The organism is Bradyrhizobium nanningense, from assembly GCF_004114535.1.
In the GTDB taxonomy this organism is placed as follows: domain Bacteria; phylum Pseudomonadota; class Alphaproteobacteria; order Rhizobiales; family Xanthobacteraceae; genus Bradyrhizobium; species Bradyrhizobium nanningense.
This window is the reverse complement of record NZ_LBJC01000028.1, coordinates 56,780-277,425: the sequence shown is the minus strand read 5'-3', so window position 1 is coordinate 277,425 and position 220,646 is coordinate 56,780. Positions and strand designations below refer to the sequence as shown.

The window sequence follows — 220,646 nt, the reverse complement described above, 5'->3', positions numbered from 1 at the left end:
GACCGCGCCGGTGCGCGCCGTCCGCCTGATGTCGGACCGCCGCCGCCGCCGGCACCGGGCGTGCGCGGCTTCCGCGACATCACGGCCGACGCCAATGATCTCGGCGGCGCTGCCGCGCAGGCCAGCCGCGCCGCGCGGCGCACCTACGCCAACGTGCCCTCGCCCTCGCCGGAATTCGACCGGCTCGAGCCGAGCCTGGAAAACCGCGGCGGCGAATCCGAGGCGCCCTATTCCTACGACGAGTCGATCGAGGAGGCCGAGCGCTACACGCCGCAGCCGCCTTCGCCGCGTCCGCGCATCGCGCCCGAGCGCGACGCCAAGAAGCGTGTCCGCACCGGCTCCGCCTTTCCGTTCAAGAGCGCGATCGCCGTCGGCATCGTGCTGATTCTGGTTGGTGCCGGCATCCTCTGGGGCAAGCCGCTGCTCCAGATCGCGACCAACCTGTTCAAGTCCTCGCCGACCCAGGTGGTGGAGGCGCCGAAGGATGCCTCGCAGCCGCAGACCAAGCCGAAGATTCCCGATCGCGTCGGCCAGCCCTCGGCCAGCGACCAGCCGGTCGCGCCGGTGGCGCAGAAGGTCGTGCTCTATGACGAGGATCCGTCCGATCCGAAGGGCAAGCAATATGTCGGCTCGGTGGTGTGGCGGCTGGAGCCGATCAAGGCCTCGGGCAACCAGAAGGCCGACGTCGCCGTGCGCGCCGACATCGAGATCCCCGACCGCAAGTTCAAGATGACGATGTCGTTCCGCCGCAATACCGATTCCTCGCTGCCGGCGAGCCACACGGCGGAGCTGACCTTCATCCTGCCGCAGGATTTTCCGGGCGGCAGCGTCTCCAACGTGCCGGGCATCCTGATGAAGTCGAACGAGCAGGCGCGCGGCACCCCGCTCGCAGGCCTCGCGGTCAAGGTCACCGACGGCTTCTTCCTGGTCGGCCTGTCCAACGTCGACGCCGACCGCTCGCGTAACGTCCAGCTCCTGAAGGAGCGCTCGTGGTTCGACGTGCCGCTGGTCTATGCCAACCAGCGCCGCGCCATCATCGCCATCGAGAAGGGCGCCCCCGGCGAGCGCGCCTTCAACGACGCCTTCGCGCAGTGGGGCGACTGAGGCGCTGAAGTCATTCCGGGACGTGCGAAGCATGAACTACGATGCGCAATTGCGCATCTGAGAATCCATTTCCCCGCACGCCGCGCTGCACGATGGATTCCGGGTTCGACGTTTCCGGGCCGCGCTTTGCGCGGTCCCGTCGTGTCGCCCCGGAATGACACGACTGCAGTTACTGCGCTGCCGCTTCCCGCTTGCGCGATGCGGTGGCTTCGCGGTCCATCACGGCGCGGCAGCCCGGGCTGACCTGCGCCTTGTTCCGGACCATGCAGGCCCTGACCCGCGGAATGTCGGGAATTTCACTGGAGCACAGCCGCATCGCATCGCCGGTGCACATCTGCTGCGCTTCGGATGAGAAGGCGAGGCCCGGTGAGGTCTGGAGTGCGATGGCGGTGGTTGCGACGGCGAAGAGCGAAGCGATGGTCTGATAGCGTGTCATGCAGAATGGATCCCCGATGTCCCTGGGCTTGAGCCGCTTGGTTCTTGGGGCGCCGCACACGACTTGATCTGCCGCATGTCACAGCCTTCACGCCGGGAACTCACTCCCGCATGTGGTCGCTCGATTTCTTGATGTTCGAATCGAAAAGTGCTGCGCCGCCCGAGCGAAGTATGCGCCATTGTCGCGCGGCTGCAATGGTCGGCATGAATGAAATTGCAGCTGTTGCGTGGACGTCACGCAGAAGGCGTGCGCGTGCGATCAGATCAGCCGATCGGAGGACGCGCTCGCTTGTTCCATATCGTTCGCGCCAAGCGCGGCGGCGTGTTCCTCGACGGCGGTGACGCCTTTGGCCGTGAGCTCGAACAGGTCGCCGTCCTTCATCACGTAGCCGTCGGCGATCAGTTGCCCGATCTTGCCTTGCCGGTCGTCGGCGAAGGCAATGGATTGGCTGATATCCCGCAGGATTGAGAGTTCTTCCTCGTGCAACATGGCTTCACTCTCCGTTCGCTGGGGATCGTATTCGCCTCACATGCCGTGGCTCTGAAACACCTTGCTGCACGACTTCGACAGCTTGGCTCGGTTGGCTTGCAGGCAGCTCTGCACGGCGCCGTCATTGCCGAGGTCCTTGCGACAGAGGCGCGATGCGTCCCGCGAGCAGGCCTGCTGCTCCTGCGGCGAGCCCATGTGGCCTTGCGCAAGAGCGGGTGCGTTCGGCAGGCCGGTCAGGGCTGCCAGCGTGATTGTCGCCAGTAGAAATTTGCGGGCCATCGGCGACTCCAATCTGCCAGGGATCATTCAGGTCCTGTCTGAACTCGTCGCCCTCTCACTTGTTCCCCAAAGGCAGAGCCCGCCCGCTATTCAAGGTTCCCGCGGCGCTGCTATAACCGCGGGAGAAGTGTGAGGGTGTTTGATGAAACGCTATCTGGTGTTTGCGCTGGTTGGCCCGTTCGTCGGCGGGTTCCTGCTGCTGCTCACGACGACCTATCAGTCCGGCTATTGGGCCCAGACCAGTCTCGGCGAGGTCGGCAAGTTGTTCGCAGTGTTCTTCAAGACCCTGCAATATAGCTATCTGTTCGGCTTGCTGCCTTCGCTGATGATCGGCGCGATCGATGACATCCTGGTCCACGTCAGGCGGATCGGCCCCGGCTTGCGGATGTTGCTGGTCGGCCTGTTCGCCTTCGTGCTGGCCGCGCTCACCTACAGCTCCCGCGGGCCGGATTCGGGCGCGGTGCAGTTCATCCTGTACGGCCTCGTCGGGTTCGTGCCGGCGGCGATGTCGTCCTGGCTCGTGCATAGATATGTCACGGAGCCGCAAGCAGTGGCGGCGCCGACCTGAGCGCGCGACGTTCGGGCGCGGCGCGGCAACTTCCGCCGCGCCGGCGCGTTCCCTCGAGGTCATGACCATGTCCGACGACGATATTCTCGCTCCGCGCAGGCCCCGTTCGGGGGACGGCTCGCGCACGTCCTTTTCAGGTACAGAGGCGCGCGGGCCGATCATCGACCAGGACGGCCGGGAAATCCGCCCCGAAACGCTGGAGCAGGGATTTCGCGAGTTCCGTGTGGAGTTTGGCAAGGACAATCCGTTCTCGGGAAGCCCGTTCGGCAATCTGACGCGGGAGCAGCGGATTGCGCGGCTGGAGGCGATCGCAAAGCTGCTCGACATCGCCTTCGTCCTGCCCGGCACCAACATCCGCTACGGCATCGATGGGCTGATCGGTCTGATCCCTGTCGTCGGCGACATCATCACCACGGCGATCTCGCTGTGGCTGGTGCGCGAGGCCCGTGCGCTGGGCGCGCCCTGGTACGTCACCGCGCGCATGCTCGGCAATGTTGCGCTCGACGGCGTGGTCGGCATGGTGCCGTTCGCGGGCGACGCTTTCGACGTCATGTTCCGCGCCAACATGCGCAACGTGCGTCTGCTCCGCCGCTGGCTCGACAAGCAGCCGCGGATTTAAACGCGCTATTCTTCGCAATTGATTATGCCCGAACGGTCGTCATGCCCGGGCTTGTCCCGGCCATGACGGCTGCGGAAACACCGGCGCTCAAAAACGCAAAAAGCGCGACGACCTTTCGGCCATCACGCTCTCCGCGCACATCAGAGGCTTGCGAATAAGCTTACGCCGCGTCGGCGTCAGTCTCGGCGACCGGCGCCGGCTTGGGCCGGCGCGGCAGCGGGAAGGCCTCGCTCTCATAGAGCGAGCGGATGCCGTTCTGGTCGAAGCGCGCTTCCTCGACCTGGAGATAGGCGCCGTTCAGCGAATCCGTCGGCAACTGCTCCATCGCGAACTGCACGGCTTCGGCCGCGGTGCCGAACCGGCGATAGGTGAAGCCCGCACGCTTCTTCTTGCGGATCGCGGCGGGGAAGAGTTCGGCGGAGGTGTTGAAGTTGAACGGACGCAATGGACGCATGGTCAAAGACCTCGTGATCTTCTCTGGGGCTTTAAGCGCGTGGGGTTTGGGAGGGCAGGGGCCGCAATCGAGCGAGCCCGCCGCACATGCCATTTTCGCCCCCTAATATAAGCCGATCTGACAAAAATGCGACCCCTGCGATGCGAGATGATGAATCCGCGCATGGCAGCTACGCAGCTGCGATAAATCAAGCGATATCAATGGCTTGTTTGGTTTACAATTTACCCAGAAGCAGCAGCACGATCAGCACTACCAGCACGACCCCGCCAATCCCCATGCCGGAATGGCCAAGGCCATAGCCGTAGCCGCCGAACCGGCCGGACAGGCCGCCGACCAGATAGATGATCACCAGGATGATCAGGATGGTCCCAAGGGTCATGGCATCCTCCCTGGCGGCCGGCTGAGATGCGATGATCGGCCGCACCGCCCAAGAAGAAAAGCACATCGCGTCGTCGGGTTCCACGGGGGAACACGGCGCCACGCAGGGTTATTTCGGCTCCAGCTTCAGCGCGGCCGAGTTGATGCAGTAGCGCAGGCCGGTCGGCCCGGGGCCATCGGGGAAGACGTGGCCGAGATGGCCGCTGCATTTGGAGCAGAGCACCTCGGTGCGGATCATGCCGTGGCTGGCGTCCCGCTCCTCGTCGATATGGCTCTCAACGGCGGGCTGGGTGAAGCTCGGCCAGCCGCAGCCGGAATCGAACTTGGCGTCTGACTCGAACAGCACATTGCCGCAGCCGGCGCAGACATAAGTGCCGGCACGATGGTCGTGCTCATATTCGCCCGTGAAGGGACGCTCGGTCGCCTTCTCGCGCAGCACCGCATACTGCATCGGCGACAATTCGCGCCGCCACTGCTCTTCGCTCTTGATGACCTTGTCATCGGTGGTCTTCGCTTTGGTGTCGGGCATGGGTCTCCCGTTCCTGAGGTGATCTTGCGATCAGTTGGTGGCCTTGCTGGCACTCACCAGCGTCGGCTTTTCAATGTAGTTATCCGCGAACAGCTTTTTCAGATTCTCGACCTTGGGCAGGTCGTTATAGGCGATGTAGGGCTGGTTCGGGTGCAGGGTCAGATAGTCCTGATGGTAGGCCTCCGCCGGGTAGAACGCCTCCAGCGCGCCGACCTTGGTCACGATCGGCTTGTTGAACACCTTGGCGCCGTTGAGCTGGGCGATGTAGGCCTCCGCCACCTTCTTCTGCTCGTCCGAGGTGGTGAAGATCGCCGAGCGATATTGCGGGCCGGTGTCCGGGCCCTGGCGGTTGAGCTGGGTCGGGTCGTGCACCACCGAGAAGTAGATCTGGAGGATCTTGCCGTAGGAGATCTTCTTCGGATCGTACTTGATCTCGACCGACTCGGCGTGGCCGGTCCGGCCGCTCGACACCGTCTGATAGTCGGCGGTCGCCTTGGGGCCGCCGGCATAGCCGGAGACCGCGTTGACGACGCCCGCGGTGTGCTGGAAGACGCCCTGCACGCCCCAGAAGCAGCCGCCGGCGACCACGGCGGTCTGGATCCCGCTCGTGGGGGCCGCATCCATGGCGGGGGCCGGGATCACGACCGCATCCTCCGCAGCCCGGGACGGTGTGGCAAAGGCCAGCGCAAAGGTTAGCGAGAGGGCGGTGGTTGCGGCCAGCAGGGAGGCGAGGGCGGGTCGGCGCATGGCGGATCCTCTTTCAGAAGGTCTGACAGTCTAGAGCGATCAGGGCTAGACGAACAGTTGTCCGGCCGCCCTTTCACATCATCCGAGGTACGGACGCAGCCGCCGATTGTTACGACGGGACGGACACGAGTCCGTGAAACGAGCCGTGCGGGATGGCCCAGCGCGCGCCCGCCTTGGCGGGACCGGGAACTCCGCGCTAGATGAACCCGGGCGATCGATCATCGACTCAAGACCAACTTGCCGGTTGGAGCAGGCTGACACCATGCTGCGCGTCGTTTCCCTGACCCTCGTCATCCTGGCTGCCGGCGTGTCCAGCGCGGCTGCCGACCCGCGAGCCGACGACCTCACCATCTGCCGCGACCGCCAGGCGGAGGCCCAGGCCCGCGCGAGCGCCTGCGAAAGTCTCTTGAAGGCCGAGCAGCTCGGCGGCAAGGATAAGGCGATCGCACTTTCCGTGCGCGGCAACACGCAGATCAACAAGCGCGATTACGACCACGCGATCGAGACGCTGTCCATCGCGCTCGATCTCGATCCGGACCACGTCATCGCCCTCAACTTGCGCGGCCTCGCCTATGAGCGCAGCGGGAAGGAGGATCTCGCGATCGCGGATTACAATCTCGCGCTTCAGAAGCGTCCGACCTACGGCGTCCCTTACAACAACCGCGGTGTCATCCAGCTGCGCCGCGGCGCCCTGCAAAGCGCGCTCGACGATTTCAGCCTGTCGATCAAGTACACGCCGAAATTCCTGCTCGGCTGGACCAACCGCGCCCGCGTGCGCACGCTGATGAAGGATTTCGACGGGGCGCTCGCCGATTTTGCCGTGGCCGAGACGATCGATCCGGCCGCGCCGCAGATCGCCGGCAACCGCTGCATCACTTACGGCATGATGCGACAATTCGATCAGGCCTTTGCCGACTGCAACCGCCTGATCGAGAAACAGCCGAAGAACGTGTTTGCGATCAACAACCGTGCCGACGTCAACATGATGAAGGGGGATTTCGACGCTGCGCTGACGGACTACAACACGGCCATCCAGATCAACCCCAACAACGTCCGCGCCCATTCCGGCCGCGGCCAGATCTACGAGCGCAGGAAGGATCTCGCCCAAGCCCGTGCCGACTATCGTGCCGCGGCCTATTCGCTGACCAGGTTCGACGAGATCGACGTGGCGCGCGCCCGCGCCACCGCGCAGGAGCGGCTCGCCGCGCTCATGCCGCAGACGCCGGGGAGCGCACCCACCGGCCGCCGCGTGGCTCTGGTGATCGGCAACGGCGCCTACAAGAACGTCCATGCTTTGCCCAATCCGCCGCGCGATTCCAAACTGATTGCGAGCGTGCTGCGCGAGGTCGGCTTTCAGACCGTCATTTCCGCCAGTGACCTTACCCGCGAAAAATTCTTTGACGCGTTGAAGGCCTTCGCGGAGGAAGCGGAGAAAGCCGATTGGGCCGTGGTCTATTACGCCGGCCACGGCTTCGAGATCGGCGGGGTGAATTATCTCGTTCCCGTCGACGCCAAGCTCGCCGCCGACAAGGACGCCGAGACGCAGGCGGTCGCTCTCGAGCAGGTCATCGCCGCGGTCGGCGCCGCGCGAAAAATGCGTCTCGTGGTTCTGGATGCCTGCCGCGACAATCCGTTCGCGCCGATCATGCAGCGCACGCTGTCGCTGAAGCTGGTCGATAAGGGCTTTTCCAACATCGAGCCCGGTGCCGGCTTCATGGTGGTCTACGCCGCCAAGCACGGCGAGACTGCGATCGACGGGGACGGCAGCGCCAACAGCCCGTTCGCCACCGCGCTGGCCCGTGAGATCAAGCAGCCCCGCGTCGAGATCAGAAAACTGTTCGACATCATCCGCGACGACGTCTGGGCCGCGACCAGGCACGAGCAGCAGCCCTTCACCTACGGCTCGCCGCCGGGACGGGAAGATTTTTACTTCGTCGCGGGGAAGTAACGGCACGTGTGTGGGACGCGACGGCGGAGCAACAATCTCCGCTGTCGTCCCTGCGAACGCAGGGACCCATAACCCCAGGGAGGAGTGTGAGGCAAAGCTCCCACTCCGAGTCTTCGTCAAACTACTCCCTGTGGTGATTGCGACGAGCACAAAGCGCGTCCGCTCAGATCAGCGAATTGAACCAGTCGAATGCGGTCGTTTGCCCGTTCAAGACGGTGCTGTTGCCACAGAGACTTGCCAGAAGCGTGACGCGATGGCTTGCGCCACCAACCGGTACGCCGTCCGCGAAACGTCCACCGGCGGCAATCGCCGGCTTGACCAGTCGCGGGTGCAGCGCCTCGTCAGCCAATCCTGCCGACTTCAGAAACCCGCGGCGGCTCGCGCTGGAGGTATCATCGCGCGTATCGAGGTAACCGGTCTTCCGAAGCGCTCAGCCATGCGTGTCCTCCTGCCGACTGCGCGGTGATACATCTTAAAGCCTAGCGCTTGGTGAATGCATCTGCGCGGTCCGGATGACGGCATCACACCACGACGCTCAGTGCCGTAGGGTGGGCAAAGCGAAGCGTGCCCACGATCTCTTGCTTGCAGAGAGACAGCGTTGGCACGGCGCGTTGCGCCTTTGCCCACCCTACGGGAGCGAACTCTAAACGACGATACTCAGCCGCTTCGCCGCTCGCGTGATGCCCGTGTACAGCCACCTGGCGCGGCTCTCCTGAAACGCAAAGCTCTCGTCGAACAGCACGACGTCGTCCCATTGCGAGCCCTGAGACTTGTGCACGGTGAGCACGTAGCCGTAGTCGAATTCGTCATAGGGCTTGCGCTGCTCCCAGGCGATCTGCTCGATGCCGCCCTCGAAGCAATCGGCGCGCACCGAGACCTTCGTCACCTTGTGGCCGAAATCCTCGTCCGGCGACAGCCGCATCGAGAGAATGCGCGACTTCGAGCGCGAGGTGTTGCGCGATTTCACCCGCCACAGGCCGCCGTTGAACAGGCCCTTCTTGCGGTTGTTGCGCAGGCACACCAGCTTGTCGCCAGCGACCGGAAAGGCGTCCTCGATGTTCTGGCGCTGCCGTACCCGCATGTTGTACGCGCGGCGGGTGTTGTTGCGGCCGACGAGGACCTGGCCGGCGCCCATGACCCGATCGGGGTCGAGCTCCTTGCGCGAGACCACCTCGCTCTCGCCATAGCGGCCGATGTCGAGCTCGCGGCCTTCGCGCACGTCCATCGACATCCGCACGATCGGATCGTCCTGCGCCTGGCGGTGCACCTCTGTCAGCATTGCATCCGGTGAGGTGTTGGTGAAGAAGCCGCCGCCCTGGATCGGCGGCAGCTGCGCGGGATCGCCCAGCACCAGCAGCGGGCAGTCGAACGACATCAGGTCGCGCCCCAATTCGGCGTCGACCATCGAGCATTCGTCGATCACGATCAGCTTTGCCTTCGAGGCCGGCGCGTCGTCCCACAATTCGAAGCTCGGCTGCTCCTCGCCGGATTCGCGGGCGCGGTAGATCAGCGAGTGGATGGTGGAGGCCTCGTCGCAACCCTTGTTGCGCATGACGAGGGCGGCCTTGCCGGTGAAGGCGGCGAACTTCACGTCGCCGTCGACGCCGTCGGCGATGTGCCGGGCCAGCGTCGTCTTGCCGGTCCCGGCGAAGCCGAACAGGCGGAACACCTGCGGCGTGCCACTACGGCCGGGTTTTGCTTTGAGCCAGTCGCCGACGGCCTTGAGCGCGGCATCTTGATGCGGAGTGAAGGTTGGCATTGTTGTCTTGAGGAAGGGCGACGCGCGGCGATTCGCCGCTCTCCAAGGTAACCATTCGACCCGTCCTTTCAAGGCGGATGCGGCCCGAAGATCGAGGTCGGCAACGCCTGTTGGCGGCTGCCTTCTCACCGCGTGAAGCGGCTTCGTCCGCACAAACATGAAGGCCGGGTAAACGCCTTGATCGATCGGCGCAATTTCACGCCGCGGTGGACACGCAGGTTAATCGTTGCTTGCGCGTGTTCGCAGGGGGCCCGGTTGATCTAGCGCAATGCGATATGGACAGCACGAACCTATGGTCCGCAGCGGTGACAATGGCGTCGACCGAGATGCGCCCGATGGGGCGCATTCTCCTGGACAATTCCTGAACACGGGTCTGCCCGTTGGGGATTCGGATATGCCGAGACCAATGTCACGACGCTCGCTATTTTCTGCCGTTCTGCCTTTCGCATCCGGCCGCGACGCGCTTGCGTCGCGCCTCGAAGAGACGCGCCCCGAGCAGGTGGCCACCGTCTCCAGCGCGAGCGCCTGCGTCGAAAGACATGGCGTGGTGTGCCGCCGTTGCGTCGAAGCCTGTGAGCATTCCGCTATCCGCATTCTGTCGCGCGAGAAGCTGGGCGCGGTGATTGATGCTGCGGCCTGCACCGGCTGCGGCGACTGCATCCCGGTCTGTCCGGTCGAAGCCATCGCGCTCGCGCCGCGGGACCGCATAGCGCTCGTATCCGAACTTGCAAACCTGGTCGTGCACAATGGCTGAAACCACCAACATCTGCGGTGTTGCCGTCTATCTCGCCCCGGATGCGGAGCGCGATCTGACCGACCGGATCCTGGCGCTGCCCGGCGTCGAGCTCGAGGCCGCGTCCGGCGACAACAGGCTTGCGCTGACCGTCATCGATACGCCGGCCTCGCTGGCGATCGACCAGATCGCCGCCATGCATCGCCTGCCCGGCGTCGTCAGCGCCTCGCTGATCTTTCATGCATTCGATACGCCCGACGACGAGAGCGCCGTCGAGCCCGAGCCGGCCGCGTGCTGCGGCGGCCTCTGCCAGAATTCCGGCGCGCACGCGCGCGCTTCCACAATTTGAGATTCGTTGAGCCGGAGAGACCGACGATGGTTACGAAATTGACGAACGGGAATGAAGCCACGGCGACCCGCCGCGATGCGTTGAAGGCGGCCGCCGCGGTTGCTGCCGCCTCGACCATTGGCGTGACGCTGCCGGACGCGGCGATCGCGCAGCCGGGCAAGACCGACGGCATCCGCTGGGACAAGGGCGTGTGCCGCTTCTGCGGCACCGGTTGCGGCGTGATCGTCGGCACCAAGAACGGCAAGATCGTGGCGACGCAGGGCGATCCCGATGCCCCGGTCAATCGCGGCCTCAACTGCATCAAGGGCTACTTCCTGTCCAAGATCATGTATGGCGAGGATCGGCTGACCCAGCCGATGCTGCGCATGAAGAACGGCAAGTTCGACAAGAATGGTGACTTCACGCCGATCTCCTGGGACGAAGCCTTCAAGCTTATGGCCGAGAAATGGAAGGCGGCGTTGAAGGCGGGGGGACCGTCGACCGTCGGCATGTTCGGCTCGGGCCAGTGGACCATCTGGGAGGGCTACGCCGCCGCCAAGCTCTACAAGGCCGGCTTCCGCAGCAACAACCTCGATCCGAACGCGCGTCACTGCATGGCCTCGGCCGTCACCGGCTTCATGCGCACCTTCGGCATCGACGAGCCGATGGGCTGCTATGACGACCTCGAGCACGCCGATGCGTTCGTGCTCTGGGGCTCGAACATGGCGGAGATGCACCCAATTCTGTGGTCGCGCCTCACCGACCGCCGGCTGACGCATGAAGGCTGCGAGGTCCACGTGCTCTCGACCTTCGAGCACCGCTCGTTCGAGCTCGCCGACAATCCGATGGTGTTCACGCCGCAGAGCGATTTGGCGATCCTGAACTACATCCAGAACTATATCGTCAATTCCGGTGCGGTGAACAAGGACTTCGTCGAGAAGCACGTCGAGTTCGCATCGACCGTGACCGACATCGGCTACGGACTGCGTCCGACCCACGCGCTCGAGGTGAAGGCGGTCAACGCCTCGCACAAGGCCGGCAAGGACGGTGCGCTCGATCCGGCCGGCTTCAAGGACAAGATCGGGTTCGAGGAGTACAAGAGGCTGCTCGAGCCCTATACGCTCGAATACGCCCACAAGATGTCGGGCGTTCCGAAGGAGAATCTCGAGCGGCTCGCAAAACTCTACGCCGATCCCAAGAAGAAGGTCATCTCCTACTGGACCATGGGCTTCAACCAGCATGCCCGCGGCACGTGGGTCAATAACATGATCTACAACGTGCACTTGCTGGTCGGTAAGATTTCCGAGCCCGGCAACGGCCCGTTCTCGCTGACCGGCCAGCCCTCGGCCTGCGGCACCGCGCGCGAGGTCGGCACCTTTGCGCATCGCTTGCCGGCCGATCTGGTCGTCACCAACCCGAAGCACCGCGAGACGGCCGAGAAGGTGTGGCAGCTTCCCGAGGGCACCATCCCGGGCAACATCGGCTATCACGCGGTGCTGCAGAACCGGATGCTGAAGGACGGCAAGCTGAACGCCTATTGGGTCCAGTGCAACAACAACATGCAGACGGCCCCGAACATGAACGAGGAGGGCTATCCCGGTTATCGCAACCCGGCTGCCTTCGTCGTCGTCTCCGATCCCTATCCGACCGTGACCACGCTGGCCGCGGACCTCATCCTGCCGACGGCGATGTGGATGGAGAAGGAGGGCGCCTACGGCAATGCCGAGCGGCGCACCCAGTTCTGGCGCCAGCAGGTGAAGGCGCCCGGCGAGGCGCGCTCGGATCTCTGGCAGCTGATGGAGTTCTCCAAGTACTTCAAGATCGAGGAGGTCTGGCCGGAGGAATTGATCGCCAAGAAGCCGGAGCTGCGCGGCAAGACGCTGTTCGACGTGCTCTATGCCAACGGTGAGGTGAACAAGTTCGCGGTCACCGAATGCCAGAACGGTTTCGACAATTCGGAGAGCGCGGCGTTCGGCTTCTACGTCCAGAAGGGCCTGTTCGAGGAGTATGCGAAGTTCGGCCGCGGCCACGGCCACGATCTGGCGGACTTCGAGCAATATCACCAGGCGCGCGGCCTGCGCTGGCCGGTCGTCAACAACAAGGAGACGCTCTGGCGCTTCCGCGAGGGCTACGACCCCTACGTCAAGCCGGGCGAAGGCGTGTCGTTCTACGGCAAGCCGGACAAGAAGGCGCGCATCATCTTCTGTCCGTTCGAGCCGGCGGCCGAAACGCCCGACAAGGAGTTCGATCTGTGGCTGTGCACCGGCCGCGTGCTGGAGCACTGGCATTCCGGCTCGATGACGCGCCGTGTGCCCGAGCTGCACCGTGCCGTGCCGGCCGCGACGCTGTTCATGCATCCGGACGATGCGGCCGAGCGCAAGCTGTTGCGTGGCCAGCCGGTCAAGATCCAGACGCGCCGCGGCGAAGTGGTCACGCGGGTCGAGACCAAGGGCCGCAACAAGCCGCCGCGGGGCCTCGTCTACTTCCCGTTCTTCGACGAAAGCCAGCTCGCCAACCAGCTCACGCTCGATGCGACCTGTCCGATCTCGAAGGAGACCGACTTCAAGAAGTGCGCCTGCCGCGTGACGTCGGCCTAAACCCTCGATGGACGAGCCATGTCGGATTCGAGCTCAGGCATCCCGCGCGATCCGCGTCGCCGCAAGGCGCTGCAAGATATGACGCGTTTCGGCGGCGGCGCAGCCGTCGCCGCGACGATGCTGACGGCGTTCGGCGTGTCCTCGCGGGCCAAGCCCGCGCAGGCGCTGCGGCCTCCGGGTGCGTTGCCCGAGAGGGATTTCCTCGCGGCCTGCGTCCGTTGCGGCCTTTGCGTCCGCGACTGCCCCTACGACACCCTGAAGCTTGCGGACTGGGCCGACGGTCCCGCAATGGGTACGCCGTTCTACGTCGCCCGCAACGTGCCTTGCGAGATGTGCGACACCATTCCTTGCGTCAAGGCCTGCCCGACCGGCGCCCTCCAGCATGCGCTGACCGACATCGCCAAGGCCAAGATGGGCGTCGCCGTGATCACAAGCCGTGAGACCTGTCTCAATCTGCAGGGTTTGCGCTGCGACGTCTGCTATCGGGTCTGTCCGGCCATCGACAAGGCGATCACGCTCGAGATTTCGCACAATGCGCGCACGACCAAGCACGCGATCTTCGAGCCGGTCATTCATGCTGATGATTGCACCGGCTGCGGCAAGTGCGAGAAGTCCTGCGTGCTGACCGACTCCGCGATCAAGGTGCTGCCGATCGAGATCGCCGCGCTGAAGCAGGACGAGCACTACAAGCGCGGCTGGGAAGAGAAGACCAAGGCCGGCGGAGCCCTCGTCGATGCGCCGCTGAAGCTGCCGGTGCGCAGACCCGAGGGAGGTACGCCATGACGGCGAAGGCCAGACCCAAGGCCAGACCCTATGTCGACGCGCGCGCGCAGAAGGGGCTTTGGGCCGCCTCGCGGTTTCTCGTGCTGCGCCGGGCCAGCCAGCTGTTCTTCCTTGCGCTGTTCCTGTCGGGACCGTTTCTGGGTGTCTGGATCGCCAAGGGTACGCTGGCGTCGTCCATGACCCTCGGCACGCTGCCGCTGACCGATCCTTTCGTCTTCCTGCAGTCGCTCGCGGCGCGCCATTGGCCCGAGGGCCTGTCGGTGATCGGCGCGGCCATCGTGCTCGCCGCCTATCTGCTGCTCGGCGGCCGGACCTATTGCTCCTGGATCTGCCCGATCAACCCGGCGACCGATCTGGCGGCCTGGTTGAGGCGGCGGCTCAACATCACCTTCACGGCCAAGATCCGCCCGGACCTCAGGCTCTATTTCGTCGGCGCGGTGCTCGCCGCATCAGTGCTGTCAGGATCGATCGCCTGGGAGCTGATCAATCCGGTGACGGCGCTGCATCGTGCGCTGGTCTTCGGGCTCTGGTTCGGCGCCGGCGGCACGGCGGCGATCTTCGTGTTCGACCTCCTCGTCGCCAGGCACGGCTGGTGCGGTCATCTCTGCCCGGTCGGCGCGTTCTACGGCCAGATCGGCAAGGTCGCGCTGCTGCGCGTCACCGCCGACAACCGTGCGGCCTGCAACGATTGCATGGACTGCTTCGCCGTCTGTCCGGAGCCGCACGTCATCGGCCCCGCGCTCAGGGGCGAGCGAAGCGGCGCCACGCCTGTCATCACCGCGGGCGACTGCACGGTCTGCGGCGCCTGTATCGACGTCTGCTCCAAGCAGGTCTTCCATCTCGGTCTGCGCGGCCGCAATGCGGTGCGCCCTGACCCCTCCATGACCGCGCCATCGCCAGTGGCACGTGTCGTCTCTTCCCAGCCGGCCGTCCTTGAAAGGGACCTCCCATGACGTTTGTTCGACTGATTCCGTTGATCGCGGCGGCGGCCGTGACCGTCGCACTTGCAATTCCGTTCGCGGTGTCGGGACCGCTCGCGCAGGAAGCCAAGCAGCCCAAGGCGTTGCGTGAAGCGCCGCTGACCGAGATGTCGGCGCCGCCCGACGTGACCAAGCAGTCCGTGCCGGCGAGCGGCTTCGAGCGCGCCTATCGCCAGCAGCCGCCGCTGATCCCTCACAAGGTCGACGGCTACCAGATCACCACGGAGAACAACGCGTGCATGGGATGCCACGACTGGCCCGGCAACACGCGGGTCAACGCGCCGAAGATCTCGGAGACGCATTACGTCGACCGCCAGGGTGTGCGGCTCGATAAGGTCGCCGGCACGCGTTACTTCTGCCAGCAATGCCACGTGCCGCAGGCCGATGCGAAGCCGCTGGTCGGCAACATCTTCCAGAACGCGACGCAGGCGAAGTGAGGCTGATATGCAGGACACCAGCACTTCTGCCGCCGTCGCAGCCGCGCGGCCGGGCCTCCTGAAACGATTGTGGCGATGGTTCTTCTCGCCGACGGCGCGCTATGCCTGGGGACTGATCGTCGTCGTCGGATTCGTCGCCGGCGTCCTGTTCTGGGGCGGCTTCAACTGGGCGATGGAGATGACGAACAATGAGCAGTTCTGCATCTCCTGTCACGAGATGAAGGAAAACGTCTATCTCGAATACCGCAACACCGTTCACTATTCGAACCGCACCGGCGTCCGCGCCAGCTGCCCGGATTGCCACGTGCCTCACGAGTGGAGCCACAAGGTCGTCCGCAAGATCCAGGCCTCCAACGAGGTGCTGCACAAGATCCTCGGCACCATCGGCACGCCGGAGAAGTTCAACGCGCACCGTATCGACCTTGCCAAGAGCGTGTGGCGCGGCATGAAGACGACGGATTCGCGTGAATGCCGCAACTGCCACAAGTTCGACCACATGGAATATGCGGTGCAGGAGCCGCGCGCCTCCAAGCTGCACCAGACCGCATTCGCGCAAGGCAAGACCTGCATCGATTGCCATCAGGGCATCGCGCACAAGCTGCCGCCGAAGGCGCAGGAGGGATATCGTGACATGCTCGACCATATCGACGAGGTCGGCCCCGTGCAGCGCATGATCGACTTCCTGCAGGATGCCGACGTCGCCAAGGCAAAGGCGGCGAGGTGATGGACATGCTTCAGCAATCCCGCGATGCAGCCGATAGCACCGCAAGGCCTTCGGCCGCCATCAGCGTTGCCCTGGTCTATGATTCGGGCCCCGCCGTGAACCGGTGGTTCACAGGTCTCGTCGCCGAGCTTCGCCGCTCGGGCAAGAGCCTGGCCGGCCTGATCCAGGAGGACGTGCCCCAGCCGGGCCGCACACGCTGCGACATGGTTCTGCACGAGCTCGCCACCGGCCGGTCGATCTCGATCTCGGAGGACCTCGGCGCGGGCGCGACCTCCTGTCGTCTCTCCACGCCGCGCCTGCTCGAAGCGGCACAATTGGTCGAAGCCCAGCTCGTCGACGCCGAGATCGTCTTTCTCAACAAGTTCGGCAAGGCCGAGGCGGAAGGCGGGGGCTTGCGCGACCTGATTGCCCATTGCATCGAGTCTGGCAAGAGCCTCGTGATCGGCGTTCCCAGTAGCAACCTCGAGGCCTGGACCGATTTCTGCGGCGAATACTTCAGGACGGTCGCAGCGACGCCGGAGCCGCGCCAGGAGGCGATCGCGGCCCTCGCGGCTCTGCTCGGTCAGCCACCGACTGGCAGCGAGCATCTGCACGTGGCCTGAAAGCTGCGCATCGCCTTGCGATCCCTGGTCTTCCACGTCGCGGAATTGACGGCGTGGTGGACAGGATCGCCTCGCTCAATACAATACCCGCAATAACAAGACAGTGCGGGAGAGCGACGCCATGAAGTTCGGCATCTTCTATGAGCTGCAACTGCCTCGGCCCTGGGTGGCCGGCGACGAGCTGAGGCTCTACCAGAACGCGCTCTCGCAGATGGAACTCGCCGACAAGCTCGGCTACGACCATGCCTGGGTGGTCGAGCATCACTTCCTCGAGGAATATTCGCACTCGCCCTCGCCGGAATCCTTCCTCGCCGCCGCCAGCCAGCGCACCAAGAACATCCGGCTCGGCCACGGCATCCTCCAGCTCACCACCAACCATCCGGCGCGCGTCGCCGAGCGCGTTGCGGTGCTCGATCTGCTCTCGAACGGCCGCTGCGAATTCGGCATGGGCGAGAGCGCGTCCATCACCGAGCTGACGCCGTTCGGCCGCGACATGGAGACCAAGAAGGAGGTGTTCGAGGAGGCTGTCGCCGCGATCTTCCCGATGTTCAAGGACGCCGGCAGCGAACATCACGGCAAGTATTTCGACATCCCCTTGCGCAACGTCGTGCCCAAGCCCGTGCAGAAGCCGCATCCGCCGCTGTGGATGGCGTGCTCGCAGCTGCCGACCATCGAGCGCGCCGGTCGTCACGGTTTTGGCGCGCTCGGCTTCCAGTTCGTCAGCGCTGACGCCGCGCACGCCTGGGTGCACGCCTATTACAACGCCATGACCAAGCGGCTGCACAAGCTCGCGGATTATCAGATCAACCCGAACATGGCGCTGGTGTCGTTCTTCATGTGCGCCAAGACCGACGAAGAGGCGCGTGCGCGCGCCGACGGCGCCACCTTCTTCCAGTTCGCGTTGCGCTTCTACGGCGCCGCGCAGAACCGCCAGCGTCCCGCGCCCTACACCGTCAACATGTGGGACGAGTACAATAAGTGGAAGCGCGACAATCCGGAGGCGCAGGAGGCGGCGCTGCGCGGCGGCCTGATCGGCTCGCCCGAGACCATCCGGAGGAAACTGAAGCGCTTCCAGTCTTCGCATATCGACCAGGTCATCCTGCTCAACCAGGCCGGCAAGAACAGCCACGAGCACATTTGCGAATCGCTCGAGCTGTTTGGCCGCGACGTGATGCCGGAATTTCAGAACGACCCGGCGCAGGAGGCCTGGAAGCAGAGCGTGATGAGCGGCGAGATCCAGCTGGAAGAGATCGACACGCAGGCCTTCACCGACCGCTACGGCAAGCTCGCCATCAACGTCGTGCCGGCGAAGGCGGCGGGGTAGGGGCGCCGCATCTCGCATAGGCCCCGGCTCAGCAGCGCACCGCTCCGGACGATGCTTCGCATCGCCGAGGAAGCGCTGCGCTGCGTCCGGGCGCGAGACCATCTTCCGCATCGGCCAGCAGACTCTCTTGTCCTGGACGCGCTGCAGCGCGTAGCGCTGCTGCAGAGCCGGGACCCAGAAGCGGCCTGGCTGCCCTCCTCGATCTTTGGAGTGCGCGCCAACGCGTCGGGCTGCGCATGCGATCATCAACGAAAGCTCTACATTTTGAGTGCGAACAAGCCTCTTCCGCATGCGGGAAGGTGCGAGCGGCGGGCTGACGGAATTCCGCTCCCAGGGCGGATGGCGTCGAACTGAGGAAAGGTCGAGCAGGCCGGTGAATCCGGTGCTGCGATTCAAAAACGACCAAACGTTTGCGCCCCGACAAAGAACGCGGCCAGAAAGGCGGCCCGAAAGATGTTCGCGTCGAGCAGGAGTCGCTCAAGCGAACAGACATATGCAGGGCGCGTAATCGAACCGTTCTCCGAGCTTCCATTCGCTTTTCGGCGTGCGAGCTTCAACGGGCGCTGCGGCGAGTCGTTGACGCTCGTCTTCGCTCGAGTCTCCAAGTGCGATGGAGAGGCGATCCTCAATTGACCGCGGTCAAGTCATGCTTTGCGCCCGATCAATGCGCGCGAGAGCAGCGATTCACTATCTATCCGGCCGGCGATGAGTAGCGGTGCTCTCATCGCTGGAATTGGCAACGTGGCACCGAAAGGCCGAATTGGCGGCGATGCCGTCGCGCTGCGTCTTTGGGTATTCGAGCGCAAGCGGTGGACGCTACAGGAGCACGAAATGAAGGCATTATATAGGGTATCTGTGGCTGCGGGGGCCTTGCTCTGCTTCGCCGGAACGAATCTGTTTGCTGCTGAAAGCCTCGAAGACGTGATGAAGCGTCGCAATCTCAGTCAGAAGGATGTGTTGGCGGCGGCCAAGACTTACGTGCCGACGGGCGGACGCGACGAGTTTCTAGTCTTCTCATCAGGCGGCCAGTCCGGGCAGGTCATCGTCTACAGCGTGCCGTCGATGCGCATTCTGAAATACATTGCCGTGTTCACGCCGGAGCCCTGGCAGGGCTATGGCTACGATGACGAATCGAAGAAGGTTCTGGCGCAAGGTCAGATCGATGGCCGCAATCCCAACTGGGGCGACACCCATCATCCGGGACTATCGGAGACCGGCGGTAAACCGGACGGCGAGTTCCTCTTCATCAACGACAAGGCGAATCCGCGTATCGCGGTCATCTCGCTCAAGGACTTCGAGACGCGGCAGATCGTCACCAACCCGATCATGCAGTCGGAGCACGGCGGTACCTTCGTGACGCCGAATTCCGAATACGTGATCGAGGCGGCGCAGTATCCGGGCGTTCTCGGCCGCGGCTACGCGCCGCTGTCCGAGTTCAACGAAAAGTTCCGCGGCGCGATCACCTACTGGAAGTTCGATCGCGAGAAGGGACAGATCGACACGGCGAAGTCGTTCTCGATCGAGCTGCCGCCCTACACGCAGGACCTGTCGGACGCCGGCAAGGGTCCGTCGGACGGCTGGTCTTTCACCAATTCGTTCTGTGCCGAACGCTATGTCGGCGGCATCGAACAGGGCAAGCCGCCCTTCGAGGCCGGCTGCTCGGCCAACGACGCCGACTTCCTGCACGTGATCAACTGGAAGAAGGCGGCGGAAGTCGCCGCCGCCGGCAAGACGACGAAGATCAACGGGCACGACGTCATCTCGTTGCAGACTGCGATCGCGGAAGGCCTCGTCTATCTGATTGCGGAGCCGAAATCGCCGCATGGCGCCGACGTCACGCCGGACGGCAAGTACATCATCGTCGGAGGCAAGCTCGACACCAACGTGTCGGTCTATTCGTGGGAGAAGATCAAGGCGGCCGTCGACGCCAAGCAATTCGCTTCCAAGGACGCCTACGGGATTCCGATCCTCGACATGAAGCAGGTGCTGCACAAGCAGGTTCAGCTCGGCCTCGGCCCGTTGCACACGCAGTTCGATTCCAAGCCGTGCATCGCCTACACCTCGCTGTACGTGGATAGCCAGATTGCGAAATACGACTATTGCGAAGGCAAGGTTCTCGACAAGCTGTCGGTCCACTACAACATCGGGCATCTCACGGCGATGGAAGGTGAGAGCGCCGCACCGGCCGGAAAATACCTGATCGCCCTCAACAAGCTCGCGATCGACCGCTTCAATCCAGTTGGTCCGCTGCATCCGCAGAACCACCAGCTGATCGACATCTCCGGCGACAAGATGGAGCTGTTGTACGACATGCCGGTGCCGCTCGGCGAGCCGCACTATGCCGCGGCGATCTCCGCCGACAAGCTGAAGCCCCTGGTCCGCTACAAGTACGGCACTGACAGCCGCACGGAGCGGGACAGCGCCTTCGCGGTCCGGCCGGGCTCCGAGAAGATCGTACGTGAGCCCGGCAAGGTCACCGTCTTTGGCACCGTCATTCGATCGCACTTCACGCCTGAGATCGTCGACGTCACCGAAGGCGACGAGGTCACGTTCCACTGGACCAACGCCGAGCGCGCCGAGGACGAGACGCATGGCTTTGCCGTGTCGACGTACATCGGCAATCTTAGCCTCGAGCCCGGCAAGACGGCATCCGTGACGTTCAAGGCCGACCGACCCGGCGCCTTCTCGTACTATTGCACCGAATTCTGTTCGGCGCTGCATCTCGAGATGGAAGGGTACCTGATGGTCAAGCCGAAAGGACTTGTCGAACAGGTTGCGGCGAAGGCCACGGCAGGCGCCGTCTACGCCAAGGCCGACTACGACAAGCAGTACAAGACCAATCTCGAAACACAGGGCGTCATCGACAGCGTCGTCAAGTACATCCTCTCCACGAATTACAAGGACTTCCCGACCGTCGTCGCGCTCGTCGACGACGCGACGGACCAACTCAACTTCGTGAAAGACGCGAAGGCGAAGGCCGAAGACGCCGCCAAGAAGGAAGACTGGCAGCAGGCGACCCTCTGGGCGAACCAGTGGTGGCAGTACCAGGTCAAGGCCGCCGACATCGGCCTGCGCGTCAAGACCTACCTCGAGGAGCACGGCGCGAAGACCGCCGCGAAGTGAGCCGACCGGTCGGGGTGCAGTCTTGCCGCCGCCGGTCGTCGGTGGCGGCAAGAGCTCTCCGCACCGCCCATTCAACACCGACGTCAGGCGCAAGTGCGCCTGGCCAGTCACAAGTCCAACGCTAAGTCCAATGCGAAGTCCGATCCCAAGTCGAGGTCGACGACAGATGAAGACAATCGGTATCCTGGCCACGCTAGCGCTCCTTGCCACCGCGGCCGCGGCCTTTGCGCAGACCGCCGCCCCGAGCGAAGGGCAGGCGGCAACGGCCTCGCCCGGCGTGCTCGACGGCAAGTCGCTGTTCCGCGCCAAGACATGCGTGGCCTGCCATGGCCGCGATGGCGCGAAGGCCATTCAAAACTACCCGGATCTCGCCGGCCAGGACGCGAAATACATGCTGGCGCAAATGGCGGCGATCACGGACGGGAGCCGCGTGTCGGGTCCCGATCCGCGGGGCTATCCGCGCACGCAGGGCATGAAGGACGTCATGCATCTGACGAGCGCCGAGGAGCGGGCCGCGATTGCGGAATTCCTGGCCAGCCAGCCGACTCCAAAGCCGCGTCCGCTCGAACCGGCTCCGGACGGCGCGCGGCTTGCCGCCGGAAAGGACGCCTATCTGAAGAGCGGCTGTGGGACGTGCCACGGCCCGGATGGATCGAAGCCGCTTGCGACCTATCCGCTGATTGCCGGTCAGAAGCGCGACTATGTCGCGCTGCAGATGACGGAAATCCGCGACGGAATCCGCAAGGGGGGCAAGGTCGCGACGATGCTGCCGTTCGCCAAGAAGCTCGATGACGCGAAGATCGCTCTGATCGCCGACTACCTGTCGCAGGTCGAGCGTGGCCCGAAATAGGCGATGAGCCGAAGCAAGATTGGAGACATGCGATGAAAAGAGCACTTTCGGCGGCCATGCTGGCCGCGGCCCTGGTCGGAACGAGCCTGGTCTACGCCGCCGGACCCGCCGTCGATCAGCAGAAGTTCGAAGAGAACAAGCAGAAGAAGGAATGGATGAGTCAGGGGGGCGAGCGCGACGAGGCGCTGAACCTCAAGCCGAACAAGGACAACGGCCGCGACGTCTACGAGGTCTGCTCGGCCTGCCACCAGCCGGAAGGCTGGGGCCTTGTCGACGGAACGTTCCCGCAGCTCGCCGGCCAGCATCGCTCCGTCATCATCAAGCAGCTCGCCGACATTCGCGACGGCCACCGCGACAATCCCACGATGTATCCGTTCGCGCTGCCGTCGGAGATCGGCGGCACGCAGGCGATCGCCGACGTGGCCGAGTACATCGCCATCCTGAGGATGAATCCGGAGAATGGCGTCGGCAAGGGCGACGATCTTGCGCTGGGCGCAAAGCTCTATGCCGACAATTGCGTCCGCTGCCACGGTCCGGACGGCGCTGGCAACGCGGACAAGTTCTATCCGCGGATCCAGGGCCAGCACTACGAGTATCTCGTGCGGCAGTATCGCTGGATCAAGGAAGGCAAGAGGCGCAACTCGAATCCCGAGATGGTCGAGCAGATCAAGAACTTCACGGACAAGGATACGCTGGCCGTGCTCGACTACGTCTCGCGCCTGAAACCGCCGGCCGACCTGGTCGCGCCGAAGGGATGGAAGAACCCGGACTTCAAGTAGGTCCTGCGGTTTCGAGGAGAATTGCGGCCCACCCCATCGGCTTCGCGGCCGCGGGTTGAGGTGATCGCAATGCAGGAGATCGACATATGAACAAGATCGCGAGCGTCACGACGGGGAGGCCCACGAGCAGCCCCGCAAGCTCGGCTTTTCGTCGCACCTGGGCGATGCCGTTGATGCGCGTGGCGTCGCTGGTCGCGCTGGTGGCGCTCGCGGCTTCGTTCTTCCTGCCTGTATGGTGGGTGTCGCTCACCGCTCCGAACTATCCGCCGCAGACCTTCCCGCAGGGCGTTCGCATCAACTTCCATGTCAACCGTATCTCGAACGGTTGCGTGATGCGGGAGTCGAAGGAGGTGCTGGAGAAGGAGGCGCTCGATTGCGTCCATGAAATGGATACGATCAATCATTTCGTCGGCATGTATCCGATCGCATCGGGCGGCCCGGTCGAAAAGTTGTTGTCGCCGTTTCTGTTTTCCTTTCTCGGCGTCCTGATCGTCGGTTTCGCGCTGCCGGGCGCGGGTTTGCGAACCGCCGCAATGGCGCTCGGTTTTGCCGGAATTGCAGTCTGGATGTCGCTGGCCCTGTTCGCGCCGAATGGCATTCGCTATCTCGAGCGGGGCTGGATCGTCGGCCTCATCGACAGTCTCGGACGTGCGGAGGATGAGGCGAGCAGCGACACGCTGCACCCTGTCGTGCGGCAGCTCAAGGAGTCTTTGGCCAAGAGCCATATCGGCGAGACGGCACCGCCAAAGGTCGAGCGCAATGCCGGCAAGGACCAGCTCATTCAGATCCTGAAGACCGTCTATGAGCAGAAGGCGCCGGTCAGCCTGACCGACCCGGCGCCGCAATGGACCGGCCGCGGGATCGACGTGATGGCATGGCACTATGACGAAAGTCTCGGACGCTGGTTCAACGAGCCGGCCAGGAATGCGCGGCTCGTGGCCATCATGACGACGTCGCTTTACGTCGTCTATGGCGCCGTGCTGGCGGCGATGCTGGCCTTCCTGTGGGTCGCCCGCCAATCTCGCTCGGTGCTGTTCTATGCGCTCGGCGTCGTTCCCATGATCCTGCCGGCGGCCTTCATCATGGAGTATGCGGCCTGGCTCTGGTGGTACGGCCATAGCCTCAATGCCATGGGTGCATTTACACTCAAGCCGTTCATGCCGACGGTGTTCGGTGACGGCAAGGTCGCGCAATTCTCGACGCACTCCTATCCCTACACCGGCTTCGCGCTGATGTGCGTGGTCGGCGCGGCGATGGCCATCGCCGTGCTGTTGCGCCGCGCCGCGCCGAAGGCGGCAAAGGACTGAACGATGTCTGCGCGGCTACGACTGCTGGGTTGGGTGCGGGGCGGGGCTCTCGCTCTCTCTGGGCTTGCGGTCGTGGTGCTCGTGGCTCTTGCCTTCGGCAGGGTCGCCGCCACATTCGGGGTCTATGACCTCACGCGCGACGCCGGCTTTGCCGACCATCATCCTCCGCCGCCCGATCCTCGGTCCGAAGAGGAGCTTGAGAGCCTGCGGCGCTTTCCGCGCGATGCGGCCGCACTTCAGCCGTTGATAGACGCCACCCCGACGGGTGGCGTCCTGCACCTCGCACACGGCGTCTACGCGGCGCCGGGCGTCGTGAACCGTCCGATGCGGATCGAGGGCGAGCCGGGGGCGGTCGTCGATGGCGGCGGCGTCGGGTCGATCATGACCGTGACGGCCGATGACGTGCAGGTCGTCGGCCTCACGTTTCGCAATTCCGGCGAGAGGCACGAATCGACCGATTCCGCCGTGCGCGTGCGGGGCAAGCACGGCGTCTTCCGCGATAATTTGATCGAGGATTGCCTGTTCGGGTTCGAGCTCAAGCAGTCCGACATGAACATCATCCGGCGCAATCGCATTTCGTCCAAGGAACTGCCCGAGGCGCTCCGTGGCGATGCGATCCGCGTCTGGTATTCCAATGGCAACCGGATCGAGGACAACGAGATATTTCGCACACGCGATACGGTCGTCTGGTATTCGAGGGAGAATACCATCAACGGCAACCGGATTCGGGACAGCCGGTACGGCGTGCATCTGATGTATGCGCATCAGAACGACTTGCGGCACAACGTCCTTGTCGCGAACACGGTGGGCGTATTCCTGATGTACGCCAACGACAACGTGCTCGCCGACAACGTCATCCAGTATAGTCAGGGCCCGTCGGGCATCGGTATCGGTTTCAAGGAGTCCTCCGGAGCGCGCATCGAGCATAACGACGTGTTCGCGAATGCGCGCGGCCTGTTCATGGATGCCTCGCCCTACGATCCTGAATCCCACAACGCCTTCAAGGCCAATCGCTTCGCCTATAACGGCGTGGCGGTCGCTTTCCATTCCGGCTGGGAGGGAAATGCGTTCGAGGACAACGCGTTTTTCGGCAACCATGCCCAGGCCATGGTCGCCGGCGGCGGGTCCGCCCAGCGCAACGTCTGGTCCGGGAATTTCTGGGATTCCTACGATGGGTTTGACCGCAATCACGATGGTGCAGGCGATACGCCGTATCGTGTCTGGACCTGGGCCGACAGGCTTTGGATGGATGTGCCCGACGCACAATTCTTCCGGGGCGCGCCCTCGCTCGAAATGATCGATCTCGTCGAGCGGCTCGGCTCGCTCACGGAACCGCGCCTGGTGCTGGCGGATCCGGCTCCGCGTATCGATGCGGTCGCAGATGCGGGAGTCCGCAGCGCGCAGGTCAAGGAGGTGCTGCGGTGAAAGACGACGAAGCAGCCGCCCCCACGCCGCCAGGAAGGTCTTCGCCTCGCGTCGACGAGGCTCGCCGGCGTCTGCTGCGGTCCGCCGCAGTGGGCGGCGTGGTGGTGTGCGCGTCGCTCCTCACATTGCTCGACCATCGCGCGGTGGAGGCTGCGCCCCGACTTCGTCCGCCCGGAGCGCTCGACGAGGAGGATTTCCTCGCCGCCTGCATCAAATGCGGACAATGTGTCCAGGTCTGCCCGGTGGACGCGATCAGGCTCAGCGATCTCGACCAGGGGATCGGCAATGGTGTGCCGTACATTGCGGCCCGCGCGCAGGCGTGCGACTTCTCCTGTGACGCCACGCAGTGCGTGCTGGCGTGCCCGACGGGCGCGCTCAGCCATCTGATCGACGCCAAGGAGCAGTCGCGCATGGGCGTGGCGCGCCTGGCCGCGCCGGATGCCTGCCTGGCGCGCAAGGGCGAAGGCTTCAAGGGTCTGGCGCGCGGCGAAGCGTTCAAGGGGCACCTGCGCTATTCCGACATCGATCGATGGAAGCCGCAGCCGGTTGCCTCTCACCCCTACGACCTCGGAACCTGCGATCTCTGCGTGCGGCATTGTCCGATCAAGGACGCGATCGAGCTGGTGCCGGTGTCGAGCGATCCGCAGGACCGCCGGCGCACGCCGATGGTGAAGGATGCCTGCGTCGGCTGCGGCGTCTGCGAGATGATGTGCCCCGCCGAGCCTGCGGCGATCCGTGTCGACGTCCGTGTCAAAGGGCGAGATCCCGGAGGGCCCAAAACATGAGCAGCCGGTTGATCGCGCGGAAGCTGCGGGATCTGGCGCTGATGCTCGGCGCAGCCCCGCAGAAGCCCACGCCTGAGGACATGACCGAGGAAGCGCGCGAGCTGCTCGCTTTCAAGAAGAGCCCGGAAGAGCGCAAGCGTCGCAAAGCTGCGATCGAGAACGAGCGCGCCGAGGCCGTTCAATCGCACAAATGGCGGATGATCCGCTGGGCATCGATCTTCGCGGTCAACGGCCTGTTCGTGGCCTCGTACTGGATCGACCTGCAGCTGGTCGAAGGGGCGCTGACCGCGTCGCGCGTGCTGGGATTCCATTTTGCGGACGTGAACTCCTCGTTGCAGCTCATGCTCGCGCACAAGCATGTGGTCATCAACCTCGTGATCGGGGTGACGACCGTCTTGCTGATCTACGCGGTGATCGGCGGTCGAACGTTCTGCTCCTGGGTTTGCCCCTACCATTTCCTGTCGGAGCTGGCGGAGATGGTGCACCTGAAGCTCGTGGGCAAGAAGCTCGTCCGCGACCATGAACTCGACCGGCGCCTTCGCATCATCATGTTCTTCGTCTTCGCGGTGCTTGCCTTCGTCTCCGGTTATCCGCTGTTCGAGGCCATCTCGCCGGTCGGCATTCTGTCGCGGGCGCTCACCTATGGAACCATCATCGGCCTCATCTGGGTCGGCTTGTTGCTGCTGGCCGAGATCGTCTGGTCGCGCCGGCTGTGGTGCCGCTACGTCTGCCCGGTCGGCCTCGGCTACGGTCTTGCCGGCATCGTGGCGCCGGTGCGGGTCATGTACGACGCGACCAAGTGCCTGCACGAAGGCAAGTGTCGACAGGTCTGTCTCGTTCCCCATGTGCTCGACATCACCAAGCTCAGCTTCGCCCGCGAGGTCGAAACTCCGATCGGGGTCGATTGCACGCGCTGCGCCATGTGCATCGACGTCTGTCCGACGGGTGCCCTCACATTCGACATTGTCGGCCTTGCCCGCTCAGGCGCCGACGACAAGTCCGAGGAGGAGGGCGCATGATCCTCATCAAGGAGCTGAGCAAGCAGTTCGGCGCAACGCGGGTGCTCGATCATCTGTCGCTTGAAGCGCCTTCGGGACAGCGGATCGCCCTGGTCGGCTCCAACGGCGCCGGCAAGACCAGCCTGTTTCGCAGCCTGCTCGGGGAATACAGCTATCATGGATCGATCTCCATCGACGGGCTCGATCCGCGCCGCGACCGGGCGCGGCTGCTGCGGATGATCGGCTTCGTGCCTCAGATTGCGCCGCGGCTCGAGACGCCGACCGGCGCCTTCATTCGCTATGTGGCAGAGGTGTCGGGTGCCTCGGTCGAGGAGATCGAAGGCGTTGCCAAGAGCCTTGGGCTCGATGTCGCTGCGGTCCGCAATCGCGCCTTCGTGCGTTTGTCAGGGGGCATGAAGCAGAAGCTGTTGATCGCACTCGCCCTTGGCAGGCCGACTGGGCTGCTCATTCTCGACGAGCCGACCGCGAACCTCGATCCGGCCGCCCGCGCCGTATTCTACGATCTTCTCGCGGCGCGCGGCCGGCACACCGCCATGATCATCTCGAGCCACCGCATCGACGAAATCGCGCCGCTTGTGGACCGGGTGGTGGAGCTCGACCGTGGACGCATCGTGCTGGACGATACGGTGACCGACGCCGGCGCGCTCGGATCCAGCTTTCTCGTCGAGGTCGAAACCAACCGTGTGGAGGCAAGCTTCGCCCGTGCGGCGGGAGAATGGGGATTGACGCAATTCGAAGGGCACCGCTGGCGCGGCGCGATTGCCGGCCCGGACCGGCTCAGGTTTCTCGGTTTCGTCGCGCGCCACGCCGGATTGCTCTCCGGCGTGGAGTTGCGCGAGGCCGATCGGGAGAGCGTGAATGCCGATACCTTGTCCGCCTGAGGCCGGCATCGCCCCGACGCGACGTCGACTTGTCTGCATGGCGCTGGGCCTTGCGGCGGCCGGCGGCTTGGCAGGCTGCTCGCAGGAGGTCGGGCCTGCGCCCCGCGCCATCAAGCTGAAGCGCGAGAGCTGTGATTATTGCGGCATGCCGATCGGGGATCCGCGATACGCGGCCGAGATCTGGAACGCAGACATCGGGCGGGTTCGCGTCTACGACGATTTCGGTTGCGCGGTCATCGCCGCTTCCCAGCGCAAGGAGCTGGAGTGGACCGAAATCGCCTTCTGGGTCGCCGACGAGGGCGATCCGGCGAGATGGCTCCCCGCGCGTTCGGCCCGATATCGTGCAGGCGTGGCGACGCCGATGGGACACGGCTACGCGGCGGGGGCCAAGGCGGGCCATCCAGCGGATTTCGCGACAGCTTCCGCGGCGATTTGCGAAAAGGCGCTCTGCGCCCATCCGACGTGAGGAAGACATGCTGCTTGCTCCGCCCAACCCCACGTCCGTTCTGTTCGAGCCTAGCCCCGTGTCCGGATTTGCCGCCACGTTCCGGCTCGAGATCGCACAGGCACTCCGCGCCAGATGGTTTTGGGCCTACGCCGCCGTCTTCTTCGCCCTGGTGGGTCTGCTGCTGGTCTTCGGCCTGACCGAGAGCCGCGTGCTCGGCTTCACGGGCCTGTCGCGCACGCTCGTTGCCTATATTCAGCTCGCGATGGCCATCCTGCCGATCTTCGTGCTGGTCACCACGGTGCGCTCGCTGGCGGGTGATCGCGAAGCCGGCGTGTACGAATACGTGCTCGGACTCCCCGTCGGACTGGGTGCCTGGTACGCCGGCCGCTTCTTCGCCCGATACGTCCTTGCGGCGGCGCCGGTGGTCGGCGCGCTTGCCTCGGCGCTTGCTTATGGAGCAGTGCGCGCGGTCGCGATTCCCTGGGCGGAGCTGGGTTTCGATATCGGCATTCTGCTCGCGATGATCCTTGCTTTCGTCGGTCTCGGCTTCTTCATCGCGTCCGTGGCGAGGTCGGTGGATCTGGCTCAGACCGCGGCATTCCTGTTATGGCTCGTCCTCATCCTCGGCCTCGATCTCGTCCTGCTCGGCGTCCTGATCCGCGACCGCATGCCGGTCGAAGGGGTGGTCGCCATCGCACTTCTCAATCCGCTGCAGGTGTTCCGGATCGGATCGATGATCTTGTTCGATCCGCAGCTCGTGCTCCTGGGCTCGACGGCCTATGCCGTTTTCGACGTCTTCGGCCGCGCGGGCTTCCTGATCTGGTCGCTGGCCTACCCGTTGGCACTCGGAGCCGGGTCGGCCTATGCTGGCTTCCGGGCGTTTCGGCGTGGAGATCTGCTGTGACGGCGCTGGCATCAACAGGTGCAATCGGAACCTGGATTCTGGGCGCGCGGCCGAGAACATTGGCGCTGTCCGTGACGCCGATCGCCGTAGCATTGGTCTATGCAGCGGTCACCTATGGCAGGCTTGCAACCGTTCCCGTCATTGCCGCCCTGGCATCGGCGCTGTTCATCCAGATCACGACCAATCTCGCCAACGATTCCGCCGACGGCGGCCGCGGCGCCGACACATCGGAACGGTTGGGACCGCTGCGGCTCGTCGGAGCGGGCATCATGTCGGCGGCGCAAGTTCGGCGCGGCGCCATCGTGACCAGTCTCATCGCTGCGGCCTTCGGCAGCGTCGCTGTCGTCTATGGAGGCGCGCCGATCCTGGCGATCGGCTCGGCTTCATTGCTGGCGGCTTGGGGATATTCCTATGGCCCTTGGCCCATCTCCGCCAGCCGGTTCGGCGAGGTTTTCGTGATCGTGTTCTTCGGCGTGGTCGCGACGACCGGAATCGTCTGGCTCGGTGCGAACAGGTTCGACGCGACGTCAGTGCTTCTCGGGCTCGCGATCGGCCTGCCGGCCGCGGCGGTCCTGACCGTCAACAACCACCGCGATCGTGCCGAGGATGCCATTTCGGGACGGCAGACGCTCGCGATGGTTCTCGGCCCGGTCGGCACGGCATATCTCTACGTCCTCGAACTGGCGAGCGCTGCCATCGTGGCCGGAATCGCGCTCTGGCCGATCAATCGTGCCGCGATTGTCGTTGCCGCGGCGGCCTTTGGGGCTGCGCTGTATCTGGGGCATCGGCTGGCCCGAACACCGGTGTCACGTGCGCTGAATGCGATGCTGGCCGCGACCGTGCACTTCCAGATCGGGCTGGCCGCGGGAATTGTCGCCGTCCTGCTGATGAGCGTGCGATGATCCGCCTCGTCTCGATGTTCTGCGCCGTGGCGATGTGGACGTCCGCCCGCGCGGCGGATTTCGTGCCGTTGGCGCCGAAGCAGATCGACTACGTCGTCCGCGATCGCAACGGCGATGGACACACGGCGGCGCAATTCGGTGCGCGCCTGACCGTTTTGCATTTCTGGGCCAGCTGGTGCGTTCCATGCCGGGTCGAGCTGCCGGCGCTCGCGGCGCTGCAATCCGATCTCGGCCGGGAGGGCGTGCGTGTTGTCGCGGTGTCGGTCGACCGGCTCGGCTGGGATGCGATCGACCGCACGACGTCCAAATTGGGCGTACGCGATCTCGAACTCTATCACGATCGCGACCGTGAGGCGGCGGTCGCGCTCGGCGTCGCGGCGCTGCCGACGACCATCCTCGTCGACGCGCAGGGACGCGAGGTCGCACGCATGCGAGGGGAGGGCGAGTGGGCAGACCCCGCGCTTCGCCGCGAATTGCTCGGCTTCGCGTCGCCTTGAAGGTCATTCGGCGGGCTTGCGCGCGAAGTGAACCGCGGCGATGCCGAACGAGACGTCGCGCCATCGCACATCGACCAGCCCGCTGGATGCGATCATCGATGCGAATTCCGTCTGATCGGGAAATCTCCTGATCGACTCGACGAGATAGCGATAGGCATCGCGCCGGCCGGAGACGACAGCGCCGAGAAGGGGAATCGTGGTGCGGGACCACAGGCCGTAAAGCGGTCTCAGCCATGGGCGCGGCGTCGAGAATTCCAGGCAGAAGAAGCGCCCGCCGGGCCGCAGGACCCTGGCAATCTCGCGCAGTGAGACCGCAACGTCGGTCGCATTGCGGATGCCGAAGGAGATCGTGAGCAGGTCGATGGACGCGTCGGGGAACGGCAGGTGCTCCGCTTCGGCAGCGATCCACTCGATCCGTTCTACTCCCGCGCGCATCCGTCCGACCCGCATCATCGCCGCGGAGGGGTCGACGACCAGCACGCGGGCGCCGGCGGCGGCGAGCGCCAGGCCGATATCGCCGGTGCCGCCGGCGAGGTCGAGAGCGATCTCGCCCGGCCGCGGCGCCGCAAGCGCGACGAAGCCCGATTTCCAGAGCCGGTGAATGCCCATGCTCATGAGGTCGTTCATCAGGTCATAGCGCGGCGCGACTTGTTCGAACGTGCGCCGGATCAGTTGCCGCCGCTTGTCGACGGAAACCTCGGTGGCGCCGAAGCTGTCCGCGAGCTTCTCACCGGCGCTCATGTCATCTTGCCAGCATCGAGGCGCGGATGCGCTCGGCCAGCCCGCTTCCGTCGAGGTCGTGCGGGTAGCGGCCGATGACGGTACCGGCGGGGTCGACGAGGAAGATCGCGGCCGTGTGGTCGACCGCATAGGAATTCCCGTCTTTGAGCTCGACGCGGGCGTATTTGACGCGCCAGGCCTTGGCCAGGGCCGGGAGTTGCTCGGGATGAGGTGTCAGGCCGATCATGCGCGGATGGAAGCTGGATACGTATTCGGCAAGGACGTCGGGCGTGTCCCGTTGCGGATCGACGGTCACGAAGACCGGAGTCATGCGTTCTCCGATCGACCCGAGCGCGTCGAGGGCCTGAGCCATGCTCTGCAACGAGATCGGACAGATATCCGGGCAATGGGTATAGCCGAAATAGACAAGTCTCCAGCCGGGAACGTCGGCGGAAGCGATCTCGCGTCCGTCCTGGCGCACGCCGACGAGGTCGACTGCGCCTGCCATCGAGGGGACAGCCACGCAAAGCACCGCGACGAGAATGACGGCGAGCCGGGGAAATACGCTGCAATGCCGGAAAATGCCCATGGGAAAAACCCAAGCCCACATCGAGCTTCACCGCCTTGATGCCAGTCAATTGCGGTGATTGCCGACGGTTGGATGAGCCCAGCGTTTTTTTGCCCGGGATGTGGTCGTCGAAACCAGTGACGGAAATTCAATCTGCCCGGCCGCGTCCGGTTTGACGCCGGCGGCCGACATCACGCTAGAATTGGTGTGGTTCAGCTAATGGGCGATCCGCTCTCTTGTCAGGCGTGAGATCGCTGCTGTTCAGAAGACGAATGAAGTGGTCGGCGTTCGCTTTCGCAACAAATCGGTGCAATGGACCTCCGTGGTCGAAGCTCCAACCCACGGCCCATTTTGCAGCGGGACCGGGGAATAGGACATATATTTTCCAAAAGCTTCCTCACGTCCGCGTGAGAGCGAAAAGACCATCGGGTCATGGGGTATTGCGCTTTAGGCATGGGGGAGGTGAGATGGGCGCGTCGACATCGCGCCGATCCTGGAGGCCCGGAAAAGCCACAACGAACGTCCGCATCCTTGAGCCATCTCAATTTGAGCTTGCGAGGCTATTCTAGATTTGATCCGATCTGGCAAGGCGGGCTGCGCCCATGTTTGAGAAGTGAATTGAAGATGCGACGCGCCCGCCACATCGCCGCGCTCGAAAAGCCGCGCCTTGCAGGTGATCGGCTGGTTTATCGTCGAAAGGCAAGCTGGTTCACGACGCAGCCGCTCACGCCGGCAGGACGGCGCGTCAATTCTCTCTACATTCCGCTGATGCTCCTGCTGACGTCGCTGGGGGCAATCGTCGCCGTCTGGTGGTGGTTGGGGATGCCGGTCAATCTGGTGCGCGCGCCCATCGATCCGACCGACAAGGTACAATGTATCTCATACGCTCCATTCCGCAACCATCAGACGTCACTTTCACCCGCCACGCAGGTATCGCGTGAACAGATCGCGGAAGATCTCGCGCAACTTGCCGAGATATCCGACTGCATCCGTACCTATGCGACAGATCTTGGTCTCGACCAAATCCCCGAACTTGCATCCAAAGCGGGGCTGAAGGTCATCCAGGGAATCTTCCTCGACAAGGATCAGCAGAAGAACCGGACACAGATATCGACGGCGATACGCCTCGCCAGGGAATATCCCGGGACCATCATCGCGCTGGTGGTCGGCAACGAGACATTGTTGCGCAAGGATATCACCGTATCCGATCTGATCGCCACGCTCCGCTCGGTGAAGGCGCAGGTCAGCGTCCCTGTCACCTATGCAGACGTCTGGGAGTTCTGGCTGAGCAATCGTGAGCTCTACGACGCCGTTGATTTCGTCACGATCCATATCCTGCCATATTGGGAGAACGTACCAATCCCGGCAGAATCCGCTGCCGCTCATGCCGGCGCAATTCGCAGGCGGATCGCGGCGGCATTTCCGGGCAAGGAAATCCTGATCGGAGAGATCGGTTGGCCGAGCCAGGGGCGGATGCGGGAATCGGCGTTACCTTCGCGTATCAATCAGGCACGGGTGGTCTCGGAGGTCCTCGACCTTGCTCGGCGCGAGAACTTCCGCGTCAACCTGTTCGAGGCGTATGACGAATCCTGGAAGCGGGACATCGAGGGCACCGTCGGCGGATCATGGGGCCTGTTCGGAGGCGAGCGGCGCATGCTGAAATATCCGCCCAATATCCCCGTCAGCAACTATCCGCTCTGGAAGCTGCAGATGTGCAGCGGCATTGTGCTGGCGATACTGACCTTCGGCGCGGCATGGTTGACCTTGAGTCGCAGACCGAGGAGGTCCGGCCTGACTTCCTGGTTCGCGGTCGGAATATCGGCAACTGCAGCCGGAATTCTGTTTGGCGTGGCCGCGCAAAAGGTGTTCCTCGAAAGTGTGGGAGCGGGTGGTTGGCTGTTGTGGAGCTCTCTTCTGGTGGCGGCGACGATCTCGCCGGTGCTTGGCGCCCACGGCCTGATGTCGGGCCGCCCGCCGCCCAGTCTACAGCAACTGCTGGGTCCCAAAGGCTACTGGACTGAATCGATGTTGCTGAGCATTTACGGCCTCGCCTTGATGGCAACCGCCGTGATCGGAGCGGCGACGGCGGTCGCGCTTGTTTTCGATCCGCGCAATATCGACTTCCCCTTTGCCGCGCTCACCATGGCGGCGGTGCCCTTGGCGGCCATGACGCTGCTCAATTCGCCCGACAAGGGAAGCCGTCCTCTGGCGGAGTCGCTGTTCGCCGGCGTGTTTGTCGGGGCGGCGATCTACGTGGGCTTCAACGAAGGGCCGGCGAACTGGCAGGCGCTGTGGACGTGCGCGGCCTACCTTCTGCTTGGTGCCTCGCTATGGCGCGCGCGGGTCTGAAAGCGGGTCCCACGCGGGAGAATAAGATGTTTGGGAACCGCCCGGATGCCGACTAGTGCGACATCAGGACCGGCACCGTCATGGTCTTCAGCATCTCGCGGGTTACACCGCCAAGTACTCCCTCCCGAAGGCGGGAATGTCCGTAGGCGCCCATGACCAGCATGTCGAGATCTTCATCGGCGGCCAACGAGAGGATCGATGGCTGGATCTCGGAATGCTCTGCCGTCAATTCGATCAGGCTCGTCGTCAGCCCGGTGCGTCCGAGGCGTTGCACGAGCTTCTGCGTGGCTGCTTCCGCGGGAACTTCGGACTCGTTGATGGAGATGGCGACCACCGCGTCGGCACGAGACAAGAACTTCCGCGCATCCCTGAGTGCGCGACCTGCGAGCCGGCTGCCATCCCAGCAGATACCGATGCGCCTGGCCTTGAAGGAGCCGTGGAAAATGTGGGGCACGAATAACACGGGGCCGCCGGCTTGAAGCAGAACGTCCACGACCGTCGTATTGTCGAACGAGTCCAGCGCGGTGTCCGGCTGTAGGACAACCGTCAGATCGTAGAGACGGGCGGCCTCGCCCAGAGCAGACGCAGCTTCGGTTGGAGAATTCTCGATCGAACGGCATTGATAGGAAATTCCTGCCGTGCGCGCCGCCATCTCGAACACCGAGAGTGCCGTCGTGCTGCGCTCGGCGGCACGCTCCTGCTCTGTCTCGAACAGTGCCGCGACGGTAGCGGCTGCTCCGCCGTCGACGACGAATGCGCCGCTGGCCGGAATGTAACCAATGGCAATGGCATCCACATGTGCGTCGAACGCCAAGCCCAGGGAGATCGCCGCGTCGACGACTGGTCTCAACGCTCGCTCCGTGGGAATGTGTACAAGGATGTCCTTAATCATGCCGCTACCCCTTCGATGGAGGCAGACATACTCCCAGCGTCACAGAGGAACGTCTTGACCTGGGTCAACCGGTGGCGGAGCTCTCCGGTTAGTCTCTTCCAACAAGTCGCTCTGGCATCGCGGCGGAGGAAGAGCGCGGCAGCCGGATATCCGGTCGCAAGCGTGACCGTGCCTCCATCGCCTTGTCCGATCACCTCACCGCTGAACACCGTCAGGAAGGGAAGTCAACCGGCTGCACGTCGAGGCGGTCGGCGTGCAGGGACCGGTCCCGGACGGCGTGAAGCTCACAGAACCTTTGCCAGCTGAGCGGCCTCCAGCTCGTCATCGGCATCAATCTCGATCGCGCGCTGACATACTTCGCAGACTTGTCCTTGGTCGCCGACAAGATCCTTCAGAAAGCTGACGACAAAGTGCGGCATGAAATCCCCGTTATGAACGAGCAACCGGTCAGATCTGCGTCAGTAAACGAAGGCCGGGGTTTCGAGCAGGTGATCATTCACGAGCACGACGCCCGGGATCGCCTCGGCCGCCACGCGTATGGCAGTACGTTCCGCCACCGACGGTGCGAAGCCCCAGATGTCGATGACGCCGTTTTGGACCGTTGCGTTGAGGTTGAACGTATGTGCCCAAGGCTGCTTCTTGATCTCATCGAGGAATCGCTTCCTGATGGCTGCGTCGGGAAGCGAGATCTCCAGCTTCGGCCTCGCGCTCGCGACGGCTTGCAACAGGTTGGCGCGGCTGACGATGCCGACGAGCTGACCCTGCTTGTTGACGATCGGCACTCGCTTGATCTGACGCTCCTCGAGCAGCATGGCGATGTCGCTCAGCGGCGTTTCGGGACTGGCCGTCACGACCTCGCGGGTCATGATATCCTCGACTTTGACCGCGTGGGACTTGACGTAGTCAGTCGCCATTTGCGCGTCGCCAGTCAAGAGGCGAAGCCACCAGGCATAAGCGCGCTCCGTGCCGGATTCGGTTCGATGCAACAGATCGCCCTCGGTTACGATTCCCAGGATCTTGTTGTCGGTATCGACGACGGGAACTGCGCTGATGTGGCGCTCGAGCATGATCTTGGCGATCTGGCGAACCGTTGCATGTGCGCCGACGGTCACCACAGGTGAAATCATCACGTCCTGTGCTTGCATGACGAACCTCCATATTGCTTGCTGGCATCTTGCCGTCTTTCTCGCCAGCGGGATTGATCGGGATCAAGGGGTACCTGGACGAGGAGGGTACTTTTCGGCAGGCAAACGGAGGCCGTCCGAAATGACCAGGATTCCGCATCATGCTGTCGTGTTCGTCGGTGACGGTCGGAAGGCGCTTTTCTTACGCAACGAAGGCAACGAGAAGTTCCCGAACCTCAGGGTGGAGGCGGTCTTCGAAGACATGAATCCGCCGGCGCATAGCCAGGGGACCGATCGTCCCGGCCGGGTGAGCAAGTCTTCGGGGCATAGAAGCGCCGTCGGAATGACCGATTGGCACGAGCTCGAAGAGCATCGGTTCGTCAAACAAGTTGCGGACGCACTGGAGCAGGTCATCCGCAGCGATCGGTCGACGGCGCTGGTCGTCGTCGCGCCGCCGCGAGCGCTGGCGGACGTCCGGTCAGCCCTTCATCCTGATGTAAAGCGCCGCGTTGTCGCGGAACTGGCCAGGGACCTGACCAAGCATTCGGTCGGCGACATCGAAAAGCATCTCCTTGACCGATAATCACGCCGGCCCTGGCGTTGTCATGTTCGAGAGCGGGCTAACAATTGCCGAGCCAGATCGCGATAATCTATCAGGGGACCGCAGGTGAAGCCGCCAGGCGATCCGCCGGCACCGCGGTGATCGAGATCGCCGCGACAAGGATGTACAGGATTGATGTTATCAGCAGCGTAAGAGCAACGATCCCTGCTTTGACCAGAGGTCAGTAGCCGACTGGCGGCAGGATCGCTTGACGTGCGTCAAGCGGATAACTGCGGAAACGCGAGATAAGGGAGCATCCGAGCAATGGAGCAGTGACATGTCCCTGGCCAGCGTCATGGTCTACGTCGATTCCCAGCAGCAGGACGAGGGGCAGATCGCCCTTGCCGAGGGGATCGCGAACAACTTCGGAGCAGCGCTGCTCGGCATCTCGGCGGTCGCGATAGAGCCTCCGTTCGTGGCCGAAGGTGTGATCATCGAACAAACGACCGCGGAGGACCTTGAGCGCATACGAGCTGCCCTGTCCGGCAAGGAGGCCTGGTTCAGGCGCATTGTTCGCTTGCCCAGCGAGCAGGTCGAATGGCGTTGGGCGATCGGCTTTCCGACCGATTTCCTGGTCGAGCAATCCAGGGCTGCGGATCTTGTCGTGGTGCGTCGCAGCCAGCTGAAGCCCAATTACGGTCACTATCTTGATGCTGCCGGGGCCATGTTGCGAGTGGGACGTCCGACCCTCTCGGTGCCGGATGGTGTGACCAAATTGTCGGGCGACCGGATCGTGGTCGGCTGGAAGGACAGTCGGGAGTCGCGGCTGGCGGTTCGTGACGCGCTGCCTTTCCTGACCAGAGCGTCGCAGGTCACGATCGCCGAAATCTGCACGTCGAGCGAACAGGATGCAGCTCATGGCCGGGTGCGGGACGTGGCCAGGTATCTGCAACGGCACGGCGTGAGTTGCCAGCATGAGGTGCGTGTCCATACGACGGAGCCGGACGCGGGCTACCTCGTTCGACTGGCCGCCGACGTCGGCGCCGACCTCATCGTGACCGGGGGATATGGACACAGCCGGTTGGGAGAATGGGTCTTCGGCGGCATGACGAAGAGCCTCCTGCAGCACGCTCCGGTCTGCCTGTTGATGTCGCACTGACGTCTGCGCCACAGGGAGGGTGAAATGGACAAGGATAGTCAAGCGGCGAAGAAAAGCATGGCAGAGCGAAAGGCGGAGGTGCCCGTACCTGACCGCAACTCGCGGCTCCTGGAGACCGGGCCGGCCGATCGCGCGATCAAGGATGCCTTAGAGGACGACGAGGTGCGCGAGGCGCTTGGCGTACAGGGTCGGGACAAGCGCCTCTAGCCCGTAGCTCGACGACCTCCACCGCTGTCGCGCTCCGCGGCGCGGACGATCTCGATGGTCCGCAACACGCTCGACGGATTCACGCTGATCGAGTCGATCCCGAGCTCAGCCAGATACTTCGCGATCTCCGGGTAATTCGCCGGGGCTTCGCCACAGATGCCGACGTGGCGGCGGTTGCGCTTGGCGCCAAGCACGGCCATCGACAGCATTTGCAGCATGCCGGGATCGCGCTCGTCGAAGTCGAAGGCTACGATTTCGGAGTCCCGGTCGACGCCGAGCGTGAGCTGAGTGAGATCATTGGACCCGATGGAGAAACCGTCGAACAATTGTGCGAACTGGTCGATCAGGATGACGTTGTTCGGGATCTCGCACATCATGAATATCTCGAGGCCGCTCTCGCCTCGCTTGAGGCCAAGATTTGCCATGGTTGCGATGACCTTCTGCGCTTCCTCGACACGCCGGCAAAACGGAATCATGATCTTGAGATTGGTGAGGCCCATCGCCTCGCGCACCCGCTTCATTGCAGCGCATTCCAGGGCGAATCCTTGCGCGTAGGCGGGGTGCGCGTAGCGCGCGGCGCCGCGAAAGCCGAGCATCGGGTTCTCCTCGTGAGGCTCGAAATCGGCGCCGCCGAGGAGGTTCGCATATTCATTGGTCTTGAAATCGGAGAGGCGCACGATCACCGGCCGGGGATAGAACGCCGCGGCGATGGTGCCGACGCCCTCTGCAAGCCGCTGGACGAAGAAATCGGACGGTTCCTTGTGGCGAGAGGTCAGGAGCTTGATCTTCAACCGGTCCCGCGCTGAGGTCACCTTTTCGGGGCAGGCCAGCGCCATCGGATGAACTCCGATGTGCTGGTCGATGATGAACTCCATTCGGGCAAGGCCGACGCCATCGCTCGGCAAGGCGGCGGTCTTGAACGCGACCTCGGGATTGCCGAGGTTCACCATGATTTCGGTGCGAGGCTTCCGGACGCTTTCGGACGCTGTCCGTTCGACCTCGTACGGCAGGGTCCCCTCGAAGACGTGACCAATGTCACCTTCCGCACAGGACACCGTCACGGCGGTGCCCGTCTTCGCTTTCTTGCTGAAGCTGCCTGTTCCGACCACGGCAGGCACCCCGAGCTCGCGTGCGATGATGGCGGCATGGCAGGTCCGGCCGCCATGATCCGTCACGATCGCGGCGGCGAGCTTCATGACGGGCTCCCAGTCCGGTCTCGTCGCCGTCGCGACAAGCACCTCGCCTGGACGGAATTTCCGGAGCTCCCGCTCATTCCTGATCAGTCGGACGCGTCCTGCCGCGATCTTTTCCCCGACGGCGCGGCCTTCGGCCAGCGCCGTTCCGGTCTTTTTCAGGACGTAGCTCTCGAGCGCTTCCGGCTTGCGGCGGGAGGCGACCGTCTCGGGCCGGGCCTGGATGATGTAGAGCGAACCGTCCCGGCCATCCTTGGCCCATTCCACGTCCATCGGAGTCGGCTTGCCGGACTTTTGCGAGTAATGCTCCTCGACGAGCAGCGCGCACTCGGCGAGCGTCAGAACTTCGTTGTCATTGATGCAGAATTGCTGACGCTGCTTCACCGGCGTCACCAAGTTCCGGGTCGCATTGTGCCCGCGGCCATAGACCATCCGCTTTGCCTTGGATCCCAGCCGGCGCGACAAGACGGCTCTGAAGCCGACCTTGAAGGTCGGCTTGTGAACGTAGAACTCGTCGGGGTCGACGACCCCTTGCACGACATTTTCGCCCAGCCCGTAAGCGCCGGTCACGAACACTACGTCGCGAAACCCGGTCTCGGTGTCGAGCGTGAAGGTGACGCCGCTGGCTGCGAGGTCCGAGCGGACCATCTTCATGACCGCGACCGATAGTGCGACCTTGAAGTGATCGAAACCATTGTCGATCCGATAGGAGATTGCACGATCCGTGAACAACGACGCAAAGCAGCGACGGCAGGCCTCCATCAACCCGTCTGCACCTCGGATATTGAGGAAGCTGTCGTGTTGACCGGCAAAGCTTGCGGTCGGCAGGTCTTCGGCCGTGGCCGAACTGCGGACCGCGACCGCGACGTTGCGTCCGTATTCCTGCTCCAGCTGCCGGTAGGCCTGTTTGATCTGATGGCGCAGATCCTCCCGGTCCGTTGCCTCGTAGACGATCGCACGCGCGGCAGCGGCGCGACGGGCAAGATCGGCAATCCGCCGCTTGTCGATCCCGGCGAGAAGGGAGCCGAGCCTGTCCCACGCGCCAGCGTCGGTCAGGGCGTCGCGATAGGAGGCCGCCGTCAGCGCAAAGCCGTTCGGGATCTTGACGCCCTCCGGCGTCAGCGCCGAATACAACTCCCCCAGGGAGGCGGTCTTGCCTCCCACCAGCGGCACGTCGGCAAGACAGATGTCCCTGAACCAGCGAATGTAGCTTGACGGGTCCATCGCGCATTCTCCTGCGCTGCAGATAGGTCCGGAAGTCAGCAATTTTCCCGCATCTCCGCACCATCGGATTGCGAAAGATCAAGATCGGTCAAATTGCCGTCGAGAGAATGACCTGCTCGGCGAGACGTTTGACGTCGTCCGGCCGGCAGAGTTCAGTGCCGGGATTGAGCAGGGCCGCGGCGCCGGCGGCAACAGCCTGTCGAAAGCAGTGATCCAGGCCGGATCCGGACGCGAGCCCGTAAACCAGCGCGCCGAGAAAACTGTCGCCTGCGCCAACGGCGCCGAGGGGCGTGATATCGAGAGGTTTGGCGCGTAGCACCCGGTCGCTCGTCACCAGCGCAGCGCCGAGATGTCCCATGGTCAGGGCGACCATCGCCGCTTTGCCGGCGCGCACCAGCGTTCTGGCAGCAGCTTCCCATTCGGCGGCGTCAGACGACCCGCGGCCGACAAGCTCGCGCATCTCGCGCAGGTTCGGCTTGACCAGTTCGACTCCTTCCGCCACCGCGGCAACCAGGGCCTGACCGGAGGTGTCGAGGATCATCTTGGCTCCGCGCTGTTTGACGATCCTTGCGACCCTTGCGTAGAAATCGGCGGGCACACCGGCCGGCAGGCTTCCGCTCGCAACCACGAAGCGAGGGAACGGTTCGAGCGCCGCCAGCATCGAAAGGCATTTCTGCCATTCGCTTTCGGCGAGAGGCGGGCCCGGCAGGATGAATCGATAGGGTTGGCCCGTGCTGATTTCGCTGACGAAGAAATCTTGTCGAGTCTCGCCCGCGATCGGAAAGGTCAGGCTTTCCACATCCTCTTTGTCCAGCAATTGATGCAGCAGATCTCCCGTAAGGCCGCCCGCCGCATAGAGCGCAGTGGCGTTGCCCCCGAGGCGCTTGATGACCCGCGCAACGTTGATGCCGCCGCCGCCGGGATCGCGTCGTTGGCCGATGCCGCGCAGCTTGGCGACAGGAACGATCCGATCCACCGATGTCGACACGTCAACCGCTGGATTGGGCGTGATCGTGAGGATCCCGACCATCGGCTTAGTCCTTGACGTTCGCCCCGGCCCGGATCGCCTCGATCTGGAAGCTCGAGGTCGAGACGCCCCACCGAAATGAATTCGCTGCCGGCACGCGCGCTTGAATTGAGAGAGCGGCTGCGTCCTTTGTCGTCATGTGCCTGCCTTGTGATGGCGCGGTTCAGATCGTGATCGGTCCACACTGCTGCACTTTTCCGATCAACGCTTGATGGAGATCAACCGCCTGGTCGGCAACGAGGGGTGCTGGAACAACCGCGTCCTAGCGCGGCAGGCCGGCTCTCAACGCTTCCAGGTACGCGACGATCTCATCGACCTGATACTCCGCGAGCCGCGGGTTCGGCATGGCTTGGTCAGGTCCGAGCCTGCGGTGGCTCGACGTCAGGAATTGCCTGACGTTATCGGCGGAGAACGAGGGGCGGTTGATGATGTCCAGGAAGCTCGGTGCCGGGGGGCGTGACGCCGGCGCTTCCCTGGCGGCATCTTCCACGATATGGCACGTTCCGCAGGAGGCATGGGTTAGTGCCCGGCCTTCGGCGACCTGATCGACGAACAACTGATTGGTGACAGGTGGACGAACCGGCACCTGGATGGTGATCGCGGCGTAGCCACTGACCCTATGGCAAGTGTTGCATTCGTTGGTCAGGGCTGAATAGGCTTTTGTAAACGCAGGCACGTCTTTCTGCTGAATCGCCTGGCGTACGGCTTGCAGCTGATCCCTGGCAGGAACCATCCGCGATGGGTCGGGCAAGAGCTTGCCGGTGGCTTCGAGATTGGCTTCGATCCGCTGGATTTCATAGCTGGCCAAGCTCCAGTTGCTGAGCTTCCCCGCAAACCAGAGCTTGGCATGCTGCAGTTGAAGCCGGGTCATCAAATCGGAGAGATCGGCAGAGACGTCGACCGGTGTTGTCGCGGCTGGCGCTGCTGCGCTCAGCGCCGCAGCTGCCGCAAAGCTTGCGGCCATGAACAAAGCTTGCAGTCGCATGCTCAACGTCCCAGATCTGACAGCAGCATGGCACTTGATCGCGGGTCGGCGTTGATCTTGATCAAGACCCTATCAGGGACGGCGACTACCTGTTCTCTCTGGAGATGAAGATATGCGCGCGCACCAGATAATGTCCCGGCGGGTGATAGCAATTCGCCCCGAAGCCTCCATCGCCGATGCCATCAAAGTCATGCTGGCTCAGCACATCAGTGGGCTTCCGGTCATAGATGCGGCGGGTAAGCTCGTCGGCATCATTTGCGAAAGCGACTTCCTCAGGCGGGCCGAGCTGGACACGGAGCACACTCGCAACCGGCTGCTGACCGTCCTGCTCGGAGCAGACCGGGTCGCGCGTGAATTCGTCAAGGAGCATGGACGCAAGGTCGAGCAGGTGATGACGCGTGATCCCGCGACGGTTAAGGAAGATACTCCCCTCGCGGAGATTGCCGATTTGATGGAGCGCCGGCACCTCAATCACGTCCCGGTCATGCGCGATGATCGCGTTGTCGGCATCATTACCCGGTCTGACTTCCTGTCCGCAGTCGCCGGTCCGCTGACCGGCGCACCCGGCTATTCGGAAGACGACAATCAGACCCGCCGCGCGGTCCTCGCCGCGATGGCCGGGATGCCTTGGCAGCCCGTCGGTTTGAACGTGAGCGTCAGGGACGGCCTGGTGACGCTGCGCGGCGTCGTCAAGAGCGACAACGCCCGCCGGGCGGCTGTCGTGGCTTGTGAGAATGCTTTGGGAGTTCGTGGCGTCGATGATCGCCTGTGCCTTCAGTCGACCCGTCCAGATCCGGAGGACGACTACGGCGGTGGCGATTTCGTCTCGCTGCAGGCCGAGCCGTCCACGCTGGACGATGAGCCGTTGTAACCCCGCCAATGGAGACCGGGATCCGGCCTAGCGGTCTCCTAGTCTTCCGACGCTTGAGGGAGCCGGCCGGTGGTCGAACGGATCCGCTGCCTGATCGGCTTGCCCATCGAGGAAAAATAGAGCGCGAGTTCGAGGACGCCATACATCGCGAAAACCATGAGCGCCTTGATTGCTTCGTTGGTCATCTTGATATCCTCCAACAGCCTTTCTCAGCTAACGTTGCGCGATCCTGGTCAGAACGTGGACCTGGTGAGGCTGGTGGACAGCCAAAGTCTTCGGCTTCGACACGTTCATGTCAGGATGGTTCAAGTGGACGCTCAGCGCGGTTGTGGCGATCGCGATGCCGGCAAGCAACCCGCTGACGACGACCTTCAGATGTGTTGTCTTGTCCGCAGTGTAAATCGAGTGATTCATTGCAAGCCCCTGGCTGGTGCGTGCTTATAAACCCCTTCTAAGCCATAAATTCTCTGACCGAAATTTGGGGGCTTAACCTAAGGAGATGTCCGTAGCTGCACGGGAGAGACAGCGGAGATTGCCCTGTCGAATACCGTTGGACGATCAGCAGGGGGAGAAAGCGGCAGCTTGAGGTTTCTCAAGTCTGGGGACGGTTCAGGCAATCAAGCTCCGGCACGAAACGCTCCATGATCACTGGATTTATATCTCATGCCGCGTGCCAGGTTGGGGCGATGTCTGAGCCGGATAGGTATCTGCTTCGGCAGTCCTCGTGCTTGCCGTCGCGGCCGGATTCCCGCACCGCCAAGGCCGGGAGGCGTCAACGATGATCTGATCCAATCGGACACCGCCGCGTCCTTCGGTCATTACCGAGGGGCCTGTCGGTCTCGCCCGGTATAGACGGCGATCAGCCAGACCAGGCCAGTCACGAGCAACATGGTCACAACCGTCTGGATCAAGCCGAAGTTCAGCGCGTCACGTGCCACGAACAGCGCCGTGATCGGCGCTGCTATGGCAAAGAGTATCCGAACGAGCCATCCAAGCATGGTCGTCTCGATTCGAGGAGGGTCAGCCCGCGGCTTTGATGTCTTCGGGCGATTCCACGTAGAAGCCGGAATAGGTGTCTACGAAACATAGGTGGTCGTGCACTTCCTTGACGCCGGAGGTGTTCTCGGCGGCGACGATCGCGGCCTGACGGGCTTCATCGGTCGTAACGAGCCCGTGCAGATGCACGACGCCGTTGCGGACATTGACCTCAAAGCCGATCGGACACCAGTCGGTGCCGTTGACCGCGCGTGTGATGCGCGCGCGAATGTGCTCTTCATCGGCGGTTGGATCCGGAATTTCGTGTACGAGGCTCGCCACGGCTTGCAGCACATTCGTCCTCGTGACGATCCCGACGGGTGTCTTGTCCCTCATCACGGGGACGCGCTTGATGCCGTTTTTCTCCATCAGGTCGATCAACTCGGAGAGATCTGTGTCTTCCTGCACCGAGACGACCTGCTTCGTCATGACATCCGCGACCTTGCGGCCGCGCTCGTGAACGAACTCCGCCGCCGCCCGTCCCGGTCCCATGAAGAATTTCAACCAAGCGGCGTGTCTGCGGCCGGTGCCGATCTCGCTACGGCGGAGGAAGTCGCTTTCCGAGACGACGCCGACCAGATTGCCAGCATCGTCGATAACGGGCAGGCCGCTGATATGCATTTGGAGCATGATCTTGGCCGCTTCCTCGATCGTCGTGTGCGGCGTTACGGCAACGAGGTCTTTCGTCATGATATGATGCGCGCGCATGTGGTATCCTCGAGTTCGCTGGCGAATTTCCTGGGTGAGGCGAGGCTGCGGCTGTCGCAGCCTTGCCTGCGGGGCCGTCAGGCGGCCTTCACACTGATGGTCTTGGCCGGCTGCTGAGCTTCTTCGGTCTTGGGAAGGACGACCTTGAGAACGCCGTTCTTGAACGTCGCCTCGATCTTGTCGGCATTGACGCCATCCGGCAGCGCGAAGTAGCGCTCGAACGAGCCGTAACGGCGCTCGGAAACGTAGTAGTCCTTCTTCTTCTCTTCGGTCTCTTCCTTCTTCTCGCCTTTGATGGTGAGACCGCCGTTGACGAGCTTGACGTCGATGTTCTTCTCGTCGAGTCCGGGAAGCTCGGCCGTGATCTCGTAGGCCTTCTCGCTTTCGGCGATGTCCACGGCCGGCGCATTGAAGTTCTTGGAGAGGTCGCGCTCGAGCCGGGCGAGCGAGCGGAACGGCCGTTTCCAGAAGCCGTTGCCGAAATCATCGAAGATCTGGTCGATTTCGCTCCTCAGCGCCTGGAACGGCTGCCAAGCTTCGCCGGCAACTACAGGCGCGGTCGACGATTTGGTGACGGGTAATTTGGTCTCGGTTGCCATGATCAGATTCTCCTTCGAGGTTGACCATCTAGGTCGCCAGGAAGAGTAGTCATGGCCATCGTTTCGCTGGTTGATTTCGCTCAAATTCCGAAGCGTGCGTGCAAGATCAGATGACGTCTGGAATGGTCATGCCCAAGGCGGTTTGCGCGTCGATCCACATCCTCGGCGTGGCCAGACATAGGGCAGATTCACAGACGTTTCTCGATTACCGGGGCGCCGGCGAACCAGATCTCCTTGGCACCCATTGTTCGCCAAGTTTCACGTAGGAGCGCTTCACGGCGGCCCAGGCCGTGCGATGAGCGATCTCTTCCTGCCGGAGATCGCCGACATGCGAGGCAAAGGAGTGGTTGAACGCCTCCCGGTAGATGTCGAGGGCATGAGGCGGCAGATGGTGACGCACGCCGGCGGGAAGGTCATTGTTCGAGGGATAGGGCATCGTCCATTCCTGGATTGCGCGCAGACGGGTTGAGGAACCGAGTTTTCGGCCGGAACGTGCCGCAGCTACATTGCCATATCGGGCTCAGGCAGCCGCTCGCGCTTCGATTCCGGAATTTCCGTCATTGTCGCCTCCGTCAGAAGAAGCACGCTGGCGACGGAAACCGCGTTTTCAAGCGCCGTCCGTACGACCTTCACGGGGTCGACGATGCCGGCGTCCACGAGGTCAACATAGACTTTTCGCGCGGCATCGAAGCCGAAATTGCCTTCGCTTCCGAGCATCCGCGCAACCACGACGCCGCCATCGGTCGCGGAATTTTCGGCAATCTGGCGCGCGGGAGCCTCTAGCGCGCGCCTCAGGATTTGAACGCCGGTTCGTTCGTCGCCCTCGCAGGCAGCTTCCTCTTTGGTCACAGCCGCGATCGTGCGGAGCAGGGCAAGTCCGCCGCCCGGCACGATGCCCTCGGCCACCGCGGCCTTCGTCGAGCTGATCGCATCATCGAGCGCTTCCTTCTTCGCCTTCATCTCGGCTTCGGTCGGTGCCCCCACGCGGATCACGGCCACGCCGCCCGACAGCTTGGCGAGGCGCTCTTCGAGCTTCTGGCGGTCGTAGTCGCTGGTCGTCTTCTCGATCTCGATGCGGATTTGAGCCAACCGGGCGTCGATACGGGCGCGATCGCCGCCACTCCCGATCAGTGTGGTATTCTCCTTGTCGGCGACCACTCGTGCGGCGCGACCGAGCTGCTGTAACGTCGCACTTTCCAATTTCAGGCCGATCTCCTCCGATATCACCTGTGCACCCGTGAGTATGGCAATGTCCTCCAGCATCGCCTTGCGTCGGTCACCAAAGCCGGGCGCCTTGACAGCGCAGGCCTTGAGCACCCCGCGAAGTTGATTGACGATGAGCGTCGCCAGCGCCTCGCCTTCGATGTCCTCGGCGATGATCAGAAGCGGCCGGCCGCTCTTGGCGACCTGCTCTAGCAGCGGGACCAGATCGCGCAGAGCGCCGATCTTGTGATCGCAGAGCAGAACATAGGGGTCTTGCAATATTGCTTCCATCCGGTCGGCGTCCGTGACGAAATAGGGGGAGAGAAAGCCACGGTCAAATTTCATGCCTTCCACGACGTCCAGAAGGGTCTCAGTCGTCTTGGATTCCTCCACCGAGATCACGCCGTCGCCGCCGACCTTTTCGATCGCATCCGCCACAAGCTCGCCGATGGATACGTCGTTGTGCGCTGAAATCGTGGCGACCTGAACCTTTTCGGCCCTGGTCTTCACCGGCTTGGCCATGGCGTGCAAGGCGGCGATGGCGGCCCGTGTCCCGCGGTCCAGGCCGCGTTTGAGGTCGATCGCGCTCGCGCCGGCGACAACGTTCCGGACCCCGTCCGAAAGGATGGCGTGAGCAAGAATGGTCGATGTGCTGGTGCCGTCACCGACGACGTCGCCGGTCTTCTCGGCAGCCTGCCGCAGCACCTGAGCACCGAGATTCTCTTCCGCGTCCTTCAGATCGAATTCCTTGGCAATGGTGACACCGTCGTTGCAGACGATCGGTGCGCCCCACCCCTTCTGGATCAGAACGGATTTCGACTTCGGCCCGAGCGTGACGCGCACGGCATCGGCAAGGAGGGATGCGCCGCGCAATACTTTTTCACGAGCGGCCGAATGAAACAGGACCTGTTTGTGCGCCATTTTTCATGCCCTCTCTTTGTACCGTGGTCGGTGGGGTCTGTCCGCCAGTTTGGATGAGTGAGCGTGAGCCAAATTGATCTCCATCAACGTGAGCACGCGGCCGTCGAACGCCCTTACGGCGGAGCTCTCGACACGCATCGATCGATGCAAACTCAAAAGTCTCGGAGGCGGCTGGCATTTGCCAGGCGGGTATTGACCTGGCGCAATCTGGAACTTGTCTGGTGCGGTAATCTGGCTTGTCAGCTGAACCATCCCGACGAGTTCGGCAAAATTCGCCCCCCCCGCACGGTCATGGTCGAGCAAACACTGCCCCTCTCGAATCAGGAAGAGCCGAGCCGGCTCTCTGTCGCGTCGGCATGGTCGGGAGTCCTCGCGCACAAATGGTTTGTGCTCGCGATCCTTGTTCTGTTCGCCCTTGGCACCTGGCAGGGCGTCAGGGTCTTGTTCGGACCTGCCGTCGTGGTCGATCAGGTCGCGCGCGGACGATTGATCGAAACCGTGGTGGCGAGCGGGCATGTCGAGACGCCTTACCGCGTCGAGATCGGCAGTCAGATTACCGGGACAGTTGCTGACGTTCTGGTGCAGGAAGGCGAGAAGGTTACCAAGGGGCAACCGTTGGTCTCGCTGGAGGCACGGGAACTGAAAGCGACCGTGATCCAGGCGCAGGGGGCGGTAGCCCAGGCCGAAGCCAGGATCAGGCAGCTCGAAGAGCTGACGCTGCCGTCTGCAAAGGAGGCGCTGACACAAGCACAAGCGACGCTTCTCAACGCCCAACAGACCTATGACCGCACGGCGCAGCTCGAACGCAATGGTTATGCGACCAAGGCGGCCCTGGATGATGCGCAGAAGACGCTCGATGTCGCGCGCGCGGTGAAGCGCGCGGCGGAGTTCCAGGTCTATACCGCAAGTCCGGGCGGCAGCGACTATGTCATGGCGCAGACGCAGCTCAACCAGGCTCGGGCCAATCTGGACACGGCGGAATCCCGCCTGGGCTATGCGACGATCGTAGCTCCTCGCGACGGCGTTCTCATCACCCGGAGCGTCGAGCGAGGCACCGTTGTGCAGGCGGGGAAGGCGCTCTTGGTGCTTGCGCCGTCGGGTGACTTGCAGCTGGTCTTGCAGATCGACGAGCGCAATCTCGGCAAGCTCGCACTCGGACAGAACGCGCTGGCGTCTGCGGATGCTTATCCCGACCGGCGTTTTGCCGCCAAGGTCTCCTACATCAATCCGGGCATCGACATTTCACGCGCCACCGTCCAGGTGAAGCTGACGGTGGTGGAGCCGCCCGAGGATCTTCGTCAGGACATGACGGTCTCGGTCGACATCGAGGTTGCCGCGAAGGACGATGCGAAGGTGCTTCCCGTCCGCTCAGTCCATGACGTCCTCTCCGGACAGCCCTGGGTCCTGACCGTCTCGGGCGGTCGAGTGGTCAAGCGTCCGGTGAAGCTCGGCTTGCGCGGCAACAGCAACATCGAGATCGTCGAGGGGCTGGAAGCAGGTGACGTCGCGATTCCGCAAAGCTCCGGCGTGCTGACCGGGCAGCGGGTGCGGCCCGTCCTGCCATGAATCGCTGGCTGCCATTCGAGTGGATCGCGGCCGTGCGCTTCCTGCGCGAGGGGCGATTGCAGACCATCTTCATCATCGGCGGCATTTCGATCGGCGTTGGCGTCATTGTCTTCATGTCGGCAATGCTCGCGGGCATGGAGGCGAATTTCATCAGGCGCGTGCTGACGTCGCAGCCGCAGATCCAGCTCCTCACGCCGGATCAGGTCGCGCGCCCCTTGCGCAATGCAGCCGGCGAGATCGAGGACGCGGTGGTGCAACGGCCGAGCCAGCGGGTGATCTCGATCGACCAGTGGCCGAAGATCAGAACCCAGATGCTCGCGATGCCGGAAGTCACCGCAGTCTCCCCCACCATCACCGGCTCGGCGCTGGCCATCCGCGGCGACGCCAGCCGGGCGGTGACGCTGACCGGAATTGAGCCGGACACGTATTTCAACATCGTGAAGGTGCCGGACTATATCGTCGCCGGCAGCGCGCGGTTGACCAGCGAGGACGTCATCATCGGTACCGAGCTCGCCAAGAATCTCGGCGCCACCGTGGGTGACAAGTTGAATCTTCAGGCGGCAAGCTCTGCCAATCGGGTGCTGACGATCTCCGGGCTGGTCGATTTCGGCAACAAGGGTGCCAATCAGCGGGTGGCCTTTATCGCACTCCGGACCGGCCAGTCTCTGCTCGGCATGATCGGCGGCGTTACCACCATCGACATGACGATCAAGGACATCTATGCGGCCGAAACCATCGCCAGGCAGATCCAGGCCGCGACGGCCGTCGAGGCCGACAGCTGGATCGCTACCAATGCGCAGTTCTTCACCGCCGTGCAGGCGCAGATCTACACCAACACCTTGATCCGACTGTTCGTAGGCTTGTCGGTGGCCTTTGGCATCGCCGCGGTGCTCATCGTGTCGGTGATCCAGCGCTCCAAGGAAATCGGCATCCTGCGGGCCATGGGCACGTCGCGCGGTCAGATCCTGCGGGTGTTCCTGCTTCAGGGTGGTCTGCTCGGCTTTATCGGCTCGTTGGTCGGCGCGGCGATGGGCGCCCTCGCGCTGATCTATTGGCATGCCGTCGCCCGCCAGGCGGATGGAACCGAGTTCTTTCCGTTGATCCTGGAGCGAAGTCTTTTCATCTATACGGCGATCCTCGCCACGGTCACCGGCCTGTTGGCTGCGACAGCGCCGGCGGTACGCGCCGCGAAACTCGATCCGGTGGTGGCAATCCGTGGCTGACGAGATCCTGAAGCTGGAGCGCGTGTGCAAGTCCTACAATGTGGGTCTGCCGACCGAGACCGAGGTGTTGCACGACATCGATCTCGAGCTCGACCACGGCGAATTCCTGGCCTTGATGGGTCCGTCCGGCTCCGGCAAGAGCACGCTGCTCAACATCGTCGGCCTGCTCGATCGACCGACGTCCGGACGGCTGCTCATCAAGGGCCGCGACACCGGGCTGCTGGGTGACAACGAAATCACGCATCTCCGGGGCCACACCATCGGCTTCGTATTTCAGTACCATTTGCTGATCTCCGCCTTCACCGCGCGCGAAAACATCATGATGCCGATGCTTGCGGATCGCGGATTTCCGAGCGCGGAGATCGCGGCCCGGGCTGATCATCTCCTGGCCGAGGTCGGTCTGGAGAGGTTCGGAAACAATCTGGCCAACAACATGTCGGGCGGCCAGCAGCAGCGTGTGGCGGTGGCCAGAGCGCTTGCCATGAATCCGGATCTGGTGCTGGCGGACGAGCCGACCGGCAACCTCGATACCAAGTCGGCCGATGCCGTCTTCGAGCTGATGCGACGGGTCAATCGGCAGAGTGGCACGAGCTTCCTGCTCGTCACCCACAATCTCGACCTTGCGCGCCGCTGTGACCGCATCATCGAGGTGGTCGACGGCCGGATTGCGCAGCATTGAATGACGGGAAGCCGGCGCAAGCGTCCGGCATGCGCTTGCAGTCGCTTTCGAGTTCATTGGCCCGCCAGCAAGGTCGAACGGGACTCCCAAGGTCGGATCCAGCCCCCTGAACCCCTTGAGGCGGGGTCTGGCAATCCCAGGATTCTGCCAAGACCTGGCCGCTGCGTTACGGACGCCTGGCGACCACCCATGCCCGGCGGCTATACTATTTTCGCGGAACTAGTATAACCGAGCCGAATGGGAATAGGACGAAGTAACCAATTGAAATTGCAGCACTATCGCTTTTCCGTCGCCCCCATGATGGATTGGACTGACCGGCACTGCCGGGTGTTCCACCGCCATCTGACACGGCGGGCGCTGCTCTATACGGAGATGCTGACGACCGGGGCCGTCATTCACGGCGACCGCGAGCGGCTGCTTGGGTTCGACGCGGTCGAGCATCCGATCGCGCTTCAGCTTGGCGGGTCGGATCCGCGCGAACTGGCGGAGGCTGCGCGGATCGGCGAGGCGTTCGGCTACGACGAGATCAATCTCAACGTCGGCTGCCCGTCGGACCGCGTGAAGGACGGCCGCTTCGGCGCCTGCCTGATGGCGGAGCCGGAGCTGGTGGCGAGATGCGTCGAGGCGATGAAGCGTGCGGTCGCGATTCCCATCACGGTGAAATGCCGCATCGGGATCGACGATCAGGATCCTGAAGTGGCGCTCGATGCGCTTGCGCGCGGGGTGGTCGCCTCCGGCTGCGATGCGCTGATCGTGCATGCCCGCAAGGCCTGGCTCAACGGTCTGTCGCCGAAGGAGAATCGCGACATCCCGCCGCTCGATTATGACCGCGTCTATCGGCTCAAGCGCGCGATGCCGGAGGTGCCCGTCATCATCAACGGCGGCATCCCCGGAATCGAGGAAGCAAAAGCGCATCTCGAACATGTCGATGGCGTGATGCTCGGCCGTGCCGCCTATCAGGAGCCATGGCGGCTGCTCTCGGTCGATCGGGAGATTTTTGGCGAAGCGGCCCCGCATGGATCCATGCAGGCCGCGCTCGAGGCGATGATGCCCTATATCGAGCAGCAGCTCGCTCGCGGCACGCGGCTGCATGCGATCACGCGGCATTTCGTCGGCGCATTTCATGCCGTGCCCGGCGCCCGGGCCTTCCGTCGCCATCTCGCCGAGCAGGGCACGCGGTTGGGGGCGGGCGGCGATGTCTTGAGCGATGCGATCGCCAAAGTCGCATTTGGACAGGCTGCCTAGAAGCTGCGCCATGACGGCGGCGCCTCGATGCGCTAGGTCTCGGCAGGGATACAGCAAGGGAGCGAAGCTTGAGCACAGCGCCACGCATCGACATCGATCCTGCCGCATTCTGGGCCGATCCCTATCCAATGCTGGCAAAGATGCGCAAGGAGGCGCCGATCGCCTTCGTGCCGCAGCTCGGCTCGACGCTGCTGACCAGCCGCGACGACATTTCGATCTCCGAGAAGCAGATCGACGTGTTCTCCTCGCACCAGCCCGCCGGCCTGATGAACCGGCTGATGGGCCACAACATGATGCGCAAGGACGGCGAGGCGCACCAGGTCGAGCGCCGCGCGATGTTCCCGACGGTGTCGCCGAAGACGGTGAAGGCGCACTGGACTGCGCAGTTCCAGGCCCATGCCGACCGCATCATCGATTGTATCGAGCCCGGGCGGGTCGACTTCATGCGCGATTTCGCGCTGCCGTTCTCCGGCGAATGCCTGAAGTCGATCACCGGCCTCACCAATATCGGCTTTGAGGATATGGACGCCTGGTCGCAAGGCATGATCGAGGGCATCGCCAATTACGCCGGCGATCCCGCGGTCGAGTCGCGCTGCCATACCGCGACGTCGGGTATCGATGCTGCGATCGACGACATCCTGCCGGTGATGCGCAAGCAGCCCGACCAGAGCATCCTCGGCGTCCTTCTCGCCTCGGGCATGCCGATGGAGAGCGTGCGCGCCAACGTCAAGCTCGCGATCTCAGGCGGACAGAACGAACCGCGCAAGGCGATCGCCGGCACGATCTGGGCGCTGCTGACCCATCCCGAACAGCTCGATCTGGTCCTGCGCGGTGAAGTGACCTGGCTGCAGGCGTTCGAGGAATACGCCCGCTGGATCTCGCCGATCGGCATGTCGCCGCGACGCATCACAAAGCCGTGGAGCATCCGCGATGTCGCCTTCGAAACCGACGAACGCGTGTTCCTGATGTTCGGCTCCGCCAATCGCGACGAGAAGCATTTCGAGCTCGCCGATCAGTTCGACGTGCGCCGCGACGTGACCAAGAGCGTCGCGTTCGGTGCCGGCCCGCATTTCTGCGCCGGCGCCTTCGCCTCCCGCGCCATGATCGCCGACGTCGCGCTGCCGACATTGTTCGCGCGGGCGAAGCAGCTGGAGATCGCCGATGACGAGCCGGTGCGGATCGGCGGCTGGGCCTTCCGGGGCTTGCAGAATCTGCCGGTGAGGTGGCTGCATTAACCGCGAGGCCTCGTTACGCAAGCCGCGGTGACGATTACATCCTAGCCCTGTTTTGCCCGACGCCTCAGGTTGAATTTCGTAAAATTGGAAATTGCTTTCCCCTCAAGGTGTTGGCTACTGTGCATGGGGTTGTTTTACGTCTTTTTGTGATCTGGCCCGACCAAGCGGCTCACCTTTGCGTGCGGAAAAATTTGCCTGCAATTGCCCCGCCGATCGAACGATTGATCATGTCGCCGGGGCGCGCAACAGCATGCGCATTGTTCTTCTTCCAGCGATCTCGACCATTCCGGCAGACCGCACCACCCTTTTGGGGCGCGTTAGGCTCGGAGCCGGTCAGCGGCGAGCCACCTGTTGTCGGCGGACCATCGTACCTAAATACAGCGGACCCCGCTTCGGGGACCATGCCATGAATGTAGTGCCCCGCGATCTCATGACTGAAATCCCCGTCTCCTCCGCCGATTTCCGCGGCGCCATGCGCCATCTCACCGGCGGCGTCAGCGTCATCACCGCCGGGAGGGGCAAGGACATCACCGGCATGACCGTGACCTCGGTAAGCTCGCTGTCGGTCGAGCCGCCGACGCTGCTGGTTAGCATCAACCGCGATGCCTCGTCCTTTCCGTTGATCAAGCGCCACGGTGCCTTCGGCGTGAACATCCTCAACGCCGACCAGCTCGATGTCGCCGAGCGCTTTTCCGGCAAGGGCGGGCTGAAGGGCGCCGATCGTTTCAAAGGCGCCACATGGGTGACGGCGGTCTCGGGCGTGCCGCTCCTGGCCGGCGCGCTGTCGGCCTTCGATTGCGAGGTCGAGGAGATCATGGAGCGCCACTCGCACGGCATCATCATCGGCCGTGTCAGGGACATCAGGAATTCCACCCGCAGTGCGGCGCTGGCCTATTGGCACGGTCAGTATGTGGCGGTCGACCAGGACGAAGACGCCGCCAGGCTCGCGGAAGTCAGCGTTCCCACGCACGGCCGGCGCGGCGTTTGATCGCCGCCCGAAGGGGGCGCGCAGGCTGGCCTTTTCGGCCTCATCGCTCTAGAAGCGCTCTGAGCCTCCCCGTTCGGGGCGGCAATGGAGCGGATCGATGAAGCGCATCGCGACCTTCGCCTTCTACGCCGTCGGCGCGCTCGCGATCGCCTATCTCGCGCTCTACGCTTACGCGATGTTCTCAGGCCAGCCCGTGATCATCCCCGGCGACCCCATCCACATTTTCCGCAAGCCGGACGCGCCGAGTTATTCGTGAGGCTAACGCGCACCTGACCATGTGGTGCGCCGCTCTCTCCTCTCGTCATGGCCGGGCTTGACCCGGCCATCCACATGTAACCGCGAGTGGCGAGAGACGTGGATGCCCGGGACAAGCCGGGCATGACGGCGGAGTGAGTGGCTACCCCCTTAAAATCGCCAGCGCCAGCGCCTGCGCGCGCGGCACGATGCTGTCGAGCTCGAGATATTCCTCCGGCGTGTGCGCGAGCCCGCCGACCGGGCCGAGGCCGCAGATGGTCGGCGTGCCGACCGCGGCGGTGAAGCCGGAATCGGCGCAGCCGCCGGAGAACTCGCCCTGCAGCGTGGTGAGGCCGACCTGCCGTGAGGCCGCCTGATAGCCTTCGAACAGCGTCTTGGACTCCGCGCTCTGCACCACCGGCACGAACTCGCCCTTGATCGTCAGCGTTGCGCTGGTGCCCGGAACGTAAGACGTCGCGACGATTTTTTCGATCGCCTCCATCACCCGCGCACGATCCGCCGGATCGACATAGCGCAGGTCGATCTGACCCTCGGCAGAGGGCGCCGTGGTGTTGACGGACTGCCCGCCCGAGACGAGACCGACGTTCAGCGTGATGCCCTTGTCGAGATCGGTCAGCGCGTGGATTTGCACGATCTTGTGCGCGAGCTCGCCGATCGCGCTGACGCCTGCGGCAAAGTTGGCGCCGGAATGCGCGGCTTTGCCGGTGATGGCGAGATGCATGAAGATGCCGCCCTTGCGTCCCGTGACGACGTTGCCGGTCGGGCGGCCCGGCTCGGAATTGAATACGGCGCGGGCGGAGCGGCCTTCGCGCTCGATCACGGGCCGGGACGAGGGCGAGCCGATCTCCTCGTCGGAGGTGATGAGCAGCTTGATCGGATGCGGGTTGCCGCCGAATTTGTGGAAGGCGGTTGCGACGAACACGTTCATGACGAGACCGGACTTCATGTCGGCGACACCAGGCCCGTAGGCGCGGCCATCTCTGATGGTGAAGGGACGGCGCCCGGCCTCGCCCTTGCCGAACACGGTGTCGCGATGCCCCATCAACAGCACGGGCTTTTCGTTGCTGCCGGGTTTTGCCACCTCGGCATGGATCGCATCGCCAAAGGTGGCGTTGGCCTCGCGGCGGGACGGAATGCCGTGCTCGGCAAAATGCCGCTCGAACCGAGCTCCGACCGCATCGACGCCTTCCTTGTCATAGGACCCGGAATCGATGTTCACGACATCGCACAGCAGATCGATCATCGCCTGCCGCTGTGATGCCAGCCAGTCCGTGATTTGAGCTTCAGACATGTTGATCCTCGCGTGGTTCTCGCGCCTGGTTATAGGGCCTCGCGCAGGCGCGACCTAGTCGTCGAATGCGGTGCGGCCATGTTCCACCGGTGTCGTCCCCGCGAACGCGGGGACCCATACCGCGAAAGCTATCGATGTGGGCAGTCGGAGTACCGAACGACGAGTCTTCGCCAAACTGCTCCCTGTGGTTATGGGTCCCGGCGCTCGCCGGGACGACACTGAGGGGGCGCGCTGCGTACGCTTTACCACCAAACAAAAATGCCCGGGACCAGCCCGGGCATTCGCATCCTCAATATTCGCTGGAGAGACCTCAAGCCCCCATCATCGGCATCCGCGGATATTCGCCGGGCGTCCCCGCCGGCGGGATCGGGATGCCGCCGTCGGAATATTCGTTGAGCTTGTTGCGCAGCGTGCGGATCGAGATCCCCAGGATGTTGGCGGCATGGGTCCGGTTGCCGAGGCAGTGCTTCAGCGTCTCCAGGATCAGGTCGCGCTCGACATCGGCCACGGTGCGCCCCACCAGCGCGCGCGTCACCTGCTCGGCGGCCATCGTGGCGTGGGCCACGGCGGGGGGCGTCTTGGCGAGATCGAGGCGGTCGCCGTCCGGAGTGATGATGGCGTCGGGACCGATCTCGTCGCCCTGCGCCATCAGCACCGCGCGGTGCATGGTGTTTTCGAGCTCGCGGACGTTGCCCTGCCAGCGGTTGGCCGAAAGCACGCGGCGCGCTTCCGCCGAGATCGGGCGCAGCGGCACGCCGTTGGCCTCGGCATATTTCTTCACGAAATGCTGGGCGAGCTCCAGAATGTCGGCGGAGCGCTCGCGCAGCGGCGGGATCTTCAGGTTCACGACGTTGAGGCGGAACAGCAGGTCCTCGCGGAACCTGCCCTCGCGCACGGCCTCGGCGAGGTTGCGGTTCGAGGTCGCGATGATGCGGATGTCGACGGCTACAGGCTTGGTGCCGCCGACGCGGTCGATCACGCGCTCCTGGATCGCGCGCAGCAGTTTCGACTGCAGGCGGACGTCCATCTCCGAGATTTCGTCGAGCAGCAGCGTGCCGCCGGTGGCCTCCTCGAACTTGCCGATGCGGCGCGCGACCGCGCCGGTGAAGGCGCCCTTCTCGTGGCCGAACAGCTCGGATTCCAGGAGATGCTCGGGAATGGCGGCGCAGTTGATCGAGATGAAGGGACGCTTGGCGCGCGCCGAACGGGTGTGGACGTAGCGGGCCAGCACTTCCTTGCCGGTGCCGGATTCGCCGGTGATCATCACCGAGGCGTCGGAGCCGGCGATCTGCTGCGCCAGCTTGATCACCTTGGCCATGGCTTCGTCGCGATAGACCAGCTCGCGGGAATCGTTGGCGACGGCGGCCAGCACCGCGGCGATCAGGTCGGGGTCGGGCGGCAGCGGGATGTATTCCTTGGCGCCTGCATGGATCGCGGCGACCGCGGCGCGGGCGTCGTTGGTGATGCCGCAGGCGACGATCGGAGCGTGGATGTGCTCGGCCTCGAGCCGCATCACGAGCTCGCGGATGTCGAGGGCTACGTCGACCAGCAGGAGGTCGGCGCCCTTGCCGCCGCGCAGCACGCGCATCGCCTGCTCGTGATCCTCGGCGTGGGTCACGGTGGCGCCGTTGTCCATCGCGATCTTGGTGGCGGTGGTGAGCTGGCCCTTCAATGTGCCAACGATGAGAAGCCGCATGTCAGTCTCCTGTCCGTCTGGTCGCGCTGCCGCGCGTTATCACGTGCGTTCGGTCTTGATGATTTCGGTCATGGTCACGCCGAGCTTGTCCTCGACCAGGACGACTTCGCCGCGGGCGACCAGCTTGTTGTTGACGTAGATGTCGATGGCCTCACCGACGCGGCGGTCGAGCTCGAGCACGGTGCCGGGCCCGAGCTTCAGGAGCTCGCTGACGTCCATCTTGGAGCGGCCGAGCACCGCCGAGACCTGTACCGGCACGTCGAACACGGCCTCGAGGTCGGCGGCGGCACGCGCCGCATATTCGTCCTCGTTGTGGCCGACGTCCGTGCCGGCAGGCGGCATCGGGCCGTTGAGATCGGGCAGCGGGACCTGTCCGTCGGTGTCGCTCATGGGTTAACTCCCCCTGCGGGACGCGACATAGCGTCCGACCATTTCGTCGATCTTGGCCGCGATGGCACCGCGCTCCAGCACGACGCCGCCATCGGCCCATTCGATCCGGCAGTCGCCGGTGGCAATCTCCGGCTCGGCCAGGATCACCAGCCGGCCCTCGAAACCGCTCTGCTTGGCGAGCCGCTCGATCTTTTCGCGGGCGGCGTCGTAGAGCGCATCATTGATGCGGACGACGAGATGCGGCGTCGCGACCAGGTGCGAGAAGCAGTCCTTGACCAGCGCGACGATCTCGCCGAGCGGCTCGGCGGCGACGAGATCGGCGCACAGCTTGCGCGCGACCGCCACCGCGACGTCGACCGCCTCGGTTTCCATCTTCGTTTCGATGTTGCCGATACCGGCCGCGATGTCGCGGACGCCGATGTTGATCTCTTCCATGGCGAGCGCGACGCGGCGGTCGCTCTCGGCCTTGGCTTCGCGCTGGCCGGCGGCAAAGCCTTCCTGGTAGGCGCGCGCTTCGGCCTCCGCGACCTTCTGGGCGATCTCGGCGGCGGTCGCGGCCTTCTCGCGCGTCGCCCGCTCGGGCGCCGCGAAGTCAGTATCGAACAGGAATTTCGCCGGAGCGGCCATCAATACACCAGTTCGTCGTCGGCGCGGTTCTTGGTCAGCATGATCTCGCCCTTGGCGGCGAGGTCCTTGGCGAGGTTGACCAGAAGCGCCTGGGCCTCGTCGACGTCGCGCAGGCGGACCGGGCCCATCGCCGCCATGTCGTCCTGGAGCATCTTGGCCGCGCGCGAGGACATGTTGCCGAAGAAGAAGTTGCGGACGTCCTCGTTGGCGCTCTTGAGCGCGACGCCGAGCTTGTCCTTGTCGACGTTGCGCATCAGGGTCTGGGCCGATCCGGAATCGAGCTTGACGAGGTCGTCGAAGGTGAACATCAGCGCCTTGATGCGCTCGGCCGATTCACGGTTGTCCTCCTCCAGCGAGGTGATGAAGCGGGTTTCGGTCTGGCGGTCGAAATTGTTGAAGATTTCCGCCATCACCTCGTGGGCGTCGCGGCGGCGGGTCTGGGACAGGTTGGACATGAATTCGGTGCGCAACGTCTTCTCTACGCTCTCGATCACCTCCTTCTGAACCGCCTCCATCTTCAGCATGCGGTTGACGACGTCGAGCGCGAGGTCCTCGGGGAAGATGCCGAGCACGCGCGCGGCGTGCTCCGGCTTCAGCTTCGACAGCACGACCGCAATGGTTTGCGGATATTCGTTCTTGAGGTAGTTGGCGAGGACCTCTTCCTGCACATTGGAGAGCTTCTCCCACATGTTGCGTCCGGCGGGGCCGCGGATCTCGTCCATGATGCCGTTGACGCGCTCCGGCGGCAGATACTGCTGGAGCAGGCGCTCGGTGGCGTCGAAATTGCCCATCAGCGCGCCGGAGGCCGACATCCGCGAGACGAATTCGAGCAGCATGTCCTCGACGGTGTCGACCTCGACGGTGCCGAGCGTCGACATCTCCAGCGAGAGCTGGCGCACCTCGTCGTCGTCGAGCAGGCTCCAGATCTTGCCGCCGTATTGCTCGCCGAGCGCGAGCATCAGGATCGCGGCGCGCTTCGGCCCGGACAATTGTTCGGCTGGCTTGCCGTCCTTTGCCCGGGTGTTGGCACGCTGACCGAGCGTGGAGATCACGCTGGTGATGTCGTTGCTGTTGGCGTTTTGCAATGCGGCGGCCATGTCAGATCACTTCTCGTACTACTTTGCGGATTCGCCCAGCCATTGGCGGACGATGGCGACGGTTTCGTTGGGGTTGCGCTCGGCGAGCTCGCCGACGCGGTGAACGGACTGGGCGTGGACCTGGCCCTGGATGGTGGCGACGTCGATCGCGCTGGCGGCGCCGCTCGGCAGGAGCGGCTGGGCGGACGGCGCGGTTTCTTCGGAAGCTGCCGGGCCGCTGAGCACGCCGGAGATGGCGGCGGCGACCTCGTCGGAGGCGAGGATGCGCTTGACCAGCGGGCGGATGACCAGGAACAGCACGATCAGGCCGAGCAGCATCATCACGCCGAGCTCGACGAAGTACATGACGTCGTCCTTGGTGAACTGCAGCATGCCGAGGAAGCCGCTAGGTTCGGCGATCGGGGCGGTGGAGGGCGCATCGGCAAAGCGCAGATTGACGACCTCGACCTGGTCGCCGCGCTTCTGGTCGAAGCCGATGGCCGAGCGCACCAGCGCGGCGATGCGGTCGAGCTGCTCCTTGGTGCGGTCCTGATAGGCCAGATCGCCCTTCTCGTTCTTGGAATAGATGCCGTCGACCAGCACCGCGACCGAGATACGGTTGACCCGGCCGGCTTCGGTCACCTCGGTCTTGGTGGTGCGGGAGATTTCGTAATTGTTGGTCTCTTCGGTCTTCTTGCTCTGGTCCTTGGCCGCGACGCCGTTGTTCTGCTGGTTGCCGGGCAGCTCGTTGTTGACGGTGACCTGGCCGTTGTTGTCGGCGGTCATGCTCTGCTCTTCGCGGGTCTGGCTCGAGCGCAGCACCCGGCCTTCGGGATCGTACTTGTCCGAGGTCTGGGTGACCTTGTTGAAGTCGAAATCGGCGGAGAGCTGCACGCGGGCGCGGCCCGAGCCGACCACCGAGGAGACGATGTCCTCGACCTGCTTGCGCATCCGCTTCTCGAAGGAGATGCGGCGCTCGTCGCCGACCGCCTGCTCCGGATCGGCCGCCGCGCCGTCGGCGAGCAGCTGGCCGGCCTCGTCGACGATCGAGACCCGCTGCGGCTTCAGGCCGTTGACGGCGGAGGCGACGAGGTGGCGGATGGCGCGGATCTGCTGGGCTTCCAGCGCGCCGCGGACGCGCACCACGATCGACGCCGAGGGCTCCGGCGCCTCGCGCGCAAACAGCGGGCGCTCGGGCAGCACCAGGTGGACGCGGGCGGCCTGGATGCGGTCGATGGCCCGGATGGTGCGGGCGAGCTCGCCTTCCAGCGCACGCAGGTGATTGATGTTCTGGACGAAAGAGGTGGTGCCGAGCGCGTCCGACTTGTCGAACACCTCGTAGCCGACGCCGCCGCCCTTGGGCAGGCCGCCCTCGGCGAGCTTCATCCGCAGGCGCGTGACCTTGTCCTTGGGCACCATGATGATGGAGCCCTCATTGCGGATCTCGAACTGGATGCCCTGGCGTTCCAGGTCCTTGATAATGCCCGAGGAATCCTCGACGCTGAGGTCGGTGAACAGCGTCGTCATCTGCGGCGTGGTGACGCGCATGATGACGAATGCGAAGAAGCCGATGAGCGCGGCGGTGACCGCGATCATCGCCCCGAACCGGGCGGCGCCGATACTCTTCAAAAAGTCCGCAAGACCTTGCAAGCAACCGCCCCAACAGATTCGGCCGCTTTCACCGGAAAGGCCGACTGGGCAATTATTGCCTAGGGGATGGTTTCGATATGGTTAACGAAGGTTAAGAGGTGGGACAAAAGTCGCGCCAAAGAGCGATATGAAAAAAATCGGCCCCGCAGGGCGGGGCCGATTTTCGTCAAAAGCCGCAGATTTCCGGATCGCCTACTGGCGATATTGCTGGATGCGGGTGGTGCGAAGACCCGCCAGACCATGCTGGTCGATGGAAAACTGCCAGGAGAGGAATTCGTCGACCGTCAGGGTATAACGGCTGCAGGCCTCCTCGAGCGAGAGAAGTCCACCACGGACAGCGGCGACGACTTCGGCCTTGCGGCGGATGACCCAGCGTTTGGTGCCGGGTGCAGGCAGATCCGCGATCGTCAACGGACTGCCGTCCGGCCCGATGACGTATTTTACCCTCGGGCGATGGGGTTCTGTCATGGCGTACTCACAAACTCTCAACCACTGAACTCACACCCGTAACCCTACGCCCGGCGGCTTAAAAATCCGCTAAGCCTAAGGCTTCAATACAATTCTCGTTGAAAATGCTGAAACGACGCCGTGTCGGCCGCCGGAAGAGCTGACATCCGGGCCGGCCGAGGGGCCTTCGTAAATACTTTACTAACGAATGGAGCCCTCAAGGGGCTCTCTCAGCCGGTCGTCCCGGCGAACGCTGGGACCCATACCGCGTGATCTATCGATGAGACGCAGGTCGCAGTACCAAGAATGACTTCCTAACCACCAGTCTTCGCCAAACTGCTCCCTGTGGTTATGGGTCCCGGCGTTCGCCGGGACGACGCCGAGCGTGTGGAATCACCCACTCCCTCAATTGCTCGTCGCAATGATGCTCTTCACCTGGCTCAGCGTGTAGCTGGCGCCGTCGATGGTGAGCAGCGGCGGCGACTGGGTCAGGTCGACGGACGACACGGTGCCCTGCACCTGCGCGGCGATGCCGACATTGTTGTTCGCCACGTCCTTGCCGGTGGCCGAGATCGTGTACTTGCCGTCGGGCCATTGCGTGCCGTCATTGCCCTGGCCGTTCCAGGTGAAGGGGATGTCGGTGCCGGCGGCGGCGGTATATTTGCCGGTGAACACGGTTTGGCCGCTGGCATTGGCGATGGTGATGTCGACGGTGGAGTCGGTCGGCACGTTGAGATGCCAGGTGGCCGACGAGCTCTTCATGGTCGCGGTCGAGCCGTCGACCAGCGCGGTCTTGCCGACGAAGCCCAGCGCCTGGGTCGCCTGCGTGGTCTGCTGCAGGGTGACGAGCTGGGACAGCGAATCGTTGGTCTTGAGCTGCTGCTCGACGCCGGCGAACTGCACCAGCTGCTGGGTGAACTGGTTGGTGTCGAGCGGATCCAGCGGGTTCTGGTTCTGCAGCTGCGTTGTCAGCAGCGTCAGGAAGGTCTGGAAGTTGCCGGCGAGCGTCGATCCCGTGGTCGAGCTCAGCGAGTTCGACGAGGAGGATTTCGGGAGGTCGGTCGTCCCGGAGACGACAGCAGGGGCCGTGGCGCCAGTCGTGGTGGTCATGTCGAATACTCCTTACACTCTGATGTCGATGCCGCTGCTCGGCCCATACGTGCGGCCATAGCTGCGGCCGACCGGTGCGGCGGCGACGGTGTCGTCCTCGCTGATGATCAGCCGGCGGGCATTGCCGCCATTGTCGTTGTTCTGGCCGGAGTTATGGCCCGATGAATTCTGGTCGCGCAGGCTGAAGGACAGCCCGTTGCTGCCGGTCTTGAGGCCGGCATCGTCGAGCGCGCGCTGCAATTGCGGCGCGTCCTGGCGCAGCAACTGCAGCGTCTCCGGCTTCTCCACGGTGAGATGCGAGGTGACGTTGCCGGCGCGGTCGACATTGATGCGCACGTCGATGCGGCCGAGCTCGGCCGGATCGAGGCTGATGTCGAACCGGGACTTGCCGGAGCGGATCGCGGCCGCGATCTCGACCGGCACGCCGTTGATCGGCACCGCCGTCGCACTGGCCGCGGTCGCGGTCAGCGTCGCGGTCGATGCGGATGCGGTCGAGGTCGTTTGGGTCAGCGGCGCCTGCACGGCGGAGGCGGTTTGCGCGCTCGTATCAGTGGTGTTGAAAGCGGCCTGCGCATTGGCATGGGCCTGGGCGGCCGGTGCGGCCGGGATCGCGTCGGGCGAACGGTCGGCGGCGCCGGGCTTCGTCTCGGTCGCTGCATCATCCGCCTGCGGCTTGGGGCCTTGCGGATGCGCGGCGGCGTTGGCGGTCGGAGTGCCCGGTGCTTGCGTCGGGGCGGCGTTCGCCTTGCCGGTGTCCTGGCCGATATTGGAGACGTCGGACTGTCCTTGCGCGGCGGCGACGGCCTGGAACGAGGTCTTCGGCGTGCCGGGATTGACGGGGATCAGTCCGCCGTTCGGCTTGGCGTCGGCCGTAATCTCGGCGGTTGCTCCGGTCGCGGCATCGGCCAGCGTCGCCGACGTGTCGGCATCGACCTTGGCGCTGGCGGTCTTGGCGTTCTTGTCGCCTGATGTGGCGGTGTCGGTCTTGGTGCCGGCGATCTGAGCCGCGGTCGAGGCGCTGGCGGCAAGGCCTGCGGCGGCGATCGTCAGCGGCGAGGAGGTGGCGGCTTGGTTCGCCGCCGCGTTCGTATCGGTTGGAACGCTAGGTGCGGCAACCACGATCGCGTTGGGATCCGGCACGGCCGCCTGCGCCGCGTCGGTCGGTGCGGCATCGACGGCGCCCGCGAGCCCATCGGTGGCCTCGGTCTTGTCGCCCTTGGTCTTCTCGGATGTATCGGCCGATTTGGCGTCGGATGTCTCGGACTTGTCCTTGATCTTGTCCTTGATCTTGTCCTGGACCTTGCCGGCGTCCTTGGCTGGATCGGTGGTGGTATCGCTCGCCTTGTCGTCCCTGGCGGGCGCGGATACCTCGGTGTTGTCGCTCGCCTTGCTCTGGGAGGGTTGATCGGTGGACGAGGGGTCGCGCGGGCCCTTGTCCGCGGAGGACGAATCGCTCCGCCGCGGCGCGCTGTCCTGGGCCTGTGAGGCCGCATTGGTGCCGATCGCCTGGGTGTTGCTGTCGACCAGCGACCCGAAGGAGTCGTTCGCGGACGCCTCTTTGGCGCTCTGCGACCGGGCAGGCTTTTGCTGCGCGCTCGGAACTTGCACGCTTGCCGCGACATCTGACGTACGACCGACCACAGGCGACCTCTTGGAAACATCTTCGGCATCAGGGGAGCAAGGAGCGGGCCAGTGTCAGCGCGCAAGCATTTATGTAGCAAAATCAATATCTTATTAATTCGAAACCACCGCTGCCGGGCCCGCGCGACCCCGCCATTTCTGCCTCCCCGGCAAGAATTGCCGTAAGCTGGCCGCCCGCGTGATTGCTTCACCAGAATGCCGCCTATATTAAAGAGGTTACTTTCAGCCGCTTTCGACCGGGCGATCGTGCCTTTCGGGAACTGAAGTTCCCGGGGATCGCCGATGTCCCGCGAGAAGCAAGAAATCGCGGATCGCCGCGCGCCGCCGTCGCAACTCTTAAAGGCCCATGCTCAACAGTCTGGATCTCGAAGGCCGTCCTGAGGACACCAGGGTCGTCGTTGCCATGTCGGGCGGCGTCGATTCCTCGACGACGGCTGCGCTTCTGAAGGCGGAGGGCTACGACGTCGTCGGCATCACGCTGCAGCTCTACGACCATGGCGCGGCGACGCATCGCAAGGGCGCCTGCTGCGCCGGCCAGGACATCCACGACGCGCGCGACGTCGCCGCCAAGCTCGGCATTCCCCATTACGTGCTCGACTACGAGGATCGCTTTCGCGAGTCCGTCATCGACAATTTCGCCGACTCTTACGCGCTCGGCGAAACGCCGGTGCCGTGCATCGAGTGCAACCGCTCGGTCAAGTTCCGCGACCTCCTGAAGACCGCGCGCGAGCTCGGCGCCCAGGCGCTCGCCACCGGCCATTACGTCGCCTCGCGCCGCCGCGAGGATGGCTCGCGCGCGCTGGTCTGCGCGGCCGACGCCGATCGCGACCAGAGCTATTTCCTGTTCGCGACGACGCAGTCACAGCTCGACTTCCTGCGCTTCCCGCTCGGCGACATGACCAAGCCCGAGACGCGCGAGCTCGCACGGCGCTTTGGCCTGTCCGTCGCCGACAAGCACGACAGCCAGGACATCTGCTTCGTGCCGACCGGGCGCTACACCGACATCATCACGCGCCTGCGGCCGAACGCGATGGACCCCGGCGAGATCGTCGATCTCGGCGGACGGGTGCTCGGCCGGCACAACGGCATCGCCAATTTCACCGTCGGCCAGCGCCGCGGCCTCGGCATCGCTGCATCCGCGCCGCTGTACGTGGTGCGGCTGGAGGCAGCGACCCGCCGCGTCGTCGTCGGCCCGCGCGATGCCCTCAAGATGCACCGCATCTCCTTGCGCGACGTCAACTGGATCGGCGACGGTGACATCGACCGCGCCATCGGCGGCGGCCTCGAACTGTTCGTGCGCGTGCGCTCGACCCGCAGCCCGCAGCCGGCCTGGCTGCGCGGCGGCAATGGTCATTACGAGGTCGAGCTCGTCGCCGGCGAGGAGGGCGTCTCGCCCGGCCAGGCCTGCGTGTTCTACGACGCAGCCAGCGGGCAGGCGCGCGTGCTCGGCGGCGGCTTCATCCAGAGCGCCGCCGCGAAGCAGGGCAGCGCGACATCGCGTCCGCTCGCGGAAGCCGTGCGCGGCTAAGGATGTCGAGATTTAGCGCGACTGTTGCCGCAACGACGGTGCGCCCCCTCTCCCGCTTGCGAGAGAGGGGCGGGGAGAGGGGGGGCTCTGCTAGCGATATATCGCGAGAGGAAGGAACCCTCACCCGCCACGCTCTTGCGAGCGTGTCGACCTCTCCCGCAAGTGGGAGAGGCGCTAGACCAATTTCGGGGCTCGCTTCGATCTCACCAATGATCAATTCTTTCGAAAGTTTCGCGTAAGGGCAGGGGGCATGGCAGCAGACATCTCGCGGGCCGGGGTCGAGAAGGCCTATGGCCGCTGGGCGCCCGTCTATGATCTCGTGTTCGGCAAGGTGTTCGACGCCGGCCGGCAGTCGACCATCGCCGAGGCCGACCGCATCGGCGGCCGCGTCCTCGACGTCGGAGTCGGCACCGGGCTCTCGCTGTCGGACTATTCGCGCACCACGAAGATCTGCGGCGTCGACATTTCCGAGCCGATGCTGCGCAAGGCGCAGGCGCGCGTCCGCGCGCTTCGGCTGTCCAATGTCGAAGTGCTCTCGGTGATGGATGCGAAGAACCTCGCCTTCCCGGAAAACTTCTTCGACGCGGTGGTGGCGCAATATGTCATCACCGCTGTGCCCGATCCCGAAGGCACGCTCGACGAGTTCGTGCGCGTGCTCAAGCCCGGAGGCGAGCTGATCCTGGTCAACCACATCGGCGCCGAGAGCGGTCCGCGCAAACTGTTCGAGCTCGCTTTCGCGCCCGTCGCCCGCCGTCTCGGCTGGCGCCCGGAATTCCCGTGGGCCCGCCTCGAAGGCTGGGCGACCAGGCACGGCGGCATCACGCTGGCCGAGCGGCGCCCGATGCCGCCGATGGGGCACTTTTCGCTGATCCGTTACCGCAAATCGTGATCATGCGGGCAGGGAACAGGGGGCATCGCGCGCGCGTTCCCCTCCCATGCGCACGACATCAAACATCATCCTGGCTGGCCTCCTGATCGCCGCCTCCGGCGGAGCGATCGCGCAGGCCCCGCCCGCCCCGGCGACGCCGCCGCAAGCGACCGCGCCGCCATCCCCACAACATGCCGCCAACTGCATGCCGCAGGACCGGCCGGGCCGCTCGTCGGACGGCACCACCACTGGCCAGTCCCGGGAACCGCTCGGCGACAAATTGGCCAAGTCCGACGGCGTGCTCTGCCCGCCCGCCGGCGTCGACCCCGAGATGCACGCCCCGGCGCCCGATACCGGGGGCAACACCCCGGTCATCCCGCCCCCCGGCAGCCCCGGCGGCGACCCGAACGTGCGGCCGAAATAGCTTGTCGGGCCGAAGCCTTGGCGTAGGCGGAGGCGGCTTCTCGCCTCTCGCGCTCTTCGCCTCTCCCCGCCTGCGGGGAGAGGCCGGAGCGCATCGATAGATGCGATCCGGGTGATGGGGACTCTCCGCGCATCTGGTCCCCGAAATGGGCGAACCCGGCGCCAAAATCGCCCGCTTTTCCATCCTCACAGCTTGTCTTGCAAACCTTTCCGCAAACGCGGATTGACTTCCCGCCGCCCCCTTCTTTATATGCCGCGCGTTCGCGAGATCGGCCTTATTCGCCGCCGCGGGCCCTGTGGCGGGGTAGCTCAGCTGGTTAGAGCACGGGAATCATAATCCTGGGGTCGGGGGTTCGAGTCCCTCCCCCGCTACCAAAAAAAGCCCACAACATCAATAGATTAGGCGCATCACCTCGGGGCGAATCCCGGTCCGTAACGCATCGGTAGCGCCGCATCGCATGCGAACGCAATCTAGTCCTTGAGCGCTCTGAATCCTTCATAGATAATCACTCAAAGGCCATTGTCGTTGCTGCTTTTCTCATTCGCTTGCACCGGCAGGCCCCTCGATCCTCCGCGCCAGCACGCATCAAGTGGAACTAGCCACGCATTCTGACAAAAGCCCGAGTCCGCAATCTAATCCTTGATGGATCAAGGCCGGATCGCGTGCTCGGCGCTGCCCGAGGACCGGTTTTGAAGCCGGCGAATATCGGCCGCGAACTCGCTTCAGCTGCTCAGCCCTCTCAAGATTCGACTGGACGCTCGTCCGCATGGTTGGGCAGCGGGTCAAGAGCCAGTCGCCGGGGCGATAGAAGTATCCTTTCTCGCCGCAGTCCTCGCATGCAGGCGCTGGAGGCTTCTGCCAGCGCGATGGCCTCCTCGACCAGGGCGTCCGCCTCCGGAGAGAGCGTGCCGTCCCAGTAGACGTACAACGTGCCGTATTTCTGCTTGATCTGATTGAACTTCAAGGTGTCGCCACCAGCCTGGACGACGGTCCGGATCCGGACGCACATGCGGTCCAGCAGGTCGCGCCAGCCTTCCCCGCACTCCGGAGTGCCTTGGGCCGCTGAGGGGCAGTCCGCCGGCGGCTGGAAGAGGCGTCGCGGTGAGCCTCACCCAATCTCCCACGACCCCAGCCATCACCGACCTCAAACGCTACCGAACTCGCTGGACATTGGCGTCAGTAGCGCTGCGGCCCTATCGTTAACGGAAAGGGAATCGCGCAGCAGGGCTGTCGATGGTCGGAAAAAAAGGCCGTCAAGAGGGGCAAGCGGACACCGATCGGGGACAGAGTTCAGTTCCTGATGATGATGCATCCGGACGTGATCGCGGACATCAAGCAGGTTGCCATCGACGACCACCGGGCCGCCTGGGATATCATGGAGCAGGCCGCCAAAGAGTTTCTCAGGCGAAGAAAGCGAAGTGACACCGAGGGGTAGGCTCCGTTTTCGTCTCGTTTGATCAAAGGACATCATCGGTAAGCAAAGCATTCGCCCCGTGAATTCACGTTTCGCTTTCCATGGAGGCTAGTTCGTCAGCGACGTACTTCGAATTCTTCACCCAGACCGGCACGTCAGCCAGGTCCTTGTCCTGCTGCCTGATCGCTTTCAGCAGGCGCATCTCGTCCAATAGATAAAATAGCATCGCCCGACGTACGGTGATTACCGAAGCACCCTGCTGCATTCCGTACTCCCGAGCGATAGTCGAGCGCTGGGCCGGCGATAGTCTCGGATGCGCTACGAATTCAACCTCCACCGTTTTGTGCCAGTCGTCGTCGAGGGTCGCAGGAACGGGAGCGTGGTCGGGCAGAAGATCCGACGACAACACGCGAGGAAGCGAGAAGTCGATGAATCGCTTGCGGGAGAAATCGAAGGCGCGGACATGGTAGCGGCCCGACGCCTTCACGACGGCGTGCGGACAGACGATGCGTTCGCTGGCCTCTGCGCTTGTCATCGATTGATATCTCAAGCGGCAGCTCGTGCGCAGTTCCGTGGCAGCGAGAAGCGCTCTTACGTCGTCGGGCTCGATCCGATGTTCGGGAGCGGACAATACTTCCAATGAGAGAGGTTCGTCGGTACGGGCCTCCGGAAATCTCGTGGCCCAGAGATCGTCCATCGAGGCGGGCACATCGAACACGGGAGCGAACTTTTCGGGGCGCAGATATGCACCTGCTCCCAGACTGCCGGCTGCAGGTCCCGGTTTTCTTTCCGGTGGAGGAGTGGGGGAAAGGTAGCGATAGGTCTTTATATCTATTTTTGCTTGTACCTCGGATATGCCAAATTTGGAGGCATGGTCGGCGAGTCGCAAATACCCGAACCATTTCAGTCGGTCGTCCACATGCTTGAGACGAGCCTTCAAGGCGGCGCCGCCTCGCAAGGTTTCGAGTTCGGATAGTGACTTTACAGTCATCGTGTATTCAGTTTTAATATTCGCATGGTAAATACTCAAACAGATTCGGAGGAAGACGTCGAGATTACGCTCCGCATGCTGAGTCGGGGTGTCCTCGACCTGCATCAGGGCGTTCGGGCCGGCGAGATCGTTGATCCTTATTCGCTGCCCCAGACCATGGGAGACGGCATGCGGATGCTGTCGAGGCTGTGCGTTCTTGCGGCGTCAGAAGACCTCGGCGATAGCATCCATTCCCTCTCCGACATCGCCCGTCGACTGCCCGTTGGAGAATGGGGCGTTCCGCAGTTCGCCGCCCCCTTCCGCTTCGCCGAGGCTAAGCTCCTAACCTCCGAACCGGTCGCGCCTTCCGAGGAATGTCGCGCGCTGGCGAGCAAAGGCGGCGTTGACGGAATCCTTGAGGGCGTCCATCACCTCCAGCTTCGCGACATCGTGCAGCGCGTCCGGAGCCAGAGCCGGCTTCAGATCTACTCCGTGCTGCGTGAGCGGATCGTACGCAAGCCCGTGTACGAGCGCCGAGAGCTCTCCGGCTTCCTCGAAGACCAGGGCATCGTCGCCGCTGACGAGGTCATGCGTCAGTGGTCGATCGACATTCCGCTCGGCGCGTTGCGACGTGAAGGCTCGTTTGCGATCTGCGCCAACTGCGGCGGCCTTCTCTATCCTCACCGCGACACGAACCGCTTTCCGGTTGGCCGATGCAAGATCGGCCCCTGCCGAGAGGAGGTGCCCTCATCGACGGCCGGGCAGATCGTTGAAGACGCCGCCGGCTGGCGAGTTTTCAAGGACGACATTTTGGCCTATTGGGTCGGCCCCGGCCTGGCAGAGATCCGCTTGTACGACGAGCTCCGTAGGGGCGGCGTGGACGTACAGCTCTATCCCCGCGACGATGCCGCTGATGTCGGCCGGGCCAGCGAACTCGGCATCGACGTGAAGAGCTACGCCTGTCCCCGGCTTCTCGGCGACACCTTGTCCGAGCGGCTCGGCGGTCTGACGACGTTCGAAGAGCGGTACGTGGCCATTCCGGATGCCATAGTGAACCGCCGGCCGGGCTATCTCGAGGATCTGCGCTACGCCTACCGCGGCTCTACTAGCGTCGTTTTCGGAAAGGTCAGCGAAATCGCCGCGAGGATTCTCGGATGAGGGTTGCTCCGGACGGTTTCAGACCGGCGCTACGCGCCCAATGGATGGCGTGCGTGATGCACGACATCCTGGGCCTCCGGTCGCTCGCTGGTGCGCCGGCCCTGTTTTCGGGGTATCGCTCGATCGTCACCCACCCCGCCTTGGCCGAAGCGCGTATCGCCCTGCGCAATCTTCGTCTTCTCGGCGTCAACATCGAATCCGAGGCGCATCTCCAGGAAGCAGTGACCGAAGCCCGGGCCTGGGAAGAGGATCACTCGTCCGCGGACGATTACGTCGAACCGCCGTTCGAGATTTCGACTGACCCCGGCACCGGCTTTGCAATCCGAGAGCGGGTTAGACGCGACGACGCACGTCGCGCCGGCATGCTCGCCTCCTTGTTGGGCGTGCTGCCCCACGACGTCCAGAAAACGCCGGTCGCAGACCACACGCGTCGATTCCGCTTCCGTGTCGACGGGGACACCGGGCCCGATGTCATCTGTGACACCCGCGAGATCGCCACCTTGCCGCGTCCGCCTGAGACCGCCCAGGTAATGCGGGAACGCGCGCCGATCCGCGTGACAATCGCCGAGCTCGAGGGCGTCGCTCGGGAGCTCGACGAAGAGGATGCGCGCGATCCAACCCGGGTACCTCGCAATTTCTTTACGCGTTTGAGGTCGGAGCAGGGCGAAGCGGTGTTTTCGGTGCTTTCGCCGCAAGGTGCGGGGCTGGCGCCGACGGATCGGATCGAACTCGACGATGTGAGCCACATGATCGGGCTTCCCGGCGCGGGCAAGTCGACTCTGATCTTCCTCCTGGTCGTCCTTCTCGCCCGGCGCGGCCGGCGCGTCACGCTGCTCGTGCCGTCGATCGAATTTGCCCTCGCGCTTGAAGCAGACCTCACGCGATACGCGGTGCCGACGGCGCTGCTCGTCGGCCAATCGCCCGATGCGCGCAGACGACATGCGACGCGGCTCGCTGAACGCATCGCGACGCTCGACAGCGGCGGTTTCGGCCAGACCGCGGCCGGGGCGGAGCTGCTCGGTACCCGCTGCGCTCTTGCGGGTTTCGTGTCGGTGCCGCCGCCCGGCTTCGAATTCCCGCATGGTCGGCCGCCCTGCAGGTCGCTGCGCCAGGCCGCGATCAAGAAGGATGGGAAGGAAGGTAAGGAGGGAAATAGACTCTGTCCGCTCGCGGTCGCGTGCGGCCGCCAGCGATCGTCGAGGCGGCTGGCTGATGCGGCTGCGCTAGTTCACATCGGGCACGTGATCTCAACCGAGGTCGTGGCTTCTCCGCATTTCCACACGAAGCGGATGAGGGAGTTCGAGATGCTGGCCCGCACTAGCGATCTCGTGATTATCGACGAGGTCGATGGCGCGCAAGCGGCACTGGACCAGAAGGGCTTCGCCGAACTCGATCTCTTCGGCTCATCGGATTCCTACGAATCCATTCTTCTGGACGACGTCTTTGACCCGGTCGCTTCGGGGCGCGGCTTCGCGGTGTCGAACTCGATCGAGAACTACACGCTGGCCTCCAACCGGTTCATGCGCCTTAATCGAGGACTGCGGGCGCATCTTCTCGAGCGTATGGTCGAGGAGGGTGGGGTGCTGTCGCGGTACAAGGACGCTTTCGTCACGGGCAATTCGATCCTCGCCAGCATGTACCTCAATCCTGAGGTCGATGAGGAGGAACACGGCAGTGTCAGGTTCGATCTGATTCGGCGCCTTTTCGAGCAGTTGGTTCGCTCGGTCCTGACTTCCGGCGTCGGAGGGGATGGCGAGGACGAGCTTTCGGATCTCGATCTGGAGCGCGTCGCGCGGGATCTCCACGTTGAGCACGCGGCGCTGGTCGCTGCTGCCACACGCTTTCGCGATGCGCTCCTGGCGCTGCTAAATGCCCGACTGGTCGAGCGGTTTGCCGAGTTTTACGACCAGATGCAGGAGGCATTCTTTGGAATCCTTCCGCCACGCGCGGAGCTGGATCCGCAGGAGGCACGCATTCTTTTTCGCTTCCTGGTCGAAGTGACGACGGTCGTGCTGCAGTTCCTCGCGCTCGTGCCGGCGCAGTACGCTATGATTGCCGAAGGCGTGCATACCGAGCGCGTGTTCGGGCAGGGCGTTTCACTCGATATGCGCCGTCACCTGCCGGAATCACTGATCGGGCGGCTTTCGGGCATCCGCTTCTCGTACGAAACCGATGAGCGCGGCAAACGGAAGCTGGCTCTGCAGTACCTGTCCTTCGCCGGCGTGCCCCGTCTACTGCTGTACCACCTGTCGAAGATGCTGACGGAGGACGGGATCAAGGGCCCGGCCGTGTTGCTGGCATCAGCGACAAGCTATCTGCAGCCAAGTCCGAGCTATCACGTGTCGGTCCGGCCGAATTACGTTCTTCGCCGCGAGGGCGAGCGCGAGGCTTGGCGCGACAGCGTTTACGCATTCCGGCCCGTTCCGGATCCCGACCGGCCCGGAGAATTCGTCAGGGTCAGCGGCGCCGGCACGGAGCGCGATCGCCGTCACGCCCTCCAGCTTCTTACCGACCGATGGTTCGGCGGGGCGGACCCCTACGTGCGGCAGTTACGGAATGACCAGTTCGATCGGGGGCGTCGGACCGGCATCGTGGTGAATTCCTACGAGCAGGTACGCTTCATGAAGGCGCACCTGAAGCGGACGTCGTCCTCGGCTCACCGCGTCATGGGGGTTACGTCTGACATCGCCATGATCCCGCTCCAAGAGCGCGCGGAATGGGTCTCTGCCAGCCAGGTGGAGATGCTAGGTACGCGCGATGACTGGGACGCCATCATCTTCCCGATGAAGGCCATCGGCCGCGGCGTGAACATCGTGTTCCCGGACGGTGATCGCGTGCGCGACGCCGTGTTGGGTTCGATCGCGTTCTTCGTCAGGCCGCACCCGACCGCGGACAGCCTTGCGTTCACCGGCGGTTTGGCCGGTCAATTGGCCCTGCAGTTCGACCAAAGGGTTATTCCTCCGGACGCCGACATCCTGCGGCTGGCCCGTGAATGGCGCAGCGCCCGCGACGACGCGCTGGACTCGCTGCGGCGGCTGCTGCGCCGGCCGCAGCAGATGAGCCGGCTCGGACCAATGATCCGGCCGTTCGTCGCCGACGGCATGGTCGATCTGCTGCAGACGATCGGTCGTGCCATGCGCAACGGTTGCAAGGCACGGGTCTTCTTCGTCGACGCTTCCTTCGCGATGAATTCGACGAAGAACCGGCGGGACAGTCAACGCTCAAGCATGATCGTCGCGATGCGCGACGTTCTGCAGGAGCTTCTCTCCTCCGCCGATCCGGCAGAACGCGAGATCTATCGGCTTCTGTACGAGCCTTTCCTGCATCCGCTGCGGAACTGCGCCAATGTGATCTTCCCGGAAATGGATCCCGAATGACCGACGAAGAGACGTTGTTCGTCCGTTCGTATGGGGATCAGACCATCCTCGAGAACGCGTTTGTCTGGCGGGGACTGCCTCCGTCGACCCCTTCGCCGGTCCCGCCGCTGCGCTTCGGTTGGGCATCGACCACGAGGGATCTTCTCAAGCGCATTGCGCGCAATGCCGTCGAAACGAAGAAGGCCGAGGGGAAGGAGCTACCGTACTCAGACTTGAGGGCCGCGCTGCAGGCTCGACTCGCGGGTCTGGTGCTGCTCGACAGCAGGTTCTCGCGGGCAGACGACGCGCCGCTATTCGCTGCGACCGGCGAAGTGGGAGAGATCGAGGACGCGGCGCACCGTTCCTTTGCGGCATGGATTCAACTAACGCTTCGGCCTTGGGCAGAACGCCTCGGCACGGACTGCGGAGATATCGATCTCCTCGAAGAGAAGGGGAGGCGGCGCGAACTCTTCGCAAAACTTCCGGCGCCGCCGGTGCCAGAGCCGACGAACGTTCCAGACGCTCTGCGATCCGATTTCCGGCAGTACGCTGACGTTCTGCTCGCGATCGTGGCCTCTAGTCTCGAAGGCACCGAGCTCTTCGAAGGGCTGGGACCTGTCCACCGAGTTCTCGATCGCGAATACGGAAATTCCATCGCGTTCGAGACGTGGCCATCCGCATTGGCGGGCGGCGATGACCTGTTCTCGATGGTGGCCCTCGTTAGCGTCGAGACGCGGCCGTCGTCGCGCCTGCCTTTTCTAGTGATCAAGGCGGCGAAGCGCATCTGGTGTCGCGAATTTCCGCCGGCCAACCGACTATCTGGACGACGGCGGATTTCAGTCCGCGTACTCGCCAGGAATTCACCAGCTCGGGCGGTAACATTCTCGGTCAGGCTGGAAAAAGGTCTGCCGAAAACGCAGCTAAACGCTATCGTCTATGAGGCAAGCCGTGATTCCGGTGAATCCTTCGTCGAGGATCTGACATCATTGGTTGCGTCGCGCGGGCGCGCCCCAGATCTCTTCGTCGGCGTGCCGTTCCGGTACGGGTATAGACCCGAGCCCAAGATCGCTGCGGGCGTGACCTTGCAGGACCAGGTCGATCTCTTCCGCAAGGTTCAGGAGCGGATCGGCGCCCTCGGGTTTCAGGAGCCGCGGCTCAGGGAAGTCAACGCGAAAATCAAGCGGCCCAAGGAATCCCATGATCAGGCGACCCTGCATAACCTGATCAACCATCATTTCGGGCGGGTGGAAGAGCAGGACGTGCCGGCGCGCGTCGAGGAATTGTTCGGCGCTCCGGAGAAGAAGAGGCGGGGCCGCGAAGCTCCAGCTAAGACGGTGCCTCTTGAACCGCTGGTACAGGCGAACCGTGAACGGCTCGACAAGGCATTCGGCAAGGATGTCCCTATCGACTTGATGTTCGTCTGCCGGCGCGAGGAGGAGGGGCGCCTCTTCGCTTCCGTCGTCTCGTTGATCTTCGGAGATCGGGTGAACGTCGTCCGTCACGCGATGCCCGCCGGGGTGCACGGCACCCGCCAGCAACTGGACGGCGACGTCAGGAATACCAGACTCAAGAGGGCCGCGGCCCGAAGGGCGGCGTGGCTGCCGCTGGCTGATCGGATCCGCTCCGGGTTTCCCCGGGCGCCCGTCATCATCCAGGCTGCGCTCAAATACGACGGTAAGGACGAAGACGAGGTCAACAAGAGCGTCGGCCGAAATACGCTCGCTACGGTCGCCGGCAGCAACGTCCAGTATCTGCTTCCGCCAGCGGCTGGCCATGCTGCTGAATACATGCACCGCATCCAGGCGGCTCTCTATGATCTGCTGTTCGGTCACGCGGGGCTCGGACCGGTTCCTGCCCCCATCGTCGAAGCCGCTTTCGTCGATGCTCCTCGGCCGCGCACGATCGTCGGCATTTCGATCGTCTCTCAGGCCGGCTCCCGGACCGGTCGCCCCGAGGGAGCGACCATCGCTGCCGCGATGAAGACCGACGTCGCCACCGGCCGGATATCCGGAAGACTCGGTTTTCTGCGCAACGGCGCGATGGATACGGGAAAGTTCGAAGCCCTTTCGAAGACCCTGGTAGCCGTCGCCGCTTCCGGCATCACCTCTCTCGGAGACAAGCAGCCCGAGCGGCGGTCCAATTTTCTGGCGTTCGTGCGCCGAGTGGTGGACGAGGTCGCAGCCGAAGATCCTAACGCGCTGGTGCTCGTGGATTCCACCTCCGCCCGGTCTCTGTGGCCGTGGCTTTCCGACGAGAACATTTCCTCCGACGTTTATCTCGAGGACGTGGCCGCCGCGCCGCCGTCCTCGTGGAAAGGGATCCGCTTCGTTCGGGTCAGAGAAGGTGCCGCTGGGCGGCTTTCCGTGCTGACCGAAAGAAAGTGGACGCCCGTCACGCGCGAGGGTGTACCGGTCGCTGATGCCGTGGAGGAAGCCTACGCTACCGCCGCGGAGCGTCTGATCGAAAGCCTTCCGGAAGGGAACGCGCGGGCGCGCCACTACCTGACTGCGCATGGATTCGACATGCGCAATCGCGGAGCTCGGGGGCAGTCCGTTTATCGCGGCAAGGCCGGTTTCCAGAAATTCGGAGCCTCGACGCCTGCAAAATCATCAGTCGGGAAGAAAATCCTAATGCGCCGGGCGCAGGTCAAGCCGTGGGACATGCCTTCGAGAATTCCCGTTACGCTCGAAGTGACTGTGCTCCCTTCGCAGGCGGGCGACGAAGACGCCATCGCCGCTTTGGTTGCCGGTCTCCGTAACGGCTATGCCCACACCGGTGACGGAACCTTCCTGCCGGCTCCTCTTTCGTTCAAGTCGAAGATCACCGACTACATGGACCAATACGGCACCGGCGCCGTCGAGGACGAGCCCGAGCCGGATCCGATCGACGACGGCGACGATCGTCGTGACGAAGACGAAACGGTCGACGTCTCGGCCGACGTGATCGGCTATGCCGAAACCCGGCGGTGGTTCGAAGGCACTGTCGACGTCGCCGGAGACGAGATTCCGGATTTCGAACATGAGCCTGAAGAGCCCGTCGACCCGAAACCTCAGGTCCGCGCGCAGGACCCTTCCGTGCTCTTGCGCCTTCCGAAAGCCCAACCATCCGCTGTCGGGCCGGTTGCGGACACGTCAATCAAGGTACCAGCGATGCTCGAAGCGCCCAAATCAGTCTCCGCCGCCGAAAGCACTAGGCCGGACCAAATCCCCCTTGAATTAGAGGATTTGGTCACGTTGCTGCGCAGCCCATCGGCGCCGTTGCCGGTGTTCGCCACCGAAGAGTTTCTTTCGAAGGCGATTCACATAGTGCCCCGAGACACGCGGCTCATGCACGAGGATCGCGAGTGGATACGCAAGGCGACTGGTTATCCCTGGCCCGAGGAACGTCCCTCCGTCGACGACATGCCTCGGCTCTATGAGGAGGCGTTGAGGTATCCCGCGTTCGCCATCGTCTTCCAACATCAGTTCTTCCCGGACGACAACAACAGGGGAGGTCGCGGGTTGCCGATGAACCAGATCATCGTCAAGAACAACGACGCCTGGAAGCGCGTGCGGAAGATGGGATCTATCCCGAAGGGCGTGAGCGGAGTGCCATTTCTGCGCATTCTGCATTGTGTCCAGAACGGATGCGAAAAGGACCCCCAACTTGCCGAGGCCCTCGGTCTGCCGGGGCACGATGCGTGGGGCGCGAGATGCTCGGCGGCTACGGACGGACTGGAAAAGCTGGAGGCGGAAGGAGGCGATTGGGCCGACCTTGCCAAATATTTGCGGGCTGTGTTCGGTCCTTTCCGACAGTTCGGTCCGGACCGGACCATCGGGGAGGTCATGGAAGAGGTCGTCATTCCCCAGGCGATGAAGCAGGTGCAAGTCAAAGCGGCTCAAGCCGTGGAATCGGCCGAACTTGCACTCTCAGCGAAAGTGCCCGAAGCCGATCTGCCCGTCATAGAGGAAGTCGAGAATTCCCGCGAGCCGGTCGAGGATCGCTCCGCGATAGAAAACGCTTGGCGCTCGGAATGCGAAAGGCTCGTGGCCTTGGCGGGCGCCGTCTCCTCCATCGAACCCATGGAGGCCGGCGACACCATCGATGCCATCAAGACAAGCTTGTCTGTCTTGGAAGATTTGAAAGGCCGGGCGGCGCGTCTAGTGCCCGCGAAAGTGTCGACTGCCGAGCTACACCTCAACCTGCAACGCCTGACGGCCAAGGCGGCGGATTCCCTGAACTCGTTGCTCGGCGAGTCGTTGACCGCTCCCCATCTTCTTTCGCGGCTCTTTCATTTGCCGATAGAGGCCAGCGAGTCCCAGCTCGCTGCCGCAGAGTCCTTCCGCGCTCAAGCCGAGGCGGCGATGGCGGAAGCGGACGAGGGGGCGGAGAATATCAAACGTCTCGAAGCGACACTTCCCCTGAAAGCTGCTCGGGCGCAGGCGGTCGCGTTAGACGAGGATAGGGAACGAGCGTTGCAGCGCGTGCTGGACTACGTCGGCGCGGCCATCGATGTCTTCCTGGACGAACCCGATGCCGAAGCTTCGACACCCCCGGCTTCAAGCAAGCCAACCGTCGCAGTGCCGATCGAGAACGCTTCTGCTGCTGCCGCGGGACCGCCTGCCGCTTCGGCCTCGGTCCTGCTGCAGCCGACAGAAATCGTGGCGCCCTCGCCTCCGGAACACCTCGGGGATGTGGGAATGCTCGATGTGAACGTCGTCGACGAGTTGCCGGCAGCGTTGCCGGCGCCCGAGGTCGTCATCGACGCAACGGAAGAAGTCGCGGAAGATCCGCTGCTGAAAGAGATATCGGAGCGCTTGGATGCGCTATTCGCCGCCGGCGAATTCGGCTTGGCGTATCACCTCAGGCGCTGCGCGAAATCGGTCCTGCCGCCGTCTCCGGACATCTACACTGAAGACGAGCTCCGGCTCGCTGCCGCCGATGGTCGTGCCATGGGGCTTTCCGGCCAAGACGTTCAGTTCCTGACGACCGCCAGAAGCGAGGCCCTTTCCGTCGCGCAATCTCTCGCCGGACTCGATGACGACAGGTCGATCGCGCGACTGACGATGCTGCTCGCAGGCGCGATCCCAGCGGCTCTCTTCCGCCCGGACGACGGGGCCGCCGTGTCGCTGGTCGACACGATCACGTCGGCGAAGCCGTTCGAACACTTGCGCGGGGCCTACACGATCGTAGAGGAAAATCGGCGCTTCAACTTCCCACTGACCGCAGCAAATCTCATGGCCGTCGAAGCCCATGCGCGGGAGAGTTCGTTCGTCGGCGATGCCGTTGCATCGATCAAGGACACGGTGATCGGACTACGATCGACCAAGTTCCGCTTTCAGTACGGCGAGCGGATCAAGGCTGAGCTGCTGCAACCGAAAGGACTTTTAGGCCGCCTCCTGTCGAATCTGACCGACACAAGTCATGACGTCGCCCGCGAGGTCTCTGAGAAACTCCGCAACAGAGAGGAGATCCTCCGTCTTGTCGAAACCATCGACCCGGACGGATCGACCCAAGAGGTCGATCTGCAGGCGCGGGAGCGGATATTCGCCGCGCTCTCCCGGGTTGGTCAGCAGTGCGCCGATCTGGTGAGGGCGCTCGAAGGGTTGGCGGCCCTTCGGAAGTCGGCGCAGCGGCTGGAAACGGTCAAACGGTTGCGAGATAGGGCACTTGCGGAGATCGAGGCGGCGTTGGCGAACCCGCGAGCAGAGGCGCCGCCTTTGACCGCCGCCGCAGCCATGCACTCCCTTGCCATCCTGAGTTCGATACGGGATATCCTCAAGGGCCGTTCTTCCTCGGACCGTAATGTGCCGCCTCTCGCGGTAGGACTCCACACGCCCTTGCTGTGGCTGCCAAACATGACCTGGACCGGCGGTTGGACGCCATCTCCCTACAACGAGGAGCGGATTCTCCAGGAGATTATGAATGCGAAAGTGCCCTTGAAGGGCGCCGACCCGGCCGGGGCGGTCGTGAGCGCGTTCGAAGCCCGACGGGCGGAATCGGCCTTCGTGCCGGCTTACATGCTTGTCAACGTTGCGCATTGGTTCGGCGTAAGCGAAGCGACTGCGGAATCGTTGCGGGCCAAGCTCGATGCCGACCGCGAGACAAAGAAAAACCAGGTCAAGTCGCGTCTCGCGACCGCCGAACGCATGATTGAACGTATGCGTCGGATGGCGGTGGGGTCGCTGGATCAGTCGGCCAGGCTGAAGGAGACGTTGTCGACCATCAATCCCAACAACCTGCCCGCCGAGTTGTCGCCTTCGTTCCTGCCGGAGACCCTGGCGGGGGATCGTGTCGAGGACTTCAATTCGGCGTTCGCCAGGATCCGCGAGGTCGAATCCGAAGCGCAGCGTGAGTTCGACAAGAGCGCTGCCGAATTCGCCGGCAGGATCGCCGTCCTCGACGAAGAAAAGAAGTTGGACCGGCAGACCGGTATCGAACTCCGCAATCTGCTGGAGCGCCGAGAGTTTACCACCCTGGCCGATTGGCTGAACATGCTTCGGACGGGAGCGCCGCGCCGCCAGAATCTTCCGAGCGGAACTCTCAATGTGCGTCTGGCCGAGTTCAATAGGTTGCTCCCTCTGCAGCAACTCTCGGCTGTCGACCTGCTGCAGGCGGCAAGAGCCATGGACGAAGGGCGAGCGTATGGCCCGCTCGACTACAGCCATCTAGAGCCCGAGCAGCGCCAGCAGGCGGCCAACATCGCTCGCAGTTTGTTGCCTGCGCTAAAGCGCCATATCAAGGCGGCCTCCGGGTCGCAAATGAGGGAAGCGCTCCAAACCGTCGTCTCGCAGTTACTTTTCGAAGTTACGAAACTTGACGCCGACGAGGTGCTTACGAAGGTGAAACAGCAGGTCTACGTGTTCGACGCGAAGGTCAAGCTGCCCTCCGTCGATTTCAAGTCACTGCTGCTGCCGGAATTCGGCAGCCTTACGCAGGGGGCATGGCGGATCTGCGTGGCTACTTCAACTACGCCGCAGCCGGCTTTGCTGGACTTGGCAGAGGGCGCTGCGCCTCGCGGTGTTCTTCTGATCTACCTCGGTGCGCTGAACCAGGAACGGCGCAAGAATCTGCGGCTAGAGCTGTTCAGGCGCAGGAAATCGATGCTGGTCGTTGACGAGGCTCTCGTTACGGTTGCGCTCGCGGACAAGTCGGACCATCGAAGGGCCGTGCTCGAGATCGCCCAAGGCTATTCGGGTGCCGACCCCTACCGGGACTACAACCGGTCGGCCGTTCCTCCGGAAATGTTCAAGGGCCGCTCCTGGGAGAGGAGCGCCATCGAGCATTCCTTCGGCTCTCATATTGTTTTCGGTGGACGGCGGCTCGGCAAGACTGCACTGCTGCGGCAGATTCATGCCACGCCACCTGCGAATGCCATCTTCGCCTACGTCGATGTGGATTCCGTGGTGGACGCGTCGAATGCGTTCGAACAGATGTCCCGCCGCATCTCGATCTTTTCCGCGCCTGTTAGGAGCGAGGACGAGTTCATCGCCACGATTACGACTTGGCTAGACGAGGACGAACGGCGTCGACTGCTCCTGCTGATAGATGAAGCCGACAATTTCGTTCGCTCCGAGAGTGAGACGAACTTTCGGTGCATCCGCGCCCTGCTCCGGCTTATGGCAGATACCGGAAACCGCTTCAAATTCGTGTTGGCTGGCCTACACAATGTCTCGCGCGCCGCGCGTACGGACAACTCACCGCTCGTTCACATTTCAAACAATCCGTTGAAGATCGGGCCGCTGCTCGACGAAGACGTTGACGACGCCGAGTTTTTGGTTCGTGGGCCACTTGCCGCCATGGGCTTCGAGTTCGAGAAGCGGGAGGACGCATGGCGTATCCTGAGCTTCACGAACTACTATCCGGTTCTCATCCAGGTATTTTGTGAGGAGCTTCTCAGGATCATCCACGATCGAGTCGAGCAGACCAATCGACTGCCAGACCTGATTTCGACCACGCTGGTTGAGCAAGCACTCGAATCCGCAGACGTCAGGGGCAAATTGTTCGCGACGTTCGAGAAGACGATCAACTCCATCGAAGGCCGCTACGAACTGCTCACTTACATCCTGGCTGCGCGCGAATTGGTAGACCATGGCTCTGGAATGTCCGCTGAAGGCATGACGCCAGCAGAAGTGGCCGAGCGGGCGACCGAATACTGGCCGGCGGCCTTTCCCCGTGGGAGTGAGCCGATCGAAATCGAATACTTGCTCGAAGAAATGGAGGGGTTCGGGATCGCCCGGCACACGTATTCGGGTGGCTTTGCTCTGCGATCCCGCAGCCTCCTCGAGTTGATGGCTTACGATGAAGCCGATTTGACGAGGAAGCTCGAGCAGTACCGCACTAAGCGGCGGCCGGATCGCATTTTTGATCCGAAGAACAACCGGCGAATTCTTGCGAAGCCGCTTTCCACGGTTGATAGCAACGGCCATCTGTCGCCTTTGACCAACGGTCAGGAGGCAGACCTACTTTCTCCCTTCGCGCCCGCTGCGGGGGTGAAGCCAGACGGCTCGCCCATATCGACGAGCGCGCACGGCATCGGTGTGGTGTTCGGCACCGAGTACGCCGGCGTGCGGTATGTCGAGGCAGCTCTGATGGATGCCGAGCGGACGAGAGACGGCTTGGTTGAGGTCGAGCCGCGCACCTATGAAACCAAGAAAGACCTCTTCGACGACGCAAAGCGCCAGTCGCGTTCCGGTAAGCCCCGTGTGCTGGTGGTTTCTTCAAAGACCCACTGGCGGTCCGACTGGATCCTCGAAGCGGAGCGGCTCGGGCGCGTCCGGAAGGGCGAGGTGAGGATTGTGTTTGTCGGAGACCAGATCCATGCGTCCGCCTGGTCTAAAGACACCGCCTTGCTGAAGCGCATCCAGCCGCAGATCAAGCTCGCCAGGCTTCGTCCGGTGACGCGCTCGTATCTAGGAGGCCGGCTGGAATCTCTTCAGCTATCTGGCGATCTAGTGGATCGCATTCTCCAGGCCACCGGTGGGTGGTCGGAGACTGTCGGTCCATTGCTCAGAGCCATATCAGATCAACCCAGCCAAGCTTCCGTATTGATCGATGTTGAAAAGCAGACGGTGCTGGGCTCGCCGGGGCTGTACGACCGACTGGGCATCCCTGCCGAACTCGTCTCATTTTTCCGCGAACTTGCGCAGTACGCGGATGGATCGGTGATCACGTACAGGGATTTTCAACATCTTTGTACAACCGATGGCCGGAAGATCGTCCCAGGAGTCCTAGCGGTCTATTGTGATGTACTCGGAATCATCTCGTTCTCGCCGGATCAGTCGGGCAACCGCGGCCTTCACAAGGTCGACCTGAACCCGCTGGTCCACGCCGCTCTGCTCCGGTCGGAGTGAGGCCATGGAACGGGAGGTGTTGTGGTGGTCGCAGGCCGGTCCGTCGAGTGTTCTCGGGAAGATCGCGCTGGCTGTCTCCCGGAAGGAGCGGGTTGTCTGCATTTCGTCGCCCTATCCTAGAATATCCGGCTTGACCGCAGCGATCGAGCGTAGGCTCCGGACCGAGCTTTCGCTCGACAGCGTGTCGATCAATTTGACACCGGAGGATCAATCTAAACCGATCGCACATCTGCTGGCGGGTTTCCTGGACGTCTCGGCTGTCGAGATCGGCACGGTGGCCGATTTCGCCGTCCATCCGCAACTTGTCGACAGGGTCCTGATTGTCGACGGTCTCGATCGGACTCAACTACGGCGGTGGAGCTTGTTCTTGCGCCAGCTGATGGCGGTACCGGCGGAGGAGACCGTGGTCGGACCGGTCGTGATCGTCCTGTTGCCGACGGAGCTGACCAGGGAGGATCGCTCTGCACTCTGCGGCCCCGCAAACCTTATCTCGACCATGGGGATATGCGATCGGTACGACAGCGCGAGCTACGCTGCCGCGATCGGCGCGCGCCCAGCGCAGGGGTTGACCTCGCGCGTCGGGCACGCGGCGGCTATCGAGGTCGCGGCGTGGTCGCGCGAGATGTTGGAAGAGATGGTGAGGTGGGACGCTGCAGATCAGATCTCGCCGGTTCCGCTGCTCGATAGGATCGCCGCAAAGAAGCGCTATGCTTTCCCATGTTGGGAGAACGGCCTGGTCGACTATTGGGACGATGAACCGGCTGCGCACGCGGCAGCGGCCTTGCAATACGGATACGTAGACCACGTTCGTCGACGCATCTGGAGCGCCCAGGCGAGCGTTCTGCTGCCATTTACTCAGCGCGTTCTGAGATCACTCATCGCGCGATACCAGCACTTTTTGGCGAAGCAGGTGTCTCCGGAGAAACCGTACGTCAGGACGTTCAACGGGAGGTCCAAAACGACGACAAATCTCTGGAAGCTTGAGTTCTACGACTTAAGGGAATTCACGAAAGATCTTCTATCGCCGAATGAGGCCAATTTGTTGGGCCTCGCGAGCCGCACGCGCAACCAGGTAGCACACTTTGACTTGATGGAACCGGATGATGTTCTTCGGTTCTCCGACTACTACGAAGCAACAATCGGGGACGTCGACTTCGACATCCCGGGCTGGAACTGGCCGCGTTGCGGGCAGAGCATGACGCTCACCGTCGGTCCTTCTGGAGCCGGGAAGTCCACCTGGTCGGCCGCTCAGGGGATTGAGGTAGTCTCTTCGGACGAAATTAGGAAGGAACGGAGTCCCGATGGCGAAGTGCCTGGTGTGCAGTCCGACATATTCCACGAGGTTCGGGTCCGCAGCGCGAAGGTCCTCAGCAACGGCCGATCGGTCATCGTGGATGCGATGCACATCGAACCGGATGATCGAGTTCGCCAGTTGGCGATAGCGCCCGCTGATGTTTCGAAGAAGTATGCGCTTATCGACCGGCCCCTTGCCGACAAGCAGCGCGACGGTGGTTGGAGAGGACAGAAGGAGCTTGTTGAAAAGTATCACCGCCTGTTTGTCGATCAGGCGGGTGCTGTACTGACGGGGGATGGAAGAATCGACGTCGAGGTCATCGATCTGCGTGTGCAAAAAAATGAAGGAGCCAGCGGTTAGTTTCCGATCCCGGTGGCGTCCTAGGCAGACATGAACCGCAGGCGGTGATGGTCCTAAAGCCAGAGCGCTGCATCTGACGTCCCGGGCCGCGCCGGCTTCATGGAGACGACCGCCTCGGCCCAGCTATCCAGGGATGCGTCGGCCTTCCGGAATGGCGCCGCGCGGTCCGGATCATCGAGCATGATCTACTTCAGTGTCTGCCCCTCTATCGAATCCTTGAATGCAACCTGATAGGGGTTCGTGCCGCCATTGGAAATGCAACCGGAGCAATGGTATCGCTGACCGCATGCTGACAGCACCGAACCCGAAGCAGCCGTTGCTGCACCTTTATCTCGATGAGACCGGCCCGCGTCATCCCGACCGGGCCGCAGTCCAGACCAAACATGGAAACGACTGGTTCGCGATAGGCGGAATTCTGGTGCGCGCGGCGGACGAAGATGCAGTCAAGTCTGCGCTCGCTGCCTTCAGGCAGCAGTGGCCGCAGATCACCGCCCCGCTGCATCTCACCGACATGAGGTCGGAAAAAAAGAAATTCGCGTGGATCGGAAGACTTTCAGGGAACGATAGGGATAGGTTCTGGTCTAGCTATCGCACCTTCCTGGCCAGCATTCCGGTGGCCGGGACGGCATGCGTGATCGACCGGCCCGGCTATGTCGCGCGCGGCTACGGAAAGCGGGAGGGCGATTCCAAGTGGCTGCTGTGCCGCAGCGCCTTCGACATCGTCGTGGAGAGGGCGGCCAAGCTGGCCAAGCAACAAGGCCACCGCCTGAAGATCTTCTATGAGATGGCGGACCCAGCGACCAACGCGATGATCGAAGGCTACTTCCACCGGATCAAGAGCAACGGCATGGGGTTCGATGCTCAGAATTCGGCGAAGTACCTGCCGCTGACTGCGGCCGACTTCCAGCACCTTCTCTTGGACATCGAGGGGAAGGACAAGTCGAACCGGTTGATGCAGATCGCCGACACGTACGTGTATGCCATCGCCCGAGGCAGCTACGATCGGAAGTTCGGCATCTACCGCCGTCTGGCCGAATCAGGTCGCTTGGTGACCAGCCAGGTCGCCATCGAGCACGCCCCTATTCTGGGCGTAAAAACCTATTGTTTTGAGTTGGTTACGGCATCCAGAAACAACAAAGGTCGGGTGTGACCCCGACCTCTGGTGCGGCCCCCATACGGAAGACCTGCAGGCAATGCCTGCGAACTAAATACATCGGATGCGTAAAAGTTCAATGAGCTTTTTGGCCTGATGGACAGGGAAAATGGAAGTCTTTTGCATCGGAACCGCGCGCATCCGCCATAGCCAGACCGGCGAGATCTACGAAATTGGGAGCGACGACCTCGACTGGGACATGGTCGGCGGCGATGAACAGAGCATGGGGCCGGAGTTTCGCTATGAAGCTTCGGTCGAACATGCCGACCTGGGCACCCTCACTTGGAGCCTGTGGGAATACCCGGTCGGCATCCAAAATGCGCGAGAGACGGACGTCGGCCAGCACGAACTTCTGCATGACTTCGACTACGGCCTTGAGCACGGCCCGCCCGAGCCGGATGAATGGCTCGACTCCGCACCTCCCTACGACCCGTTCTGGGTATTTTTGGAGTCCTACCGAGGCACCATTGGCTTGCTCGCCAGTCAAGGCGCCGAGGACGGCCGCTTTCTCGTCAACCGCCTGGTATTCTCGCATCAGGTGACAGCACTTGAGACCTACCTGGGCGATACGCTGATCAACGAGGTGTTCTCAGACGCCAAGGTGCTGGAGCGTTTGCTCGACGGTGACAGGGACCTGAGCAAGGAGAAGTTCACGCTCCCTGAGATCGCCAAGGACCCTGGGCTCATCAATCGGAAGGTCCGCGAATACCTGAAGTCAATACTGTATCACAACCTTCAGAAGGTCGATGTCCTCTACCACCTCGCCTTGGGAGTCAGGATCCTCGATCTGGCGAAGAACAAAAGCGCGCTGCTCGACGCTGTCAGGCTGCGGCACGACTGCGTCCATCGCAACGGCCGCGACAAGGAAGGGCGCGAACTGGACGTATTCACGAAGGGGTTCGTTCAGGACACGGCGAACACCATCAAGGAGCTTGTCGAAAAGATCGAAGAGGCAATACGCGCGCGGTGATATAATGACGCGCGTCGGAGAAGGAGAACTGTCGTCAACTGAGCGGATACGCCGAAGCGCGCGCGGCCTCGTAGAACCGCTTCACGCGTTCAAGATCCTTTGCGTGAGAGGCTTGTCTGTCGGTCTTCGTCTTCGAGTCCACGCCTGCCGGTCGGACCACATTGATCGCCTGCGCTACATTGTCAGCATCTAGTCTTCCGGCGAGGATTACCGATGTGCCGACCGCCTCGACGATGCGCCTGCTGATGTTCCAGTCGTGCGTCACTCCCAGCACCTATCTGCTTGCCGGATTGTCGGTGGCTGTCCAGCAGCAGGTAATCCGCAACGCCCTCATAAGATCGAGCTATGTCGACACTTTCCTCGCCATAGATCGGCACGCTCATGATCATGCTGTCCGGTTACCGCCGCCTTGATGGATGCCACTTGATCCGGAGCGAGTAGCTCCGAAGCTGCGCCGAGGTTGATAATGGCCGGGTTGAGCGCCCGCGCCCAATTGATGATCGAGGCCACTCGCGCCGTGAGAAAGAGCGCCGAAAATCTAGCAGGCGCCGCGATCGCCGCGACGATTTCCGCGGCCCGCGGAAGCGGCTGTTCGCGCGGAAACTCGCCGTCACCCACCAGAATCCCGACATGGTCGATACCGATCTCCGAAACGGCGCGCGCCTCTTCGGTACTTGAGATCTCATAGATCTGGGTCAGCATGGAGCAATTCCTCCCACCGACCGCGTAGAAAATCACTTGATTTCAGTATGGAGCGCGGCGTGAAACTTGGTCGGCGCCCAGTCAAGGCTTCCGTTGAAGCGCGCATACGCGACCTCCGGGCCGAAGGGATGGAAATCCTCAAGATAGGCCGGACGCCGAGATCGGCACCTCGGTTATGCTACGGGTGTTGGCCCAGGCTGAAGCTCGAGGAGGGGCAACAGCGGGGCCCCTTAACCAAGGCGTTGCGACGCAGGGGCGCAAGCGACAAGCAACGTATTGCTGCCCACCGTGCGATTCTTATCCCCCACATCAACGCACGACACGTGTTTCGCTATCAAGCTCCCGCAGCGCGCAGAGACTGTTGACCAGCCGCATGTCCTCGACAGTATTGCAGGCCACCTCAAGCAATCGTGGGCTCGCAAATATCAACGAGAGAGCCTGCGCCCGTGAGATTGCGACGTTAATGCGGTTGATGCTGAAGAGAAAGTCTACGCCTCGTGGGATTTCGTCGCCTGACGATGTGGTCATCGAGATCAGGCAGACCGGAGCCTCCTGGCCCTGAAATTTATCAATCGTTCCGACCCGCGCACCCGATGGCAGGGCCGCCTTGAGCGCGTTAACCTGAAGATTATAGGGAGCGACGATCAGAACATCATCGAGGCTTAATCTCCTCTCGTGTCCAGCACGGTCGCGGAACTTACATGCCAGCAGGCGCTGCAGTTCAATTCGAATCGCCGCGATTTCCTCGTGCGAGCTCTGCGCGTTTCCCGCGTGCGGAACCTCGATCAGACGGGCTCCCGTACGCAGGGGATAAGTCTCGCCGATGATGCACTGCTGGGCAGCTCCCTCATCGCTATTCAACCGCCCTTCGTAGACGAAATCCGAAATGAAGCGGCAAATGTCCGGGTGCATCCGGCGTGACGTGGGCAGAAAAATCCCGCGATCCACCGGAACCGTATTATGACCGGAGAGGAGATATTCAAGCGCCGACTGGCCACTCTCCCCGGGATGCGCACCTTGGATCGGCTGCGACAGCTGCATCGGATCACCGACCAGCACGACGTTCTTCGCACAGGTCGCCATCGCCACGGTGTTTGCGATCGAGACCTGTCCGGCCTCGTCTACAAACAGGTAGTCGAAGCTAGCCTCAAAATCGACTCGAGAAAAGAGCCAAGCCGTGCCGCCCACGACCGACGCTGACAATAGCCGCGCATCCTCATTTCTTTCTGTTTGGTGGATCAGGTCACCGTACCTGGCGTCGAAATCGCCGCCGCCCTTTTTGGCCATGCTGACCGTCGTGCCGGTCTCGGCTGCGCGATCCAGAACTGCATAGAGGAGATTGTCGATCGCATTGTGGCTGTGCGATGCGACGGCGATGCGCTTGCCGCGGCGCACGAGTTCGAGGATCGCGCATGAACTGACATAGGTCTTGCCCGTTCCTGGGGGGCCCTGGATTGGCAGCACGCTGCAATCCAGCTCCGCGACCGCCGAAACGACCTCCGTCACAAACATCTTGCCTGCATCTACGACAGCTTTTAGACGGCGCGCGTTCGTAAACCGGGGCGAGGATCGGGTGATGAAATCGCGGATGGCCGGGTAGCGCCCATCGCCGCGAATGAAAGAGTCAACCCCGCGTTCGATTGCGCCCTCGATCGCATCCGTGTCGAGGGGACGTCCCGGCAGCAGTGAGATGAATTTCGGCGCCTCGCGGAAGCGCGATTGAGAGAACCGAACCGTAGCCGTGCGGCGGGCGTGATCGAGGTTGATCAGATTGACTGAGGCAGGCAGCCCATCCACCTCGATGTGGCAGTCGCCCGGCTTGAGCTTGCTCTCCTGATCGGGAAAGTCATAGGTGCGCTCCCAGGAACGGCCCGCGTCGATGGTCCGTGTTTTGGCAACCAGTCCGCCCAGGCATTCCGCGTCCTCGATCAGATGGTCAACATCTTTGCTCATCTTGTCGAAGATGGCCCACCAGGCTGGCTTCTTTTCACGGGGGTGGAAGCGGCTGAGATCGAACAGCAGATCGGCGATAGCTTCCCCATATCGATCGCGAATGGGGACGAGCTTCTTCCGCAGGGCCGCGACCGCTGCTTCATCGTCATGGACGGAGTTGCGTCTGCCGTCGCCTTTGCCGTTTGGCCCGCCCAGGGGGCCCCATTGCATGTTTGCGGGCCTCACGCTGGACACGAGCCAGTCGCGCAGCTTCTGCGTCGAGATGCAATCGTCCCTATTGTAGTCGCGAATCTCGCGCAGGATCTTCGGATCCTGGCTGTCGCGCCAGTTCTCATAGGCGACAACGCTTGCGCCGGCCGTCTTCACCTCGCCGGCCCGCGCCTCCATGTAGAACACTTCGAGGTTTTTCAGTGAATAGGCGGACTCCGAGGCAGTGAGACTGCCCGAGACGACGGTGTAGAGATCGACGAAACGATGGTCCCTCAGCATCTGATCAAGCAGAGCCTCACCGACGCCGTGACTGCAAGTCAAGCGGCGAAGCGCCGAAATCTCATACGCGGCATAGTGGTAGATGTGGGCGCCGGGGTACTCCTCGAGCCTGTCGGCGAAGAACGTCATCAGTTTCCTTAGAGATTCGCCCTCGGCCGCCCGATCATGGGCCCAAAAATCTCTAAAGACGCCGTTGCCACCATCCTGAAACCACAGGCCATGGAGATATTCGAGGCCGCCTTCGAAATAAGGATCGCCCTCGATGTCATAGAAGACATCGCCCGGATCGGGTTTCGGCAACAGCGCGAGGCCGCGATTGGGGTCGAACGGTTTCAGCTCGAAAGACGGGGGCCCGCCCGCGCGCCGCAGGGTCTGCAGCCGCGCCTGGGCGGCGAGCTTCTGCAGGGTCGCTTCGGCAAGCTTGGGAATGCGCTGCCTGAGTTGCCCGAGCTGGGTCATCGTGGTGACGCCAGAGGCGAGCAGCTTGCCGCGCTGGCTGCGGCTGATCCCGGCCACCAATGAGAGGCTGTCGGTCTCATTCCAGAATTTCTCGCAAGTATCGCGCCAGCGGCAGAGCCCGCACATTTTGACGGGATCCGGCGTCGTTGTCGGAGGCGCGACCACGAATTGCTCGAGCCGCTGCCGCGCATAACGTGAATATGCGGCGTACTCGTTCAGACGGAATGAAAAGCGCTTCCCGTTGCCGAGTTCGACATGCGCATGTTCGGGCTCGAGGTGCTGAATTTCGGACAGAAGATCGGAATAGAGCACGAGCTGCAGGATGTGCTTGGGATCCGGCTTGCGTTTAAGCTTAGTATCAACCACTTCGTACGAGAACGAGCCAAGGGCAGAAGGCCGCTCAACACGGATAAGAAAATCCGACCAGCCGCCCCACGGAAGGCTGAGCAGAGCACCCTGGAAGACAACGTCTGGGCCAGTCGCCAGAGCCTCGCGTGTTTTTTTCACCGCGGTCGCAAGGTCGCTGTCGCGGTTGAGCTCAAGAACCTTCTGGCCATCGGCCTTCAGGGCCGAGAGGTAGCGGAGCTCGTGATCGTCCCCGTATTTTTGAAGAAGCTGGGCGTCTTCACTGTCCTCGGTGGGGACCAGATCCTCGCCCCGGGCAAACCGCAAATCCAGCGCTGTCGCATGTTTGCAAGACATGAAACGCATCAGATCGGACGCCGATAGAAGGACCTGCTGCCCCTGAACTCGCATAACTCCCCCGTGTGTAAGACTACCGTAACGGGTATGGATGACAATAGCTGTCACCCCTGCGGTTGGCAGTCATGTCTTTCGAAAAAGCTCAACAATTTCTCGATCTTACGACCTACGTCATGGCGCATCGTTCGGGCGTGACGCTCGCGGATGTCGAGGAGCGTTTCGAGATCTCGCGGCGTACCGCCCAGCGCATGATGCAGGCGCTGGAAGCGCAGTTTCCGGACACCGCGTCAGGCTACGACGAGCAGGGACTCAAGCGCTGGCGGCTTCAGACCAGCGCGGTACGGGACCTGCTGACTTTGTCGCCCGAAGAACTTGCGGCACTGGATCTGGCGATCGAGACCCTTCAGCGCACGGCGTCCGGCCTCGAGGCTGCCGAGCTGCGGCGTCTGAAGGAAAAAATCCTCGCGCTTGTGCCGCGCAGCAAAATGGCGAGGGTTGAGACCGATCATGAGGTGCTGCTGGAGGCTCAGGGCCTTGCCTCCCGGCCGGGTCCGGCTGCCAGGATCAGACCGGAAATCGCCGCTGTCATCTCGAATGCCATCAAATCCTCGCGGAGGCTCAGGATCACGTATCATTCCCGAGGGGCCGCGGAGCCGAGCATGCGTGTGGTTGAGCCCTATGGTGTTCTGATCGGAATCCGGCGCTATCTGGTTGCAAGGGCGAAAGACGATGCCGGTGGTCCGCTCCGACACTTTGTGGCGGAGCGCATCCAGTCGGGTGAGCTGACGGGCGAGAGCTTCGTTCGCGATCCAGGCTTCGACCTGCACGAACACGCGCGAAAGGCTTTTGGTGCTTTCCACAATGATACGGAATTTGGCGAGGTAGTCTGGCGTTTCACGCCCTCCGCAGCCGATCATGCGCGTGCCTTCGCTTTCCACCCCAGCCAGGTGTTCGAAAGCCAACCCGATGGCTCGCTCATTGTGCGCTTCTGGGCCTCCGGTCATCTCGAAATGTGCTGGCACCTATATATGTGGGGTGACCAAGTCGAGGTGCTGGCACCGGAAGCGCTGAGGAAGATGGTGCTTCTCTACAGGCGCTCCGACTTCCCGGCTCTTCCATAAGACATGCCAGAATCTGTCACCGGGCGAGTGCATGCTGGAGATAGCGAAACAGCCGCTGGATCATTTCATGCAACGCTTTGCCAGACGTACCGTTCTTGCGGCAGCATGCCTCCTTGGCGCAGGGCCGGGCATTGCCAGCCCGGTTGTTGCGAGGCACCGCAAACTGCGCGTCACGCAATCGGGTCTCGCCGAAGCAATCGACCTGCATTTCCGGTGGCTCACGAACGAGACAGAAGGCGCCCGAGCAGTCCTCGCGAACTGCGACCTCTCGGGACTCGATTTTCTCTCGGACCAGCCGGGCACTGTGGATCTGCGAGGCGCCGATTTCACGGGCGCGGATCTTTCCGGCATCAGGGGCAATGAATTGAGTTTCCACCACGCCTCGCTCCAGGGTGCACGGATGACATCGTCCTTTCTTTCTGCCCCGGTCTTTAGCGGTGCAACCTTGCGTCGGGCTCTGTGCAATCACGTGGTCTGGGGCTGGCCAGCCGCAAGGCAGACCGGAGACGTTTCTGCCGACGACTTTTCGCCCACCGCCACTTTCATCAACACGGATCTCGATCTCGCTGATTTCAAGCAGGCGCGGGTGAGAGGGAATTTCTGTGGCGCCCAGTTCACGCATGCGTCGCTGGTAGATGCGGACCTTTCCTGCTCGCGCTTCGATGGCGACGCCATCTACTGTCCGAACTCTTTCGCGGGATCACGGCTGATACGAACGAAGTTCGGGAACACAACCGTCAACGCGACGCGATTCCGTTTTGCATTTGATCGCGCCGACTTCTCCGGCGCCACTATTGGCCCCGACTGCACGTGGCCTGGTACGCCGGCAGGTACGATAGGTCTGCAGAAGCCGCGGGATGATGTTTAAGACCAACATACATGGTGCGGCGAAACGATTCGGCGTGTGAGCCCCCTGTGGGCTGAGTCGCTCTAAGAAACTGGACGATCTGATCGTGTTAGAGGAGGATAGTGAATGCTTGAATTGATTATTGCCAAAAACGAGAAAGCGCGCCTTCAGAAGACGTTGTCAAGCATCGTGCGGAGCGCATCGCCTTCGGTAGGCGTCCAAACCGTGGGATTCCCAGGCGGCAATGACGATCTAGAACTCTTTACGAAGGGGGATGGCCATCTTTGGTACGGTGAAAGAACACTGACGTTAAAGGACGCAAAAATTCCAAGATATTGGAACGCGCTTGGGATCTACGACGAATCTCGTTCCGCTCAAACTCCCACTGTCGAGCTAAACATCGCTGTCGACGACAACAGTGGGAGAGTGTCCGGCTTTTTCGCGCGTGATCCGGCTACCAAGAAGATCTACCTAATGCACACCGGCAAGGTTGGTGGCGGAGCCAAGGGAGTGGGCAAAACCGCCTTCCTGGCCTGGAGCCGCAGTCCGGTTGTTCCTGTCTTGGATGCATCCGGCGGTACCCAGCGTTCAGGAATTGTGATTGGTTCTCTCGATCGCGAAACATTCGTCGGGAGAGTTGAACGATTCGTAAAAAGAGTCGCCTTGTTCAAAGAATTCGTGAAACAAGGGCATCATGAAGATCCGAAGTTTCGCGAACTTGTCGAGGAGCTTCAAAACTTCAGCCCCGAGTTCGCCGGCTTGAAAACGGGTTACCTCGACAGCACCGTTGAATACCTGAGCTATCATGGCGATGTGATCGACGAACTGTACCGCAAGCGCAGCAAATTGAAAACGCCGAGCGAGGTCATCTACAATACCAATCTAATCGATCTCGCTGTTCGGGACAGCGGGGTGCTGACCGAAGTTTACGAAGCTAAGACGTCAGTTGACCGACAGGTTCTCTATACCGCCATCGGACAGCTCATTGTTCACTCGGCAGAACAACCGAAGCCGCGCAAATTCTTGGTAATTCCGAAAGACCGAGTGCTTCCAAATGACATTCACGCTGCAATGAAAGAGCATGACATCGAATTGTTAAGATTCGCCGTGATGACCGATGGTTCTGGAGTCAAAGTTGACGTTTAAACTGGACATCAGCGCGCTTACGGCAGCTAAGGCCTGCGGCATCGTTGAAGGTGCAAGGAGCTGCAGATACGACAATCTGTCTGGGAATTAGAGCTATTTGACAACAATTTCGCATCATTCATTGTGCATTCACCCAAGGATTGTGGAGATCATCTTGAAAGGCCTTTCTCGACGCAGCCTTATCGGTGGAGTGGGCATCTGCTCGGTCTTGCCGCTGATCTGTGGACGAGACGCTGGGACGAGCGACGCAATCCAGCACTCGCCGATCATTCTCGATGATGAGCTTCGGCATGGCTGTCTTTTTGCAACGACGAGCGGACAATGCTTTCCGGACGACCAGGCCGTATCCGTCGATCTTTGGAGTTTTAGGGTCAGCGAGATCGGCAGCAGCCTCCCTGCGTCAGTCGGACGGACAGTGATCTGGGACGATGTATTCTCTCTCCGAACTTTGACACGAAGCGTCGGAGCCGCGCTTAGTGCCGTAACGGAGTGGTATGAATTCGACCCCTGCGTCGGACAGTTTTCGTTTCACCTTGATGGTCACGGTCACATAGGTCTTCACGTGCGGGCAATCAATTCTCAGAGGGATGCATCCGCATCTCTGGCGCTCATTGATATCAGCTCCTGTGGGCTTAGCCGGATTGATTGGCCTGATATCTTGCCGCACATCCGGGACTCCTACGACGTTGTTGTCGGATTTGCGCATTGGTCCGGTTGCGGGCCGGCGCTGTGCGAAACGGTTGCTGGAAATCCGAGAATTAGAAAGGCGCTGGCTTACTGTGATCAATTCTTTTGGACCGACGACAAGATGCTCGGGCTAGATGGGGAGGCGTGTTGCAATGCCAGATCGCTGCCTTTGAATTCGTTGATACAGGACCTGGTTCGAGCGCTTTCTGCAAAAGGTTTTTCCTTAGGGCTCGAAAAGATCGCTCGTGACGGAAGCTTGTTCGAAGGAAGGCTGCGAATTGCTCCCCAGGCAATCGCTCTCGGGACGTCATAGAGCCAGCTGTCATGTCCGCGATCAGGATACCCGCCGAATGGGAGCCGCATGATTTTTGCTTCATGTCCTGGGCGGTTCATCGGGAATGGGGCTCGTATACCGAAATGGTGAAGCGCGAGCTTCGCGAAATCATCTCCGCGGTCGCGGATCACGAACCGGTCCGGCTACTGGTACCGCCGGATTTTCTCGCTGACGCAAAGCAGCAGGCCTTCAGTGAGACTGTCGAAATTATTCCGGCTCCCGTCGATGACATTTGGATGCGCGATATTCTCCCGACTTATGCTCTTCAGAATGGTCGGCTTTGCGCCATCGACTGGAATTTTAATGGGTGGGGATCGGGACGAGTTCGTCCCGCACGTCCTGGTGACCGACTGGCAGGCTTATTGGCGGCATCCTTGTCAATTCCGTTCGTTCCCGCATCCTTCATTGCCGAGGGAGGGGCGCTTGCTACCGACGGGCAGGGCATGGTCATAACCACGAAAAGTTGTCTGCTCAATCCCAACCGCAACAAGGCTTTCGGGCGGACACAGGAGGACCAGATGCAAGCAATCGAGCAGAGCCTCGCCGCCTTTGGAATCAGCAAGGTTGTATGGCTGGAAGGAGATTCGGACGAACCGATCACGAGCGGACATGTCGATGGCTATGTTCTGTTCGCCGCCGATAGCAGGCTTCTTGTCGAAGGAGTCGATCGAGAGGAAACGCCTGAGGGACGTCGCAGGCAGATTGAAATCGACACGTTGCGCGGTCAGCTCGATGCGAAGGGGCGCAGACTAGCCGTGAAAGTTGTACTGCCACCACGCGACCGCTATTTGCGGTTCTCAAATGAAACGTTCGCACCTTGCTATCTGAACGCGTATATTGCGAATGGTGCTGTTATAACGGGGCGGTTCGGAGATCCGGAACGCGACGAGGCCGCCTGCCGGGCCTTGCAGCAGGCGTTCCCGACGAGGACAGTCAGAATGCTCCGTATTGATCACATCGCCAGGGGTGGTGGTGGCGTGCATTGCTTAACGAAGGATGTGCCAAAAGCTCTCCGACTGTAGAACTCGATATGCGTAGCGAATGGCTGGAAGGGGAGGATTATGGACCAGTCCGAAATCATCAATTTGGGCAAAAGTCTCGGCGCGGCCACGACGAGCTGGCTGGCAGAGAGAGCAAGATCTGGGTTCGATGAAAGTCTGCTTAGCGAAGCTTTGCTCGTTATTCCCCTTTTCGAATTCCTTAGGCGAGACCCGCGCTGGCGGATAAGCGGTGAATGGTGTGAGTGGAAGCTCGAAGGTTTGAATAAGGGGGACGTCAATATAGATCTCTACGCCGAGGGCAAAGCCGAGAAGCTCTTTCTGGAATTTAAGCTCTTGAAAGAGAAGAATCTCAATGATCAGCGATTGATCAAGGACATGGTGAAGTTAGCATTGCCCAAGCGACCCGAAGATATCCGGCTGCTCGTAGTTGCGCATCCACCGAGCGGTCAAACCAAACAGCTATCAAAATCGACTTTGCTGCGAGAAATTGATGCTGCCGGAAAACCCATCAAGTTTCATTTGACGCGGCGAGATGGCGTTGCGCCTCAAGTGAACAGCGATCGAAGAACACACGCACTCTCGGACAAGGTGGGCAGACATGTCGACCGTATCATTCGATGTGATCCAGATGCCGCCAAGTTTGTTGTCGAGCGCATAGCGAGCGAGCGCGACTCTGAATTCTTGGCTTCGGTTTATTCTATCTCACGTACCATCGTAAGGGGATCTGCTACCCTCGTCTCGCCAAGCCTTATCGAAAACTTCACCTGATTTCCCTTTAAAAGCGCTGGCCCGAAAAGGATGCGAAAAGTCGTTTGTCTTTACGGCGCTCCCGCGTATCTGGCTAAGACCTCAACCTGAACCGACTGGGTTCTTCTAAGCAGGGCAATTCGCGAATATGAACAAGATCACTAGTTTTGAGCTGAGGCAGCGTTTGCAACAAGTCGCCCACTTCGATGAGACTCATCCCGATCGCTCTCGCTACAAGAACTCTGACTACCGGTTCGCCGCCGATGCCAAGTTTCTAAACCTAGCGCCTTCAATCCGCGATATTGCGCCGAGGTACTTCGAAGCCAAGAAAATAACTTGGCATACGCATGCGAATCACGCGCTCTCATCTCAGGTGTGTTGCCTCAACTTCTTAATGCCTCTCGCGGAGCGACCCGAGGTTCTCGCCCGGCTCGTCAGGACGGCGTTGAAGTCAAGCGAGGTCAGAATGCTTCCAGTTGAAGATGGACCCGACGGGCGTCCATGGTACGTCGCATTTGAGTGGAATGGGGGCGGGCGCGATTTCCTCAATGAAGCAGGCCCAGATGGAAGCCTCAGGCGAGGATCGAATTCGACTAGCGCGGATGCCGTCGTCAAGTTCGAGTGTGCAGGCGAACTTGAAACTCTTCTCATCGAATGGAAATACACGGAGCAGTATGGGGCGCCCATATCCGCAAGCGGAAATCCAACTCGGATTCAACGCTACAGAGACTTGGCATTTGCTCCGAACGGCCCCGTTCGCGCTGACCTTGGTCTTATTTTGGAAGACTTCTTTTGGGAGCCGTTCTATCAGCTATTGCGGCAGCAGATGCTTGCTTTTCAGATGCAGAAGGCGAGGCTGGATGGTGCAACAAAGGTGCGGATTCTTCACATTTCTCCAAAGGAGAACCGTTCTTTGCATCGAGTGACCGCGCCCGCGCTTCGCCGGTTCGGCGATGACGCTTTCGAGGTGTTCCGTACGTTTCTGAGCGAGCCGGGGGACTTCATCAATTGTCCTACGGAAGAACTGTTCGTGCCCCTCATCAGTTCTGTACCCTCAAGCGATGCTTGGGCGGTCTACCTCACGGAGCGCTATCGCTATCTCGATGGAGCGGACTAATGCCGCGCGTTGGAAGAGAACAACGATGTTGAAAAATAGCGTTGGGTTGCGCGGCCGAGCAGTTGGACGCTTACTTCGCCGTGCTCCTGCGAATGAAGAGCTGTCTGAGCCGCGCCAAGAACGAGGTCAGTGGTAAAAGTTGAATAGCCGGGTCTACGACACTGCCTTGTTTACGCATCGGGGACGGGTGCGCGAGGAGAACCAGGACGCAATATTTGCCGATGGTTCTGTATTCCAAGAAAATCTGCGGGATGTGATCACGATTCGACTGAGCGGCACGCCCCAAGCCCTTGCCGTCGCGGATGGTATAGGCGGTCGCCCGCAAGGGGCTCTCGCCAGTCGATCGGCGCTTCAATTCCTGGGGTCTGACGCTCGCTTGGTTCGAAGTGAAGCTGCCTGCGAAGAGGCGCTACACGCTGCGAACGAGCACCTTTACGGCCTGATGCGCGAGCCTACCTGCCTTGGGATGGGGACGACGATCGCGGGATTCGTTGTGCAGGAACGGGCCGTGCTGAGCTTCAACGTCGGGGACAGCCGAGGCTATAGATTTAGCCGCGGATGCCTGGTCAGAGTCAGTCAGGACGACGTGCCCATGGCAGTGGACCGCAGAGCCGATAGACCCCGGGGAATTACGCAATGTTTGGGCGGGTCTGAGTTTCCGTTGGGGATCATGCCGCATGTCTTTGCTGGGCCACCCTTCGAGGTCGGCGAGTGTCTCATGTTGTGCACTGATGGGCTAACAGAGGCTCTCGATGATAGTGAGCTAGCAATGCTGTTTCGGGAGTTGGCACATCCCGCCGCCATGGTTGAGAAGCTCGTCCGGCAAGGCATCTCGCGCGGAAGCCGAGATAACATTTCGGTTCTAGTAAGCGTTGCGGTCGCATAATCGGCCAAACCGGGTTGGCTGGCCGGCTGTAAAACCAACCCTCTATAACAGCGATAACTGTCCTCCAAGAGCTTCGACGCCGGGACGCGCAGGTACGTTCTGTCCATTAGTGGACTATGTGGACGAGAAGCACCGAGGGAGCAAAGGGCGAGAGAAGGCCGGTTTCGGTAGCGCTGCTGATGCTCTGCCTCGAGGTCGAGGAACCCGAAGATGTGGACGACGATCGGACGTCGGCGCAACGCTTTAGAGACCAACAGGCGCGCTGGCGTTAGCCGCAATAAGTCTATGTTTTCGCGAGCGGGCATGATTAGCCTTAAGAAGCAGGGGATTTCCCCGAGCAGATGCGCAAAATGACCGCTTCCGGCTTGACCCTCCAAATTTTCTCGTTCTAATTTTGTTCTCGTGCGGTGCGATTCTGCCGGCCCATGCCATTTTGAAATCACAACAGCAGCGACCACAATCCAGTCAGGAACCATGCACGAGGTCATCTGTCCCCACTGTGACAAGGCCTTCAAGGTCGATGAGTCCGGTTACGCGGATATTCTGAAGCAGGTCCGTGACGCCGATTTTGCAGAACAGCTCCACGAACGGCTCGAACTGGCCGAGCGTGAGAAGCAGGTCGCTGTTGAGTTGGCCAAAGCCCAGGTGAGCAATGATCTGCAGCAGGCCGCGGCCGCCAAGGACGCAGAAATCCTGGAGTTGAAGTCCAAGCTCGAGGGGAGCGGCGTTGCCCAGAAGCTAGCGGTTAGCGAAGCGCTTAGCTCCGTCGAAAAGGAGCGGGACAGGCTCGCGAACGCGCTGGCCGAGTCCGAGCGCGAAAAGAAGGCGGCCTCGGAGCTTGCCGAAGCGCTTCTGGCCAGCGAGCAGCATAAAATCACTGCTGCCAAGGAAAAAGAAATCCAGGAGCTAAAGGCCAAGCTTCTGGCCCTTGAGCTTGAAAAGAAGCTCGCCGTCACTGAAGCGGTCGGCGCGATCGAGAAAGAACGCGATGAGCTGAAAAACGGCATCAAGCAGGTCCAGCTTGAAAAGCAGCTCTCCGAACAGTCGCTGAAGGACAAGTACGAAACGCAGATCAAGGATCGCGATGATGCGATCGAGCGCCTTAAGGATATGAAGGCCCGCCTCTCGACCAAGATGATCGGCGAGACCCTCGAACAGCACTGCGAGACCGAGTTCAACCGCGTGCGCTCGATGGCGTTTCCGCGGGCTTATTTCGAGAAGGACAATGACGCGCGGACCGGAAGCAAGGGCGATTACATCTTCCGGGACTTGGACGAGGCCGGCACCGAGATCATCTCGATAATGTTCGAGATGAAGAACGCAAGCGATAGAACCGCGACGAAGAGCAAGAACGAGGACTTCCTCAAGGAGCTTGACCGTGATCGGACCGAGAAAGGTTGCGAATACGCTATCCTGGTCTCATTGCTTGAACTGGACAACGAGCTCTACAATACCGGCATCGTTGATGTCTTCCACCGCTACCCGAAAATGTACGTCATCCGGCCGCAGTTCTTCCTGCCAATGATTACGCTCTTGCGGAATGCGGCCATCAATTCACTCAAGTACAAGACCGAACTGGCGCTTGTGAAGGCGCAGAATATCGACATCACCCAGTTTGAAAGTCAGCTTGAGACGTTCAAGACCGCATTCTCGAAGAACTACGATCTTGCTTCCAGGCACTTCCAAACGGCGATCGCTGAGATCGACAAGTCCATCGATCACCTGCAGAAAACCAAGGATGCGTTGATCGGCGCGGACCGCAACCTACGCCTCGCGAATGATAAGGCGCAGGATGTGACGATCAAGAAGCTGACTCGGGGCAATCCGACGATGGCGGCGAAATTTGCGGAGCTTAAGAATCAACCCGCTGAGGCCGCCGAGTGAATAGGAGCTGTGCCGAGAGGCGCGCGGTTGCCTACTTAGTTCAAGCGCTACAAGCTTGAGCGGCGGCGATAGTTCCGCAGTTCCCAGCGGGCAATGCTTTCCGGCTCGGCCTTGCGCCGAACCGCTTCGATAACCGCGCGATATTGGTCCTCGTCAACGATCTCGGTCCAGTTGACGCGTCCGCGCAGGTGGGTCTTTTCGATGATGATCCTGTCGATCGGACAATGCGGCGGCTCGGAGATCTGGCCGAGGCACCAGTGGTACTTGAGCACGAGATTGAGGAGCTTTTGAGCGACGCCGTATCTGTAACGTCCGTCTCGCAAGGAGTCTGGGAGAGCCCCTGTTCCGAATTCCACCAGCTGCGCAAGGTTGAGATAATGCTGCCGCTCGGTGCAGGATCCAACGTAATGCGGAAGTATCCGAGTTGTAATGAACTCCTGGAGCATGTCGCGCAGTTGCCCGGTCTGTCTTGAACCTGGTGCATACAGGTTGGCGCGTTGCACCGATGCCGCCCAAGCGAGTGTCCATAGCTCTCTCAGCAAAAACTGTTGTTCGGGTTCTAGTGACAGCATTCGCGATCCATCGAAAGACTTTGCTACGGGTCGATTTTAGCGTTCTCGTTAGATCTCTGCACCACCCCGCCGGAAGGGTCGGTGGAAATAGACGACACCGCTTGCCGGGAATGGCATCCACTTGCATCGCAAAGGGAGCCCTAGCGCGGGGCCTTTTTTGCGTATGGCTGCTGATGCTGCGGGCCTTGAATTCCCCCCCCCAACCGGCCGCGACGGCGCAGCGTAAAATCAAAGGGAGCCCTTACATCCGCTACCATGCGTCAAAGAAAGGGCGTCGCAGAAGCGTCCTAGCAGTCTTGGAGTTCAGACGGTGTGAGGCATTGCGAGACCTTCGGTCGACTATAAGATCTGGTCGCAATTGGAGGCAGTTCTTGGACTGATAAGGTCTCTAATAAAGGCTTATCAGTACTGCGAATGTCGCACTCGGCAAACTTGGTGCCCGTGACGATCGCACGCGGGCGCGGCTACTGCGGTCGCGCGGCACCTGCCTCGAGGCGCTCGCCGATCTCAAGGAGGCACTCGCCTGCTACGACAAAGCGCTGTCACTCGATCCCAAGGTCGGCGTGAAACGCAGGGCCGACTCTTTGCGCAAGATCGTTTAGCGAACAGCCCGCCTTAGATCCCGTTCATTGTGGGCAATCGCAGTCGGGCCCGGCCACACGGCGTGACTACGTTGGCGGCCGGATCGGGTCTTCCTTGACGCCGCGAGCGACGATTTTTAGCGATCCGTCCGGAAGCGGCCGCTGCAGCTTCAAGGCCTCGTCCGGAGCTGCCGTCATCCAGGCTTCGACTTCGTCCGGTGTCGTTAGGATCACGGGCATCGCCTTCGGGTGGATGGCACCGACCTCGGCGTTCGGCTCTGTCGTGAGGAATGCGTAGAGGTCGTTAGCCGTCTCACCTTCCTTGACCTTCCGGACAGATGTCCAGTTGGTCCAGATGCCGGCGAAGCAGGCGAGGGGACGGCTCTCATCGAGCGCGAACCAGATATCGCCGCCCTCGGCCTTGTTGAACTCGCTGAAGGAGTTAAAAGGCACCACACAGCGGCTTTCGGTCCCCAGCCATCGCGTCCAGTGTTTGCTCTTCACATTGCGGATGTTGGTCGTCCCGCCGTCCGGCTCCATTCTGAGCAATTCCTTGAAGTCCACTGTCTTGCCCTTGGCCTGCAGCTTTACGGCTCGTTTCTTCGTGGCGTCCATCAGCGCCTTTGATGACGATGGCATCCCCCATCGCGCCGTAGCGAGCTCGCGGCCTTCGGCGCCGTTGCGCACGATCGGCGCCTTGTAATCCGGAAAGACGCCCGGCATCGGCGCTAGATTGCCGACGTAGCGGTTCATGACACGAAACAGCGCGCTGATCGCGGCTTGGTTGGTCGTGATCGAGTAAAGATTGCACATCGGTCAGGATTCGGTTCGAGGGTGGCGCGGCTGCCATGTCAACTGTAGCAGAGTCGCGGATGGACGCCGGCCCGCCTTGGCGCATTTGCGGCAGCGCAGCCGGCTGGCGAGATCGTGCACGAAGGTGGTCGGCGGGTGCTTCATCGCCGCGAGGTCCACGTCGCTCGGCGTCTTGCAGCGCGCGCACCTGATCTCCAGCCAGGGGAAGCCTCCATTGACGGCCTGATCGATGGTTGGCGACGGATCGATCGGTTCGCCGTCGCTCCACATCCGCTCGTTCCAGCTTTCGCAAAGCAGCCTATCGGCTTGCTGGATCATCGCCTCGCCTTTGGCCCGCAGTTCCGCCGATTGGGCAGCCAGGATGTTGGCCATCGCGCGTGCCTTGCCGAGCTCTTTCGCCAGAGCCTTGCGATCGCCGCCCGACAGGGGCGTAGGGTGATACTTCGGGGCCATCCGGACATCCAGGCGCAAAGAGATCGGATCGGCAAATGCAGAGCGACTACGGCGACTCGAACGCTGGCCAGCACCCGTCCTCTTCATGCCTGCCGGTGCGCTGCTGGCAGGTGTTGTCGAGCAACCGCTGCGCCACGTCTTTCCAGAGCGCGTTGTCGCCATACAGTCGGACGGCATCGGCGGTCTGGATTTCCACGGTCCGCTCGCAGCGGCGGCAGGAGACGCGCAGCACGTGGCGCTGAATTTCGGAAAGACGCCGCTGCCGTATCTGGGCCTCGGTCGTGCCGGCGCGAGGGTCTTTGAGGACGGATTGCCAGTATCCGGCCGGAAGCGGCGCATCCGGAGCCGCAGTGGAGGGGCTCGGCCTACTGACAGCTTCAGCGGCCAGCTTTTCCATCTGCTTCGGGGTCGGCATGCGCCAGCTCGCGGGTCGGTTGGTCATTTCTCAATTAGAACATAAAGTGAACAAAAGTCGAGTCCGTCCAAGGGTCTAGGTGCGAAAATCGGCCTGACGGACGGATCGGGATGTCGGAACCAAGGCAAGCCGTTCGTCTTGAATCCGGCATCAGTAATGGAGTTCCCCCCCCGATGGCCCCACGCGCCAACTGGAAAGGCTTCCTTCGTCTCTCCCTCGTCACCTGTCCGGTCGCGCTCTATCCGGCCACGTCGGAATCCGAAAAGGTCTCGTTCAACCAGCTGAACCGGAAGACCGGCCATCGGATCAAGTACGCCAAGGTCGACGCCGACACCGGCGAGGAGGTCGATAACGAGAACATCGTCAAGGGCTACAAGGTTGATACCGATACCTTCATCGAGGTGACCAAGGAGGAGCTTGAGAACGTCGCGCTGGAATCGACGCGAACCATCGAGATTGACGAATTTGTCGACCGCAGCGAGATCGATCCGCGATATCTCATTCGCCCCTACTACCTGCGTCCGGACGGTAAAGTCGGGCATGATGCCTTCGCCGTTATCCGGGAAACCATCCGCGAGATGAACAAGGTCGCAATCGGCCGCGTGGTACTGACCAATCGCGAGCACATCATCGCGCTCGAGCCTCTCGACAAGGGACTGATGGGCACGCTGCTGCGCTACCCCTACGAAGTTCGTTCCGCGGATGAGTATTTCGATGACATTCAGGATGTCAAAGTTACCAAGGACATGCTTGATCTCGCCAAACACATCGTCAATCAGAAGGCGGGCCATTTCGAGCCGGACAAGTTCGAGGACCAGTACGAAACCGCCCTCATCGATCTCATCAACGCGAAGCGCGCGGGCAAACCCATCACCGCAAAAGCGCGTCCTCGAGGTGAGAACGTCGTGGACCTGATGGACGCGCTGCGCAAGAGCATCGGAAGAGAGGGGGCGGCCGCGACAGAGCCGCCGAAGAAACCAGGCAAGAAGCCGCGCAAGGCGGCGGCCGGGCAGAAGGAAATGCTGATGCCGATCGCAGGCAAGGAGCCGGCGAAGGAGACCGCGGCGAAGAAGCCGGCGGCCAAGCCGCAGCGGAAGTCGGCTTAGGAGTCGTGAAGCATCCGGTGATGCCGATGGCCACTACTTAGCCGTCCGCGGCAGCCCCGGCGAATGGCGATTCCCATCTCGACGACGTTATACGAGGTCATCTCGTCAGCCGCCTAATGGCGGCCCGGTCGGTGCGCAACGCCAGAACGGCGGCGGACCGCGAGGCCGAAGCAACCGCGCATAGAGCCGTCGACCTCGCGATTTGAAATAGCGTCTTGTGCGCTTTGCGCGCCGCTGGGAAGTTTATCAATTCGCGTGATTTTCCCTTGGGAGTGTTTGGTAGCATCGCCTTCAGCCCAATCAGTTCGATTTGCGGGCTTCGACCTGCAGAGGCAATCCATCGGCGCGGTACGCAACCATGGGTGCAGCGCACCATCGGCAAGCTTAACATTCTTGAATCCTCAAGCGTGCGAAACCGCGCTAGGATTAGATTTTCCCTCAGGGGGCAGCTTATGTTCGACATGGCAACCACCGCGCTTTTGCGCACGATTCTCGATGAAGTCTGTGAAAGCGTCTCGGACCGGGAGACCGGGGCACGTGCCCACGTCGCGTCGAAAATCCTAGAGGCTGCGACGAGAGGCGAAATCTCTCCCGAGGGTCTCAAACAGGTTGGTCGCGACGCCCTCTCGCACGCGCCGACGATGTGGCGCTGATCGCGGGGCGGGCGTGAACTTTCAAGTCACCGTCCTGAAGATTTTGGTAGCTTATCCGGACGGCTTTGCCGTGATGGAGGACCTCAAGAGGGATATGGCCATCCTGGCAACGAGTGGCCGCGACTGGGCGGACCGGACCAGGCGCCTCGCGGCGAGAGTGCCCGACCTCGACATCTTCTCACAAGGATTGGTCGAACGGATAAGCGGAGGATGGAAGATCACGTCCAAAGGACGGGCGTTGCTCGAATTGATGGAAGCGCGGCCAACGGCCTTGGAAAGGGCTGAGGCGCCTCCAGTTCTGGAGACGAGTGCGACCTCGTCGGCGCCTGTTCCTCCGCTCCGGCAGCCCGCCGATCGTGCCAAGCGACGGCGCGAAAGACGTGAACGTCGGCGCGAGGCGCGCGAACGGGCAAGAGCAAACGCGTCTTGAGGTAGCGAATGAGGGAAGAAAAATCCGCCAAATGGGAGCAGCGGTTTGATAGTCCCGGAATATCGATCTGCCTCCCCAGCCCCAAGCGTACCGCCGTTACCTTGTTTGCGGCCATGCCGGCCCCGATCTACTCGGGACGGCGACTGAGCACGGGTCCTTCTACCGAGCCGGCGAGCGACAATATAGCGAGGAAATGGAGGCCGAACCCGCGCGGGAGAGCTGGCCGGGTTCCTTTTGAGAGGGCGTTGCGCGGTCGGTGAGGCTGTATAGCTACTTCAGACAATCGCCATAAAGTTCACCGACACGATCCCCAACAGTCAATCTTCACGAAGGCCATAATGTCCCAGTACTCACTCGATGTATTGCGTCAGCGCTATGTCGTCGAGAAAAGACCGCTCGAGGCCAGCGTCGAGCAGATCTTGCGGGCCGACACCCGCGCCGGAGCGCGTGCCATTCTGGCTTCAATCGATAAACGCCGCTTTGAAAATAGGTCCGAAGGGCAGCGCCTCCGCAAGATGCTGCGCTTTGAGACCTCTCTCTGGGAAGGCGGCCATCGTGTCGTGGCAGGCGTGGACGAGGCCGGAATGAGCCCTCTTGCGGGGCCAGTGTCCGCGGGCGCGGTGATCCTGAAACCTGGCACGCGGATTGTTGGAATCGATGACTCGAAGAAGCTCGACGCTGCCGCTCGCGAGGAACTGGCGAAGGAGATCAAGGAAAAGGCAGAGAGTTGGAGTGTGGCGTTCGTGGAGGTCGAAGAGATCGACGCGATCAACATCTATTGGGCCGGCATCCAGGCCATGCAGCGTGCGGTCCGGGGGCTAGGCTTGACGCCGCAGCACTTGCTGATCGATGCGAAGCGTTTGAAGGAAATCGACATCCCTCAGCAGGCCATCATCAAAGGCGACGCCAAGTCCGCCAGCATCGCGGCCGCCTCCATCCTCGCGAAAGTCGAGCGCGACAGCGTCATGCGGGCGCTCGATCTGCGTCACCCCGGCTACGGATTCGCAGATCACAAGGGCTATCCCGTGCCGGCTCACTATGGGGCGCTCGCCAGGCTTGGTGCATGCGCAGCTCACCGGAGATCGTTCGGACCCGTACGTAAGGCTCTCGGGTTGCCGCCCCTGCCGCCCTGGCCTTCGGCATCCGAGCGGCCCGCCGGCTGACTCCAGATCGTCAGCTTCGTCTCAGTGGTGCTATTTTCGCGACCACTTCTTTTCGCGAACGACGTCCTTCGCGTTCTTGTCGGAGCGCAGGCCGAGATAGACCGGCTGGCGCAGCTCGGTCCACTCGGCAAACTTCACTTCCGCGACCAACGCAGGACGCACCCAGGTCGTTAACCGCTCGTCCTTCACCTTGGTAGGAAACGGCGACTTGGCGGTTTTGAGCTTCATGAGCTTGCCGTGAAGCTCTTCGAGAACTTGGTGGCTGAAGCCGGTGCCAACGTGGCCTATGTACCGCCATGCATCCCCTTCGCGTACCGCGAGGACGAGAGCGCCGAAGAAAGGCCGGGTTCGCCTCGGCGCCGTGAAGCCGGCGATCACGACCTCTTGCCGCTGCGCGGTCTTCACCTTCAGCCAGTCGGCGGTCCGGCGTCCGGACGCGTACGGGCTATCGGCGCGCTTGGCCATGATGCCTTCGAGATGTCTCCGCTCGGCATCTGCGAAGAACTTCGTTCCCTTGCCTTTGCGGTGATTGCTGAATGCGATCAGCTTGTGGCGTGGAAAGATGGCCTTGAGCCGCTTCTTGCGCTCGAGGAGCGGCAGCGCACGCAGGTCTTCACCGTCTTCGAACATGAGGTCGAAGGCGCAATACAGGAGCTTCGCCTCATGGCGCAGCGCGTTTTGAAGCAACTGGAAATGCGAGACGCCGTCCTTTCCGATCGCGACGAGCTCCCCGTCGATGACGGCGTCGCCCTTCACGCCCTCCAGCGCTTTGGCGACCTCGATATAGCTGCGGCTGATGATGTTGCCATTTCGGCTGTAGAGCGCAACCTTGCCTCGCCGGATTTCCGCGATCATCCGGAAGCCGTCATACTTGTCCTCGAAAACCCAGCCGGGATCGTCGAACGGCGCGTCGGTGAGCGTAGCGAGCATCGGCTGCAGGCGCTTGGGCAGGGTCGACGTCCGGCTCATTCGAGGCCAATCCTTAAGAGCACGTTGCGAAATGCATGGACGTCCTTCAAGGATTAGGGAACGCTTCGGGGCCGCGTCGTGTTCCGCAGGCTCCGTGGCATGCGACGTTGACGCTCGATTAAGGAGGGCGGATCAGACCGATGGCGAGAAAACTGAAAACCTTTCAGACTTCGCTGGGTTTCTTCGATCTGGCGATCGCCGCTCCTTCCATGAAAGCGGCCCTCGAAGCCTGGGGCGCCAACAGCAATCTCTTCCACCAGGGCGCGGCGAAGGAAAGCGACGATCCGGACGTCATCGCTGCGGCCATGAAGAAGCCGGGCGTCGTTCTCAGGCGCCCGGTCGGATCCAACCGATCCTTCAGTGAGCAAGCCGAACTGCCCTCCGATCTCGGCGGGGACAGAAGATCAACGAACGCCCCGCGCAAATCGAAGAGCCAAATTGCGAAGAAGCCTTCCTCACGTCTCGTCGACAAGACGGCCGAGCGGAAGGCTGCGCTTGCCTACGAACGGGAGGAGAGGCGCCGGGAGAGTGAACGGGCGAGGGAGGAGGCCGCCAGGCAGAGAGAACGTGAGCGCCGTCAGCAGGCGGTCGACAAGGCGCAGGCTGCGCTGGACAAGGCGGAGCAGGAGCACGCGAAGCGAGCTGCCGCCATCCAGGCCGAGGTTGAGGCTCTCGCGAGGAGATCGCAAACCGAAGACGATCGCTGGAATAAGGAGAGGGAGCGATTGGAAGCTGCGCTGCAGCGTGCGCGGAGTTAGTTTCTTGGCAGTTCTTGCTCGGCGGCACCGAGGGAAGGCAAAGGGTTGCCGTCAAGCGATCATCGTTCGGGGTCTGGTGCGCGCGCTGCGGCTCGGTTCACCGTGGTGCCGTCCCCTCGGTCCTCGGGAGCGAGCTCCATGACCGCTTGATGCAGCTCGGCCGGAATCGTCAACGGACTTTCGGGGCCTTGTTCGCCCACTGCCAGAAGCGATCGAACGCATCCATCAAAGGTCCTCCCGCAGGTCCCGGAAGAAGGGGTGGCGAACCTTTCCCTCGACCGACTTCGCGCGATACTCGATCTCGGCCAGAAGCTTGGGTTCGACGCAGATGCCCTTGTGACCGATGCGCTTGGTGTATGGTTGGGTCTTTCGGATGAGGGGTTTAAGCCGTTTCTGCAGATCGGCGGCCGAGACCTTGTCGAAGCCGTGGTCGACTTTGCCGGCATAGACCAGATCGTCGCCCTTGCGCCGGCCGACGTAGATGCCGTCCATCGAGTGCGAAGCCGGCAATGGTCAGCGTCTCACGCTGTACGCAGGTTTTTTTGACCCAATCATTCGTGCATCCTTTCGGGTAGGTACTGCCCCGGACCTTCGAGATGACGCGTTCGAGGCCGAGCTTGCAGGCGTGCGCGAACATCTCGCGGCCGTCGATCTCGAAGCTTTCGCTGAACTGGATGTCGGTGCCGCCTAGGATCTTCTTGAGTGCGGCTTTGCGCTGAAAGAGCGGCAGCTTCCGAATGTCGCGGCCGTTCAGATAGAGCAGATCGAACGCTACAAGCACGATGCTCTTTGACTTGCCCTTGAGCTCGTTTTGTAGGACGAAAAGTCGGTCGTGCCGTCGGCAGCCGGTACCACGATCTCGCCGTCCACCACCGCCGAGTTGGCCTTGATCCGCCAGGCATCATGAGCGACCTTCTTGAAGCGATGCGTCCAATCGTGGCCGCGCCGGGTGAAGATCTTCGCCGTCTCATTGGCCAGATGGACCTGAATACGGTAGCCGTCGAACTTGATTTCGTGAATCCAGCGCTCTCAGGACGGCACCTTCTCGATCGAAGTGGCCAGGGCCGGTTCGATGAAGCCAGGGAGACGCGCTTTGACGCCGATGGCCGCCGGCATTTTACGCTGAAACGCCACTGACTAACTCCACGCTACGGCCGATTCAAATTGGCACAGTTCGAATCGTTCCGGAACCGCCGAATCCTTGTTGCGTTGCCTCGACGCCACCGAGGTCACCAAGGAGGAGTTCGAGGAGCTGGCGCTGGAGTCGACGCGGACCATCGAGATTGACGAGTTCGTCGACAAGGCAGACATCGACCCGCGCTAACTGATCCGTCCGTACTACCTGCGTCCCGACGGCAAGGTCGGTCACGACGCCTTTGCGGTGATCAGGGAGACCATCCGGGAGATGGACAAGGTGGCGATCGGCCGCGTGGTTCTCGCCAACCGCGCGAGCACATTATCGCGCTCGAGCCGTTGGAGAAGGGTCTCGTCGGTACACTGCTGCGCTACCCCTACGAGGTCCGCTCCGAGCAGGAGTACTTCGACGAGATCCAGGACGTCAAAGTCACCAAGGACATGCTCGACCTCGCAAGGCACATCGTCAACCAAAAGACGGGCACGTTCGACCCCGAAAAATTCGAGGATCACTATGAGACTGCGCTGGTCAACCTGATCAACCAGAAGCGCGCCGGCAAAACCATCCGCCCGAAGGAGCGGCCCAAAGGCGAAAACGTGGTCGACCTGATGGAGGCGTTACGGCAGAGCGTAGGTCGGGAGACCGCGCCGGCGAAGCCGGCAAAGCCTGCCAAGAAACCTCGCAAGGCCTCGGCCGGTCAAAAGGAGATGCTGATGCCGATCGCCGGCAAGAAGCCGGCGAAGGAAGCCTCGGCGAAGAAGCCCGCCACGGGCCAACGGCGGAAGTCGGCCTAGGCGGTCGATGTCCGAGGCACCGTCGGTGCATCGGAAAGCTTCATGCTGTCCGCTGCCTTTAGTTCGCGCATGAGCTGGGCGCTCGGCGAAGTCTCGAACTCTTCGATAGCTTTCCGAGCCGAGATGCTTCTCAAGAATATGGTTCACGTACTTTAGCGAATGGCCCGTGATGGTAGCGATCTCCTGGGGAGTGCAGCCGGCTTCCGACAGCAACGTGATGGCAGTGCCTCGCAAATCGTTGAAGTGAAGCGAGACTACACAAAGCTTATCAGTTGAAGTTGAGGGACTGTATTTGGGCAATTCGCGGAATGAGCGGTTATGGAATGGCCGCTTTCGAGGGATAAACGCAGGGTAGCTCAAGACGTTACGGTTTCTGACACTTAGGAAACAGCGACGCCCTTTGACATTTCTGGAGGCGTACCTTCGAAAGAACTACTCGCTACTCTTGCCCAGCGGACGCCGCTGTCGCAATGCTCACGAAGAGACCCTGTAGCGATTTGGACGTCAGCTCGACCACCGCTGCGTTGGGGCTGCCCAGCTGAGCAACTTTGTCGTTAGTGATGAGATTAGTCACTCGCAATTCCTCCCGGGACAGTTCGTGTAAATCTTCCCACGGCGGAACATTTAGCGACAGTGACAATAGGTCACCCGCGCCACCCATGTCGAAGGTGTATTTGGCGAGACGTCCGATATCGCGCTCCACGGTCATGAGATCTTCTGCGCTGTAGCTCGCGGCGCGCGCATTGTCAGCGCGGTCACCCATCCAGATCTGATGTACGCGGACGTGCGCCTGTTCTGGCACGTAGCGCAACTTGCCCGACAATAGCAGAAAAACACACATGGACTCGCAGTAGGCCTCCGGCGACACGTTGGCGCGCTCGCCGCGTGCGCTGTGGGTAAGCACGCTCACCCCTACGGTCGTCAACATCCCGAGCTCTCGGAAACGGCGTCCGAGCGCGATCGAGTCGTTGACCGAGCCGCCGCTAGAATCCAGCACGACAGTTTCGCCCTTGAGCTGATGACGGCGCGCGAATTCATCGAAGTCCCCTGGAGTCTCGGCGGTGACGATGCCGACCGCGCTGACCCAGCCCCGGCAATTCGGTTGGCAAGTGACCCAGCTGAACCTCATCGGCAATTTGCGTTCTTCGAGGGCGACGTCGGCGTACGCCGAAGCGCCCAGCATAGCCATCAGGCCGAGCAATGCGACGAAACGGGCGGCGGCGCTGAGCAACATGCGATCTCGGGTGGCCGCTCGGCGAGCGAGCATGTATCCCTCTCCCTGGCTGTCTATCGGGTGGAGTGAGCGGCGTTACAACGGCGTGCGTACACCGGAGACATCTGGTGCTGCCGGGTCGTCGGTACAGATCCAGAATCGAATCTTAGCCAGGACTGATGCTTGGCGCGCCATTTCGGGCCGGGGCCACGAATGCGGTGCAGCCCGGGTCGGTAGCTGTCGCGCACGTCCATAATCAGGTTGTGAAAGACGCTGGCGAAGTCGGAGACAAACTGAGAAGTCCTACGAGCAAAACCCGAAAATGCGGTTGCACCCATTGTTGTCATTGATGAACCCCTCCTAGTTCACTTGCCGCTCAACACATCGGCCGTTATACCCGAGCGTAGCCTCCGACAGATGGGCCAAGCCATTGCGCGGAGGTTGATCCTCACCAGACCTTTCGCTGAGAAGAATACACTAAGGTTTAGGCCCTGCCCACGAGGGCCTTGCGACTGATGGGAAGGTCGCATCTCCTCATGGCGCGGTCAGAGCCAAGGTTGAACGCTGATTGACAGGTGTTTCGCGCTTCGAGGTGCCGCTGGCGAAAAGAGTTCTTCATCGCTACGGCGTTCGCATGCGCACGTCTATTTCATAGAGACTGGCCTAGTGTCGGTCGGTGCGAAGGTGGGGACGCAAGAGTTCGTTGAGGTGTGGTTGATCGGCTCGGAAGGGTTCGCGGGAATACATCACGCTTTGACGATAAACGCGCAGCCGATGCACCGCCGAATTGTGCAGGTGGCAGGCACGGCCAATCGGCTCAGAGTGGATCGCTTTCAACGGGCTAAACAACCAGCTCACCAGCGCTATCTGCATGGTTTCGGGGAGTGGTGGGACGGATGTCTTAGCAGTCCGGCAGTCCGCGCTCGGTCAAATCTGGATGAAGCGTGCAGCCGGCATGCTTCGCCGCGAGAAAATTTAAGTTAAGTAGATCGCGCGGTCGATTGTGGGAGCTGCAGCGGCTTTCTCCGCGACTTTCGTCAACTGTATGGACAGGTCCCGGCAGAATCTGAATGTGATGGACAAACGCACTGATTGAAGATGCGCGAGCTAGCCACAGCAGCCGCAGAAGGCGAAACCGCTGCGATGCGATCGCATCTGAATTGAAATCGATGACAAATGGTTATTGGATAAATAGCCACTGGGCATTTCCCTTTATCCGGCGGCGGCGGCACCGTCATCCTTGTTCGCAGTGTGCGAGCCATTGCTTACGCCGCCACTTCGACACGCTAACAAGATCCACAATCAGGAGGCAATAAATGCCAGTAAAGAGGCCGGTTCTCACGCCGTCCGGGGGCGGCAAGACGGTGAAGTTGAGCGGGGGCTCGAGCATCGAGCTGAAAGTGGAGAGCAGCGAGTCTGGAGGCGAATATGGCACTATCCTGTGGACAGTACGGGCCGGTGAGGAGCCGCCGCTGCACACCCACACGCGCGAGGACGAACTGCTCTACGTGGTGCAGGGGAAGCTAGTCGCGCAGGTCGGCGATGCTCGCGTCGAGGTGGGGCCAGGCGCCTACGCAGCTCTTCCCCGCGATGTGCCGCATACGATCGAGGTGATTGGCGACCAAGCGACCCTGCTGGTCAGTTTCGTGCCAGGTGGGTTGGAGCGCTTCTTGGTCCCAAGGGACGGCGAGCAGCCCGATCCGGCCGCTTTCGGCCTGGCGTTCCCCTAGGAACGGCGCGGCGTTCGTGACCGTGCGCCCGCGCGGGCCCGGACGCCTTGCGCTCGCGACCGAGCCATATGATTGATTGCACGCGCTCGCCGATCGTCGGAATGGCACCGCCGTTCAGCGGCGTGTCCTGTGATCTATGGCTGAATTTCATCGTGGCGACACCGGCATGGATTGGAGGCGCCCGTCCAGACGATGCTGTCCTGGGAGCCTGAGCGCATCATCTTCTCGCGCGGCCCTCGGCACGATGCAAATGGTGCCGCTGAGCTGCGCAGCGCATTTAGATGACTTTTGAAGCAGTCGTAGTGAACGCGTGCGCCACATGCTCTCGTCGGATGCTGGGCACATTCCACGAATTCGCGCCGTGCGAACGACGACCGGCCGACGCTCGGCAGGACTCACGGATTGGTCTTGAGGTTCTTCGCGAAATGTTCAACGAACGCTCGCGCCGCGAGTTTCGCTCCGCGTCCGGCTGGGAAAATGGCGTTGACGTCCGCGGCGCCCATGTTCCAATCCGTGAGGATCTGCACTAACGCGCCCGACTTAAGCTCGGCGCGACAGCCCCAGAGACTGCAGGCCACGATCCCGATCCCGGCGACGCCGCCGGCCACGGCCGCTTCGTTGATGTTCCCGGACAGAGGAGCTTCCACCTTTGTGGAAACGGTTCTTCCGTTCTTCTCGAAAAAACAGACGCCATTCGAACCCGGGACACCAATCAACACGGGATGTCCGGAGAGATCGTTCGGCGTCTTCGGGTACCCAGCCCGTTTCAGGTAGGCCGGCGAGGCGGCGATGAGCAGAGGATTTGATCCTACCCGTCTTACAGTCGCGGAGGAATCCTCCAACTTTCCGGACCGGATCGCTACGTCGATCGCGCTCCTGATGAGGTCCTGGCGACCGTCGTCCATTGCCAAATCGATCCGCAGTGCGGGGTGCTTCGAAATGAAGGCGGGAAGTCGCGGTATGACCTCCCGAATCGCCATGCTAGGCGTCAAGCCTATCCGGAGGACACCCCGAAGCACGCCCTTGCCGTGAATCGCTTGGGTCGCTTCTTCCAGAATTGCAAGCGCGGGCTCGACCTTTGCGAGGTAGTCTGCCCCGGCTTCGGTGAGCACAACGGCCCTTGTAGATCTCGCGAAGAGGGAAGCGCCCACCTCGCGTTCGAGCGAAGCGATGAGCCGAGACGCCGAAGGTTGCGAAAGTCCGAGATCCTTGCCGGCCCGCGAGAAGCTACCGGTATGTGCGACACGGACGAAGAGTGTTAGAGCAAGGAGTCGATCAGTCATCTGGTCTTCGCGCGAAGTTAGGTTATGTTCGAGCCTCGTCCCGGATCCAACTTATTCCAAAACCGAATGAGTGGCGAGCCGCATAAGGCGGTGATCCTCGCGCCACCTGGTGTGTAGCCCGACGAGGGCGATCAAGGCCAGGGCGGCCGAAACGTACGGCGCACGGTGGGCGAAACGGCTGAAGCCGCCCCAATCCTTGGAGCGAAAAAGACAACTTAACGAGAGCTGTTCTGAGAGTGTCGTGTCAGATGACCCGCCGGGCAAGACCACGGTGAGGATCGCTCACCGCGAAGAAAGAATGCGAGAGGATTTTGCTAAATGCATTCGACCAGCTGTCTGAGCGCCTGGAAGGCGGGTGTCGAGATCAGGCACAGTGGCTGCTCGATAACCGACGCAGCGATCTTCTAGCGCTCGCGCCTGAGGTCCTCGGCCGCGCGCCGGAGGGTTTCGTGAAGCCAATCATGCGACGGCTCGCCTTCGACACGCTCATGCCACAACAGCCGGACCTCCACCGGCGTCGTCGTGTAAGGCAGCTCATAGCTCGCAATCGCATGGTTTTGCGCGAGCGCCTTTGCGAGTGGACGGGGTACAATCGCCGCCAGTTCTGAATCCACCAGCAGCGCCGGCAGCGCAAGAAAATGCGGCAATGAGACCGCGATCCGCGGCGGCCGATCGCTCTCGGTCAGTGCTCGCTCAAGGGCTACGCGGTCGTACATCTCCGAGCGCCTGGCGAGGCCGCGCTCGGAGATGTAGCCGCCGATCGCTCCCTCCTGCTCACCTCCAAACGAGACAACGACCAGCGGCAGGCGCGCAAGCTTTTCGTTGTCCAGCCGCCCGAGCTTGCGCTTTCTACCGACGATCAGCACATCGTCATATTCGAACAAGAAAGCCGTGCGAAAGCGGCTCGGCGGAGACGAGAACACGCCGATCGCAACGTCGATGCGAGCGAGGTCGATTTGCTCGGCAAGATCGATCCTCGTCACTGGTTTGATGGTGAGGTCTATCGAAGGAGCCTCGCGGCTCAATATCTTGAGCAGCGGCGGCGCCAGCACCATCGTCGTGAAGTCGTTGGCGGCGAGCGTAAACGGCTTGGTGGAGGTCGCCGGAGCGAAGGTCGGCAGCTCGACCGCTGCTTCCAGCGATCGTAGCGCTTGACGAACCTTTGGGGCCATGGTCAACGCGCGCGCCGTCGGCTGCATGCCCGCGGCAGTGCGGACGAACAGCTCGTCCTCCAGCATCTCGCGCAGTCGCGCAAGCGAGTGGCTTACGGCGGACTGGCTCAGAGCGACTTTCTGGCTGGCCCGCAGCACGCTGCGCTCCTCCATAACCGCGTCGAACACCTTGAGCAGGTTCAGGTCCAACGTCTTGAAGGAAACTGACACGTTGAGAGCCCTTTGTGTGGCGGATCGTTCGCCTCGGCGGAATATTGGGATCGTATGCAGTTAAGCCAGCTGGTTCGTTGGATGCAACCGATCGGATTTTCCAGGAGCTTTACTGTCGTACCCTCAGCATCGTCATGTGAAGCCGGTTCAGGATCAATCTGCAAGAATTTCACTTCCGCAGCCGACCAATCCCGTCATTATTCCGTATCGGATTTGGAGGAACCGATCATGAAATCCAGCGTGGTGTCCGGTGTCAAAGGCCCAAGGGTATTGGATTGCAGAGTGCCAAGGGCCTGATGCTCAGTTCGGCGTTCTATTGGGATTTCAATGACGAGACGTGCGCATGGTCGAAGCGTTTCATCGAGAAGACCCAGAAAGTCCCCACCATGATCCATGCCGGCACCTATGGGCGGTAATGCACTATCTCGAGGCAGTCGAAGCTGCGGCACAATAGATGGGCCGACCGTCGCCGCCAAGATGCGGGAAATGCCTGTAAACGACTTCATCACGAAGAATGGCCGGATCCGCCAGGGCGGCGGGCTGGTCCGCGACATGTATCGCTTCCGCGTCAAGTCGTCGGAGGAGCCGAAGTACAAGTTCGACTACTACCAGTTGCTTGCGACTATCCCGGGAGAGAAAGCGTTCAGGACGATGGAGGAGGGAAGATGTCCGCTCTTGAGGAAGTTCTGATCGGCGAATGTAAGGCAGATGCTGTCGTGCAAACCCGAATCGACGAGATCATAGCCGGCCGGTTTGCATGCCGCGAATTCTGCGACGCTCCGGTTCCACGGCGGACCATCGAGCAAATTCTGCGTGTGGCGCGGTTCGCGCCAAGTGGTGCGAACATCCAGCCATGGCACGTCTATGTGCTTGCGGGCGCGGCCAAGTACAGGGTCTCGGCGGCGCTGCTGGAAGCGCACGAAACCTCCAGCGACGAGCACGTGTCGGAATACAAATACTACGCCAGCGATCTACCCGATCGGTATCTGCGGCGGCGACAGGAGTTCGGACGATTGTTCTACGGCTCGCTCGGGATTGCTCAAGCCGATGTCGAGGCTAGGAGCTACCAGACCGCGAAGAACTACACGTTCTTCGGCGCGCCGGTGGGATTGATCGTGACCATCGACCGCCGACTGGAAATTGGGAGCTGGCTCGACCTCGGAATGTTCGTGCAGAACGTGATGCTAGCGGCGGCGGGCCGTGGTCTTCAGTCTTGTCCCCAGGAGACGTTCTCGAAGTATCACCAAATCCTGCGTTCGCTGCTGTCGATTCCGGAGGAGCAGATGGTGGTGTGTGGCATCTCCATCGGCCGTGCCAAGGTTTCCACGATGGACAGGTTAATGCCGCGGGCGGAAGTCGATGAGTTCGCCACGTTCGTGGGATTCGAAGCGTAAACCCAATCGAAAAAGGAGACGGCCATGGGAAGCCGAGAAGATTTGATTCAGCGCAGCATTCCGTTCCTACGGGAAGTCAAGGACATGACACCTGGCGCCAAGATGGAACGTTGGCTCAACGAGACATACGGGGAAGAGAGCGCGCTGTATCAGGATCTTGCTCGACTGATCAAGGTGGGCGTCGAGGAGGGATGGGCGGCAAACCAGGAGGTCGCAGGCCCGAATTACCGGCGCAGCCGCATCCTCGAGCCGACGCCGGAAACGTTCCAGTTCAGCATCACTACTGTCTACATGAACAGCGCCGATCCGCGCCGGTTCAAAGACGAGGACGATCTCGGCGTATTGCGTGGGCAATATCACGGTCATCCTTATGGTGAGCTCAACCTCGTCGTCCCGCTCAACAAGGGCGCGGAGTTGAAAGGCCTGCAGGGGTGGCAAGGACCTGGCTGGACGGCGCCGGATCCTGGCAGCCGCCACTATCCCGAGGTAAGAGGTGGCGCGGTGATCGCCCTGTTTTATCTGCCGGCCGGGCGAATCTCCTATGATTTCAAAGCTCAGCCTGATCGCTGACTTCGCATCGCGGGCGGCGTCAATGGCGACATCGGCGTTGGCATGAAGTGGTGACGCGGATCTTCCGGTCAATTCTAAGAGTATCGGACGTTGGCCCTTGTTTGCCGACGGAGCTCGGTGAAACATTGGGTAGCACCTTTATGAATCTGCGTGGCGCGACGGTGGTCTGGCTGCTCGCCGGCGGGGCCGGGAGGCGCGAGACATCCAACGTCCTGTGGCCGAAAAAACACGGAGCCCGGCGGAGAAGGGCACCGCCGCAAATGCACCTGTGGGCCTTGCCGATGCGATCTGAAGGCGCCCCGATGTTCGATCGGGACGTTCAGGCGGATATTTCGAGTTCGGACGCAGTGTATTCCAAATTTGTGCAATGATACTGGCACCCGCGAAAAGTGATGTTAGGTCGTGTCAGCCCTTTAACGGCATTGCTGAGTCAGGGCAGATGTCGGCTGCTGACTCAGCCTGTGTGAAAAGGGCGGCGCTGTCATCTTATGATCGAATTTTCTCGTTTCTATTCCAAGACAAAAATGCTCGCGAGGGTGATTGTACCTCTCACTTCCAGCCATATTCCTCGAAGCCGCAATCGGCCATGGCTGATCTTCATTTAGCCGCACTCCCAAATGTAAGCGCTCTGCGCCATAGCAGCTACCTAGTCTCTGATGCTCGGTCTATAATGGGTAATGCAAAAGAATCCCGATGCCGAACATACATTGAAAGGCATCTTTGAGAAGTATTCGACACGCCACGAACGATATCGTGCTGCAAGCGATGCGTTCGCGATCAAGGCCGGGTCAATGCAGGACACTATATTTCGCCTCTGGTTTGACGAGCGGCATAAGGAATTTGAACGGGACCAAGCCAGTAGATCGACTTAAAAACTGCTTCGCGCAGTAATAGGTCATGGACCAGTGACCTAGCCGGAGCCAATTTCACTCAGCTATTCCTGTTGGTCTAGAGGAGCGTTCAATTGAGTGCTACACGACCGGCCTGGTGGCACTCGCCGGTTTTAAGGACCCATGGCGCTTCAGCGCAGCAAGGAAGTAGCGCCACACTTCGTCGGTTCACGCAATCCGTATCGTTCAAGGATCGGCTCGCCTCGTTTGCCGAAGAGGCTCGGGAGAAGGCATCGCAGATGCTCGCTGGGGCGGAGCGGGATCTCGGCGACCGACATGCCACCGCCCATTGAGGTGGCTTGGATTAGCCTTCCATCGGGGTAAGATAGCAACCGGTGGAGGTAGTCGGAGGCTCGTTCCAATGGACTACAATCGCACGGCAGTCATTTGGTTTGGTGTTGCTGTAGCCATCGTGATTACGCTCGCGTACATCACGACATTGAATAGTACGCATATCCGCACCGTGCAAAACACGCCGGCCGGAACGGTCGGGCTGGCGAGGCCACACCCACCGATTGACCGGGCGCCGGGTCAAGAGCTACCGGCGCGTCAGTAGCCGCTGGCCGTGACGTGCCATCCGACTGGTCGCTGCTGGCTTTGAAGCTTTGAGAACGGACAAAGGATTTGCGGAGGAGCGATGGTCGGATTCGAGTCCTTTGAAAGAGCACGACGGCGACTGAAGACAAAAGCACAACTGGTTTCGCATTCAATAGTCTGGCGTCACCTCACCGGAAATTGGGCTATGCCGCTGCCGCGATCGCGCGTTCTATCTCCGGTGCAGGTGCGGCTTGCTCGGCTTGAACCTGGAGAAGATCGGCCCACTGCATGTCTTTGTAGTTGAAGTTGCGCGCGAGAGTGGGCTTCACCACCATGAAGTAGGGCGATAAATCGAAGTCGCGCGGCGCGTAGAGGGATGAATGACGGATCGCGGCGACTTCGCGCAGCGCGGACTGATTCTCGATGTATGTGATCTTGGGTAGGACCGGGTAACGCACGGCCTCGAATGCCTGCGCAATCAGCGACGAACAGATGATGCGGCTCGCATCGCCGGAGCCGAGCGCGATGGTTTGGCGACGCCAACGCTGAGGCAGCGGACACGGGAACAGGTAGCGCATGAGGTCGATGATGTTCTTGAAATCGTATCTGAGACCAATGCGTTCGAATGCGTAGCGGCAGACCACTTCGCGGTCCGCTTCGCTCAGGCCGACTGGTCGGCAGATGCGGGTCTGGCAAGGCAAATATTTCGACAGAGGGGCCGACACGACACCTTCGTCGATATTGGCTTCAATCAGGACGTGCGGCTCGCCGCGAGTTGTGGCGCCCGCTATTGGTCCGACGTACAACGCCGAATGGGACCATGTCGATTGAGTGATATACTTAATGCTGCTGGAAATACGACCTTTGCCCTCGACCAGCAGGACGTCACCGGGCTGAAGTGTGTCACGTAAGGCCGTCGTCGCGTCGTCTGAGGTGAGCGTCTCACAGTGATTGGCCGGCTTCTGCAGCCGGGCGATCAAACGTTCGACGTTGTCGAACATCCAGCCCATCACTCTTTCCTTGTTTTTGGCGCTTCCTGTATGGCGGTTCCAGACGACTGTCCGGTCTTTATCCAAGCGTAGTCACGTAAGACGGACGGGGCCATTGCGCGGAGGTCGATCAGTGCGCTGCATTTGTCTGAGACGGCCATACCAAAGTTTACAATTGACCACCGCCGTCCCCAGTGATGAGAATCCCGCACCTCCTCCGGCGGGCTATAGGTCCATCAGCAAGATGACGCTGCTCTGCACCGGGTGCATCCGCGAGATCGCGGGAGTGGAGCGAAGAGACCAATGATGACACTCAGCGCGTCTGACGGCTGTGCCTGGGGCTAATTTAGCGGCCAGGACTTTGGCTCGCCTAGAATGTCAAGAGCGAGTGCGCACGACCGAGGAACGCTAAAAATGTCTCAAATAGACGTTGACCTTCCTCAAACCGGGAGCATGTTGATCACCGTACCAAGAACAAAGCACAGCGATCCGATAAGATAAAGCCAGTTCGCTAGATTGCCCATGCGACATCCCGTGGGTCGACCGGCTGGGGCCCTGCAGGCTCGTTCATTTCTGCATTTATCCTCATTTGTCCACGGCCACTTTCCATCACGCAAGCGGCGGCTCAAGGAAGCCGCAAGCCGCCAAGCTTTGGCGTAACGACTAGCCGCAATCGCCGCCGGCCATGGTCACCACCGGCCGCAAGAGCAGTCGGAATAGCAATGCTCGGATCGCTTCATTATTACTGTCACCGTTGAGAGGCGGCGATCTGATCGCCGATCCGCTGGAGGCCGGCGCCGACTTATGACACGCACGCGCGGACCTTCGGGAGCGCGGAGGAGTTTACTAATACGACGGACAAGTCGGCGTGTCGGTCCAGGGCGCTGTCGCATAAGCGGCGACGCGAGGTGAGGGCAAGCAACCTGAAGTAGAATATCCGTAGCCATCTGCTCCATAATATGAGTCATAGGTCGGATAGTCCCAATCCGAACGATAGGCGGGATAACCCCAGTACGAACTATAGGCGGGATAGCCCCGGTAAGAAGCGTGGGGATGAGCCCGCCGCACCTGATAGCGCACATCCAAAGTCACGGCTGGTGTGTCCGCCTTGATCGACGTGCCATTGATCGGCGCAGCAGACGACTTAGCCGTGGCGGCCAGCGCGAGAGGAACAGCAATTGCGAGCGCAATCGCGAGGCTGCGGATTTGAATCTTCATGGTAGCTCCTGTCTGAGTTGAAAATGGCTCTCCACCACAGCGAGAATGACCTTCCAACGCTGGCGAGGGAAATCACGTCCGGCCATAGAGTCGATACACGATCGTTATTGCCGAGCCGTGAGTGCGGCACCGAGGAATGCCACCGGCAGAGCCTGCAGGGATTGGAGTTCCCGTCCCTTGGACCAATCGAAGTTGTGCGTGCCGAGGCGCCGATCTTGACCATCTTGATCGTGACGCCCCGACCGGGTGCCCGACCGAGGTAAGAGAGAAGGACATGTCCAATCTGCGGTGCGCACGATGCACAGAGAAAGTTTTGGAAGGCCGGAGAGCCGGAGACGTATTCCCCCCCCTGTCATTCGCCCCGCGTGCCGAGACGCGACACTGCGAGCAGTATCCGTGGTTTGGTTCGATCCGGGCGTCTTACAGTTGTTCTGCATTGCCGTTTGGGGCGACGCGGCGCCGAAATGACAACACAACCGGACTGACTGCGGCCAAACAAGGCTTTCCGTCCGTGCTCTATAGCCTCGCGGCCCTTGCGCACTATTCAAAACCTCGTTCGCTGCCCTTTCAAGCTCGCGTCATTGGTCTCATCATTGCAGCACAGCGGTGTAGCTCTTCTTAGCGAGGAGTTCGCTTTCCACCTTTCCATCAGATCGTTCCCGCAAAAAAAAGAGCCCGGAGCTCGCTTTGAGCCCCGGGTAGTCAAGGGAGGAAACGCCTGTGGCGTTGGTGCCATTCACCGGCCATCGGCTAGTCCGCTGGCACCAAGCGGAGCGCAAAGTAGCTCAGTTCATCCGTTCCGCGAGAGGCCCGCGCTTAACCCTTTGGGGTCGTAGAGCGCGGCGATTTTGCAGTTAAGCGAAGGCAACGATAATCCCCGAGGAGGTCAGAATCGCTCACTCTTGCCGAGCCCTTCCGGTCGAAATTGCCACCGCCGCGACCCTCGGTGGCGCTAGCGCCTCCTTCAGCCGGCTGTGCGCCTCGCTATTCCCGAACGCGTCGCGACTGGCTCCTCGGGCGCGTTAAAGACTGACGTCGTAAGCAGGACAGCGGCAGCGAGGAGCCAATAGTAGAGAGCGTCGAATTCAGCGAATTTGAAGGCAAACGGTGCGATGGCAAACACCACCCCGACAGCTCGATCGACCCAAAGGTGCAACCAATACGGGATGATGCGGACGACCCCGGTCGGATGGTCGGTCATTGCGGCCAAGAGTAGCGCGGCGACGCCGACAACAACCGAAAGCCACATTGCGGTCGGGTCGCCCTGACCGAGCTTCAGCGCGAACGGCGCTGCGATCAAGACGATCGCGACAGGATAATCGATCAGGTAGGCGTGGATAGCCTTGGTGATAAAGCGGAACGACATCAATAGCTCCTACGTGCTGCGTTGCTCAAACGGGTCCTCGCGACGCAGCCACAGAAGACGGCCATCACGCCGCTCCCTGCTGCCCAGCACCGCTTGCAACCGCCGCGGGTTAGACCGGTTAGACGCAAAGGCTATGCTGATATGCCGACCGTTAGAAATGCCAGATTGTTATTGTTTTCATTCCATTCGCTCGGCGCCATAGAGCGGCTAGTGCGGCGTCGAACGTTGACTACCAGTCCGAGGGCGGAGTGAACTTCAGGCGCAGGAGGCGACGACGCTTTCCGTGTCTGCTATGGACGTCGGGAAGGCTTGGGAAAATCGCCCGGACAACACATGCGCCATCCGCTTCAGCGTAACAGGTTCGCTGCGGTCGCCGCGTGTCATGCCGGGGGCTAGCTTTTGACGCTAGTTGCACCATCAGGCGACCTCCTCGTCACCAGTTGGCGTCCGTTGGACGTGATCGCGTCACCGGCGCTCGAGTAACGGCATTAATCGCCTCCCGATCTGCTTCTTCATTCACGTCCTTTTGTAAGGGGGGCCCGCTAATCTAGTTGCCTCATTCGCTGGCGCCATTGCGAAGTGATCTGGCGACATTGCGAGTGATGAAGCAGCGGCTCGAGCGGCGATCAACGTGCCCTTGTCCAGCGGGCAACTAAAGGTCAGATATTCCGCCTCAAGCTCGTCAGACGGCAGGCGCGGAATAGAGTGGAGCCGCGCAAAGTTTGCGCCAGCCGATGAAGGCTACATTTGGAAACTGATTGACACCGAACGCTTACTTCGGTCACTCGCTATTAGCTCAGTGATCGGCAACTCCACCCGGTTTGTGTACTTCTTTCGCAAACCCTCGAAGTCGAAGCACGATGTCAGCTGCTCGCTTACCGTTGTTAACGATGCTGTCGAGCACCTCCCGGAGTTCTTCCAGAGCTAGCGGTTCCACACGCACCCAGTTTAGGCCGGCCTGCGCATCCGCGACCACTGCTGCCATAGCATCGATTGCCTCATGGGCTTCCTCGTTGAAGCCGCGCAGGGATTCCGCCGACGCCTGCAACGGCAGTTGGTCACTCGCGCAGGCGGTAGTTCTCTGCAGCCGGAAAAAGTGTTCGTCCGTTAGCATGATAAGTCTCCTCAACTGGGACGTTAGAGTCCAATTGTTCGTTCGAGAATCGATCGGAGAAGAGCGTTGGAGCGGTTGGTCGGCGGCCTACGTGTCGTGATCATGCGGGCGGGCTCCCCATCATCTGCTGAAGCGTTGCATGCGACATGTGCCGGCCGGGGACTTCGACCGACCAGTCGCGAAGCCGCGCGACTTTGACGAAAGCGTCCAGCGCCGGCGAGTAGCGGCGCCCCTGCACAGCCAGCAGCCGCACCTCCCGTGAAACCGGGTCGCCTTCGAGCGGAATGGTCTTGAGCGTCGGAAGGCGTGGCATGTGCTCGGGGGCGAGCACCACGCCGAAGCCAGCCGCGGCCATCTGCTGCAGGTGCAACTCGTGGCCGCTACAGTGGCCCAGGCGGGGCGGTTCGTCGGGGAAATAAGACCGTTGGATCTTCGGCGCGACGTCGCATCCGGTGCGTTCCAGCAAGACCGCATTGCGGAGGTCGTCGATGCCGATCAAGGGACGATTGGCGAGCCGGTGTGTCGGCGCGAGAATCGCGACATAGCGCTCTTCGAACAGCAACCAGTCGTCGATCCGGGCGGGCAAGTCCTGCACGTCGCCGATTATTGCAGCGTTGATCTCCCCCTCAAGCAAGAGGTCGACGAGCTTCTCCGCGGTGTCCTCGCGCAGCTCTAAGTGAAGTCCGGGGATAAATTTTGCGATCTCCGCGATCAGATCGAGGATGAGCGACGCCGAGATAGAGGGGGCGAGGCCGATCTTCAGTGGTGCGACTTCCCTGCGTTGGAACTCCTTCGCTCTGCGACGCGCGGTCTCTGCCGAGGCCAATGTGCGCGCCAGCATCGGAAGGACTTCCTTCCCAAGGTCGGTAAGCTGCGTCAGCTGACGCTCGCGGAAAATCAACGGGCCACCGAGCTCCTGCTCGAGCTTCTGCACCCCTTTGGTCAGGGCGGGTTGGGTGACATTACATTGCTCGGCTGCGCGGGTGAAGTTCAGTGTGGATGCGACGGCGAGGAAGTAGCGAACTTGATAAAGCTCCATGGGTTGTTCTCCGTGACGCCGCTCCTGTCTATGCTGACGCGCTGTTGTTCTCGACAGTGTGACGGCGCGCACCTCGATGAATGACGTATGGATGCCACTTGCATGCGCGCGTTGGAACGGCTCGGTCTATCGGTTCGGACGCGGAGATCAACTTTGCGCTGGCTGTGGGAGCCGGGCTAAGGGCATGTCTCAGTGTTTCGCATCGCCCCCTTAATCGCCGCGACGATGCCAACATGGGCGGACGGGTAGATATGGCGCTTATGTATTCGTGGATCTGTTCGGCCGAGCTGGCATGCGCTTCTTGACGTTCGTCACAGCCGCCATAATCCGACCCGGCGTGCGGTGGCGGTACTGCCTCAAGGTCAGAAGCGGCTTGCGGGTTTGCTGCTAGGGCCACGCTCCTTATTGCCGACTGCCAGCCCGTCGGTATGATGCCAAAAATCCAGCTGTGCACTTCGGGCACGATCTGTCCATTCCTGCTAGACATCATGTCCTCTCGCCGGGGGAGTGGGTGTCTATTGCAAGACCTGATTACACGTGGAAGCGTCGCGCAGTATTCGTGGAGAGGCCAGTTTATTGTCGCAAGTAATAGTAAATCCCCATTGCGCCGCTGATGACGAAAAGATGGAGTGCTGCGGCGGTTGATGATCGCTGCGCGACGTGAGTTCCGCGCTGCAAGCGAGAGCGCTAATTTTCGGCTGCCGTAGCGATTACAAGGAATGTTCAGATGACGATCCAGCCGCGGGCCTAGAAGTCGAAGTCGTTAAGCTCAGGGTGGTCATCTGGCCGTCGCCCCAATGGCCACGAGAACATCCGGTCCGCTTCGGCGATCGGATGTTCATTGATGCTGGCGATGCGCCGCTGCATTAGGCCATCTGTATCGAACTCCCAGTCTTCGTTTCCATAGGCTCTAAACCAATTGCCGCTGTCGTCACGGTATTCGCACGCGAATCGCGCGGCTATCCGATAGTCGGTGAAGGCCCAGAGCTCTATGATTAGTCGAGAGTCAAGTTCCTTCGCCCATTTACGTGCGAGAAACACCTCGATGGCAGCGCGACCCGACAGGAACTCAATGCAATTGCGCCAGAAGCAGTCGATTGTGTAGTTACGGGCCACCCGGGCTGGATCGCGGCTATTCCAGTTATCCTCGACGACCCGGACCTTTCTTGTCGCAGTTCCCTGGGTGAAGGGTGGTAGAGGGCCGCGTGACATGGCCATTTCTCCGACGTACACCGAATCATGCCAGAGATTGGAGCAACGCCGGGTTCGCCGCGCGTTCATTGGTGTTAAGAAGTGTAAATTTTCAGCTTGAGCGGTCAAAAGGTCTGCCGCGTGCTCAGCAGGCGACTATTTCCTGTGGTCGGCCGGCGCTAGCAGAAAGCGGATGACGACTCTGCCAGGGCCAAGCAACCTCAGCAAAGCGGGAGGCGGACCCCTAGTGCGCGAAGCTGGCGTTCCGCTCCACTCAGGTCAGCCGTCCCGAATCCTTCCGTGAATCGTTCGTAGAGCTCTACTAGGAGACGACGCGCTTCGTCCGCGCGCCCACGATCCACCCACAAGCGACACAATGCGATTGCCGAACGCAGTTCCCAGCTGAGCGCGGACTGCTCACGGGCAGAGGCGAGCGAACTTATGAGCGAGGCTTCGGCCGTTTGCCAATTGGCCGGTGCCGCTGCCAACAGCACCTCCGACTGCACTCGGAGCAGATTCGGTAGTTCGAACGTCCCAGAGCCGTGGCTAGCGTCGGTGACGAGCGCATCGATGATGGTGTTCGCTTCTGCAAGGTGTCCGCTACGAGTGAGACCTTCGGCCAAGGCCCGCGAAAATGCGAACGAGAGGATATATTGCCGCTCATCCTGCAACGTAGACAGTGCGGTACGTAGGGCCTCAACGCCATGCATTGTCTCCCCTCTCGCGAGCATAAGCTCGCCTCGCAAGCCCAGGCCGCCAGCATAGTATGGCGCCAGCGAGTGCTTGCCAGCACACGCGATGAGCCGTTCGATGAGGTCCTCTGCGATGAGCTGATCTCCCCTCCACAGAAACACCGGTACGGCATAGAGAAGGCAAATGCAAAGTGAGACGGGGTGGTTCTGTCTTTCAGCCACCTCGATGCCTTGACGAGCACGTCGGGCCGCCCGATCAGGGAATCCTCGCAGCCACAATGTTCGTGCGTCGCCAATCAACGCCCTCACCTGGTGATTGTAACCATAGGAGTGTATCTGGCTTATGCCGGCGCTCGCTGCACGCGCGAACCCGGTTTCATAATTGTGCTGAGCCGAGGCCTGATTTCCTATTAGATGGTAGCTCGCACCGAGCATCCACTCGGCGGCCACAATCTCCCTCGGGCGGCCGACTTTCTTGGCCACCGCAAAATAGCGTTCGGCTGCCGCCAGCGCGCCGCCAAAATCTGCAAGGCGAGTGCGAAACAGATTGAGGCCTGCCAGCAAGTGCAATTGGTGCTCGGAGTCTCCCAAGGAATCAGCAAGGCTGAGCCCGTGCTCTAGCGCCGTTCCTACCTCGTCGCTGTTACCGTGGACGTAGATCGACGATATTGCCAATGATAGTTGCAGACCCAGCTCGAGTGTCGTTCCGCGGTCTTCATCACACAATGTACGTAGCGTCTGCTGGCACCAGAGCCGACACTCGCGCAGCATCGATAGTCCGAGGAACAGAGGCACCGCCCCGGCGCCTAATGCAACCGCGACCGAAGCATCGCCCGACGTCGAAAAGCTCCATTCGAGTGCTGCTCTAATATCCCCTACGTGACGCGAGTAAGAGGAGAGGTTTCGATTCTGCAAAATGTTGGATCGTATGGGTGCTAGGCGCTCCGCGTAGTAGAGGGCATGTCGTCGCGCGATTGCACGCTCCTCTCCCCGCCCTGAGAGCTTGAACGCCGCATAAGCTCGTGTCGTATCAAGAAGTCGGTACGAGCTTGCGTCTCCACTCTGATACACCGAGATAAGCGACTTTTCGACCAGACTTGCGACCACATTTGCGACTTCCAGCACGTCCAGCTCGCCAATGATGGCTTGTGCCATCTCCAAAGTGAACGAGCCGACAAATACTGACAGCGTGGTAAAGATCGCCTGCTCAGACTCCGAGAGCAAATTGTAGCTCCAGTCCAGTGTCACCTGGAGTGTCTGATGTCGAGGATGGCTGCGCCGTCCCCGCCAATGGAGTATCAAGCGATCGTTGATCAGCCGCGCCAAGCCGCGGACGCCATATGCGCCCGCGCGGCTGGCGACAACTTCAATGGCTAGCGGATTCCCGTCGAGTTGGCGGCAAATGCCCGCTACGATGGGTGCCTCATCATCGGAAAGGTCGTGCCGGTATCCGCCGGCCGCTGCTCGATCCATAAAGAGCTGCACTGCAGGAGAGGCGAGCGCCTCGACTGCTGTCAGGCCGATCTCGCTTCGCGGGCTGTCGAGAGGTTGAAGCATATGGATGTTTTCGCCCTCGACGCGCAGCGCTTCGCGCGTTGTCGCCATAATGTGTACCGAAATCCCTTCGCGGAAGAGACGCTCGGTCAACAAGGCTACCGGCTCCAACACGTGCTCGCAGCTGTCGAGAACCAGAAGAAGTCGCTTGTCAGCAAGGAAGGCCGCGAGTCGCGGTAATGAGTCTTGCGTCTGATTGATGCATCCGACCGCTGACGCGATGGCCGGAACCACGAGCGCTCCATCGTGGACAGCGCTGAGGTCCACGAAGCAGACCGCGTCGCCGAAATCGCTCGCCATCGCATGCGTGACCGCGAGCGCCACTGTTGTCTTGCCGACGCCGCCCGGCCCCACGATGCTGACGAACCGCCTGGAAGCGACTTCAGCAAATACGGTTTTGACGGTTTCGTCGCGGCCAATCATCCGCTCCAACCGCGCGGGCAGCGTCTGGCCCCCGACCGGTATGGCGGCCGAGGACAAGGCGCGTTGTGTCGAAGGCTGGACGGGGGCCACAAAGCAATAGCCGCGGCCCGGCACGTTAGCGATGTAGCGGGCACCATCCCGGCCATCACCAAGTGCTTTTCGAAGATTGGCGATATGAACACGGAGGTTGGCCTCCTCCACCGTCACATCCGGCCAAACGTGTGATATCAGCTCCTCGCGGCTGACGATGTCTCCGGCCCGTTCGATGAGCGTGATGAGGATATCGAGTGCGCGGCCGCCCAGCTGAACGGGCTCGTCGCCCCTCCTCAGCAGTCTTTCGGCCGCAATCAGACGGAACGGCCCAAACGAAATGGAATCGCCGCGGCGCTGGTTGTCGCGATCACCCATGGGCGCTCGTCCGCCCGCTTTCGGTCGCACGCCGTAATGCGGTCTTCACCTTCATTTCTCTGACCTATATCACCTTGCGGCCTGACAGTGCGCAATTGAAACGCGCTAACCTCCAAGCGCTGGGTGGCAGACGCGGGCAAGCGCTGCCCTTCGCAATCGAGAGCATACGCTGTATACTTGAATTCGACACCGTCGGTGCAAAGGCTAGGGAACTTGACCTACATTCCTCGTCATCGGTGCGAACTGAAGCCAACTCGTCGGGTCCGGTGACGCTCTCCGGAACCGCCATGGTCATCCGGGGCTTATAGGCGTTGCGGCTAAAGCTCACCGCGACCCATATATGTCCGAAAAGAGCGATAGCGAGTCTCCAAATTATCGCGGCCCCCGGGCTGGTTCGACGGGAAGAGTGCACGCTTTGCTTCCTGGTCGGTTATCTTGTTGAACTTGTGATTTTTCCGGCCCCGCGCGCCCTAGCTACCGCGGGGCGCCCGTCGATCGCGGTGAACCACCGCTTGACGTTTGGGAACGGCGCCAATGGATCGTTTGCGCCCTTCATCACGCGAGAGGCTCGATCGATCCATCCCCAGGCGGACATGTCCGCGATCGTGTAGTCAGGTCCGGTGATGTAACCGCGGCCGGCGAGCTGAGTATCGAGTATGGCGTAGTGGCGTTCCGCTTCGCGGCGATATCTATTGATGGCGTAGTCGAGGCCGTCGGGGGCCGCAAACTGGAAATGCTCGGCCTGTTCCGACAAGGGGCCGAGGCTAGTTTCGAGGAAGAAAAGCCACGACAAGAGCTCACCTCGATGGGAGGGCTGCCCAAGGAACCGACCTGTTTTTTCGGCGAGATACAGCAGAATAGCGCTCGAGTCGAAAACCCGCGCCTCTTTGCCGCTCGGACCATCGGTATCGAGGATGGCGGGCACCTGGCCGCTGGGATCGATGGCGCGAAATGAGGGCTGGTGTTGCTCTCCCTTGCTCGTGTCGACCGGCACCAACTCGTACGTTAGCCCTGACTCCTCCAAGAACAGGGCGACCTTGGCTCGATTGTGCGTCGGATGGAAATAGAAGCGGATCATCACTCTCACCTTCGAGATTTCGAAGTGTTCGCACGCAAGGGCAGCACGCCCGGGGTCGACGAGCCGCCGGTTTAGGTAGCCGCGCGACGCTGGCGGTGCTCTTGCCGCTCCCCAAGCGTTCTGGCGTTTTCGATTTTCATTCCCGGCAGCTTGAGGTCTGCACCATCCCGTGAGCGACTCCACGGCCCCGCGGCATTCCGAGCGGTCCCTTCCGAGCACGCAACGTCCGCGTTAAACGGCGGCACTTGCGAGGGGCGAGGTCGTGGCCTCGCGCCGGTCGTAACGCACCGTCGGCGTCCGCATCGCGACGATCTCCTCACCGACTGTTGGGTGTACGGCCATGACCGACATCAAGTCTTTCATGGTGGCTCCGCCGCCGACCGCGATGGCTAGCACCTGGATCATCTCGCTTGCCTCTGGAGCGAAGATATGAATCCCGAGGATCCGATCAGACTCGCAATCCACAATCACCTTGAGAAGCGAGGCCTCGCAATCACCCGTCACGGCCGCCTTCAGCGGGCGAAAGCGGACTTTGTAGACGTCCACGGCGAGGTATTGCGCCCTGGCTGCTAGCTCCGTCAAGCCGACAGTGCCGATCTCCGGGCTGGAGAAGACCGCGGTCGGCACATTAGAATAGTCGACCTGCCAAGCATTCTTGCCGAACATGCTGTCGGCAAACGCATGGCCTTCGCGAACCGCGACGGGCGTTAAATTGAACTGGTTAGACACGTCACCTACAGCGTAGATGTTTGAGATATTCGTGCGGGAGTTCGCGTCGGTAACGATTGCGCCATCTGCTTCAGTCTTAACCCCGGCGCGCTCGAGTCCGAGCGAGGTCGTGTTCGGGGTGCGGCCAAAGGCGAGCAGCACCTGGTCGGCCACGAGCCTGCCGCCCTGTTCGGTCGTAACGTTGATCCTTCCTGCATCGTCGCCATCGCCGACGTGCCCGCCACGTCGTTCAAGGCGGCGGATGCTGTCTCCAACCATCAGCTTGATGCCACGGTTTGTGTATGATCCGGCGACCGCTTGACGTACGTCCTCGTCAAAGCCCCGGAGCACATTGCTTCCGCGGCACACGACTGTAACGTCGCTTCCCAATGCGGCAAATAGGCCAGCAAACTCCATCGCGATGTACCCGGCGCCGCCTATGACAAGCCGCCTTGGGAATGTCTTCAAATCAAAGATGTCATCTGAGGTGATGCCGAGTTCGATGCCGTCGAAGTGAGGCAGTTCGGGCCGGGCGCCTGTCGCAATAAGGATTACGCGCGCCCGAACGCGGCGGCCGTTATTAATGAGGCGCACCGTATGCGCATCCTCGAGCACAGCGCGAGACCTCACGACCTCGACGCCCGCACCTTCTTGACCGGCGGCGTAGAGCCTTTCCAGGCGTGTGATCTCTCGGTCCTTCGCAGCGACCAATGACCGCCAGTCGAAATGCGGGGCCGACAAGCGCCAACCGAATTCCGTAGCCTCCTCGAACGTGTCGCGGAAACGGCTCGCGTAGACAAACAGCTTCTTCGGCACACAGCCGCGGATGACACACGTACCTCCCAGCCGGTACTCCTCGGCGAGCATCACTTTCGCGCCATGTCCCGACGCCACGCGCGCTGCGCGGACTCCTCCCGAACCGCCCCCGATCACGAACAGATCGACGTCGAATTCCTTTTCGTGACAGGCTGCTGAATCCTCGGCAGCCGGTCTCGACACGCCTGAGGGGTCTTGCAATGCATTTGTGTCGCTCAAGTCAGGCATCCAAGTCCATTCTTTGAGGGGGGTAAAAGTGCGTGCGCCGATCGCATTGTCCGTGCCCTCGCGTCGGCACGCGCACTCTGGATCCGAACGGTCGTGAGTCCTAGGGCACATGCTGCCACTTCGGACTGGCAGCATCGTGTTTTGGACTTTCGGCTCGGCGTATCCGCGGCTGTCAGCGCAGCCTTGCCACCTTCGCTCAGAAATCACGCCCGCTTCTCGGCTGGACCTCTGTACTCTTGGGGAGAGGTCGCTCTCCACGGAGCTCAGTCGCGTCGACTAGCCGCTCGCAAAATGCCAACTACGAGTGAACGAGGCTGACGCGGAGGCCCCAGCGGGGATTTTGCGTAGTGTAGGCCGTCACCCGAACCTTGGTCTGGATTAAGCTCTCCTGGTCGCCTCGAACAGGAACCATGTGCGACGTTCCGCCTCGTCAATCCAATTGTCGATCAGGCTCGCTGTGGCGACATCTCCATGCTCGTCGCAGACATTGCGAGTCTGCCGCATGCGCTGGGTGAGCGCCAAATTGTCTTCCTTCAGCTCGGCCAACATGTCCTCCGCCGTGACGAAATCGGCATCATTATCCTCGATATGCTTCACTCGGGCGATGTGGCCGATCGAGTGGATCGTTGTGCCGCCGATCTTGCGGGCCCTTTCGGCGATGTCGTCCGTCATCGCGAAAATCTGCCCAGCTTGCTCATCGAGAAGTAGATGATAGTCCCGGAAATGCGGACCCGAAACGTGCCAATGGAAGTTTTTGGTCTTGACGTAAAGCGCAAATACGTCTGCCAGAAGTACAGTTAGGGCAGCCGAAATATCTTTGATGGCATTGGAGCCGAGATTGCTCGGCGTGTCGAGTGGTGCCTCCCGGCGCTTTCTCGCAGTCTCTATACTCATTTTGATCTCTCCTTCAGAGTTGATACGTTTTGTTGTCCCCCGGGGACAGGCAGTTTTGGGCGATAGGCGTTCGCAAGAACTCTGGCCTTTGATATTGGTGCGACATGGTCAGTTCGGCATGACTATCTACGTCGCGCCATGGCGGCTTGCGCCGGGGCTCCCTAGGCCAGATCCTCGACCAGCATCGCCGTGGCGTGCCGCGCAAGAGCCTGGGTGGGGGCGTTGGTGTTGCCGCTGGTGATGTTCGGCATGATCGAGGCATCAATCACCCGGAGGCGGTCAACTCCGCGGACCCTGAGCCTCGCATCAACCACTGCTCGCGGATCCTGGCCCATCCGGCATGTGCCTACCGGGTGCCACATCGTTGTCACTGCCTGCTTCGCCCATGCGCCGATCTCGGTGTCCGACTGGATACTTGGCCCGGGCTCAATCTCTGCCTCGATGATTGGCGCCAACGACTCCTGCGCCATAACCTTGCGAATCGCGCGCACCGATCCCACAACCGCCCTCAAGTCTTCCTCCTCGCCGATGAAGTTCGGGTTGATGAGAGGCATCGATGTCGGATCGCTGTCGGCCAACCGCACCCAGCCGCGGCTCTTGGGCTGAAGCACTACGAGCTCGAAAGTGATGCCGGAGCGGTCTCCCGTGGGGCTGAGTTCCTGGTTCGCAATGATGGGAGCGTGATAACATTGGATCGTGGGTTCTGCGGTAAAGTCGGACGGATTCCAATGCGACACCGTCTCAATGCCGTTGCCAGCTGCTGGGCCATCCTTGGTCACAAAATAGCGCAGGCCCGCTTTGACGCTACCTAGGCCTTGCGCAGCAGCTTGATAGCCAAGATCGCCCTTCACATAGGCACGGACCGGCACCATCGGGTGGTCCTGGAGATTTTCTCCCACCTCCGGAGAGTCGACAATCACCGCGATGCCGTGCTCGCGCAGTTGCTCGGCCGACCCGACGCCAGAGTGCATGAGAATCTTCGGGCTGTGGACGCTGCCAGCCGACAGCACAACCTCCTCGGCCGCGATCCTCTCCAGGGCCTTATCCATGAGCTCGACGCCGACAGCTCGATTGTTCCGGATGAGGATGCGAGCGACGGTCTTGCCGGTGAGAAGGGTCACGCGGCCCGAGGCGAGGTGCGGACGCAGATAGGCATCGACCGCGCTGCACCGCCGCTGATTTCCGACTGTAGATTGCACCGGCGAGACGCCGATCTGTGTTTTGCCGTTATAGTCGGGATTATAGGGAAGCCCATATTCCTGGAAGGCCTTGAGGCAATATTGGTTCAGCTCGTTGATGCCCTTGGGCAACTGAACCGCCAGACCACCATCGATGCCGTGAAATTCGTCGTGGAAAGTGTCGTTATTCTCCTGCGTCATAAAGACGGGGAGCAAGTCACTATACGACCATTTGCCGGTTTCGCCGACCGCGTCTTGCCACGCGGCGTAGTCACGCACTTGACCACGGACGTAGGCCATAGCGTTGATCGAGGAGCCGCCGCCAAGCACCTTGCCTGAGCGATAAGCCAGCTTGATGCCGTGCTGGGGAACCGTCTCGTATTTCCAGACATGCCGGTCCTGGGCTAGTATCTTGGCGAAGCCGCCAGGGATATGAATGAAAGGATCGCGATCCGTGTCGCCCGCTTCGATCAGCGCGATCGAAGCATCAGTGTGTTCGGCGAGATAGCTCGCAACGACGCAGCCGGCCGCGCCTGCGCCAACAATGACGATGTCGTAGGCTCTTTGAGACATCCAGGTCTTTCTCTTTCACGCCATGTCTATGGTTCGGTCAACACTCGTAGCGCCCCAGCGCCATCGCGTTGTCGGATGCCGAGATTAATCAGGCCAATACTTGGAAAATGGCCTTGCAACGTCGCTGAGGGAAATCACCTCTCGCCATAGAGTCGATAGACGATCGTTATTGCCGCTTGCCGCACGACGTGATGCCGAAGCGAGGCATGCCAAGAGGAGCTTCGCAGCTCGAAAGCGTCTCAAAGACTTCTAAGGCGCGTTCCATCGCTGAGTCGGGCAATCAATCCGTCGTTGCTTGCACAACGCGTGTTGCGAAGCAGAAAAATTCAATGGATAGCCAACGGTTCAGCTTCAAGACTCTCAGCTGGACCGTTGGATACTCCAGCAGCCGATCGCAGGATAGAGCAAGCATTTGGTCGGCGCGGTCGCGACGCCAAGCAAAAGCCAGGACTCATTAGGCGGTCCATGCCAGGTTGAAAGCGGGAAGGGGCCGTCGCGAATGCCGAGGCTTCGTGAGCCATGACTAATTCTGAGCTTCCTTGGGAAATTTCAGTAGCACAGCCAAGCCGGGCGCAGCAGCCCTACCGATGCTGAAGGCTGTCTGAAGATTCCAACAAGGTCTTCCTTGTGGCGGCGTGGGCGCGTTTCGTGCGCCGGAGATGGCGAATGTAGTGACCCTGGCGCACGAACTCGGCGGCCGCGAGTTGCACCGCGGTGCATGGTGCCGGCGCGACACGCCGCTACGTCAGCGAATCGGGAGGCGAGTCCTAGCGCGTGATCAGAAGGCCAAGCCGAATGGTCGGACTAATCGTCTTGCTGAAGGAGCCAGTGTGGATGACCCGTCCGTCCCGATTGAGCGACGCGAGCGCGGGCGCGGCCCTGCCAGACCATCCGCGGCGTGCCATGCTCTGTGAGCTAGAGGAGGGCGGCTGCAAGAACGCGCGGAACGAAAATCGCCTTCCGAAGCGAAGGGCGACGTCAATAAGAGCGGGAAGACCAATAAGCCTGGTGCGCGTGCGCTCACGGATTTCGTCATCGGGGAGCTCCGACGTTTGACTTCAAGGAGCATTCCCGCCCGTTATGAATATGATAGCTTTACCGGAGGCGGTCGACGAATTTAATTACCGAACGCAGCGACCAGGGTAGATAGGCCACCGAGTTCGAAGACCTCCTTGCGCCTTTGGCTGGATCAATTACGCGGACGATGTGGCGGCGCTTAAACGCGATTGATCGGAAATATCGTAGAGTGCGAGTCGCGCCCGCCGTAGGGATGAGGAGCAGGGCCATCGAGTCCGCAGAACGGAAAATTGACAGTATGGAGGCCACAGAGCGTGAACTGCTCGCCGAATTGCGGCGGCTGCACCGCTCATTGCGTCTTCGTCCGACTGAAGCGCGCGCTCCGATGGAGCCGCTCTCAGTCGGCCAACGTGTGGCAGACAGGGTCGCAGGCATTATGGGCTCCTGGAAGTTTATCATCGCCCAGACCATTCTCCTCGTTTCATGGGTTTCGATCAATCTAGTCGCAGCGAGAAGTTGGGATCCGTTTCCTTTCATTTTGTTGAACCTCGCGCTCTCGGTCCAAGCTGGCTATGCGGCGCCGATTATCATAATGAGCCAAAACAGGCAGCAAGACATCGATCGAAGAGCGGCAGAAAACGATTATAGGATCAACGTCAAGGCCGAACTCGAAATCGAGCTGTTACACGAAAAGATTGATGAGCTTCGAGCGCGAGAATTCCTCAGACTGACCGAGGCCGTCAAATATCTGACGGATCTGCTTCTGCAAACGAGGCAGACTATTCGAGCGGACTTTGTCTTCCCCCTTGAACAAGAGGTTTCCGCCCCTTAGCCCGGCATCTAAAACTGCCGCGATCACCAGTCGGGCTTTTTGAGACGCACTATCAGACGCCGTGTGGCGACCCGTAGGTTCGAGAAGCGAGCCGTATCGGCCAGGCGGCCAAGACAATGCAAAGGAGGCCACCATGATCACGAGAGGTTTTACCGGTCGAAATTTGGGAAGAGACCAATCCGATCGAATTCCGCCAGGCCAGCACCTCGTGGAGCACTTTCCTGTCCTGACAGCCGGACCGACGCCCCGCGTCCAAACAGCGGATTGGAAGTTCACTCTCAAGATCGGGTCGAAGGCTATTAGGGTTTGGAACTGGAGGGAGTTCAACGCGCTTCCCAAGACCAAGATGACGAGAGACATTCATTGCGTCACATCGTGGTCAAAACTTAACACTGCCTGGGAGGGCGTGATCGTGGATGACATCCTTGCGGATGCCGGCGTGGAAGGCCCCACTGATTTCGTGCTCGCGCACTGCTACGATGGCTACTCTACGAACGTGCCCCTTTCAGATCTTTCCTCCGGAAAGGCCATGATCGCTCTGAGCTACGAGGGGCAACCGATTCCACGCGACCATGGTGGCCCAGCACGACTCCTCGTGCCACACCTGTATTTCTGGAAGTCTGCCAAGTGGGTAAACGGGCTTCAATTTACCGAAAGCGACGAGCTGGGCTTCTGGGAATTGCGCGGCTATCACAAATATGGTGATCCATGGCGCGAGCAGCGGTACGCCAATGACTGAGGCCGGCGCGAGATCGGCGTCTTGGCAGACATGCGCCATCGCCGAAATCATTCAGCAGACGCCGAGCATCAAGAGCTACTTCCTACGGCTCAGCGAGCCATTTGCGCATACTGCCGGTCAACACGTCGATGTACGACTAACGGCGTCAGACGGCTACGTCGCTATGCGCAGTTACTCGATCGCCTCCGCACCGAGCGCCTCGAGTGTCATTGAGCTTACGATCGAACGTCTCCCGGACGGCGAAGTCTCTCCGTTTTTCCATGACATTGCGGCTGTTGGCGACGAAATCGAGCTGCGAGGCCCATTCGGCCGACACTTCGTGTGGCCTGAGCGCGCAACCGGACCAATCCTATTGATCGGGGCCGGGTCCGGTGTCGTACCGCTGATGGCGATGATCCGACAACGCCGCGTCCTGTCGCAGACTGTCGCGACAGCGCTGCTTCTGTCAACCCGGACGAGACGCGACGTGCTGTTCGCCGATGAGTTGCTCGCATCGGAGATGGCTGACCCTAAGTTTATGTTAGCGTTGGCGATTACTCGCGAACGCGCAGAACGCGCCTCCGACTTTGCGCGACGCATCGATAGCGCAATGGTCGCCGATTTGGTTGCCCGGCTTCCTAGCATGCCTACGCACGTATTTGTTTGCGGATCAAACCCCTTCGTCAATGTCGCAAGCGATGCCACCGTAATGGCAGGCTTGGGCGCCGCGGTGATCAAGACGGAACGTTATGGGGGCTAACAACGCCGCTTTTGATGATTTACTCACGATAAAAGGAGGACGCTCTATGGTACCGCAGGACAAGGCATCCAAGGTCCGTGAAGTTGTCGTCGCGAACGATCTCGCTAATCACAGCGCACTGGTTGGCCACGTTGGCGGATCTGAGTTTTCTATCGGCGGTCCGGATGGGGTCGGCCATATATCACCCGGTCCCAATCCTTACGACCTTCTCAGCGCATCTCTCGCCGCTTGCACCGCTATGACCGTTCATTTTCAGGCCCGGCGCCGAAAGCTTCCGCTCGACCGGGTGGAAGTGTGCGTCAGCTTCCATCACGGCGCCCAAGGCGAAAGAGGTACGTTCGAGCGCACGCTCGTGCTGGGAGGAAAACTCGACGCGCAACAGCGCGCATTCTTGCTGGAGGCCGCAAACCTCTGCCCTGTTGGTGAAATTCTCGGCATTAGCGCGAATATTCGTACAAGCGCAGACGCGACTGCTTCCGGTGCAAGCACTCCGGCCAGCTATGAAGATGATCTGGCTGAACTCCGAATCCCTTATATCGATCCGGATTGAGCGTCTCTCGGTATCCGATCGCTAGAAGTGAAGCGCAGCAACAACTAACGTACTCGCTGGGTCTCAGATCGGCGCATTCCGTGACTGGCATGAGACCTAGACCGCTGTTGTAGGACAGTGGTTCGCTCATGTGGAGCGAGAATATGTCAAATTTGTACGTCGGCACTACCGCCAAACTGACGCCCTCCTAATGTCAAGAGTGAGCCGGCCGAATACGGTGAGGATGACCCCAATGCTACTCCAAGATGAGCTCGATGCGCTGAGGGACCAGTGCTATGAAAATACTCCTCCGCGTAGTAGGCGTGTCCGCCAGGAAGCGATCGACGACTTGGTCTCGTCTGGAGTCGCCGAAAGAGCCATTCATGCAGGAGACTATGCTCCCGAATTCCGGCTGCGCGATCCACATGGCAAGACGATTTCATCCGATTCCGTTTCAAACGGTGGCCCAGTCCTCATTGTATTTTATAGGGGGGGATGGTGCCCCTATTGCCGGCTCGATTTGCGCGCGATTCAGGCTGTCGCGCGGGAACTTCGCTCATGGGGTGCGTCGATTATCGCGGTTTCTCAGCAGTCCGCCAACGAGAGCCGCTCCACTGAGCGAGTGAACGGATTATCGTTTCCCAGCCTCGTCGACCGCAGCGGAAAGGTCGCTCGGGCGTTCGGCCTCCGTTGGAAGCTATCCCGGGAGTTGCGCGCCGTCGAAATAGAATGTGGTCTCGACCTCGCCGCCGTGAATGGCGAGCCAAGCTGGACGCTGACAATGCCAGCTCGGTACGTAGTAGGCCCCGAAGGGATCGTCGAATATGCCGATATCAGCGCCGACTACACTCGACGCTGCGATCCAACTGAGCTCTTTCCCGTCCTTAGCCAGATTCGCACACGGCTTGCACACCGATCCCAGCGATAGCCAGCTCCAGATTCCAAAAAGCGTGTCCGATAGTCCATGCACGTCCGACGCAGGTTTCATCGCGCCGGCAGTAGTGGCAACGTGGCTCTAGGATATAGCGCCTCTGCGCGCCGCGTGTTGTTTCATGTCATCACACGTGCTCAAGAGTGACAAGAACAGTTTGCGGTGAACATCCGATGGAGCTCCACCAGGTTCGATATTTTCTAGCTGTTGCAAACACGCTCAACTTCACGCGTGCTGCCGAGATGTGCAACGTCACGCAACCGGCGCTTACCAAAGGTGTGCAGAAGCTCGAGCAAGAGCTCGGGGGGCAGCTTATCTATCGAGAGCGTCAACTCACTCACCTGACTGATTTGGGGAAGGCGGTCTTTCCTATGCTCGAGCGCGCGCTTGCCTCGACGGAAGGTGTTCGACGCCGAGCGCGTGAGTTTCGCCAAAAAAAAGTAGCTCCCTTAACTATCGGTCTTGCGCCATCCATTTCCGCCTCACTTGTTCTTGAGCCTATCGCCGAGATTCGCAAGGTCGTCCAGGGCCTCAACGTTGAACTTCGAGAAGAGTCGCCAAGCCGCCTGGTAGAGCTTCTGCTAGAGGGGGTAGTAAATCTCGCCTTGGTTGGTGATCTCGAAGATAAGCCAGACCGAATTGACGATTGGGCGCTCTTCGAAGAGCGTTATGTCGCGGTGCTCTCTCCGTCGCACGAACTCGCGGGCCTTCCGGTGATCGGAATGAAAGCGCTTCGCGAAGCCATTATTCTGGATCGCTTAGACTGTGACGTAGCTCCGAAAGTTCACCGTCTCTGCTTTCCAGACGCCCTGCCGCATTACAATCATCGCAGCAGCCGGGACCTGCACTTGCAACATTTGGCGGCCGCGGGGTTCGGAATCGTCCTCGCTCCGGAGCATATGCCCCGATTACCTTCCCTAAAGGCTCTTCCAATCGAGGGAGATCCGGTATGGCGTGAGGTAAGGCTACTCGCGGTGCAGGGGCGCCGTTACTCACCTGCGCTTGACGCATTTGTAAAAGTTGCGCGGCTGCGCGACTGGTCTCTTCCCGCGGGGTCTCCTCTTCAAACCGAGCAACGCGGCCACCTCGAAGCAAGCGGTATGGTCGCGCGGCTCGCATCGCCCATTTCTTGAGATGTCTGGTGTGCAGATGAACATCGAATTGAATTTAGCCAAAACCCTCAATCAGGTGCGTAGCAAGCTTCTGGCTGGACTCAGTAACACGGATCGGGAGGCGTACACCCATCTCGTCGATTGGCTTCGCAAGACTGATGTCGCGTCGGGCGCATTGCAGGTTGGCGATACGGCGCCGGATTTTCTTCTGCCTGATGTGCATGGACGACTTCATTCGTCCGAACACCTTCGGGGTGACGGGCCGCTTGTAGTGAGCTTCTATCGTGGTGGATGGTGCCCATTCTGCAATGCAGAGCTTCGCGCTCTTCAGGCGGTCAGGGCTGAATTTGATAGTCTAAAGGCGAACCTTGTTGTGCTGTCGCCCGAGACCGGTGATTTGCCGAGGCGTCTGAAAAGGGAGTTGAGCCTTGATCTGACGGTGCTCGCGGACGTCGACCATGCCGTGGCTATATCCTACGGCGTTTTATTTCGTCTACCCGACGAAACAAAGGCGCACTACGCGCGGCAAGGTTACGACTTTGGGCGCCGTCACGGGTCGACCGAGTGGATGCTGCCGATCCCGGCGACTTTCGTGGTCGATCAAGGTGGCATCGTCAGAGGCGCATTCGTCGAGCCCGACTTTACGATCCGCCAAGAACCGTCAGACATCCTCAACAAGCTTCGCCAGCTTGCGGGATCCCAGTCCGACGAGCCGTCTCTATTCCACGAATGACGTCGGCTAGAGGACATCTTCGTGTTCCATTCCACCAACTGGGATCGCGTGTTTCTGGCAGGCCCGTTGCCAAAATAGACGTCGGAAATTGCTTAGTCATGCACTGCTGAGCTTGATGCGCCCAATCCAGACCTCGGGTCGAAGCCACTCACTCTTACCGCAGATATACGAGAGATGAGTTACCAATCTCGAGCGGCAGAGGTTGAAAACTGATCAAGCGGGCTTAGGTCGTAACCACCACGTTTGTTGCTGCCGGCAACTGATAGTTGTACCATCCATCGTCGGATGGACGAAAGCTCACACGTACGTATTTTCGCGGTAGCTCTCATGCAGGGTTGATGCTGCCTGTTTGCGCAGCACGTTGATCTTTCGCTGCCGCTCGATGGCATCGATTCCATAACCAAAGATCATTGGTCCATCGAGTTTGGCCGCAATACTTTCATTGGAATTCGGAAGATGACGACCCGCCGGACAAAAGCAGGTGGACGATGATGCAGACGTTGTGACGCACCAGTCGGCTTGCGCGGATAGTCGACGCCATCCCGATCGTCCGACCACATCCTATCAGGCCTGCCGCGGATAACCTGGGAAAATACCCTTGCTTCTGCATGGGGCTGTCGAACAGGCCCCGTCGTCACACGTTTTCAGCCCGCACAGGAACAATCATGATCAACGGAACTACGATGACCAACGGAATCACGATGACCAATACGGTGATCGAATGTATCCTGAGCCGAAGCGCCGCCAAGTATTACGACCCGGCCGCCACTTTGAGCGACGACCAAATCCGCGAACTGGTGCGAATCGGCACCACGGCGCCGACATCTTTCCACTTGCAGAACTGGCGCTTCATCGCCGTGCGGACGCCGGAAGCCAAGGCTCGGTTAAGTCCGATCGCTTGGAGTCAGCCCGCGATCACCGAAGCGGCGGTTACCTTCATCGTCTGCGGCCAATTGGCCGATTCTAGTGTTGTACCAGAGCGTCTGGCGCCGCTCGTGGAAGCGGGGATCATGCCGCCGGAGATGGTGCCGGAATGGGAAACCCCAGCTCGCGATCTTTACATGGAGTACCCGCAGCGCCAGCGCGACGAGGCAGTGCGCACGGGCACTTTCGGTGCGGCGGCGATGATCTATGCAGCCCGTTCGCTGGGCCTCGGTTCGACGCCGATGATCGGCTTTGATGCCGAAGCGGTGCACCGCGAGTTCGGACTGGCTAAGGACGAAGTGCCGGTCATGTTGTTATCCGTAGGGGCGGAGCGTGCGGGAAATTGGCCGCAGAAGCCGCGCCGACCGGTAGCCGATGTGCTGGATTTCGTGTGATTGCCAGCGGCGGAGACTACGGTGCCCAGGACAGCAGCTCTAAAGTTCGGAACAGGTTCCGGCCGAATCCAGGCTGACTCTCGATGCGTTCGCCAAGAACATCGGGTTCACCTCAAATATGCTGGCGACCTTCGCGCAGAGCCCGATCGCGTTCAACGCCTGGGCCAACCTGCTTGGCTCGTTGAGCAAGGCGCTCGACGTGAAGACTCGTGACAGTATCGGCCTCGCTGTCTCCGAAGTGAACGGCTGCAACTATTGCTTAACCGTTCACAGTTTTACGGCCGAGCACATGGCTAAGCTGTCCGCTGGTGAAATCGTTCTCGCTCGGAAGGGTCATTCCACCGACCCGAAGCGGGAAGCCGCCGTCCAGTTTGCGCGCAAGGTAATCGAGGCTAGAGGCAATGTCGATGACGCCGATCTGAAAGCCGTTCGCGAACGTCGGCTACACGGACGCGAACGTCACGGAGATCGTCGCTCTGGTGGCCATGTACTCCCTGACGAACTTTTTCAATAACGTGTTCGATCCCGAGAAGGACTTCCCCGTCGTTAAGCCGGCCGGCTCGCTTTGAACGCTGTCCGGTGTTTCCGAGGGAACCGTTAAGCTTTCATGTGATGCGGGCCAGCGCCAAAAGCCCGGATGCGCCAAGGACCAAAAGCCCGGATGCGCCAAGGAAAAGTCTTGGGAACGCGTCCGGGCTTTTCGACGCCCGAGGGCAGGTCGGTGGGGCGTCGCTGCCGTTGTTCATTGGAGACCTAGCCTGGTGGGCGAAGCGGCAAGGGCTCGGACAAGATAACGGGAGCGGCCTTACTGGAAAATGTCCGGGGGAACGACGCGACGCGGCCTGAGGGCGACGGGGCTGCAGACGTGCGCATCGGAGAACGGACATTCAAGATCAGCAGGCAGTTCGTTGAGGACTTACGTCGCGAGCCGCTGTCGGACGACATCGCATCGCCGCGAAAGCCTCTTCTCATCTCACAAGCCCGCGCGACGAGAATGTCGGCATCGCGAGGGGACTACCGAAGTATTCCTGACGGCGAGGCACCCCAAGAGCTTCATCTCCCTGAACGCGGCAGACCACTTATTTCCGTGTCGTGTCCAAGGGGTAGGCACGCTCAAGGAATCACATTGCGCGAAGCCAGAGCCATGTTCAGGAACCGGCCTTTCACAGACTGAGGGCGCGTCGACAAACATCTCGACGCCAAGCCACGGGCTAGCCCGCTCGGGCTCCTGGACGGGGCAGTGTCAGCCTTGGAGGGGCTCGCTGGCCTTAACGTCTGCGTAATACTGAGGCGCCTCGCGACGGTCGTATTTTCCATAGTCGCGCACGATCCGCACTCTCCGAACCCTCGCCTTGTCATTCAGTGCTGAGGAGTCTTCGTAGGCCTGCGCTGCAGCTGCGTCCTTCCAGGATATGAGCAGAACTAGGTCGCTGGGCGTGAATAAGGCCTCGAAGACGTCCCAGGACACAGTACCGGCGGCCCACGGATTGAGGCCGAGCCACTCGGCGCAATCGTACGGGTTCTCGGTCCTCTTCCATTCCATCGGGCGAGAGGCGTTAATCAGCGTGATCGTCGTTCCCTCGCCGACTTCGGTCTCTTCGAGCCTCTGCTCCGCGAGGGCGTATCCCGGTGGCACTTGATTGTCAGCGGTGATCTGTCCGACGCGCACGTGGTAGTCGGCGAGGATTTCATTGCGGCCCTTCTGCTCGACCTCGTGATGGCGCATGTGGGTGCGCCAGCGCACGAGCGACTTCTCGTCTCGCCAGGCCGAATGCGAAAGTATCCATCCCTCGCGAGTGAGGCTCTTGTACCGGACGTCGTCGATGAAGCCCTCAATCTGCTGCAGCTCGGGACCCAGTATCTTTGAGTGGTCGAGGTAGTCATCGAAACTCCCTTTATTTGGGAGCGCCTCGAAAATCACTGAAAACATGGTCGTATCACCCTCTTAGAGTGTTGCGACGTGGTCGATCTGGATGTCGAAGTGGCCCGGCGAGACCCTACGCTCGCGATTCTAATTGCAGCGAGCTGTGCGTCACCGACCGCAGCCTCACGACCGCGCTCATTGCGACAGCGTTTATTGATAGAGAATCGACTCGTAAAGTTATGATTTCGATAACCGCGTGTAATACAAGCGGCCCAGAGGGTAGGCGCATGACTTATCGCGGTTGCGGAAAATCGCCCTTGACGCGTCTCACGGCGGGAAGTGCTGCACTGTCGCCGTGGCGAGGGCTCCGGCACGGCTCTCGATACCAGCCCGTGTGGGCTTGGACCGATCTCGAGTTCAAGTAACTGGCCGCTATACCGGCGTCGTCTGGACATCATCAGCTTCCACCCGCTGACGATTCCTCTTCGGCGCACGAAGCAGCTCTTGTACCGCGCTCGACTTTGTCGCTGCGTCGATGGCATCGATTCCATAACCAGAGATCATTGGATGATCGAATTTTGCGTCGTAGTTTCGGCGGTATGAGGGGCATTCAGAAACTGACCACATACCACGCTCGAAGAGGTGGACGATGAAAGCGATAGTGGTGACTAGCCAGGATGCGGGAACAGCTGAAATGAAGCTGGTGGAGCGGCCCGAACCGAAGGCGGCGATAAACGACGTTGTCGTTCAGGTTCATGCGTCCGGGTTCGTCGGAACCGAGTTGACGTGGCCCTCGACCTGGACAGATCGCCTCAATCGCGACCGAAAGCCGTCGATCCCTGGGCACGAACTAGCCGGAGTGGTCACCGGGCTTGGCTATGGGACGACGGGGCTGTCGGTGGGACAGAGAGTGTTCGGCCTCGCCGACTGGTATCGCGACGGCACCCTGGCGGAGTACGTAGCAGTCGAAGCACGCAATCTCGCCCCGCTGCCGGGCGACGTCGAGTTCTCTGTGGGTGCGAGCCTGCCGATCTCAGGCCTGACCGCATGGCAGGGACTGTTCGAGCACGGCCGCCTTCGCTCCGGGCAGAGCGTGCTAGCGCACGGTGCGGCCGGAGCAGTCGGCTCAATCGTGACCCAGCTTGCCCGTGAGGCGGGCGCCTACGTGATCGGCACCGGACGCGCGGCCGACCGTCAGAAGACGCTCGATTTCGGCGCACAAGAGTTCGTTGACTTGGAGAACGACGCTCTGGAAGATGTTGGCGGCGTCGATTTGGTATTCGATCTCATCGGCGGCGACATCGGAAAGCGGTCCGCGCGCCTGGTTCGAGCCGGAGGAACGCTGGTTTCCATCGTCGGGCCGAGCGAGGCACTGCCCGCGGATGGTTTGGCAGTCGACTTCGTTGTCGAGTCCGATCGTGTCCAACTCGGCGAAATCGTCCAGCGGGTGCGGGACGGACGACTGCGGACGAACATCGGTGTCGTCTCGACTCTCGATGACGCCGTCACCGCCTTCAATCGGACCAAACGAATCACCGGGAAGACGATCATTCGAGTTCGTCCGTGAGCGACACGCGCCTATCGATGCGCGGCGGATTACCTTCGAGGAAGCGGAAGCACGTAAGCCGGTTTGACCGGCGCATTCGCGAGCCACGTCATCTCGCACCAACCGAACGGCTATAGCCCTAGATTGCTCGATCGAGCTGAAAGCATAAAAGGAATGAATAATGGCAGTCGCGACGTGGAACGGCGCACTGATCGCGGAATCGGACAAGACCATTGTAGTCGAAGGCAATCACTACTTCCCGCCCGATTCCGTTAATACTCAATATCTTAGGCAGAGTACGAGGACCAGCCGGTGTCCATGGAAGAGCTTTGCGAACTACTATTCGCTTATCGTCGGTGGTAAGACTAATGAAGATGCAGCATGGTATTACGCCGAGCCCACCAATGAAGCTGCCGCAATTAAAGGCTACATCGCATTTTGGAAAGGTGTGGATGTAAAGTAATGGACTGACCACCGTCGGCCAAACGCGAATAAGGGGGCGCGGCAAAGACAGTGCTGAGATTGACGCTACTTTGGACCAACCAATGGCGTCGCTCACCTCTGGTCGAATGGCGGCCAACCGGTCGGACGGGCGGGCTCGACGGAGTTCGTCAGCCTCGGTCAATTCGATGGTCCGGGAATTAGTCGTGATGTGGCGGCTAGCGACCCACTCGCCCGAGCAGGTCAAGCGATATCTCGATGGAAGCCGATAGCTCGCGCTCTTGAGCCAAGGTCACGCCGCGCAGGATGCAGGCTTCTTCGTCGACTCGCACCGCGGCTCGTGCTCTAAATTGGGCGGTAGGTCACTCTATGTCGCCTCGATCTCACTGTCGCTGGCTGGTCTGTTCAGCCCGATACGGCGCGAGGCGTATTTCTTGCGATCGAATCGGCAACAGGACGCCGCGCTCGAATCGACACGAGCCTCATATAGTATTCCGCATGTCGAGGTTTGCTCGCTGCGCGGCGCTCATCTCGGGCGTCCGGAGAACTAAGGTCATTAGCAGGACCGCAGCGGTGAGAACCCAATAATACCAGACCTCAAGCGCCGTAAAATGGAAAACGGTGCGGGCGGTGATAGAGGTGATTCCCAATCCGCCGTCCGCCGAGGTATGCAACCAGTAACTGATGAGCTGGACGAGTCCCGTGGCGCGCTTCGTTAAGGTCGGCAGCAGCAATGCGGTGAACCGCGCCGCTACCCAAAACCACAGCGCGACGGGACTGCCCTTGCCTAGCTTCAGCCGGCATGGCGCGACCATCAAGACGATGGCAACAGGATAGTCGATTAGGTAGGTGTGAATAATTCTTGTGATGAAGAGAAAGGGCATGACGAAACTCCTGCATCCTGGGCTGCTCGATCGAATTCTTGGACATCGAGGGTAGGGCCGCGCATACGAACGTCGGATCGTTCGATGAGCCCCGTGCTGCCACCAATTATCGATGAGGTGTATGAGGAGGGTATTCCCGTCTGCGAGCTGTTAGAAATGCCGGATCGCTATCATTTTCATTCTCTCCAGCGCCAGGGTTTGGAGCTTTCAAATGCAAAGACCCCCGAGCGGGAGATCAGAGAGGCGCTCGAATCGGGAATCTTTCATTTCGAACGTTCTTCGCTTGCGCCGGGACATGCGTGCCTAGGCCAAGCATTATGCCATAGGCGGTCCGCTCAATGGATCTCTCTCTCTCTCTCTCTCTCTCTCAATCGACGTTCTGAGCTCGCAGTCAAAATCGCGCGAGCGCAATCACGACTGGAGAGCCCATCAATGCGACGCGCATTTGCCCGGACGGCCTTGTGAGCCTTGTCCGCGGTGGGCGAATTGCCTGGCGCCCGCATCACTTCCTTATTGCAACCGAGATTGCGCTTGAAGTGGCCGTGCACACGGTCGACGTTGAACGCCTTCAGCCTGTTGGATCCCGAGCAGAGGCTCAGCTTTCAAACGAACACGTTTGCAGCGCCCCACCCAGTCGTGCACGCTAATTCGCCTTCAGCGTTCAGCTGATTTGGCGAATGCTTTGGCCGCATCAACATACGAAGCTTTATCAGCTCTCCGTTCGTACTCGTCGGCAAGGGCCTTGATCTGACTCGCAATCGCTGAGTCTGTCATGGTTTGGGCTGCGCGGAGCAGAGTCCGTGCCGTCTCCAAATATGCCTTAGCTCGTTGTGAGATCTGGACCATCACAAAGCCCTCGCCCAGTTCTCGGGCGGCTGGTTGAAGGTAATCTGGTGGCAGTCCACCCCATTGCGGTCACTTGGGTTGGCAGCTCTGAAGCAATCGATGTAGTTCTTGCAACAAATAGCCGTTCGCCTCGAGTAGCGCCAGACGGGACCAAAGTTGCCGTTAAAATGTGTGCATCGCGCGCTGCTGACAGATCCAAGACGTGCGGAGCAGTTAACCATCGTCGTCTCCTAAGCCTAACATCAGCAATGACGCTCGACACAGTTTTGCGGGGATTTGGAGATCCCTTCGAGCGAAATCGTTTTTCTGTTCATCACTACCGTCGCCGAGGACGCCCGTTTCTCTCAATTGGTCCGAGAGTTTATTTAATGGGCGTCGTAAGAGGATTGTCATTGGTGTCGAGAATGAAAACAGCGAGCAGTTTTGCCGGCTCGGTCTTGCTCGCGTTGCGGCTGATCGAATGGACCGCCCCCGGAGTTTCAGACCAGCTCTCGCCGGCTCGATAGACGCGCGTCTCGCCGTCATTCACCTGCGACTCGATCGCGCCCGAGATCACGTAGGCGTAGATGAAAGCTGACTTCGCGTGGGTGTGGGACGGAGAGGCCGCGCCCGGCGCGTAATCGACCTCCACTGCGAGCAGCGACTTGCCACTGATGTTGGGAATGGCCGCCTCGAACTTCTTCGTGACAGTTTCCGTTTTGCTGTCATGGCCCGACACCGGGGTGGCTAGTATGCCGAGGGCCGCGCAGATAGTAGCGATGATGGTGCGGGTCTTCATGGGTTTCTCCTTCTTTCGTTAGATCGGTTTCGTTTCCGCGCCGACGGGTCAGTCGAGCAGGATGAAGTCCATATTGGGCCCCGGCCACGACCGTGGCGCCTTCGCTCACCATGTGGAATCCCGACAACGGGCCTCGGACCGCATTGCTGAGGAAGCCGAGCAGAGCGATCGCGAAGAGCGACCCGGCCGCGGGACCGCGCCCTTCACGCCAGACGCGATTCACAGCGCGTCGGGATCGACGGGGGTGCGAACGAGAGGCACAACGGCGCGCTCGCCAGAGTCGTGCCCAGCGCCAGGAACAACAGGATGGGAAGAAGTATGGCCGTCCAACAAGTCGCGTTCGAGTCGACGCGGGAGCGCGATGACGTAGCCCAACGCGAGGGCGGCGCTGCCACCGAGCAGTGGCGAGCGCCGGCCGTACCGGTGGCAAAGCATGCCGGCGAGCAGCGAGGTTACGGTAACCAACACGGGGAATGAAGGCTAGGCCTGCCATTAGCGTCGGCAGGTGTGCGACCCGGATCATCACAACGGGATCAACGTTAGCATGATAGCGACCGTCTGGAGGAGCGCAGTGAACAAGCTCGGGCCGACGACCGGCCGGGGGCGGATCATCCGTCATATAAGACTCACAGTCTTATTCCCTTGTTCTCTAGTCACGAAACCGCCGTAATGACGCCCTCCACTTCTAATCTCAATCGAAGATACCTGGTGAAGCGCCTGACATCTCTTGGGCGATGCTACGCCAGCGGCATTTCACTTGGGAATTACCTGGCTGTTATGGTTTCCATTCCCACGCGTTCACCGCGGTGATGAAGTGTCGACGGCGTGCGCAAAGACGGCTGCTGCTCTGGTCTCCCGTTGGTTGAGGGCGTGCGGCCTCCCCGCAGCGCACTTGCAAGATCAGGCCGGTCACGCATCACGCGAATTGCTGTCGGGCAACACCGCTAAAACATCATCCACGCCAGGAGCAGATAAGCACGCGTTAGGCGCAGGCCGCGACGGGATTGATCGCCAGTAAGGCGGCCGAACGGGCTTATAACCTTTTGCAGATACCGCCAGTCGCATTTCTCCCCACGGCATTACGCGACGCCGCTGCCGGCGATAAACGATCCTCTATCGAAACTATAGCGAGAGGTGATTTGGATTGCCGGACTTCCGACGTCATTCTCGGAAATGTCGTTGTCGACCATCGGCGCCGCGATTGATACGCGATGCCCGTTTCGAGAAGCTAGACTCCCGCTATTCGAAGCAACGACGGAATTGAGTCTCGCGCCTCGGGGATTAACAAAGTCCCTTATTCCCAGATGCGAGAGCCGTTCTTTTGGGGAACTGCGGACGCTTCAAGTGCCCGGCAGTTCAAACAACGAGATCAATCGTAATGCTGCAAAATGGCGATGTCTTTCCCTCTCTTGCTTTTGCTCGCGTCGGTGGCGGCGAAATTCATTTACCTGTCGATTTGGCGGGTTCGTTCGGCGTGGTTCTGTTCCACCGCGGTTACTGGTGTCCGTACTGCAACACCCAGCTTGCCGCTTTCGCGCGAGCTGCGGACAAATTCGCTGCGGAAAACATCAAGGTTGTCTCGGTATCGGTAGACGATCGAGAAAAATCGGAGATGCTTGTCGAAAAGCACAAGCTCGGCTTTCCGGTCGCTTATGCCGCCAATGCGCGGGCGGTTTCTGCGGTTACCGGCGCCTTCGTCAATGACGATCCCGTCTGCCTCCAGGCAACCGGCTTCGTCCTCAATCCCGAAGGCCGGGTGCTGACGGCCGTCTATTCGACTCGCGCGATCGGCCGTCTGATGCCCGACGAGGTGCTCAGTTTTGTTCGCCACCTCAAGTCCTTGGCAAAGAATTGACGACCGGCGGCAGATTAGCGGGGAGCTCGTTGAATGGCACAGCCCTTTGTAGAGCCGTGCAGCTGCGGTGTTATCGACGCGGAATCGTGCCCGAGAGAGCTTGGGCGGGCAGGGCCGGGTCGGCACCGGGGCATGGTGCTGGTCGCCTGTGTGCTCGCTTCCTCGATGGCCTTCATTGATGCGACAGCGCTGCCCGTTGCGTTACCGAGATTGCGCGCTGATCTGGGCGCGGGCCTCGCCTCCGTCCAATGGGTTCTCAACGGGTATATGCTGGCACTTGCCTCACTGACATTGATCGGCGGCGCGCTTGCCGATGTCTACGGCAAAGCGCGCATACTTGCGGTCGGTTGTGTCCTGTTCGGTCTGGCGTCCGCGGCTTGCGCTCTGGCGCCTTCATCCGCTTGGTTGATCGCCGCCCGCGTCGTTCAGGGAGCGGCCGCTGCAATCGTAACCCCTGCCAGTCTCGCCCTGATCGGGGCAACATATCCGCGCGCCGAGCGAAATCGCGCAATCGGCGTATGGGCTGCGGCATCGGCTCTCACCACGGCCGGAGGTCCTGTCGTGGGCGGCTGGCTGACCGAGATCATGGGCTGGCCATCCGTGTTCTGGATCAACCCGCCACTCGCGCTCGTAGCAGTGGGAGCTCTGGTGGCCTTCGCGCCCAATGATGTCCGCATCCAGCGCCGGTTCGACGTGATCGGCGCCGCGATCCTTGCTTCGGCGCTCGGGGCGCTCGCCTGGGCGCTCAGCCAGGTCGGACCTAGTGAAGCTCAAGGCGGCGCGGATGCTCCGGTCCGGACAGGCACGCCGCTCGCGATTGCCGCCGGGCTCGGAATTGTCGGGCTAGCGGTCTACGTGTTCTGGGAATTCAGAAGCGAACACCCGATGACGCCACCCCGCCTTTTTGAGAACCGCGCCTTCCTCGGGCTGAACGTCGCAACTTTGATGATCTATACGGGCATCTCGATCATGTTCTTCCTGTTACCCTTTGATCTCATCGATCGTCGCGCCCTATCATCGACCAATGCCGGGCTGGTTTTCCTGCCCTTCACGCTGGGCGTGGGCCTTCTGTCGAGTGTACTCGGTGGGTTGGCCGACAAGATCGGCGCGCGGACCATGCTCGTCACGGGGCCGGCAGGTGCCGCACTGGCATATGTTTGGATGGCGCTCGGTCAGAAAGAATCCCTGATGATTGACGTTATCATACCCATGGCGCTGCTTGGCCTGTCCTTCGCTGTGCTCGTGGCACCGCTCACAGCGTCCGTTATGTCGAGCGTTGACCAGATGACCGAAGGGCTCGCCTCCGGCATCAACAATGCGACGAGCCGGATCGCTCAGCTTATCGGCGTGGCACTTGCCGCCGGCGTCGCGTCTTTCGACTCCGGATACGAGCTCGGTCTCGTCATAGCCGCCGCGATCTCGATTGGAGGAGCCCTCACGGCCGCAATCACCCCGACGCAGGACGCAACCTTCTAGGCGTATGCGATGCGACCGATCGTCATGCGAGCATAATTGAAGAAATGTTCTGGCTGTTTAGCGGGTGTTCCGACATTAGGGTGACGTATAAACGAAGCAACGGCGACCTCATTTCCAATTCTCGATGCCACGTCTGATCTGGAGTCCAGAAACTCTGCCGAGGCCTCATCGAAAGTTACGTTTGTCCGCGACGGAGAAATCGCCCAGCAATCTTCGTTGACTTCGTTGGGGTTACTGACGTCTCCCATTTGGAGACTATCTGAACCGACGAGCGCTGCTGGTAGCGCTGCCGATCAGAGCGAAGCCCACTCCAGCGGCCAAACACAAGACCGCGCCATGATCTCCGCCCGAACCGAAGATGAGTGAGACCAAGGCGGAGCCCAGTGACCATCCAACATAGCGAGCCGCAGCATTCATCCCGCTTGCAGCTCCACTACGTCCTATTGGTCCAGCCGTCATCATCGCGGTGTTGTTCGGGGTTTGGAAAAGGCCAAAGCCGATACCGCAAAGGGCGAGCCGCCATACGACATCCCACTTCGCCGGGGTTGTCGGCAAGAAGACCATCAGAAGCAAACCGACCGCCAACAATGCCAAACCGATGCTGCAAATTACTGAGGCGGGGTAGCGGATTGTCAAGCGGCCGGCGATCGGAGCCGTAACGGCGGTCATCAACGGCCAGGGCGTCACAAGAAAACCTGTTTCCACGGCCGAAAGATGCATCGCAGTCTCAAAGAAAAACGGCAGGGAGACGTAAGCCAGGATCTGTGCTGCATAGGAGCAGATAGATGTCCACACTGATAGGGTAAACAGAGGTATACGGAAAAGATCGAATGGCAACATTGGCATAGAGTGCTGGAGCTGTTGTCGAAGGAAGAGGCTAAAGCAGATAAGTCCTGCTACTATCTCTCCCATCGCAACGGGCCCGTCGCCGCTACCTAGCGTACCGATACCGATGGCGAAAAGCCCGAACGCTAACGCATTGAGAGAGATGCCGATCAGATCGAGAGGGCGAGCAACCTGAACGTCTGGTGGTGCCGCGGCAACAAATAGCGGTACGGCGAGACCGAACGGCGCATTCACCAAAAACAGCCAGGGCCATTTTGCAACGACAAGTATTGTCGCGGCGATGGTAGGCCCCAATGCTCCAGGTATCGCCACCGCTAATGCGACCAGCGCGAGGCCCTTACTGACCAGGCGTTGGGGATAGATCGTGCGTACGAGTGCGATGCCGGCCACAGAGATCCCGGCCGCTCCGGCGCCTTGAACCAAGCGCGCACTCACCAGCACCGGAAGCGTTGGCGCGAGAGCGCAACCCAACGACGCAAGGACAAAAACAGCTAGACCGGAAGCATAAACGCGCTTCAAACCGAGTGACTCGACCAGACTTGCAATGGGCAACAAGCAGACCGTTGCCGAAAGCTGATAGGCATTCACGACCCACACGGTTGCCGCCTCGCTACTTGCGAATGAGTGCGAGATATTCGGCAAGGCGATATTAACGATCGCGCTTCCGAGGGAACTTAGGCCAAGTCCAAGCAAGATGCAGAGCATGGCCCAGCGGCGCTTCGACGCCGTTAAGCATTCGCTGCCGCCCATCACGATGCAATCTTCCGTGCGAAGTTTATGCCGCCGATCTCGCGCATACTCGCGGTAGCCGATTCTGCGGATCGGTACATAATCTTAAGCGAACAAGTGAGTTGAGTTGGCCATAGCTGTAGACCCGTAGTCGGTATTCTCTTCAACGTTAGCTCTCTCGTTAGAATAGGCGAGGTCAACATGGGCAACCCGCTCTGCGCGACGGGGCGCTCGACCAATCCGTTGCGCAATGATACCAACGCGTCTCAACGATGTGTGGCCAATCGACCTATATGACGCGCCAAGCGCAGTTACCTATGCCGTTCCGGATTCTCGGCAGGACGCTCCCCCGAGGTGAGGTCGTCGGATTGCACGCGCATGAAGAAGCACAGGTGATCTTCGCTGCGTCGGGAACGCTGCAGGTCTACACCGCTTCTGGACGCTGGTTCGTCCCGCCCCAACTTGCGCTCTGGATGCCGGCCGGCATACCTCATCGAGTCGATATGCTTTCTGACACCGAATTACGGATGATCTATTGGTACCCATCGGTCTTGGAGAAGTGGGCGCCGGAAAGGCCACTCGATTACATATTTGCCTCGACGGTTACACCTCTTCTACGGGAGTTGATCCTCTCGGCCTTCAAGGTCGATACACAGCCCGAAAGATCAGAGCTTACCGTTCGATTGATTCTTCATGAGCTTATCGAGACACCCGACGTTCCGGTGTTCCTTCCGATGCCAACGAGCGTGGTCGGAAGACGCGTAGCCGATCTGGCTTTAGGGGATCCGCAGATGCACCTCCGCATAAGTGACCTTGCCCGTCGCGCAGCAACGTCGATTCGCACGATCAGCCGAATGTTCCCGACGGAAACTGGGTTGACTTTCAAGGCTTGGCGGCAAAGAGCAAGAATAGCCCTCGCAATCGATCGACTCTCGGCAGGGCGTGGGATCTCGCAGGTCGCCGCCGATGTAGGCTTCGGCAGCAGCGCAGCTTTCTCGTTTGCCTTTCGACAAGTAACGAACATGACACCGACTGCCTTTCTTCATAACGTCCCGAGTCGTCTGGTTCGTTGACATGAGCAAGCGGTAGCGCGCTTAGGACGCCGAACACTGCTCATCGTGGGGCCGCGTCATAAGCAAGGCGAACGAATCGTTCCTGGAGCGTCCGACAGGAAACCAATTGTGATGGGATTGACCGCGCGCCACCGGGAGCCCGGGAGGCCGCGCGCTTTGGAGAGAACGGCGTATGCGCCGGTGATGATTTACGTTCGCAACTCAGGAATCCAGGATTCTGACGCCAGACATTCCGGCGATAATCGCGGTCGCGACGATGGCGCTCATCATGACGCACACTCCCCAAAGACGATCAGCATTGCGTTGATCGACGCCGTGTGCGATCAGCACGCCCCTCAGCCCTGAAGCAAGGTGGCTCAGGACGAAGAAGGCACCGAGCGCGTAGTGAGGCAGCAGACGTATATTCCATGCGTCATGAATGAGCCCAGTCGGGGCTCCGATCGCAAAATTCCAATCCGTCGGTATGCCGAGGGAGCCTCGCGCGTAGACGAAGACCGAATTCATGTGGCCGAGAATGAACACAGAGAGATAGCCTCCCGAAGCGACCTGATAGGTCCGCTGGAAGTCATGCGCCGCCGCGCTCCAGCGCCACGCCAGAAAGAGGCCGGTCCCAATCTGGAAAAGCATGGTCGCAACCAGCAACGGTTCACCCGCGGCAGAGCGGTAAACCACACGTCCGATCTTCATAACGGCGGCATGCGCATCCGGCCCTATCAAGCCGAACAAATGATTGGCGAGATGAAACACCACATATAGGCTCAAGATCACAGCCGTTACCCCGTGGACAAACCGCCAACCTCCGACGACCACAGGCACACCTGCCGCGACCGGATTTCGGGCACACCGCGACCAGTTCGCGATTGCGAGCCAAATCACGCACCAGACGATCTCGTCGGGAATAGGGCTCTTGATCAAGGCTTGCACAACGCCGAGAAAGACATAGAGCGTTGGCGATGCGACACTCGCATAAGCGAGGCGTCTTGAACCGGAATCGGACGTAGGTCGACAAGCGAGAGCGATCCCAAGAAACGGTACGACAAACGCAACAAGGAGGATGAAGGTCGCGCCGGCGATTGCGAGCGGCGATAGGTTAATAGCTTGCGTGCCGACGATGGCATGGAAAGCATCGAGCAGAAATGGATAACAAATGGCCGCCCCCGCGGGAACCAGAGCTAAATAGTCAAAGCGCTTCTCAAGAAACGGTCTGGAACACTGCTGGCGAACGAATGCTTCCATCATCAACCCTCTTGAATCACAGCAAAGAGACCGGTGCGTGAGATAGCTTTCCGAACCAGGTTGGAGCGTCACGTATCTCCTTACGGCCGTGCATCGATTTCTTGTTACTTCGGCGAGTCGTTTATCTATACGCGAGGTGTCTCGTTTCAGTGATCACCGTCACGATTGAGCTAGCGAATGCTCCGGTCGGCGTCAAAGTATGGAGCGAAAATAGCTTCTGCAGGGGCAGGTCATGCCCTGACAGAAGTGCGGGTTCGTTAGCGCGCAAGATGCTCCGTTCGTCGAAGAGCCGCTAGGTCGTGAAGATGTATTTGAGTTATTCATGCAAGTCATGAATGACCCGCGGCGGCATTTGCGCTTGGCGCCGCTCTCCTGCATCAGTAACGAGCTTCTCTCGGAGTTCGAACTTTAACCTAGCGGCACCGGCTGTGAACGCCGGGACAGCGTTCGTTGTAGATTAAGCACTGAACGCGGCTCGGAAGTCTCTGCAAAAAGAAACGCCGGTGAGGTGCGATATGGCCGGAGGCATTCCGCATTAGGACATCATGCCGAGCCGGCAGGCGGCAATAACTTTCGTCTATCAACTCTATGGCGAAAGGTAATTTCCGGTGTCCGTCTTGCAATGTCACTGTGCAAAGCGTCGTCGTAACGGAATTGTCAGGGCCGAAACGACCAAGCACGATGCCGGATTTGGAAGCCAGGAGGCGAAATATGCAACGCAACGGCGAAATCAAAACCGTCGCGGCTCTTGGCGAGGAGTTTAGCGAATTGTTCCGTTTCCCAGATGTGGCTGCCGTTCTTGCGTGCCGTGCGTGTGCACCTAGGGAGCCCGACGGCATTTTGTGCGTCCCTCGCGGCGTTCGCCATCGCTAGAAAGCGATCTGGCGCAGTTCGCGAGCCGGTCGGTATCTCTTTCGTCCGCAGAGATGACAGTGTCGACCCCGTCCAATTCAAATTGCAGCGTTCTAGCTCGTGGGGAGACGAAAGTGAGTGCGGCTGAAAGAGCTCCGACGAACCGCATCGAGCGCGGTCCGTTTCGCGGCCTTCCAAGGTGCGGCGGCGCATCGATCGTTATGCTGCTCGCGCTGGCGCTGACTGGTTGCGAAGGAAACGCGCGATCACAGGCGGCCCCGCCTCCGCCAGCCGTGACCGTGGCCCAACCAGTCAAACAAACCGTCACCGACTGGGATGAGTTCACTGGCCGTTTCCAGGCGGTCGATGAAGTGCAAGTCCGCGCCCGCGTCGGAGGCTTTGTCACCAATGTTGAGTTCAAGGACGGTGACATCGTGCATGCCGGCGATCTGCTTTACATCATTGATCCGCGGCCGTTTGAGGCGGTGGCCGAGCAGGCCAATGGCCAGCTTGCCGACGCCCAGGCAAAGACCGAGCTTGCGAAGCGCGAGCTCGATCGCGGCCTGACCCTTGTCCAGACCAGTGCGGTCTCCCAACAGGTCGTTGACCAGCGCCGCGAGGCACTGCAGGCCGCGCACGCCGCCGAGATCCAGGCAGAGGGCGTGCTGAAGGCAGCCCAGCTCAATGTTGAATTTACCCACGTGGTGGCGCCAATCAGTGGCCGCATCAGTCGGCATCTCGTGAGTGTCGGAAATCTCGTCAGCGGCAGCGACAATGGTGCATCGACATTGCTGACCACCATCGTCTCCATGGATCCGATTTACATCTATTTCGATGTCGATGAGGCAACCTACCTGAGGAACAACAAGCTCTGGTTCGAGGGCAAGCGGCCAAGCTCTCGCGATACGCCCAATCCGGTGCAGGTGGAGCTGACAGGTGAAACCAAGCCTTCGCACGAAGGCCACATGGATTTCATCGACAACCGGCTCGATGTCTCGACCGGCACGCTGCGCAGCCGGGCGATTATCCCGAACCACGATCTGTCCATCCTGCCCGGCCAATTCGGCCGCGTGCGTTTGATTGGCTCTTCGCCCTATGAGGCGCTTCTTCTGCCAGATTCTGCGATCGCGACCGATCAGTCGCGTAAGATAGTGTTCGTGGTCAACAACGATAGCACGGTGGAGGCGCGCGCGGTCGAACTTGGTCCGCTGGAGCAGGGCCTGCGCGTAGTCCGCACAGGCCTGAAACCGGAGGATAATGTCATCATTGATGGCCTCCAGCGCGCGCGGGTCGGCGCCAAGGTCAGCCCGCACAAGGGCGAGATCAGCGGCAACAAGTCATGAATCTGGGACGTCTTTCCGTAAATCAGCCCATTCTAGCGATGGTGCTGTCGATCGTACTCTTGATTGTGGGCTCGATCGCTTACCAGACGTTGCCGATCTCTGAATATCCGCAGGTGGTGCCGCCAACCGTCACGGTCACCACGCAATATCCGGGCGCTTCGGCCCAGACTGTGTCCGATACGGTTGCAGCTCCCATCGAGCAGGAGATCAATGGCGTTGAGGATATGCTGTACATGTACAGCCAGGCGACCTCGAATGGCCAGCTCACTATCACCGTGACCTTCAAGCTCGGTACCGATCTCGACAAGGCGCAGGTGTTGGTCCAGAATCGCGTGGCCATCGCGCAGCCGCGTTTGCCCGAGGAAGTGCAGCGCAACGGCGTCGTCACCCGCAAGAACTCACCCGACATTCTGATGGTGGTGTTCATGCTGTCGCCCGACGACAGCTTCGACCAGCTCTACATCTCGAATTATGCGCTTCTGCAGGTCCGCGATCAGCTGCTGCGGCTCGATGGCATCGGCGACATCCAGATGTTTGGCGCACGCGACTACTCGATGCGGCTCTGGCTCGACCCAGACAAGATCGCCAATCTCGATATGACTTCGAGCGACGTCATTGCGGCGGTCCGGGCCCAGAACCTGCAGATCGCCGGCGGCCAGATCGCCGAGCCGCCGATTGCGGACCGCGCATTCCAGCCGAACCTCGTCTTCACTGGCCGCCTTAAAGACATCAGGCAGTTCGAAGACATCGTGGTCAAGGCTGGTCCCGGCGGCCGTACCGTGCGGCTGCGCGACGTCGCGCGGATCGAGCTTGGCGCGCTCGCCTATACCACGAATAGTTTCATACTTCGTAAGTCAGCTGTCGCAATGGTCGTGACGCAACGGCCCGGATCGAATGCACTCGCCACCGCGAAGCATATCTCCGATACGATGGCGCAGCTCAAGACGAGTTTCCCAAAGGGGCTCGACTACAATATCGGCTACAATCCCACCGAGTTCATAGCCCAATCGGTGCATGAGCTGATTAAGACGGTTTACGAGGCGATGGCGCTCGTTGTCATCGTGGTGCTTGTATTTCTTCAAGGCTGGCGGCCCGCGGTTATTCCCATCATAGCGATCCCAGTGTCGCTGGTCGGAACCTTTGCGGCGATGTCGGCGCTCGGCTTTGGCATCAACAACCTCACGTTGTTCGGTCTGGTACTTGCGGTCGGCATCGTAGTTGACGACGCCATTGTGGTTGTCGAGAATGTCGAGCGACATCTCCAGCTTGGCATGAGCCGGCGCGAGGCGGCGCTCAAAACGATGGAGGAGGTAGGCGGCGCGCTGGTTTCGATCGCTCTCGTGCTCTGCGCGGTATTCGTGCCGACCGCGTTCCTCGGAGGAATCTCCGGGCGGTTCTTTCAGCAATTCGCCGTAACGATCGCGGTCGCGACCGCGATTTCCTGCTTCTGCTCGCTAACGCTTTCGCCAGCGCTGGCCTCGCAGATTCTTACTCCGCGCGAGGAGAAACGTCCGCCGGCGCGCTGGAACATCATTGCGCGTAGCTGGGACGTCTTCACCGCGCTGTTTAACCGTATCTTCGATCGCCTGGCGCATGGTTACGCGGCCACTGCCGACTTCGTAATCCGGCATGCCGCGGTGATGCTTGCGATCTATGTCGGGCTGATCGGCAGCGCCGGCTGGCTGCTCGCCAACACGTCGCAGGGCTTCATTCCGGTGCAGGATCGCGGTTACCTCATCATCTCGGTGCAATTGCCAGGCGCCGCGTCGTTGGTGCGGACTACCGCGGTGGTGCGAGAAATCGAGCGGGTTGCGCTGGATACGCCCGGTATCGTCCGTGTCGCCGCGTTCGCCGGCTTCTCCGGCGCGACCCGCACGCAGTCGAGCAACGCCGCGGCTCTGTTCCCAGTCTTCGATAAGCCGGAGGCTCGGGTCAGGAAGGGCCAGACCGCCACCGCCATCACCGCCAACTTGCGCAAGCGGCTGTCGGCGATACAGGGCGCGTTCATCATCGTCATTCCACCGCCCGCGGTGCCAGGCATCGGCACGGGCGGTGGCTTCGCCATCCGCATCCAAGATCGAGAAGGGCGCGGCCCCGAGCTGCTCGCAGCGGCCACCGACGAACTCGTCGCCGCCGCGCGGAAGTCACCAAACCTAACTTCGGTGTTCTCTCCCTTCACGGCGAATACGCCGCAGCTGTTCGTCGATATCGATCGCGTTAAGGCGCAGAAGCTTGGCGTCCCCATCGCCAACATCACCGACACGATCGAGACTTACTTCGGCTCGACCTACGTCAACGACTTCAATCTGTTTGGACGCACATATCACGTCACCGCGCAGGCCGATCTGTCGTTCCGCAAGGAGGCGTCCGATCTGGCGCGCCTGCGTACGCGGAACGCGGCTGGCGACATGGTGATGCTCGGCAGCGTAGTGGACTTCAAGGACATCTCGGGACCCGATCGTGTCGCGCGCTACAATCTCTACTCAGCGTCCGAACTGCAGGGTGAGCCGGCGCCCGGCGTGAGCTCGAAGACTGCGCTCAACACCATTAAGCTACTAGCCGACAAAACATTACCGAGTGGTTTTTCCTTCGAATGGACCGATCTATCCTATCAACAAGTGACGGGTGGCAATGCCGGGCTCTATGTGTTCCCGATCTGTGTTCTGTTCGTCTATCTGGTGCTGGCCGCGCAGTACGGTAGCTGGACGCTACCTCTCGCTGTGATCCTCATCGTGCCGATGTGCCTCTTTGCGGCAACCATCGGCGTGCGCATCATGGGCCAGGACATTAACATCCTGACCCAGATCGGCTTCGTGGTGCTGGTGGGACTTGCGGCCAAGAATGCGATCCTGATCGTCGAGTTTGCACGGGACATCGAGCTTGAGGGCAAACCGCGCCTGGAGGCGGTGATCGAGGCCTGCCGGTTGCGACTGCGGCCGATCCTGATGACGTCGTTCGCGTTCATCCTCGGCGTGCTGCCGCTCGTCTTCTCCACCGGTCCCGGATCGGAGATGCGCCAGGCCGTCGGCGTCGCCGTGTTCTTCGGCATGCTCGGCGTCACACTGTTCGGCCTGATCTTCACGCCGATCTTCTACATGGTGGTGCGCAACGTCGCTGAAGGTAAGAACGTGGGCAAGCACACCCAGGCGATGACCGCCGCGGCGGAGTGAGTTGCGGTGACACCGATGTACGGTAGAGCGAAATGACTGAGGAGATAATTCCATGAAGGCGATCGTTGTGACGGACCAGGCTGCGGGGACGGCCGGAATGAAGCTGGTGGAGCGGCCGGAGCCGCGGGCGGCGATAAACGACGTCATCGTTCAGGTTCATGCGTCGGGATTTACCTGGGATGAGCTGACCTGGCCTCCTACCTGGACCGATCGCCTCGATCGTGACCGAACACCGTCGATCCCTGGGCACGAACTGGCCGGTGTTGTCACCGCGCTTGGCTATGGCACGACGGGACTGTCGGTGGGACAGCGGGTGTTCGGCCTCACGGACTGGACTCGCGACGGAACCCTTGCTGAGTATGTTGCGGTCGAGGCGCGCAACCTCGCGCCGCTGCCAGGCGATGTCGACTTCACCGTGGGCGCGAGCCTGCCCATGTCGGGCCTGACCGCATGGCAGGGGCTGTTCGAGCACGGCCACCTTCGGCCAGGGCAGACCGTCCTCGCGCACGGCGCCGCCGGCGTAGTCGGTTCGATGGTAATCCAGCTCGCACGTGAGGCCGGCGCCTACGTCATCGGCACCGGGCGCGCCGCCGACCGTCAGGCAGTGCATGACTTCGGCGCGCAAGAGTTCGTTGACCTCGAGAACGACACTTTGGAAGACGTCGGCCCAGTCGATCTGGTTTTCGATGTCTTCGGCGGCGATATCGAGAAGCGGTCCGCAGCCCTGATTCGGGCCGGAGGGACGCTGGTAACCATCGCCGGGCCGACCGAGGCGCGGCCCGCCAACGGCTTGGTGGTCGATTTCGTCGTTGAATCTGATCCCGACCAATTGGGTGAGATCGTCCAGCGGGTGCGGGACGGGCGACTGCGGACAAACATCGGTCGTGTCTCGTCCCTCGACGATGCCGTCGCCGCCTTCAACCAGACCGCGCGACGCAAGGGCAAGACCATCATTCGCGTTCGTTCGTAGGGACACGTGCCGGTTTAATGCATCCAGTCGGCCGGTGCAGTTCGGGTCGATCAGCTGCGTTGTACCAGCCCTAGCCACCGAGAGGCATCCATGGCTTTTGCGTTAAAAATCAACGGCACATCCCATGAGGTTGATGTGGACGCCGACACCCCGCTGCTGTGGGTGCTGCGCGATGTGCTCGCCATGACCGGGACCAAGTTCGGCTGCGGCCAGGCGCTGTGCGGTGCCTGCACCGTTCATGTCGACGGCCGGGCGGTCCGCTCCTGCCAGACACCGGTCGACAGCGTCGGCGACAGCGCGGTCACTACGATCGAGGCGGTCGGCCGGACGCCGCAGGGGGCGGCCTTGCAGAAGGCGTGGCTCGAACTGGAGGTTGTTCAGTGCGGCTACTGCCAGTCTGGTCAGATCATGTCGGCGGCGGCGCTGCTGAAGGACGCACCGAGGCCGACGGATGATGAAATTGACGCGGCTATGTCGGGCAATATCTGCCGATGCGGCACCTATCAGCGCATCCGCGCTGCGATCAAGCACGCTGCGGGAGTTTGAGATCATGGATGAACTTATTCTGAAAGATCAGGCTGCGGGCCAAACGGCAGTATCGCGACGCGACTTCCTTCAGGGCACAGGTTTGCTGCTTGGTTTTGCGCTGTCCGGTGCAAGCACCGGGGCGGTCTTCGCGGCGCCGGCTTCGCAGGTGGTCGAAAATGAGATCAGGGGTACTTTCGCGCCGAACGGATTTATACGGATCAATCCAACCGGGGCAGTGACCTTGGTCATTCCGATGATCGAGATGGGACAGGGGGTTTACACGTCGCTCTCGATGCTTCTCGCTGAAGAACTGGAAGTGAAGCTTGACCAGATTCAGGTTCAGCACGCGCCGCCCAATCATGCGCTTTACGTCAACTCGATCATCGGCATTCAAAATACAGGCGGCTCCGCCTCTGTCCGCGCCTTTTGGACACCGCTGCGTCAGGCGGGGGCAGTTGGTCGCAGTCTGCTGGTTGCGGCGGCGGCAAAGCGCTGGAATGTCGATCCAGCGACGTGCCACGCCAAGGACGGCATTGTGTTCGATGCATCAGGCTCGAAGCATCTGAGCTACGGTGAACTTGCGGAGGTCGCGGCGAAATTGCCTATGCCAAATGGGGTCAAAGTTAAGTTGAAGGATCCGAAAGACTTCATCCTGATAGGCACGCGTGCCAAGCGTGTGGATAGTGCAATAAAGGTCGACGGGCGTGCGCTCTACGGTATCGATACGCGACTGCCAGGTATTAAGGTCGCGACGGTTGCTATTTCGCCCGTGCTGGGTGGCAAACTAAAAAGTGTGGACGAGAAGGCCGCGCTGGCAGTGAAGGGCGTCCGGCAGGTAGTCAATATCGATGAAGCTGTTGCCGTGGTAGCGGATCATATGGGCGCGGCAAAGAAGGGGCTCGAGGCCGCCGCCATCGCGTGGGACGACGGGCCGAACGGCAAAGTCAGCAACGCAGATATCGTCAAGCAATTGGAGGAGGAATCGAAGAACCCGGGGGCTGTTGCGCGTAACGTCGGTGATGTGGGGAAGGCACTTGCGGAGGCAGCGCAACGGATAGACGCCATCTATCAGGTGCCTTTCCTGGCCCATGCGGCGATGGAGCCGATGAACTGTACCGTTCATCTCCAGAAGGATCGTTGCCAAATTTGGGTCGGTACACAGGCGCCTACGATCACGCAGTCGCAGGTGGCCGAACTCACCGGTCTCCCAAATGATGCGATTAAGATTCACAACCATCTGATTGGCGGCGGCTTCGGCCGAAGATTGGAGGCCGATGGCACAATTCTCGCCGTCAAGATAGCCAAGCACGTCGACGGTCCGGTGAAGGTGATCTGGAGCCGCGAGGAAGACATCCAGCACGATATGTATCGGCCATACTATCTCGATCGGCTGTCCGCTGGACTTGACGCGGCCGGCAAGCCGATTGCATGGACGCACCGGATTGCCGGCTCCTCCGTCATGGCTCGCTATTATCCCCCTTACTTCAAGGACGGATTGGACCCCGACGCCATAGAAGCGGGGGCCGAGCCGCCTTATGCTCTGCCAAATATCCACGTCGACTATGTCCGGGTTGAGCCCCCTGGCGTCCGGACATCTTGGTGGCGCGGTGTCGGACCGACTCACAATGTTTTTGTGGTCGAAAGCTTCATAGATGAACTCGCGCATGCCGCGAAGCAGGATCCCGTCGCTTATCGCAAGGGAATGCTTGGCCACAATCCGCGGGCGCTTGCTGTTCTGTCGCTTGCTGCGGAGAAAGCAGGGTGGGGATTACCGCTTGCTGCGGGGCATGGCCGCGGGATTTCGGTACAATTCGCATACGGAAGCTACGCGTCGCAGGTCGCCGAGGTCGAAGTGGCGCCCGACGGATTTGTCAAAGTCAAGAGGATCGTCTGTGCGGTTGATTGCGGCATGTACGTCAATCCCGATACGATCGAAGCACAGGTTCAGGGTGGAACGCTTTTCGGATTGACCGCTACGCTCCATGGCTCGATCACCTTCAGAGATGGACGGGTCGAGCAGAGCAATTTCGACAACTATCTGCCGATGCGTATCGACGAGGTGCCGGTGGTGGAGACGTACCTGATTAAGAACGCGGAAGCTCCGGGTGGCATTGGTGAAGCACCGACGGCCATTGTCAGTGCAGCAGTGACCAATGCAATCTTCGCCGCCACCGGCAAGCGTGTGCGCAGCCTGCCGATCGATACGGAGTCGCTCAAGTCGTCGTCATAGTCATTGCCCACCATCCCGTGCGCGTCGCAGCGCGCACGGGACGGCATTTGCTCGTCCAATGGCGCGTCCGGGATCAACAATCACGGCGCGTCCATGACCTTCTAGCCAAACCAACCGGAATCAAGACTCCGGCATCGACGGTATTGAAAGGCGGGCATATGACCGGCGCCTGCTAAGGCAAGCGGAATGGAGCATCGGCCCTGAAGTGCATTTGGCGAGGTCCGCGAACACTTGCGGTCGTGGTTCTTGTGATGGTCCTTGCCGTTGGGGTGGTCGCTTTGGCGCGGCCACGGCCGGTTTGCAATACCATGCTGGGTGCCCGGCTGGGTCTGCGTGCGCGCGTGCACGCACTGCACTTGTCTTTCACGAGTAGTCACCGCCGCTTTGCTGAGTGAGGTTGCCGAGATAGTTGCGCTTCCCGATCTTTGCTCCGAGGCGCCGGAGGATCGCGTGCGCGATCGAGACGTGGAAGAAGAAGTCTGGCAGCACTAGGTGTCGAATGTAGTCGTCACCGCCGAACCACCCGCGGACAATCGGCGGCGTCAGTTCGTACGTGTGAGACTGCGCGCCGGCAATCTCGTCCGGCAGCACATTCTGGAGGAAACCGCGAGTGTCAAGGAGCCGTCCCTTCAACGCCGGATACACCATGGGGACGTTACGGGGTGTCGGCAGGTCGTGTTGCATCAACTTCGCCATGTGCGCCTCGACCTTGTTGCAGCTTACAGAGAACTGCTCTCCGAAAGTCAGCATATCGGGCGCGAGCCGCTCGCCAAGAATCCTACCGGGCCCAAACCCATTGGACCGTTCGAGCGCTTTGGCAACGTCGAGATAGTCGTCCATCACGTTCAGTCCATGTACCAGGACAGGAACAGTGATGTCATAAACCGAGAAGGACACGCTGACCTCTACGCGCTCGTTGTTGTTTAAACGTCGGCTGGACCCGATTTGTCGATAAATCCAAGCGAACGATACAATAACTTCATCTAACTCGCTCTTTCCGGCATCGGCTTGCCGGACTCGACTTGGACCTCCGCAAAGCAACAGCAAGACAGAGCGTCTCTACCGACTAGCGCCGGTTGGCGGACTGCCAGAAGCCAATCAAGGTCACCGACTGGATGTACGCGAGTAGTCGACGGTGTTAGTGCGCCACTGCGAGCGCACCGCCGCCAAGCGGTCATTTCAAACCGGCTCATGGTTCGATCGTTCCGGATGTTGCTTTCCACCTACTGTCTTCCTCGCTTATGAGCCGACAGACACACGATCACGCAATTCAAACTCTTTCACGTTGATCGGCGGTATGGATATTCATTGCCCGAATGGGTGATGGCTTCTTACGATCTCGGACAACGAGCTGTTACTTCAACGTAGCAAGATAGGCAACGAGGTCAGCCCGATCGGTCGGATTCTTCAGCCCGCCGTAGGGCATCCTGTTTCCCGGGACCACCTTCTGCGGCGATTCCAGATATGCATCGAGGATCTTCACATCCCATGTGATGCCCGAGTTCTTCATCGCGTCACTGTAGCTGAAGCCGGGGGCCGTACCCGCCTTCCTGCCAACGATGTCTGCCAGACCCGGCCCGACGCGATCGGAGTGATCCGTAGCGTGGCACGTCCTGCAAGCTGTGAAGATAGCTTTTCCGTGCTCGGCGTCCTGCGCGTAGCTTGGATTTTCGGCCGCCCCCGCAAATGCGAACGCCGCGATAATCGCTCCAATCTTTACTGCACCTTTCATTGTGACATCCTTTTTAGGTCAGGATCAGAGGTGCGCGGCGGCGCAACTTAGTCGCTCTGATTGTGGCGGAGTCGAAGCGCGAGTACCCCAATCGCTCGTATCCGATTGCAGCCCGCATTGAAGGGATAGGTGGAAGCACCAACGACCAACAGGTCATCCGCGTCTCAGGTCTGGGTCAGCTCCGGCAATCTACGCGAGTGCCGCCACGGTGGCGGTGAGCCGCGAGACGGCGAGAAACAGGGTGACAATCCTCGGTAATTTCGTGGGGACTCCTTATCTGCGCGCGCGCGTCACGGCGCCGCGGCGAAACAGTTACAATCTTTTTCGAGCCGGTCATGTCCGCTCGGCCAGCCCAGTAGATTCAAAGATCGGATGTAGCGGACCAAATTTGAAATTCCGATTGGACATGCATTCAATAACCGTGAGGTACGTCGCGGCAAGCAAGCGAGCTGTAGGTCTGGACGAACGGCGACGTTTTGTGGATACGCGGTGCGATCAGCGGACTTACGTTCCCGCAGCGGCGGCGTGTACCCGCGGCAGTTCTGGTTGGGCCATTGAAGGATCACGTGTCGATGCACGATCTGACTGCAACGCTCTTCGATAGCAACCACAACCTCTTTCGCTCCGACGTCGTCGAAGGACTGTCCCGCCTTCAAAAGATCATCCCGTGCCGCTGGCTGTATGACGAACGCGGTTCCGAGTTGTTCGAGGAGATCACGCGCCTCGAGGAGTATTATCCGACGCGCGCGGAGACAGCGATCCTGCAACTGCGCCAACCCGAACTGCGACAGCTTGCCGGCCCGGGGGCTGTCCTGATCGAGTACGGCGCGGGTGCGGGAGTGAAGACCGAACTCGTGCTGGGCGCGCTGGCGGAGCCGCGAGGCTATGTTCCCATCGATCTCGCGCACGAGTACCTGGCGCCTGGGAATGCACCAGCACTTCCTGAAGCCGCTTGCTGTGAGGGCCTGCGGTGGCTGAGTTGGCTTGGCATGCTTTAAGGAAGCGATATCCGCGCCCACGTGCCCGCGGCGCGACGAAGGACGGACCGAGCGCCGGCGTCGCGAGGCTCACAGTCCTCTATCGTCATTGGGTGTTGTTAGGCCGACCGAGCAGTCCGTGGTGGTCCGCGCGACCTCCGCGCCCGACGCCTGTGGTTCGTGATCGGTGCGTCACGAGCGCGGCTCCGCGATCGAGGCCGGGCTGCTGACCGATCGCTGAGACGCTCAGCCGGATTATTCATGTTGCGGCTGAATATATCAAATTCGGCTGCAACCACTACTCGGTCAGCCGCAACGGGCTAAATGCAACGTAGATCGAACCCGATCAAAATCCCAGATCAGGTTGGAGCGGGAAAGGCCTCTTCGGCCAGCTGCGCACGCTGGCTGCCTGCGTAAGATGCATCCCGGAGCTGAGCTGATGTGAACCCAACACCATAAAGGCTTCTGAACGTGGCAGGTGAGCCGTTTTGGCGTATATCGCGACAAGACCTCGATAAATTGATGACTACGTTGGACATCGCCTTCGTCAGGCTGTCTGAGTGCGCGCTTGTGGCGGGTGCTCACCTGGCGGTTGCCCGCGCGGAGGTCTCTACCATCCACTACTGCCTTCGAGGCGCCGGGTTCATCCTCCTGGAGGACGAAACGCCCATACGCCTGATGCCGCACACTTTGGTGATCGTCCCGCCCGGGCGAGCAATGACACTCCTCGCGACGGAGCGCCCGACCCCCCCACGGAACGTCGACAAGAGCACCGAAGGCGCCTTCGCGCCCGGCTCGTCGCACCGGCACGCCGTCGGTGATGGCGAGCCGACACTGGTGCTTGTGTGCGGTACTTTCCGAGCCAATTATGGGCCAGCACTGGACTTGTTCGCATCCATTACAACGCCAATTGTCGAGACGTTCGACGTGCACGACCAGCTCGACCGGGTGATGGCCTATGCAACGGCTGAGCTTGCCGCCCAGGACGTCGGTGGAGGGCCCATTTCGGCGGCGCTACTGAAGCTCGTGTTGCTCGCGCTGCTTCGGCGTTGCTTGGTCTCGACGAAAGCGTGGGTGGAGCGCTTCTCGATGTTGAGCGACCCGCCGATCGCACGTGCTTTCGCCGAGATGGTCTCGCGTCCGTCCTTTCCGCACACCATTCAGAGTCTGTCGCACGCTGTCGGTCTCAGCCGCTCGGCCTTCATGGCGCGGTTCTCCATCGCCTTCGGAGAGTCGCCCATGTCACTGCTGCGTCGTGTTAGGATGCGACACGCTGCTGACCTGCTCGCAGCCAACGCGCTGTCGATCGACCAGGTTGCTCTAAATGTTGGCTATCAAAGCCGGAGCAGCTTTACGCGCGCTTTCCGCAGATACTATGGCAGCGACCCGTCAGAATACCGCTCCAAGGCTCAGCGCGCCCCGTTCTCGAGCGCGGCCCGGGTCGAACATGCCGTCGTGCAATCTGACGCCGCGTGAGAAGCGTTCGATCCGCGCGAGCGTAGGCGCCGCCACGCGCGACCGCGTGAGTGCGCTGGACGCGACCGAATCGGTGCACCGTCGACGTTCTCAACAGGGCGCATTTCCCCTCAGTCGATGTGGGATTGTTGAGCTGGACGAACGGCGGCGAATTGTGGTTTTGTGGCGCGATCTGCATACCGCCTTTCTGCCGCGGGAAGTCCTCATCTCGGTTGTCGCAACTGTGAGCGGCGCGCCGACTTGGAGGGCACACAGCTCAGCGGTGCAGAGGAGACCTGCTGCCTCTCAACATACTCAGGACGAGGGGGCCGTGGCGGCGCAGCTGCTCGAGGGAGTGAACATGGTCTCGGCGTCAGGCGGAAGGAGTTCTGGAGCGATAGCCGCGACCTTCAACGAGTGCGATGCCACGCTTTTGTCACGCAGACAGCCCAATGGCTGTATGTCTCCCAGTCCAGAGCGCTGAACGTCATCAAAGACTCGGTACGAATCCGGGCGGATATCTTATCGGTCTGGTTTGCCATCTGTGGGATTCCGGGTCGGGGATCCGATCAACTGGAAGCGGTTGGCTTACGTGTCGTGATCATGCGGGCGCGGTCGTCATCTGCTGGAGCATTGGGTGCGGCATGTCCCGGCTGGGGACTTCGACCGACCAGTCGCGAAGCCGCGCGACTTTGACGAAAGCATCCAGCGCCGGCGAGTAGCGGCGCCCCTGCACAGCCAGCAGCCGCACCTCCCGTGAAACCGGGTCGCCTTCGAGCGGAATGGTCTTGAGCGTCGGAAGGCGCGGCATGTGCTCGGGAGCGAGCATCACGCCGAAGCCAGCCGCGGCCATCTGCTGCAGGTGCAACTCGTGACCGCTACAGTGGCCCAGGCGGAGCGGTTCGTCGGGGAAATAAGACCGCTGGATCTTCGGTGCGACGTCGCATCCAGTCCGTTCCAGCAAGACCGTATTGCGGAGGTCGTCGATGCCGATCGAGGGGCGGTTTGCGAGCCGGTGTGTCGGCGCGAGAATCGCGACATAGCGCTCCTCGAACAGCAACCAGTCGTCGATGCGGGCGGGCAAGTCCTGCACGTCGCCGGTTATTGCCGCGTTGATCTCCCCCTCAAGCAAGAGGTCGATGAGCTTCTCCGCTGTGTCCTCGCGCAGCTCGACGTGAAGTCCAGCGACAAACTTTGCGATCTCCGAGATCAGATCGAGGATGAGCGACGCCGAGATAGAGGGGGCGAGGCCGATCTTCAGTGGTGCGACTTCCCTGCGTTGGAACTCCTTCGCTCTGCGACGCGCCGTCTCTGCCGAGGCCAATGTGCGCTCCAGCATCGGAAGGACTTCCTTCCCAAGGTCGGTAAGCTGAGTCAGCTGGCGCTCGCGGAAAATCAACTGGCCACCAAGCTCCTGCTCGAGCTTCTGTACCCCCTTGGTCAAGGCGGGCTGGGTGACGTTACATTGCTCGGCTGCGCGGGTGAAGTTCAGTGTGGATGCGACGGCGAGGAAGTAGCGAACTTGATAAAGCTCCATGGGTTGTTCTCCGTGAAGTTGCTTCTGTCAATACTGACGAGCGGTGCACTCGACAACTGACGCGCGGTCCCGTGATCATGGGGTATGGATCCCACCTGCATGCACGCGTTGGAACGGCAACGTCTATTGGTTCGGACGCACGGACACGCTTTCTGGAGGCCCCGAGAAGCGGGCTTGTTCGCGGCGAGGTGGGCGGAGCTCCTTGAGTAGGAAGTCCGCAAATGCTCGCGCGGCTGGCTTTATCGTCTTTCCGCTGGCGAAGAGAGCATTCACTTCCATCGAGCCAAAATCCCAGTCAGGGAGCACCCGCACGAGCTTCCCGGCCCGGAGTTCTGCCCGCGCGCTATTTTCGCTCGACGCAGCAATGCCGAGCCCGGCGACGGCGCTTGCCGTGGCTCCTTCGTTGATCGTGATAGTGAGCTGGCTGTCAACGCGCACGGAGATAAGGCGGCCGTCTTTGCGGAAGGAAAAGGTCGGCGAGGGGTGCGCCGGGCCGATGATGACCGAATGGTGCGCGAGGTCCGACGGCGTTGTGGGCATGCCGCGCTCCTGTAGATAGGTTGGGGAGGCGATAAGTATCCTCGGCAGCTGGATGATTTTGCGCGCCATCGCGCTTGAGTCTGGCAGGGGGCCGAACCGGAACGCCACGTCAATGCCCTCTGTCACCAGGTCTTGGTGGCGATCATTAGAAACGAGTTCGATCTTCAGCGTCGCGTGCTCCTTCAAAAACGCGGGAAGTCGCGGGATGATTTCCCTGAGCACGAAACTTGACGATGTGCCTACGCGGAGCGAGCCGCGCAACTCCCCCGTTCCGCGCGCCTCGTGGTCGGCCTCATCGAGCGCGGCCAGGATTGCCTCGACGCGCATCAGGTACATCGCGCCGGCGTGGGTCAGCGTCACCGCGCGCGTGGTGCGGCTGAACAGCGTGGCTCCCACATCCTCCTCGAGCCCGGCGATCAGCCGGGATGCAGACGGCTGCGACAGGCCGAGCTCGCGGCCAGCACTGGAGAAGTTCCCGACTCGCGCGGCGCGGACGAACAGTCTAAGTGTTGAGAGTCGGTCGTTCATTGCTCGGCGCGCTCTGAGCGGGCTATACGGAAGCGGGGGACAGCGCTATCGCCGACAGAATCGAATCAAGCGTGGCGGCGACCACCGCCAAAGCGCGGACGGCGGCGACTGAATCGTTGTGCTTCGCGGAAGCGAAAAGGATCGGCTTGCTTAATTCCAGTTCCGTCATGATCTTCCCTTCTGCGTCGCCGTTGCGCTCGGAGTTCCTTTGGTACCCGCGGGTATGGAGCTTATTGGCCCGCCGTAGCGAGTAAAGCGGGGCAAATTGCTGCAAATTGGGGCTAAGAGGAAGAGGATCCACGTCCACCACACCGGTAAGACCATGGGATGACTGGCATTACTCGGGCGATGGGGTACGATTTCGTCAGGTTGGGCACGGCCACGCGTGTGGAGAACGAAGGGTTTGATCAGCCGACCTCAAGCCGAAGCTAGCCCGGAGCCTGACAGGTGGTGCAGCAGTCGCCGAATGTCGCGTACTCGGACAGTAGCTCTCAGGTGTTGTGGGAGGACGGCGAGCTCGTGTTCCGCCGTGGCCGGCGATTGGACGATAGTGGCAAGCACCTCTCCGTGCTGCTTGTAGCCCCTGCCGCCGACCACCCGTCTCGCTCAAGTCTCGATCGCCTCGAGCACGAATACGAGCTGAAAGATATGCTCGACAGGACCTGGGCAGCGCGGCCGCTGGCCCTCATGCGCGACGCCGGTCGGACCGTGCTGGTGCTCGATGATCCAGGCGGCGAACCGCTCAACCGTTTCCTGGGTGAGCCCATGGAGGTAGGACGTTTCTTGCGTCTGGCTATCGCTGTTACCTCGGCTCTTGGCAAGCTTCATCAGCGCGGGCTCATCCACAAAGACATCAAGCCAGCCAACATTGTGGTGGACTGCGCAGATGGCCACGTGCGGCTCACCGGGTTCGGCATCGCATCACGCCTGCCCCGCGAGCGACAGACGCCCGCGCCGCCCGAGACCATCGCCGGTACGCTTGCTTACATGGCACCCGAACAAACCGGGCGGATGAACCGCTCGATCGATGCCCGCAGCGATCTCTATGCGCTCGGCGTCACGCTCTACGAAATGTTGACGGGAATCCAGCCTTTTAGCGCCGCGGATCCTATGGAATGGATCCATTGCCACGTTGCTCGACAACCAGCCTCTCCAACTGACCGCGTGCCGTGCGTACCTCAGGTGATCTCGGCAATCGTTATGAGGCTGCTCGCAAAGGGGGCGGAGGACCGCTACCAGACAGCAGCCGGCTTGGAACAAGATCTCCGGCGCTGCCTCGCGGACTGGGAGACCCTGCACGAAGTCAAACCAATTTCCCTTGGAGAATACGATATTCCGAGCAGGATTCTTATCCCCGAGAAGTTGTATGGGAGAGAGCACGAGATCGGTATGTTGCTCGCCGCGTTCGAGCGAGTCATCAAGAGTGGCACGCCGGAGTTGGTGCTGGTTTCCGGCTATTCGGGCATTGGCAAATCTTCGGTAGTAAACGAACTGCATAAGGTGCTCGTGCCACCACGTGGCCTGTTTTCGTCCGGCAAGTTCGACCAATACAAGCGTGACATCCCGTATTCGACCTTGGTGCAGGCTTTCCAGTCTCTGATCCGACCACTTCTAGCGAAGAGCGACGCCGAGTTAAATTGCTGGAGCGAGGCCTTTCGCGACGCACTTGGTCAGAACGGAAAGCTCATCATCGACCTTGTTCCCGAGCTGAAGCTTATCGTTGGCGACCAGCCGCCGGTCCCTGAGCTTCCGCCGCAGCAGGCGCAAGCGCGATTTCAGCTAGTGTTTCAACGTTTCCTTGGCGTCTTCGCTCGAGCGCAGCATCCGCTGGTGCTTTTTCTCGATGATCTGCAATGGCTGGACGCGGCGACGCTCGACCTTTTGGAGGATCTTCTGACCCGGTCGGAGCTTCAGCATCTGATGGTGATCGGCGCCTACCGCAACAATGAGGTCGATGCGGATCATCCGCTGATGCGCAGGCTCGAAGCGATTGACCGGACCCAGGTCCGCGTACAAGAGATCCAGCTTGCGCCGCTTGCCTGTGAGCACGTCCGAGAGTTAATAAGCGATGCCCTTCACTGCGCGCCAGCACACGCAACGTCGCTTGCGCAGATAGTTCACGAAAAGACTGCCGGCAACCCATTCTTCGTTATTCAGTTTCTGTACACGCTGGCCGAGGAGGGCCTCCTCACCTTTGATCCGAACGCGACGTGGTGGTCCTGGGATCCGAAGCGCATTCAAGCAAATGGGTACACGGACAACGTGGTGGACCTCATGGTCCCCAAGCTGGTTCGACTGCCGGACAAGACGCAATCTGCGCTGCGAGAACTAGCTTGTCTCGGCAGCGTCACTGATACAACGACCTTGTCATTTATCCTGGGGGATCCGCAAGACGAGGTCGACCTGGCTCTCTCGGATGCGGTCCGTCAGGAATTGGTTGAACGCCAAGGCAATTCCTACCGGTTCATCCACGACCGGGTGCAGGAAGCCGCTTACTCGCTAATACCGCAAGCCTCGCGTCCGGCGGCCCATCTCCGGATCGGAAGGCTCCTCGCTGCGCGGGCACCAATAGAGCGTCAAGAAGATGCGATCTTCGATATCGTCAACCAGCTCAACCGTGGCGCCTCACTCATCGACTCGCCGGACGAGCGAGAACGGGTCGCCGAACTCAATCTCATTGCGGGTAGGCGCGCTAAGGACGCGGCAGCTTATTCATCCGCATTGACGTACCTCGCGACGGGTTGTGACTTGCTCCGGGACGATGATTGGGGTGCGCAGTATCGACTTCTTTTCGATCTCGAGCTTCACCGCGCCGAATGTGAGTACCAGACCGCGGAATTCGCCGCAGCAGAGGACCGACTCTCAGTCCTGGCGAGCCGAGCAGTAAGCCTAATCGATAGCGCAGCGGTCGTACGCCAGCGGTTGGCGCTCTACACCATCTTGGATCGACTCGATGCCGCGGTCGACGTTGGTCTAGAATTCCTTGCCCATGTCGGCATCAAATGGTCGCCGCACCCAACGAACGACGAACTAGCCCAAGAGTACAATCGGATTTGGCAGCAAATCGGTGATCGCTCAATCGAACAGTTGGTTGCTCTACCACCGATGAGGGATACTGCTTGGGCTGTTACCATTGACGTGCTTTCCACCCTTGCTTCGCCGGCTTTATTTAGCGACACCAGTCTCGGTTGTCTTGTCCTCGGTCGAATCATCAATCTCAGTTTAGAGCACGGTTACACTGACGGGTCTTGTTTCGCTTACGTCTACTCTAACTTGGCCTTTGGCTGTCGCTTCGGCGATTACCGCTCAGGGTACCGCTTCGCCAAAGTTGGGCTCGACGTTATGGAGCAGCGTAAACTCTTTCGTTTCAAGCCTCGGGTCTATCTTGGTTTTGCAATAGCGAATTCTTGGATTGAGCCCCTTTCCACAAGCCATGCACTGCTGCGCCGCGCTTTCGATACGGCGCGAGAAACCGGTGATCTCGTTTACATGGGTTTTGCGCTCCGCACGCTGGTGACGAATCTTCTCGCCAGCGGTACACCACTCGCAGAAACGCAGAGCGAGGCCGAGCGCGCTTTCGAATTCGCGCGCAAAGCGAGATTTGGCCTCATCTTCGATATTGTCGGTGGACAACTGGCCCTGATTCGGACACTTCGAGGTCTCACGTCGACACTCGGTTCCTTCAACGACGGCGAGTTTGATGAAACCCGCTTTGAGCAACATTTGCATCAAGACTCGCGGCTGGCGTTTGCTGCGTGTTTGTATTGGGTCCGCAAGTTGCAAGCGCGTTGCTACGCTGGCGACTATCCATCCGCCGTTGAGGCCGAAATAAACGCCCGCCAACTTCTGTCAGAATCACCGTCATTCCGTCTCTATTTCGAAGCTGCTGAATACGACTTCTTTGCCGCGCTTGTACGAGCAGCGTGCTGCAAATCGTCTCTCTCAGATGAGCGATCGCAGCATCTTGCAATGCTTCATGCACATCACAGGCAGCTCAAAGCGTGGGCCGAGCACAGCCCGGAGAATTTTGATGACCGTGCCGCGCTTGTCGGAGCTGAGATCGCTAGGATCGAGAGCCGCATGGTCGAGGCCATGGAACTTTATGAACGGGCCATCCGGTCGGCCCGCGCCAATGGCTTCGTCCAAAACGAGGCGATCGCCTACGAGCTCGCCGCGCACTTCTATGAGGCATGTGACTTCGAGGAGATTGCTCGTGTTTACCTGCAAAACGCCCGCGACTGCTACCTGCGCTGGGGCGCTGACGGCAAGGTGCGTCAACTCGATGCGACGCATCCGCGTCTCAGAATGGAAGAGCCTGCAGTAGCTTCGACAACCACAATCGCAACGTCTGTCGAGCAACTCGATCTCGCGACGGTGATCAAGGTGTCGCAGGCGATATCGGGCGAGATCGTGCTGGAGAACCTGCTCGAAATGCTTATGCGCACGGCGCTTGAACAGGCCGGTGCCGAACGAGGCTTTTTGATCCTATCGCACGGGGCAGAGCAGCGGATCGCCGCCGAAGCCACGACCAAAGGCGATTTGGTGACCGTGCATCTGCGCGACGATGACGTAGTCGGGACGATGCTGCCGGAGTCGGTGCTCCACTATGTCATGCGCACGCGGGAAAGCGTTATTCTCGACGATGCGTTATCTCACAATCCATTTTATGACGATCCCTATATCGTTGAGCGTTACCTCCGTTCTGTCCTCTGTTTGCCGCTAGTCAACCAGGGAAGAATTACGGGAATTCTCTACTTGGAGAACAATCTGACACCTAGAGTCTTTACGCCAGATCGCGTCGCTCTATTGAAGGTGCTTGCGTCGCAGGCAGCGATATCGCTTGAAAATGCGCGGCTTTATGACGCGCTCGCCGATCGGGAAGGGAGGATTCGGCGTTTGGTCGACGCCAACATCATCGGAATCTTCATCGCTGACCGCCAAGGTCGGATTCTTGAAGCCAACGACGAGTTCTTACGTCTCGTAGGATATGCCCGTGAAGACTTGGTTTCTGGCCGCGTTCGCTGGACCGAGCTGTCCCCGCCCGAATGGCGCGAGCGCGATGCAATCACCCAGGCTGCACTAAATACAACTGGCATCGTTCAGCCCTTTGAGAAGGAGTTCTTTCGGAAGGACCGCAGCCGCGTTCCAGTGCTTATGGGCGCCGCGCTGTTCGAGGAAGGAGGCGATCGTCTTGCGTTCGTCCTCGATCTGACCGAGCGCAGGCGAGCCGAGGATCGACTGCGCCGTAGCGAAGCCTGGCTAAGCCAGGCACAGAGGTTAAGCCGTAGCGGAAATTGGGTCTATGATGCGACAACGAAGCTCTACATCTATTGGTCCGACGAAAGCTACAGAATCTGGGGGTTCGATCCGCTGCAGGGTCTCCCAAGCCGTGCGGACATGTGGGGACGTATCCACCCAGATGATCGAGACCGAGTGAGCGAAACAGTTCAAGAAGCAGTACGCCTGAAAACGGATTTCACAACCGAATTCAGAATCTTACTTCCTGACGGCACCGTCAGATTCCTTGAAGGAACTAGCCATCACCTGTTTTCTTCGGAGGGCGCGCTGTTGGAGGTTATGACCTCGACCGTCGACGTGACGCAACGCAAGCTTGCCGAACAAGCCTTACGGGAGAGCGAGCAAAGTTTGCGCTCGACGATAGACGGAATACCGGGCCTCGTTGCGATCTTAGCTCCGAATGGTGAACTCGAAGCCGTAAATCGTCAAATTTTTGAGTATTGTGGCCAGTCACTGGAGGAGTTGAGGAGCTGGGACACCAACGGAACGATACATCCTGATGACCTTCCCCATCTCGCTGAAGTTTTCACAAAATCGATCTCCGCCGGCATTCCCTATGAAGCCGAAGCACGCGTGAGGCGCTTCGACGGCGAATTTCGCTGGTTTGAGATCCGAGGCATTCCGGTTCGAGACGCGTCCGACCGCATTGTTCGCTGGTATTCACTGCTGACTGATACCGAAGATCGCACACAGGCCTTGACGCGGTTGCAGCAGATGCAATCGGAGTTTGCACACATGAATCGAGTCAGCATGATGGGAGAATTAGCAGCCTCGCTTTCTCATGAGATTGCACAACCGATTGCAAGTGCGCGCAACAACGCGCGAGCGGCGCAGAATTTTCTGAGAATGCGGCCGCCGGACCTCGGCGAGGTCGGGGAGGCGCTCTCCTGTGTCGTCGGGGATGCAGATCGAGTCGGGGAAATCATCGATCGCATACGAGAGCAAATCAAGAAAGTGCCGCCGCCAAAGCAACGTTTCGATCTTAATGTAGCAATCGATGAGGTGATCGTATTGGCGCGAAGCGTAATCCTCCAAAATCGTGTTTCAGTCCAGACGCGGCTTGCGGAGGGTGGGCTACCGGTTCTGGGGGATCGCATTCAACTGCAACAAGTCTTGCTGAATCTTATTTTAAACGCGGCTGAAGCGATGAACTCAGTTGATGAGCAGGCAAGAGAGCTGTTGATTAGCACCGAGCAGGACCATGCGGGAGCCCTTGTTTCCGTGCGCGATTCCGGCCCGGGCATTGACCCGGCGTATCTAGATCGCATCTTCGACGCCTTCTACACCACAAAGTCCGGTGGAACGGGGATGGGGTTGTCAATTTGCCGCTCTATCATCCATGCTCACGGGGGGCGACTATGGGCGGGAGCGAACGAACCTCGCGGCGCTGTATTTCAATTCACGCTGCCCGACGCCGCCCCGCGCGAGCTCACGATTCCTCTTCAGGCGAGCCATCGGAAATGAGAGCCGCGGAAACACATCGTGTGAGTTGGTCCTCGTCCACCGGCTTACGCAGGTAACACAAGACCCCATCGTTCAGTGCTCGAGCCCGGTCAGCATCATTGGGAAACGCCGTCACCAGGATTGTCGGTATGGCGTTGCCGGTATCGATAAGGCGCCGGTAGAGTTCGAGCCCGGTCATGCCAGGCATATGAATGTCAGCGATTAGGCATGCCGTTTCGGCAAGCCGCGGCGAGCCGAGAAGATCGGCCGCACAAGAGAAAACGTCGACCGTATAGCCCAGCGATCTCATGAGTCTGTACATGGACTCACGAAAGAACGGATCATCTTCAACGACCGAAACCAGTACCTTTTTCATCATACCGCCCATGGCCGTTCGCTGGACCCGTCTACGGGCAGACAACTATCCAATTGTAGTGGAGCTCCGCGCCGAATTGGTTGCCAGCTCAGAGAATGCCACCAGCGTGCCGTGAGTGCCCCGTAAACTTTGGTTTATCTGGACAATGATGGCAACGCTAATCCGGCATGGCTGTTAATCGAGGCGACCGCGGGACGAAAGCGGCCGCGGGATCGCACCGGACGACTTTAAGAAGCGTCCGCCTATCCTAAGCCTTGGTATGATCGTTCCGCCCCTTTTGGAGTATCGAGCTTAACTCGTGATCAATTGAGCGGTTGGTGACATTCCTCTTAGTCTTGGTGCATCCGAAATGCGCACAGGCGAAAAGGAGAAGACAAATGCCTTACCGCCGCGAAAGCCACTGTTCTGAGAAGGCCATGCGATGCGCAGTCTGTGAGGGCAAGTTTGGTCTCGTTCGGCACTATTGTTGGCGAACGCCGCTTTGTTCCAGGAAGTGCGTCGATCGCTTCAAGGAGCGTCGCCAAAGTGACCACAGTTGGATGGGCTGGTTCCAAATTGCTCTTGAACGGCCACCTGAAAACCACGCGAGCGTGTCATGACGCGTCGGATTCCGCAAAAAAGCGACCGGTGAAGAGACTCGGGCTTTGCTCAGCGGAGGCTGGAACCATGGTGGACTAAATGATTGCAAGGCGACGCGGTCGAAAGTCGATCAGAGCTCGGACGCGAGCCGAGGTGGGCTCAGCGTGCGTGCTATGGCGGACCCGCTGCGCATCCTCAAGAAAAGGACTGTTCAGGTTTCAGGATTGGGATTAAAAAAAGCGAGGTCTGCGGAGCCCGCAAGGCGGTATGCAGGCCGATTTTCGCGATCTCTTCCGAGTGGCGGCGATGTCTGAGGCAACCTCCACGGTGTTGGTCATCGACGACGATCCGGATCTCCGCGCGTCGGTCGGGCGCCTGCTGCGATCCCTCGGCATTAACGTTCAGCTATTTGCCTCGATTTCCGACTTCCTCAAATCCGATCCACCGGATTGTCCCACCTGCCTGGTGCTCGATATCAGATTGCCCGGCCAAAGCGGCCTCGATTTCCAGCGCGAGCTAGCCGCGGCGAACCGGGAGATTCCGATCATATTTGTCACCGGTCACGGCGACATACCGATGTCTGTGCAGGCAATGAAGCGGGGTGCGATCGAGTTTCTGACTAAGCCGTTCCGCGACCAGGATCTTCTCGACGCCGTTCAGCTTGGGTTAGCGCGCGACAGCGCGCGCCGAGAGAATGACAAGGACTTGGTCTCTCTTAGGCAGCGTTTCGCCTCCCTAAGCCCCCGGGAGCGCGAGATCGTAATTCAGGTAGCGCGTGGCCGCCTGAGTAAACAGATTGCGCACGATATCGGCATCGCCGAGGCTACCGTAAAGGTGCATCGCAGCAGGGCGATGCAGAAGATGCAGGCCGGTTCGCTTCCAGAGCTCGGCCGGATGGCTGATCGGCTCAAGCTGGTGTCTGACACGCCGCAACGCTCTTAGGGGGCTCTTTTTTGCGCGATGCGCGCTGTTCGCACGATCGATGTATTAAGCGTTGCGCAATCTCCAAAGTACACCAAGAGAAAAGGCCGGCGGGCGCTGCGCCGCCGACCTTTCCTGCGCAACTGCTGGCTCACGGGGGCCGGTTCCGTTGCGAACTTGGGGGGACAGCATCGATTGAATCCTTGCTACGAAGGGACCGCCGACCCTATCGTACATCGGCATGCCGCGAATCTACGGAAGGAGATTCGCATTACCAAATCAGGAAAATGCCACTTATACATCGTTACTGATCACGAAGTTCCCGCAGAGTTGCAGCAGCTTCAAACGTTTCTCGTGGTGACTGTTCTGATTTTGCGCCGCGCGGCCATACGAAATGAACTAATCCGTGGGAAGTCTGCCTGACTAGATCTCGAGCACTTACAATCTTTCGCCGACCGAAGTCGCGTCCCCGCTTGTAAATTTAGGTTTAGGTAACGCAACCAAATCCGTCATTACGCGCCACTCGTGTGGAATAGCTCGCAGCCCTCCAAATCATCAGATTGCGCTCGTTAGCATCGTTGCGGGGATCAGCACTGCAAACGCGAGCGAGGTCATAATGCGATCGACTGCGGTTTTCGGGCGCTTAGAGCACTTTCGTTTCAAGCCGGAGCGTAACGCCAGACGCGCCGTTCAGCGTCCGGATGCGGCCAGACGGCTTTTCGAGCAACGCACTGAACCAGCCGGCACAACGCCGACAGAAGTATCGTTCGGACCGTTTCGCCTGCTTCGATCGCAGTTCCTTTTGCTGGAAGATGACAAGCCGGTGCCGATCGGAAGTCGCGCTCTGGAAATCCTGGTTGCTTTGCTTGAACGCCCCGGCGAGTTGGTCAGCAAGCACGACTTGATGGTACGCGTTTGGCCGGATGTTTTTGTTGAGCCGGCGAACCTAACGGTTCATATGTCAGCGTTGCGTCGCGCGCTGCGTGACGGTCAGGGCGGGAACCGCTTCATCATTAACATCCCAGGACGCGGCTACTGTTTCGTCGCCTCAGTAGCTCTATCGACTTACAAGAACTGAGCGCAACTCGCGGGCACCGGGAACGTTGCGCGAGACATTACTGTGATTGCGGCGATGATAGACCAGCGGCTAACGGAGGCGAGCCATCCGGAAGCTTCTGGAGCGTCGCCGTCGGTCATTTAGCTGGCTACGATTCTGGCATTGTTCCTGAGTTTTTGGCTGCAGCTTGAGCTTCGACAACAGCTGCGCTTACCGTTGGAGCTGTTGCCGAACCGACTAGGCTTCCGCGCTGGAAAACGCAGGGGGCAGCGCTCTTGCAAGGAGTGCGCGCTCAACTCGAAGCGAGGCTCATCGGATTAAGAGTTGGTTGGCTCGGCGCGGCTAAGCTGCATTCCGGGCCTTTTGGTTGCGCCAAGCTAAAAGCGGCTATTCGCGAGAATTGCAGGCGACCGGGTCCGCTGTCGATTGGATGTGCCTATAAAATCGCTAAGAGGGATAGGGCGGTCCCTCGCCGGAATCCGAAACAGTCACTCGCCGTTCTAAGCCAAAGTTTATGTCGCGCGACGACAGCGGTACCATCGGACAACCCACGTCCAATGGAAATCAGGCCGGCAGAAATGCAAGTCTCGTCGCGATAACTCGCGTTCGGGAGGTCGCTCATGAGGATTATAATTGTTCTCATCGCTTCTGCTCTGATCAATGTATCTGCAATTCCAGGGTTTGCGGCGGAGCGAAAATTAAACAAGGATGTTGATGGCGCTCGCGTGGTCTCGGGGATCGTCCCGGGCAAACCAGATAATGCGACCGCCAATGGGAAGACTTGCCGCGCCTACGCCGCTTCATTTTATGAGTCCGAGATGCTGCGGCAAGCCGCCGCCGACCGCGTCGGCGGCGCGCGGATGTTTACTACGCTTAATTCCGTGATCAACGCTTTCGGCGACCTGTTTGCAACGAAATGCACCAGCTGACCCTCACCACCTCGGGGCTCTCGGATGATCATGTTCCCGCTTATGACCAGCTTGACTTGGTTTGAGGCCGCGATGGCGGTTCATTCACTCTCCAACAATGCACTTCAGAAACTGATCGCGGGTCCCACGGTCTTCATCTGCGACGAGTGCGTCGAGCTCTGCATGGACATCATCCGCGAGGAGAACAAGTCCTCGCTGGTCAAGTCGCGCGACGGCATTCCGACGCCGAAGGAAATCTGCAAGGTGCTCGATGACTACGTCATCGGCCAGAGCCATGCGAAGAAGGTCCTGTCGGTCGCGGTGCACAACCACTACAAGCGCCTCAACCACCAGACCAAGCACAACGATGTCGAGCTCGCGAAGTCGAACATCCTGCTGATCGGTCCGACCGGCTCGGGCAAGACGCTGCTCGCGCAGACGCTCGCCCGCATCCTCGACGTGCCCTTCACCATGGCGGATGCGACCACGCTGACCGAAGCCGGCTATGTCGGCGAGGACGTCGAGAACATCATCCTGAAGCTGCTCCAGGCTGCCGACTACAATGTCGAGCGGGCCCAGCGCGGCATCGTCTACATCGACGAAATCGACAAGATCAGTCGCAAGTCCGACAATCCCTCGATCACGCGCGACGTGTCGGGTGAGGGCGTGCAGCAGGCACTGCTGAAGATCATGGAAGGCACGGTGGCTTCGGTCCCGCCGCAGGGCGGCCGCAAGCATCCCCAGCAGGAGTTCCTGCAGGTGGACACCACCAACATCCTGTTCATCTGCGGCGGCGCGTTTGCCGGCCTCGAGAAGATCATCTCGGCGCGCGGGCGCTCGACCTCGATCGGTTTCGCGGCCCAGGTGATGGCGCCGGAAGACCGCCGTACCGGCGAGATCTTCCGCCACGTCGAGCCCGAAGATCTCCTGAAGTACGGTCTTATCCCCGAGTTCGTCGGCCGTCTGCCCGTCGTCGCGACGCTCGAGGATCTCGACGAGACTTCACTGAAGAAGATCCTCACAGAGCCGAAGAACGCGCTGGTGAAACAGTACCAGCGGCTGTTCGAAATGGAGAACATCGAGCTGACCTTCGCCGACGAGGCGCTTGGCGCGGTCGCCCGCAAGGCGATCGAGCGCAAGACCGGCGCGCGCGGTCTGCGTTCGATCCTCGAAGCGATCCTGCTCGAGACCATGTTCGATCTGCCGGGCCTGGAAGGTGTGGAAGAAGTCGTGATTTCCCGCGAAGTCGTGGAAGGCACGGCCCGTCCGCTCTACATCTACGCCGATCGCTTCGATCGCGCGGTGGAAAGCAGTGCCATGGCGTACTAAGTCGACCGAACTTAACGACCGCTGTCTTACAACATTCGCCGCGTCGCTAGTTGTTTATCCCCAAGTTACTGTCCCGTGGCCTTCGAACTCGATATCAGGGACGACGCGACTTGAGTGAGGATCAACACATCATATGAGGAGTAGAACATGGGAGAGGTTAGGCGATTTGTTCCAAAGTCCGAGCAACAGCGGGCTCGGCTTATTCGAGATCCCCGAGCCATCTACGACAGTGCCTTTCCGCCAACCGATCCCGTCCGCGAGCAGCGGGACGATGCATCCGCGAACTGTATGCCCATCGGTGCAGAAGTCGATCGCGGCGATGAGGAGGTATCATGATCGCGATTATCGCAGTGCTCTGCAGTTTGTCTTCTCCCACAAATTGCCACGAACAGACGGTCACGACCTCGAACTTCGCTGACGTCTCGATGCAGTCCTGCCTGATGGGCGCACCGCAGCTAGCCGACTGGATGAATCAGCATCCGACTGAGCGCCTTGCCGCATGGCGCTGCGTGCTCGGAAAAAGGGATGGAAGGGGAGCTTAGGGCCGCGGGCCGATCGTGCTCTGAGACGTTCCGCGACTCTGCGAGCGACTAGCGAGGAGCAAATTTGCCGGGATCTAAGCAGCTTGAGGAGATCCGCAAGGACGGATTGAGATAAGCGCGGCCCAGGGACCTAGGCGGTCGTGATCAATTTCTGTTTGGGAGCGGAGTATTCGCCGAAGGCGGCGAGTAAGGCGGTCACAACAGGGAGACTCGTCGATCACCCCTGTGCGCCGTGGGCTTGTTTGGCCCTCTCCGGTGACAGTATTGACGGCTATTTTGGGTGACGCCGCGCCAGTGCCGCCGATCACTATCCTTACGGTTTACTCGTTATGCGATTTCGGGCGCGAGGTTGCTCGCCATCTACGCTTTGATCGCCCGGTCTTTGTTCTCGCGGAGCCTGCACTTATGTCCCGATGGGCTTCACACCGTATTTTTGATAGTAGGTGCTCCTGATTTCGTCCTGACTTCGAGCAGGGCGAGCAAAGACATGGGCTGGAGACAGCAACGGGCTGATTGAACTGGTTTCGATTTTGACAACGTGATCGACAGGATACTCTAGGCCATTCGTCGCCCGAACCCAGTTGGCGATCGTCAAGGACTCGTCATCTTCTGGCGGCAGTATCAACCCGCGGCCCTTGAATCGATAGCCGCGCCTTTGGAAGATGTCGACTACGTTAATTTCGACGGCGGGATTGCGCTTCAAGTTCAATATCGTCCGAGGCGAGGCGATGTCGGCGAAGTAGAGAACGCCGTTTCTGGCGGTCAAAGAGGCCTTCGGCGAAAGATTGGGCGTTCCATCCTCGTTGACTGTCGCGACAAACGACAATATTACCTGTTTGATGATTGCCTCAATGTCGGCGGTGATTTCAATCATAGACATCCTCTCCTAGTTCTTGGGGAGCCTTCTAGGCTGCCGTCACTTGCAGTCCGCGCTGCACCGCCGGCCGAGTGAGGCCACGGGTGAGCCACGACTGCACATGAAGAAAGCGGTCGAAGCCGACGAGATCGCGTGCTTCGTAGAAGCTGATCAAGTTGCGTACCCAGCCGAGCAGCGAAATATCGGCGATGCTGTAGTCTGCGCCCATCACCCAGTCGCGGCCGGCGAGCCGTTGGTCTAGGACGCCGAGTAGCCGCGCTGATTCAGTTGCGTAGCGGTCGCGCGGGCGCTTGTCTTCGTAGGCCTTACCGGCGAATTTGTTGAAGAAGCCGACCTGGCCGAACATCGGCCCGACTCCGCCCATCTGCCACATCAGCCACTGGATTGTTTCATAGCGAGTGTTTGGATCGGCCGAGATGAATTGTCCGGTCTTGTCGGCAAGGTAGAGGAGGATCGCGCCCGATTCGAACAGCGCGAGCGGCGTTCCGCTCGGCCCATCAGGGTCGTAGATTGCGGGAATCTTTCCGTTTGGGTTGAGTGCGAGAAAGGCCGGGTCTTGGGTTTCGTTCGCCATGATGTCGATCCGATGCGGCTCGTAAGCAAGGCTCGTTTCCTCAAGCATGATGCCGACCTTCACTCCATTGGGCGTGGGGGTGGAAAAGAGCTGCAGCCGATCGGGGTACTGCGCCGGCCAGCGCGCAAAAATTGGGTGATCGACTGTCACTTTCTTCCTCCTAGATAAGCGGGCCGCAACGGGCCGGGACTGGGCGAATCCTCCACCAGTGTGTGAGTCGAGCTGCCCCGCTGGCGCATCCTGGAAAGCAGGCAACGATACGGCCTCGGTAAGGTATGAGTAGCCGGGCACGACCGTGAGATCAGCTGAGAGACGACGGGATGGATAGGCGCTGCCTGCTCCGACGCGCACACGGGCCTGCGAGGAAGGCGCCGACAATCTACGTGGGAGCGGAGAAACGGTCGCCTTCGCTCTTTCGTCACGGCCGAACTCGGATGATCGTCTTCCCGCTGTTCCGCCGCGTCGGATTGAAAGCGGCGACTGCTTCGTCAAGGGTCGCGATGTTACCGATGTTTGTACGCAACCGTCCGTCCCGTACCCGCTGGATGATCTCACTCAGTTGGACGCGATCGGACACCAGAACAAAGTCGATCGCCAAGCCGTTGGCGGGCCGCGCTTCGGTCGGCCCGGCGATGCTTACCAGCGTTCCTCCGGTTCGAACCAAGGCGGCCGACCGCTTCCCGATGTCGCCGCCGATGACGTCGAAAACAAGATGGACCCCACCTACGCCTTCGAGATCGTCGTTCTCGAGGTCGACGAACTCCCGCGCACCGAAGTCGAGCGCCTTCTGACGGTCGGCGGGGCGTCCCGTGCCGATGACGTAGGCGCCGGCCTCTCGTGCGAGCTGCGTCACCATTGAGCCGACTGCGCCGGCCGCGCCGTGCACGAGAACGCTCTGCCCTGCCTGAAGGCGACCGTGCACGAACAGTCCCTGCCAAGCGGTCAGGCCCGGCATCGCCACGGCGGCACCCACGGAGAACTCGACGTCGCCCGGAAGCGGCGCGAGATTGCGTGCCTCCACGGCCACATACTCGGCCAGGGTGCCGCTGCGATAAGAGTCCGACAGACCGAACACCCGTTGTCCCACCGACAGTCCGGTCGTGCCATAGCCGAGAGCGGTGACAACACCTGCCAGCTCCTGGCCGGGAATCGTCGGCGACCGGTCACGGTCGAGGCGATCGGTCCAGGTCGAAGGCCACGTCAGCTCACCCGAGGTGAATCCAGACGCATGAACCTGAACGATGACGTCGTTTATCGCTGCCTGCGGCTTGGGCCGTTCCACCAACTTCATCCCGGCCGTCCCGGCAGCCTGGTCCGTCACAACGATCGCTTTCATGGAATGATCTCCTCTTTCATTCGTCTCATCGCCGGCTATGTTCCGGCGAATAACCTGCGCTTCAATCCGGATAGGGCGGCGCCTAGGACAGCGACGATTCTCATGACACTGTTCTCCGTTCGGGTGAACCGGTAGTGTTCGCCCCCTCGGACGTGCTGTTCCCCGTCCTGTCGGTGTGCGGATTGCGAGCACCGAGAAGGGTGAACAGTGTGGCGATGACGGCAAGTCCGCCGTATCCGAGCGCGATCTGCGGCAGCGAGAACACGTTGGAAAGTTGCCCGGAGATGAGGCTCGGGAACGCGGCGCCGCTGTAGCAGAGAAGGTAGATCGCGCTGAAGATTGGTGCCCGCTCGGCAAGGGTGCTGCCGTGCAACAGACCGCGTGTGGCGGCGCTGATCGCGATGCCTTGACCGGCGCCGGCGACCGTGGTCGCGATGACGAGCAACACCAGCGTGCCGTGGGTAATCGCAATGCTGATGCCGACCATTCCGGCCAAGAAGGTGATCATACCGACGCGTTGGGCTACCGCAGATGTGAACCGACCCCCGATGGGAGAGCCGAGAACGCTGGGGGTCATATAGGAGGCGAACACCAGTCCGAGGATCATCGGGCTCCGGGTGTGGAGTTGATCTTCGACAAGCGCAGGCATGAACGCTTGATAGAAGCCACCGCTCGCCCAGGTCGTCAGGAACACCGCCGCCGCGACAGGAAGCAGATGCCTGACCCGGTCCGGTACGCTGACCCTAGGCAACAGCGATCGCCAAGCGCCCGGCATCGGCGGTGCTGTTTCCGGACTGACGCTTATGAGTGCAGCAGACAGCAATAGGAAGGAGACGCAAGCGAGGTAAATGAGGTCGCGTGGCCAGGGGCCGAACTGGACTAGGACGCCGGAGGCGATGGCGCCGACAGCGACGCCGAGCATCGGTCCTTGGCTGGAGACGACGGACGCCAGCCATTCTGGCCTGCTGGGTGCGGCATCGACGATGTAGGAGGTCAGGCTGCTGCCGGCCACCCCGGTACCGATGCCCACGAGGAGCCGACCGCCTAGCAGGGTCTCGATATCGTGCACATTCAGCAACAACAGACAGCCCAGCAGCAGAAGGCTGAGGCTAGTGATCGCAGTGAGCCGGCGGCCCAGATGATTGGACAGTCGTCCTAGCACCAACAACGCGGCGATGGTGCCGAGGGCATAGGCGACGACGGCCATCGAGATGTCGGCGTTAGTGAATCCGTCCTCTGTTCGGTAAATATTGTAAAGGGGAATCGGAGCGGCCGCCGCGGCAAACGAAACCACCAGGGAAGCCACCGCAGATAGAAATGCCAACCGCAGTGCTCCGCTTCGGTGACCCCGATTGGTTACTGGTGCCAACTTATGCATCGAGCCGCGCATTCATCGTCTCCCGACAATTCGGGCGTACAAGTCCAAAATCTCTGAACTAGTTAGTTTCACTAGCTGGCGATGATCGTCGCCCCGCGCTGAAGAGCGGGCCGGTCGCCGAGAGGCTCCATGGCTCACATATGTCAAGGAGGCGATCGCACTGCCGTCTCTTGGTTATTGTCGGTCAGGCGCCGGCAGCGTCCACCCGCGGGGGCGGCACACGACATCGCTCGTCGAGCCTCCGCACGTGCTTGCTGTCGGGACTGTGCCATCAGTCCGGTTCAGTACGATCCGGGCGACACCGCCAGCAACGAATACACGGCGCTCCTTGGCGTACGGCAGACCAAGCCTGAGATCGCGCTCGAGTCGCGCTCTCGGTGCGATCAATGATGGCTCCTTCGTCATTTGCAATGAAGACGGCCTCCGGGTCATATTCTGCCGTCGTCGCGCCGACCTTGCCGGAGCGAAATCGCTCGAGCGGCGACGTGTCGATGCCTTCGGGGTCGGCAGGAAGCAGATAGGAGTCGGACATCGGGGTTCCTGTTCGTGCTGGCTGAAACGGCTGCCCTGGGCTTCATTCGATGAAGTTTGGACACTGGCTCTCATTGGTCGCAGTGCGGGACGAAAGTTTCCAATGGCCGGTACTCATGGATTCCATAGCGGGCGGTAATTGTGCGGCGACAGTCCTGACTCCCATTCGCATATGAAGGCAGGTTGCTCAGGCCGCGGCGGCGTGATTCCTGCCGGTGAGCGGCGCCAAGAATCGTCTACCGACTGGACAAGGAGTGGTGATTTCCCTGGGGGAAACCACCAAGGGTGCGAGCCGCATTCCATCCCGACGACTCGACGAAAAGAGCGCAAGCGGCACGCTCACCGAGGGGCCGGTCCGTTTTCATTTACCGCGACGCCGTCCCTTTGGCTTAGAACGGCGGTTGGGCCGTCAGCCGTTTTGGTCACGTATCGGTCAGTAAAGCTATTATCTCGATAGGCGCTCCCAGCGTCGCAGCCGGAAAAGCAGCTGCGAGAAGACTGGAGCTCGGGCGATCCTCAGACAAACGCGGCGCAAACTCTCAGCCATTTCGATAACAGTGAATTATCAAGTCTATGGCGAGAGGTGATTTCCCTTTCCATCGTCTTGGACTCAATCTTGAATCCATCGTCGACCGTATTTGGCACGTAAAGAGGATGACATGAGCAACTTCAATTGTTTGGGTGTAACGGTCGTCCTTTCCACACTCCTCGCGACGCCGGCGTTGGCATGGGACGTTTCAGAGCCGGCCGCGGCCGCAGCTGCGGACCCCACCTTCTCCATCTATTCGAACGATAACCGCGGATACTCGGCGTACGGGATGGTCACGCGGGTACCGCTGCGCGCGCGCGCTGGCGACGTGTCGGGACTGCATACGTCCGTACGGCCGCACCGCCGCAGACACACAGCGCCCTTGCGGCTCACGTTGACACGCTTCGGCGTCGGATAGCTTCGATGTTTCGGGACAGAGAAGTTTGTTGGAGAAATGGGTCGCGCGAGAGGTCCAGGGCACGGTCCGTCGATCCTGAAGCTTGTTCTATTTCTTGCGGCTGACCCTGCGCCGTAGCGATCAGCAATTTTCGGTTTTGGAGGCCGCAGATGGCAGCGGAACGTCTCTCGTGATCCAGATCTTTGGCGCGGTTTGGTGCCCCTGCGCGCCAAACCAAGGTTTGGGGTGACTGCCCCGAAGATTGTCTATGAATGCCGATGGAGCAGGTGGCTGGCTTCTGTGGGCATCAGTTCTGCAGGCGGCAACTACTTCGCCAGTGTTTTGGCGTCACTGCAGGTTCGTCTCGATGGTGGCAAGGCGTAGCGGGCCCACCATTCAGGACGACGAGGAAACTGCTAGATACTGCGCGGCGTGCGCTTTTGCCCTTCCTGCGCGCCAGGGATTTGGTTGAACATGGATGTTTCCGTGATCGAGGAGCGCAAGGCGCGGGCGCGAGGCTGGTTCGAGCGCTTGCGCGACAACATCTGCGCGAGCTTCGAGCGGCTGGAGGACGATGCCTCGTCCGCGCTCTATCCAGGTGGGGCCGGCCGCTTCGTGCGCACGCCCTGGCGAGGCACCGATCATAGTGGCGCGGCCGGCGGCGGCGGTGTGATGTCGATGATGCACGGCCGGCTGTTCGAGAAGGTCGGCGTGCATTGCTCGATCGTGCACGGCGAGTTCGCGCCCGAATTCCGCGCGCAGATCCCGGGTGCGGCGGAGGATCCGCGCTTCTGGGCTTCCGGCATCTCCCTGATCGCGCATCTGCGCAATCCGAACGTGCCGGCCGTGCACATGAACACGCGCTTCGTCGTCACCACGAAGGCCTGGTTTGGCGGCGGCGCCGATCTCACGCCCGTGCTCGACCGCCGGCGCACGCAGGAGGATGCCGACACCATCGCCTTCCACGCCGCGATGAAGGCGGCGTGCTCGGGGCCGAACGGCGTCGCCGATTACCACAAGCTGAAGACGTGGTGCGACGAGTATTTCTATTTGCCGCACCGGAAAGAGATGCGCGGCATCGGCGGCATCTTCTACGACTGGCAGGACTCCGGCGACTGGGAGGCGGATTTCGCCTTCACCCAGGACGTCGGCCGCGCCTTCCTGAAGATCTATCCCGAGCTGGTGCGGCACAATTTCGCGACGCCATGGACGGCTGCCGACCGCGAGGAGCAGCTGATCCGCCGCGGGCGCTACGTCGAGTTCAACCTGCTCTACGACCGCGGCACCATCTTCGGACTGAAGACCGGCGGCAACGTGGACTCGATCCTGTCGTCGCTGCCACCGGAGGTGAAGTGGCCGTGATCGCGATGATGCCGCCGCTCCCACGCGCTATGCTGATCGGCATGGATGACACCACCCTGTCGGCCTATGGCCGGCCTGAGATCTTCTGGAACCGTGTGTCGCAGAAGTCGCCCGGGAGCGTTGGCCGCGCTCTGCCGCCAGAAGTGCGCTTTGGAACGTGATCAACTCTTCCGCACCGCTGCGCTCGTTGCCTCGCAATCGTCAACATTGCCGCTCGCCGGGTCCTCGCAGAGAGACGCGGCGCACAGGTCCTGCGCTGCGGGCGCCATCACTCATTTCGATAACGGTCGGCTATCGAGTCCATGGCGCGAGGTGATTTTCCTTTCGTCCGTCGTGGACTTAACTTTCGATCTATCATCGCCCGCTCTCGTGGTCGGGCCGAAACCGGCGTTCCGTTGGAGGACCGCGGGCCAGAAAGTCCGACATGCAGATCAAAAAGACCGTTGGCGCTTCATTCCCCAGTTCTATCGAAAGCCTGCTGCCGCAAGATGTCGTCGTGCTCGTGGACAGCGCCGGCGTCGCGCTTGGAGTGCGGCGTGCGTTCAGCGCAGAGGAGGGTAGCGTCTATGATGGCGGTGGCGGCCTCGCCAAGAGGTGCGTGGAGATACCGCTCGTCGGGTCCGACCGCGAAGTCTCAGGGATTTTGTGCTGCGCCAGTCAACGGTCCGACACGCGAGCCGCGGTCACCGCTGGCGAGCCGCCGAGTGTGAGCGCGATAGTGGACGTGGCGCAGTTCGTTGTTCACGACATCAATAACCTTCTCGCCGTGATTGGGAGCGGCCTACGGCTGCTCGAGTGCCAGAGCGATGCTGCATCTCGAAAGGCCATAGTCGACAAGATGCAGGAGGCAATCACGCGAGGCGCGTTGCTTAGCCGGCAGCTCCTTGACGCTGCGCAACCGCGTCCAGCGTCGATCGAGAAGGGTGTCGCTGGCGGTCGCCTCGAATCGATAGCGGGCACGCTTGACCAGGCATTGCGTCCGGACGTCAGGTTGCGCACCGAGATCGCCCCTGACTTATGGGCCTGCAACGCCGACCCGGAAGACCTGTACCTCGCTCTACTCAACCTCTGCCGAAACTCGGCCGATGCCATGCCAGACGGCGGTGTGATCACCGTTGCGGCGCGGAACGTCGAAACTCCCTCCGGCGCGACGCGGGAATTCGTCGAGATTGTCGTCGCCGACGACGGGGAGGGCATGCCCGAGGAGGTCCTGTCGCAGGCGTTCACCCCTTACTTCTCGACAAAGGCTGCTGGTAGCGGCACAGGCCTCGGACTCGCCCATGTCCGGCGATTCGCCGAAGGGCAAGGCGGCGCGATAGGTATAGAGAGCGAGCGAGGTGCCGGCACGCTGGTGCGCCTCGTTCTCCCGCGCGTCGGCGATGCGGCGGTACAGAGCCGTATCGTAGGCACGGAAATCGCGTGCACGCCGTCACCTAACGGCGGAATATTCCACATCGTCAATCCCGTGACTGCTTGCGCCGATGTCGTAGCCGACGCGAGCGCCTGGAGGCTGGATTAGCGATGGAGCTCATGATCCCGCCCGGCCGCCTCGACCGTCCGGTCGATCATGAGAAGGACCACGTGCTTGGCCCCGCCAATGCCGAGATTACGCTCGTCGAGTATGGCAGCTACGCATGCCCGCACTGCAGGGCTGCCAACGAGCGGATCGCGCAAGCACGCGACCAACTTGGCGACCGCGTCCGCTACGTCTTCCGCCACAGGCCGCTCACAGACAACAGCCTTTCGTTTCGGGCCGCCGAGCTCGCCGAGCTAGCCCAGACGTCCGGAGCGTTCTGGTCAGCGCACATCAAACTGATGACGAGGTCGATGCAGCTCACGGAGGCCGACCTCTTCGCGGTGGCCGCCGACCTCGGCGTTAACGCCGACTTCGTGCTCGGTGATAGCGACGCCATGCGGGGCGCGAGGGCGAGAGTGCAGGCGGACGCCGCGAGCGCACGCGCAAGCGGCGTGAGATTCACGCCGACTTTCTACATCAATGGGCGGCGCTACGACGGGCCTTGGGATGAGAGCTCTCTCGTCGATGCGATGCTTGGCACGCTCGGGCACCGGGTCCGTACGGCAACCCTAGACTTCGCGAGTTGGGGCCCGTCCGCCGGCGTTTTGCTCGTTCTCGCGACCGTGGTGGCGATCGTCTTGACGAACTCGCCAATCAGCGCGGCGTTCGAAGCGCTCTGGCGGCAAGAGCTCGGCGTGAGCCTGGGCAATGCAATATTTCGGATGTCAATCCTACATTGGGTCAACGACGGCCTGCTGACGGTGTTTTTCCTTGTAGTGGGATTGGAAGTAAAGCGCGAGATGACAGTTGGCCACCTCGCGAGCCGCCGTTCCGCCGCTCTTCCGATCGCCGCCGCGCTCGGCGGCATGGTCGTGCCGGCGCTTCTGTATGCGCTGGTCATCCCTGCCGGGCCGTGGTCACGCGGGTGGGGTGTTCCGATGGCGACAGACACCGCCTTTGCGATTGCTGTGATCGCCACAATGGGCGTCCGAGTCCCAGTCGAGTTGCGCATTTTCCTTACCGCGGCGGCCATCGTCGACGACATTGGTGCGATCATCGTTGTCGCCGTATTCTACTCTAACGAAGTCCATCCGGCCTACCTTGCCGCGGCAGCGGCGGTCGTGGTTCCGCTGGCGCTGCTGAGCCGATCGAAGGTCTACCTTCTGTCGCCTTACCTCCTGTTAGGCGTCGCTTTGTGGGCTTTGGTCTACATGGGCGGCCTACACGCTACACTGTCCGGCGTGGTACTTGCGCTGTTCATTCCGACGCGGCCGCCCGCCGACTTGGCCGCTCTGATGACGCAAGCGAGCACCGTCATCGCCTCCGAGGCTCGGCACGAGGGCGAAGTGCTCAGGCACGGCCCCTCCACACCAGCACTGCACGCGCTCGACGCGATCTACGACAGACTTGAATCGCCTGCCGATCGGCTGCTCCGGCACGCCGGCGCGCGGTCGAGCTATGCGGTGCTTCCGATATTCGCACTGGCTAATGCGGGCGTGACGATCAACCCGGGCGTCTTCGTCGGGCATGGCTGGCTAATCGCCGTGATCGTCATCGGCCTCGCCGTAGGAAAGCCGCTCGGCGTTTTCCTTGCGGCCGCCGTGGCCGTGCGCGCAGGCATAGGCGTCAAGCCGGCGGAGTACACGTGGCGACAGTTGGCAGGGGCGGGAGCCCTCGCTGGCATCGGCTTCACGATGTCGCTCTTCATCGCCGGGCAGGCGTTTCCAAGCACTACTGACTTTTCGGCCGCCAAAATCGCTGTGCTTGCCGCGTCGATTCTTTCGGCCGTCGTCGGGACTGCTCTGCTCTGGGGAGCTTCGCGCCAGGAGCCTTTTGAGGAGGCGCCGCAGAGCGCCGGCATGCAAGTATTATAGCCAGGAGGTTGAAAATGACCCAGGTATTTTTTCACTGCTCGAACACGAAGAAGGTATTCGTTGATCGCCGCGGTGCCGAGGTGGAAGATCTTGCTGAGGCACGCGATTACGCGACGCGCGTCGTGCAATCCTTAACCGGCGAGCGCAGCCTCGAGGATTGGCGTGACTGGGTCCTGCACGTCAGCGACGACCAGGGCGATGAGCTCTTCGTTGTGCCCTTCACTTTCGTGCTCGGCGATCCGAATTGAGGTCGGTACGCGGGTCGACTCTTTGGGGCAAAGGTCCAAGGTAGAAAGCAGGCAGCTGGAGCCTTGCGAAGGACGGAAGGGCACTTTGGTCGGCAGAAACCGGCTGACCGCACACAGGAGATTGCGGGCAACCGTGCAGACGGAGTTCTTAGATGATCTCGGCTGATCAGGCCAAGGCCCGCCCTTCCAACCATTCGGACCAGTCACGCGTTGTTTGCTCTTTCGCGACCAACTCCTGTCGGATTTACAATCCGACGAGCAAGAGAAGCATGATTCGCCTTTCCGGATTTTCACATGGAATTGGCCACGTCCGCTGATCAAGACCGTCACCCCGCGTATTTTGTTAGCGCCTCGATGCAGCCTTGCCTGATGGGAACGCCCCAGCTCGCTTATCGGATGAATAACATCGGGCCGATCGCCTTTGGGCGTGGCAGCTTTGAGATCGACAAATAGGACGGCACGGGAGCTTAGGGTGAGATCGCTTCTCATGGCGAATGTGGACGATGGACCGGGATAGGCATTTACGACGATTTCTCGATATTTGGACCGCTTTACTCGCATCAATGTTCTTCGCCGGATACCAATGCTTTTGCCAGCACATGAAGACAAGCTTCCCAACTGCTTGGCCCGGCGCGCCGTACCCCTCGCCGTGGGTCCCCGCGGCCGGTCCTTTCCCCCGAGGACCGGCCGCCCCTTCAGGCCCGATACGCGGCCGCCGGATCGGACTAGCGCTTGCTCGCCTACACGAGGAGCGGCGCTAACGCGTGTTTGCCGATTTCGAGCGCATCAACGGTCGATTCCCGAACGCTACATGGCGTCCTCCGACGCCCGCGTCCGGGAGGCGCATGGGTGCTGGGGCGGCGGCCGTATCAACGCCAAGCCCCGCGAGCGCTGCCCGGCCTTGACCCATCCGGCTTGGCGCGGCGAGAGGTGTGCTATGCGCTAAAGCCGAGATGCAGCTTGACGCGCCCGACACGAATTGCGGACGAGCGCTCAAGCTGGGCAGCAAACGGTATCCATCCGGTGTAGGCCCCTAGGGTACCATCATTCGTCTCGACTAACAAAGCTGCTGACACGAGGTTGTTAGCAGCCGGAGATTAGGCTGCCGGTCTCGGGGATCGACGGATGGCTTATAGGCTGCACTGCGTCGGCGCTTCGGTCTTCAGCTGAGCACGGTCCCAATGTCTTCACAGTCACGCGAGTGAAGGAAGCGCCAAGCGATGAGCTTGCCGCCTCCCAATGGCTCTACAGAAGGCATCATGCATAGACGCCGTATGCAAGACGTGTGAGGTACTGTTCAACGAGCTCTACGCCCGCCGGAGTCGCAAGCAGGTCGATCGGGCGACGCTGGTCAAGACCGATGGCCCGACGCTCGAGCCACTGCTCAGCTTCTTCCTGTGAACCGAACACGTCCGTGGCCTTGACCAGGATTTCGGCAAACTTCCAGGTCCGCCCACTTTGCTCCTGGCTGAGCGGCTTGTCCGGAGCATCCTTGCGTCGCTGAAAGGTGCGAAGGCTCATTCCGAAGGCTTTTTCCAACGAGTCCGTTCGAACGATACGGAGGTGACCGACGAAGTGGGTCAACGCAGAGCCTGGCAGTCCGTCCAGCAGCAGTTCGTGGGCGTCGAGGGCGCTTGTAATCCGGCGCGACAGGATACGCGGCCCGCCGAGCAAATCGGCCACCTTCTGCAGATCATTGCCTGGCCCCTTTGGAGCCGGCTTCTCGGCTGCGGCAGTCATGGCAGCCCTCGCGTCACGTGTCGCCTAGCATGTGCCACATGCCGCAATTAATCAAGCATAGCCCTCCAATGTCTGGCGTTCGCCGCGCTGGCGCGTAAATCCGCGCCCCGTCGTCGCCTTGGCCACAGCGCGCTCCGCCGCTAGCTCGTCTTCAGTGGCGTCATTTTCCAACTCTTCGAACGTCAAGGCCAGCGCGCCCGAAAGCCTTGCGTTTCGGGCGGTTGGGGCACTCTTCGGGCTTTGCAATTCATTTCGCCGAAACCGTATGCGGCGTTCTGACGGTTTGGCAGCTAAGTTGGTTTCCAGAGAACACAAAGTCGTCATGCCAAGTAGCGAATTTAGGTTGGCTTTTGCTCTTCCACGATACGGGACGCAGCCTTCAATATCTCCTCCGCACCTTGCTCAAGAAGTCTATGCCCGAGACTTCTGCCTATTGCGTCGGCTTGATCGGCCAGACCAGTGCTTTCATCGGCTATCTTCGTTTGGCCGTCCGGATGAGTCACCTGTCCTTGAAGTGTTAACGTCCCGGCGCGCCATGTGGCGGAGACCCCGACGGGTAGGCTGCAACCCGCATCGAGACTTCTCATCAACGCGCGCTCCGCATCCACTTCGGTGCGCGATTGCCGGTCTTCAATCTTCTGGAGCAGGGCTATGAGGGCCGTATCCTCCTCGCGAGCTTCGGCCGCGAGAGCACCTTGGCCTACCGCATACGGGAAAATATGCGCGTCTAAAATCTGTGAGGCCTCATGTAGCAATCCTAGCCGGGACAAGCCCGCCGCTGCCAATACAGTCGCGTCTATTCCCTCTCGGTTCTTTGCCTTACGCAGCCGTGGAGAAACGTTCCCTCGGATAGGTCGAATATCCAGACCATTGCATAGAGCGAGAAGTTGAGCCTTGCGACGAATTGATCCAGTGCCGACGCGCAGCCCCGGTCGTAGCTGATCTAGTGCAACGCCGCAAAGCACATCGCGAGGATCTTCTCTTTTGGGAACGGCTGCCAATACCAAGCCGGGCTGCAATTTTGTCGGAAGATCTTTGAGGGAATGAACGACCAGGTCAATTTCGTTGCGCAGAAGCGAGTCTTCACTCTCCTTCGTGAATGCTCCGATGCCGCCAATCTGCTGAAACCCCGACCGTCGATCTTTATCGCCAGCCGAACTAACGAAGACCACTCGTACCTCAGCGGCCGGTTCGACGCTACGAATAAGATCGGCGACGTGACTGGCTTGCCAGCGGGCCAAATCACTTCGCCTGGTTCCGAGCCGAATTTCCACAATCAAACCTCTTGCCTCTTGAGTAGTTCGCCGACTCCTAGCGTTGCGTAGGTAGCTATAAAATCAGTCTGTTCGATTAGCTGCACGGCAGAACTCCGGTGCGGTAGTCTTTGCATGAGCATCTTCCCTCGGAGCGTATTTCATCAATTGACTCCCGCCCGAAACGGAGAAGCAGCAAATAGGTAGCAACTTTCGAAAGGCGCTGGACCAACTCGAGAACGAAGAGTGCCGGTTCGACGAGAATGGAGTTTTGCCTTTGGATACAAGTGCGCCGAATGCGTCCACGCATTCATTTCAAGTCGAAGGGGGCGATCCGAAGGCCGCACGTGGGCCGCTATCACCTGCGTTTAGAACGTAACGATAAAAGTAGGGGATCGGTGATCGAAATATCATTTGCGCCATCACGCTGAGCCAAGGGAAGCCGCCATCGCCAAGAGCCAAAGCTTCTCGATCAGATCGCGTCGCGTTCTGATCGCCTCCGCGCAGTGTGTCATGAACGCGTGTATTCGTCCTGACTCGCGGATATGGGGATGGGTCGGTAGCCCCAGCTCACCGTTGACTCTTTGATCTCGGGGCGCGCTATTTGAATGGATTCATTGACGTGGAATAAGTTGGCGTTTTCGCGTAATCCGCCGGAACGCTCCAAAGCGTTGCGACATACCAGGCGGTCCAAGCAACGATCAGCAGGCTCAGCACCCACACCCAAACGGGGATCGGCGATGGCGATTCAGCCCGGTGCGGCTCGAATGGCTCTTCGGCTCCAAACGCGTTGACCATGAAGCGCAGCGTACCGTGAACGACCGTCCCATCACCAAGCCCGCTGACGGTGATCCCGGGACCGTTACGGACCTGGAATCGAAGACGTCGGACGCCGACCTGGCCGGTGGCGTCCTGGGCCTCGATGCGGAGCCCGTGCTCGCCATCGGCAAGTCTCTTGGTGTCGAGCGCTATCTCTGTCGGCGGCCGCTGATCGATGACGGGATCGGGCGCTTCGTCGAGGTAGACGCGGATGCGCGGTTCGGACACGTGTTGCTTTCCTCTAACGGTCGGTATGCAGGACGCGATATTTTGGATGATTAGCATCCCGTTCGCCGGGGTCGATGAGCATCCACAGTGCCGCCACGATGCAGCTGAGGGTCACGAGCCCAGCCCCGCCCGCCACCAGCACGTTGCCGAGTAGTGGGCCGGCAAGACCATGATCGCCGGCGCCACCAGCGGTCGCAGGCGCAGTGCAGAGGTAGCCAAGCGCCGAGAGTATCCAGGCGGTAATCGTATCGGTCATCGTCGCCTCCTATTTGTTGGCGCGGAGCTTCGTGACGTCAGCGGGCGTCACCAACGGCCCCTGGTTGCCCCACGAAGTGCGCTCGTGATTGATGATATCGGCTATCTGCTGATCAGAGAGTCTGTCAGCGAACGGCGGCATCTCTACCTCGTACTTCTGGCCGTTGATCGCCTTACCACTAAGCCCGCGCAGCACGGCGGTGATGTGTTCGGCAGGGTCAGTGGCATTAACGACCTGATCGCCCGCAAGTGGCGGCAATGTGCCAGGCACACCTTTGCCCTCGGCACCGTGACAGGCGGCGCAGTTGTCGGCGAAGAGCTTCGATCCTTCCGCGGCATCGAAACTCGGGGTTGGGGTCGCTATCGGCGAGACCTGTTCCGGCGACGTTGCCTGCTTCGGCAGTGGTTCGTTGGCTCGGGCCGCGACAACATCAGCCGCGCTGATCAAGGCACCACGATTGCCCCACGAGGAGCGCTCGTGGTTGATGATATCGGCGATCTGCTGATCAGCCAATTGATCGGCGAACGCCGGCATCTGCGCTTCATACTTTTGGACGTTGATCACCTTTCCGCTGAGTCCGCGCAGCACTGCGCTAATGTGAGCCGTGGGATTTGCGGCGCTAACCACGGGATCTCCGGCGAGCGGTGGAAACGTCCCCGGCACACCCTTCCCTTCCGCGCCGTGGCAGGATGCGCAGTTGTCGGCGAACAATGCTGCGCCCTTGGTGGCATCAAACCCTAGGGGTTCGGTCGTAGGACTCAAAGGGGCGGCGCCGGACTGCGTCGGAACGAGCGCGGGCTGCTTCAGCGACAACAGATAGGCCGCCAGCGCCTTGCCGTCGTCGTTGGGAACGACGACACCGCCTGGCGCGAACTGCGGCGGTAGTGGCACGGCTTTCTCTCCGGGAGGTAATTCGTCCACAACCCTGAACAGCCAGGGAAACGCCGGCATGATCGATTGCGGCACCACTGCGCGCGGCTGATAAAGATGGATGTACTGCCATATGCTGCTCGATTGCCGCGTGCCGATATTGCTCAGGTCGGGACCGGTGCGCTCCGAGCCCAGCAATTCAGTGGTTTGGTAGGCATAATCGCCCGGCGCAGACGGACGGCCAAAAGGCTTATCTCCGGAGAGCGGGCGTACTTGCTGGGTATGGCAATAGAAGCATCCTTCCGAGACATAGACATCACGGCCTCGCGCCTCAAGTGGCGTCAGTGGCTTAAGGCCCGGCGTCGGAGGTACCTTCGACAGCCAGATCCCCGGCAGCACGCCCATAACAATCGCTAATCCAGCGTAGATCAGCGTTGAACCGCCAGAAATTGCCAATGACCTGTTCATGCCGGCACCGTCTCGGCCGCGGCAAGTTCGGCGTAGGACCTACTGTAGGTCATCGTCCAGACGTTGAAGGCGAAGACGAGATGACCGGCGAACATGAGCGAGCCCCCAACGGAACGCCACAACCAATATGGCGCGGCGTCTTCGACTGACTGGATAAAGGTGAGTCCTCGAAACCAATCGAGCCCCTGAATGGTGCCGGCGGCCGACAGCGCCGCAACGTATATGACAACACCGACGGCAGAGAGCCAGAAATGGATGCCCATGGCCAGGTTGTAGGGATACTTGCCAGTGGCGCGCGGCAAGAGTGCATAGATCCCGCCCCAGATCGCGAAGGTGACGAAGCCGTACATCGTCAGGTGCGAGTGCCCTACGGTGTAATTAGTCAGATGCCAGAGCTGCTGCAGGGAGCGGAATGCCTCGAATGTGCCTTGCGTTGAACCCAGTAGATAGCCGTAAACGCCGACTAGGATGAACATCGCGGGCGAGCGATATATCCATTCGCGAGTCCCCCGGAAGGTGAGAAGGAAGTTCGCGGTGCCGCTCAGCACCGGAACCAGCATGGCCACGCTGAAGACGATGGCCGTAGTCTGCAGCCACCATGGTAGTGGACTGAATTCAAAATGATGAGCGCCGATGATCGGATAGAAGATGAGATTGGTCCAGAATGCAAAGACGCCGAGAGAATACGAATAGATCGGACGGTTCAGGAGCTTCGGCAGCGCATAGTAGGACACACCGAGCGATAGAGGGGTGAACCATAGTCCGACAGCGTTATGCATAAAGAAGGCCTGCACCGCGACTTGGCCCAGTCCGGACTGGTACCATGGCAGCATCGACACCACGACCATGACAATCGTCCACAGCGTGCCCCCGATAGTATACCAGTTGGAAATATAGATATGCTCGCCTTCCCGGCGCTCGACAGTGGCGATCATATTCCAGACCGCGGTGATCAAGCCAAGTCCAAGGATTACGCGAATCCACCACAGCCATTCGCGATACTCCTGGCCGTAGGTGAAGCCGAGATCGAGTGTGACAGTGCCCAGTACCGCGGCGAGATTAAGGAGCGCAAGACTGATCCATGCGAGGCGCTCGCTATAGAGCTTCGCGCCAGAACTACGCGCGGCGACGAACAGCGCAAGCCCGATCAACGCCTGGCTCGCCCACGCATAAAATGTTCCGCTAGTGTGAATCGCGCGCAACCGTCCGAACGACAGCGCCGGCGTGGTCGCGAAATCGGGATAGGCGAATTTGAAGCTGACTAGGAGTCCCACGGCTGTGCTGAATACGAGCCAGATTGCCGCCGACGCCACGTAAGCGGCGAACACCCGCGCCAGCACACGGTCATCCGGAGCGCCTGTGCGAAGTGGAATGGCCGCAGCGCTGTCTAACATCATCCGCCTCTCCGTCCTCTCGGCACGCTGTCCAGATCTTTGTTGCTTTGCGCATCGAGCCTTCCAGCTTCTCGATCGGTATCGAAGCTAGGCGTGGCGGTTGGAACGACGATGCTTTGGAGAATGACCTTGCAACGCTGGCGACGGAAATCACCTCTGGCCATAGAGTCGATAGACGATCGTTATTGCCGCCGCGGCGTGACGCGGTAGCGAGGAATGCCACCAGCCGCACCTGCTGAGATTCTGTCGCCCTTGGAGCAGTCGAGGCTGCGGCGCGCGTCGCGCGGGCGGGGCGAGTGGCGGGCGCTGAAGCGGACCAAGTTCGGATCGGTGCGCGACGTCGACGGACGTATGCCCCAGCGGCGAGGTCTTCAGCCGCTTCTTCGGTTGTGACCACGATGCAAAGAAGCCAACCGATAGTTGCTTTTTTCACGAACGCCTCACAGCGGTGATCATCACCCTCTCGCAGTCTGGGTTGACGAGTGCTGGACGCTCGGACACCGATTGGGGACTTCTGGGCAAAGGGTTTGTTATATGATGAAATCGAAGAAGGCGGGGAACCAGCCGGCTCACCAAGCCGCTCAAATCTCTGGCGACGCGTCGCCATTGCTCATCAACCGCTGCAGCGGTTCATTCAGAGTGAGATAATCGGTTTGCGCAGCACTTCCTCTCGCTACGGCGCCGGCGCCCAGACCCTCCACTGGCTCACTGTGGTGCTGGTTATCGCCGCATATGTGATGAGTAGGGGCGACGGCTATTCGCTCTATTCCGCCGCCGCGGACGGACCTCGCAGGATTCACGAGACGTTCGGAGTGCTGGTCTTCGTTGTCGTCGTGCTGCGGCTACTATGGCGGCTGATCGACAGTGTGCCCGCGAAACAGCGGATACCGCGATGGATGGCGGCGGCCGCTAAGCTCGTTCAGTTCGCGCTTTATGCGCTCCTCATTGCGATTCCGGCGACGGCGATACTCGGTACCTGGCTCGAGGGGATTCCTGTCACGCTTCCCGGATTCGACATCGCCCCCCGGATAGCGAAGGCGCATGGACTGGGCCAGTTGATCATGGAAATACACGCCATACTCGGCGACACTATACTCTGGGTCGCCGGCGTGCATGCAGCCGCGGCTCTCTTCCATTACTTCTGCCTGCGCGACGGGGTCTTTCAGTCGATGGCGCCCGGGCGCATGAAAAATTGATCCCATCCTCACACAGGATTTCTTAGATCGCGAAGAGTGGCTCCCTCCGACGGAGCGCGTGACCTCACTTCCTGATCTGTTTTGTGCAGGACCGCGGTTGACCAGTGACATATCAGGGGCCGACCGATCGCGCTTGGGCTGGCCGGGCTCCGCTGATCTGATCTGCGTGAGCGCCGTCACGGGGACGGTGATCACCGAGACTGTGACCAGCCGGGCCGAAGTCCTCGGTATTTGCGTGAGGGGTTCGTTTGCTGCACGCGCGCGGCAGGAAACTTAGCACAGTAGCTTCAATCCTTGTCGGCCGCGCGTGCGCGGCCGAACCATAGAGCTCGGAACGAGCGTGACCGACGAAATCAGTATTCTCTTTGGACACGCTTAAGGGCCAAGAGAATCATGGCCAATACTTCCGTGGGACTACGGGATTGTACGCATCGCGTCCCAAGGGAGTTGCTCACGCTGACTGCCACCAATCCAGATAGCCTCCGCACTCAGCCGACGACCGTGCGGCAGATTGTAGGCGCGGTGCGTCGCGAGCACCCATCTGCCTCATCACGCGATCGAGACCTCGGGCGTGGGCATCGAAACGATAACTAACGGCAATTGGCGAAATCGTCTTCCGTGTGATGCGATAGTCATGGGCTTGCAGACGTCCTAAGGGCGCGGCCCTTCTCGCGAGCCGCAGTCGGAAGCGAGCGAATTCCCCACCTGCAGGATGGCTTCGAGGAGACCGGAAATTTGGCGCTGAGCTTCGCCCCTTACAGTAATCCCGGCAATTTCATGCGTATTGCCGCAAAGCTGGTGCCGGTGCTTTGGGGTTCGACGGCCTTCGCCTTCGCCCTTGGTCTGTTTGGAACGTTCGCAGCGCCACCCGACTACCAGCAAGGTGAGACGGTGCGCATCATGTATATCCACGTCCCCGCTGCCTGGACAGCGATGCTTGCCTACACGTTCATGGCGGTGTCGGCCCTCGGATCCCTAGTTTGGCGTCATCCACTGGCCGATGCAGCTCAAAAGGCGGCTGCGCCGTTGGGCGCAGCTTTCACCTTCATCTGCCTCGTCACGGGCTCCCTGTGGGGCAAACCCATGTGGGGCACATATTGGGTCTGGGACGCACGGCTCACATCCATGTTGGTTCTGTTTCTTATTTATCTCGGCCTGATCGGGCTCTGGCAGACGATCGAAGACCCGAATAGGGCGGCACGAGCAGCTTCAATTATGACCTTGGTAGGCTTCGTCAACATTCCGATCGTGAAGTTCTCGGTTGATTGGTGGAATACTCTCCACCAGCCGGCTTCGGTTCTCCGGATTGGAGGGACGGCGATTGCTGGCTCGATGTTGTGGCCGCTAATCGTTATGGCGCTCGCATACACGCTTCTGTTCGCAACCCTCCACGTAATGGCGGTCCGTAACGAGATCATGCGACGCCGTGTCCGGCGGCTTGCGATCACGCTGGCGGCGGCGGGCGAGCCCGCGACAGCTCGCATGCTGGCTGCTGAAGTAACGTCCTGAGCATATCATCGTGCAACATGGCGGATTCATATCAGCGGCGTTTCTGGTGACGGGCACGATTTTGGCCGGAATGATCGCGGCGGTCCTCATCGACTATCGGGCTCAGCTTCGGAGCTTGCGTCGCTTGCCAACTAACCACTCGGATCCGAACAAACGCGTATGAGCAAGACTCCGACTTCGATTTACCTCGCAGCGAGTGCCGTAGCCCCTCGACGCTCACTTGCACGGTTATGGGTGATTATCCCGCTTCTGGTCTTCTTCGGAATTGCGGCACTACTTTTAGTGCGGCTCGGCGCCGGAGACCCATCGCTGGTGCACTCGGCTCTGATCGGCAAGCCAGCACCGCAGTTTGCGCTGGAGCCACTTGATGGACTCTCGACGTCCGGTCCACCTGGCTTGTCCAGCGCCGATCTGCAGAGTGGGCACGTGACCATCGTGAACGTCTTCGCATCATGGTGTCTCGAGTGCCGCGAGGAGCAAGGGGAGCTGATGGCCTTGGCGAACGACCGGACGCTGCAGCGCGAGGGAGTGAAGCTTGTTGGCATGGTCTACAAGGACGATCCGAAAAACGCGCTGGCCTATCTCGCCGCCAACGGCAACCCGTTCGCACAGGTTGGCACTGACCGATCCGGTCGAACGGGGATCGATTTCGGCGTTTATGGCGTCCCCGAAACCTATGTGATCAAGGGCGACGGCACAATCGCCTACAAGCTGGTCGGTGGCATCTCGGATGCAAGCCGACCTGCTTTGATGGTGGCAATTGCCAAGGCGGAGCGTCCATGACGACTGGCTTACAAGCTGCCCTTATCCGCCTGAGAGATGCAGAGAAGGTATTCTCTTGCTTCGGCGGTACGGGATTCCATCTGCTTAAATCGTTCAGGAGTGAACGATCGGGCCATGCAAACACTCACCCGGAAGCGCTACGATTTTCAGGCGCGGAGGATGCGCGACAACGTGGCGCGCTGCACTGTGGCGAAAACGGATGGAGGCCTTAAAACGTGCTCTGGGCCGTCTTTGGAATGATGACATCTGCGGTCGTGCTAGCGCTGGCCCGGTCGCTCTCTGAGCGTTGCGAGAGCTTTGGCGGTCACGATTCTGACGTGGTCTTTTATCGCGGTTTGTTGGCCGAGGCGAATGATGACGTTCGCCGCGGGCTCGTAGCGCCAGACGATGCCTTGGCGACGCGTGCCGAGATCGAACGGCGGCTGCTCGCGTCGCTCGACTCGCCGTCGGAGAGCCGGCTGCGAGCATCGCGGGGTTGGCCGACGAGACGCGCTGCCGCGGCGTTGGCCATCGTCGTGGTGCTGCCACTCGTCGCGCTCGCGTCGTACCTCAAGGTCGGCGCGCCCAGCCAGCCTGACATGCCGATCGCATCGAGGCGCACGGGCGGGGACGTCATCCTCGCTGCCGCCGTTCCTGATATCCGTGCCGAACAAGCCCGTGCCGAGATCGCAGCGCTTCTACCGGGGCAGAGGAGCGACGCAATCCGCGAGATGGTGGAAGGGCTCGCCGAGAAGCTCTCGAAGAACGGCCATGATCTTCAGGGATGGCTGCACCTGATTAGGTCCTATGTCGTATTGGGTGAACGCCAGAAGGCCGAAGCGGCCGTTGCAAGTGCACGCGCCCAGCTAGCAGGCGATGCGCAAGCGCCGGCGCGCATCGATGAACTCGTCAGGCAGCTTGGTTTGAAAGGATAGACTTTGACTAGAAAGGGCAGGCGCCTCACCATCATCAGCGCAGCAGGCTTCACTTTAGCCATCGCGGTAGGGCTCATACTATTTGCGTTGCGTGATAGTATTGTCTTCTTCTACGGGCCGACCGAGCTAGCCGAAAGGGCGCCGCCGCGAGGAACCCGTCTGCGCATCGGCGGCTTGGTGAAGCCCGGCTCGCTTACCCATAATGGATCGTCGACTGTTGTATTCGCAGTGACCGACCAGAAGCACGACATCAGGGTCAGCTACACTGGATTGCTGCCGGATCTCTTCCGTGAAGGACAGGGCGTCGTGGCCGAGGGCACGGTGGAGGCACAGGGCCTCTTTCATGCCGATACGGTGCTCGCCAAACACGACGAGCGATACATGCCCAAGGGTGTAGCTGATAAGCTCAAGCAACAAGGCACTTGGCGGAACCAAAGATCCGCGCGAGCGCAATAGCGCAGTTTGCGCGAAACATCACGGCCGATGGGAACGAAGGAATGATCGTCGAAACCGGACATTACGCACTCGCTCTGGCCCTAGCTGTCACGCTGCTTCAGTCAGTTCTACCGCTTTGGGGGACCCGTACTGGTGATTCTGGACTCGCTTCCATCGCAGTCCCGGCCGCAATCACTCAGTTCCTGTTGTTGGGATATGCGTTCGCGGCACTGACTTACGCCCATGTGGTGTCCGACTTCAGTCTCGTGACAGTCGCCGAGAACTCGCTCACCACCAAGCCGCTTGTGTACAAGATCGCGGGCGTCTGGGGCAATCACGAAGGATCCATGCTGCTTTGGGTTCTGATCCTCGCGGCCTTCGGAGCGGCAGTGGCGGTTCTCGGGCGCGGCATGCGGAAGGAATTGCGCGCCGATACGCTAGCGGTCCAAGGCTGGATCTCCCTTGCTTTCCTCTGCTTCATCCTGTTCACCTCCGATCCCTTCGCGCGACGATTTCCGGCCCCAATTGAAGGCCTGGACCTTAATCCGCTTCTTCAAGACCCGGGCCTCGCGATACACCCGCCACTCCTTTACCTCGGCTATGTCGGTTCTTCGATCGTGTTCTCGTTCGCGGTAGCGGCGCTGATCGGCGGTCGACTAGACGCCGCTTGGGCTCGTTACGTTCGGCCGTGGATACTGATTGCCTGGATATTTCTAACGCTTGGTATCGCGATGGGCTCATATTGGGCCTATTACACCCTAGGCTGGGGCGGGTTCTGGTTCTGGGATCCGGTAGAGAACGCGTCGCTCATGCCCTGGCTTGCGGGTAGCGCGCTCTTGCATTCGGCGGCCGTCATGGAAAAACGCGAAGCTCTCAAGAACTGGACGCTGTTCCTGGCGATAGTTACATTCTCTCTCTCACTGCTCGGCACGTTCCTGGTGCGCTCAGGGGTCTTGACCTCCGTTCATTCCTTCGCCAGTGACCCGGCGCGCGGCGTCTTCATCTTGATTATTCTGACCGTGTTCATTGGCGGTTCCCTCTCGCTTTATGCCTGGCGCGCACCTTCCCTGAGTCAGCGTAGTCTGTTCGCGCCCATCTCACGCGAGAGCGTGCTCGTCGCCAACAACCTGCTGCTCACCACCTGCTGCGCTACGGTCCTAACCGGCACGCTCTACCCGCTCGCGCTTGAGGCTCTGACCGGGGACAAGATCTCGGTCGGCGCCCCATTTTTCAATCTGACGCTAGCTCCGCTGGTAGCGCTGATCGTTCTGCTGATGCCGCTCGGTCAGTCGCTCGCTTGGAAGCGAGGCGACCTGCTCGGTGCGGCGCAACGCGTAACGGTCGCAGCGTTGGGTGGGCTTCTTGTCGCCCTTGTGCTCGTTGCTGTCCGAGGCGGCCCCGTCCTCGCTGCGGTGGGGCTCGGCCTCGCGCTCTATCTCATCGTCGGTTCGTTCGCCGATGTGGCGTCGCGTGTCTGGGCACGCGGGCAGTCCGCTCGGGTGATGCTGGCCCGCGCGGTCGGGCTGCCGCGCTCGGCGTGGGGGGTGGCAATCGTTCACGCTGGCTTTGGCGTGACACTTATGGGTTTGGCTGCGACCGGTTGGGGCGTGGAGCGGATCGCGACCGTGGAGCTAGGTCACGGGATCGATCTCGGTCCCTATCACGTCACCATCGAGAATCTTCGATCGCGGCAGGGCCCGAACTATTCCGAAGTCGTGGCTAACACGGTCATCAGCCGGGGCGGCGCGGCCGTGGCGACCGTCGCGCCTTCCAAGCGCAGCTTTCCCGCACGACAGACCGCCGTCACCGAGGCAGGCATCGTGACGCTGGGTTTTGGTCAGATCTACATTTCGCTCGGGGACCAGCACCCGGATGGTTCGATCGATGCGCGCATGTTCTGGAAGCCACTTGTGACGGCCATATGGATCGGCGCCGTCATCATGGCGTTCGGAGGGATTGTGTCGTTATCCGATAGGCGCCTCAGAATCGGCTTCGCGCGCCGCGCGGCTACCGTACGTTCCGTCGCCAACCCCGCAGCGCCGCAGGCCGCCGAATGACTTCGCTTTGTCGCGTTTTTCTGCTCTCGATTGTACTCGCGGGCCTTGCGCCCGGCTTGGCAAGGGCGGTGCAGCCAGACGAGGTGCTGGTCGACACGAAACTTGAGGCGCGCGCGCGCGCTATTTCCTCCGGCCTGCGCTGCTTGGTCTGTCAAAACCAGTCGATCGACGATTCGAAAGCAGAGCTCGCGCGGGATCTCCGGCTGCTGGTGCGCGAGCGACTTAAACTTGGCGAGAGCGACGAGCAGGTCCGCGCCTTTCTGGTAAAGCGTTACGGGAACTTTATCCTGTTGAAGCCACCAATCGACTTAGAAACCGCTTTCCTCTGGGGAATGCCGGCTTTGGTGCTTGCAGCGGGCGGCATCGTTCTCCTGTTCGGATTGCGCCGCCAGCAGCCCATGCCGGCCGCACCACTTAGCCGAGCCGAGCGGGATCGCCTCGCGGCTCTGCTAGACGATACTCTGTCCTGAGGGGCAAGCCGCCTAGACTACGGAGACGTAGGGAATCGTTCCACGGCCGGGGCAGGAAACAAGCTCTTTCCGCGCATGTGCTCATCATTGTCCCGCGCCGCGAAGCGCTGCGGCTGCGGCGATTGGAGCGAGGGCGATGGATGCGAGTCCGAGCGCGCTGAGGACCAGGAAGGGCGTCAGAAAGGGCACTGTGCCACTCTCGGTCGCGGAGACACCGAAGATCAGCACTGGCACGGTTAACGGCACGACCAGGATTGACAGCAAAAGACCGCCGCGCCGTAGCGTCACGGTAAGAGCTGCACCGATTGCTCCCAGAAAAGTCAAAGCTGGCGTACCAACCAACAGCGTTGCTGCCACCGCCCAGAGAGCCGGGCCGTCTAAATCCAACATCAGACTAAACAAAGGCGAGAGCATAACGAGCGGCAGCCCCGTGACAAACCAGTGGGCCACGCACTTTACCAGAATAATGAGTTCCAGGGGCGCCGGCGATAGCAACATCTGGTCCAGCGAACCGTCTTCGTGATCCGCCTGGAACAGACGGTCAAGACCCAGTAGACTCGCGAGGAGCGCTGCTATCCAAAGAATGGCTGGACCGATGCGCGACAGCAAATGCAGGTCAGGTCCGATCGCAAAGGGTACGATCGTCACGAGACTGAGGAAGAAGACCAGGCCGAGAACCCCGCCTCCACCGACGCGGCGCGCCAGCATGAGGTCGCGAAGAAAAATGACAAGGAGAATACGGCTCATAGGCCCCGTCCGGCGTGGCTATCGCCTCGAGACCGCTCCGGAGAAATCGGCAGAGGAGCTAGACCTCCCCTTTCCCGACCTCGGCGACTAGGGAGGTGCGGACTGCACCCCAACAGTACGACCCTCAGATCGCTCTGAGCCTGACTTGGATCGTCTCCGGCAGACCGAGTGGTTCGTGGGTCGCGGCGAGCATCAATCCTCCGCTTTTGAGATGGTCGGCCACAATAGCCTTCAGCAAAGTGCGAGCGTGCTGGTCGAGCGCGGTTAGCGGCTCGTCGAGCAGCCATAACGGGCGATCTGCAATCAGGAGCCGGGCCAATGCGACACGGCGACGCTGCCCCGCGGAGAGATAGCCGACAGGCAGATCGAAAACGTGGGCTAACTCCATGCGGGCCAGCGCCTCTAACGGGGTTAGCCGATCTCGCCCCAAAATCCCCAGCCCAATCTCGAGGTTTTCGCGGACGGTCAATGCCGATTTCAGCGCGTCGAGATGGCCCACATAGTGGAGGCGCTCCGCCAGGGTTGCAGAATCCGTGGTCCCGGACTCCGCCCATGACATGCGGCCGGATCGCAGCGGTAAGAAACCGGCAATCGCGCGCAAGAGTGTGGATTTTCCTACGCCATTCGGCCCCGTCACTTCGGCGATTTCGCCAGAGTCCAGTCGCAAAGACACCCCGCCGAACACTACGCGCTCGCCGCGCGCGACGGAAAGATCCTCGATCAGGAGATTGCACCGCCGCGCGATATCCATTTTCATTTCCGGTCGCCCGTTGCTTGGTTCGGATCGTTCTTGAATATCCGGTTGGAGAGCTTTTCGAGTCCGGATCAGGGTGTTCGAGCGAAGGGAAGGCCCGTTGAAAAGAACCGCCCAAGAAAGTGAGGAATTTCAGTTCTTCGGGGCTGCCCACTAGAAGGATGCAAGCCCGATTGCGAACGTCGGCAGCAAAATGTGCCAGGCAACGACCGATGCGAACCGGTCGCGCGATAGAAGGACTGAATTCGGGCGCATCACCTTTTTTCTTCGGAAGCGTGTCGAAAATCGGCGGGTCTACCCCCAAACGGCTTTGCTTGGATGGTCCATCGTCCCAAATTGGCTGCCTCGGCCGCACCGTGGGGCGCGCAACGGCTTCCCAGCTGGGTCTGCGCCCGCCGGGTACCCGACACCCCTCCGATGCATGGTCCGGGCGGGGGTAGTTGCGAAGGGGACGCTCCCAAGTAAGGCTCTCAGGCAAGAGAGAGGGTGTCCCAAGTCTCAGCGAGCGCAGCTGTGAGTTGCTCTATGTGGCTATCCTCGTGATATGGCGACGGCGTAATGCGCAGACGCTCCGTCCCACGAGGGACCGTCGGATAGTTGATCGGCTGGATATAGATTGCGTGGCGCTCTAGAAGGCGATCTGCCGCCGCCTTGCACAGTTCCGCATCGCCGACAACCACAGGCACGATGTGAGTTTCGGTCGGGAGGACCGGAAGCCCGGCGGCTCGGAGCGCCCTCTTCGTTGCGGCGGCTTGCCGTTGGTGTGCTTCGCGCTCGGCAGACGAATGCTTCAGGTAACGAACTGATGCACGGGCTGCGGCGGCAATCGGTGGAGGGAGTGCTGTCGTGAAGATGAATCCGGGTGCGAAGCAGCGTACCGCGTCGCAGATTAATCGCGACGCCGAGATATAACCGCCAATGCAGCCAAACCCCTTGGCGAGGGTCCCCTCGATCACGCTGACGCGGTTCATCACGCCATCACGCTCGCTGATGCCGCCGCCGCGAGCGCCGTACAGGCCTACCGCGTGAACCTCATCAAGGTAGGTCATCGCACCATACCGGTCCGCAAGATCGCAAATGGCGCCGATCGGGGCCACATCGCCATCCATCGAGTATATCGACTCGAACACGACAAGCTTAGGGCGGTCTCCTGCCTCGCGCAGCAACGCCTCGAGGTGATCGAGATCGTTGTGTCGAAAAATCCGCTTTTCGCAGCTGGATTGACGGACGCCCTCTATAATCGAATTGTGGTTGAGTGCATCAGACAAGACCACACAGTCCGGGATCAGCTTACCAATCGTCGAGATGCCGGTTTGATTCGATACGTAGCCCGAGGTGAACACGAGGCTCGCTTCCTTGTCATGCAGATCAGCAAGCTCTGCCTCCAAATCAACCAAGGGCGAATTATTTCCGGCGATGTTACGTGTTCCACCCGCTCCGGCGCCGCAGCGCAGTGCCGTTGCAGTCAGCGCGCTCACGACCTCCGGATGCTGTCCCATGCCGAGATAATCATTCGAGCACCAAACCGTAATCTCGGTAATGGTCCCGTCAGATCGGCGCCATCTGGCGGCAGGAAAGCGGCCAGAGATGCGTTCGATGTCAGCGAAGACACGATAGCGCCGCTCGCCGTGCAGGCGCTCAAGAGACTCATGGAAATGACGTTCATAGATCTTGGCCACACAATTGTTTTCGGCAGTAGCGAATGTTTCGTCGGACGACATCAACGCTCTTTGCTCCGGTGCAACATCCGCGTACAAATTTCTATTACCGACGGATCCGCGCGTCGGGTGCCTTTCTCGCCAAGTTTCTGATACGTCCAGATCGAGCATCTCAATCTCTCCTCAACGGTAGCTCGACCATAGCTCATCACGCAGAGCACTTCTCACTCATCTCAGTTATAATTTGCATGACCCCTGGTTATAGTCGGGCGTCAACTGAGGCAGCTTATAAGTCCAGAGCAGTCCGGACCGCGGTCGCGACTCGACGGCAGACACGGTTGATGAAGCCTTAGGATGCCTGGGGTTATAAGCGGAAGATGAGGACAGTCATCTGCGGCTCGATTCTCTTTGTCGGCCCCACACATCGCCATCGTGAGCGCGTCATCTGGCAGCGCCTCCGCAATGCCTTGATGTTCCTTGGGCGCGCACCCAGCTGTCCCGCTTCTCGTCGGGGGCGTGGATGATCGCTTTCGCCTTGGGGTGAACTGGGGCGACGACAGCGTTCGATGCTGGTCTGAAATCTGTACACCTGATGCGAAGGCGGCACCGCCTTTGACTCGGTGCCGCAATCTGCTTTGAAGATCGGTGGTTCCAAATCCCGGCGCTCGAGGTCAAAATATAGATAGCCGGCGTGAGCGTGTCGCCAATCGTCGGTGATGCAGGTCTCTGGAACGCCCGCATTTGCTCGTTCCAGTCTCGCATGCGAGCCGATCATCGTGCCGGCGTTTCCGCTGCGCGTTCGACCGATGCATGGGACAGACGCGCCGTAGGTGCTCCCCGCAATTTAGTACCAGTCTTGCGATCACGGCTGCGAAAGACCCGAACAGGAGCCGCAAGAACTTGCGTGGCGGCCGACCACCTCTGAGACCGCAGAAGACGCCCATAGTCAGCAATTTGCCTGCTGTAGGCCCGGCTGTCGCGTTGGCTGCGGTCGGGCCGGCTCCTTGATGATCTCAGGTCACGAGAGCGGCGTAGCATCAGCTTCGGTATTGTTCGAGCCGAGCCGAAGCCTGTGCGCCCTTGCAGGTGGCACCTGAACCTCGCATTACGTCAATTAGCGACTGAGCTTTGCCTTCCCCTCTTCTACGAGTATTCCGGCAACGTGAATTGGAAAATGGCGCCCCGGGGCACGTTGGCAGCCGCCCACAGTTGCCCCTGATGCGCCTCAATTATGGAACGGCAAATGGACAGCCCCATTCCCAAACCGCTCGTTTTGGTCGTGTAGAAAGCATCGAACACCCGCTCGGTGTTTTCGACAGCCAGCCCGGGACCCGAATCCCGCACCGCCACGAGCACGCCCCCGGGGCCGTCTCTCTCGGTGCTTATTATCAATTTTTTTGGTCCTTCCACTGTCCCGCTCATCGCCTCGGCGGCGTTAACAAATAAATTGAGAAGAACCTGTTGGATTTGGACGCGATCGCCCAGCACGGCCGGCAGGCTCTCGGTAAGCTGCGTCTGAACAGCGACGCCATTCTTCGACATCTCGCCGCTCGTCAATGCCGCGACCTCCAGGACTGTTGAATTGATGTCGAAGCTGTCCTTTTGTGGAGGCGCCTTTTTCACGAGAGCCCGCGTCCGATCGATAATATCACCGGCTCGAAAGCCGACCTTGACGATCTCGCCAAGCGCCAGCTTGACTTCCTCCAGATCTGGCGGTTGCGCGCGCAGGAAGTTCAGAGCCGCGTTGGCGGAATTAATTGATGCTCCGATCGGCTGGTTGATCTCGTGGGCAATTGAAGCCAGCAGCTGCCCCATCGTTGCGACGCGGTTGGCATGTGCGAGCTCATTCTGTACTTCGCTATACCGCCGCTCGCTCTCTCGTATCGCTGCTTCCGCTCGCTTGCGATCGGTTAAGTCGAGCACGAAGGCGACGCCTTCATCTGACTTTTCTTCGAATGTCGCACCTCCAACCAACACAGGCACGCGATCGCCATTCTTGCGAAAATACTCCTTCTCGTACGGTTGGGCAGTTCCAGTCGTTTCTAATTCTCTGACCCGTCGCTCGTCCGCGCTGCGCCAATCGTCAGGCGTCAAGTCCTTCCATAGAAGACGCCCCGAAACGAGATCGTCGCGCTCGTAGCCCACAATTCGGAGAAAGGCGTCATTAGCATCAATGATACGGCCATCAAAACTCCAGATGAATATCCCGATAATGTTGGCGTTGACTAAGCGCCGGATCTTCGCTTCCAACCCATTGGCCAGCGCCCGCACGGCTGTTTCCGCCTGTTGCCGCGCGGCGATTTGTAATTTGAGGTCTTCAATGCACTCGACGGTTTGGTACGCTAGGGAGGCGAATTGTCCCAAGGTATTCATGATCCTTTCATCTTCCGAATCGAACTTGCGGCGCTCGCCGTGCGTGATCGCCCAGATTGTCCCGACAGCCTTGCCCCCGATGTAAAACGGGACCAGGAGGCACTCGTCCGCCGCGGGCGTTATCGGGATGAAGTATGGGTAACGCAGCTCGAAATGTCGAAACAACAATGTACGATCTTGATCGAGCACGTCTCCGCAGGGCCCGAAATCGCGCGGCGTCCCGCGGCCAATATGCCGTTTCCATTCGCCAGCAATGGCCGGCCAATAAAACCGTTTCCCACCATCATCCTTCGTTAGCAAACTGAGGCCAGAAGAATCACACTGGGTGACGTCGAGAATTATCTCGGCAAGTGTCTGAAGGATATTCGATGGTGACTCAACGAGCGCGCCGGCCAGCGCTACCAGCGCGCGGTTCTCCTTCTCGTGGTCGGGTGGACGCCACGGGCGACGATGCAGCTCCTCTGTGCAAAGGATCGCTTCTAGAGATACCGCCCCAGGGGGGACTGAAGCCTCGGCAGGAAAGTAATTTGTCGATGAGGTTGTCTCGATCATGGTTCGCCTCCGTACGGCGAAAGCGCTGCCGAGCAATTGAAGAACGCCCCAGGGTAAACGACATGTCGGTTACCCGTCATCACCCCCGAACGCGCTAAAGGCGTGGGGGTTCCCGATGCAGCGGGACATTCTATCTTGCGTTCAGGCTACAGGAAAGTCGTTTGAGAGGGCAGCATAAACGGTGGTCAAACCTAATGAGTGTAACGGCCCGAATCAGATCGCTCCCCACGAGTTGTTGCCACTAGGTCCTGACTCGGAAAAGCGATCAAGAAGTTCTCTTCCCGGGCTGGGAGGTGGTCAGCGTCTCACGCCGCAAGCCTGACCCGCCCAGTTGCGGGATAGTGAGTTCCTGCCGGGTCTCGGCACGCGGAATGTGCCGCGGCGCTTTGAGCCGCTGACTGACAACGACGCTGCATGAGAAGCTCGAGTTCGTCCCAGGCCGGCCTGGCGCGTCTCTGACTGTTGAAGGTGACTGTAGCGCCGGCAGTCAAGTGGCTGCAGCGCTGGCGCGACCATAACAGCAACACGCGCTGAAGCCGAGTGGTGAAAGCGTTTCGCTGCTCGAAGAGTGTGCGACCGAGATATCGGCGGTGATCACGAAGAGCCCGACCAGATTAGGCTGGGGACGTTTGCTGAGCCGCTGAGCTGTGCGAGCGCCCTATTCGGGCCATTCGCTCTGGCGTGTTCTCGACTGCCACAATTACACGCTCAAGAACATGCAAGCCGCCGAACGGTAGTGAGCAGATGTAGCGCGAGCACGCCGACGTCGAAAAGCAAGAACTGACGCCGGCAATTCCCCCTCACCGCGGTGTGCTAGTTCGAGAAGACGTCATTCCGGATGGGCATTAATTTCATGACCCTTTGTTTCTTTCGCATTACGGCAGCCACGACTAACCTTACCTGTGCGTAGTCAATGAGACCAACTGCGTGCGAATGCCATCATTGCTCATTCGGCGACATACAGCTGGTCAGAGGAGAGCGATCATGAAACGTACAGTACTAGCACTTTCCACCATCCTCGGCGCTGGCGCTATTGCAAGCGCAGTTTTCGCACAGCAGCCGCAGCTTCCACCACCTGACGATTGGCACGCCACCAGCCGCTATCTTCCTGAATACACGAAGGAGGGTGACCTCATCCTGCCAAAGAATTTTCACGAATGGGTTTATGTTGGTTCGCCACTGACGCCCAATTTCCTAAACCCTCCCAAAGCAAACTTTCCCGAATTTCATAACGTTTATATCGAGCCTGGTTCTTACGAGATCTACAAGAAAACCGGCGTCTTTCCTGAGGGAACAATCTTTGTGAAAGAACTGCAGCTCATGCAGCCTGCCACTCATCCGGACGGTTCGAGAACCGAGCCATCGGGAAAAGGCTTCTTCCCTGGTGCGTTCAACGGGGCCGATGTGACTGTCAAAGACACCAAGAGATATAAGGCTACCGATGGTTGGGGCTATTACAACTTCCATCACTATGAGCCCAAGGCGGCCTCCGCCAGTGTCCGACCGATCGAGGAATGCGCCTACTGCCACATTGCGAGTGCAAAGCGGGATGACGTCTGGACACAGTTCTACGCGTTGCTCGACCAGGTGCCGGTGCCGCCCGGCCAAACCATAAAGAAGTAGGGAGAACTGTGATGAAATTCCGTGGAAGCGCGGCCGCAGCGTCCGCGTTCGTGATGGTCGTGAGCGTGGGATCCCTCATCTCACAGCCTGCCAATAGCCAACCCGCCCGTGCACAGGAACAACTTGTTGATGCGGCAGGTAACATGCATATCCCGAAGAATTACCGGACCACATACGAATTCCTTGGGAGCTGGTCTATCGCGGGTGATAAGGGCGCCAAGCAGATCCACGTCGTGTACGCTTCGCCAGGAACTGCGGCGGCCTATCGCGCGACGGGCAAATTCCCTGAACGTTCGGTCCTCGTGAAGGAAGTTTATGAAGCGGCCACTTCGGATATGACGACCGGGACGGTGAGCCATCAAGAAATCCTCAAAGGCTGGTTCATGATGGTGAAGGACAGCAAAAACAGTCATCCCGATAATAAGCTGTGGGGCAATGGTTGGGGTTGGTCTTGGTTCGACGCGGGTGACCCTGTGAAAACGACCTCAACGAACTTCCAGTCTGATTGTCTAGGCTGCCACATCCCCGCCAAGGCAACCGACTGGATCTATGTGCAAGGCTATCCCGGACTGAAAAAGTGACAGTTCGTTAGCGAGCTGCGCTCGAAGTATGTGTGCAAAACGGGACTGAATGCAGAAAAAAGGTAGAGCCATGGAGTCCAGCAAAAAGCGCGGCAGATGCATTTGCGGATCGATGATGATCCTTGTGGTGTCGCTTTCGGCACCTCAAGGGAGTCTAGCCGCCAGTGCACCTGTTGATAAGAGGATCACAAAGCAATTCCTTACGTCTGGTCAGGTGGACCTCGCACGAGAGGTGGTAACGCTGCCGCTCCATCGTGGGCGTCTTTCTTCGGGAGAAACTGTTTGGTTCGTGCTTACCGACGTAAGTGATTTTGCTACCTCAAAAAAGATGGGGCTCACTTGGGCGCCGAGTCTTGCTAAAGCCAAAGACCTGACGAGCACGCGGGTCGCGGAAATGGACGACTCGGGCAACTTCACGTTCAAATCTGGCCGGATCGATTTCTCGCCGTCGCAGACGCTAGTGGCGGGAGAGGCGCCCAACTTTTTTCCTCCTAGGACGGCCCGGGCCGGGTCTGTCGGAGATGCGCACTACAGTCCATTGGTTCGGGTGACGAACGATAAGGACATTGTCTTTAATGCTCCGGTCATCGCGTTCGACGTCGGGCCAGAGAAGATCGCGTTCTGCAACGGCAGTCCTGATTATTCTGTTGTGACGGACTCCGTGGCGAGCATCTGTCCTGATAAGGGCACCGTGGACCTGAAGCTCCGGTTTGGCTTCGCGAACGGCAAACACCTCCGCTACCTTAGCTTTGACGCAAACTCCGAAGAGTCGGCGACCCTCGAGTCGTCCACCTTTGCGCCGGCGGAGAGCGACATTCTGCAGAGCGGCGCGACAGAGGTGATCTATACGATTGTGAACGGCAACATGGGTACGAAAGATCCCAACCGCCAAGGGCTCGACAGCGCCATCAAGGGAGAGGGGCCCTCGCTCGACATCCTCGCGCACTTCACAGAGATTAGCGCCGGATATTCTCCGATGTGGGACGTGCGATTGGCCGAGTGGAGCACGGAGGCTATCTCGCAGGGTCAACGGAAACTGATCACTGACGGCGATGATCTCGAAGCCAAGAGCGCGTCAGGTTTACTGGTGAGCCCCGCCGGGGGGGCAG

195 protein-coding genes, 1 tRNA gene and 4 pseudogenes (1 of these 200 cut by a window edge) are annotated in these 220,646 nt (G+C 61.0%); 115 read left to right on the top strand and 85 right to left on the bottom strand.

Going from position 1 to position 220,646, the window contains the following annotated elements; genetic code table 11:
• Window positions 1–1,104 (top strand): hypothetical protein (locus tag XH84_RS24295; RefSeq protein ID WP_128948505.1); only part of this gene is annotated, 1,104 nt, incomplete at its 5' end.
• Window positions 1,105–1,273: 169 nt separating this feature from the next.
• On the opposite strand, the gene XH84_RS24290 is transcribed toward XH84_RS24295, so the two are convergent.
• From XH84_RS24290 to XH84_RS24280, 3 genes are all read right to left on the bottom strand, one after another.
• Entirely contained in the window at window positions 1,274–1,540 is a 267-nt protein-coding gene (locus tag XH84_RS24290) for a hypothetical protein (RefSeq protein ID WP_245471834.1), read from the bottom strand.
• 258 nt (window positions 1,541–1,798) lie between these two features.
• Window positions 1,799–2,029, bottom strand: a complete 231-nt coding sequence (locus XH84_RS24285; protein WP_128916404.1) for a hypothetical protein — start codon at window positions 2,027–2,029, stop codon at window positions 1,799–1,801.
• 36 nt (window positions 2,030–2,065) lie between these two features.
• Complete coding sequence (locus XH84_RS24280) at window positions 2,066–2,308, bottom strand: hypothetical protein (RefSeq protein ID WP_164935855.1); 243 nt, start codon at window positions 2,306–2,308, stop codon at window positions 2,066–2,068.
• 142 nt (window positions 2,309–2,450) lie between these two features.
• On the opposite strand from XH84_RS24280, the gene XH84_RS24275 reads away from it, so the two are divergent.
• Together XH84_RS24275 and XH84_RS24270 are read left to right on the top strand one after the other, a co-directional pair.
• Window positions 2,451–2,876, top strand: a complete 426-nt coding sequence (locus tag XH84_RS24275; protein ID WP_128916402.1) for a DUF5413 family protein — start codon at window positions 2,451–2,453, stop codon at window positions 2,874–2,876.
• Between the two features lie 61 nt (window positions 2,877–2,937).
• Window positions 2,938–3,495: a DUF4112 domain-containing protein gene (locus tag XH84_RS24270; protein WP_128916401.1), complete on the top strand. Its 558-nt coding sequence runs from the start codon at window positions 2,938–2,940 to the stop codon at window positions 3,493–3,495.
• 160 nt (window positions 3,496–3,655) lie between these two features.
• On the opposite strand, the gene XH84_RS24265 is transcribed toward XH84_RS24270, so the two are convergent.
• The 4 genes from XH84_RS24265 to msrA form a co-directional block, all read right to left on the bottom strand.
• Window positions 3,656–3,949, bottom strand: a complete 294-nt coding sequence (locus XH84_RS24265; protein WP_128916400.1) for a hypothetical protein — start codon at window positions 3,947–3,949, stop codon at window positions 3,656–3,658.
• 214 nt (window positions 3,950–4,163) lie between these two features.
• Window positions 4,164–4,328 carry a DUF3309 family protein gene (locus XH84_RS24260; protein ID WP_128916399.1) on the bottom strand — a complete coding sequence of 55 codons (165 nt, stop codon included), beginning with the start codon at window positions 4,326–4,328 and terminating at the stop codon, window positions 4,164–4,166.
• 108 nt (window positions 4,329–4,436) lie between these two features.
• Window positions 4,437–4,856: a peptide-methionine (R)-S-oxide reductase MsrB gene (gene msrB / locus XH84_RS24255; protein WP_128916398.1), complete on the bottom strand. Its 420-nt coding sequence runs from the start codon at window positions 4,854–4,856 to the stop codon at window positions 4,437–4,439.
• Window positions 4,857–4,886: 30 nt separating this feature from the next.
• Window positions 4,887–5,603 (bottom strand): peptide-methionine (S)-S-oxide reductase MsrA, encoded by a 717-nt coding sequence (msrA, locus tag XH84_RS24250; RefSeq protein WP_128916397.1) that lies wholly within the window; start codon window positions 5,601–5,603, stop codon window positions 4,887–4,889.
• Window positions 5,604–5,865: 262 nt separating this feature from the next.
• Between msrA and XH84_RS24245 the strand changes: the two genes are divergently transcribed.
• On the top strand, window positions 5,866–7,551 hold the full coding sequence (locus XH84_RS24245) for a caspase family protein (RefSeq protein ID WP_128916396.1): 1,686 nt from the start codon (window positions 5,866–5,868) through the stop codon (window positions 7,549–7,551).
• A gap of 163 nt (window positions 7,552–7,714) precedes the next feature.
• Here the strand turns inward: XH84_RS24245 and XH84_RS24240 are convergent, their stop codons facing one another.
• Together XH84_RS24240 and XH84_RS24235 are read right to left on the bottom strand one after the other, a co-directional pair.
• Complete coding sequence (locus XH84_RS24240) at window positions 7,715–7,900, bottom strand: hypothetical protein (RefSeq protein ID WP_128916395.1); 186 nt, start codon at window positions 7,898–7,900, stop codon at window positions 7,715–7,717.
• A 294-nt stretch (window positions 7,901–8,194) separates the two neighbouring features.
• A complete protein-coding gene (locus tag XH84_RS24235) occupies window positions 8,195–9,310 on the bottom strand; it encodes an ATP-dependent DNA helicase (protein WP_128916394.1) in 1,116 nt (371 codons plus the stop codon).
• 406 nt (window positions 9,311–9,716) lie between these two features.
• Between XH84_RS24235 and XH84_RS24230 the strand changes: the two genes are divergently transcribed.
• The 21 genes from XH84_RS24230 to XH84_RS24130 all read left to right on the top strand — a co-directional run bounded on the left by XH84_RS24230 (window position 9,717) and on the right by XH84_RS24130 (window position 30,738).
• Window positions 9,717–10,064: a 4Fe-4S dicluster domain-containing protein gene (locus XH84_RS24230; protein ID WP_164935854.1), complete on the top strand. Its 348-nt coding sequence runs from the start codon at window positions 9,717–9,719 to the stop codon at window positions 10,062–10,064.
• The gene (locus XH84_RS24225) at window positions 10,057–10,392 is read left to right on the top strand and encodes a chaperone NapD (RefSeq protein ID WP_128916392.1); all 336 of its coding nucleotides are present in this window, start codon (window positions 10,057–10,059) and stop codon (window positions 10,390–10,392) included. Before XH84_RS24230 ends, XH84_RS24225 begins: the two co-directional genes overlap by 8 nt.
• Window positions 10,393–10,418: 26 nt before the next feature.
• Entirely contained in the window at window positions 10,419–12,968 is a 2,550-nt protein-coding gene (gene napA / locus XH84_RS24220) for a nitrate reductase catalytic subunit NapA (RefSeq protein WP_128916391.1), read from the top strand.
• A gap of 18 nt (window positions 12,969–12,986) precedes the next feature.
• Window positions 12,987–13,751 (top strand): ferredoxin-type protein NapG, encoded by a 765-nt coding sequence (gene napG / locus XH84_RS24215; protein ID WP_128916390.1) that lies wholly within the window; start codon window positions 12,987–12,989, stop codon window positions 13,749–13,751.
• The gene (gene napH, locus XH84_RS24210; protein ID WP_128916389.1) at window positions 13,748–14,704 is read left to right on the top strand and encodes a quinol dehydrogenase ferredoxin subunit NapH; all 957 of its coding nucleotides are present in this window, start codon (window positions 13,748–13,750) and stop codon (window positions 14,702–14,704) included. The genes napG and napH overlap by 4 nt, the downstream gene beginning before the upstream one ends.
• Window positions 14,701–15,168 (top strand): nitrate reductase cytochrome c-type subunit, encoded by a 468-nt coding sequence (locus XH84_RS24205; protein WP_181769598.1) that lies wholly within the window; start codon window positions 14,701–14,703, stop codon window positions 15,166–15,168. The genes napH and XH84_RS24205 overlap by 4 nt, the downstream gene beginning before the upstream one ends.
• Window positions 15,169–15,175: 7 nt before the next feature.
• Window positions 15,176–15,892 carry a NapC/NirT family cytochrome c gene (locus XH84_RS24200; protein ID WP_128916388.1) on the top strand — a complete coding sequence of 239 codons (717 nt, stop codon included), beginning with the start codon at window positions 15,176–15,178 and terminating at the stop codon, window positions 15,890–15,892.
• A gap of 5 nt (window positions 15,893–15,897) precedes the next feature.
• Window positions 15,898–16,494: a DUF2478 domain-containing protein gene (locus XH84_RS24195; protein WP_164935853.1), complete on the top strand. Its 597-nt coding sequence runs from the start codon at window positions 15,898–15,900 to the stop codon at window positions 16,492–16,494.
• Between the two features lie 121 nt (window positions 16,495–16,615).
• Complete coding sequence (locus XH84_RS24190; protein ID WP_164935852.1) at window positions 16,616–17,818, top strand: LLM class flavin-dependent oxidoreductase; 1,203 nt, start codon at window positions 16,616–16,618, stop codon at window positions 17,816–17,818.
• Window positions 17,819–18,649: 831 nt separating this feature from the next.
• Window positions 18,650–20,941 carry a Sec-dependent nitrous-oxide reductase gene (gene nosZ / locus XH84_RS24185; protein ID WP_128916385.1) on the top strand — a complete coding sequence of 764 codons (2,292 nt, stop codon included), beginning with the start codon at window positions 18,650–18,652 and terminating at the stop codon, window positions 20,939–20,941.
• Between the two features lie 166 nt (window positions 20,942–21,107).
• Window positions 21,108–21,791, top strand: coding sequence for a c-type cytochrome (locus tag XH84_RS24180; protein ID WP_164935851.1), 684 nt, complete (start codon window positions 21,108–21,110; stop codon window positions 21,789–21,791).
• A 32-nt stretch (window positions 21,792–21,823) separates the two neighbouring features.
• A complete protein-coding gene (locus XH84_RS24175) occupies window positions 21,824–22,570 on the top strand; it encodes a c-type cytochrome (RefSeq protein ID WP_128916383.1) in 747 nt (248 codons plus the stop codon).
• 86 nt (window positions 22,571–22,656) lie between these two features.
• Complete coding sequence (locus XH84_RS24170; protein WP_128916382.1) at window positions 22,657–23,877, top strand: hypothetical protein; 1,221 nt, start codon at window positions 22,657–22,659, stop codon at window positions 23,875–23,877.
• A 3-nt stretch (window positions 23,878–23,880) separates the two neighbouring features.
• Window positions 23,881–25,302, top strand: coding sequence for a nitrous oxide reductase family maturation protein NosD (gene nosD / locus XH84_RS24165; protein ID WP_128916381.1), 1,422 nt, complete (start codon window positions 23,881–23,883; stop codon window positions 25,300–25,302).
• Between the two features lie 89 nt (window positions 25,303–25,391).
• The gene (locus tag XH84_RS24160; RefSeq protein WP_206734060.1) at window positions 25,392–26,087 is read left to right on the top strand and encodes a 4Fe-4S dicluster domain-containing protein; all 696 of its coding nucleotides are present in this window, start codon (window positions 25,392–25,394) and stop codon (window positions 26,085–26,087) included.
• On the top strand, window positions 26,084–27,106 hold the full coding sequence (locus XH84_RS24155; RefSeq protein WP_128916379.1) for a NapH/MauN family ferredoxin-type protein: 1,023 nt from the start codon (window positions 26,084–26,086) through the stop codon (window positions 27,104–27,106). The genes XH84_RS24160 and XH84_RS24155 overlap by 4 nt, the downstream gene beginning before the upstream one ends.
• Complete coding sequence (locus XH84_RS24150) at window positions 27,103–27,987, top strand: ABC transporter ATP-binding protein (RefSeq protein ID WP_128916378.1); 885 nt, start codon at window positions 27,103–27,105, stop codon at window positions 27,985–27,987. The genes XH84_RS24155 and XH84_RS24150 overlap by 4 nt, the downstream gene beginning before the upstream one ends.
• Window positions 27,965–28,453 carry a protein NosL gene (locus XH84_RS24145; protein ID WP_128916377.1) on the top strand — a complete coding sequence of 163 codons (489 nt, stop codon included), beginning with the start codon at window positions 27,965–27,967 and terminating at the stop codon, window positions 28,451–28,453. Before XH84_RS24150 ends, XH84_RS24145 begins: the two co-directional genes overlap by 23 nt.
• 7 nt (window positions 28,454–28,460) lie before the next feature.
• On the top strand, window positions 28,461–29,339 hold the full coding sequence (locus XH84_RS24140; RefSeq protein WP_128916376.1) for an ABC transporter permease: 879 nt from the start codon (window positions 28,461–28,463) through the stop codon (window positions 29,337–29,339).
• Entirely contained in the window at window positions 29,336–30,241 is a 906-nt protein-coding gene (gene menA / locus XH84_RS24135; RefSeq protein ID WP_164937395.1) for a 1,4-dihydroxy-2-naphthoate octaprenyltransferase, read from the top strand. Before XH84_RS24140 ends, menA begins: the two co-directional genes overlap by 4 nt.
• Window positions 30,238–30,738 (top strand): TlpA family protein disulfide reductase, encoded by a 501-nt coding sequence (locus XH84_RS24130; protein WP_128916374.1) that lies wholly within the window; start codon window positions 30,238–30,240, stop codon window positions 30,736–30,738. The genes menA and XH84_RS24130 overlap by 4 nt, the downstream gene beginning before the upstream one ends.
• Window positions 30,739–30,741: 3 nt before the next feature.
• Here the strand turns inward: XH84_RS24130 and XH84_RS24125 are convergent, their stop codons facing one another.
• Window positions 30,742–31,479, bottom strand: a complete 738-nt coding sequence (locus XH84_RS24125; RefSeq protein WP_128916373.1) for a class I SAM-dependent methyltransferase — start codon at window positions 31,477–31,479, stop codon at window positions 30,742–30,744.
• A 1-nt stretch (window position 31,480) separates the two neighbouring features.
• Window positions 31,481–32,047 (bottom strand): SCO family protein, encoded by a 567-nt coding sequence (locus tag XH84_RS24120; protein WP_164935849.1) that lies wholly within the window; start codon window positions 32,045–32,047, stop codon window positions 31,481–31,483.
• A 747-nt stretch (window positions 32,048–32,794) separates the two neighbouring features.
• Between XH84_RS24120 and XH84_RS24115 the strand changes: the two genes are divergently transcribed.
• On the top strand, window positions 32,795–34,375 hold the full coding sequence (locus tag XH84_RS24115) for a glycoside hydrolase family 17 protein (RefSeq protein WP_245471839.1): 1,581 nt from the start codon (window positions 32,795–32,797) through the stop codon (window positions 34,373–34,375).
• A gap of 52 nt (window positions 34,376–34,427) precedes the next feature.
• Here XH84_RS24115 and XH84_RS24110 read toward each other — a convergent pair whose 3' ends face one another.
• From XH84_RS24110 to XH84_RS24100, 3 genes are all read right to left on the bottom strand, one after another.
• Entirely contained in the window at window positions 34,428–35,267 is an 840-nt protein-coding gene (locus tag XH84_RS24110) for a universal stress protein (protein WP_128916371.1), read from the bottom strand.
• A 284-nt stretch (window positions 35,268–35,551) separates the two neighbouring features.
• The gene (locus XH84_RS41670) at window positions 35,552–35,686 is read right to left on the bottom strand and encodes a hypothetical protein (RefSeq protein ID WP_347338716.1); all 135 of its coding nucleotides are present in this window, start codon (window positions 35,684–35,686) and stop codon (window positions 35,552–35,554) included.
• 39 nt (window positions 35,687–35,725) lie between these two features.
• Entirely contained in the window at window positions 35,726–36,412 is a 687-nt protein-coding gene (locus XH84_RS24100) for a CBS domain-containing protein (RefSeq protein WP_128916370.1), read from the bottom strand.
• A 121-nt stretch (window positions 36,413–36,533) separates the two neighbouring features.
• Here XH84_RS24100 and XH84_RS24095 point away from each other — a divergent pair, with 121 nt between their 5' ends.
• From XH84_RS24095 to XH84_RS24085, 3 genes are all read left to right on the top strand, one after another.
• The gene (locus XH84_RS24095; protein WP_128916369.1) at window positions 36,534–36,974 is read left to right on the top strand and encodes a baeRF12 domain-containing protein; all 441 of its coding nucleotides are present in this window, start codon (window positions 36,534–36,536) and stop codon (window positions 36,972–36,974) included.
• Window positions 36,975–37,269: 295 nt separating this feature from the next.
• The gene (locus tag XH84_RS24090) at window positions 37,270–38,091 is read left to right on the top strand and encodes a universal stress protein (protein ID WP_128916368.1); all 822 of its coding nucleotides are present in this window, start codon (window positions 37,270–37,272) and stop codon (window positions 38,089–38,091) included.
• A 24-nt stretch (window positions 38,092–38,115) separates the two neighbouring features.
• Complete coding sequence (locus XH84_RS24085; protein ID WP_128916367.1) at window positions 38,116–38,298, top strand: hypothetical protein; 183 nt, start codon at window positions 38,116–38,118, stop codon at window positions 38,296–38,298.
• On the opposite strand, the gene ppsA is transcribed toward XH84_RS24085, so the two are convergent.
• The 3 genes from ppsA to XH84_RS24070 all read right to left on the bottom strand — a co-directional run bounded on the left by ppsA (window position 38,295) and on the right by XH84_RS24070 (window position 42,727).
• Entirely contained in the window at window positions 38,295–40,715 is a 2,421-nt protein-coding gene (gene ppsA / locus XH84_RS24080; RefSeq protein WP_128916366.1) for a phosphoenolpyruvate synthase, read from the bottom strand. The two genes, XH84_RS24085 and ppsA, sit on opposite strands and share 4 nt — an antisense overlap.
• A gap of 88 nt (window positions 40,716–40,803) precedes the next feature.
• Window positions 40,804–41,745, bottom strand: coding sequence for a 1-phosphofructokinase family hexose kinase (locus XH84_RS24075; RefSeq protein WP_128916365.1), 942 nt, complete (start codon window positions 41,743–41,745; stop codon window positions 40,804–40,806).
• Window positions 41,746–42,004: 259 nt separating this feature from the next.
• Window positions 42,005–42,727, bottom strand: coding sequence for a c-type cytochrome (locus XH84_RS24070; RefSeq protein WP_128916364.1), 723 nt, complete (start codon window positions 42,725–42,727; stop codon window positions 42,005–42,007).
• Between the two features lie 112 nt (window positions 42,728–42,839).
• On the opposite strand from XH84_RS24070, the gene XH84_RS24065 reads away from it, so the two are divergent.
• Entirely contained in the window at window positions 42,840–43,598 is a 759-nt protein-coding gene (locus XH84_RS24065; RefSeq protein ID WP_128916363.1) for a CBS domain-containing protein, read from the top strand.
• Window positions 43,599–43,636: 38 nt separating this feature from the next.
• Here the strand turns inward: XH84_RS24065 and XH84_RS39980 are convergent, their stop codons facing one another.
• From XH84_RS39980 to groL, 7 genes are all read right to left on the bottom strand, one after another.
• Entirely contained in the window at window positions 43,637–43,783 is a 147-nt protein-coding gene (locus tag XH84_RS39980; protein ID WP_164935848.1) for a hypothetical protein, read from the bottom strand.
• Between the two features lie 28 nt (window positions 43,784–43,811).
• Window positions 43,812–44,012, bottom strand: a complete 201-nt coding sequence (locus XH84_RS24060) for a hypothetical protein (RefSeq protein WP_128916362.1) — start codon at window positions 44,010–44,012, stop codon at window positions 43,812–43,814.
• A 404-nt stretch (window positions 44,013–44,416) separates the two neighbouring features.
• On the bottom strand, window positions 44,417–44,596 hold the full coding sequence (locus XH84_RS24055; protein ID WP_128916361.1) for a hypothetical protein: 180 nt from the start codon (window positions 44,594–44,596) through the stop codon (window positions 44,417–44,419).
• Between the two features lie 22 nt (window positions 44,597–44,618).
• Entirely contained in the window at window positions 44,619–45,341 is a 723-nt protein-coding gene (locus XH84_RS24050) for a CBS domain-containing protein (protein ID WP_128916360.1), read from the bottom strand.
• Window positions 45,342–45,418: 77 nt separating this feature from the next.
• Window positions 45,419–45,940: an Hsp20/alpha crystallin family protein gene (locus XH84_RS24045; RefSeq protein WP_128916359.1), complete on the bottom strand. Its 522-nt coding sequence runs from the start codon at window positions 45,938–45,940 to the stop codon at window positions 45,419–45,421.
• A gap of 205 nt (window positions 45,941–46,145) precedes the next feature.
• On the bottom strand, window positions 46,146–46,376 hold the full coding sequence (locus XH84_RS24040; RefSeq protein ID WP_128916358.1) for a ChaB family protein: 231 nt from the start codon (window positions 46,374–46,376) through the stop codon (window positions 46,146–46,148).
• A 65-nt stretch (window positions 46,377–46,441) separates the two neighbouring features.
• Complete coding sequence (gene groL, locus XH84_RS24035; RefSeq protein ID WP_128916357.1) at window positions 46,442–48,064, bottom strand: chaperonin GroEL; 1,623 nt, start codon at window positions 48,062–48,064, stop codon at window positions 46,442–46,444.
• Window positions 48,065–48,355: 291 nt separating this feature from the next.
• Here groL and XH84_RS24030 point away from each other — a divergent pair, with 291 nt between their 5' ends.
• The 7 genes from XH84_RS24030 to XH84_RS39975 all read left to right on the top strand — a co-directional run bounded on the left by XH84_RS24030 (window position 48,356) and on the right by XH84_RS39975 (window position 55,256).
• Complete coding sequence (locus XH84_RS24030; RefSeq protein WP_128916423.1) at window positions 48,356–49,630, top strand: efflux RND transporter periplasmic adaptor subunit; 1,275 nt, start codon at window positions 48,356–48,358, stop codon at window positions 49,628–49,630.
• Entirely contained in the window at window positions 49,627–50,853 is a 1,227-nt protein-coding gene (locus XH84_RS24025; RefSeq protein ID WP_128916356.1) for an ABC transporter permease, read from the top strand. Before XH84_RS24030 ends, XH84_RS24025 begins: the two co-directional genes overlap by 4 nt.
• On the top strand, window positions 50,846–51,532 hold the full coding sequence (locus tag XH84_RS24020; protein ID WP_128916355.1) for an ABC transporter ATP-binding protein: 687 nt from the start codon (window positions 50,846–50,848) through the stop codon (window positions 51,530–51,532). The genes XH84_RS24025 and XH84_RS24020 overlap by 8 nt, the downstream gene beginning before the upstream one ends.
• Window positions 51,533–51,793: 261 nt before the next feature.
• Entirely contained in the window at window positions 51,794–52,777 is a 984-nt protein-coding gene (dusA, locus tag XH84_RS24015) for a tRNA dihydrouridine(20/20a) synthase DusA (protein WP_283811964.1), read from the top strand.
• A 68-nt stretch (window positions 52,778–52,845) separates the two neighbouring features.
• On the top strand, window positions 52,846–54,012 hold the full coding sequence (locus tag XH84_RS24010; protein WP_128916353.1) for a cytochrome P450: 1,167 nt from the start codon (window positions 52,846–52,848) through the stop codon (window positions 54,010–54,012).
• 406 nt (window positions 54,013–54,418) lie between these two features.
• Complete coding sequence (locus tag XH84_RS24005; protein ID WP_128916352.1) at window positions 54,419–55,000, top strand: flavin reductase family protein; 582 nt, start codon at window positions 54,419–54,421, stop codon at window positions 54,998–55,000.
• A gap of 97 nt (window positions 55,001–55,097) precedes the next feature.
• Window positions 55,098–55,256: a hypothetical protein gene (locus XH84_RS39975; protein ID WP_164718287.1), complete on the top strand. Its 159-nt coding sequence runs from the start codon at window positions 55,098–55,100 to the stop codon at window positions 55,254–55,256.
• Window positions 55,257–55,397: 141 nt separating this feature from the next.
• Here the strand turns inward: XH84_RS39975 and XH84_RS24000 are convergent, their stop codons facing one another.
• From XH84_RS24000 to XH84_RS23955, 9 genes are all read right to left on the bottom strand, one after another.
• Window positions 55,398–56,546 carry a M20 family metallopeptidase gene (locus XH84_RS24000; protein WP_128916351.1) on the bottom strand — a complete coding sequence of 383 codons (1,149 nt, stop codon included), beginning with the start codon at window positions 56,544–56,546 and terminating at the stop codon, window positions 55,398–55,400.
• A gap of 310 nt (window positions 56,547–56,856) precedes the next feature.
• On the bottom strand, window positions 56,857–58,242 hold the full coding sequence (gene flbD, locus XH84_RS23990) for a sigma-54-dependent transcriptional regulator FlbD (RefSeq protein WP_128916350.1): 1,386 nt from the start codon (window positions 58,240–58,242) through the stop codon (window positions 56,857–56,859).
• A gap of 39 nt (window positions 58,243–58,281) precedes the next feature.
• Window positions 58,282–58,632: a flagellar motor switch protein FliN gene (gene fliN / locus XH84_RS23985; RefSeq protein ID WP_128916349.1), complete on the bottom strand. Its 351-nt coding sequence runs from the start codon at window positions 58,630–58,632 to the stop codon at window positions 58,282–58,284.
• A 3-nt stretch (window positions 58,633–58,635) separates the two neighbouring features.
• Window positions 58,636–59,259, bottom strand: coding sequence for a FliH/SctL family protein (locus XH84_RS23980; protein WP_128916348.1), 624 nt, complete (start codon window positions 59,257–59,259; stop codon window positions 58,636–58,638).
• Complete coding sequence (gene fliG / locus XH84_RS23975; RefSeq protein WP_126254944.1) at window positions 59,259–60,356, bottom strand: flagellar motor switch protein FliG; 1,098 nt, start codon at window positions 60,354–60,356, stop codon at window positions 59,259–59,261. Before fliG ends, XH84_RS23980 begins: the two co-directional genes overlap by 1 nt.
• An 18-nt stretch (window positions 60,357–60,374) precedes the next feature.
• Window positions 60,375–61,985 (bottom strand): flagellar basal-body MS-ring/collar protein FliF, encoded by a 1,611-nt coding sequence (gene fliF / locus XH84_RS23970; protein ID WP_128916347.1) that lies wholly within the window; start codon window positions 61,983–61,985, stop codon window positions 60,375–60,377.
• Between the two features lie 192 nt (window positions 61,986–62,177).
• On the bottom strand, window positions 62,178–62,453 hold the full coding sequence (gene sciP, locus XH84_RS23965) for a CtrA inhibitor SciP (RefSeq protein ID WP_002714638.1): 276 nt from the start codon (window positions 62,451–62,453) through the stop codon (window positions 62,178–62,180).
• A gap of 384 nt (window positions 62,454–62,837) precedes the next feature.
• The gene (locus XH84_RS23960) at window positions 62,838–63,542 is read right to left on the bottom strand and encodes a flagellar hook assembly protein FlgD (RefSeq protein WP_128916346.1); all 705 of its coding nucleotides are present in this window, start codon (window positions 63,540–63,542) and stop codon (window positions 62,838–62,840) included.
• A gap of 12 nt (window positions 63,543–63,554) precedes the next feature.
• The gene (locus XH84_RS23955; RefSeq protein ID WP_128916345.1) at window positions 63,555–65,183 is read right to left on the bottom strand and encodes a flagellar hook-length control protein FliK; all 1,629 of its coding nucleotides are present in this window, start codon (window positions 65,181–65,183) and stop codon (window positions 63,555–63,557) included.
• Between the two features lie 346 nt (window positions 65,184–65,529).
• Between XH84_RS23955 and mnmA the strand changes: the two genes are divergently transcribed.
• The 4 genes from mnmA (at window position 65,530) to XH84_RS23935 (ending at window position 68,377) form a co-directional block, all read left to right on the top strand.
• Entirely contained in the window at window positions 65,530–66,711 is a 1,182-nt protein-coding gene (gene mnmA, locus XH84_RS23950) for a tRNA 2-thiouridine(34) synthase MnmA (protein ID WP_128916344.1), read from the top strand.
• A 250-nt stretch (window positions 66,712–66,961) separates the two neighbouring features.
• The gene (locus tag XH84_RS23945) at window positions 66,962–67,600 is read left to right on the top strand and encodes a class I SAM-dependent methyltransferase (protein WP_128916343.1); all 639 of its coding nucleotides are present in this window, start codon (window positions 66,962–66,964) and stop codon (window positions 67,598–67,600) included.
• Window positions 67,601–67,646: 46 nt separating this feature from the next.
• Window positions 67,647–68,003, top strand: a complete 357-nt coding sequence (locus XH84_RS23940; RefSeq protein ID WP_128916342.1) for a hypothetical protein — start codon at window positions 67,647–67,649, stop codon at window positions 68,001–68,003.
• 297 nt (window positions 68,004–68,300) lie between these two features.
• Window positions 68,301–68,377: transfer RNA gene (locus XH84_RS23935), tRNA-Met, on the top strand.
• Window positions 68,378–68,742: 365 nt separating this feature from the next.
• Here XH84_RS23935 and XH84_RS23930 read toward each other — a convergent pair.
• Window positions 68,743–68,967: a hypothetical protein gene (locus tag XH84_RS23930; protein WP_128921297.1), complete on the bottom strand. Its 225-nt coding sequence runs from the start codon at window positions 68,965–68,967 to the stop codon at window positions 68,743–68,745.
• Window positions 68,968–69,303: 336 nt separating this feature from the next.
• Here XH84_RS23930 and XH84_RS41440 point away from each other — a divergent pair, with 336 nt between their 5' ends.
• The gene (locus XH84_RS41440; protein ID WP_283811963.1) at window positions 69,304–69,438 is read left to right on the top strand and encodes a hypothetical protein; all 135 of its coding nucleotides are present in this window, start codon (window positions 69,304–69,306) and stop codon (window positions 69,436–69,438) included.
• Window positions 69,439–69,502: 64 nt separating this feature from the next.
• Here the strand turns inward: XH84_RS41440 and XH84_RS23920 are convergent, their stop codons facing one another.
• Window positions 69,503–70,513: a BrxR family transcriptional regulator gene (locus XH84_RS23920; RefSeq protein WP_128921299.1), complete on the bottom strand. Its 1,011-nt coding sequence runs from the start codon at window positions 70,511–70,513 to the stop codon at window positions 69,503–69,505.
• Here XH84_RS23920 and XH84_RS23915 point away from each other — a divergent pair.
• The 6 genes from XH84_RS23915 (at window position 70,484) to XH84_RS23890 (ending at window position 88,010) form a co-directional block, all read left to right on the top strand.
• A complete protein-coding gene (locus XH84_RS23915; protein WP_128921300.1) occupies window positions 70,484–71,545 on the top strand; it encodes a restriction endonuclease-related protein in 1,062 nt (353 codons plus the stop codon). The two genes, XH84_RS23920 and XH84_RS23915, sit on opposite strands and share 30 nt — an antisense overlap.
• A 56-nt stretch (window positions 71,546–71,601) precedes the next feature.
• The gene (locus tag XH84_RS23910; RefSeq protein ID WP_128921301.1) at window positions 71,602–74,922 is read left to right on the top strand and encodes a hypothetical protein; all 3,321 of its coding nucleotides are present in this window, start codon (window positions 71,602–71,604) and stop codon (window positions 74,920–74,922) included.
• On the top strand, window positions 74,919–84,233 hold the full coding sequence (locus XH84_RS23905; protein ID WP_128948504.1) for an RNaseH domain-containing protein: 9,315 nt from the start codon (window positions 74,919–74,921) through the stop codon (window positions 84,231–84,233). The genes XH84_RS23910 and XH84_RS23905 overlap by 4 nt, the downstream gene beginning before the upstream one ends.
• 4 nt (window positions 84,234–84,237) lie before the next feature.
• On the top strand, window positions 84,238–85,887 hold the full coding sequence (locus XH84_RS23900; RefSeq protein WP_128921303.1) for an AAA family ATPase: 1,650 nt from the start codon (window positions 84,238–84,240) through the stop codon (window positions 85,885–85,887).
• 286 nt (window positions 85,888–86,173) lie between these two features.
• Window positions 86,174–87,037 carry a DUF3800 domain-containing protein gene (locus XH84_RS23895; RefSeq protein WP_164936489.1) on the top strand — a complete coding sequence of 288 codons (864 nt, stop codon included), beginning with the start codon at window positions 86,174–86,176 and terminating at the stop codon, window positions 87,035–87,037.
• A 112-nt stretch (window positions 87,038–87,149) separates the two neighbouring features.
• A complete protein-coding gene (locus tag XH84_RS23890) occupies window positions 87,150–88,010 on the top strand; it encodes a hypothetical protein (RefSeq protein ID WP_128921305.1) in 861 nt (286 codons plus the stop codon).
• A gap of 34 nt (window positions 88,011–88,044) precedes the next feature.
• On the opposite strand, the gene trpF is transcribed toward XH84_RS23890, so the two are convergent.
• The 3 genes from trpF to XH84_RS23880 form a co-directional block, all read right to left on the bottom strand.
• The gene (gene trpF / locus XH84_RS39970; protein ID WP_164936490.1) at window positions 88,045–88,275 is read right to left on the bottom strand and encodes a phosphoribosylanthranilate isomerase; all 231 of its coding nucleotides are present in this window, start codon (window positions 88,273–88,275) and stop codon (window positions 88,045–88,047) included.
• A 65-nt stretch (window positions 88,276–88,340) separates the two neighbouring features.
• Window positions 88,341–88,712, bottom strand: a complete 372-nt coding sequence (locus tag XH84_RS39965; RefSeq protein ID WP_164936491.1) for a hypothetical protein — start codon at window positions 88,710–88,712, stop codon at window positions 88,341–88,343.
• A gap of 309 nt (window positions 88,713–89,021) precedes the next feature.
• Entirely contained in the window at window positions 89,022–92,369 is a 3,348-nt protein-coding gene (locus XH84_RS23880) for a TM0106 family RecB-like putative nuclease (RefSeq protein WP_128921306.1), read from the bottom strand.
• 71 nt (window positions 92,370–92,440) lie between these two features.
• Between XH84_RS23880 and XH84_RS23875 the strand changes: the two genes are divergently transcribed.
• The 9 genes from XH84_RS23875 to XH84_RS23835 all read left to right on the top strand — a co-directional run bounded on the left by XH84_RS23875 (window position 92,441) and on the right by XH84_RS23835 (window position 102,085).
• The gene (locus XH84_RS23875; protein WP_128921307.1) at window positions 92,441–93,436 is read left to right on the top strand and encodes a helix-turn-helix transcriptional regulator; all 996 of its coding nucleotides are present in this window, start codon (window positions 92,441–92,443) and stop codon (window positions 93,434–93,436) included.
• Between the two features lie 31 nt (window positions 93,437–93,467).
• Window positions 93,468–94,304, top strand: a complete 837-nt coding sequence (locus XH84_RS23870) for a pentapeptide repeat-containing protein (protein WP_128921308.1) — start codon at window positions 93,468–93,470, stop codon at window positions 94,302–94,304.
• Window positions 94,305–94,409: 105 nt separating this feature from the next.
• A complete protein-coding gene (locus XH84_RS23865) occupies window positions 94,410–95,429 on the top strand; it encodes a hypothetical protein (RefSeq protein ID WP_128921309.1) in 1,020 nt (339 codons plus the stop codon).
• 154 nt (window positions 95,430–95,583) lie between these two features.
• Window positions 95,584–96,429: a hypothetical protein gene (locus tag XH84_RS23860; protein ID WP_128921310.1), complete on the top strand. Its 846-nt coding sequence runs from the start codon at window positions 95,584–95,586 to the stop codon at window positions 96,427–96,429.
• A gap of 11 nt (window positions 96,430–96,440) precedes the next feature.
• A complete protein-coding gene (locus XH84_RS23855) occupies window positions 96,441–97,472 on the top strand; it encodes an agmatine deiminase family protein (protein ID WP_128921311.1) in 1,032 nt (343 codons plus the stop codon).
• 39 nt (window positions 97,473–97,511) lie between these two features.
• Entirely contained in the window at window positions 97,512–98,219 is a 708-nt protein-coding gene (locus XH84_RS23850) for a hypothetical protein (RefSeq protein WP_128921312.1), read from the top strand.
• 127 nt (window positions 98,220–98,346) lie between these two features.
• On the top strand, window positions 98,347–99,315 hold the full coding sequence (locus XH84_RS23845; protein ID WP_128921313.1) for a PGN_0703 family putative restriction endonuclease: 969 nt from the start codon (window positions 98,347–98,349) through the stop codon (window positions 99,313–99,315).
• A gap of 187 nt (window positions 99,316–99,502) precedes the next feature.
• A complete protein-coding gene (locus tag XH84_RS41935) occupies window positions 99,503–100,201 on the top strand; it encodes a PP2C family protein-serine/threonine phosphatase (RefSeq protein WP_430641948.1) in 699 nt (232 codons plus the stop codon).
• Between the two features lie 474 nt (window positions 100,202–100,675).
• Window positions 100,676–102,085, top strand: coding sequence for a DUF2130 domain-containing protein (locus tag XH84_RS23835; protein ID WP_128921315.1), 1,410 nt, complete (start codon window positions 100,676–100,678; stop codon window positions 102,083–102,085).
• 47 nt (window positions 102,086–102,132) lie between these two features.
• Here XH84_RS23835 and XH84_RS23830 read toward each other — a convergent pair whose 3' ends face one another.
• The gene (locus XH84_RS23830) at window positions 102,133–102,657 is read right to left on the bottom strand and encodes a hypothetical protein (protein WP_128921316.1); all 525 of its coding nucleotides are present in this window, start codon (window positions 102,655–102,657) and stop codon (window positions 102,133–102,135) included.
• A 401-nt stretch (window positions 102,658–103,058) separates the two neighbouring features.
• Between XH84_RS23830 and XH84_RS41435 the strand changes: the two genes are divergently transcribed.
• Window positions 103,059–103,259 (top strand): tetratricopeptide repeat protein, encoded by a 201-nt coding sequence (locus XH84_RS41435; RefSeq protein WP_347338884.1) that lies wholly within the window; start codon window positions 103,059–103,061, stop codon window positions 103,257–103,259.
• A 66-nt stretch (window positions 103,260–103,325) separates the two neighbouring features.
• Here the strand turns inward: XH84_RS41435 and XH84_RS23820 are convergent, their stop codons facing one another.
• The 3 genes from XH84_RS23820 to XH84_RS23810 are packed head-to-tail and all read right to left on the bottom strand — an operon-like array spanning window position 103,326 to window position 104,946.
• Window positions 103,326–104,051: an SOS response-associated peptidase gene (locus XH84_RS23820; RefSeq protein WP_128921317.1), complete on the bottom strand. Its 726-nt coding sequence runs from the start codon at window positions 104,049–104,051 to the stop codon at window positions 103,326–103,328.
• Window positions 104,052–104,054: 3 nt separating this feature from the next.
• Entirely contained in the window at window positions 104,055–104,504 is a 450-nt protein-coding gene (locus XH84_RS23815; RefSeq protein ID WP_128921318.1) for a hypothetical protein, read from the bottom strand.
• Window positions 104,505–104,550: 46 nt separating this feature from the next.
• The gene (locus XH84_RS23810; RefSeq protein ID WP_206734162.1) at window positions 104,551–104,946 is read right to left on the bottom strand and encodes a hypothetical protein; all 396 of its coding nucleotides are present in this window, start codon (window positions 104,944–104,946) and stop codon (window positions 104,551–104,553) included.
• A gap of 146 nt (window positions 104,947–105,092) precedes the next feature.
• Here XH84_RS23810 and ku (XH84_RS23805) point away from each other — a divergent pair, with 146 nt between their 5' ends.
• The 4 genes from ku (XH84_RS23805) to rnhB all read left to right on the top strand — a co-directional run bounded on the left by ku (XH84_RS23805) (window position 105,093) and on the right by rnhB (window position 108,271).
• Entirely contained in the window at window positions 105,093–106,025 is a 933-nt protein-coding gene (gene ku, locus XH84_RS23805) for a non-homologous end joining protein Ku (RefSeq protein ID WP_128921320.1), read from the top strand.
• A 452-nt stretch (window positions 106,026–106,477) separates the two neighbouring features.
• Window positions 106,478–106,678 (top strand): hypothetical protein, encoded by a 201-nt coding sequence (locus XH84_RS23800; protein ID WP_128921321.1) that lies wholly within the window; start codon window positions 106,478–106,480, stop codon window positions 106,676–106,678.
• Between the two features lie 13 nt (window positions 106,679–106,691).
• Entirely contained in the window at window positions 106,692–107,108 is a 417-nt protein-coding gene (locus tag XH84_RS23795) for a hypothetical protein (protein WP_128921322.1), read from the top strand.
• 338 nt (window positions 107,109–107,446) lie between these two features.
• Entirely contained in the window at window positions 107,447–108,271 is an 825-nt protein-coding gene (gene rnhB, locus XH84_RS23790; RefSeq protein WP_128921323.1) for a ribonuclease HII, read from the top strand.
• Between the two features lie 30 nt (window positions 108,272–108,301).
• Here the strand turns inward: rnhB and ligD are convergent, their stop codons facing one another.
• On the bottom strand, window positions 108,302–109,240 hold the full coding sequence (gene ligD / locus XH84_RS23785) for a non-homologous end-joining DNA ligase (protein WP_128921324.1): 939 nt from the start codon (window positions 109,238–109,240) through the stop codon (window positions 108,302–108,304).
• A gap of 140 nt (window positions 109,241–109,380) precedes the next feature.
• Between ligD and XH84_RS23780 the strand changes: the two genes are divergently transcribed.
• On the top strand, window positions 109,381–109,998 hold the full coding sequence (locus XH84_RS23780) for a cell envelope biogenesis protein TolA (RefSeq protein ID WP_128921325.1): 618 nt from the start codon (window positions 109,381–109,383) through the stop codon (window positions 109,996–109,998).
• A gap of 225 nt (window positions 109,999–110,223) precedes the next feature.
• On the opposite strand, the gene XH84_RS41930 is transcribed toward XH84_RS23780, so the two are convergent.
• Window positions 110,224–110,490: an ATP dependent DNA ligase gene (locus XH84_RS41930; RefSeq protein WP_430641945.1), complete on the bottom strand. Its 267-nt coding sequence runs from the start codon at window positions 110,488–110,490 to the stop codon at window positions 110,224–110,226.
• Window positions 110,381–110,976: pseudogene (locus XH84_RS23775) on the bottom strand (ATP-dependent DNA ligase). Before XH84_RS23775 ends, XH84_RS41930 begins: the two are co-directional and overlap by 110 nt.
• Between XH84_RS23775 and XH84_RS41925 the strand changes: the two are divergent.
• Window positions 110,902–111,135: a hypothetical protein gene (locus XH84_RS41925; protein WP_430641944.1), complete on the top strand. Its 234-nt coding sequence runs from the start codon at window positions 110,902–110,904 to the stop codon at window positions 111,133–111,135. The pseudogene XH84_RS23775 and the gene XH84_RS41925 sit on opposite strands and share 75 nt — an antisense overlap.
• An 88-nt stretch (window positions 111,136–111,223) precedes the next feature.
• Window positions 111,224–111,927, top strand: a pseudogene (gene ku, locus XH84_RS23770) (non-homologous end joining protein Ku); the annotation flags it as partial.
• Between the two features lie 439 nt (window positions 111,928–112,366).
• Here ku (XH84_RS23770) and XH84_RS23760 read toward each other — a convergent pair.
• Window positions 112,367–113,161, bottom strand: a complete 795-nt coding sequence (locus XH84_RS23760) for a COG3904 family protein (protein ID WP_347338771.1) — start codon at window positions 113,159–113,161, stop codon at window positions 112,367–112,369.
• A gap of 1,295 nt (window positions 113,162–114,456) precedes the next feature.
• On the opposite strand from XH84_RS23760, the gene XH84_RS23750 reads away from it, so the two are divergent.
• Entirely contained in the window at window positions 114,457–114,870 is a 414-nt protein-coding gene (locus XH84_RS23750; RefSeq protein ID WP_128921327.1) for a cupin domain-containing protein, read from the top strand.
• 395 nt (window positions 114,871–115,265) lie between these two features.
• Here XH84_RS23750 and XH84_RS23745 read toward each other — a convergent pair whose 3' ends face one another.
• Together XH84_RS23745 and XH84_RS23735 are read right to left on the bottom strand one after the other, a co-directional pair.
• A complete protein-coding gene (locus XH84_RS23745) occupies window positions 115,266–116,153 on the bottom strand; it encodes a LysR family transcriptional regulator (RefSeq protein ID WP_128921328.1) in 888 nt (295 codons plus the stop codon).
• Window positions 116,154–116,557: 404 nt separating this feature from the next.
• The gene (locus tag XH84_RS23735) at window positions 116,558–117,535 is read right to left on the bottom strand and encodes a LysR family transcriptional regulator (RefSeq protein WP_128921330.1); all 978 of its coding nucleotides are present in this window, start codon (window positions 117,533–117,535) and stop codon (window positions 116,558–116,560) included.
• 275 nt (window positions 117,536–117,810) lie between these two features.
• On the opposite strand from XH84_RS23735, the gene XH84_RS40955 reads away from it, so the two are divergent.
• The 5 genes from XH84_RS40955 (at window position 117,811) to XH84_RS23715 (ending at window position 120,945) form a co-directional block, all read left to right on the top strand.
• Window positions 117,811–117,951: a hypothetical protein gene (locus XH84_RS40955; RefSeq protein ID WP_245471832.1), complete on the top strand. Its 141-nt coding sequence runs from the start codon at window positions 117,811–117,813 to the stop codon at window positions 117,949–117,951.
• A gap of 70 nt (window positions 117,952–118,021) precedes the next feature.
• On the top strand, window positions 118,022–118,225 hold the full coding sequence (locus tag XH84_RS40950) for a hypothetical protein (protein WP_245471831.1): 204 nt from the start codon (window positions 118,022–118,024) through the stop codon (window positions 118,223–118,225).
• Window positions 118,201–118,929 (top strand): nitroreductase, encoded by a 729-nt coding sequence (locus tag XH84_RS23725; protein WP_128921331.1) that lies wholly within the window; start codon window positions 118,201–118,203, stop codon window positions 118,927–118,929. Before XH84_RS40950 ends, XH84_RS23725 begins: the two co-directional genes overlap by 25 nt.
• A 24-nt stretch (window positions 118,930–118,953) precedes the next feature.
• Entirely contained in the window at window positions 118,954–119,499 is a 546-nt protein-coding gene (locus tag XH84_RS23720) for a 4-hydroxylaminobenzoate lyase (protein WP_128921332.1), read from the top strand.
• Between the two features lie 1,251 nt (window positions 119,500–120,750).
• On the top strand, window positions 120,751–120,945 hold the full coding sequence (locus XH84_RS23715; protein ID WP_128921333.1) for a hypothetical protein: 195 nt from the start codon (window positions 120,751–120,753) through the stop codon (window positions 120,943–120,945).
• 184 nt (window positions 120,946–121,129) lie between these two features.
• Here XH84_RS23715 and XH84_RS23710 read toward each other — a convergent pair whose 3' ends face one another.
• From XH84_RS23710 to XH84_RS23660, 11 genes are all read right to left on the bottom strand, one after another.
• Entirely contained in the window at window positions 121,130–121,936 is an 807-nt protein-coding gene (locus tag XH84_RS23710; protein ID WP_128921334.1) for a YiiX/YebB-like N1pC/P60 family cysteine hydrolase, read from the bottom strand.
• An 825-nt stretch (window positions 121,937–122,761) separates the two neighbouring features.
• Entirely contained in the window at window positions 122,762–123,133 is a 372-nt protein-coding gene (locus XH84_RS23705) for a hypothetical protein (protein ID WP_128921335.1), read from the bottom strand.
• 964 nt (window positions 123,134–124,097) lie between these two features.
• Complete coding sequence (locus XH84_RS23700) at window positions 124,098–124,499, bottom strand: SPW repeat domain-containing protein (RefSeq protein WP_128921453.1); 402 nt, start codon at window positions 124,497–124,499, stop codon at window positions 124,098–124,100.
• Between the two features lie 796 nt (window positions 124,500–125,295).
• Window positions 125,296–125,613, bottom strand: a complete 318-nt coding sequence (locus tag XH84_RS23695) for a hypothetical protein (protein ID WP_128921336.1) — start codon at window positions 125,611–125,613, stop codon at window positions 125,296–125,298.
• Between the two features lie 100 nt (window positions 125,614–125,713).
• A complete protein-coding gene (locus XH84_RS23690) occupies window positions 125,714–126,652 on the bottom strand; it encodes a LysR family transcriptional regulator (RefSeq protein WP_128921337.1) in 939 nt (312 codons plus the stop codon).
• Window positions 126,653–127,399: 747 nt separating this feature from the next.
• Window positions 127,400–127,864 (bottom strand): nuclear transport factor 2 family protein, encoded by a 465-nt coding sequence (locus XH84_RS23685; protein WP_128921338.1) that lies wholly within the window; start codon window positions 127,862–127,864, stop codon window positions 127,400–127,402.
• Between the two features lie 200 nt (window positions 127,865–128,064).
• Complete coding sequence (locus tag XH84_RS23680; protein ID WP_128921339.1) at window positions 128,065–130,920, bottom strand: ATP-binding protein; 2,856 nt, start codon at window positions 130,918–130,920, stop codon at window positions 128,065–128,067.
• Window positions 130,921–131,350: 430 nt separating this feature from the next.
• A complete protein-coding gene (locus XH84_RS23675) occupies window positions 131,351–131,998 on the bottom strand; it encodes a glutathione S-transferase family protein (RefSeq protein ID WP_245471830.1) in 648 nt (215 codons plus the stop codon).
• Between the two features lie 231 nt (window positions 131,999–132,229).
• Window positions 132,230–133,705, bottom strand: a complete 1,476-nt coding sequence (gene gorA, locus XH84_RS23670) for a glutathione-disulfide reductase (protein WP_245471836.1) — start codon at window positions 133,703–133,705, stop codon at window positions 132,230–132,232.
• 423 nt (window positions 133,706–134,128) lie between these two features.
• Complete coding sequence (locus tag XH84_RS23665; RefSeq protein WP_128921341.1) at window positions 134,129–134,644, bottom strand: Dps family protein; 516 nt, start codon at window positions 134,642–134,644, stop codon at window positions 134,129–134,131.
• 161 nt (window positions 134,645–134,805) lie between these two features.
• Window positions 134,806–136,395: a GMC family oxidoreductase gene (locus tag XH84_RS23660; protein ID WP_128921342.1), complete on the bottom strand. Its 1,590-nt coding sequence runs from the start codon at window positions 136,393–136,395 to the stop codon at window positions 134,806–134,808.
• Window positions 136,396–137,710: 1,315 nt separating this feature from the next.
• Here XH84_RS23660 and XH84_RS23650 point away from each other — a divergent pair.
• The 9 genes and pseudogenes from XH84_RS23650 (at window position 137,711) to XH84_RS23610 (ending at window position 144,915) form a co-directional block, all read left to right on the top strand.
• The gene (locus XH84_RS23650; protein WP_245471829.1) at window positions 137,711–138,244 is read left to right on the top strand and encodes a DUF1003 domain-containing protein; all 534 of its coding nucleotides are present in this window, start codon (window positions 137,711–137,713) and stop codon (window positions 138,242–138,244) included.
• Between the two features lie 133 nt (window positions 138,245–138,377).
• Entirely contained in the window at window positions 138,378–138,983 is a 606-nt protein-coding gene (locus tag XH84_RS23645) for a sulfite oxidase-like oxidoreductase (protein WP_128921343.1), read from the top strand.
• The gene (locus tag XH84_RS23640; RefSeq protein ID WP_128921344.1) at window positions 138,976–139,722 is read left to right on the top strand and encodes an FAD-binding oxidoreductase; all 747 of its coding nucleotides are present in this window, start codon (window positions 138,976–138,978) and stop codon (window positions 139,720–139,722) included. Before XH84_RS23645 ends, XH84_RS23640 begins: the two co-directional genes overlap by 8 nt.
• Before the next feature lie 46 nt (window positions 139,723–139,768).
• Window positions 139,769–140,272, top strand: coding sequence for an OsmC family protein (locus XH84_RS23635; RefSeq protein WP_164936493.1), 504 nt, complete (start codon window positions 139,769–139,771; stop codon window positions 140,270–140,272).
• A 190-nt stretch (window positions 140,273–140,462) separates the two neighbouring features.
• On the top strand, window positions 140,463–141,179 hold the full coding sequence (locus XH84_RS41920) for a peroxiredoxin-like family protein (protein ID WP_430641943.1): 717 nt from the start codon (window positions 140,463–140,465) through the stop codon (window positions 141,177–141,179).
• 176 nt (window positions 141,180–141,355) lie between these two features.
• Window positions 141,356–142,315, top strand: a complete 960-nt coding sequence (locus XH84_RS23625) for a LysR family transcriptional regulator (RefSeq protein WP_128921347.1) — start codon at window positions 141,356–141,358, stop codon at window positions 142,313–142,315.
• Window positions 142,316–142,331: 16 nt separating this feature from the next.
• The gene (locus XH84_RS23620) at window positions 142,332–143,027 is read left to right on the top strand and encodes a peroxiredoxin-like family protein (protein WP_245471827.1); all 696 of its coding nucleotides are present in this window, start codon (window positions 142,332–142,334) and stop codon (window positions 143,025–143,027) included.
• Between the two features lie 665 nt (window positions 143,028–143,692).
• Window positions 143,693–144,346 carry a nitroreductase family protein gene (locus XH84_RS23615; protein ID WP_245471826.1) on the top strand — a complete coding sequence of 218 codons (654 nt, stop codon included), beginning with the start codon at window positions 143,693–143,695 and terminating at the stop codon, window positions 144,344–144,346.
• A 21-nt stretch (window positions 144,347–144,367) separates the two neighbouring features.
• Window positions 144,368–144,915: pseudogene (locus tag XH84_RS23610) on the top strand (carboxymuconolactone decarboxylase family protein).
• A 674-nt stretch (window positions 144,916–145,589) separates the two neighbouring features.
• Here the strand turns inward: XH84_RS23610 and XH84_RS23605 are convergent.
• Window positions 145,590–146,276: an antibiotic biosynthesis monooxygenase family protein gene (locus XH84_RS23605; protein ID WP_128921349.1), complete on the bottom strand. Its 687-nt coding sequence runs from the start codon at window positions 146,274–146,276 to the stop codon at window positions 145,590–145,592.
• Window positions 146,277–146,859: 583 nt separating this feature from the next.
• Here XH84_RS23605 and XH84_RS23600 point away from each other — a divergent pair.
• Window positions 146,860–147,777 carry an NADP-dependent oxidoreductase gene (locus XH84_RS23600; RefSeq protein ID WP_128921350.1) on the top strand — a complete coding sequence of 306 codons (918 nt, stop codon included), beginning with the start codon at window positions 146,860–146,862 and terminating at the stop codon, window positions 147,775–147,777.
• 160 nt (window positions 147,778–147,937) lie between these two features.
• Window positions 147,938–148,219: a DUF427 domain-containing protein gene (locus XH84_RS23595; protein WP_128921351.1), complete on the top strand. Its 282-nt coding sequence runs from the start codon at window positions 147,938–147,940 to the stop codon at window positions 148,217–148,219.
• 460 nt (window positions 148,220–148,679) lie between these two features.
• On the opposite strand, the gene XH84_RS23590 is transcribed toward XH84_RS23595, so the two are convergent.
• Together XH84_RS23590 and XH84_RS23580 are read right to left on the bottom strand one after the other, a co-directional pair.
• A complete protein-coding gene (locus tag XH84_RS23590; protein WP_128921352.1) occupies window positions 148,680–149,081 on the bottom strand; it encodes a hypothetical protein in 402 nt (133 codons plus the stop codon).
• Window positions 149,082–150,288: 1,207 nt separating this feature from the next.
• A complete protein-coding gene (locus XH84_RS23580) occupies window positions 150,289–150,705 on the bottom strand; it encodes a cupin domain-containing protein (protein ID WP_128921354.1) in 417 nt (138 codons plus the stop codon).
• Between the two features lie 1,378 nt (window positions 150,706–152,083).
• Between XH84_RS23580 and XH84_RS23575 the strand changes: the two genes are divergently transcribed.
• Both XH84_RS23575 and XH84_RS23570 read left to right on the top strand, forming a co-directional pair.
• Entirely contained in the window at window positions 152,084–152,560 is a 477-nt protein-coding gene (locus tag XH84_RS23575; protein WP_206734163.1) for a peroxiredoxin family protein, read from the top strand.
• 132 nt (window positions 152,561–152,692) lie between these two features.
• Window positions 152,693–154,036: an MFS transporter gene (locus XH84_RS23570; RefSeq protein WP_245471825.1), complete on the top strand. Its 1,344-nt coding sequence runs from the start codon at window positions 152,693–152,695 to the stop codon at window positions 154,034–154,036.
• A 255-nt stretch (window positions 154,037–154,291) separates the two neighbouring features.
• On the opposite strand, the gene XH84_RS23565 is transcribed toward XH84_RS23570, so the two are convergent.
• Window positions 154,292–155,632, bottom strand: coding sequence for an MFS transporter (locus tag XH84_RS23565; RefSeq protein WP_128921457.1), 1,341 nt, complete (start codon window positions 155,630–155,632; stop codon window positions 154,292–154,294).
• Between the two features lie 251 nt (window positions 155,633–155,883).
• Between XH84_RS23565 and XH84_RS23560 the strand changes: the two genes are divergently transcribed.
• Window positions 155,884–156,684: an AraC family transcriptional regulator gene (locus XH84_RS23560; protein ID WP_128921356.1), complete on the top strand. Its 801-nt coding sequence runs from the start codon at window positions 155,884–155,886 to the stop codon at window positions 156,682–156,684.
• A gap of 201 nt (window positions 156,685–156,885) precedes the next feature.
• Here XH84_RS23560 and XH84_RS23555 read toward each other — a convergent pair whose 3' ends face one another.
• Entirely contained in the window at window positions 156,886–157,923 is a 1,038-nt protein-coding gene (locus tag XH84_RS23555) for a hypothetical protein (protein WP_245471823.1), read from the bottom strand.
• A 1,016-nt stretch (window positions 157,924–158,939) separates the two neighbouring features.
• On the opposite strand from XH84_RS23555, the gene XH84_RS23550 reads away from it, so the two are divergent.
• The 5 genes from XH84_RS23550 (at window position 158,940) to XH84_RS23530 (ending at window position 167,013) form a co-directional block, all read left to right on the top strand.
• On the top strand, window positions 158,940–160,115 hold the full coding sequence (locus XH84_RS23550) for an efflux RND transporter periplasmic adaptor subunit (protein ID WP_488226028.1): 1,176 nt from the start codon (window positions 158,940–158,942) through the stop codon (window positions 160,113–160,115).
• Window positions 160,112–163,285 (top strand): efflux RND transporter permease subunit, encoded by a 3,174-nt coding sequence (locus XH84_RS23545; RefSeq protein WP_128921357.1) that lies wholly within the window; start codon window positions 160,112–160,114, stop codon window positions 163,283–163,285. Before XH84_RS23550 ends, XH84_RS23545 begins: the two co-directional genes overlap by 4 nt.
• Before the next feature lie 52 nt (window positions 163,286–163,337).
• A complete protein-coding gene (locus XH84_RS23540; RefSeq protein ID WP_128921358.1) occupies window positions 163,338–164,255 on the top strand; it encodes an NADP-dependent oxidoreductase in 918 nt (305 codons plus the stop codon).
• Between the two features lie 90 nt (window positions 164,256–164,345).
• The gene (locus XH84_RS23535; RefSeq protein ID WP_128921359.1) at window positions 164,346–164,801 is read left to right on the top strand and encodes a (2Fe-2S)-binding protein; all 456 of its coding nucleotides are present in this window, start codon (window positions 164,346–164,348) and stop codon (window positions 164,799–164,801) included.
• Window positions 164,802–164,805: 4 nt separating this feature from the next.
• Window positions 164,806–167,013 carry a xanthine dehydrogenase family protein molybdopterin-binding subunit gene (locus XH84_RS23530; RefSeq protein ID WP_128921360.1) on the top strand — a complete coding sequence of 736 codons (2,208 nt, stop codon included), beginning with the start codon at window positions 164,806–164,808 and terminating at the stop codon, window positions 167,011–167,013.
• 363 nt (window positions 167,014–167,376) lie between these two features.
• Here the strand turns inward: XH84_RS23530 and XH84_RS23525 are convergent, their stop codons facing one another.
• Together XH84_RS23525 and XH84_RS23520 are read right to left on the bottom strand one after the other, a co-directional pair.
• Complete coding sequence (locus tag XH84_RS23525) at window positions 167,377–167,910, bottom strand: DUF1993 domain-containing protein (RefSeq protein WP_128921361.1); 534 nt, start codon at window positions 167,908–167,910, stop codon at window positions 167,377–167,379.
• A gap of 457 nt (window positions 167,911–168,367) precedes the next feature.
• Entirely contained in the window at window positions 168,368–168,745 is a 378-nt protein-coding gene (locus XH84_RS23520) for a c-type cytochrome (protein WP_128921362.1), read from the bottom strand.
• Window positions 168,746–169,317: 572 nt separating this feature from the next.
• Between XH84_RS23520 and XH84_RS23515 the strand changes: the two genes are divergently transcribed.
• Both XH84_RS23515 and XH84_RS23510 read left to right on the top strand, forming a co-directional pair.
• On the top strand, window positions 169,318–169,743 hold the full coding sequence (locus XH84_RS23515; RefSeq protein ID WP_128921363.1) for an L-histidine N(alpha)-methyltransferase: 426 nt from the start codon (window positions 169,318–169,320) through the stop codon (window positions 169,741–169,743).
• A 501-nt stretch (window positions 169,744–170,244) separates the two neighbouring features.
• Window positions 170,245–171,198 (top strand): helix-turn-helix transcriptional regulator, encoded by a 954-nt coding sequence (locus tag XH84_RS23510; protein WP_206734166.1) that lies wholly within the window; start codon window positions 170,245–170,247, stop codon window positions 171,196–171,198.
• A 580-nt stretch (window positions 171,199–171,778) separates the two neighbouring features.
• Here the strand turns inward: XH84_RS23510 and XH84_RS23505 are convergent.
• From XH84_RS23505 to XH84_RS39960, 3 genes are all read right to left on the bottom strand, one after another.
• The gene (locus tag XH84_RS23505; RefSeq protein WP_128921365.1) at window positions 171,779–172,714 is read right to left on the bottom strand and encodes a LysR family transcriptional regulator; all 936 of its coding nucleotides are present in this window, start codon (window positions 172,712–172,714) and stop codon (window positions 171,779–171,781) included.
• Between the two features lie 123 nt (window positions 172,715–172,837).
• Window positions 172,838–173,782, bottom strand: a complete 945-nt coding sequence (locus tag XH84_RS23500) for a LysR family transcriptional regulator (RefSeq protein ID WP_128921366.1) — start codon at window positions 173,780–173,782, stop codon at window positions 172,838–172,840.
• A 22-nt stretch (window positions 173,783–173,804) separates the two neighbouring features.
• On the bottom strand, window positions 173,805–173,951 hold the full coding sequence (locus XH84_RS39960; protein WP_164936494.1) for a hypothetical protein: 147 nt from the start codon (window positions 173,949–173,951) through the stop codon (window positions 173,805–173,807).
• A gap of 278 nt (window positions 173,952–174,229) precedes the next feature.
• Here XH84_RS39960 and XH84_RS23495 point away from each other — a divergent pair, with 278 nt between their 5' ends.
• Window positions 174,230–180,544 carry an AAA family ATPase gene (locus XH84_RS23495; protein ID WP_128921367.1) on the top strand — a complete coding sequence of 2,105 codons (6,315 nt, stop codon included), beginning with the start codon at window positions 174,230–174,232 and terminating at the stop codon, window positions 180,542–180,544.
• Here the strand turns inward: XH84_RS23495 and XH84_RS23490 are convergent.
• Window positions 180,510–180,911, bottom strand: coding sequence for a response regulator transcription factor (locus XH84_RS23490; protein ID WP_245471822.1), 402 nt, complete (start codon window positions 180,909–180,911; stop codon window positions 180,510–180,512). The genes XH84_RS23495 and XH84_RS23490 overlap by 35 nt on opposite strands.
• An 873-nt stretch (window positions 180,912–181,784) precedes the next feature.
• Between XH84_RS23490 and XH84_RS23480 the strand changes: the two genes are divergently transcribed.
• From XH84_RS23480 to XH84_RS23455, 5 genes are all read left to right on the top strand, one after another.
• Window positions 181,785–182,420, top strand: a complete 636-nt coding sequence (locus tag XH84_RS23480; RefSeq protein ID WP_128921461.1) for a response regulator transcription factor — start codon at window positions 181,785–181,787, stop codon at window positions 182,418–182,420.
• A gap of 595 nt (window positions 182,421–183,015) precedes the next feature.
• Complete coding sequence (locus XH84_RS23475; RefSeq protein ID WP_128921369.1) at window positions 183,016–183,477, top strand: winged helix-turn-helix domain-containing protein; 462 nt, start codon at window positions 183,016–183,018, stop codon at window positions 183,475–183,477.
• Window positions 183,478–184,076: 599 nt separating this feature from the next.
• Window positions 184,077–184,385 carry a hypothetical protein gene (locus tag XH84_RS23470; RefSeq protein ID WP_128921370.1) on the top strand — a complete coding sequence of 103 codons (309 nt, stop codon included), beginning with the start codon at window positions 184,077–184,079 and terminating at the stop codon, window positions 184,383–184,385.
• Between the two features lie 72 nt (window positions 184,386–184,457).
• Window positions 184,458–185,693 (top strand): ATP-dependent Clp protease ATP-binding subunit ClpX, encoded by a 1,236-nt coding sequence (gene clpX / locus XH84_RS23465; protein WP_128921371.1) that lies wholly within the window; start codon window positions 184,458–184,460, stop codon window positions 185,691–185,693.
• A gap of 332 nt (window positions 185,694–186,025) precedes the next feature.
• A complete protein-coding gene (locus XH84_RS23455) occupies window positions 186,026–186,235 on the top strand; it encodes a hypothetical protein (protein ID WP_128921373.1) in 210 nt (69 codons plus the stop codon).
• A 403-nt stretch (window positions 186,236–186,638) separates the two neighbouring features.
• Here the strand turns inward: XH84_RS23455 and XH84_RS23450 are convergent, their stop codons facing one another.
• From XH84_RS23450 to XH84_RS23430, 5 genes are all read right to left on the bottom strand, one after another.
• Window positions 186,639–187,109 (bottom strand): pyridoxamine 5'-phosphate oxidase family protein, encoded by a 471-nt coding sequence (locus XH84_RS23450; protein WP_128921374.1) that lies wholly within the window; start codon window positions 187,107–187,109, stop codon window positions 186,639–186,641.
• A gap of 31 nt (window positions 187,110–187,140) precedes the next feature.
• Complete coding sequence (locus tag XH84_RS23445; protein ID WP_128921375.1) at window positions 187,141–187,836, bottom strand: glutathione S-transferase N-terminal domain-containing protein; 696 nt, start codon at window positions 187,834–187,836, stop codon at window positions 187,141–187,143.
• 268 nt (window positions 187,837–188,104) lie between these two features.
• Entirely contained in the window at window positions 188,105–189,022 is a 918-nt protein-coding gene (locus tag XH84_RS23440) for an NADP-dependent oxidoreductase (RefSeq protein WP_128921376.1), read from the bottom strand.
• A gap of 100 nt (window positions 189,023–189,122) precedes the next feature.
• Complete coding sequence (locus XH84_RS23435) at window positions 189,123–190,346, bottom strand: MFS transporter (protein ID WP_206734167.1); 1,224 nt, start codon at window positions 190,344–190,346, stop codon at window positions 189,123–189,125.
• Window positions 190,347–190,671: 325 nt separating this feature from the next.
• Complete coding sequence (locus tag XH84_RS23430) at window positions 190,672–190,932, bottom strand: hypothetical protein (protein WP_128921377.1); 261 nt, start codon at window positions 190,930–190,932, stop codon at window positions 190,672–190,674.
• A 1,399-nt stretch (window positions 190,933–192,331) separates the two neighbouring features.
• On the opposite strand from XH84_RS23430, the gene hemF reads away from it, so the two are divergent.
• The 6 genes and pseudogenes from hemF to XH84_RS39955 all read left to right on the top strand — a co-directional run bounded on the left by hemF (window position 192,332) and on the right by XH84_RS39955 (window position 197,310).
• On the top strand, window positions 192,332–193,219 hold the full coding sequence (gene hemF, locus XH84_RS23425) for an oxygen-dependent coproporphyrinogen oxidase (protein ID WP_128921378.1): 888 nt from the start codon (window positions 192,332–192,334) through the stop codon (window positions 193,217–193,219).
• Between the two features lie 5 nt (window positions 193,220–193,224).
• A pseudogene (locus tag XH84_RS23420) lies at window positions 193,225–193,312 on the top strand (HAD family hydrolase); the annotation flags it as partial.
• Window positions 193,313–193,643: 331 nt separating this feature from the next.
• On the top strand, window positions 193,644–194,738 hold the full coding sequence (locus XH84_RS23415) for a two-component system sensor histidine kinase NtrB (protein ID WP_128921379.1): 1,095 nt from the start codon (window positions 193,644–193,646) through the stop codon (window positions 194,736–194,738).
• A 2-nt stretch (window positions 194,739–194,740) separates the two neighbouring features.
• Window positions 194,741–196,609 carry a Na+/H+ antiporter NhaA gene (gene nhaA, locus XH84_RS23410; RefSeq protein ID WP_128921380.1) on the top strand — a complete coding sequence of 623 codons (1,869 nt, stop codon included), beginning with the start codon at window positions 194,741–194,743 and terminating at the stop codon, window positions 196,607–196,609.
• Between the two features lie 14 nt (window positions 196,610–196,623).
• On the top strand, window positions 196,624–196,857 hold the full coding sequence (locus XH84_RS23405; RefSeq protein ID WP_128921381.1) for a DUF6894 family protein: 234 nt from the start codon (window positions 196,624–196,626) through the stop codon (window positions 196,855–196,857).
• Between the two features lie 294 nt (window positions 196,858–197,151).
• Complete coding sequence (locus tag XH84_RS39955) at window positions 197,152–197,310, top strand: hypothetical protein (protein ID WP_164936495.1); 159 nt, start codon at window positions 197,152–197,154, stop codon at window positions 197,308–197,310.
• 804 nt (window positions 197,311–198,114) lie between these two features.
• Here XH84_RS39955 and parS read toward each other — a convergent pair.
• The 6 genes from parS to XH84_RS23375 form a co-directional block, all read right to left on the bottom strand.
• Window positions 198,115–198,597 carry a type II RES/Xre toxin-antitoxin system antitoxin gene (parS, locus tag XH84_RS23400; protein ID WP_128921382.1) on the bottom strand — a complete coding sequence of 161 codons (483 nt, stop codon included), beginning with the start codon at window positions 198,595–198,597 and terminating at the stop codon, window positions 198,115–198,117.
• Between the two features lie 338 nt (window positions 198,598–198,935).
• Window positions 198,936–199,871 carry a hydroxymethylbilane synthase gene (gene hemC, locus XH84_RS23395; RefSeq protein WP_128921463.1) on the bottom strand — a complete coding sequence of 312 codons (936 nt, stop codon included), beginning with the start codon at window positions 199,869–199,871 and terminating at the stop codon, window positions 198,936–198,938.
• 579 nt (window positions 199,872–200,450) lie between these two features.
• Window positions 200,451–200,897 carry a cytochrome C gene (locus tag XH84_RS23390; RefSeq protein WP_128921383.1) on the bottom strand — a complete coding sequence of 149 codons (447 nt, stop codon included), beginning with the start codon at window positions 200,895–200,897 and terminating at the stop codon, window positions 200,451–200,453.
• A gap of 13 nt (window positions 200,898–200,910) precedes the next feature.
• Window positions 200,911–201,153 carry a hypothetical protein gene (locus XH84_RS23385; RefSeq protein ID WP_128921384.1) on the bottom strand — a complete coding sequence of 81 codons (243 nt, stop codon included), beginning with the start codon at window positions 201,151–201,153 and terminating at the stop codon, window positions 200,911–200,913.
• A gap of 9 nt (window positions 201,154–201,162) precedes the next feature.
• A complete protein-coding gene (locus tag XH84_RS23380; protein ID WP_164937394.1) occupies window positions 201,163–202,491 on the bottom strand; it encodes a cbb3-type cytochrome c oxidase subunit II in 1,329 nt (442 codons plus the stop codon).
• Window positions 202,488–203,888, bottom strand: a complete 1,401-nt coding sequence (locus XH84_RS23375) for a cbb3-type cytochrome c oxidase subunit I (protein ID WP_128921386.1) — start codon at window positions 203,886–203,888, stop codon at window positions 202,488–202,490. The genes XH84_RS23380 and XH84_RS23375 overlap by 4 nt, the downstream gene beginning before the upstream one ends.
• 479 nt (window positions 203,889–204,367) lie before the next feature.
• Between XH84_RS23375 and XH84_RS23370 the strand changes: the two genes are divergently transcribed.
• From XH84_RS23370 to XH84_RS23335, 8 genes are all read left to right on the top strand, one after another.
• Complete coding sequence (locus tag XH84_RS23370) at window positions 204,368–205,081, top strand: cytochrome b (RefSeq protein WP_245471821.1); 714 nt, start codon at window positions 204,368–204,370, stop codon at window positions 205,079–205,081.
• A gap of 741 nt (window positions 205,082–205,822) precedes the next feature.
• Window positions 205,823–206,590: a heme ABC transporter permease gene (locus XH84_RS23365; RefSeq protein ID WP_164936503.1), complete on the top strand. Its 768-nt coding sequence runs from the start codon at window positions 205,823–205,825 to the stop codon at window positions 206,588–206,590.
• 10 nt (window positions 206,591–206,600) lie between these two features.
• Window positions 206,601–206,753, top strand: coding sequence for a heme exporter protein CcmD (gene ccmD / locus XH84_RS41430; RefSeq protein WP_283811962.1), 153 nt, complete (start codon window positions 206,601–206,603; stop codon window positions 206,751–206,753).
• Window positions 206,750–207,373: a DsbE family thiol:disulfide interchange protein gene (locus tag XH84_RS23355; RefSeq protein WP_128921388.1), complete on the top strand. Its 624-nt coding sequence runs from the start codon at window positions 206,750–206,752 to the stop codon at window positions 207,371–207,373. Before ccmD ends, XH84_RS23355 begins: the two co-directional genes overlap by 4 nt.
• A gap of 215 nt (window positions 207,374–207,588) precedes the next feature.
• Window positions 207,589–208,287, top strand: a complete 699-nt coding sequence (gene ccmI, locus XH84_RS23350) for a c-type cytochrome biogenesis protein CcmI (RefSeq protein WP_128921389.1) — start codon at window positions 207,589–207,591, stop codon at window positions 208,285–208,287.
• A gap of 3 nt (window positions 208,288–208,290) precedes the next feature.
• Window positions 208,291–208,743, top strand: coding sequence for a cytochrome c maturation protein CcmE (ccmE, locus tag XH84_RS23345; RefSeq protein ID WP_128921390.1), 453 nt, complete (start codon window positions 208,291–208,293; stop codon window positions 208,741–208,743).
• 41 nt (window positions 208,744–208,784) lie between these two features.
• Window positions 208,785–210,779, top strand: a complete 1,995-nt coding sequence (locus tag XH84_RS23340; protein ID WP_128921391.1) for a heme lyase CcmF/NrfE family subunit — start codon at window positions 208,785–208,787, stop codon at window positions 210,777–210,779.
• A complete protein-coding gene (locus XH84_RS23335) occupies window positions 210,776–211,249 on the top strand; it encodes a cytochrome c-type biogenesis protein (RefSeq protein ID WP_128921392.1) in 474 nt (157 codons plus the stop codon). The genes XH84_RS23340 and XH84_RS23335 overlap by 4 nt, the downstream gene beginning before the upstream one ends.
• An 84-nt stretch (window positions 211,250–211,333) precedes the next feature.
• On the opposite strand, the gene ccmB is transcribed toward XH84_RS23335, so the two are convergent.
• The 4 genes from ccmB to XH84_RS41915 form a co-directional block, all read right to left on the bottom strand.
• Window positions 211,334–211,996 (bottom strand): heme exporter protein CcmB, encoded by a 663-nt coding sequence (gene ccmB / locus XH84_RS23330; protein ID WP_128921393.1) that lies wholly within the window; start codon window positions 211,994–211,996, stop codon window positions 211,334–211,336.
• 124 nt (window positions 211,997–212,120) lie between these two features.
• A complete protein-coding gene (gene ccmA / locus XH84_RS23325; protein ID WP_128921466.1) occupies window positions 212,121–212,747 on the bottom strand; it encodes a heme ABC exporter ATP-binding protein CcmA in 627 nt (208 codons plus the stop codon).
• Window positions 212,748–213,220: 473 nt separating this feature from the next.
• Window positions 213,221–214,471: a 5-aminolevulinate synthase gene (hemA, locus tag XH84_RS23320; RefSeq protein WP_128921467.1), complete on the bottom strand. Its 1,251-nt coding sequence runs from the start codon at window positions 214,469–214,471 to the stop codon at window positions 213,221–213,223.
• Window positions 214,472–215,551: 1,080 nt separating this feature from the next.
• The gene (locus tag XH84_RS41915) at window positions 215,552–217,333 is read right to left on the bottom strand and encodes a GAF domain-containing sensor histidine kinase (RefSeq protein ID WP_128948503.1); all 1,782 of its coding nucleotides are present in this window, start codon (window positions 217,331–217,333) and stop codon (window positions 215,552–215,554) included.
• A gap of 984 nt (window positions 217,334–218,317) precedes the next feature.
• Between XH84_RS41915 and XH84_RS23310 the strand changes: the two genes are divergently transcribed.
• From XH84_RS23310 to XH84_RS23300, 3 genes are all read left to right on the top strand, one after another.
• Window positions 218,318–218,956, top strand: a complete 639-nt coding sequence (locus XH84_RS23310) for a cytochrome P460 family protein (protein ID WP_128921394.1) — start codon at window positions 218,318–218,320, stop codon at window positions 218,954–218,956.
• A gap of 11 nt (window positions 218,957–218,967) precedes the next feature.
• On the top strand, window positions 218,968–219,537 hold the full coding sequence (locus tag XH84_RS23305) for a cytochrome P460 family protein (RefSeq protein WP_128921395.1): 570 nt from the start codon (window positions 218,968–218,970) through the stop codon (window positions 219,535–219,537).
• Between the two features lie 70 nt (window positions 219,538–219,607).
• Window positions 219,608–220,646, top strand: the 5' portion of a protein-coding gene (locus tag XH84_RS23300; protein ID WP_128921396.1) for a DUF7482 domain-containing protein. 56 nt of this gene lie beyond the right edge of the window; the window shows 1,039 of its 1,095 coding nt (coding positions 1–1,039); it begins with the start codon at window positions 219,608–219,610; its stop codon lies off the right edge, out of view.

Excerpts from the sequence above, each read along its gene's own strand:
- XH84_RS23945 (WP_128916343.1), top strand. The coding sequence starts at position 66,962 with ATGGCAGCAGACATCTCGCGGGCCGGGGTCGAGAAGGCCTATGGCCGC.
- XH84_RS23850 (WP_128921312.1), top strand. The coding sequence starts at position 97,512 with ATGGACCAGTCCGAAATCATCAATTTGGGCAAAAGTCTCGGCGCGGCC.
- nosD (WP_128916381.1), top strand. The coding sequence starts at position 23,881 with ATGTCTGCGCGGCTACGACTGCTGGGTTGGGTGCGGGGCGGGGCTCTC.
- msrB (WP_128916398.1), bottom strand. The coding sequence starts at position 4,856 with ATGCCCGACACCAAAGCGAAGACCACCGATGACAAGGTCATCAAGAGC.
- XH84_RS23415 (WP_128921379.1), top strand. The coding sequence starts at position 193,644 with ATGCAGATCAAAAAGACCGTTGGCGCTTCATTCCCCAGTTCTATCGAA.
- XH84_RS23475 (WP_128921369.1), top strand. The coding sequence starts at position 183,016 with ATGCGATCGACTGCGGTTTTCGGGCGCTTAGAGCACTTTCGTTTCAAG.
- XH84_RS24145 (WP_128916377.1), top strand. The coding sequence starts at position 27,965 with ATGCCGATACCTTGTCCGCCTGAGGCCGGCATCGCCCCGACGCGACGT.
- XH84_RS23380 (WP_164937394.1), bottom strand. The coding sequence starts at position 202,491 with ATGAACAGGTCATTGGCAATTTCTGGCGGTTCAACGCTGATCTACGCT.
- mnmA (WP_128916344.1), top strand. The coding sequence starts at position 65,530 with ATGCTCAACAGTCTGGATCTCGAAGGCCGTCCTGAGGACACCAGGGTC.
- napG (WP_128916390.1), top strand. The coding sequence starts at position 12,987 with ATGTCGGATTCGAGCTCAGGCATCCCGCGCGATCCGCGTCGCCGCAAG.
- nosZ (WP_128916385.1), top strand. The coding sequence starts at position 18,650 with ATGAAGGCATTATATAGGGTATCTGTGGCTGCGGGGGCCTTGCTCTGC.
- XH84_RS23385 (WP_128921384.1), bottom strand. The coding sequence starts at position 201,153 with ATGACCGATACGATTACCGCCTGGATACTCTCGGCGCTTGGCTACCTC.
- XH84_RS23625 (WP_128921347.1), top strand. The coding sequence starts at position 141,356 with ATGGAGCTCCACCAGGTTCGATATTTTCTAGCTGTTGCAAACACGCTC.
- XH84_RS23905 (WP_128948504.1), top strand. The coding sequence starts at position 74,919 with ATGACCGACGAAGAGACGTTGTTCGTCCGTTCGTATGGGGATCAGACC.
- XH84_RS23960 (WP_128916346.1), bottom strand. The coding sequence starts at position 63,542 with ATGACCACCACGACTGGCGCCACGGCCCCTGCTGTCGTCTCCGGGACG.
- fliG (WP_126254944.1), bottom strand. The coding sequence starts at position 60,356 with ATGGCCGCCGCATTGCAAAACGCCAACAGCAACGACATCACCAGCGTG.
- flbD (WP_128916350.1), bottom strand. The coding sequence starts at position 58,242 with ATGCGGCTTCTCATCGTTGGCACATTGAAGGGCCAGCTCACCACCGCC.
- XH84_RS23695 (WP_128921336.1), bottom strand. The coding sequence starts at position 125,613 with ATGCTAACGGACGAACACTTTTTCCGGCTGCAGAGAACTACCGCCTGC.
- XH84_RS23915 (WP_128921300.1), top strand. The coding sequence starts at position 70,484 with ATGCTGAGTCGGGGTGTCCTCGACCTGCATCAGGGCGTTCGGGCCGGC.
- XH84_RS24175 (WP_128916383.1), top strand. The coding sequence starts at position 21,824 with ATGAAAAGAGCACTTTCGGCGGCCATGCTGGCCGCGGCCCTGGTCGGA.
- XH84_RS23340 (WP_128921391.1), top strand. The coding sequence starts at position 208,785 with ATGATCGTCGAAACCGGACATTACGCACTCGCTCTGGCCCTAGCTGTC.
- XH84_RS23665 (WP_128921341.1), bottom strand. The coding sequence starts at position 134,644 with ATGAGTATAGAGACTGCGAGAAAGCGCCGGGAGGCACCACTCGACACG.
- XH84_RS24205 (WP_181769598.1), top strand. The coding sequence starts at position 14,701 with ATGACGTTTGTTCGACTGATTCCGTTGATCGCGGCGGCGGCCGTGACC.
- XH84_RS24195 (WP_164935853.1), top strand. The coding sequence starts at position 15,898 with ATGCTTCAGCAATCCCGCGATGCAGCCGATAGCACCGCAAGGCCTTCG.
- XH84_RS24125 (WP_128916373.1), bottom strand. The coding sequence starts at position 31,479 with ATGAGCGCCGGTGAGAAGCTCGCGGACAGCTTCGGCGCCACCGAGGTT.
- XH84_RS24085 (WP_128916367.1), top strand. The coding sequence starts at position 38,116 with ATGGACAAGGATAGTCAAGCGGCGAAGAAAAGCATGGCAGAGCGAAAG.
- XH84_RS23830 (WP_128921316.1), bottom strand. The coding sequence starts at position 102,657 with ATGCTGTCACTAGAACCCGAACAACAGTTTTTGCTGAGAGAGCTATGG.
- XH84_RS24140 (WP_128916376.1), top strand. The coding sequence starts at position 28,461 with ATGCTGCTTGCTCCGCCCAACCCCACGTCCGTTCTGTTCGAGCCTAGC.
- XH84_RS23620 (WP_245471827.1), top strand. The coding sequence starts at position 142,332 with ATGAACATCGAATTGAATTTAGCCAAAACCCTCAATCAGGTGCGTAGC.
- XH84_RS24070 (WP_128916364.1), bottom strand. The coding sequence starts at position 42,727 with ATGCGACTGCAAGCTTTGTTCATGGCCGCAAGCTTTGCGGCAGCTGCG.
- XH84_RS23375 (WP_128921386.1), bottom strand. The coding sequence starts at position 203,888 with ATGATGTTAGACAGCGCTGCGGCCATTCCACTTCGCACAGGCGCTCCG.
- groL (WP_128916357.1), bottom strand. The coding sequence starts at position 48,064 with ATGGCGCACAAACAGGTCCTGTTTCATTCGGCCGCTCGTGAAAAAGTA.
- XH84_RS23820 (WP_128921317.1), bottom strand. The coding sequence starts at position 104,051 with ATGTGCAATCTTTACTCGATCACGACCAACCAAGCCGCGATCAGCGCG.
- XH84_RS23545 (WP_128921357.1), top strand. The coding sequence starts at position 160,112 with ATGAATCTGGGACGTCTTTCCGTAAATCAGCCCATTCTAGCGATGGTG.
- sciP (WP_002714638.1), bottom strand. The coding sequence starts at position 62,453 with ATGACAGAACCCCATCGCCCGAGGGTAAAATACGTCATCGGGCCGGAC.
- XH84_RS24260 (WP_128916399.1), bottom strand. The coding sequence starts at position 4,328 with ATGACCCTTGGGACCATCCTGATCATCCTGGTGATCATCTATCTGGTC.
- nhaA (WP_128921380.1), top strand. The coding sequence starts at position 194,741 with ATGGAGCTCATGATCCCGCCCGGCCGCCTCGACCGTCCGGTCGATCAT.
- XH84_RS24245 (WP_128916396.1), top strand. The coding sequence starts at position 5,866 with ATGCTGCGCGTCGTTTCCCTGACCCTCGTCATCCTGGCTGCCGGCGTG.
- XH84_RS24005 (WP_128916352.1), top strand. The coding sequence starts at position 54,419 with ATGAATGTAGTGCCCCGCGATCTCATGACTGAAATCCCCGTCTCCTCC.
- XH84_RS23865 (WP_128921309.1), top strand. The coding sequence starts at position 94,410 with ATGCTTGAATTGATTATTGCCAAAAACGAGAAAGCGCGCCTTCAGAAG.
- XH84_RS23895 (WP_164936489.1), top strand. The coding sequence starts at position 86,174 with ATGCTGACAGCACCGAACCCGAAGCAGCCGTTGCTGCACCTTTATCTC.
- XH84_RS23720 (WP_128921332.1), top strand. The coding sequence starts at position 118,954 with ATGGGAAGCCGAGAAGATTTGATTCAGCGCAGCATTCCGTTCCTACGG.
- XH84_RS23705 (WP_128921335.1), bottom strand. The coding sequence starts at position 123,133 with ATGAAGATTCAAATCCGCAGCCTCGCGATTGCGCTCGCAATTGCTGTT.
- XH84_RS24090 (WP_128916368.1), top strand. The coding sequence starts at position 37,270 with ATGTCCCTGGCCAGCGTCATGGTCTACGTCGATTCCCAGCAGCAGGAC.
- XH84_RS23890 (WP_128921305.1), top strand. The coding sequence starts at position 87,150 with ATGGAAGTCTTTTGCATCGGAACCGCGCGCATCCGCCATAGCCAGACC.
- XH84_RS23615 (WP_245471826.1), top strand. The coding sequence starts at position 143,693 with ATGATCAACGGAACTACGATGACCAACGGAATCACGATGACCAATACG.
- XH84_RS23570 (WP_245471825.1), top strand. The coding sequence starts at position 152,693 with ATGGTGCTGGTCGCCTGTGTGCTCGCTTCCTCGATGGCCTTCATTGAT.
- XH84_RS24075 (WP_128916365.1), bottom strand. The coding sequence starts at position 41,745 with ATGGTCGGGATCCTCACGATCACGCCCAATCCAGCGGTTGACGTGTCG.
- fliN (WP_128916349.1), bottom strand. The coding sequence starts at position 58,632 with ATGAGCGACACCGACGGACAGGTCCCGCTGCCCGATCTCAACGGCCCG.
- XH84_RS23405 (WP_128921381.1), top strand. The coding sequence starts at position 196,624 with ATGACCCAGGTATTTTTTCACTGCTCGAACACGAAGAAGGTATTCGTT.
- XH84_RS23450 (WP_128921374.1), bottom strand. The coding sequence starts at position 187,109 with ATGATTGAAATCACCGCCGACATTGAGGCAATCATCAAACAGGTAATA.
- XH84_RS23505 (WP_128921365.1), bottom strand. The coding sequence starts at position 172,714 with ATGGAGCTTTATCAAGTTCGCTACTTCCTCGCCGTCGCATCCACACTG.
- XH84_RS24180 (WP_164935851.1), top strand. The coding sequence starts at position 21,108 with ATGAAGACAATCGGTATCCTGGCCACGCTAGCGCTCCTTGCCACCGCG.
- XH84_RS24230 (WP_164935854.1), top strand. The coding sequence starts at position 9,717 with ATGTCACGACGCTCGCTATTTTCTGCCGTTCTGCCTTTCGCATCCGGC.
- XH84_RS24065 (WP_128916363.1), top strand. The coding sequence starts at position 42,840 with ATGCGCGCGCACCAGATAATGTCCCGGCGGGTGATAGCAATTCGCCCC.
- XH84_RS23590 (WP_128921352.1), bottom strand. The coding sequence starts at position 149,081 with ATGCCCTTTCTCTTCATCACAAGAATTATTCACACCTACCTAATCGAC.
- XH84_RS23690 (WP_128921337.1), bottom strand. The coding sequence starts at position 126,652 with ATGGAGCTTTATCAAGTTCGCTACTTCCTCGCCGTCGCATCCACACTG.
- XH84_RS23845 (WP_128921313.1), top strand. The coding sequence starts at position 98,347 with ATGAACAAGATCACTAGTTTTGAGCTGAGGCAGCGTTTGCAACAAGTC.
- XH84_RS23480 (WP_128921461.1), top strand. The coding sequence starts at position 181,785 with ATGTCTGAGGCAACCTCCACGGTGTTGGTCATCGACGACGATCCGGAT.
- XH84_RS23430 (WP_128921377.1), bottom strand. The coding sequence starts at position 190,932 with ATGTCCGACTCCTATCTGCTTCCTGCCGACCCCGAAGGCATCGACACG.
- XH84_RS24200 (WP_128916388.1), top strand. The coding sequence starts at position 15,176 with ATGCAGGACACCAGCACTTCTGCCGCCGTCGCAGCCGCGCGGCCGGGC.
- XH84_RS23750 (WP_128921327.1), top strand. The coding sequence starts at position 114,457 with ATGCCAGTAAAGAGGCCGGTTCTCACGCCGTCCGGGGGCGGCAAGACG.
- ku (WP_128921320.1), top strand. The coding sequence starts at position 105,093 with ATGGCCCCACGCGCCAACTGGAAAGGCTTCCTTCGTCTCTCCCTCGTC.
- napA (WP_128916391.1), top strand. The coding sequence starts at position 10,419 with ATGGTTACGAAATTGACGAACGGGAATGAAGCCACGGCGACCCGCCGC.
- XH84_RS41925 (WP_430641944.1), top strand. The coding sequence starts at position 110,902 with ATGAGCGACCTTCTTGAAGCGATGCGTCCAATCGTGGCCGCGCCGGGT.
- XH84_RS24265 (WP_128916400.1), bottom strand. The coding sequence starts at position 3,949 with ATGCGTCCATTGCGTCCGTTCAACTTCAACACCTCCGCCGAACTCTTC.
- ccmB (WP_128921393.1), bottom strand. The coding sequence starts at position 211,996 with ATGAGCCGTATTCTCCTTGTCATTTTTCTTCGCGACCTCATGCTGGCG.
- XH84_RS23310 (WP_128921394.1), top strand. The coding sequence starts at position 218,318 with ATGAAACGTACAGTACTAGCACTTTCCACCATCCTCGGCGCTGGCGCT.
- XH84_RS23745 (WP_128921328.1), bottom strand. The coding sequence starts at position 116,153 with ATGACTGATCGACTCCTTGCTCTAACACTCTTCGTCCGTGTCGCACAT.
- XH84_RS24045 (WP_128916359.1), bottom strand. The coding sequence starts at position 45,940 with ATGGCAACCGAGACCAAATTACCCGTCACCAAATCGTCGACCGCGCCT.
- XH84_RS24000 (WP_128916351.1), bottom strand. The coding sequence starts at position 56,546 with ATGTCTGAAGCTCAAATCACGGACTGGCTGGCATCACAGCGGCAGGCG.
- XH84_RS23725 (WP_128921331.1), top strand. The coding sequence starts at position 118,201 with ATGTCCGCTCTTGAGGAAGTTCTGATCGGCGAATGTAAGGCAGATGCT.
- XH84_RS23635 (WP_164936493.1), top strand. The coding sequence starts at position 139,769 with ATGGTACCGCAGGACAAGGCATCCAAGGTCCGTGAAGTTGTCGTCGCG.
- XH84_RS23520 (WP_128921362.1), bottom strand. The coding sequence starts at position 168,745 with ATGAAAGGTGCAGTAAAGATTGGAGCGATTATCGCGGCGTTCGCATTT.
- XH84_RS41920 (WP_430641943.1), top strand. The coding sequence starts at position 140,463 with ATGTCAAGAGTGAGCCGGCCGAATACGGTGAGGATGACCCCAATGCTA.
- XH84_RS39980 (WP_164935848.1), bottom strand. The coding sequence starts at position 43,783 with ATGACCAACGAAGCAATCAAGGCGCTCATGGTTTTCGCGATGTATGGC.
- XH84_RS24040 (WP_128916358.1), bottom strand. The coding sequence starts at position 46,376 with ATGCCCTATCCCTCGAACAATGACCTTCCCGCCGGCGTGCGTCACCAT.
- XH84_RS24095 (WP_128916369.1), top strand. The coding sequence starts at position 36,534 with ATGACCAGGATTCCGCATCATGCTGTCGTGTTCGTCGGTGACGGTCGG.
- XH84_RS24050 (WP_128916360.1), bottom strand. The coding sequence starts at position 45,341 with ATGCGCGCGCATCATATCATGACGAAAGACCTCGTTGCCGTAACGCCG.
- XH84_RS39955 (WP_164936495.1), top strand. The coding sequence starts at position 197,152 with ATGGAATTGGCCACGTCCGCTGATCAAGACCGTCACCCCGCGTATTTT.
- XH84_RS23760 (WP_347338771.1), bottom strand. The coding sequence starts at position 113,161 with ATGTTGCTCAGCGCCGCCGCCCGTTTCGTCGCATTGCTCGGCCTGATG.
- XH84_RS23540 (WP_128921358.1), top strand. The coding sequence starts at position 163,338 with ATGAAGGCGATCGTTGTGACGGACCAGGCTGCGGGGACGGCCGGAATG.
- XH84_RS24290 (WP_245471834.1), bottom strand. The coding sequence starts at position 1,540 with ATGACACGCTATCAGACCATCGCTTCGCTCTTCGCCGTCGCAACCACC.
- XH84_RS23305 (WP_128921395.1), top strand. The coding sequence starts at position 218,968 with ATGAAATTCCGTGGAAGCGCGGCCGCAGCGTCCGCGTTCGTGATGGTC.
- XH84_RS24170 (WP_128916382.1), top strand. The coding sequence starts at position 22,657 with ATGAACAAGATCGCGAGCGTCACGACGGGGAGGCCCACGAGCAGCCCC.
- XH84_RS23875 (WP_128921307.1), top strand. The coding sequence starts at position 92,441 with ATGTCTTTCGAAAAAGCTCAACAATTTCTCGATCTTACGACCTACGTC.
- XH84_RS23810 (WP_206734162.1), bottom strand. The coding sequence starts at position 104,946 with ATGACCAACCGACCCGCGAGCTGGCGCATGCCGACCCCGAAGCAGATG.
- XH84_RS24190 (WP_164935852.1), top strand. The coding sequence starts at position 16,616 with ATGAAGTTCGGCATCTTCTATGAGCTGCAACTGCCTCGGCCCTGGGTG.
- XH84_RS23675 (WP_245471830.1), bottom strand. The coding sequence starts at position 131,998 with ATGATCCGCTTCTATTTCCATCCGACGCACAATCGAGCCAAGGTCGCC.
- hemF (WP_128921378.1), top strand. The coding sequence starts at position 192,332 with ATGGATGTTTCCGTGATCGAGGAGCGCAAGGCGCGGGCGCGAGGCTGG.
- XH84_RS23680 (WP_128921339.1), bottom strand. The coding sequence starts at position 130,920 with ATGGGTGATCGCGACAACCAGCGCCGCGGCGATTCCATTTCGTTTGGG.
- XH84_RS23355 (WP_128921388.1), top strand. The coding sequence starts at position 206,750 with ATGAGCAAGACTCCGACTTCGATTTACCTCGCAGCGAGTGCCGTAGCC.
- XH84_RS24025 (WP_128916356.1), top strand. The coding sequence starts at position 49,627 with ATGAATCGCTGGCTGCCATTCGAGTGGATCGCGGCCGTGCGCTTCCTG.
- parS (WP_128921382.1), bottom strand. The coding sequence starts at position 198,597 with ATGACTGCCGCAGCCGAGAAGCCGGCTCCAAAGGGGCCAGGCAATGAT.
- ppsA (WP_128916366.1), bottom strand. The coding sequence starts at position 40,715 with ATGGACCCGTCAAGCTACATTCGCTGGTTCAGGGACATCTGTCTTGCC.
- XH84_RS23535 (WP_128921359.1), top strand. The coding sequence starts at position 164,346 with ATGGCTTTTGCGTTAAAAATCAACGGCACATCCCATGAGGTTGATGTG.
- XH84_RS24270 (WP_128916401.1), top strand. The coding sequence starts at position 2,938 with ATGACCATGTCCGACGACGATATTCTCGCTCCGCGCAGGCCCCGTTCG.
- ligD (WP_128921324.1), bottom strand. The coding sequence starts at position 109,240 with ATGAGCCGGACGTCGACCCTGCCCAAGCGCCTGCAGCCGATGCTCGCT.
- XH84_RS23710 (WP_128921334.1), bottom strand. The coding sequence starts at position 121,936 with ATGGGCTGGATGTTCGACAACGTCGAACGTTTGATCGCCCGGCTGCAG.
- msrA (WP_128916397.1), bottom strand. The coding sequence starts at position 5,603 with ATGCGCCGACCCGCCCTCGCCTCCCTGCTGGCCGCAACCACCGCCCTC.
- XH84_RS23565 (WP_128921457.1), bottom strand. The coding sequence starts at position 155,632 with ATGGGCGGCAGCGAATGCTTAACGGCGTCGAAGCGCCGCTGGGCCATG.
- XH84_RS23440 (WP_128921376.1), bottom strand. The coding sequence starts at position 189,022 with ATGAAAGCGATCGTTGTGACGGACCAGGCTGCCGGGACGGCCGGGATG.
- XH84_RS23650 (WP_245471829.1), top strand. The coding sequence starts at position 137,711 with ATGGAGGCCACAGAGCGTGAACTGCTCGCCGAATTGCGGCGGCTGCAC.
- XH84_RS23575 (WP_206734163.1), top strand. The coding sequence starts at position 152,084 with ATGCTGCAAAATGGCGATGTCTTTCCCTCTCTTGCTTTTGCTCGCGTC.
- XH84_RS23645 (WP_128921343.1), top strand. The coding sequence starts at position 138,378 with ATGATCACGAGAGGTTTTACCGGTCGAAATTTGGGAAGAGACCAATCC.
- rnhB (WP_128921323.1), top strand. The coding sequence starts at position 107,447 with ATGTCCCAGTACTCACTCGATGTATTGCGTCAGCGCTATGTCGTCGAG.
- XH84_RS23455 (WP_128921373.1), top strand. The coding sequence starts at position 186,026 with ATGATCGCGATTATCGCAGTGCTCTGCAGTTTGTCTTCTCCCACAAAT.
- XH84_RS23510 (WP_206734166.1), top strand. The coding sequence starts at position 170,245 with ATGACTACGTTGGACATCGCCTTCGTCAGGCTGTCTGAGTGCGCGCTT.
- XH84_RS23555 (WP_245471823.1), bottom strand. The coding sequence starts at position 157,923 with ATGATGGAAGCATTCGTTCGCCAGCAGTGTTCCAGACCGTTTCTTGAG.
- XH84_RS23780 (WP_128921325.1), top strand. The coding sequence starts at position 109,381 with ATGGCGAGAAAACTGAAAACCTTTCAGACTTCGCTGGGTTTCTTCGAT.
- XH84_RS23470 (WP_128921370.1), top strand. The coding sequence starts at position 184,077 with ATGAGGATTATAATTGTTCTCATCGCTTCTGCTCTGATCAATGTATCT.
- XH84_RS23920 (WP_128921299.1), bottom strand. The coding sequence starts at position 70,513 with ATGCAGGTCGAGGACACCCCGACTCAGCATGCGGAGCGTAATCTCGAC.
- XH84_RS24100 (WP_128916370.1), bottom strand. The coding sequence starts at position 36,412 with ATGCAAGCACAGGACGTGATGATTTCACCTGTGGTGACCGTCGGCGCA.
- XH84_RS23490 (WP_245471822.1), bottom strand. The coding sequence starts at position 180,911 with ATGGGCGGTATGATGAAAAAGGTACTGGTTTCGGTCGTTGAAGATGAT.
- XH84_RS24225 (WP_128916392.1), top strand. The coding sequence starts at position 10,057 with ATGGCTGAAACCACCAACATCTGCGGTGTTGCCGTCTATCTCGCCCCG.
- XH84_RS24275 (WP_128916402.1), top strand. The coding sequence starts at position 2,451 with ATGAAACGCTATCTGGTGTTTGCGCTGGTTGGCCCGTTCGTCGGCGGG.
- XH84_RS24235 (WP_128916394.1), bottom strand. The coding sequence starts at position 9,310 with ATGCCAACCTTCACTCCGCATCAAGATGCCGCGCTCAAGGCCGTCGGC.
- XH84_RS23940 (WP_128916342.1), top strand. The coding sequence starts at position 67,647 with ATGCGCACGACATCAAACATCATCCTGGCTGGCCTCCTGATCGCCGCC.
- XH84_RS23685 (WP_128921338.1), bottom strand. The coding sequence starts at position 127,864 with ATGTCACGCGGCCCTCTACCACCCTTCACCCAGGGAACTGCGACAAGA.
- XH84_RS23605 (WP_128921349.1), bottom strand. The coding sequence starts at position 146,276 with ATGTTTTCAGTGATTTTCGAGGCGCTCCCAAATAAAGGGAGTTTCGAT.
- XH84_RS41915 (WP_128948503.1), bottom strand. The coding sequence starts at position 217,333 with ATGATCGAGACAACCTCATCGACAAATTACTTTCCTGCCGAGGCTTCA.
- XH84_RS39965 (WP_164936491.1), bottom strand. The coding sequence starts at position 88,712 with ATGCTGACCCAGATCTATGAGATCTCAAGTACCGAAGAGGCGCGCGCC.
- XH84_RS23815 (WP_128921318.1), bottom strand. The coding sequence starts at position 104,504 with ATGGCCCCGAAGTATCACCCTACGCCCCTGTCGGGCGGCGATCGCAAG.
- XH84_RS23600 (WP_128921350.1), top strand. The coding sequence starts at position 146,860 with ATGAAAGCGATAGTGGTGACTAGCCAGGATGCGGGAACAGCTGAAATG.
- XH84_RS23560 (WP_128921356.1), top strand. The coding sequence starts at position 155,884 with ATGTGTGGCCAATCGACCTATATGACGCGCCAAGCGCAGTTACCTATG.
- ccmA (WP_128921466.1), bottom strand. The coding sequence starts at position 212,747 with ATGGATATCGCGCGGCGGTGCAATCTCCTGATCGAGGATCTTTCCGTC.
- napH (WP_128916389.1), top strand. The coding sequence starts at position 13,748 with ATGACGGCGAAGGCCAGACCCAAGGCCAGACCCTATGTCGACGCGCGC.
- XH84_RS23515 (WP_128921363.1), top strand. The coding sequence starts at position 169,318 with ATGCACGATCTGACTGCAACGCTCTTCGATAGCAACCACAACCTCTTT.
- XH84_RS41440 (WP_283811963.1), top strand. The coding sequence starts at position 69,304 with ATGATGATGCATCCGGACGTGATCGCGGACATCAAGCAGGTTGCCATC.
- XH84_RS23980 (WP_128916348.1), bottom strand. The coding sequence starts at position 59,259 with ATGGCCGCTCCGGCGAAATTCCTGTTCGATACTGACTTCGCGGCGCCC.
- XH84_RS24150 (WP_128916378.1), top strand. The coding sequence starts at position 27,103 with ATGATCCTCATCAAGGAGCTGAGCAAGCAGTTCGGCGCAACGCGGGTG.
- XH84_RS24110 (WP_128916371.1), bottom strand. The coding sequence starts at position 35,267 with ATGATTAAGGACATCCTTGTACACATTCCCACGGAGCGAGCGTTGAGA.
- XH84_RS24060 (WP_128916362.1), bottom strand. The coding sequence starts at position 44,012 with ATGAATCACTCGATTTACACTGCGGACAAGACAACACATCTGAAGGTC.
- XH84_RS23595 (WP_128921351.1), top strand. The coding sequence starts at position 147,938 with ATGGCAGTCGCGACGTGGAACGGCGCACTGATCGCGGAATCGGACAAG.
- XH84_RS24155 (WP_128916379.1), top strand. The coding sequence starts at position 26,084 with ATGAGCAGCCGGTTGATCGCGCGGAAGCTGCGGGATCTGGCGCTGATG.
- XH84_RS39960 (WP_164936494.1), bottom strand. The coding sequence starts at position 173,951 with ATGACGGAACTGGAATTAAGCAAGCCGATCCTTTTCGCTTCCGCGAAG.
- XH84_RS23855 (WP_128921311.1), top strand. The coding sequence starts at position 96,441 with ATGTCCGCGATCAGGATACCCGCCGAATGGGAGCCGCATGATTTTTGC.
- XH84_RS23640 (WP_128921344.1), top strand. The coding sequence starts at position 138,976 with ATGACTGAGGCCGGCGCGAGATCGGCGTCTTGGCAGACATGCGCCATC.
- XH84_RS23900 (WP_128921303.1), top strand. The coding sequence starts at position 84,238 with ATGGAACGGGAGGTGTTGTGGTGGTCGCAGGCCGGTCCGTCGAGTGTT.
- XH84_RS23715 (WP_128921333.1), top strand. The coding sequence starts at position 120,751 with ATGGACTACAATCGCACGGCAGTCATTTGGTTTGGTGTTGCTGTAGCC.
- XH84_RS41670 (WP_347338716.1), bottom strand. The coding sequence starts at position 35,686 with ATGCCGCACTTTGTCGTCAGCTTTCTGAAGGATCTTGTCGGCGACCAA.
- XH84_RS23700 (WP_128921453.1), bottom strand. The coding sequence starts at position 124,499 with ATGTCGTTCCGCTTTATCACCAAGGCTATCCACGCCTACCTGATCGAT.
- hemA (WP_128921467.1), bottom strand. The coding sequence starts at position 214,471 with ATGTCGTCCGACGAAACATTCGCTACTGCCGAAAACAATTGTGTGGCC.
- XH84_RS24280 (WP_164935855.1), bottom strand. The coding sequence starts at position 2,308 with ATGGCCCGCAAATTTCTACTGGCGACAATCACGCTGGCAGCCCTGACC.
- XH84_RS23870 (WP_128921308.1), top strand. The coding sequence starts at position 93,468 with ATGCTGGAGATAGCGAAACAGCCGCTGGATCATTTCATGCAACGCTTT.
- XH84_RS24030 (WP_128916423.1), top strand. The coding sequence starts at position 48,356 with ATGGTCGAGCAAACACTGCCCCTCTCGAATCAGGAAGAGCCGAGCCGG.
- XH84_RS39975 (WP_164718287.1), top strand. The coding sequence starts at position 55,098 with ATGAAGCGCATCGCGACCTTCGCCTTCTACGCCGTCGGCGCGCTCGCG.
- XH84_RS23660 (WP_128921342.1), bottom strand. The coding sequence starts at position 136,395 with ATGTCTCAAAGAGCCTACGACATCGTCATTGTTGGCGCAGGCGCGGCC.
- XH84_RS23800 (WP_128921321.1), top strand. The coding sequence starts at position 106,478 with ATGTTCGACATGGCAACCACCGCGCTTTTGCGCACGATTCTCGATGAA.
- XH84_RS41930 (WP_430641945.1), bottom strand. The coding sequence starts at position 110,490 with ATGGACGGCATCTACGTCGGCCGGCGCAAGGGCGACGATCTGGTCTAT.
- XH84_RS23835 (WP_128921315.1), top strand. The coding sequence starts at position 100,676 with ATGCACGAGGTCATCTGTCCCCACTGTGACAAGGCCTTCAAGGTCGAT.
- XH84_RS23335 (WP_128921392.1), top strand. The coding sequence starts at position 210,776 with ATGACTTCGCTTTGTCGCGTTTTTCTGCTCTCGATTGTACTCGCGGGC.
- XH84_RS40950 (WP_245471831.1), top strand. The coding sequence starts at position 118,022 with ATGCCTGTAAACGACTTCATCACGAAGAATGGCCGGATCCGCCAGGGC.
- XH84_RS24285 (WP_128916404.1), bottom strand. The coding sequence starts at position 2,029 with ATGTTGCACGAGGAAGAACTCTCAATCCTGCGGGATATCAGCCAATCC.
- clpX (WP_128921371.1), top strand. The coding sequence starts at position 184,458 with ATGGCGGTTCATTCACTCTCCAACAATGCACTTCAGAAACTGATCGCG.
- XH84_RS23500 (WP_128921366.1), bottom strand. The coding sequence starts at position 173,782 with ATGAACGACCGACTCTCAACACTTAGACTGTTCGTCCGCGCCGCGCGA.
- XH84_RS23880 (WP_128921306.1), bottom strand. The coding sequence starts at position 92,369 with ATGCGAGTTCAGGGGCAGCAGGTCCTTCTATCGGCGTCCGATCTGATG.
- XH84_RS24055 (WP_128916361.1), bottom strand. The coding sequence starts at position 44,596 with ATGCTTGGATGGCTCGTTCGGATACTCTTTGCCATAGCAGCGCCGATC.
- XH84_RS24115 (WP_245471839.1), top strand. The coding sequence starts at position 32,795 with ATGCTCCTGCTGACGTCGCTGGGGGCAATCGTCGCCGTCTGGTGGTGG.
- XH84_RS23580 (WP_128921354.1), bottom strand. The coding sequence starts at position 150,705 with ATGAAGACCCGCACCATCATCGCTACTATCTGCGCGGCCCTCGGCATA.
- XH84_RS23910 (WP_128921301.1), top strand. The coding sequence starts at position 71,602 with ATGCACGACATCCTGGGCCTCCGGTCGCTCGCTGGTGCGCCGGCCCTG.
- XH84_RS24130 (WP_128916374.1), top strand. The coding sequence starts at position 30,238 with ATGATCCGCCTCGTCTCGATGTTCTGCGCCGTGGCGATGTGGACGTCC.
- XH84_RS23530 (WP_128921360.1), top strand. The coding sequence starts at position 164,806 with ATGGATGAACTTATTCTGAAAGATCAGGCTGCGGGCCAAACGGCAGTA.
- XH84_RS24120 (WP_164935849.1), bottom strand. The coding sequence starts at position 32,047 with ATGGGCATTTTCCGGCATTGCAGCGTATTTCCCCGGCTCGCCGTCATT.